Here is a 221,598-nt window from a genome sequence, read left to right as displayed (position 1 = left end):
GATGCCGCCTCCTGCAGCGTCGATGAGGAGCAGGCGCCATCGCGCACGTCGGCGACGGTGATCTGCACCGCATACTTGTGCACCTCGACATCCTCATGGCCCAGGATCTCGGCACAAACGACCGTGTCCTGGATGAAGTTCTTGGGCACGCCGCCGCCGATCATCAGCAGGCCGGTGGTCCCGGCTGCGATCTTGATGTCGGTCAGCTCGCGGAAGTCGGCGATCGAATCGATCGTCAGGTACGGCTTGCCGGCCTTCATCGCATCGACCTGGTGCTTCACCAGCCCGAACCCCGCCGACGAATCGGTGAACGCCGGGCAGAAGATCGGCACGTCATGCTCATAGGCGAGCTTGACGAGGCTGTTCTCCTTCTTGCCATGCTCGACCAGATACTTGCCCATCTCGCGGATGAACGCGCGGCTGGAATAGGCCTTGGGCTCCAGCGTCTCGGCGATCTCGAAGATCGTGTGGTCGACGTTCTGGAGGTCTTCCTCGTCGATGTACGTGTCGTAGATGCGGTCGATGTAGAGCGACCGCAGCGTGTCGTCGTCGGGGATTTCCAGCGCCTGGTAATGCTTGTGGCCAAGGCCCTCGAAGAAATCCATGTCGACGATGGTGGCACCCGTGGCGACGATGCCGTCCACCATGTTGTTGCGAACCAGCTCGGCATAAAGGTCCATGCAGCCGGCGGCCGATGTCGACCCGGCGATCACCAGGAAGATGGAGCAATCCGGATCGGCCAGCATCTGGTTGTAGATGCCGGTGGCGCGCGCGAGATCGCGGCTGGTGAAGCTCATCTTGCCCATCGCGTCGATGATCGGGCGCGCGTCGAAGCTCTTGATGTCGATATGCTCGACGACGTTGGAGAGCAGCTCCGCCTTGCGGGTGTCGTTGATCGGCGCGTTGGCGGCTGCCGTCTTGGTCAGGGTGTCGGTCATTTCCGGATGATGCTCCGTGGTCACAAGAACCGCTGTCGTTCGATGGGGACGCGGAAACCCGTGAGGGCGGCGGGACGCACCGCGACCCGCCCCCTGTCAGTTCGTCAGGCCTGACGGCCGGACGTTACAGCTTGACGACGTTGTTGGCCGCCGGACGTTGCGCTGCATCATACAGCGTCACCATCGGCTCGTCGGTAACGACCACCGTCTCGACCGATCCGAACCCGTTGAAGCCGGTCCGCATCGCACAGCCATAGGCGCCGAGCATGCCGATCTCGACATAATCGCCCGCCCGGGTGACCGCCGGCAACAGGAACGGCCCGGCCATGTGGTCCAGGTCGTCGCAGGTCGGGCCGTAAAAGGAAAAGGCGATGTCCTTGGCCTCCGACTCCGGCTCGCGCAGCAGCGTGACCGGAAAGCGCCAGCCGATGTGCGCCGCATCGAACAACGCGCCATAGGCGCCGTCGTTGATGTAGAGCTCGTCGCCGCGCCGCTTCTCCACGCGCACCACCAGCGAGCTGTACTCGGCGCACAGCGCCCGGCCCGGCTCCGCCCAAAGCTCCGCCGAATAGCTGATCGGCAGGTCTTCGAACGCGCGGTGGATCGTCTGGAAATAGAGCTCCAGCGGCGGTGGCTCCATGCCCGGGTAGGAGGAGGGGAAGCCTCCACCCACGTCGATCACATCCACGGTCACCGCGGCATCGACAATCGCCTGGCGCACACGGTGCATGGCCTGCGCATAGGCGTCGGGCGTCATCGCCTGCGATCCGACATGGAAGCAGATGCCCAGGGCATCGGCCGCCTGACGCGCCGCGAACAGCAGCGCCTTCGCCTCGTCGGGCGCAACGCCGAACTTGGATGCCAGCGACAGCTTCGAATGCTCGGAGGACACGCGCAGCCGGACGCAGAGCGTCAGGTCGGTCGCGTTGCCCGTCGCCCGCATGATCTTCTCGAGCTCGTCCATCGAATCGAGCGAGAACACGCGCACGCCGTGATGCTCATAGGCCTCGGCGATCGCCTCCTCCGCCTTCACCGGGTGCATGAAGCACAAGGTGGCCTCCGGCAGCAGCCGCGACACCAGCCGCACCTCCGCAATCGAAGCGACGTCAAAATGCGTGATGCCGCTGTCCCACAGCAGCTGGATCAGCTCGGGCGAGGGGTTCGCCTTCACCGCATAGATCGACCGGCCCGGAAACTTCTCCACGAAGAAGCGGGCGGCCCGACGCGCGGCATGCGGACGGATCAGCGTAACCGGCTGCACCGGACGCGTGGCGGCAATGTCATGACCGGTGACGGCCTTGACGGGGGCGGCAGCTAGCCCCAGCGCGCGATGATGCTTGTGCAACTCAAGGGACCTCCAGTGGGCAGTTCGAAAAAGCTGCCTTGCGGTGGAAGTCCCATGGGGCAGCGGAGGCGCGATATATGGGGGGGTGTCCCCCCTGTAAAGACCGCTCCGCGCCGCAAGGATGAAAAGTGACAGTTTTGAGACAGCCTGAGCCCAAAAACATAGCTAAAGCATTGCAGAAGCTGGAAAAGGTCGTCGTGCCGACACCGCTCCTGCCACTCGACATCGGGGGCCCGGCGCCGCTCTGGTGCAAGGCCGAATCGCTCCAGCCGGTCGGCGCGTTCAAGCTGCGCGGGGCGTGGCACCGGCTGACCGACCTGTCGGACGATGAACGCGCCCGCGGAGTCGTCGCCTTCTCGTCCGGCAATCATGCGCAGGGCGTCGCTTGGGCGGCCCGCCGGCTCGGCATCGACGCCACCATCGTCATGCCGACCGATGCGCCTGCGGCTAAGCGCGCGGCCACGCTCGCCCTTGGTGCCGAGATCGTCGGCTACGACCGGGCGACCGAGAGCCGTGAAGCCATCGCCGCCGCGTTCGCCGCCGCGCGCGGCGCCACCCTCGTTCCCTCCTTTGACGATGCCTGGATCATCGAGGGGCAGGGGACGGCCGGTCTGGAGGCGGCGACGCAGATGGACGCTTGGGCGGGCGGCCCGCCCGACCGCGCGATCATCTGCTGCGGCGGCGGTGGGCTCGCTGCGGGCATCGCCCTCGCGCTGCCGGAAACGGAGATCGTGGTGGTGGAGCCCGAAGGCTGGGACGACATGGCCCGGTCGCTCGCCGCGGGCGAGATCCTGGCGGTCGGGCCCAATCCGCCACCGACCGCATGCGACGCGCTCCAGACGACCCGCGTGTCCCCGCTCACCTTCGGCGTGCTCCACGCCCGCGGTGCCCGCGGCGTCGCGGTGTCGGAAGAGGAGGTGCGTGCTGCCCAGCGTCTCGCCTTCTCCGCCCTCAATCTCGTGGTGGAGCCCGGCGGCGCCGTGGCGCTCGCCGCCGTCCTGGCGGGACGCGTCGCGGCAACCGCGCGCACGCTCGTCACCCTGTCGGGCGGCAATGTCGATCCGGCAGCCTTCGCGCGGGTGATCGCACGATGAGCGGGCTGTCCAATCTCCTCCTCAGCATCGCCATGCTCGCGGTGGGCGGCCTCGTCGCGGGCGCGGTCGCGATCTGGCGTCGCGGCGACCGGCGCAAGGGCCTGCTGATGGCGATCGCGGCGCTGGTGCTGCTCGGCAACGTCCTCATCCTGACCGTCTGATCGGGATTGCTCCGCCCGCCTGCGCTTGTCACAAAAGCCGGGTCGATTGAAGGAACGAAGGGGTGGGTATGTCGGTCTCGGTGTTGGTCGCTCTCGTGATGTCGCAGGCCGCGCCCGCGCCCGCCGCTCCGGTGCTGCAGCGGATGCTCGACTGCCGCCGGCTGCAGGACGGCGCCGCGCGGCTCGCCTGTTTCGACCGCGAGGCGGCGACCGTGGATGCCGCCCAGCAGTCGCGCGAGATCGTTGTGCTCGACCGCGACACGGCGGAGCGCGGCGCCCGCGCTGTCGAAACCGAACGCCGCCGGTTTGAGCCGTTCGAAGGCGTAATCGCCGGCGCGCGCCAACAGCCGAACGGCCGCTGGGTCCTGCGCCTGGAGGACGGCACGCAATGGGTTCAGGCGGATTCCGAAACCGTGCGGCGCGAACCGCGTGCCGGCCAAACGGTCGCTGTCCGTCCTGCGGCGATGGGCAGCTATTTCGCCAATATCGACGGGCAGCGCGCAATCCGTGTGCGGCCGCTTAATTGACGCGGCCGGGCGGGCAGGCTCACTTGATCGTGGATTTTGGATCCAGGCGCATGTCCAGGTAACGGTCCACCGATCCCATCAGCTGCGGCATCTCATGCTCGAAGAAGTGGTTCGCCTTCGGAATGGTGTCGTGATGGATGGTGATGTGCCGCTGCGTCCTCAGCTTGTCGACCAGCTTCTGGGTCGCGGCCGGTGTCGCCACCTCGTCCGCCTCGCCCTGGATGATGATGCCCGATGACGGGCACGGCGCCAGGAAGGTGAAGTCGTACATGTTCGCCGGCGGCGCGATCGAGATGAACCCGCGGATCTCCGGCCGGCGCATCAGAAGCTGCATGCCGATCCACGCGCCGAACGAGACGCCGGCCACCCAGGTGGTCTGCGCCTCATGGTGGAAGCTCTGCACCCAGTCGAGCGCGGACGCCGCGTCCGACAGCTCCCCGACGCCGTTGTCAAACGTCCCCTGGCTCTTGCCGACGCCGCGAAAGTTGAAGCGCAGCGTCGCGAAGCCACGCCGCACGAAGGTCTGGTAGAGCGCCTGCACGATCGCGTTGTTCATGGTCCCGCCTGCCGACGGATGCGGATGCAGGATCATGGCAACGGGCGCGCGCGGGCGGGGCGGGGGGCTGAAACGCCCCTCGAGGCGGCCTTCGGGTCCGGGGAAGATCACGGCTGGCATGGGGTGGAGGCGCTCTCGGGGCAAAAGGATCGGGATGTGCGGCTTCCCGCGACGGCCGGAGCCTATATAGACAGGGGTGCCCCCTCCGCAATTGTTCCGGAGCCGCACGTTTTGACGACCCGTCTCTACCTGGATCATGCGGCCGCCGCGCCGATGCTGCCGCAGGCGATCGCCGCGGTCACAGACGCGATGGCGCGCTGGGCCAACCCGTCGTCGCCGCACAAGGAAGGGCGCGCCGCCCGCGCCACGCTTGAGGATGCGCGCGATCGTGCGCGCGCCGCTTTGGGCTGGGATGGGGAGCTGCTGTTCACCTCGGGCGCCAGCGAATCGATCGCGCGGATCATGGCCGGCCCTGCCGATGCGCGCTTCGTGTCGGCGGTCGAGCATGACGCGGTGCTGCGGGCCGCGGGCGACGCCTTCCTGCTCCCCGTCGGCGCCGACGGGACGGTTGCGGTCGACACCCTGGTGGGTCGGCTCGGCGCTTCCGGCGCACGCCGGCCGCTGGTCGCCATCCAGGCGGCCAATGGGGAAACCGGCGTCATTCAGCCGCTGGCGGACCTCGCTCCGGTCGTCCGTCGCGCCGGCGGTCGGCTGCTGGCCGACGCCGCACAGGTGGCGGGCAAGGCGCCGCTCCCTCCCGCCGACCTCCTTACCCTGTCCGCGCACAAGTTCGGCGGCCCACCCGGCATCGGCGCGCTTCTCGTCCGCGATCTCGCCGACCTCGCGCCGACAGGTGGGCAGGAACGCGGCTATCGACCGGGGACGGAGAACCTGCCCGGCGCGATCGGGATGGCCGCCGCGCTGGAGGCGCAGCGCGCCTGGGCCGACCGGGCCCGCGATCTTCGCGCCCATCTGGACGGCGCGATCGAGGCGGCCGGTGGCGTCGTGGTGGCAAAGCGCACGCCGCGCCTTCCCAGCGTCGCCAGCTACCGCATGCCCGGCGTTCCATCCGCGCAGGCGCTCATCCAGTTCGACATGGCCGGCATCGCGGTGTCCGCCGGCAGCGCCTGCGCCTCCGGCAGCCTGCGCCCCAGCCATGTGCTTGCAGCCATGGGCTGGAACGAGGCGGAGGCGGCGGAGGTGATCCGCGTCTCGATCGGGCCCGACACCAGTCGCGCAGGCATCTACCGGTTCGTGGACGCCTGGCGCCGGATCGCCGCGGACGCTGCCCAGCGCGCGGCATGATCTATCTCGACCATCAGGCGACCGCGCCGCTGCTTCCCGCTGCCGCCGACGCGATGGCCCCCTGGCTCCTGCCTGAGGGATCGGCCAATCCGCACAGCGCCCACCGGGCCGGTCGCGCCGCCGCCGCAGCGGTCGAAGCCGCGCGCGCACAGCTTCTGGCGGCTTTGGGCGCTGGCGCGGGGGAGGGGCGGCTCGCCCTGACCGGCGGCGCGACCGAAGCGCTCAACTGGGCGCTGAAGGGAAGCTGGGATCGACGCCCGGCCAACCGGACCCGCATCGTCACCGCGCCCACCGAACATGCCGCCGTGCTCGACAGCCTCCACCATCTCGCCCGCCGCGGGGCGGAGCTCGTGATGCTCCCCGTTGATCCCCTGGGTCGCGTCGACGTCGCGGCCGCTGCCGAGGTGATCGAAGATTCCACCGCCATCGTCGCCCTCATGCACGTCAACAACGAGATCGGAACGGTCGGTCCGGTCGACGCCATCGGCCACCTCGCGCGCGCAGCGGGGGCGGTGATGGTCTGCGATGCGGTGCAGGGCTTCACCAAGCTGCCGATCCCGCTCGCCGCCTGCGACCTGGTGGCGATGTCGGCGCACAAGGTCGGTGGGCCCAAGGGCATCGGTGCGCTCTGGATGCGGGCCGGCATCGAACCAGAACCGCTGCTGCACGGTGGCGGGCAGGAAGCGGGCCTCCGATCGGGCACGGTCTCGCCCGCACTGGCGGCCGGTTTCGGCGCGGCGGCACGCTTCTCGGCCGATCATGCGGCTGCGACCCGGGCGCATCTTGCTGCCCTCCATGACCATGCGCGCCCCGCCTTCGGTGCGGAGTGGATCCTTAACGGCCCGCCGGCCGGCGCAGATCGCTGGCCCGGCAACCTCAACCTGCGTCTTCCCGGCCTCGACGCTGCCGCGCTCGTTTCCGGATTGCGCGACCTCGCCTTCTCCGTGGGCTCCGCTTGTGCCAGCGGCTCCGGCCGCCCCAGCCACGTGCTGCGCGCCATCGGCCTTTCCGATGCGGAGGCGCGCGCGAGCATCCGGCTCGGCTTCGGCCCTGGCACCACCGTTGATGAGGTCGACAGCGCCGTGTCACGCATCCGGGATGCGGCTCGCGCCCAGGGGCTCGCCGCATGATCCCTGTCCGCTTCACGGGAGCGCGCGGCACGATCACGGTTGATGCCGCGCCGGGCGACCGGCTGCTCGATGTCGCTCAGGCCGCCGACCAGCCACTGGAAGGGACGTGCGAGGGCGCGATGGCCTGCTCGACCTGTCACGTGATCGTCGATCCTGCCGATTTCGACCGCCTGCCGTTGGCATCGGATATGGAGGAGGACATGCTCGATCTCGCCGCGGGCGCGACCCGCACCAGCCGGCTGGCGTGCCAGATCATCCTTGATGAAAGCCTGTCCGGGCTCGCCGTGAGCATCCCTGCCGAGGCTCGTGACACCCGTCGGCGGTAACCTGCCGTTTGCTATTTTCGTGGCAGAAGCGGGCGGCAAGCCACAGGGAGGAAGCGGGCATCATGGTCAATCCGGGCGAGGTTACCGGCAGCAACGTCGACGTGATCGAGGTGCTGCGCGACACCGGCGTCAACGGCTTCTCCGTGGCTCGGCTTCGGGATTTCGGTCGCGAGCGCGTCGGGCTTCGCTGGAACGGAGACAGCGGAAACAAGGGCGCGCCGACCATGCATGGGCGGCCCCGCTGGTTCCTGGTCCCGGAAGAGGTCGCCGCGATCCTCGTCGACCATTATCGCGGTCAGGACAGCGCAGCCGCCTGAACGACGGAATGTTGCGGCGCGCATCGCAGCCGCTATATCGGGCGCGGGAGTCGGGCGGACGTGGTCGTCGCCAACCCGGTCAGATCCGGAAGGAAGCAGCCGTAACGATTTCGCCGCGGGTCGTTCCGGCTCCCACCGCGCAGGCAGCGAAAGGGCGTATGCTCCGTCCCACGCTGCCAAGCGCGACCGGCCTCATTAGGCGAGGACCGACGGCGCGGCTCCGCCGCGACCTGTGCCGAACGGCGGGATCAGCATGATCGGCAAGCACCTGGGGCGTTTCGACCGCTGGCTCTGGCGCGTCTGGCTCGCCTGTTCGGCTGCTGCCCTGATCGCCGTCTGGGGGCAGGTCCTTGTCGTCCTGCTGTTCATCACGATCGTCGGCGCGCCACTCGCCATGCTGATTCAGCAGGCGCCCGGTGCCTGGGTCTACCTGACGCTCGCTCTCCTTATCTACGTGCCGTTCCGCCTGGTCTTGCGCCGCACCAGTCCCGCGCTGCTCCTCGCCGCCGCTGCCGTCCCGCCGATCGCGGCAGGGTTCATTGTGCCTGTCCTCGCCAATCGCGAGACAAGGGCGCGGGTCGCCGCAATGGTCGGAGACGATGGCGGTCAGGTCCCAACCATCTCGCGTGGTTCCTCCATCACCTATGTGAACGACCTGCCCTCCGAGGATCCCAGATGCTCCGACATCTGCCAGCGACTGCTCTTCTCGCAAACAGCGTCCAGCTACACGGAAGGATCGCTGGGGGCTGATTGGGCCGTCGCCCCGCCGCTCCACCGTTACTATCTCGGGCCGCTCGACGGGCGGTGCAACAATGCCCGCCTCACCGCCAGCTACGCATCCCGGGAAGAGGCCGGCGATGTGCTGCCGCCGCCGCGGCTGTGGGATCGCCTCCCGGCGTTCATCGACGAAGGCCTCTGCTTCCATGCCGACCCGGCCGTGAACGCGCGCAGCGACTGGCTGATGGTCCAAAGCTACTTTCAGCATCGCCGCCGCGGCGGGGCGGGCGCGAAAGGCGCGCCTGACATCGACTTCTCCCTTCATCCGCTCCGTCCGGAGCAGCGGCGGGAGGTTTACCGCCGGGAGGGAGACACGCTCGTGCGCGTAATGCGTCGAACGGAGGTCCGCTATGCCCTCCTCGCCGTTCCGCTCTGGTTCGAACAGCCGATCGCTTTCAGCGGACCTTCTCCGGCACGGTGGCGCACCGGCGGCGATGCGATCGCAGGCTCCCGCATCGACGTCTACCGCCCGACCCGCTGGAACGGCTTCATCGCAAACGACATCAGGGTCGACGGGCTGCTCGCCCCCTGATGCTTCGACAGCGTCGCGCGGCCATCCTATATGGGGCGCAGATGTCCGACTCCCTCGATCTTGGTGAGCCGCCGCAGCCGGCGCCGTCCTCGCCCTACCGCGTGCTTGCGCGCAAGTACCGCCCGCGCACCTTTGCCGAACTGATCGGCCAGGACGCCATGGTGCAGACGCTGGGCAACGCCATCCGCCGCGACCGCATCGCCCATGCGTTCCTGATGACGGGCGTCCGCGGCGTGGGCAAGACGTCCACCGCCCGCCTCATCGCCAAGGCGCTCAACTGCATCGGCCCGGACGGGCAGGGTGGCCCGACCATCGATCCATGCGGCGTCTGCGAGCCGTGCCGCTCGATCGCCGAAGGCCGTCACATCGACGTGCTGGAGATGGACGCCGCCAGCAACACCGGCATCGACGACGTGCGCGAGATCATCGAGGCCGTCCGCTACGCCGCCGTGTCCGCGCGCTACAAGGTCTACATCGTGGACGAGGTCCACATGCTGTCGAAGGCCGCGTTCAACGGCCTGCTGAAGACGCTGGAGGAGCCGCCTCCGCATGTGAAGTTCATCTTCGCCACGACGGAGGTGAACAAGGTGCCCGTCACCGTCCTGTCGCGGTGCCAGCGGTTCGACCTGAAGCGCATCCCCCATGACGCTCTCGTCGCGCATTTCGCCGCCGTCGCCGGCGCGGAGGGCGTGGCGGTGGAGCGCGATGCCCTCTCGCTCATCGCGCGCGCCGCCGAAGGATCGGCGCGCGACGGCCTGTCCATGCTCGACCAGGCGATCGCCCATGCCGAGGGCGACGGCGGGGTGCGTGCCGAGGCCGTCCGGCGCATGCTGGGCCTGGCCGATCGCGGCATGGTCCGCCGGCTGCTGTCCGCGATCCTCGGCGGGGAAGCGCAGGCCGCGCTCGCCCTGCTGGCGGAGCAGCATGACTATGGCGCCGACCCGCAGGGCATCCTGCGCGCGCTGATGGAAACCGTGCATGCGATCACGCTCGCAAAGCATGGCGGCGCCGATCCGGCGGCCGTCGCCGACGAGCGCGCCGCCGTCGACGGGTGGGCGCAACAGCTCGGCCATGCCCGCCTCCACCGGCTCTGGCAGCTGCTGCTGAAGGGGCATGAGGAGGTGCAGCGCGCCCCCGTTCCCTTCCAGGCCGCGGAAATGGCCCTGCTGCGCGTCATCCATGCGGCCGAGCTTCCCGATCCCGGCGAGCTCATGAAGCGGATCATGGCGGGCGACATGCCGGCGCTTCCCGCGGCCGGCGCGCCGCCGGCACAGGCCGATCCGCGGCCGGCCGAACCGGTCGCCGCCGCCCCGACCTTGCCGGGCGACTTTCCCGCGCTCGTCGCCCTTCTTGAACGCGGGGGGCGACACGGCCTCGCCCAGCGGCTCCACGATGACGCGCGGCTCGTCGGCTATGCGCCGCCGGCCCTGTCGCTCGCCATGCACCGCCCCGACAGCGACAGCTTCGTGCGCGACCTCGCCGCCGCGCTCAAGGCGATCACCGCCACGGCCTGGTCGATCACCTTGTCGGATCAGCCCGGCGCGCCCTCGCTGCGCGAGCAGGATCTTGAGCGTGAGCGCGCGGCGCGACAGGACGTGCTCGACACGCCCATCGTGCGGGCGGCACTTGCCGCCTTCCCGGACGCCGAACTCATCGACCACTATCACCCGCAGGAACGAAAGGCGGCCTCGTGAAGGACATCAACGAATTCATGAAAGCGGCGCAGGATGCCGCGCAGCGCGTGCAGCAACAGATGCAGGGCGCGCAGGAAAGCCTCGACAAGATCGAGGTCGAAGGCGCGTCGGGCGGCGGCCTGGTCAAGGTGCGTGCCACGGCCAAGGGCCGCATCCTTGGCGTCCAGATCGACGATTCGCTGCTCCAGCCGTCGGAAAAGGCGATGCTGGAGGATCTGGTTGCCGCCGCCTTCAACGACGCCAGGGCAAAGGCGGACGCCGCCTCCGGCGAGGAGATGAGCAAGATGACCGCGGGCATCCCGCTGCCGCCCGGGTTCAAGCTGCCTTTCTGATCCGGAACGCCCCCGTCACAATTGCGTTTGCGCCCTCATCAGGAAAGAGGGAGACGGATCATGGCAGACGAGCGGATCACCGAGCGCGACGACGGCGTGGTGCATGAGCGCGTGACGGAACGGGACGGCCCGCACACCACCACGGTCATCGAGCGTCGCGGGTCGGGCATGACACCGGTTCTGCTCCTGCTCGTCCTCGTCGCGCTGGCGGCGATCGCCTACTTCCTTTTCGTCGGCAACGAGCGGGAGAGCGCGACCGACGGTGCCGTCACCGACGCGGCAACCGCGGTCGAAGGCGCCGCCAAGGATGTGGGCGACGCTGCCCGCAAGGCTGTCGACTAAGGGGTTCTCAAAGGCACCCGGCGTCGACGCTCCGCATGCGACGCTGGATCGATGCGCCGTACCGGCGGGTAAAGCCGGACGGCGCGATCGCCTCGCGTCGCTTGGGCAGCGGCAGCACCGCCGCGATGCGGGCGGCCTGCTGCGACGTCAGCGACGATGCATCCTTCTTGAAATAGCGCTGGGCGCCGGCATTGACGCCGTATGTCCCGATCCCGGTCTCGGCGATGTTGAGGTAAACCTCCATGATCCGCGGCTTGCCCCAGACAAGCTCGATCAGCAGGGTGAACCAGGCCTCCAGGCCCTTTCGGAAATAACCGCCCCCTTGCCACAGGAACGCGTTCTTGGCGGTCTGCTGGCTGATGGTGGATCCACCGCGGATCCGGCCGCCGCGGGCGTTCTGCTGCATCGCCTGCGCGATCGCATCGACGTCGAAGCCATGATGGCTGCAGAACCGCGCGTCCTCCGCCGCGATCACCGCGCGCGCCATGTCGCGGTCGATGTCATCCAGGCTCATCCAGTCCTTGGTCACGCTGCGCCCCGCCAGCAGGTCGCCGGCCATCGTGAAGGTGAAGGGCGGGGGCAGGAAGCGGTACGCCGCCACCCACAACAACGACCCCAGCACGAACACCACCACCGCCTTCAGGAAGAAGGCGACGATCCTGCCGACGACGCCACGTTTCCGGCGGATGGCTCGTTTCGCCCGCGCCACCCGATCAGCTCCGGCGTTCGGCCAGCTGCCGCTCCCATGCCAGCGCATCGGCGATGATCTGGCCCAGGTCGTCGCGCGCGGGCCGCCAGTCGAGCGTCGACAGGATCCGGTCGTTGGCGGCCACCAGCGCGGCGGGGTCGCCCGCGCGCCGGCCCTCGATCCGCCGTTCGATGCTCATGTTCGTCACCCGGTCCACGGCATCGAGCACCTCCAGCACGGATGCGCCGCGACCATAGCCGCAGTTGAGCTTCAGGTTGCGGGCGGGCTCGGCCTCCAGCGCTTCCAGCGCGGCCAGATGCGCTGCCGCCAGGTCGCTGACATGGATGTAATCGCGCACGCCCGTCCCATCGGGCGTGTCATAGTCGGTGCCATAGACGCCGACATGGCCGCGCTTCCCCGTCGCCGCTTCGACCGCCACCTTGATGAGGTGCGTCGCGCCCACCGTCGACTGCCCGGACCGCCCCTTCGGATCGGCGCCCGCCACGTTGAAGTAACGGAGTGCGGCGAAGTTCATCGGGTGCGCGGCCGCCACATCCTCCAGCATGCGCTCGGTCATCAGCTTCGACATGCCGTACGGGTTGATCGGGCGCTGCGGCGCGTCCTCGTCGATGGGGCTCACCTCCGGCGTGCCATAGGTCGCTGCCGTGGACGAGAAGATGAAGTGGCTGACGCCGCCCGTCACCGCCGCCTCGATCAGCGCGCGGGAAGCGGCCGTGTTGTTCCGGTAGTATTTCAGCGGGTTCTCGACCGATTCCGGCACGATGATCGACCCGGCGAAGTGCATGATCGCGCCCACCTGGTGCCGTGCGATGACGTCGCCGACCAGATCCATGTCGGCGATGTCGCCCTCCTGGAACGGCACCGCCTCCGGCACGGCCCAGCGCATGCCGGTGACCAGATTGTCCATCACGACCACCGGGCGCCCGGCGTCGAGCAACGCAAGAACGGCGTGGCTGCCGATATAGCCGGCTCCGCCCGTCACCAGCACCGTTGATCCGCTCATCCCTGTCGCTCCTGCTCTCGCGCCGCCCGCTCGAACAATCGGGCAAAGCCGGCCTCGTCCAGGGCGCCTTCCACCCGGATCGGTCCGGCGAGATAGCCCGGTGTCCCGCGCAATCCCAGCGCGAACGCCTGGTTGCCATTCTGCTGGAGCCGATCGGTGACGATCGGACCGTTCGCCCCCGCCTGTGCGGCGCTCCAGTCCGCGCCCGCGTCCAGCACGGCGCGTTCCAGGCTGGCGTCGTCCAGCGCGGCGGCCTTCATCAAACCGTCGTGAACCGCAAGGTAGCGGCCCTGCGCGTCCGCCGCGATCGCGATGCGCGCCGCCCGCTCGGATTGCGGCCCAAGGACCGGCCAGTCGCGCAGGAGCAGAAGCACGTCGGCGTCGGCCGCCGCCGCCATCATCGGTGCATGGGCCGCCCGGCAATTGGGGCAGCGATAATCGGTGAACACGGCCATCCGGACGGCGGCATCGTCGGCCCCGGCACGCGGCCCCTCCGCCCTCAGGACGCTGTCGGTCAGGTCAGGCTGTTCGATGACGTCGCCATCCGGCCGTACCGCGCGCAGGGCGTACATGCCGCCGACGCCGGCCACCACCGCCAGGATCAATCCGCGCCGTCCGATCGTCACCCGCACCGCGTTGCAGATCGGCTTGGCGGCGGCAAGCCTAGTGTTCGGCGAGCCCGCTTCGCACCGACACCGTGGTCGCGACGACCAGATAGGTGCCCATCAGCACCACCAGCAGCGGCCAGCTTCCGATCGGATCGACCAGCGTCATCCGCTCCGCCGCCGCCCACAGGAAGAACAGTCCCTGCAGCAGCCAGAAGCAGATCGCGGCCGATCTGACGACAACCGCCCGGACCAGCTCGTCGCCGTCCATCCACAGCTTCAGGTTGACCCAGCTTTCGATGGCGATCAGCGCCGCGATGGCGGCGTAGATCGCCGTCAGCGTCCCCCGCGCGGGTGTCAGGATCGTGACGATCGGCGGGGCTGCGAACAGCAGCCCCGCCAGCACGCTGACCACGCCCGTCCGCCGGGCGAAGCGCAAGAGGTCGGCATCCGGGGCCTCGCCGGGCTCGACGCCGCTGCCGAGCCGCCGGTAGGTTGCGGCATTGACGCCGATGAACAGGGTATAAAGCCCGCTACCCGCCAGCAGCAGCGCCACGAACAGGCCGATCAGGTCGGCCGCCGAGAACAGCTCGGCCTGCGCCAGGATCAGGTGGGCGCCGGCCGCCCCGACCGCGGCGCCGACCAGAAAGCCGACGGCGATCCTGACCAGTTTGGCGCGATCGATGCTCGGCATGGCTCCCTCCCGATGCTGCGGTTCAGTACGCCTCGCGTGTCGCGGTCAGGTCGTGGCGGCGCAGCTGCTGCTGCACGCTGCCCTCGCCGGCCAGGTGGCCCGCGCCCACGGCCATGAAGACCGTTCCCGGCCGCTCCATGCGGGCGTCGATCCAGTCTGCCCAGCGCGCATTCCGGTCGGTCAGCAGCGCGCGCGCTGCCTCGGGCACCTCCAGCATCTGTTCGTTCATGGTGGCGGCAAGCGCGTCCGGATCGCCGGCGCCCCACTCGCGCACCATCCTGTCGATCGTCGGCCCGACATCGTCGAACTCGTCGACCGTCTTCACCAGGATCCGGGTCTGGACCGGTAGCGGCAGGCTGTCGAAGAAGCCGATCTGCTGCTCGGCCGTCTCCAGTGCCTCGACCCGCTTCGACGCGGCCCGGGCCGCGGCCTGCAGCTCGTTGTCGACCCCCTTGCTGGGATCGTAGCCGAGCGCGGGCAGGGGCATCAGCGCGATCACCGTGGACGCGAACCAGGGTTCGAACGGCTCCATTGCGGTTGGCGGCGCACCGACCGACTGCAGCGCCGCGCCCAGCTTGGTCTGCTGTTCGGGCGTCAGGTGCGTTGACAGCCCCTTGCCGGGCGCTGCCATGGCGGTGCGTCCCACCAGCGCCTGCATCTCCTGCGGGTTCGGCTCGATCATCTCGACGACCAGCGTGTCGGATGCGTCGAACGCGTCCTTTACCGCTTCGTCGAACCAGCCGAGGCCCGGCTTCAGCAGGTGAACCGTGCCGAACAGATAGATGGTCGTGTCCTCGTCACGCACGACCCACAGCGCCGGGTCGACGTCGGTGACAGCGGCTGGCGTCGCGGGAGTCGACGTGGCGGGCGCGGGCGCGGCGACCGGCGGGGTCGTCTGCGCGGCCGCGGGCGCCGCGAACAGCGCGGTGCAGGCAAGCAGGACATGGCGAAAGCGGGTCATGGTCATGCTCCTCTGTGCGGGCCGGACGGCGGTCATGCGGCCGGTTCCCACGGATCGTTGAAGATCTCGTCGACCGGCAGGCCAAACAGCTTGGCCATCCGCATCGCGAGCGGCAGGCTCGGGTCGTATTTGTCGGTCTCGACCGCGTTTATCGTCTGCCGCGATACGCCCAGCCGCTGGGCCAGATCGCCCTGGCTCCAGCCGCGCTCTGCCCGCAGCACCCGGAGGCGGTTCTCCAACTGACAAGAACTCCCGACACTATGACAAGAGCTCTTTACATTGGCAGCGTCGGAGCTGTCAAAGCCTTTCGAGCGTCAACTTGGGCCTCATGCCGTGATCATCAGCCCGGCCAGCGCCGCACTCATCAGGTTCGCCAGCGACCCCGCCACCAGCGCGCGCAGCCCAAGCTTTGCGATCATCGGCCGCTGATTGGGGGCAAGGCTCCCGGTCACCGCCATCTGGATCGCGATGGAGGAGAAGTTGGCAAAACCGCACAATGCAAAGGTGACGATGGCCACCGTGCGCGGGCTCAGCGTCGTCTGCTGCGCCCCAAGGCTGATGAAGGCAACGAACTCGTTCAGCACGACCTTCTGGCCGAACAACCCGCCGGCCGCGCCCGCCTCCGACCAGGGCACCCCGATCAGCGCCATGACCGGGGAAAAGACAAAGCCGAGCAGCCGCTCGAAGCTCAGCCCCTCGATCCCGACCAGGTTGCCCGCGCCGCCAAGCAGACCGTTGGCCAGCGCGACCAGCGCCACGAACGCCAGCACCATGGCACCCACCGCCACCGCCAGCCGCACGCCCGTTTGGGCGCCCTGCGCCGCCGCCATGATGATGTTCGCCGGCCGCTCCTCGTCATGTGTGGCCTCGGGCATCGGCTCGCCTGGCGTGCCTTCCGGCAGCAGCGCCGCCGGCCCCTTGCCGCTGATCCGTTCGCCCGCGATCTCGATGCGACGATCCTCGCTCGGCTCGTCGCCCAACGGCAGCTGCCCTTCGCGCATGACAGGCATGTCGGGCATGATGATCTTGGCCATCAGGATACCCCCCGGCGCCGCCATGAAGGACGCCGCCAGCAGATAGTCGATCGAAATCCCCATGGATGCGTAGGCGGCCAGGATGGTGCCGGCCACACCAGCCATGCCGCTCGTCATGACGGTGAACAGCTGCGCAGGGGTTAGCGCGGCCAGATAGGGCCGGATGACGAGCGGGGACTCGCTCTGTCCGACGAAGATGTTGGCAGCAGCGCAGAGCGACTCCACCCTGCTGATGCCGGTCACCTTCTCGATGCCGCCGCCGATCCACCGAACGGCCTTCTGCATGGCGCCGACATAATAGAGGATGGAGACGAGCGCGGCGAAGAAGATGATCACCGGCAATGCCTGGATCGCGAAGTTCTGGCCAAGCCGATCCGATGCCAGCTCGCCGAACAGGAAGCTGGTCCCTGCGTTGGCGTAGCTCAGCAGGTTGGCGACACCGCTCGACATCCAGCCAATGAGGACGCGGCCCGCAGGTACGTAGAGCACCAGAACAGCGATCGCGACTTGGAGCAGGAAGGCAGGGGCGACCACGCGCATCCGGATCGCGCGTCGGTTTGTGGACAGGAGAACGGCGAGCAGAAGAATGAACGCTATGCCGACGAGTCCGATCAGATGCTGCAACGCGCTTTTCCCACCCCGCCGGCGCCAGTCGCAGGCGGAGCTTGTCTAGAGACGCGATCGCGGCTCCACCAGATCGAAAGCACAGCTCATCCGTCCCGCTCCCGTTCGCGGTCCGCGTCGACGGCATCGATCAACTTGCCGCCGGCGACGAAGACGACGAGAGTGCAGGCGACGAACAGCAGCTTGCCGCCGAAATTGGGATAGATCTCGAGGTAGACGCGGCCGCGCTCCACAGCGCCGAGGGCAAGGGCGTAGATGACGAGGAACACCTCGAACTTGGTGCGGATGGTGAAGAGCCGGGCGAGCTTGTCCTTCATGTTGACACCCGCAGCAACGATTGCGCCAACCTCGCAGGGCCGCGGGTTTTCCAACAGGCCCAATAGTTACTTGTAAATTAACCCGACAGCAGCAGCCGCCGCAAGCGATCAGAGATCGAGGTCGAGCGCCGTCATCAGAGCCGCCCGCGCGCCCTCCACCCTGTCGATCAGGTGCGGCGAGGCGATTTCGGCCGGGCCGATCTCTTCCGGCCAGTGACGAGCAACGACGCCTTCGATCATCGCGATCCGCGCGTCGTCGACAAGGAAGCGCCGGTCCACCGTTGCCGGATCGGCGACCACCCGCAGCCTGAGACAGGCCGGCCCCCCGCCATTGGCCATCGATTCGCGGACATCGACATAGTGGACGCGCCGGATAGGGCCGTTGCCGGAGAGATTGCGCTCCACCCAACCGGCGACGCTCGGCACCTCCCGCGCGTCTGTCGGCAGGATCAATGCTTGGCTGCAGTCCGGCAGCGTCACGAGCTGGGCGTTGAACAGGTAGGAGCGGATCGCGTCGGCGAGGCTGACCTCGGCGGCGGGCACCTCCACAAGCTCAAATCCCGGAACAAGGGCAGCGATCGCGTCGAGCGTCCCCGCGCGGTCCTCAAACGCCTGCTCGTGCGCGAACAGCGTGCGCCCGTCGGCGACCGCCACCACATCATTGTGAAAGGCACCGGCCGCGATCGCGGCTTCCGATTGCCGGACCATCAGCGTTCGCGACGGATCGAGGCCATGCCGCCGCGCCACCGCTTCGCTCCCAACCCGGCTCTGGCGGGCGGGGAAGGGGCCGCCGCGATCACCGAACACGAAGACCTCGACGCCAGGCGCGTCATATCCCGACGCAAAGCGCATATGGTTGGCGGCGCCCTCGTCACCGAACGGCGCCGGTACGGGATCATGGACAGTGAAGTGCGCGGGATCGGAAAAGGCGATGCGCAGCTGGGCAAGCGTGCCGGGCCATTCGTGACTGCGATGCGGCATGGTCACGAGGTTCGCGACGGTCAGGTGACAGCGCCCGTCGGCGGTGTCCGGCGCCGGAGAGACCGTCGCGGCGTTGGCGGTCCACATCGCGGCGGCGGACATGGCCCATGCCGGGACCGGTGGCGGTGTGTGCATGTCCGCCGACAGCGTTTGCAGCCAGTGCCGATGCGGCCTGACATGTGGAAGCAGGATCCCCTGCGCCAGACCGAGCGCAAGGTTGGCACGCATCTTCGCCAGCCCCTGCAGCGCCGCCGCCCTGGGCCGGCTGATCCGGCCGGCGTTGCGCGCCGACGCCAGGTTGCCAAGGCTGAGCCCGGCATAGTTGTGGGTGGGACCGACGATCCCGTCGAAGTTGATCTCCCGAAGCATCAGCGCGGCGCGTGCAGGATGGTGTCGCGCACCCCGACGCGGAGCAACGCGGCGGCATCGGCATCAATCGTCACCGCGGTGTCGTCGCCGCCGATCCGGGCATAGCCACAGCGGAAGTCGGCAAGCGCGCCGGTGGAGACCAGCCGCTGGTCGCCCGCTTCATCGATCGCGGAGATCGGCGCTTCCTTCGCAGACATGATGCTGGCGATCCGATCCGTCGGCGCGATCATGGTGGGCCCGCCATCGAAGATGTCGACGTAGTTTCCGAACTGAAAGCCTTCGGTTTCGAGCATGCGCATCGCCGCCCGTCCGGTCAGATGGGGCACGCCGATCACGGACCGGGCGGTTTCCGGCAGCATGGCGATGTAGATCGGATGTTTGGGCATAAGGTCCGCGATGAATTGGTTGCCGTGCACCGCGTTGAAGGCATCCGCTTCCTGGAAGCTCATGCCGAAGAACCGGCCGGCAAGCCCGTCCCAGAAGGGGGATCCGCCCGCCTCATCGATGACGCCGCGCAGTTCGGCCAGGACCCGGTCGGCAAAGCGTGAGCGGTGACGCCGGATGAAGAGATAGCGACTTCGCGCCAGCAGGAGCCCGAGCCCCCCGGCGCGTTCGGCCGGATGGAGGAAAAGCCCGCCGACCTCGCTCGACCCTTCCAGATCGGTGGTGAGCGTCAGCATGTCCGCGCGGAAGGTGCGCTTCAGCTCCCGTGAACTCTGGGTCAGCGTTCCCAGGCGGTAGCTGTAGAAAGGCCAGCGCCGCCCGACTTCCGTGAAGATCTGAGCGGTCCCCCGCACTTCCCGGGTGCCTGCGTCTTCAAGCACAAGGACGAACAGATTGTCGCCGGCTGCATCGGTGTTCCCGCTAACCGCGGCAACCGATCGTTCCAGCTTCTCGGCCAGGGCAGGTTTGTCGGCAGGCAGGTTGGTGAAGCCGCCTCCGGTCAGCTTCGCCATTTCGTAGAGCGGCTGCAGGTCATCGAGGGTGGCGAGGCGAACGATGTGGCTCACGCGAGGCCTCCGTCGGCGATCCGGCAGATCGCCAGCGCGGACAGCATCGCGCGTTCGGCCAGGGACTCCACGATCAGATATTCGTCTGGAGAGTGGATGGCACCGCCCCGCACCCCCATGGTGTCAACCACCGGGACGCCGCAGGCCGCGATGTTGTTGCCGTCGCACACGCCACCGGTCGATCGCCACCTGACGTCGAGATCGATCATCCGGCCGCACTCCCGGACAAGCGCGAAAAGCTTTTCCGCGGCGGGATCGACAGGCTTCGGGGGGCGACCGAAGCCGCCGTGAACTTCAACGGCAACGTCGTGATCCCGCGCGACAGACGCCGCAGCCGCTTCGACAGCGGTGCGGGCGTGCCGCACGTCTTCCTCTCCCGCTGGACGGAAATTGACGCGCAGGACAGCAGTGTCCGGCACGACGTTGTTGGGCCCGCCGCCATCGATTTTGGCGGGATTGACTGACAGGCCGGGGCTGGCGACTCCCGCCAGCCGAAGCGTCAGGTCGGCGGCAGCGACGACCGCATTGCGCCCGTCAGCCGGGTTGCGCCCGGCATGGGCGCTGCGGCCGCGCACGAGGATGGAAAAGTTCCCGCTGCCGCCACGCGCGCCTGCCAGCGTGCCATCCGGCAGAGCGGGTTCATAGGTCAGTGCCGCAATCTTGGTGGGCGCGAGATCCGCCAGGAGGGCAGCCGACGACGGCGAGCCGACCTCCTCATCGCTGTTGATCAACACGTCGTAGCCGATGCTGCCGGCGGCTCCGGACCGCTCGATGGCCGAGAGCGCCGCCAGCAGAACGGCGAGCCCGCCCTTCATGTCGGCCACACCGGGACCGTTCAACCGCCCATCCATGATCGGCGAGATCGACTGGAACGAGTGATCGGCCGGGTAGACGGTGTCCATATGCCCGGTGAACAGCATGCGGCGCGATGCGTCCGGGCGGACCCGCAGACGAAGGTGGCGCCCATGAAGCGTTTCGAGCACCTGCCCCGACGCGCTCACCCGTTCGCTGGGCGCGCCGTCCAACAGCGCGAGCTCGCCGGGAAGCGCGGAGAAGGCATCGGCCAGCAGGCCGGCCATTGTCGCAAGGCCTGCGAGGTTGGCCGATCCGCTGTTGATCGCGCTCCAACGCTCCACCTGCTGTAGCATCGGCTGCGACGCGGCTGCTTCGGCAACATCGCGGTGGCGCAGGTCAGTCTTGGTCATGCCGGGCTTCTAGGCGGCGAGGAACGCCCCCGGCAAGGCGACCCGCCCTTAGAAGTCGTACACCAGGCTGGCGCGGCTGATGGTGCCGCTCGTCTTGCCGCCGAGCGGCGGCATGCTTTCATACTGAAGATTGTAGGAGAGGCGGGCGGAGAGAGACCCCAGCAGCTTGGCATCGAGTGCGGCCGTGTTGGCGAAGCTGTTGCTGCGCCCATCGACGACCAGTGCGGCATCGTTTGTCAGCCGGATGCCTTCCGCCAACGTCCAGCGAAGCCCGAGCGAGCCGCGCCCGCCGAGACTGCCGTCTTCCGATCCGTCGGTGAAGCGCGTCGCGCGGTAGGTGGGACCGGCATCGACATCGATCGAAAGTGCTCCCGGTCCCGCGACCCGGTAGCCGACCCCGCCCGATGCCGACAGGCGGCGGTCAAAGCCGAGAAAGCTGTCACTGTCATACTGGGCCAATCCGTAGACGAAGAGCCCGTCGCGGATGCGGACGCGTGGTTCGTAAGAGAGGAGGAAGGCGTCGCGGACGGATTCGCCATCGGCTTCCTGATAGTCGACGCGCCCGCGCAGCCGATGACGCCAGCGATCCCCCTCACGAGTCAGCACGAGCCCTGCGCTGATGCCAAGCGTGTTCGACGTGCCGGTGGTGCGTGTGCCGCCGAGATCGCCCTGACCCTTCCAAAGATCGAACAATCCTGCGGTCTCCAGCCGCTCCTGCTGCGCCTGCAACCGCCGCTCGCTCCATGCCCGGACGAGCCCGTCGATCTCCTCGCGGCTGTTGGGCGCCGCCTCGCGCGCATATTTCGCGACGGTATTGATCTCGGCTTCGTTGTTGTTGCCGATTGCGGCATCGAGCATCTGCCGCAAAACGGGGTTCATCGCCGGTGAAGCGGCCGCGATCTCCTCGGGCGCAGGCAACGGTTCGGGCGGGGGCGGGGCGACATCGGCACCCGGGGGTTGCGCGGCAAGCGCGAGCAGCAGGCTGAACGGCATAAACGCTCCGGTCAGATCAGGGGACGAAACGCCTCCAGCACCTGCTCGTAGAGCCGGCGCTTGAAGGGAACGATCATCAACGGCAGTTCATCGGGATCAGCCCATTTCCAGGACCTGAATTCGGGCTCCGCCGTCTCGATCCGCACATCCTCGTCACGCCCGAGGAAGCGCGCGAGAAACCAGCGCTGCCGCTGACCGCGCCACCGCCCGTTCCAGATCTTGCCGATCATCTCCTCGGGCAGGTCGTAGAACAGTTCGTCGGGTGCCTCGGCCACGATGTGGATGAGGTCGGCGCCGATGCCGGTTTCCTCCCCGATCTCCCGCACGGCAGCCGATCGCGCATCCTCGCCCGCGTCGATTCCGCCCTGCGGCATTTGCCACGCCTCGAGTATAGAATCGAGCCGTTGGCCGACGAAGACCTTGCCCGCTTCGTTGACGAGCATCACCCCGGCACAGGGGCGATACGGAAGATCTGCGGCAACGGGATCAGCCAAACGGGCCTCCAACTCTGGTTTCCAGATGGCGAGCGCCGTAGATAGGTCCTGTGCTCCACCTCGTCCACCATCCGGACTATGTCACGCCGGCGCCGCCGGGCGCCTTCCCGGCGGACAAGTACGGCTTGATCATCCCGGCCCTGGAGGAGATCGGCGCGCCACACAAACAGCATCGGCCGGAGCCGATGCCGCGACGCTGGATCGAGGCGGTTCACGAGCCTGCTTATGTGGAGGAGGTGTTCACCGCTTCGGTGCCGCGCGACAAGGAACGGCGGATCGGCTTTCCCGTCGATGCGCGCATCGCGCGGCGGGTCCAGCTGACGCCGGGCGGAAGCTGGCTCGCCGCCCGACTGGCGCTCAATCATGGCTATGCCGCCAATTCGGCCGGGGGGAGCCACCATGCGCTGTTCGACACGGGAGCAGGCTACTGCGTGTTCAATGACCTTGCCGTTGCAGCCATCCGCTTGATCGCAGAGGGCACGGTGGCGCGGATCCTGATCGTCGACCTCGACGTGCACCAGGGTGACGGCACCGCCGCGCTGATCGGCGATCGGGCGGACATCCGGACCTACTCCGTCCACGGCGAGAAGAACTTCCCCGCGCGCAAGGCGCGGTCGACCGTCGACGTCGCGCTGCCCGACGGCGCCACCGACGATGCCTATCTGGACGCGCTGTCGCAGACATTGCCGCCGCTGGTCGATCGGGTACGGCCCGACCTGATCCTCTACCAGGCGGGGGTGGATCCGCATGTCGACGACCGGTTGGGACGGCTGGCGCTGTCCGACGAGGGACTGGACCGACGCGACCGGTTCGTGGCTGGCGAGGCGATCCGGAGCGGGGCGGCGGTCGCCAGCGCGCTCGGCGGCGGCTACGGGCCCGACAAGATGCTGCTGGCGCGCCGGCATGTTCGGAGCATGCTGTGCATGGCCGACGCGCTGAAGGCGCACCGCCCGGTGCTCGCGGCCCGGCTGGGTTCGGTTGCAGCAGAGGTGGCGTAAGCGGATGAGCATGATAATGTGGATGATCCTCGCGCAGGCGGCGCTGCAGGTGCAGGCTCCGGCTGCGCCAGGTCTGGATCAGCTTTCTGTGGGGGGACGAGCAGTCCTCCAGCAATCGATGGCCGACAACGAGGTGCAGGCGCGCGGGTTCGCTGAGCGGTCGGCAGCGGCAAGCGAGATGATCGAAGCGGCGGCGGTGCGACGACCGTTCGACCTTCAGGCGCTCCGCGCGGCGCTGGAGACGCGCGATGCCGTCGATGTTGATCGCCTGCGCGCCCGAACCGCCCGCGGCATCGAGTTGCTCTCCCGCCTGTCGGAGGCGGACCGCGAGATCGTGCTGCGCGTCATCCCCGGCCTGACCGGCATTCGAGGACCGGCCGGCGAGGCGCCGACCCGCTGACACGTCGGGGCCGGAGGGAACCACGGGGCATGGGAGGGCGTAGCGGAGCGTCATGAACGATGTTGTGCTCGTCTGGCTGCGCCAGGACCTCCGCCTCCACGACCAGCCCGCCTTCCTCGCCGCCGCGGAAGACGGCTGCGCGGTGGTCCCGGTTTACGTGCTGGACGACGACACGCCGGGCGACTGGCGCATCGGTGGAGCGCAGCGCTGGTGGCTGCACCACAGCCTGGCGGCGCTCGCCAAGGATCTGGAGGCGCTGGGGTCCAGACTGGTTATCCGGCGCGGGCCGGCGGCGGCGGAGATCGCCAAACTGGCGAAGGAACTTGGCGCCAAGCGAGTGCATGCCATCCGCCATTACGAGCCCTGGTGGATCGCAGCCGAACAGGAGCTCGCCTCCGCCATCGACCTGGTGCTGCACGACGGTAACCAACTGGCGCCACCGGAGACGGTGAGGAGCGGAAGCGGGGAGGCATTCAAGATCTTCTCGCCCTTCTGGAGAGCGCTGGAGGCGAAGATGCCTCCCGAAAAGCCGAAGCCGGCGCCAGGGAGGCTGACCGCGCCGGACAAATGGCCGCCGTCGACGCCGATCGCCGCGCTTTCATTGCTGCCGACGAAGCCGGATTGGTCCGGCGGCTTCGCGGAAGAGTGGGCGCCCGGCGAGGCGGGCGCCGCTGACAGGCTGAAGGCGTTCCAGGATGCGGTGGGCAGCTATGACGACCGCCGCAACCTTCCATCCGACGAGGGAACATCCCGGCTGTCGCCCCACCTGCACTGGGGCGAGGTGTCGCCCGCGACGGTGTGGCATGCGGTGGCGCGCAAGAAGAACAGTGAAGGCTTCAAGCGGGAGCTCGGATGGCGCGACTTCACATCCGCCGTCGAGCAGGCGAACCCCGAGATCGGCGATCAGAACGCGCGCGCCGCCTTCGACAAGCTGAAGTGGCGCACCGGCAAGGCCGCCGACAGCGATTTTCGCAAATGGACCAAGGGGCAGACCGGCTATCCCATCGTCGATGCCGGAATGCGCCAGCTGTGGACGTCCGGCTGGATGCACAATCGCGCCCGCATGATCACGGCGTCCTTCCTGATCAAGCATCTGCTGATCGACTGGCGGCGTGGGGAGCGCTGGTTCTGGGATACGCTCGTCGATGCCGATTACGGCAACAACTCGGTCAACTGGCAATGGGTGGCTGGCACCGGCCACGACGCCAACATGTTCAGTCGGATCATGGCGCCGTTGACACAATCAGCGAAATTCGAGGCGGCAGAATATATCCGGCGGTGGGTGCCCGAACTGGCAAGTCTGGACGACGAGGTGATCCATGATCCGGAAGCCGCAGGCGTGACCGTCAAGGGCTACCCGGCCAAGCTGATCGGCCATCGGGAGGGACGGGAGCGTGCCCTCGCCGCGGGACGGGCCATACGCGGTTGACGGTAGACCGTCGATCCGGACCGGCGGTAGGGTGATCCATGGTTTCGACGATCACCCGCTCATGAACGCACCGCATCCCGACCGCGCCCGGCAGTTCGACGCCGGACATCGTGGCGGCGGATGGATCGCGCGCGTTCGTGCTTCGATCTTCCACCGGCTGCTCGATCGGATCGATGCCGGATTGCTGTCCGGTGCGATCGAGGCGTGGTTGCCGGACGGATCGCACCGAATCCTCGGCGGGCGGGCGCCCGGGCCAGTTGCGGAGGTGGAGCTGCGCCGCTGGCGCGCGCTGGTGCGCCTGGCGCGGCATGGGTCGTCCGGCTGGTACCAGGCCTGGGCCGACGGCGACTGGGACAGCCCGGATCCCGTGCCATTGTTCGACCTGTTCATGCGGAACGCCACAAGCCTGAAGTCGGTGGCCCGCGCGAGCGGCCCCTGGCGCATCCTCAAGCGGCTGGGCCATGCCCTCAACGGCAACAGCCGGGCCGGATCGCGGCGCAACATCGCCTTTCACTACGACCTCGGCAACGATTTCTACGCGGCGTGGCTGGACGAGACGATGACCTACTCGTCCGCCCTGTTCCAGGAGCCAATCTCCCGGTCGGAGGAGCTGGCTTTCGCACAGCTCAACAAGATCAGGGCGCTGCTCGACCGGCTAGAGCTGGCGCCCGATCAGCACCTGCTCGAGATCGGGTGCGGGTGGGGAACATTGGCGGATATCGCCGCCGACGAGTACGGAGTGACCGTCACCGCGCTGACGTTGTCCGCAGCGCAGGCCGAACAGGCACGCGCGCTCAATCAGGCGAATATCGCCGCCGGTCGGGTGTCGATCGACCTGCGAGATTATCGTGACGTCGAGGGTCGCTTCGATGCAGTCGCGAGCGTCGAGATGGTGGAGGCGGTCGGGCTGGAGCACTGGCGCAGCTATCTGTCGTCGATCCACCGATCGTTGAAGCCGGGCGGACGGGCCGCATTGCAGTTCATCTCCATCCAGGAGGAAATCTTCGAGCGCTATGCGACCAGCGCCGATTTCATCCAGACGCACATCTTTCCCGGCGGAATGTTGCTGTCGGAAGCACGCTTTCGCGCGATCGCAGAGGCTGTCGGGTTCGAGTGGCACGGAAGGCGAGGGTTCGGCCTTCATTATGCCGAGACGCTGAAGCGGTGGCGCGAGAGGTTCGACGAGGCCGTCGCCGCCGGCCGGATCGAAGGGGATTCGGCCGCCCCCTTCAACCGCTTGTGGCGCTACTACCTGATGTATTGCGAGGGTGGGTTCCGGGGCGGCGGGATCGACGTCGCGCAGGTGACATTGATCAAGCGCTGACAGCTGCCCCGCGGCTCGCGCGCCGGTCAGCCGTCGATGCGTTCCCGATGCCCGGGCTCGAAACCCTGAGAAAGAAGCGCGGCGATGCGGTCGCCAACCACGGACGCGGGCTTCACCGTTTCCGGATCTTCGCCCGGAAACGCGCGAGCGCGCATCACCGTGCGGGTCGCGCCCGGATCGACAATGGCGGTGCGGATGCGCCCGATGTTTCGCTGCTCCTCGCCATATGCTTCGACCAGCGTTTCGAGCGCGGCCTTCGATGCGCCATAGGCACCCCAATAAGCCCGCGGCGCGCGACCCACGCTGGACGTCACGGCAACCAGGCGCCCGCCGCTGGACCGGCGCAGAAGGGGATCGAAGGCGGAAATCAAAGCCTGTTGCGCGATGACGTTCAGCGTCATGACGCGAGACAGCTCCTTGGCATCGATCGACTGAACAGGGGTCAGCGAGCCCAGTGTCGCCGCGTTCAGCACTAGCCCGTCCAGCTTGCCCCAGCGTTCGGCAATCGCAGTCGCCAGGCGCGCAATGCTGTCGCCGTCTGTCAGGTCGAGCGGCGCGATTGTCGCAGATCCGCCCGCGTCGTGAATGCGCTCCTCCACCTCCTCAAGGCCTGTGGCGGTGCGGGCGACCAGGACGACGTGAAATCCTTCGCGTGCCAGCGCCTCCGCCGTCGCGGCGCCGATGCCCCGGCTCGCGCCGGTAACAAGCGAGAGGCGTTCAGTCTTGTTGCTGTCTGTCATGATCGGTTCGTCACATCACCCGTTCGGCGGTGAGAGCCAGCTGATCGGTGCAATCGAGCGCATCCTGATCGGTCAACCGCGTGGGATAATCGCCCGTGAAGCAGGCGTCACAATATTGAGGCCGCACGTCAGCCCGTCGCGCCTCGCCAACAGCCTTGTAGAGGCCGTTGATCGACACGAACGCGAGGCTGTCGGCATGGATGAATTCGGCCATGCCCTGGATGTCGTGGACCGCGGCGAGCAGCTTCGACCGCTCCGGCGTGTCGACGCCGTAGAAACAGCTGTGCCGCGTCGGCGGGCTTGCGATCCGCATATGCACCTCGGTCGCGCCCGCATCACGCATCATCTGCACGATCTTGAGCGAGGTCGTCCCCCGGACGATCGAATCGTCGATCAGGATGACACGCTTTCCCTGGATCAGGGCGCGGTTGGCATTGTGCTTCAGCTTCACCCCAAGGTGCCGGATTTGGTCGCCCGGCTGGATGAAGGTCCGGCCGACATAATGGCTGCGAATAATGCCGAGCTCGAAAGGAACGCCGCTCTGCTGTGCATAGCCGATCGCGGCCGGCACCCCGGAGTCCGGAACCGGGATGACAAGGTCGGCGTCGACCGGCGCCTCGACGGCGAGTTCGGCGCCGATCGCCTTTCGCACCGAATAGATGGAGTTGCCGCCGACAATCGAGTCGGGGCGCGAGAAGTAGACATGCTCGAAGATGCAGGGGCGCGGATTGACGCGGGAGAACGGCCGCACAGACCGCATGCCGGACGCGTCCACGATCACGATCTCACCGGGTTCAACGTCGCGCATGTGCTCGGCGCCGACGACATCGAGCGCCACGGTCTCTGAGGCAAAGATCACCGAGTCGCCAAGCCGGCCCATCACCAGCGGACGGATGCCAAGCGGATCGCGGCATGCGATCATGCCCTCCGGCGTCATGCAGATCAGCGAATAGGCGCCTTCGACCTGCTTCAGCGCGTCGACGAATCGGTCGAGCAGCGTCCGGTAGGTGGAGGTGGCCACCAGGTGAATGATGACCTCCGTGTCGGAGGTGGACTGGAAGATCGAGCCCCGGCGGACAAGCTCCCGGCGCAGGGTCAGCGCGTTCGAGATGTTGCCGTTATGGGCGACTGCGAAGCCCCCGGACGACAGCTCCGCGAACAATGGCTGCACGTTGCGGAGCGCAGTCTCGCCCGTGGTGGAGTAGCGAACGTGGCCGCACGCGACACGGCCTGCGAGCGAACGGATCACCCCGTCCTTGTCGAAGGTGCCCGCCACATGCCCCATCGCCCGATGCGAATGGAAATCATGGCCGTCGAAGCTGGTGATCCCGGCCGCTTCCTGGCCACGATGCTGCAGCGCGTGAAGGCCAAGCGCAACAACTGCCGCGGCGCCGTCCGCATCCCAGATGCCGAACACGCCGCACTCCTCGCGCAGCTTGTCATCGTCGAACGGATTGGTGGTGATCATGGCCTGCCCGCCTTCATGCTCGGCGGTGCATATAGGGACGGGTTTGCCCCTTGTCTCGCTTTTGTCATCGATCCTGCGGCGAACCGGGTGAGCGCCCGCGCGTTTGGCAAGAAAGGGAGAGGGTCGATGGCGAAGGATCATGGTCCGCAGATCAAGGACGACGCACTCTACGAGGAGCTGATCAAGCAGGGCAATTCCAAGGGAAAGGCCGCGCGGATCGCCAACGCGCGCGCGGCCGGCACGCTGGACCATCGCAGCGACAAGCTGGAGGAGCGGAGCAAGGCCGATCTCTACGACGAGGCCCGCAAGATCGGGATCGAAGGGCGGTCCAAGATGACCAAGGCCGAGCTGGCGCGGGCGATCCGATCGGACTGACCGAACCGATTGCGGCGGAGCCCAACACGACCTACCCCGCACGCCATGGTTGACGATCGTGAAGCGGGCCTGTCGCTCCAGCCCAAGTTCGACGCGCAGGGGCTGCTGACGGCGGTGGTGACCGATGCCGCGAGTGGGGCGGTGCTGATGGTCGCGCACATGAACCGCGACGCGCTGGACCTCACCTTATCTACGGGCGAGGCGCACTTCTTCTCACGCAGCCGCGGCCGGCTGTGGCGAAAGGGGGAGACATCGGGCCATGTCCTGCGCGTTCAGGAAGCGCGGATCGATTGCGACCAGGATGCTGTTTGGCTCATCTGCGACCCCCAAGGGCCTGCGTGCCATACCGGCGCAACAAGCTGCTTCTACCGCCGGATCGAGGATGGTGAGCGCTTGACGTTGACGTGAACGTCAACTAGATTGCGGGCCATGCTCAAGGACCTTGGACCCGCCGCAATGCCGCTCCGCGATGCGGAGCTGGACCGTGAATACAGCATCTCCGACCTGACGGGAGAGTTCGGGATTACGGCCCGTGCGCTTCGTTTCTACGAGGACGAGGGGCTGATCTCGCCCGAGCGGCGGGGCACCGCGCGGATTTATTCCAAGCGCGATCGGATCCGGCTCGCGTGGATCCTGCGCGGCAAGCGCGTCGGCTTCTCCCTCGCCGACATCCGCGAGATGGTGGACCTGTACGACATCGGTGACGGGCGCACGCGCCAGCGTCAGGTTACGCGGGACCGCTGTTCAGCGCGGATCGCCCTCCTTCGCGAGCAGCAACGCGACATCGAAGACACGATTGCCGAACTCGAAGGCTTCATCGCGCAGCTCGACAGCGACGATTGAGCCGCACCCAGCAACGATCATAAAAATCGGAGAGTCCCATGCCGCAGTACCGCGCGCCCATCCGCGACACCCGCTTCATCCTCGACCATGTGGTCGGGCTCGACCGCTACACAAACCTTCCCGGGTTCGAGGCAGCGACGCCCGACGTGGTTGAGGCGGTCCTTGAAGAAGGCGGCCGTTTCGTCGCCGACGTGCTGTTCCCGCTGAACCAGGTCGGCGACCGGGAAGGCTGCACACGGCACGAGGACGGTTCGGTCACCACGCCCACCGGGTTCAAGGACGCGTATCGCCAGTTCGTGGAGGGCGGCTGGTCGACTTTGGGGGCGCCCGAGCGGTTCGGCGGGCAGGGCATGCCGCATGTCGTCAGCCTGGCGTTCGAGGAATATCTCATCTCCGCCAACATGGCCTTTGGCATGTACAACGGCCTGACCCATGGTGCGATCGCCGCGATCCTCGCCAAGGGGTCGGAGGAGCAGAAGGACACCTGGGTGCCCAAGATGGTGGCGGGCGAGTGGTCCGGCACGATGAACCTGACGGAGCCGCATTGCGGCACCGATCTTGGCCTGATCCGGACTCGGGCGGAGCCGCAGGCTGACGGCACCTACGCCATCACCGGTACCAAGATTTTCATTTCCGCAGGCGAGCATGACCTGACCGACAACATCGTCCACCTGGTGCTGGCGAAGGCCGCGGGATCGCCGGACAATGTGAAGGGCATTTCCCTGTTCATCGTGCCCAAGTTCCTGCTGAACGAGGACGGCACGCCGGGCGCGCGCAACGCGGTGCAGTGCGGGTCCATCGAGCACAAGATGGGCATCCACGGCAACTCGACCTGCGTGATGAACTATGACGGCGCGACCGGATACCTGATCGGCGAAAAGGACAAGGGCCTGGCCGCGATGTTCATCATGATGAACGCGGCGCGGCTTGGCGTCGGCTTGCAGGGTCTGGGCGTTGCGGAAACGGCATTCCAGAATGCCGTGCAGTATGCGCAGGATCGCCGGCAGGGGCGGGCGCTCAGCGGCGCGCAGGAGCCCGAGGAAAAGGCCGACACGCTGTTCGTCCATCCCGACGTGCGTCGCATGCTGATGGAGGCCAAGGCGCTGACGGAGGGTCTGCGTGCGTTGTGCATTTGGGGCGGCCTGCAGGTTGACCTGAGCCACAAGGCGCAGACCGATGCCGAGCGCCAGGAAGCCGACGACCTGATCGGCCTCCTCACCCCGGTCATCAAGGCGTTTGCGACCGACAAGGGCTATGAGATCGCGACCAACGCGCAGCAGGTCTATGGCGGGCACGGCTACATCGCCGAATGGGGGATGGAGCAGTATGTTCGCGACGCCCGGATCGCTCAGATCTACGAGGGCACCAACGGCGTGCAGGCGATGGATCTGGTCGGACGCAAGCTCGGTATGAATGGCGGCCGGGCGGTGCAGGCCTTCTTCAAGCTGGTGGCGGAGGAGATTGCCGCTGCGAAGCTCAGCGAGACGCTTTCGGACAATGCCGGCCGGCTTGAAAAGGCGCTGGGCGATCTGCAGGCTGCGACGATGTGGCTGGTCGCCAACGGCGTGACCGATCGCAACAATGCGGGCGCAGCGGCAGTGCCGTACCTTCACATCATGGGGGTTGTCACGGTGGGCCTGATGTGGCTGCGCATGGCAACTGCGGCGCAGCGGCTGATCGACGCGGGCGAAGGCGATGCCGAGTGGCTGGGCGCGAAGCTGGTGACGGCCCGCTTCTACGGCGAGCGCATCCTGCCGGATACTGGGGCGCTACGGCGTAAGATCGAGGGCGGCGCGGAAAGCCTGATGGCGCTGGAGCCGGAGCTGTTCCTGGCAGCCTGAACCATCATCGGCGACGCCGGCGGTCAGATGGGCCCGCTGGCGTCGTCGGTCGGCGGAGCGTGGCTGTTCAGCCTGACGATCTCAGCCGCGCATGCACTGGGACGGATCGCTGCGCGGAAACTGTCGGCAGTTCCACAGCATCTTGTCGAACCCGGCGTCGCGGTCGCGAAGGTAGCTGAAGGACATCGTCGCCAAGCGGTCGGACGGCACGGGGTAGCCCGCCGGAAGCTGTGCAGTGTCGGTCCAGCCCTGAAACTTGCAGAAAGGCTTGGCGCCGCACGCCCGTCTGGCCACCGCCGGAAACGCATCGGGCGCAGCGGCGTCGAGCAAGTATATGAAGCTGTCTTCCCCCGGCCGGATCAATGCGGACGGCGGGCCATCGGCCGCAATTCGCGGCGCAGCAATCGATGAGTCGGCAGTGCCCGCATCGGCAAGCAGCGGCGGCCGCTGCTGCGTCGCGGCGACGGGCGTGCCGACAGCATCGGCTAGCAAGCGGAGCGCGGCGTCCGGAACGTCGCCGGTGCGATGCGCTGCCGACGTGAAGGCAAGGCGCGGCACCACCGGTTCACTTCCGCTGACGCTGCGCCGGAAGGCCGGCGGCGTGCCCCACCATCCCGCCCAGCGGAAGAACAGATGGGTGCCGACCGCCACGATCTTGTCGAGGCTGCCGCTCCAGTAAGGAAGCACCCAATTGGTGTGGTAATGGGTGGCCTGACCAACGGGGCGGAAGACGCGGCCTTCCAATGCGGCCTCGGCGAGGCGACGGGCCCGGGCCCAGCCTGCCTCGCGCGGGACGCGCGCGAGCGCGCCGTCACAGGTGAAGGTGAACTGGCAGCCCGTGCGACGCTCGGCGCCCTGGAAGACCACGCCGCAGACGCTCTTGGGGAATGCGGGGTGTCGGACGCGGTTGAGAACGACCTGACCGACGGCGCGCTGCCCATCGTCCCCCTCCGTCGCCGCTTCGTAGTACATTGCCGATGCCAGGCAGTCGACGGCACGCGCCTTTGCTTCGGCATCACCTGCGAAGCGGAACGGGCGAGCGGCCGGGTTGGGCAGGGTCGAAAACGGGATGGCGGCATTGATCGCCACCGCATCATCCGGCGCGATCGGCTCCAGTTCCACCGGCTCGACCTGCGGCGGCGCGGCATGAACCATGCGCCGCGCCGGCGCGGATCCGGCCACGGTGACCTCGGACAGCGCCCGCACGCCGTCGACGTCACCCCGCGGAAGGATGGCGCCGGCAGCGATCAGGAGGACCGCTGCCGCTGCACCCACGGGCGGGCCTGATCGCCATCCGGCGCCTGCACGCCCACCTGCCGTCATCATTGCCCCTTCCGCTTATTCCGGCAGGAAATCCGGAACGGACAGGTAACGTTCCCCGGTATCGTAGTTGAAGCCCAAAATTCGCGCATTTTCGCCCAGTTCGGGAAGCTTTTGCTTGATCGCGGCGAGCGTCGCGCCCGAGCTGATGCCGACCAGCAATCCTTCCTCGGCTGCGGAGCGGCGCGCCATCTCCTTCGCATCCGCAGGGTCCACCTGCACCACGCCGTCGAGTGCGTCCGTATGGAGATTGGACGGGACGAAGCCCGCACCGATGCCCTGAATGGGATGCGGGCCGGGCTGCCCGCCGGAGATGACCGGCGACAGCGTGGGCTCGACCGCGAACACCCGCAACTCCGGCCAGCGCTGTCGCAGCGTCTCGGCAACGCCGGTGATGTGGCCGCCGGTGCCGACGCCGGTGATCAGCGCGTCGATGGGGCTGTCGGCGAAATCGCGCAGGATTTCTTCCGACGTCGTGCGGACGTGGATATCGATGTTTGCGGGATTGTCGAACTGTTGCGGCATCCAGGCGCCGGGCGTCTCGGCAACGATCTCCTCGGCGCGTGCGATGGCACCTTTCATGCCCTTCTCCTTGGGCGTCAGGTCGAATGTGGCGCCATAGGCGAGCATCAGGCGCCGGCGCTCCAGCGACATGCTCTCGGGCATGACGAGGACAAGCTTGTAGCCCTTCACGGCCGCGACCATGGCCAGGCCGATCCCGGTGTTGCCGGATGTCGGCTCGACAATGGTGCCGCCTGGCTTCAGCGCGCCATCGCGTTCGGCGGCTTCCACCATCGCGAGCGCGATCCGATCCTTGATCGAGCCGCCAGGGTTCGCCCGCTCCGACTTCACCCAGACTTCGGCGTCGGGGAAGAGCCGGCTCAACCGGATGTGCGGCGTGTTGCCGATGGTGTCGAGGACTGAGTTCGCCTTCATGCTGATCGTTCCTTCATGGTTTGGCGATGGCATTGGGTTCACTGGCCACCACCTCGTCCGACGGATCGAAGGTGCGGGCGGCGGAGATCTGAGGGAAACGCCACGCCCACAGCGCGGTGACGACGATGGCGCCGATGCCGCCGGCCACCACCGCCGTGACCGGACCGAGCAGGCCGGCGAGGAAGCCACTCTCCGCCTCACCCAACTCGTTCGAGGCCGATATGGTGAGCTGCGACACCGCGCCAACCCGCCCGCGCCGATCGTCGGGCGTGTGCAGCTGGATCAACGACTGTCGAACGAACACGCTGAACATGTCCGCGCCGCCGTAGATGATCAGGCAGAGCATGGAGAGCGGGAGTGAGCGGCTTAGCCCAAAGCCGATGGTGGCGAGCCCGAACACGAACACGCTGGCGAGCATCCGATTGCCGACGTTTCGCTTCAATGGGCGGACGCTGAACAACAGGGCGACGGCAGCGGCGCCGATCGCGGGCGATGCGGCCAGCAGCGACAGGCCATGCTCGCCCGCCTGGAGGATGTCGCGGGCATAGACGGGGATCAGCGCCACGGCGCCGGCCAGCAGGACGGCGAAAAGGTCAAGCGTGATGACGCCGAGCACCAGCTTGTTGGCCATCACGTAGCGGACGCCGTCCACGACCTGTGCGATCGGGCCGCGGCCCTTGTCGATCTGGCTGCGCGGCACGGGGCCGATGCGCATGAACAGCAGGAAAGCAGCGGCATAGAAGGCGGACGCGACCCAGTAGGGCAGGGATGGCGCGGTTGCGTAGAGCGGTCCCGCGATCGCCGGGCCGACGATTGAGCCGCCCTGCCATGCAATCGACGAAAGGGCGATGGCGGTGGGCAGCACCTCCTTCGGAACCAGATTGGGGGCGAGCGCCCCGACCGCCGGCCCCTGGAAGGCGCGGGCCACGCCCAGCAGCACGGCCACGCCATAGATGAAGGGCAGGGTGACGGCGTCGTTCATGGTGGCGATGGCGAGCGCGAGCGCGACCGCGAACTGCAGCGCCTGTACCGCGCGGACGACGAAGCGGCGGTCCATGCTGTCGGCGACCCAGCCGACGAGCGGGGTCAGCAGGAACAGCGGCACGAACTGGAACAGGCCGATGAAGCCGAGGCGGACGGCGGCGGCCTCGATGGAGAGGCCGTCGGCGCGCGCCAGGTTATAGGCCTGCCAGCCGATGATCAGCACCATGCCGTAGCCGCCCATCATCGAGCACAGGCGCGCGACGAAGAAGTTGCGGAAGTTGGGAATGGTGAAGGGATGGGGCGTGGCGGCGGTCACGGTGCGTCCTTGTCACAGGCGCGGCACCCGCGACAGCCTTGGCGGCCCCGCAAAATGGTTGCGGGGCCGCAAGCTGAGCTTGTCGCCGGATCAGCGCCCGACGAAATCGAGCAGGTCGCGGGTGAAGCGATCCTTGTCCGTCGCGAACAGGCCGTGGGGCGCGCCGTCATATTCGATCAGCTCCGCCTGGGGCACCGCCTGCTTCACCGCGCGGCCGGTGGCGTCGATCGGCACCGTCTTGTCACCCGTGCCGTGGATCACCAGCGTCGGCACGGTGAACGACGGCAGGTCGCCGCGGAAATCGGTGGTGGCGAACGCCTTTGCCGCCGCCAGCGTGGGCTTCAGCCCCGCCTGCATCGACAGGCGCCAGGCCCAGTCGATCATCTCGTCCGACACCGGCGAGCTGATGTAGCCGACACCGAAGAAGTCGGCGAAGAAGCCGCGGAAGAAGTGGGCGCGGTCCTTCTTCATGCCGTCGGTCATCTGGTCGAACGTCGCCTGGGGCACGCCGTTCGGGTTGTCGTCGGTCTTCAGCATGTAGGGCACGACGGATGACACCAGCGCGACGGAGCGGACGCCCTTGCCGCCGTGGCGCGACAGGTAGCGGGCGACCTCGCCGCCGCCCATCGAGAAGCCGACCAGCGTGACGTCGTCGGTGGCGCCGGACGCCTCCATGATGTCCGCCAGATCGTCGGCGAAGGTGTCGTAATCATAGCCGTTCCAGGGCTGTTCCGACCGGCCGAAGCCGCGGCGGTCATAGGCGATCGCGCGGTAGCCGGCATCGGCCAGCGCCATCGCCTGATCGTCCCAGCTGTCCGACGACAACGGCCAGCCGTGGATGAGGATGACCGGGCGACCCTCTCCCCAATCCTTGACGTAGATCTGCGTGCCGTCGCGCGTCTTCACATAAGGCATGTTAAGCTCCTTCGGTTCGGCGCATTAACGAAGCCGCCCGAAGGAGGTTGCTGACCCTAGCCGGCGAGCGCGTCGGCGAGCTGATCCTTGGTCATGGTTGAGCGGCCGGGAATGTCGCGCTTCTTCGCCTCCGCATAGAGTTCGGCCTTGGTGCGGTGGTCGCGGGCGCGGGCGGCCTTGTCGGCGACGTCCCTGGGCTGGGCGGAGAACTGCTTGCCCTTGCGCGTGTCGGCGCGCTTCTTGGCGGTGGTGCGCCTGTACTCCTCGTCCGAAAGCGCCTCACGCGCGTCCTTCGGCAGATAGCGTTCTCCGGTGTCGCCGCTCTTCCTGCCGGACTTGGTATCCCAATCCTCCTCCGTCCACTGGTGGAGGCTGTTGTTCTCGTCGCGCTGCCCTTCGTACCCGCCGCCGCGCTTCTTGTACTCAGTCACGGCCATCTGCGCCTTGCGGGCGGACCACTGGCCCTTCTTGCCGCCCTTGGCGCCGGCGGTGATCTCCGCCTTCACCTGCTCCCACAGCCTGGGATCGGTCTTTTCCGCGGTTTCGGACATGGGCGCATCCTCCTGCTGCCCGAACCCGCAGGGCCGGGCGGCGTTCCGGGGATCAGCGCGGGGTGAAGGCGAGGCGGGGCAGGGTGGAGAGGTCGGGCGCGGGGCGCACCGCCTCCAGGATCAGGAGCGCGCCGTCGTCCGCCCACCAGGCGTCCATCTGATCCCAGGCAGTGCTCACCGCCATCTCGAACGCGGAAACGCGGCGCGCGGGATCGAGCGGAGCCGGCATCGTCGGCAGGCCGGTAGAGGTGACGCCCGCGAGATCCGCATCCGCAAGCGCGACGAAGCCCGCCGGCGGCGCGGCATGGGCAGGCGCAGGGAGCGGAAAGGCCGCGAGCAGCGCGATGACAGCGATCGGGCGCAGGGCGATCGAACGAAAAAGGCGGGACATCGCGGCACTCCTCGACGCCCGGCCGGCGGCAGAGGGCCGGCAGGCGTGCGGGCGGCAGTGTGCGCGCGAGGGTTTCCAGCGGCTTAGGCGAGCTGGTTAACAGCCGCGCGAGGCGAAGCGGCGGGGCGTGGAAGGTCACAAATGTCACAGGGCGTCATCGGGATACGTCGACGAACCGAACGGCGCGGACGGTGCCGTGCGATCGAGCCGGCGGATGGCGGCGATCAGCAGCCCGTCATTGTAGCGGCGACGCTCCCCGATCTGCCGGCCGCGGTAGAAGACAGGCGTGGCGGTGCCGTGGAGCGCGCGGTGGATGGCGGTGTCGAGCGCGCGCCGCCCCCCTTCCTCCAGCGCCGCATCCCAGGCGGCGGCGAAGGACGCGGCATCGGGGCGGTCTCGGAGGCGGTAGGCGGACTTGGGCGCCATCCCGACCGCCCTTGCGGCGGCGGCGACCAGCCCGAGCTCACCCAGCCGATCGATGAAGGCGCGCTGCCGGTCGGGCGTCCACCCGTCGTGCCGGGCGCGGACGGGGACGGGGGTGAAGGCGAGCGACTCGTGCATCGACGAGTCTATGCGTCAGGTGGGGGGCTGTAGGACAGAGCAGATCCGCTCTGCCTCAGACTGCGCTTCAAGCGAACGGATTGTCTCGCCCCCTCGAGTGTGTAAGCGTGAGGTAACTCCGAGGGCAAGCGAAATGGCTATAGAATTCCTGTCGACGTTCGGGTTCTCTGAAGATCCCTTTGCATCTACTAACGCTGCAGATGAGCCGCTGATTGAGAACTACTTTGTTCAACCGCCATTTTTTCCTGCCGTTATAGGCGATCCCCGTAAGCCAAAAAGCAATGTCGTTTTTGCACCAAGAGGCGGCGGAAAGACTGCCCAGAAAATTATGATTGAACGCAAGAGTCTAAATGACTCCAGCTTCCTATGCATATCTTACGATCGTTTTCCGTTGGAGGGGCTCAAACAAGTTTCAGATGCGGACTCTGAGTATCACATCACGAATATAACCCGCCTGTTGCTTGTGGCACTCCTTGTTGAATTCTCGGAGAGCGGATCGGGTAAGCTAGAGGAAGTGGACCGCAAGTTAGTTGTCGATCTATCAAGGAGTCTCTTGGGAGATTTATCGACCGCCAGACTAAAAGAACAAATTGAAGCTGTTAAATCTCTAGGAGATAGGGCTGGCGACATTTGGCGAAAGTACGGCGGAGCAGCCCTTAGCTTGGTGAATGCGTTCGTAACCTCAAATGGCGGGGCTCCTATAGAAATCCTAAGCAATCAGGAGCGAGTCATCGAATCGATGCGTTTCAAGTTCGAGGCTCTTGTGACGCTTGCAACAAAACTCGGATTTAGTTCAGTTTACATTCTGGTGGACCGGGCTGATGAATTACCTCAGACTGTGCTAAATGCCGATAAAGCATTCGCTTTACTATCAAGCATCCTGCTCGACCTTCCATTATTAGAAACGCCAGGCATTGCATTCAAGTTCTTCCTTTGGGACAAAACCAAAGAAGACTATCGTGCTGCGGGTGGTCGCTCAGACCGCGTCATTGAATACTCACTCGTTTGGTCTGTCGCTGAGTTAGAGAGGGTTCTAGAGCTTCGTTTAGAAACTTATTCTGGTGGTCGCATTTCGAGATTCGATCAGTTGGTAACATCGCCTGTTCCGTTTAACATACATAGGATGATCGCCTATTTCGCGAATGGTTCACCAAGAGATATGGTGAGAATATGTAAAAAGATCGTAGACGAGCATACGAAGTCTGGCCAGTTCGGTCGGACTATTGAGTTCCGCACGGTTAAGTCGGCCATGTCTCTCTTTTCTCTTGAAAGGGCTCAAGAGCTTTATGGTACAGCCTACGCGGATCTTAAAAAAATAGGGGAATTGACTTTCACGATTAATAGCTTAGCGAACGACGTATTTCGGGTGACTACGCAAGCTGCTAGAGCAAAGGTCCAAGGTTGGCAGAACTCAGGTGCAGTCGTAAAGGTTGGAGATGTACCAAATCCGGGAAACCGTCCACTTTACCTATATGGAGTCACAGATCCACGGCTCGCGCTGGCGATCTTGTCGGACGCTAGCCTCGAAGAGGCACTAGAAAATTATCTAGTGATCTGTCCCCATTGCTCGAGCCTTCGCATCGGAACAGAGGGTTCAATCACCTGTCCTGATTGCCAAGGTAGTTTTGAATTAACGGACGCTGCCACCTTGGCTGAGGTCTGTCAGGTAAGCTGAGCCTCAAACAGTCACAAAACTATCCATCACCCGCTTCCGCCCGGCATGCTCGAAGTCGATCTCGAGCTTGTTGCCCTCGATCTCGGCGATGGTGCCGTAGCCGAACTTGGTGTGGAACACGCGCTGACCTACGACCAAGTCGCTGCGGCCCTTGTTGCCGAGGCTGACGGCGCTGGCCCGCGCCTCCAGCACGCGCGCGGGCGACGTCGAGAAGCCGCCCTGCGTCGCGGCGCGCTGCCAGCCGGGGCCGCGGCCGGCGCCGCGCGCGACGTCGGCGAAGGGATCGGCGCCGGTGGTCCAGTTGGCGCGCCACAGGCTCTCTCCGCCCGCCAGGCTCGTCTCCTCCTCATGATGTTCGGGCGGAAGCTCCCCCACGAAGCGGCTGGGGATGGAGCTGGTCCACTGGCCATAGATGCGGCGGTTGGCGGCGTGGAGGATGGTGGCGGACCGCCTGGCGCGGGTGATGGCGACATAGGCCAGGCGCCGTTCCTCCTCCAGCGCGCTCGTCCCGCCATCGTCCAGCGCGCGCTGTGACGGGAACACGCCTTCCTCCCACCCCGGCAGGAACACGGTGTCGAATTCCAGCCCCTTGGCCGCGTGGATGGTCATGATCGTCACGCTGCCGCCGGGCACCTGCTGATCATTGTCCATGACCAGGCTGACATGTTCCAGGAAGCTGCCGAGGCTTTCATATTCCTCCATCGCGCGGACGAGCTCGGCCAGGTTCTCCAGCCGGCCTGCGGCCTCCGCCGATTTCTCCGCCTGCCACATGGCGGTGTAGCCGCTTTCGTCCAGGATCTGCCGGGCGAGATCGGGGTGGGGAAGCTCCCCCGCCAGCCGGCGCCAGCGCGCGAGATCGGCGACGAAGCGGCCGAGCGACTTGCGGGCCTGGGGCGTCAGCTCATCCGTGTCGAGGATGCGCGCGGCGGCGATCGTCAGCGGCACGTCCTCCGCGCGGGCGAGCTGGTGGAGCTTGGCCAGCGCCTTGTCGCCGAGCCCGCGCTTGGGCGTGTTGACGATGCGTTCAAAGGCGAGCGCGTCCGCCGGCTGGTTGACGAGGCGGAGATAGGCGAGCGCGTCGCGGATCTCCTGCCGCTCATAGAAGCGGAAGCCGCCGACGATGCGATAGGGCAGGCCGATGGCGATGAAGCGGTCCTCGAACTCGCGCGTCTGGAACTGCGCGCGGACGAGGATGGCGATGTCGTCGAGGTCGGTGCCGCCGCGCTGTGCGCTTTCGATGTCGTCGCCGATGCGGCGCGCCTCCTCCGGACCGTCCCACAGGCCGAGCACGCGGACCTTCTCGCCGTCGTCGCCGGCGGTCCACAGCGTCTTGCCAAGGCGGCCACCGTTCTTGGCGATCACGCCCGACGCGGCGGCGAGGATGTGGGCGGTGGAGCGGTAGTTCTGTTCCAGCTTGATGACGACGGCGCCGGGGAAGTCGCGCTCGAAGCGGAGGATGTTCTCCACCTCCGCCCCGCGCCAGGAGTAGATCGACTGGTCGTCGTCGCCGACGCAGCAGATGTTGCGGCGCTGCTGGGCGAGTAGGCGGAGCCAGAGATACTGGCTGCTGTTGGTGTCCTGATATTCGTCCACCATGATGTATTTGAAGCGCTGCTGATATAGCTCCAGCACCTCGCGGTGGCCCTTGAGGATGGTGAGCATGTGGAGCAGCAGATCGCCGAAGTCGCAGGCGTTGAGCGCCTTCAGCCGGGTCTGGTACAGCGCGTAGAGCTCCCGCCCGCGGCCGTTGGCGTATTGCTCCGCCTCGCCGAGATCGAGATCGTCGGGGACGAGGCCGCGGTTCTTCCACCGGTCGATGAGGCCGGCGAGCTGGCGGGCGGGCCAGCGCTTCTCATCGATGTCGGAGGCGACGATCAGCTGCTTCAGCAGGCGGAGCTGATCGTCGGTGTCGAGGATGGTGAAGTTGGACTGCAGCCCGACCAGCTCGGCATGGCGGCGCAGCATCTTGGCGGCGACGGAATGGAAGGTGCCGAGCCAGGGCATCCCCTCCACCGCGTCGCCGATCATGCGGCCGACCCGCTCCCGCATCTCGCGCGCGGCCTTGTTGGTGAAGGTCACCGCCAGGATCTCCGACGGCCAGGCGCGGCGGGTGGAGATGAGGTGGGCGAGCCGGGCGGTGAGCGCCGCCGTCTTGCCCGTGCCGGCGCCGGCGAGCACCAGCACCGGCCCGTCGGTGGTGAGCACCGCCTGCCGCTGCGGATCGTTCAGCCCGCGCAGATAGGGCGGATCGGCGGGGGCGGGTGTGGGCGGGGTGCGGGCGATGTCGGTCACCCGCGAACAACTAGGGAACGGGAGGGGTGGGGGCAAGCCGGGCGGCCTGCCCCCTCAAGGCATCAGGCGAGCACGACCGGCTTGCGACGGCGGAGCGCGCCGCCGACGATGCCGAAGCCGGCGATCATCATCGCCCAGCTGGCAGGCTCCGGCACGGCCGCGGCCGACACCTCGAACGCCAGGAACTGCGTGAACAGGCCGGGGGTGAAGTTGTTGTCGGAAACGAGCACCAGGCTGCGGTTGCCGTTCGCGAGCGTCGGCCCGAAGCTGATGCCCTCCAGATTGTCGAGCGTGATGCCCAGCGTGTCGAGGTCGAGCAGCAGCGTCTTGGTGGCGGCGGTGACATTGGCGCCGGACAGGCTGTCGATGCCGATCACGTTGGTCGCGTTGGAGATGTCGATGTGGAACAGCTGCACCGAATAGCCGGTGCCGACGGAGAAGCTGCGTTCCAGCGCGATGAACTCGGTGGAGGACAGCGCGAGGAGTTCGACCAGGCCGTTGGTGGTGAACTGGCCCGCCGGGTTGGGCGCGGCGGCGACGGGATCGTTCAGGTAGACGAACTCGGCCACGGCTGAGCGGGTGGCGGTGTCGAACGCGATGATGCGCGACGGGCTGCCGGTGGTGAGCGTGGCGGCTGGACCGTCCTGCGCCAGCGCGTTCTCCGTGGCGGTGAACAGGCGGGTGCCGTCCGGCGAGAAGGTCAGGCTCTCGAACGCCAGGTTGTTGCGGATGCCGGTCGCACCCGACAGCGACGGGCTGTAGCGGGTCGAGAGCTGGTAATCGGCGACGTAGCGGCCGTCCGCCGTCATTTCGCGGATAAAGGGCGTCTGCTGCGACGTGGCGGTCGCCTCGCCCTCGCTGGAGTAGACGAGTGTGCCGGTGGGCGTGAAGCGGATCGCCTCCGGATCGATCTGGTTGAGCGGGTAGGGCGTGCCGTTCGGTTGCAGGAGCACGGTGCTGGCGACGGGCGTGGCGGCGGTGAAGCCGGCGGCGTCGAAGATCAGCGTGAAATCATAGGTGCGTGCGGGCGACAGCGCGGAGCGGTCGTCGGCGATGACCTTGTAGCGGCCGGTGGCGGCATCATAGTCGATGCCGCTGAGGCCGCCGACGACGGGGCCGTTGAAGGTGGCGCCGCCGGGGATGCGCTGTTCCCCGATGAAGCGCAGGTCGATGGTGGTCGCGGCTGCGGCGGGGGCGGCGACGCCCAGCAGCATGAGCATGGCAATCGTCTTCATGGCCTGTTCCCTCAGGATGTGAACGGCCCCCCGGCACGAGTCGCTACCGGCCGGGCATGTCAGACGCGTGACGCCATGCCGCCATGCGGAAATTACGTTGTCGTGTACCCTGACAGCGCGCGGCGCGCGTCCGGTCCGCATCCTCGCCGCACCCTCGAAAGCACGCGGTTGGCACGGCTTCTGCAATGGCATGATCGGTCAACAAGGGAGGCTAACATGCTGAAGTCCGGTCTTATCTCTTTCGCAACTTGCGCAATTCTGGCGGTGGCGCCGGCCACCGCGCAGACGACGCCGGTGTCGTCCAAGGGGACGGCTGCCACAGCGTCCCTGTCCGCCACGCCCATCATCGGCACCGGCGCCAGCCTGGTCGTCGCGCCGGTCGCCGTGTCGCAGGGCCATGGGCCCGCAAGCTACAACCAGACGAACAGCGCGCTTGGCGCGAGCGGCGGGCTGACGCTGTCCCTGCTGGGCCTGACTAACACCGGGCTGCAGTTCAACACGGGCGTGGCGAGCACCTCCGCATCGGGGATCGGCACCACGGCCACGGCGTCCGCCACGCTCGCAAGCGCCAACCTGGGCATCAACGCGACCACGCAGAACCTGTTCGGCCCGGCCACCGTCGTGTCGCTGCTCGGCCTGCGCACGGGCGAGATCCGGTCAACGGCGAGCGTCGACGCGGCCGGGCTCTTTCAAGGCAGCAGCAGCATTGCCGGCCTGGGGCTGACGACGACGCTGGGGACCGTGAACGCAGGCCTGCTCGGCAACGTCACGCCCGCCGTCAACGCGGTGCTGCTCGACGTGCTCGGCCTGAAGATCACGCTCAATGAGCAGATCACCGATGGCGACATGTTCACGACCAATGCCCTGTCGCTGCGCTTCACCAACTTCGTGTCGGGCACCAACCTGGTGAACGGCGCCGTGATCCTGGGGCAGAGCCAGGTGGTGCGCGCAACCCCGGTGGCGCCGCCGGCGGTGCCGGAGCCGGCCACCTGGGCGATGATGATCGCCGGATTCGGCATGGTCGGCGCGGCGATGCGCAGCCGGCGGCGGATCATGGTCCTGGCGTAACGTGGAGCGGCGGGTCAGCCGGCGCGAAGCAGCGTCAGCCGGCCCGCACCATGTTCGCGTTCCGCATCGATGATGAAGCCGGGCGCGGAGACAGGTTCTCCGCGCCCGGTTTCGATCGCGATCCAGGCGGACGGCGCGATCCAGTTCAGCGTCTGAAGGCGAACGAGCGCGGCCTGGCCGGCCCCCGTGGCATAGGGCGGATCCATGAGGAGGAGGTCGACCGGCGTCGGGATCGACCCGAGACTTTCGACGGGCACCGGGCGAATGTCGGCCGCGGCCGCGGCACCCAGCCGGTCGACATTCTGACGGAGGGCGGCCACCGCATCCCGGCCATTGTCGACGAAGATCGCGCGCGCCGCGCCCCGCGACACGGCTTCAAGCCCCAGCGCGCCCGACCCGGCGAAGAGATCCGCCACCAGCAGCCCGTCGAACGTGCCGACGCGGCTCGCCAGCATGGAAAACAGTGCGCCGCGCAGGCGATCGGCGGTGGGTCTGGTCTGGAGGCCCGGCGGCGCCACAAGCGGGCGTCCACGCCAACGCCCGGCGATGATGCGCATGGTGGGTCGATCCTGGTTGGAGCCGCGTTCTCGCGAGCGCGGACCCCCTTGTCCAGTGCCTGGGTCAGCCGGCCTGCAGGGCGTTCTCGATGGCATCGGCCGGCGCGGCCAGCATGCCGTAGACCGAAAAGGCCACGAACAGTCCCGCGCCGACCGCAACCAGCGACAGCACGAAGAACTGCAGCCCGGTCGCCAGCCTGCGGCTTTGTTCGATCTGCCGGGCGAGCCGCCCTTCGGCGGCCAGACGCTCGGTCGCGGACGCGGAGCGGCGTCCCGCCGTGCGCGCGCACCCGGGCGCGTCGGGCGCGGTCAGAGCCGCGATGTCCAGCCGGTCCTGCGTCCGAACGCCGAACACCCGACCCTTTCGCCAGACGACGCGCCCGATGATGACATGCCGGCCGCGCCGGATGTCGACATAGGTGCCCGCGGCGGGGGCGTCGTCCGCGCCAACCAGGACGCCGCGTGACGAGATGTTGTGGATGCACGCCGGGATCGACGTGGCGCCGTCGCGCATGTGGCACGGCAGCAGCACCGGCTGGCGCTGTTCACGCGGGGAGATCCGCATCTGAAGGGCTGTGGTCACGTTGACGCCACCTTGCTGCGCCGACGGCCGAGCCCGGGCGTGCAACCGGTCATGCGAGGCGTCCCGCCAACAAGTGGTTAAACTTGAACGCGTTCCGGACCGGCGCCGTGCGATTTCGTCCGGATCGGAGCGGATCAGTGCTTCTTCGGGGGAGGCGGGGTGCCGGCCGGGCGCGGCCGCGGATCGGGCGCAGGCTTCAGCGTCTTGCGGAACGCGACCAGATCATGCTGCCGGACCTCGTCGACGTCACCGGGCTCAAGCCCCTCGACGCCGAACGGGCCGTAGGCCGTGCGGATCAGGCGCGACACCTTGAGGCCGAGATGTTCGAGCACGCGGCGGACCTCGCGGTTCTTGCCCTCCGTCAGACGCACCTCGATCCATACGTTCGCGCCGGTCCGCCGTTCGATGTTCGCGTCGATCGAGCCGTAGCGGACACCGTCGATCTCAACCCCCTCGATCAGATCCTCGAGCTGGGCCTGCGTAACGGTGCCGTAGGCGCGCGCCCGGTAGGCGCGGGGCACGCCGGTGGACGGCAGTTCCAGCTGTCGCTTCAGCGCGCCGTCCGTGGTGAGAAGCAGCAGCCCTTCCGTGTTGAGGTCGAGCCGTCCCACCGGCACCACCCGCGGCAGGCCCTTTGGCAGGCGATCGTAGATGGTCGGCCGACCCTTCGGGTCGCGTTCCGCGGTCAGCAGCCCCGCTGGCTTGTGATAGCGGAACAGGCGCGCCGGCGCGGGCGCCTTCACCGATTGCCCGTCCACGGTGACGCCGTCAAGCGAGCGGAGCACGGTGTTGGGCGTCGTGACGGGCGTGCCATCGATGGCGATGCGGCCGGCCTCGATCAGGCGTTCGACCTCCCGCCGGGACGCGACGCCGGCGCGGGCCAGCAGCTTTGCGATGCGATCGCCCGCGCGCGCGTCCTCCCCCGCCGGCTTTGCAGGACGGGGTGCGGGAGTGGGACGTTGCGGCACGGCGAGGCTTTCCCGATCGTTCCGGAAGCGATGCAGCGTTGATCGACCGGATGCGTTATGAAGCACCTGCGCGGCGCTGTTCGTCCGCGTGCATGGCGTAACAGGGACGGTGCGGCAATGATCTTCGGACGGCGAAAGCGGAGCATCGAGCGCATCCTGGTGGTGGAGGACGAGCCGCTGGTGGCGTTCGACAACGAACATTACCTGTCGGATGCCGGATATGAGGTGGTGGAAACGACCGACCGGGCGGCCGTGGCGCTGGAGACGATCGCGCGCGGCGACGCCATCCACCTTGTGCTTGCGGATATCGAGCTGCGTGACGGCAGCGGCCTGGATGTCGCCGCGGCGGCGCATGCGGCCGGGATCGCGGTGATGTTCGTGACCGGGCATTGCCCGGCCGATGCCGAACGGCACGCGATCGGCTATCTCGGCAAACCCTATCAGCCGCGAACGCTGATCGCCGCGATCCAGGCGATCGACGACGTCGTGTCCGGGCGGACCCCGAAGAAGGTGCCGGACGGGTTCCGGCTGTTCACGCAGGCCGCATCGTAAGGCGGGGCTGGCGGGGCGGCGACGCCGCGCTATGGTCCCGAAATGACCGATCATGCCGTGGCCGCCCGGCCGTCCTTCGCGCAGGCCCTCCAGCTCTATCTTCGGCCCCGTCCACTTGCCGCCTTTGCGCTCGGCATCTCCAGCGGATTCCCGCTGACGCTGTTGCTGGCCACCATGACCTTCTGGCTGTCGCGCGTCGGGATCGACAAGACGACCATCGGCTTCACCATCGGCCTGACGACACCCTACACGTTGAAGTTCCTGTGGGCGCCGCTGGTGGACCGCGTGCCCATTCCCGTCCTGACTCGACTGGTCGGGCAGCGTCGCGCGTGGCTGTTCGTCGTGCAGGCGCTCCTGGTGGGCGCGCTGTGGCAGCTGGGCGCCAGCGCCCCCGAACAGGGGCTTGCCGCGTTTGCGCTGTGGGCGATCGTGGTCGCGTTCCTGTCGGCGACGCAGGACATCGTGATCGACGCCTATCGCATCGAGCTGCTGAGCGATGCCGAGCTTCCGCACGGCACGGCGATGAACCAGTTCGGCTACCGGACGGGCAACCTGCTGGCGGGGGCCGGCACGATCTGGCTGGCCTCGGCGGAGGGCGCCAGCGTCGGGTGGGCGGTGGCTTACGGCCTGACAAGCTTTCTGGTGCTGCCCGCGGCGGTGGCCGCGCTGCTGGCTGGGCCGGGGCGGTTCGTCGCGCGGGAGGTTTCCTCGGCGGGCCGCTGGCTGCAGGACACGGTGGTCAGTCCGTTCGCCGAGTTCTTCCGGCGGCGGGGCGCGGTGCTGATCCTCCTGTTCGTGCTGATCTACAAGCTGGGCGACGCGATGGGGCAGCTGATGCTGAACCCGATGATCGTCGAGCTTGGCTTCAGCGACATCGAATATATCAACGCCAACAAGTTCGTCGGTTTCTGGGCGCTGATCGCGGGAACAGCGCTGGGCGCGCCGTTCCTTGCATGGCTGGGGATGGGGCGTGCGCTGCTGGTGTCCGGCGTGCTGATGATGGCCAGCAACCTTGGCTTCGCACTGCTGGCGCTCAGCGGGCATTCGCCGCTTGGTCTCGGCCTTGCCGTGGGGGTCGAGAACCTGACGAGCGGCATCGGCCTGACCGTGTTCGTGACCTACCTGTCGGGGCTGTCGAACCTCGCCTACACGGCGACGCAGTTCGCGCTGCTGTCGTCCTTTGCGGCGGTCGGCCGGACCTGGATCTCGACCCCGTCGGGCTATGCGGCCGAAGCGCTCGGCTGGCCGGGCTTCTACCTCCTGACGACGCTGGTGGCGGTGCCGGGTCTTGTCCTGCTGCTGGTGCTGTGGCGGCGCGGCTTCGTGGTGGAGACGGCGCGCCAGGTCGACGCGGTCGAGACCGAAGCCGCGCCCTTGGACGGCGAGGCGGCGGCCGCCGCCACCGCGATCAGGCCGCGTTGAACGCCAGCGGTCGGCCAAGGTCTGAGAAAGCCTGGCCGAGCGCCTGCGCGCTGCCGAACGCACCCACGCAGCTTCGCGTGCCGAGCACCAGCGCGAGCGAGTCGATCGCGCCCTGCGGGTGGGTGCCGGCCTCCGCGACAGCCGCGACGATCAGGCCTTCGGCCGCGGTCATGCGCGGGCAGCAGGGCGGTGCGACCGTGATCGGCGCGGTCGCCGAGCGGGCCAGTTCGGCCATCAGCGCGCGGAGCAGCACCAGCGGCCGGCGATAGCTGCGCCCGAAGAAGCCGAGCATGGCGGCGGCGGCATGCGCGTCGTCGAGGCCGCCGACCGCCATCCGCCGCACCGCGAGCAAGAGCAGCCGGCCGGCGTCGTCGACGGGGGCGGTGCTGGGCAGCATCGCGGTTGGCATCCAAGTTGACACGCTCATCGCTCTCTCCATCGCAGATCCGACGAAGAGCAAAGCCGCTATTGATAGTCAATCGCAATTTGGAGCGAGGGTCAGACGGGCGGTGAGCCGTTCTCCGCGAGCGCCGCGCCGGCGAGGTGGAGCGAGCCCGCGACAAGCACCGTCCGGTCGGCGGGGGCGGCGCGAAGCGCCTCGGCGAGAGACGAATGTGCCTGCGCGTCCAGGCCGATGCCGCTCGCCAAGTCGCGGATCAGCGCGGGCGAGTGGTGGTCCGCGCGCGGGATCGGCACGGCGGCGACCGTTGGGCGAAGCGGAGCAAGCATCGCCAGGAAGCCGGCCAGGTCCTTTGTCTCCAGCATGCCGAGGATGATGTGGAGGCGCGATCCGCCGAACTGATCCGCCAGCGCCGCGGCCGCCGACGGATTGTGGCCGCCGTCGATCCAAAAGGGGCGGCCGAGCATGTCCACCAGCGGGCCGGACGCGACATGCTGCAGCCGCGCAGGCCACCGGGCTTGCGCCGGGGCGCGGCGGAGCGCTGTGTCCCAAACCGGAACCGCCGTCTGGTGCCGGAGCATGGCGATGGCGAGGCCGGCATTGTCGACCTGATGCTGCCCGGCGAGCGCGGGCGGATCGATGGCGAGCGTGCCGTGCCCGTCGCTGTAGCGGAGCGCGTCGCCGGTCCGCTCGATCGTCCAGTCCCGCCCCTGACAGAGCAGCACGGCGCCGCGATCCTGAGCGACCCGCTCCACCACCGCCGCCGCCTCAATCGGGTGAGCGAGCGTGACCAGGGGAACCCCGCGCTTGGCGATCCCCGCCTTTTCGCCCGCGATCGCCGCCAGCGTGTCGCCAAGGAAGGATTGATGGTCGAGACCGAGCGCCGCGATGCCCGTCGCGGCCGGGGTCGCCACGATGTTGGTCGCGTCCAGGCGCCCGCCGAGCCCGACCTCCAGAATGGTGGCGGTGGCGGGCGTCGCCGCAAAGGCGCGGATGGCGACGACGGTCGCGACCTCGAAGAAACTGGGCTGGAGATCGGCACCGACGTCGAGCACCGCTTCGAGCGCGTCGGCGAGGTCGTCGTCCTCGATCAGGCGGCCGGCGATGCGGATCCGCTCGTTGAAGCGGACGAGATGGGGCGAGGTGAAGACATGGGCGGTCCCGCCGCCGGCCTCGACCGCGGCGCGGAGCACGGCGCAGGTCGACCCCTTGCCGTTGGTGCCGGCGACATGAAGCACGGGGGGCAGGCGATCCTGCGGCCGCCCCAGCCTGTCGAGCAGCGCGTCGATCCGCTGCAGCCCCAGGCGGTCGCCGGCGGGCGACAGCCATTGCAGCCGGTCGAGCTGGCGCTGAACCCGCGGATCGCTGGAGACCGCACCATCAGCCATCGGGTGATCCGATCAGGCGGCCTCGGCCGGGGCCAGGAAGTCGGCGAGGCGGGCCAGCGTCGCCTTCAGGTCGCGGCGGTGCACGACCATGTCGAGCATGCCGTGATCGAGCAGATATTCGGCACGCTGGAAGCCGTCGGGCAGGCGTTCACGGATCGTGCTCTCGATGACCCGCTGCCCGGCAAAGCCGATCAGGGCGCCGGGCTCCGCGATCTGGATGTCGCCGAGCATCGCATAGCTGGCCGTCACGCCGCCGGTCGTCGGATCGGTCATGACGACGATGTAGGGCAGCCCGGCCTCCTTGAGGCGCTGGATCGCGACGGTGGTGCGGGGCATCTGCATGAGCGACAGGATGCCTTCCTGCATGCGCGCACCGCCGGCGGCGGTGAAGATGATGTAGGGGCGCTTCTCAGCAATGGCGGCGTCCGCGCCCGCGACGAAGGCGGCACCGACGGCGAGGCCCATGGAGCCGCCCATGAAGGCGAAGTCCTGGACGCCGACGATCGCCGGCTGGCCGCCGATCAGGCCGCGCGCGTTCTGCAGCGCGTCCTTTTCGCCCGTGGAGGCGCGGGCGGCCTTCAGGCGATCGGGATATTTCTTGCTGTCGCGAAACTTCAGCGGATCCTCCGCCACGCGCGGTGCGGGCAGGACCGTGAAGCGGCCATCGTCGAAGATCTGGCGGAAACGCTGCGCCGGGCCGATGCGGTCATGGTGATCGCACTTCGGGCAGACGAACAGGTTCTCCTCATGCTCCTTGGAGAAGATCATCTCGCCGCAATTCTTGCACTTGTGCCAGAGATTGTCGGGCGTTTCGCGCTTCTTGATGAAGGGAATGGCCTCGCGGACGCGGGTGAGCCAGCTCATGCGGAAGTCTCCTGCCGGGCCGTGTCGATGCCCGTGCGCAGCGATTGAACAAAGGCGCGGACCGGCGAGGGGCTGAGCGCGCCATGCTTGGCGACGATGTCGACGATGGCCGATCCCACCACCACCCCGTCCGCCACGCGGGCCACGCGGGCGGCATCGTCGGGCGTGCGGATGCCGAAGCCAACGGCGACCGGCAGGTCGGTGGCGGCGCGGATGCGCGTGGCGGCAGCGCCGATCGCCTCCGCCGTTGCCTGCTGCGTGCCGGTGATGCCAGCCACCGCCACGGCATAAACGAAGCCCGACGCCGTGCCGACCACCTGCGCCAGCCGCGCGTCCCCGGTGGTCGGCGCGACCAGGCGGACGAGGTGGAGCCCGGCGCCCCGCAGCGCAGGGGCAAGGTCCTGCTGCTCTTCCGGCGGAAGATCGACGCAGATGACACCGTCGGCCCCGGCGGCCGCGGCTTCGCGCGCGAACCAGTCGGCGCCGCGGGCGAGCATGGTGTTGGCATAGCCCATCAGCACCAGCGGCACGTCCGGATGGCGATCGCGAAAGCCACGGACGACATCGAGAATGTCGGCGGTGCGCGTGCCCGCATCCAGCGCGCGGATGTTCGCCGCCTGGATCGCGGCGCCGTCCGCCATCGGATCGGTGAAGGGCATGCCGAGTTCGATCACGTCCGCGCCGCCGTCGACCAGCGCGTCCAGGATCGAGGGCGTCGGACCGTCACCCGCCGTCACGAAGGTGACGAGCGCCGCGCGACCGTCTTGCGCCGCGCCGGCAAAGGCGGCGGCGATGCGGCCGTCGGCGTCCGGAGCCGCCGTGCTCATATCGCCACGCCGAGCGCGGAGGCGACGGTGAAGATATCCTTGTCGCCCCGGCCGCACAGGTTGGCGATGATGATCCGGTCGCGGTCCATCGTGCGGGCGCGCGCCACGACGGCGGCGATCGCGTGGGCGGGTTCGAGCGCGGGGATGATGCCCTCGCTGCGGCAGAGCAGCTGAAAGGCGTCGAGCGCCTCGGCATCGGTCACGGCGGTATATTCGACGCGGCCGATGTCCTTCAGCCAACCATGTTCCGGACCGATGCCGGGATAGTCGAGGCCGGCGGAGATCGAGTGCGCCTCCGTGATCTGCCCGTCCTCGTCCTGCAGCAGATAGGTGTTGTTGCCGTGGAGGATGCCGGGGCGACCGCCCGCGAGGCTGGCGGCATGGCGGCCGTCGAGTCCCTCGCCCGCGGCCTCCACGCCCAGCATCGCCACGTCCATGTCGTCGAGGAACGGGTGGAACAGGCCGATCGCGTTCGACCCGCCGCCGATTGCGGCGACGAGCAGGTCGGGCAGGCGGCCTTCACGCTCCAGGATCTGGGCGCGTGCTTCCTCACCGATCACCGACTGGAAGTCGCGCACCATCGCCGGATAGGGATGCGGGCCGGCGGCGGTGCCGATCAGGTAGAAGCTGTCCTCCGGATGCGCGACCCATTCGCGCAGCGCCTCGTTCATCGCGTCCTTGAGCGTCCGGGCGCCCGATTCGACGGCGACGACCTCTGCCCCCAGCAGCTTCATGCGGAAGACATTGGGGCTCTGCCGCTCAACATCGCGCGCGCCCATGTAGATGGTGCAGGGCAGGCCGAAGCGCGCGCAGACGGTCGCGGTGGCGACGCCGTGCTGACCCGCGCCCGTTTCCGCAATGATGCGCGTCTTGCCCATGCGGCGGGCGAGCAGGATCTGCCCGACGCAGTTGTTGATCTTGTGCGCGCCCGTGTGATTGAGCTCGTCGCGCTTGAAGTAGATCTTTGCGCCCTTGCCGGCCTCCGCACTGCCGCGCAGCCGCTCCGTCAGCCCCTCGGCATAGTAGAGGGGGCTGGGGCGGCCGACATAATGGGCGAGCAGGTCGTCGAGCGCGGCACGGAAGGCCGGATCGGCCTTTGCCGCCTCATATTCCCGCTCAAGCTCAAGGATCGGCGGCATCAGCGTTTCGGCGACGTAGCGGCCGCCGTAGATGCCGAAATGGCCGCGCGCGTCAGGCTGGCTGCGAAGGCTGTTGGCGATGGTCATGATCGGCCCGTCGCTTGGAGGAAGCGCCCGATCTTGTCCACATCCTTGACGCCGGGCGCGGTTTCGACGCCGGACGACACATCGACCAGCCGCGCGCCGGTGACGCCGATCGCATCCGCCACATTGTCCGGGTCGAGGCCGCCCGACAGCGCCCAGGGAAGCGGATGGCGCACGCCGTCCAGCAGGTGCCAGTCGAACCGCAGCCCGAGCCCGCCGGGAAGCGCGGCGCCTTCCGGCGGCTTTGCATCATAAAGGATGCGGTCGGCGGCGCCCCGGAACGCGCCCGCCCCATCGACATCGGCGCGCGTGCGGACGGGAACGGCGGCCCACACCTCTCGCCGGACGCGATCGCGGATGGCGGCGGCACGGGCAGGCGCGGTCTTGTGGAGCTGGACCGCGCGCAGGAACGGCGCGGTGCGCGCGAGGAGATCGTCGTCCGGATCGACGAAGACCCCCACGGCCGCGACGGCATCCGGCAGCGTGCGGGCGAGCGCGGCGGCCAGATCCGGCGCGATGTCGCGCGGCGAGGGGGCGAAGAAGACGAAGCCGACATGGCTCGCCCCGCCCCGAACGGCGGCATCCAGCGTGGCGGCGGTGGTCAGGCCGCAGATCTTTGCAGTGGCAGGCATGGGGGTGAGATATGGATTGACGGCGGCCGAGGGAAGCAGGGGCGTTCCCCGCCTAGAGCGTCGCGCCGATGTCTCGCGCTGCCTGATCGGGATCGGCCGCGCCGGTGATCGGGCGACCGACAACCAGGATCGACGCGCCGTCGTCCAGCGCCTTTCGCGGCGTCACCACCCGCTTCTGATCGCCGGTGGCGCCGCTCGGCAGGCGAACGCCGGGGACGACGAACAGCCCGTCGGGCCAGGCGGACTTCGCGGCGGCGACCTCCGCCCCCGAACAGACGATGCCGTCCAGCCCCGCCTCGCGGGCGAGCGCCGCCAGGCGGACGACCTGATCATGCGCGCTGCCGGCGATGCCGCCGGCGCGCAGGTCCTGCTCATCAAGGCTGGTGAGCATGGTCACGGCGACGACCTTGGTGCCGGAGGGGGCGGCGGCCTTGGCATCTTCCATCATCGCGCGGCCGCCCGCGGCGTGGATGGTCAGGATGGCGGGGTTAAGCGGCGCCAGCGCCTGCACGGCCTTCGCCACCGTGTTGGGAATGTCGTGAAGCTTCAGGTCGAGGAAGATCGGCAGGCCGACCTGCGCCATCTCCTGCACGCCGGCGCGGCCGTTCGCGCAGAAGAACTCGAGCCCCAGCTTTAGGCCGCCGACATGGTGGCGGACCCGTTCGGCCAGCGCGCGCGCCTTTGCGAGGTCGGGCGTGTCGAGCGCGACGAAGACCGGCCTGGTCATGCCACACCCGGCGGCACGGCGATGGGAACTGCGCCCGGCGGAACACCGGCGGCGGCGGGCTCGTCAGCCGCGACCACCGGGCGGGAGAGCGCGCCCACCCGCTGCCGGTAGCGCCAGCGCGTGGCGTAGAAGGCGATCAGCATGGGCACGAGCCCGATCAGAAAGGCGCCGATGACGAGGACCGGCAGCTGCGCGTCGAGCCTGAGGTCGTTCCACAGCACCACGGTGACGGGCGTCCAGTTGTTGTCGGCGAACAGCACCAGCAGCGCCACCACGATGATCCAGAACAGCAGGCGCAGAAAAAGCATGGCGTCACTCAAGCTGGCGATCGGCCGAGACTAGCCAGATCGGGCCGGGAAGGCGAGTCAGCGCCGGCCGAGCCGCGCCCAGATCGGGAAATGGTCGGAGGCATGGCGGGCGGCGATGCTCATGTGGACGCCGGCGTCCTCGATGCCGAGGTCGTCGGACACCATGATCCGGTCAAGCGCGGCGAGCGGCCGGCGCGTGTGGAAGCTCCGCCCGCAATCGGCAAAGCGGTAGTCGCGGCCGAAATCGCGCAGGCAGCCGCCCGCCGTCCATTCGTTGAGGTCGCCCATCATGACGGTCGGCATCGGCGGCCGGGCGGCGACATGCGCCAGGATCGCGTGCGCCTGCCGCCGGCGCCACAGCCCCGACAGGTCGAGGTGCATGCCGAGGATGCGCAACGGGCCGCCGGCCAGCTCGACCTCCGCCAGAACGGCGCCGCGCGGTTCCAGCGCGGGGATGTGGAGCACCTCCCGGTGGAGGATGGTCGTGCCCTTGCGCACGAGGATGGCGTTGCCGTGCCAGCCGATCGACAGCGCGCGGACGCCGAAGGGGACGGGGGTGAGCGCGCTCTGATCCTCGATCAGGTGCTGCGGCAGCGCGGCCGCGCGCGTGCCGAAGCGGCGGTCGGCCTCCTGCAGGGCGACGACATCCGGGTCGATCTCGCACAGCACCTCCAGGGTGCGCTCGGGCCGGCGGCGGCGATCGATCCCGATGGCCTTGCGCATGTTGTAGCTGACGACGACGGTCATGAAGGTTCCGTGGATGTTGCGGCAGAGCAAACGCCGCGCGGGCGGTTGCGTCTCAAAATGTTTCACCCGGAACCATGGCGGCAAGACGACGTTTGCCGCTTTTGAGAAGAGCGGACCCGAGACGTCCGCCGCGACGGGATCCTCCCCCACCCGGCGTGCCGGGATGCGGGGCGGGAAGGCGGGGTCTTGTCACCAGGCGACCCCGCCTTTTTTCTTGCGCCGAGCGGAACATTCCGTGAATACCGCGGCCATGGCCAAAGCTCAGAAGCACTATGTCTGCCAGGCATGCGGCGGCGTGACGTCCAAGTGGCAGGGCCAGTGCCCCGACTGCGGCGAATGGAACAGCCTGAGCGCGGAAGCGAGCACGGTGACCGCCTTTTCGGCGCGCCACGACCTGTCTTCGGGCGGCAGGCGCATCGAGCTCTTGTCGCTGGATGCAGAAGTGGTGCTGCCGCCGCGCATCGCAACGGGCATGGCCGAGCTCGACCGCGCGCTCGGCGGCGGGTTCGTCGCGGGGTCGGCGGTGCTGATCGGCGGGGATCCCGGCATCGGCAAGTCGACGCTGCTGCTGCAGGCGGCGGCGCGGCTGGCATCGTCCGGGCGGCCGGTTGCCTATGTGTCGGGCGAGGAAGCGGCCGACCAGGTGCGCCTGCGCGCGCGCCGGCTGGGGCTGGGGAGCGCGCCGCTGGTGCTCGCCGCGGCGACGTCGGTGCGGGACATCATCTCGACGCTCGCCACCACGGCGCCGCCCGCGCTGCTGGTGATCGATTCGATCCAGACCATGCATTCGGACCTGATCGAGGGCGCGCCGGGGACGGTCAGCCAGGTGCGCGCCTGCGCGCAGGAGCTGATCCGCTTCGCCAAGGAGCGCGGCACCGTGCTGGTGCTGGTCGGCCATGTCACCAAGGACGGGTCGATCGCGGGCCCGCGCGTCCTGGAACACATGGTGGATGCGGTGCTGTCGTTCGAGGGCGAGCGCAGCCACCAGTACCGGATCCTGCGCGCGATCAAGAACCGCTTCGGCGGCACGGACGAGATCGGCGTGTTCGCGATGGAGGACGGCGGGCTGAAGGAAGTCGCCAACCCGTCCGCCCTGTTCCTGACGCAGCGCGGCGAGCCGATGCCGGGCGCCGTGGTGTTCCCGGCGCTGGAAGGCACACGGCCGGTGCTGGTGGAGATCCAGGCGCTGACCGTGCGGCTGGCGAGCGGCGCGACGCCCAGGCGGGCCGTGGTGGGGTGGGACAGCGGCCGGCTGGCGATGGTGCTTGCCGTGCTGGAAGCGCGCTGCGGCCTCAGCTTTTCAACGGCGGAAGTCTATCTGGCGGTTGCCGGCGGATACCGGGTGCAGGACCCGGCCGCAGACATGGCGGTCGCCGCCGCGCTGGTGTCGGCGCTGGCCGAGCGGCCGGTGCCGGGCGACGCGGTGGCGTTCGGCGAGCTGGCGCTGTCCGGAGCGCTGCGGCCGGTGTCGCACCCGACGCTGCGACTGAAGGAAGCGGCCAAGCTGGGCTTCGGCCGGGCGCTGGTGCCGACGGGCGTGGAGGCGGAGGGCGCCGGTATCGACATCGCGCGCTACGGAACGCTGGGCGCGGTGGTGGAGCATCTGGTCGGCCGCTGAGGCGACGACCGGGCGCCCGGCCCGCGTTGACCGCATCTGTCCCGCTTTCTAGAGCTTGAACCATGGGGCTGACCGCACTCGACATCATCGTGATCCTGCTGGTGGGCGGCGGGGCCGTGTTCGGCGCGCTGCGCGGGTTCGTGACGGAAACGCTGTCGCTGATCGCGTGGGTGGCGGCGGTGGCGGCGGTTTCGCTGTTCCAGGATCCGCTCACCGCCCGGCTGGAGCCGAGCGTCGGCACCTATTACGGCGCGGCCGTGCTTGCCTTCGCCATCCTGTTCGGCGCGACCTATCTGGGCGGCAAGCTGGTCGCCAAGGCGATCGGCGCGCGCACGCGCAGTTCCGTCCTGGGCCCGGTCGACCGGGTGCTCGGCCTTGGGTTCGGCGCGCTGAAGGGGCTGATCATCTCCACCTTGCTGTTCCTGCTCGCCACCATGGTGGTCGACACGGTGCGCGGCGGGGCGGCGAACCGGCCCGAATGGATCCGCGACGCGCGGACCTTTCCGCTGCTGAACGCGACCGGCAAGGCCATGAGCGACTATATCGACGAACGGCGAAACCCCGACCGGGTCGACAGCCCGGCAAGCTGATCCGGGAACCGTCCGCACTCCCGCCGCTTTGCTTAGATGGCGAAAGGGAGCGGCGATGGACGGAATGCAGAAGCAGGACGCGGTTGGACCGGAGATCGCGGATGCCGCGCCGGACCTGCTCGCCAAGAAGGTGGCGGTGTCGTGGCCGCGCATCGCCATGCTGGGCATCGCCGCCGGCGCGTTCATCGCCTTCGGGTCGATCGCCTATCTGATCGTGCAGGGCGCGGGGGAGACGACGGGGGCGGTGCAGCTCCTTTCGGGCGCTGCCTTTTCCATCGGGCTGATGCTGGTGGTGGTGACGGCGGCGGAACTGTTCACCGGCGACACCATGCTGATGCTGCCGGCCGCGACGGGCAAGATGCGGGTGTCGGTGATGCTGGGCACCTGGGCGGTGGTGTGGCTGACCAACCTGATCGGCAGCCTCGCGATCGTTGGCCTGTTCCTGGCGGCGGGCGGGCTGAACGGGCTGGACGGCGGCATCGGCGAAGCGGCGGCGGCGACGGCGGCAACCAAGCTGGGCAAGGGCGCGGCGGCCACGCTGGCGTCCGGCATCCTCGCCAACATGCTGGTGTGCCTGGCCGTCTGGATGGCGATGGGCGCAAAGCAGGTCGCCGCCAAGCTGATCGCGGTGGTGCCGCCGGTGACGCTGTTCGTGGCCGCGGGCTTCGAACATTCGATCGCCAACATGTCGCTCCTCCCGCTCGGCCTGGCGGCGGCCGGATGGCCGGGCGGCGTGGGTGTCGCGGTGGCGAGCAACCTGGCGCTGAGCACCGCGGGCAACATCCTGGGCGGCGCGGCTGTCGCCTTTGCGCTCGGCAGCGGGCACGGCGTCGTTCCTGCCGACGATGACTGAGCATCTTTCACCGGCGGGCGCAGGTCCTACATCAGGTTCATGAGCACCACCCTCTACAATGCCGAGATCCTGCGCCTGGCGGCCAGCGTGCCGCATGCCGGACGGCTGGGCGACCCGAGCGGCGTGAGCGAGAAGCGGTCGCCCGTCTGCGGCAGCCGCGTGGCCGTGGACGTGACCCTGGACCCGGCAGGGCGTGTCGACAGGCTGGCGCAGGAGGTGCGCGCCTGCGCGCTGGGGCAAGCATCGGCAAGCCTGATGGGCGCCCAGGCGATCGGGCGGACGGCGGCCGAGCTGGAGGCGGCGCGCGACGCGCTGACGGCCTGGCTGGCCGGTGAGCGCGACGACCCCGGCGATTGGCCGGGCCTGACGATCTTCACGCCCGCCTTGCCGCACAAGGCGCGCCACGCCTCCATCCGGCTCGCCTTCGAGGCGGTGGCCGATGCCGCGCGCCAGGCGGAAGCGCGGCAACCGGCATGAGGCGCGGGCGCGCCGGCGGACGCTTCACTGCGCTGGCCGCGCTGTCGGCGGCGGTGGCGATCGGCTGCGGCGCCTTTGCCGCGCATGGCGCAAGCGGCCGCGCGGCGACGTGGCTGGAGACGGGATCCTTCTACCTCCTGGTGCATGCCGTGGCGGCGATGGCGATCATGTCGAGCGGCACCGGACGGCTGGCACGGGGGCCGTCCGCCCTGCTGCTGGGCGGCGCCATCCTGTTTTCGGGGACGCTGTTCCTGATGGCGTTCGGCTTTCCGCGCATGCTGGGCGCGATCACGCCCATCGGCGGCGCGGCGATGATCGCCGGCTGGCTGTGGCTGGCGTTACGCGCGCTTCGCCGCTGATCGGCACTTGTCCGAGCAGTAGAGGACCTGATCCCAGTCGCGGGCCCATTTCTTGCGCCAGCTGAACGGGCGATCGCAGACCGGGCAGACCTTGGTCGGCAGGTCACGCTTGGCAACGCCGTTGGGCATCAGTTCGGCTGCCGGTCGAGGAAGGCGGCGACATCGTCGAGCGCGACGCTGCGGTCCACGAACGCCTGGCCGATCCCCCGCACGAGGATGAAGGGGAGGGTTCCCGCCGACTTCTTCTTGTCGTGCGCCATATGGGCCACCAGCCGCGCGCCATCGGACGCAAGCCCCGCGCGGCCGGTCGGAAGGCCGACGGCCGACAGGTGCGTCGCGACCCGGTCGGCATCGGCCACGGAGCACAGCTCGCGCTCGGCCGAGAAGCGGAAGGCCAGCGCCATGCCGGCCGCAACCGCTTCGCCGTGGAGCAGGCGATCGGAAAAGCCGGCCTCCGCCTCCAGCGCATGGCCGAAGGTGTGGCCGAGATTGAGGAGCGCGCGCAGGTCGGCGGTCTCCCGCTCGTCCGCAGCGACGATCCGCGCCTTTGCCGCGACGCTGCGTTCCACCGCATGCGCCATCAGCGCGGTGTCGCCGTCCAGAAGCGCGAGGCCGTTCGCCTCGCACCAGGCGAAGAAGGCGGGATCGTCGATCAGGCCATATTTGACGACCTCGGCATAGCCGGCGGCGAGATCGCGCCGCGGCAGGGTGGCGAGGACGAGAGGGTCGGCGAGCACGAAGGCGGGCTGGTGGAAGGCGCCGACCAGGTTCTTGCCGGCGGGCGTGTTGATCGCCGTCTTGCCGCCGACGGAGCTGTCGACCTGGGCGAGCAGCGTGGTCGGCACCTGGATGAACCCGCAACCGCGCTTCAGGATGGCGGCGGCAAAGCCGACGAGATCGCCGATGACGCCGCCGCCGAAGGCGACGATGTGGTCGGCGCGTTCGACCTCGAGCGCCAGCAGCCGGTCGCAGAGATCGGCGAGCATCGCCCAGCTCTTGGTCGCTTCGCCGGGCGGGAGCAGCACCGGGCGGACGTCGATGCCGGCACGGGCGAGTGCCGCGATGAAGCTGTCGCCGTGCAGCGCCCAGACACGTTCGTCCGCAACGGTGACGAGACGGCCGCCGCGCGCGAAGCCCGCCAGATGCCGGTCGGCGGCGCCGAGCGCGCCTGCCTCCACCAGCACGTCGTAGCGACGCGCCCCGAGTTCGACGGGGACGATCACCGGAGCGCGGCCAGGATCGCGTCGACGGTGGCCTCGTGCGGGGCGGGCTGGCTGCGGATGTGGATATGCGCCTCTGCGTAGATGGGGTTGCGGGTGGCGGCGAGCTCCCCCAGGACCTCGTTCGGATCGCGGCCGACGAGCAGCGGGCGGGTTGCCCGGCGGCCGACGCGTTCCGCCAGCACCGACACGTCCGCATCCAGCCACACCGCCGTCGACAGCGCGAGGATGCGGGCGCGCGTGGCGTCGTTGATGAAGGCGCCGCCGCCCGTCGCCAGCACCTTGGGCGATCCGTCGAGCAGCCGCGTGATCACCCGCCGCTCGCCATCGCGGAAATGGGGTTCGCCGAACCGCTCGAAGATCTCGGCGATCGACAGGCCGGCGGCACGCTCGATCTCGTGATCGGCATCGACGAAGGGCAGGCGCAGGCGCTGCGCGAGGCGGCGGCCGATGGTGGACTTGCCCACCCCCATCAAGCCGACGAGCACGATGGGCCGGCGGCGCCAATCGGGCAGGGACTTGAGCTGGGATGCCATGGGAGGGCTATACAGGAACCTTCCCCCTCGGGCAAAAGGCCGCCTTTCCGAGTGTAGCCGAGGACGCGAATGCGACCGCTCATCATCCTGATCGTCATCGTGGCCCTTCTGGCGGCCGGCCTTTATGCGCTTGCCGGCATCGACACAGAGGTGCCGCAGACGCGGGTGGAGAAGGCGGTGCCGAATGACCGGCTGGCGCGCTAAGCGCCGCACGGCCGCCGCGCTGCTGCTGGCGGCGGTGGCGATCGGCCCGGCGCTGGGGCAGAGCGCGCCGGAATCGCTGCTTCCCCCCGGGTTCGGCGATCCTGCGCCGGAGCCGGAGGCGCCGGCCGACCGCCCGACCGACCTGTTGCCGCCGTCTGCGACGGGCACCGACAGCCCGGCGGCCGATCCGCTCGCCCCGGCCGCGGACGATCCCGCCGCCGACGGCGCGGAGGACGCGGACGAGGCGGAAGCGGAGGAGGAGCCCGCGCCCGATCCGCTCGACCTGCCTGACACGTCGCGGCGTGACCCGCGCTTTGCCGGGGTGATCGACAGCGACGGCGGCGGCGTGGGCGAGGAAGCCTGGGGCCGTGCGGACGGACGCTATCTGTCCACGCTGATGCGCCGGCTGAATGCGCCGGTGGCGTCGCGTTGGGGCTCCATTCTGCTGCGGCGCGCACTTTTGACGCGGGCGGCGGCCCCGCGCGGCGTGGGCGGTGCGGACTGGGCGGCGGAGCGGGCCTGGCTGCTGATCCGGATGGGCGAGGCAACCAGCGCGCGCGCGCTGGTGCAGTCGGTCGACGTCGATCGCTACACGCCCAAATTGCACGATGTCGCCATGCAGGCGATGCTGGCGACCGCCGATCCGGTCGGCGTCTGCCCCCTGACCACGGTGTCGGCCAAGACCTACCTCGGGTGGGATCTGGCGCGGGCATGGTGCGCATCGCTGGCGGGGGACAACGGCACGGCCGGCGCCATCGTCGACGCCGCGCGCCGCCGGCATGGCCGCGGCATCGACATGCTGCTGGCCGAAAAGCTGGTGAACGCCGGCACGGGCGGGCGCCGCGCCACGACCATCCAGTGGGACGGGGTGAGCGCGCTCAGCAGCTGGCGGTACGGCCTTGCCACCGCGACCGGCGTGTCGATCCCGGCGGAGCTTCTGGCGGCGGCCAACCCGCGCGTGTCGGGCTGGGCGGCGACGGCGCCGATGCGGCCGCTGGCGGACCGGCAGGCCGCCGCCGAGGTCGCGGCGCGGATCGGCGTGCTGTCGAACCTTGCCTATGTCGACCTGCTGTCCGCGATCGCCGACGGGATGGATCCGGCGGAGGTTGACGGCACGGCGGCCGGCAATCTGCGCACGGCATACGCCGCCACCGAGGATGCAGCGAAACTCGCCGCGCTCCGCGCGATCTGGGACGGCGAGGGCGATGCGCTTGCCGGCCAGGTTCTGACGGCGCGGGCGGCGGCGCGGATCAGGCCCGACGCGGCGCTGTCGGCGGATGCGCCCAGGCTGATCGCGGCGATGCTGTCCGCCGGGCTCGACCTGCAGGCGGACCGCTGGTCGGCGGTCGCGAACCAGGCGGGAGGCGATGCCTGGGCGCTGCTGGCGGCGGGATCGCCGCAGCCGCGCGTCGATCTCTCCGCGGCGCGGACGGAGGCCTTTGTGTCGGAGGCGTCGGCCACCAAGGCGCGCTTCCTGGTCGCCGCGCTGGCCGGGCTCGGACGGCTCGACGCCGCCGCCGCGCGGCGCATCGACCAGGAGGCCGGCCTTGGCCTCACCCGCCAGAGCCGGTGGAGCGAGGCGATCGATGCCGCGGCCGCCGCGCAGCAGCCCGGCACGGTGGTGCTGCTTGCCGCCACCGGACTGCAGGCCGGCGACTGGCGCGGGGTGCCGACCTTTCACCTGTTCCACATCGTTCGCGCGCTGTCCGCCGTCGGCCTGGAAGCCGAGGCACGGATGATCGCGGCCGAGGCCATCGCGCGCACATGATGCCCTGCCGATGACTGCGGACCGCGCGCTGATCGATCGCTTTCTGGAGATGATGGCGGTGGATGCGGGCGCCGCGGCGAACACGATCGCGGCCTACCGCACCGACCTGGAGGGGGCGTCGGCGGTGCTGAAGGGGGAACTGGGCACGGCCGACGCGGGCGCCATCCGGCAGCTTGCCGAAAGCTGGGCGCGGCTCGCGCGATCAACGGTGGCACGCAAGTCCGCGGCGCTTCGCCGCTTCTTCGCCTTTCTGCAGGAAGACGGCCTGCGCAGCGACGATCCCGGCGACGCGCTGCCGCGGCCAACGGCCGGCCGGCCATTGCCGTCCGTGCTGTCCCACGGCGACATGGACCGGTTGTTCGCAGAGATCGCGCGGCGGGTGGCGGAGGGCACACCCGACGCGCTGAGGACCGCCGCCCTGGTGGAGCTGCTGTACGGATCCGGGCTGCGGGCGACCGAGCTGGTCAGCCTGCCTGCCACCGCCATCACGGCCGATCGTCCGTTCATCATCATCCGCGGCAAGGGCGGGCGCGAACGGCTGGTGCCGATCTCCGACCGGGCGCGGGCAGCGGTGGCGGCATGGCGCGCGGTGGCGTCGGCATCGCCCTGGCTGTTCCCGTCGGGCAAGACGCATCTCAGCCGCGTGCGGCTCCACCAGATCGTGAAGGCGCTTGCGGCGGCGGCCGGCGTCCCGCCGGAGCGGGTCGGGCCGCATGTCCTGCGCCACGCCTTTGCCACCCATCTGCTGGAGGGCGGTGCGGACCTGCGCGCGCTGCAGGCGATGCTTGGCCATGCCAGCATCGCGACCACGGAGATCTACACCCATGTCGATGCGCAGCGACTGGTGACGCTGGTCAACGAGCGCCACCCGCTTGCGGACGGCACGGCGTTGACGGGAAAGCGAGGGCGGCCTACCCGCGCCGCCACATGAACAGCTATCTGGAATTCGAAAAGCCCATCGCCGAGCTGGACGCGCGCGCCGCCGACCTGTCGCGCAAGGACGGTGATGCGGAAGCGGCGGCGGAGGCGGCGCGGCTTACCGCACGGTCGCAGACGATGCTGGCCGAAACCTATCGCACGCTGACACCGTGGCAGAAGACGCAGGTCGCCCGCCACCCGCAGCGGCCGCATTTCAAGCATTATGTTGCCGGCCTCGCCGCCGACTGGACGCCCTTGTCCGGCGACCGGGCGTTTGCCGATGATCAGGCGATCATCGGCGGGCTGGCGCGGATCGGCGGGCGCCGGGTGCTACTGATGGGGCACGAGAAAGGTGACGATACCGCCAGCCGCGTGCGCCACAATTTCGGCATGGCGAAGCCGGAGGGGTACCGGAAGGCCATCCGCCTGATGGAACTGGCCGACCGGTTCGGCCTGCCGGTGGTGACGCTGGTGGACACGTCCGGTGCCTTTCCCGGTATCCAGGCGGAAGAGCGGGGACAGGCGGAGGCGATCGCGCGCGCGACCGAGGCCTGCCTGCAGCTGGGCGTGCCGATGGTCGCGGCGATCGTGGGCGAGGGCGGATCGGGCGGCGCGGTGAGCATCGCGGCGGCCAATCGGGTGCTCATGTTCGAACATGCCGTTTATTCGGTGATCTCTCCGGAAGGCTGTGCGTCCATCCTGTGGCGCACCGCCGATCGCGCGCCCGATGCCGCCGAGGCCATGCGGGTGACGTCGGCCGACCTCCTGAAGCTGGGCGTGGTGGATGCGGTGGTGCCCGAGCCGGTCGGCGGCGCGCACCGCGACCCCGGTGCCGCGATCGGAGCGCTGGGAGATGCGATCGGCACCGCGCTGGCCGCGCTCGAGCCGCTCAGCCGCGATGCGTTGCGCGCGGACCGGCGCGCGAAGTTCCTGTCGATCGGCAACTACTGACCCGCGTCGGCTCGCGCGGAACCGCGACGGCGAAAGTGCGGTTTACCCCCGGAACGAAATTCCGCGTGGGAGAGTGAAATGCGTAAGGTGCTGATCCTGTCGGGCGTGGCCGCGGTGGCCGCGCTCGCCGTTCCGGCGTCCATCGAGGCGCAGCGCGTCCGATCGATCAGCCAGTCGGACCGGCAGCAGGGTGCGCAGGCGCATCCGCAGCTGCTGCAGGAGTTCGGCGGCACCTATGATGGGCCGCAGGCTGCCTATGTGCGCCAGGTCGGACAGCGCATCGCGGTGCAATCCGGCCTGTCGAACAGCGGCAGCGATTTCACCGTGTCGCTGCTGAATTCCCCCGTGAACAACGCCTTCGCCATTCCCGGCGGCTATGTCTACGTCACCCGGCAGCTGCTGGGCCTGATGAACGACGAGGCCGAGCTTGCCGGCGTGCTGGGCCACGAGGTCGGCCATGTCGCGGCGCGCCACAGCTCGTCGCGCGGCCGGACCTCCACGATCGGCGCGATCGGGTCGCTCCTCCTGGGCGTGGTGACCGGAAATTCGCAGATCGCGCAGATCGCGGGTCAGGCGGCGCAGCTCTACACGCTTCGCTTCTCGCGCTCGCAGGAGCTGCAGGCGGACGACCTCGGCATCCGCTATCTGGTGGGCGCCGGCTATGATCCCCGTGCGCTTGCCTCCATGCTGGCCTCGCTGGCGGCGCAGACGCAGCTCGACGCGCAGGCGCGGGGCGGCGACGCGCGGTCGCTCGCCGAATGGGCGAGCACCCATCCCGATCCCGCCGGGCGCGTGCGCCGGGCGGAGCAGACGGCGGCGCGCTATCCCGCAACCGGTGCGCTCAATCGCGAGGCGTTCATCCGCCAGCTCGACGGGTTGCGCTATGGCGACGATCCGCGCCAGGGCGTGATCGACGGCCGCACCTTCCGACATCCCGACCTCCGGCTGCAGTTCAGCGTCCCGCAGGGCTTCACCATGTCGAACGGCGCGCGCGCCGTGTCGGTGACCGGGCAGGGCGGTCAGGCGCAGTTCGGCACCGGCAGCTATCGCGGCGACCTCGACAGCTATGTGACGGGCGTGCTCCGCGGCCTCAGCGGCGGGAGCGGCGGCGTGCCGCAGGGGCAGGTCCAGCGGACGCGGATCGGAAACTTTCCCGTTGCCTACACCACCACCCGGGCGAACAGCGGGTCAGGCCAGGTCGACGTCAGCGTCTTCGCCTATGAGTTCGGGCCACAGACCGCCTATCATTTCCTGCTCCTGACGCCAGCCGGCCGCGGCGTCGGCCCGTTCGGCCCGATGCTGGAAAGCCTCCAACGGCTGAGCGCGAGCGAAGCGGCGCAGATCCGTGGGCGCGAGATCGACGTGGTAACGGTCGGCGCGGGCGACACGCCGCAGCGGCTGGCAGCGCGAATGGCCTATCCGGACCTGCAGCTGCAGCGCTTCCTGGTGCTGAACGGCCTCGGTCAGAACGACCGCCTGGTGCCGGGGCAGCAGGTGAAGCTGGTCGTCAATTCGCGCTGACATGCGCAAAGGGCGGCGGCATTGCTGCCACCGCCCCCTTTGCTGCCGATCTCGGTTGATCAGTCGGCCCGTGTGAAGCCGGCATTTGCGCTGTCCATGGTGTTGGACACCGTGCTGCCGATCGACGTCAGGGCAGTGACCAGCCCGAGGGCGACGAGTGCGATCAGAAAGCCGTACTCGATCGCCGTCGCGCCTTTCCGGTCTCGGAGCAGTGCCCGGATGAGGGCCATACTGCTGCTCCTTCCGAAGGGGCGGAGCGGGATCGCCGCTCCGCCCGAAGGCAGGAAGCCCGGCTTACTGGCCGGCCCCGTCCATCGCGTCCGACGCGTTGTTGAACGTGGTCTTCAGGCTGTTGCCCAGACCCGACATCGCGGTGATGGCGGCAACGGCGATCAGAGCGGCGATCAGGCCGTACTCGATGGCGGTCGCACCCTTGTTGTTCTTCGCGAGCTTGTGCAGAAACTTCATAACCGGTCTCCGTGGTTCCGTCGATTTGCCTTAGTCCCGGCCGGCGGAGACCAGAGGCCACGCGCCGACATCGCCGGAATAGGAAGTCCCGGTTGCGAAACACTTAAGCGATTGAGGGAAACAGGGTTAATGGCCGCACAAGGCTTGATCCGCATCGGACCGGCCGGCCGGCCATGCTGATCGTCACCGCCGCAGCGATGGTCGATGCCGACGGCCGCGTCCTTGTCCAGCAGCGACCGGAGGGCAAGGCCTTTGCCGGTTTCTGGGAGTTTCCGGGCGGCAAGCTGGAGCCCGGGGAGACGCCGGAGGCTGCGCTGATCCGCGAGCTGTCCGAGGAACTGGGCATCGATGTCGAGCGGGCGTGCCTGGCACCGGCGTGCTTTGCCAGCGATGTTGCCGGCGACGGTCGCCCGATGCTGCTGCTGCTCTACGTGCTCCGGAAATGGCGGGGCGTGCCGAAACCCATCGAGGCCACCGCGCTTCGCTGGCTGCGGCCGGTGGAGCTGCACCGCATCACCATGCCGCCCGCCGACAAGCCGCTCATCGGCCTTCTGGAGGCGCTCGTCTGAGGGCATCGGCCAGCGATGCGGTGGCGCTGCCGCGGCGTGCGGGCTGCGGCTGGTCAGGCGAAGGTGCCCATCCGGACAGGTGGACGATGTTGAAGGTCTCGGACACGCGACCGTCCGCGTCCGCCTGCGCCGCGAAGGCCGCCGCCGCGCGCGACGCGGCTGACCGCCCGAGCGGCGGCGAGCCCCGAAGCAGGTTGGTCGCCGCCATGCCGCGCAGGTCCGCGACCAGCCCGGCGAGCGCGCGGTAGCGCACCGTCAGCCGGTCGCCGTCGACCACCGGCAGCGTGAAGCCCGCGCGCATCAGGAGGTCGCCGGCCGCGCGCACGTCGATCTGCGGATGGATGCGCGGGGCGGCCTGATCGCCATCGGCCGCCAGCATCGCCGCGCGGAGGCGTGGCAGGCTGCCACCGCCGATGAACGAACCGAGGAACAGGCCGTCCGGACGAAGCATCTGGCGGATTAGGACCAGCGCGCCGGGAAGGTCGTTCAGCTGGTCGAGCACGCCGACCGAGAGGATGAGGTCGAAGCTTCGCGCGGCGAAGATCGGCCGATCCTCGTCCGCCTGGACGCCGCCCGCCGCCTCCGCGAAACGGGCGCCCGCATCGACGCTGGTGACGGCCATGCCGCGGCCCGCGAGCCGGGCAGCGAGGGCGCCGCCATGGCCGCCGAGGTCGAGCACGTCGGAAAACGGCCGGCTGACGAGATCCAGGCGCCCGATCACCTCGTCCGTCATGTGGGCGTGGATGACGTCGTGGGCGGCATAGCGGGGCGCCGCCCGGTCCCGCCGGAGGCGCCGGCGCGCCCGGTCGAAGATCTCCGGAGGATGGTCAGCCATCGTCGGGCTTGTGCCCGGCCGCGCGGCCGGGGACAAGGCGCGATGATCGCGGCCGCGGCGCCCTTCCGCCTCCTTCTCGACTTCGCCCTCCCGCCGCGGTGCCCGGGGTGCGGGGCGGTGGTGGAAGGCGACCTGCGCTTCTGCCTCGCCTGCTGGGGCGCACTCGACTGGCTGGGCGCGGGATGCCCGGGGTGCGGCGTTCCGTTGCCGGCGACCGATGCCGGGCAGCGGTGCGCGCCGTGCCTGGCGGACCCTCCGCTCCATGACGGCGTGCGGGCGGTGGTCGGTTACGGCCCCATTGCCGGGCGGGTGGCGATGGGATTGAAATATGGGCGCAAGATCGGCCTGGCGCGGCTGATCGGCGGGTTCCTCGCACCGCATGTCGACATGGCGGACCGGCCGCTGATCGTCCCTGTCCCACTCCACCGCTGGCGGTTGTGGCAGCGCGGCTTCAACCAGTCGGCGCTGATCGCGGCATCGGTGGCGCGGCGGACGGGCGCGGAGCACGCCCCCGCGCTGCTGAAGCGCACGCGCGCGACGCCCGTGCTGCGCGGGCTCGGACGGGCCGAGCGGAAGCGCGCCATGCAGGGCGCCATCGCCGTCGAGCCGCGGGAGCGGCATCGCCTGGAAGGGCGCACCGTGCTGCTGGTCGACGATGTGCTGACCAGCGGCGCGACATCGGACGCCTGTGTGCGGGCGATGAAACAGGCAGGCGCCCGTCGCGTTCAACTGCTGTGCTGGGCCCGGGTGTTGCCGGGCGACGAAGGAGGCGCATGACCATGGCGGCTGTTGAGATCTACACGAAGTTCGGATGCCCTTATTGCAGCCGGGCCAAGGCGCTGCTGCGCGACAAGGGCGTGGACTTCGAAGAGCATGACATCACCATGGGCGGCCCCGACCGCGCCACGATGATCGAGCGGGCGAACGGTCGCACGACCGTGCCGCAGATCTTCATCGACGGAGAGCATGTCGGCGGGTCAGACGACCTGGCCGCGCTCGATCGCGCCGGCAAGCTCGACCCGATGCTGGAGGGAGCGGCACGCTGAAGATCGCCGTCCTGCAGATGACCGCCGGGATCGACCCGGCGGACAATGCCGTGGCCGTCGCCAGCGCCGTCGCCGATGCGGCGGCAGCGGGTGCCGCCATGCTGTTCACGCCTGAGATGACGAATCTGCTAGATCAAGATCGGGAGCGCTCGGAAGCCCGCGTGGTGGCGGAGGCGGACGATCCCGTCCTCCACGCCGCCCGCGCGTCGGCGGCGCGGCACAAGCTGTGGGTCCATCTCGGCTCGCTGGCGCTGCGGTCGGGCGACAAGCGCGTCAACCGCGGCTTCGTCATCGATGACGCGGGTGAGATCCGGGCGCGGTACGACAAGATCCACCTGTTCGACGCCGACATGCCCACGGGTGAGCGCTGGCGCGAATCGAACAGCTACCAACGCGGCGACAAGGCGGTTGCGGTCGACACGCCCGTCGGCGTCCTTGGCCTCAGCATCTGCTATGACCTGCGTTTCCCGGACCTTTATCGCGCGGTGAGCGATGCCGGGGCGACCGTCCTGTCGGTGCCGGCCGCCTTCACCGTTCCGACAGGTCGTGCCCACTGGCATGTCCTTCTTCGCGCGCGGGCGATCGAGTCAGCGGCGTTCGTCGTCGCGGCCGCGCAGACCGGCACCCATGCGGATGGCCGGCGAACCTTCGGTCATTCGCTGGTGATCGATCCCTGGGGCACGGTGCTGCTCGACATGGGAGAGGAGCCCGGGCTCGGCATTGCGGAGATCGACGCGGCGGCGGTGACCGCCACCCGCGCGCGGATGCCGGTTCTGGACCACCGCCAGCCGATCGGGCCGGTCGACCTGATCGACTGATCAGCTTGCCCGCGGCCGCGACACACCGTAACTCCCATGCCCGTGCGCCCGTAGCTCAGCAGGATAGAGCATCAGATTCCTAATCTGGGGGCCACTGGTTCGAATCCAGTCGGGCGCACCACCGTTCAGGCCCTGGCGTTCTGGTCCGCGACCATCATTTCGACGGGCGTGTCGCCGATCGGGCCCGGCGACTGGTCGGCCGCGCGGTGCGCAAAGAGCCAGCGGCTGGTGAGGCCGGCCACCGCGGCGCCGATGAGCGGAGCCACCCAGAACAGCCAGAGCTGCTGAACAGCCCAGCCCACGACGAGGAGCGCCGGCCCCGTGCTGCGCGCGGGATTGACCGAGGTGTTGGTGATCGGAATCGAGACGAGATGGATCAGCGTCAGCGCGAGGCCGATTGCGAGCGGAGCGAAGGCCGCCGGTGAGCGCTCGTCGGTCGCGCCGATGATGACCCAGAGAAACCCGGCCGTCAGCACGGCTTCAGCGAGGAAGCCGGCGGCCAGCGTGTAGCCGCCTGGCGAGTGCAGGCCTTAACCGTTGGCGGCGAGCCCGCTTGCCGCAAGATCGAAGGTCGGCGATCCCGAGGCGAGCGACAGGAGCACGATGCTGCCAAGGACCCCGCCGACCAGCTGCGCGACGACATAGCCCGGCAGGTCGCGCGCGGAAAAGCGCCCGGCGACGGTCAGCCCCACGGTCACGGCCGGGTTGAAATGCCCGCCCGAGATGAAGCCGACGGCGAAGGCCATGGTGAAGACGGTGAGGCCGAAGGCGAGGCTGACGCCGAGCAGGCCGATCGTGCCCGGCACGTCCGCGCCGGCGGCGAGGACGGCGGCCCCGCAGCCGCCGAGCACCAGCCAGAAGGTGCCGATCATCTCCGCTCCAGCCGCCGTGCCAGCGCCTGGGGCCGCGGCCGTGGCGCGGCGGGAAGGGATGCAGTGGCCGCGTTGATCCCGGTCATGTCATTCATCGCGTGATCCTCCATCAGGCCTGCCACCTTCGGGAGCATCGCTCATCCACGCTGCGCGAGATCGCTCCGATCAGGCCAACAACATGTCATCTTCTTCAACGATCCTTGGTCATTTTGCACCAGGGATGTTCGTTTGCACCGTGCCAACGGCTGGTCGCCTCGGCGATCATGCGGGCGTCAGAGGGACTTAGGGCGGGACATGCCGGCGCGATTTCACCACGCGATCCCGGATGCAGCGTCATCTTCCGAGTCGTTTTCCAGGACACGCGTTGCCCGGCACGACAGGGTGCGCCGGGGGTCTTGACGAACAGCGCGGCGAACCCATCTGGATCGTGCCGGATGCCTTCGGGGTCCGGCGGCGGCGGATGCGCGTGGCACCGCCAGCCTTGAATCCAGGTTGCTCATTGGAGGATTTGGTTATGCGAAACGCTTTTGATTTCACCCCCTATCGCCGGTCGTCGATCGGCTTCGACCGGTTGTTCGACATGCTGGAGAGCGCGACGCGCAGCGACGCAGGGCAGGACGGCTATCCGCCCTTCGACGTGGAACAGCGCGGCGAGGACCTCTATCGCATCAGCATCGCGGTTGCCGGCTTCACCCGTGATCAGATCGACATCACCAGCAAGCCCAACCTTCTGCTCGTGCAGGGCAAGAAGGGCGACGACGGGGATCGGCGCTTCCTCCACCGGGGGATCGCGGCCCGCGCGTTCGAGCGGAGCTTCCAGCTGGCCGACTATGTCGTCGTGACCGGTGCCGAGCTGGCCGACGGCCTGCTGCAGATCGACCTGAAGCGCGAGGTGCCCGAGGCGATCAAGCCGCGGCGCATCGAGATTGGCGGCGCGAGCACGCCGGCCGACGCCATCGAGCACAAGGCTCCAGAAGCCGTCGCGGCCTGATCGACCGCCAAGGCGACATGACATGGGGGCGGGGACCGCAGGGTTCCCGCCCCCTTCTGTTTGGCGCAGACACCATGCTGGGCTAGGCAGCGCGCATGACCAGCCACGCCAGCCCCGCCGACGGGGACCTCGTCTCGTCCCCCGCCAAGCCGCATGTGCCCGACGATGTCGCGGACGCGGTGCGCACGCTGATCCGCTGGGCGGGCGACGATCCCGCGCGCGAGGGGCTGACCGACACACCGGCGCGGGTCGCGCGCGCCTGGCTGGAATATTGTTCGGGCTATGCCGAGGATCCGGCGCACCATCTCAGCCGGACTTTCGAGGAGGTCGGCGGCTATGACGAGATCGTGCTGCTGAAGGATATTCCGTTCCAGTCGCACTGCGAGCATCACATGGCGCCGATCCTGGGGGTTGCGCACATCGCCTATCTGCCGCGCAACCGCGTGGTCGGCATCTCGAAGCTTGCGCGCGTGCTGCACGGCTTTGCGCGCCGGCTGCAGGTGCAGGAACGGCTGACCGCGCAGGTGGCGGACTGCATCTGGGAGCATCTCCAGCCGCTGGGCGTCGCGGTGGTGGTGGAGGCGACCCATGCCTGCATGACGGCACGCGGCGTGCGCACGCCGGGCGTGACCATGACCACCAGCCGGATGATGGGCGTGTTCCGCGACGACGAGCGCAGCCGGCGCGAGGTCCTGGCGCTGATCGGGCGGTGAGAGGCGGCGCGCTCGCCCTGCTGCTGATGCCGGCAGCGCTGCCGGCGCAGACGGCCGAGTCGCTGCAGCAGAACCATGATCGTATGACGCGGGCCGAGGGGTGCCGGCAGGAGCGGGCGGGCGACGTGGTCGTCTGCGCGCGCCGCGACGACGATGCCTTTCGACTGCCGGCTCAGGAGCGGCGCCCGCCCCAGGAGGAAGCGGGTGTGCGGTCGATGGACGCGCATATGGCCCTGGCCGGGGCGGCGCCGGGAAGCCGCGACCAGTGCGGCATCTTCGCCGACCAGCGACGCTGTTCAAAGGCGGACATGATCGCGAGCGGGTGGGGCGGGGGGCGCGACCCGCTGACCGCCGTCGGGCGGCTGATCGGGATCGTCGATGCGGCGGAGCCGCCGGCATTGCCGGAAGGAACGGCCGGGCCGCCGTGACGCGGTAAGCGGCCTTCACGCAGGACGCGGCGTCGGTCAGGCGGGCATGAGGACTTCAGTCTGCTGCACGGAAGCGGTGTTTCACGGTGAGACAGCCGGCAACGGCGATGCAACCTGTTCGTCCGCCGTTCATTTTACTGCCATGCTCAAGGCTATCATCCCCCTCGCCGCTTCGCTGGTCGTTCTGACCGCCACCGTCACCTGCGCCTTCACGGGCTGATCGCGGACAGGCAGCCAGCGACTGTCATGGCATGAAAAAAGGGCCGGATGGATCGCTCCATCCGGCCCTTTTTCGTTGAACGCAGCCGAAGCTCAGCCCTCGCGGCTGTCGTCCTCGTCGCCGCGGTCCGTGGCGATCTCGCCCGGTTCCGCATTGGGGTCGAAGTCCTCGGTGAAGCCGGCCTCGTCCTTTTCGAACATCTCGGCCATCACGTCGACGCCCTGCGCCTGCAGCTCGGCCTCTTCCGGCGAGCGGGCGACGTTCACCGTGACCTTCACGGACACTTCCGGGTGCAGCTGCACGCGGACGTCGCTGACGCCGATCGACTTGATCGGACGGTCGAGCACGACCTGGCTCTTGGTCAGCTTGGTGCCATCGGCCTCAAGCGCCTCGACGATGTCGCGGACGCTGACCGAACCGTAGAGCTGGCCAGTGTTGGACGCCTGACGGATCAGCGTCACGCTCTTGCCGTCGATATCCTTCGACGCCGTTTCCGCATCGCTCCGGCGCGCGGCGTTGTCGGCCTCGATCTGCGCGCGGTTGGCCTCGAACACCTTGCGGTTGGCTTCGTTGGCGCGCAGCGCCTTCTTGCGCGGCAGCAGGAAGTTGCGGGCGAAACCCGGCTTCACCGACACCACGTCGCCGATCTGGCCGAGCTTCTCGACCCGTTCAAGCAGGATCACATCCATGGGTTCTGCTCCTTACTTCACGATGTAGGGCAGCAGGCCCAGGTGACGCGAACGCTTGATCGCCTGGGCGAGCTCACGCTGCTTCTTGGCGCTGACGGCGGTGATGCGCGACGGCACGATCTTGCCCCGCTCGGACACGAAGCCCTGCAGCAGACGGACATCCTTGTAGTCGATCCGCGGAGCGTCCTTGCCCGAGAACGGGCAGCTCTTGCGGCGGCGGAAAAACGGACGCGCCATTATGCGGCCTCCTCTTCACGGTCGCGACGTGGGCCGCGGTCGCCACGGTCGCCCGCACCACGCTCGCCACGGTCGCCGCGGCGGCCGTCACGATCGCTCTTGCGCATCATCACGGACGGGCCGGCCTCGTGCGCGTCGACGCGCACGGTCATGTAGCGGATCACGTCCTCGTTGATGGAGGTCTGGCGCTCCAGCTCGGCCACCGTGTTCGACGGCGCCTCGAACTCGAGCAGCACATAATGCGCCTTGCGGTTCTTCGCGATGCGATAGGCGAGGCCGCGCAGGCCCCAGGTCTCGGTCTTCACGACCTTGCCACCCGTCTCCTCGACGATCCTGGTGGCGGTCTCCGCAAGCGCATCGACCTGGGCCTGAGCCAGATCCTGACGCGCAAGGAAGACGTGCTCGTACAGAGCCATGTCTCTTGCCTTCATGTTGGCCGATCGCTGACGCCGCCCGATGCGGTCGCCCCTCCGGCTGTCGTCTCGTCCGGCGCCGTAATGCCGGAAGTCGCGCCCTATGGCCCGCCTCCGCGAAAAGCTCAACCCCGTTCAGGCCGCGCTTGTCGAAGCCTTGCCGTTTCTTCTAACCGCGCGGGGGAGGCGGCAGGGCTGTCACCGGTCCCGCCCGAACGGAGTTCTGAGACGATGCGAGCCTTTATCTTTCCCGGCCAGGGCAGCCAGCAGGTCGGCATGGGCCGCGCGATCGCCGACGGCAGCGCCGCGGCGCGCGCCGTGTTCGAGGAAGTGGACGATGCGCTCGACCAGCATCTGTTCCGCCTGATGACCGATGGCCCGGCAGACGAACTGCAGCTGACCGCCAACGCCCAGCCCGCGATCATGGCCAACGCCATCGCGACGCTGCGCGTGCTGGAGTCCGACGGCGGCATCCGCCTGGCCGACAAGGCCGCGTTCGTCGCCGGCCATTCGCTGGGCGAATATAGCGCGCTGTGCGCGGCGGGCGCGATCGACCTGCCAACGACGGCAAGGCTGCTGCGGCTCCGCGGGGAAGCGATGCAGGCCGCGGTGCCGGTCGGGGAGGGCGCGATGGCGGCGGTGCTGGGCGCGGACGTGGAGGTGGCGCAGCGGCTGGCCGCGGCGGCGGCCGAGGGCGAGGTCTGCACGGTCGCCAACGACAATGATCCGACGCAGGTCGTGATTTCCGGGCACAAGGGTGCGATCGACCGCGCGATCGGCCTTGCCAAGGAAATGGGCGCCAAGCGGGCGATCGCGCTGCCGGTGTCCGCCCCCTTCCATTGCCCGCTGATGCAGCCGGCGGCCGACGCGATGCAGGCGGCGCTGGCCGAAGCGCGCATGCAGGCGCCGCTGGTGCCGGTGTTCGCCAACGTCACGGCCGCGGCCGTCGCCGATCCGGACGAGATCCGGCGGCTGCTGGTGGAGCAAGTGACGGGGCGCGTGCGCTGGCGCGAGAGCGTGATCGCCATGCGCGCGGCGGGCGTCGCGCAGTTCGTGGAGCTGGGCGGCAAGGTGCTGGGTCCGATGGTCAAGCGCATCGATGGCGATGCGGAAGTCTCGAGCATCGTCACGATGGACGATGCCGAGGCACTGGCGAAGACGCTTTGAGGAGTTCGACATGTTTGATCTGACGGGGATGACGGCGCTGGTAACCGGCGCGTCGGGCGGCATCGGCTCCGCGGTGGCCAAGGCGCTTGCGGGGCAGGGCGCCCGGCTGGCGCTGAGCGGGTCCAACCAGGCCAAGCTGGAGGCGTTCGCAGGCGAGATCGGCGGGAGCCATGTGACGCTGGCCTGCGACCTGTCGGACGGCGCGGCGGTGGACGGGCTGGTCCCGCGCGCAGTGGAAGCGCTCGGCGGGCGGCTGGACATCCTGGTCAACAATGCCGGCGTCACCCGCGACAACCTGGTGATGCGGATGAAGGACGATGAATGGGACCAGGTCATCACCGTCAACCTGGAGGCGGCGTTCCGGCTAGCGCGGGCCGCCGCCAAGCCGATGATGAAGCAGCGTCATGGCCGCATCATCTCGGTGACGAGCGTGGTGGGCGCGACCGGAAACCCGGGGCAGGCCAACTATGCCGCGTCGAAGGGCGGGCTGACCGCCATGTCCAAGGCGCTGGCGCAGGAGCTGGCCAGCCGCAACATCACCGTGAACTGCGTGGCGCCGGGCTTCATCACCTCTCCGATGACCGATGCCTTGCCCGACGCGCAGAAGGAGGCGCTGACCACCCGCATTCCGGCCGGCCGGCTTGGCGAGGGCAGCGACGTGGGTGCCGCCGTCGCCTACCTGGCGTCGCGCGAGGCAGCCTATGTCACCGGGCAGACCGTGCATGTGAACGGCGGCATGGCGATGCTGTGATTGCCCGCAGGGGTTGCAAGCTGAATAGGCCCTGATTAGGGCGGCGAGACTGAATTGACCCGAGAAGGACTATCCATGAGCGAGACCGCCGACCGCGTGAAGAAGATCGTTGTCGAGCACCTCGGCGTCGAGGCCGACAAGGTGACCGAGGACGCAAGCTTCATCGACGATCTGGGTGCGGACAGCCTCGACATCGTCGAGCTGGTGATGGCCTTCGAGGAAGAGTTCGGGGTCGAGATCCCCGACGACGCCGCGGAGAAGATCACCACCGTGCGCGACGCCATCACCTACATCGACAGCAACAAGGGCTGAACGGCCGCCGGCCGCGCCGGGCCCTTCGGGGTCCGGTGTCAGCTCCGCATATTGGCGGCCTCCCGACACCGGCTGGAACCGGGCGGGAGGCCGTTTCGCTTTGTAAGGATCGGACGGGAGTAGAAGATGGCGACAGAGATGCGCCGCGTTGTCGTCACCGGGCTGGGGCTCGTCACGCCGCTTGGCGGTGACGTCGAGACGACCTGGGCGAACCTGATCGCCGGCAAGAGCGGCATCGGGCCCATCACGCGCTTCGACGTGTCCGACCAGAAGGCGAAGATCGCGGGCGAGGTGAAGCCGGCCGATCACCCCTGGGGCTTCGACGCGAACAAGCGCGTCGACCACAAGGTGCAGCGCCAGGTCGACCCCTTCATCGTCTATGCGATCGATGCCGCCGGCCAGGCGCTCGAGGATGCCGGGCTGACCGACATGGACCAGGACATGCGCGAGCGTGCCGGCGTCTCCATCGGATCGGGCATCGGCGGACTGCCGGGCATCGAGAGCGAGTCTTTGGTGCTGAAGGAGCGCGGCCCCGGACGCGTCAGCCCGCATTTCGTCCACGGCCGGCTGATCAACCTGACCAGCGGCCAGGTGTCGATCAAGTACGGCCTGATGGGACCCAACCATTCGGTGGTCACCGCCTGCTCAACCGGTGCGCACTCGATCGGCGACGCGGCGCGCATGATCAAGGACGGCGATGCCGACATCATGCTGGCGGGGGGCGCGGAAAGCACGATCAACCCGCTCGGCGTGGCCGGCTTCGCGCAGGCCAAGGCGCTCAACATGAGCATGAATGATCGTCCCGAGCAGGCCAGCCGCCCCTATGACCGCAACCGCGACGGCTTCGTCATGGGCGAGGGCGCCGGGGTGGTCGTGCTCGAGGAATATGAGCATGCCAAGGCACGCGGCGCGAAGATCTATGCCGAGGTGGTCGGATACGGCCTGTCCGGCGACGCCTACCACGTCACGGCTCCGCATCCGGAAGGGCGCGGCGCCGAGCTCGCCATGAAGATGGCGCTGCGCAAGGCCGGGCTGGAGCCGGGCGACATCGACTACATCAACGCGCATGGCACATCGACGATGGCCGACACCATCGAACTGGGCGCGGTGAAGCGCGTGCTGGGCGACGACCTGGGCGGCGCTTCGATGAGCAGCACCAAGTCCGCCATCGGTCACCTGCTGGGCGGCGCGGGCGCGGTGGAGGCGATCTTCTGCATCCTCGCCATCCGCGACCAGATCGTGCCGCCGACGCTCAACCTCGACGATCCGGACGACGGAACGGAGGGTGTCGACCTGGTCCCGCACACCGCCAAGAAGCGGCCGGTGCGCGCGGCGCTCAACAACAGCTTCGGATTCGGCGGCACCAACGCTTCCGTGATCCTGAAGGCGATCTAGCAGCACGCATGCGGCGGCTCGTCTTCCTTCTGGCCGCCCTGCTGCTGATCGGCGCGGGCGGCGCCTATGTCTGGGCATCGTCGCAGTGGACGGGCGCCGGGCCGGCTCCGCGCGAGACGCTGGTGCGGGTCGCGCCGGGCAGTTCCGTCCGCGGCGCCGCCGGGGCGCTGGAGGACGCGGGCGTGATCGCCTCGGCCGACCGGTTCGTCACCCTGCAGCGGCTGTTCGGCGACGACGAGCCGGTGAAGGCCGGTGAATATCTGGTGCCCGCCGGGGCCAGCCCGCAGGCAGTGCTGGCGCTTCTGCAGTCCGGCCGCAGTTTCCAGCGGCAGATCGTGGTGCCGGAAGGAACGCCCTCCGTCCTCGTCCACGACCGGCTGATGCGGGAATCGGCGCTGACGGGATCGGTCGCGGTCCCGGCGGAAGGATCGATCCTTCCCGACAGCTACAGCTTCGAAGCGGGTGAGACGCGCGCGGCGGTGGTCGCGCGGATGCAGGCGGCGATGACCCGCGAGCTCGACCGGCTGTGGCGGGCGCGCAAGCCCACCACGGCCGTGCGGACAAAGGCGGAGGCGCTGACGCTCGCCTCCATCGTCGAAAAGGAAACGGGCGTTCCGGCCGAGCGACGGACGGTTGCGGGCGTTTATTCGAATCGCCTGCGGCTTGGCATGCCGCTGCAGGCCGATCCCACCGTCATCTACCCGATCACGCGGGGGCGTCCGCTCGGCCGGCGGATCCTTCGGTCGGAACTGGACGCGCGGAACGGCTACAACACCTATGCCATGGCCGGGCTGCCGCAGGGGCCGATCGCCAATCCGGGGCGGCTCTCCATCGCCGCCGTGCTTGATCCGGCAGCGACCCGCGCGCTGTATTTCGTTGCCGACGGGTCGGGCGGGCATGTGTTCGCCGACACGCTGCAGCAGCATCAGGCGAACGTCGAACGCTGGTACGCGCTGCGCCGGTCGCGCGGCGAGATGTAGCGGCTAGAGCCGGAGGCCGGCGGTCTCCGGAAGTCCGCTCATGATGTTCAGGTTCTGGATGGCGGCCCCGGCCGCGCCCTTGCCGAGATTGTCGAGCAGCGCGACCAGCCGCGCCTGACCGGCGACCGCGTCGCCAAGCACGAACAGCTCCATGCCATCGGTGCCGGCCATGCGCTCGATATCGAGCGTGGCGGGCCGCGCGTCCGACACGCGCACGATCGGCGAGCCGGCATAGGCGGACGCGAGGCTTTGCCGCAGGTCATCCAGCGTCGGCGCGCCCGGCAGCCGGGCAAGCGGGAGCGGCACCTCAACGATCATGCCGCGGTAGGTGCGGGTCACCGCCGGCGTGAACAGCGGGGCATGCGCGAGGCCGGCATGAACCCGCATCTCGCCCAGATGCTTGTGACCGAGGCCGAGCGCATAGGCGCGGTGCGCGGTGCTGGTGGCATCGGGCGCGTCCGCGTTCTCGAAGGCGGCGACCATGGCCTTGCCACCGCCGGAATAGCCGGACACCGCATTGACGCTGACCGGCCAGTCGGCGGGGAGCAGGCCGTCGGCGACCAGCGGCCGCACGAGCGCGAGAAAGCCGGTCGGGTAGCAGCCGGGATTGCTGACCAGCCGCGCCTGTTCGATCGCGCGCCGGACGTCGCCGCCGAGCTCAGGAAAGCCATAGGCGAAGCGCGGGTCGATCCGATGCGCGCTGGAGGCGTCGATGATGCGCGCGTTCGTGCCCTCGGCAAGGGCGACCGCGTCGCGCGCGGCGTCGTCGGGAAGGCAGAGGATGGTGATGTCCGCTGCCGCGATCGCGTCGGCACGCGCCGCCGCCGACTTGCGCTCCGCATCGCCCAGGATGAGCAGGTCAAACTCCGGCCGGTTCGCCAGCCGGTCGACGATCTCCAGCCCCGTCGTTCCCGCCGCGCCGTCGATGAAGACGCGCATCACCGGCGGGCTCCCAAGGCGTCAGGCCTCGATCGGCTCCCGCCGATCCTCGGATCGGTTGCCAGCGGTGACAAGGGCGCGGAAGCTTTCAAGGAAATTCGCCCCCTCGCTGGTCGGCGTCACGAAGATGTTGCGGCGATCCACATCGTCGCGCTGCCGCCGCAGGTAGCCGAGGGTGGCCAGCCGGTTCAAGGCGCGGGTGATCACCGGCTTCGATACGTTCAGCCCGCGGGCGAGGCCGCGGACCGTATGGGGGCCCGGTTTCAGGTAGACAATCAGCAGCAGCGCCATCTGCCGGTTGGTCAGGTCGGGCTCCCCCGACCGGACATAATCCAGCAGCGTTCTCATCCACCCGAACAGCGGCTTTTCTGGCATGGACGACGTCCTTTCGCCTAAATCACTGACGCCGTCAGACGGCGATCATCATTGGCAACCGAACGCGTCAACTTGAGGCCGGGTTTCCCCCAACGGCTAACGAATCTTCAAGATTTCTGCGGGTCGTATCGCCCGCGAAGCATTGCCCAGGCGGCAAGCAGACCCAGCGCCTCGCCGCCCTTCGGCCGGCCGGGCCGCGCCGACGGACGCCAGGCGAACAGGTCAAGATGGGCCCATGGCACGGCGGCGGGCACGAAACGCTTCAGGAACAAGGCGGCCGTGATGGTGCCGGCAAAGGGCGTGTCGCCCGCGTTCGCCAGGTCGGCGACATCGGATGAGATATATTCCGCATAAGGATCCCACAGCGGCAGGCGCCAGAGCGGGTCCTGGTTCGAAGTCCCGGCGGAGAGCAGGTCGGCGGCGAGCGCATCGTCGTTGGCGAACAGGGCGGGCAGGTCGGGGCCGAGGGCGATCCGCGCCGCGCCGGTGAGGGTCGCGAAGTCGAGGAGCAGCGCCGGCTCCTCCTCGACGGCGCGGGTGATCGCATCGGCGAGGATCAGGCGGCCTTCGGCATCGGTGTTGCCGATCTCCACGCTGGTGCCGGCGCGGCTGCGGAGGATGTCACCGGGGCGAAAGGCATGGCCCGAAATGGCGTTCTCGACCGCGGGGATCAGCAGGTGCAGCCGGATCGGCAGCCGTTCGGCCATGATCAGTCCGGCCAGAGCGATCGCATGGGCCGCGCCGCCCATGTCCTTCTTCATCAGCCGCATGCCGCTCGCCGGCTTGATGTCGAGGCCGCCCGAATCGAAGCAGACGCCCTTGCCGACCACGGCGACGCGGGGGTGCGCCGGGTCGCCCCATGTCAGCTCGATCAGGCGCGGTGCAAACGGGCGCGCGGCGGCCCGCCCGACCGCATGGATCATCGGATAGCCCTGCTCCAGCGCGTCGCCGGTGGTGACGGACACCTGCGCGCCATGCCCCTCGGCGGCGGCGCGCACCGCCATTTCGAGCTCGGCAGGTCCCATGTCGTCGGCGGGCGTGTTGACGAGGTCGCGCACGGTGGCGACGGCGGACGCCAGCCCGATCTCCCGCTCGATCCCGCGGACATCCTGCGTCAGGAGGATGCGCGGTCCGGCAGCGCCGTCGTCCTTGCGGTACCGGTCGAACCGGTGCTGTGCGAGCAGCCAGCCGTGCGCGGCGGGGCCGGCGCTGCCCTCCGCCCGATAGGTGCCGGCGGGAAGCTGTTCCGCCGCGCGAGCGAGGCACCAGCGCCCGGGCGTGCCTGCGTCGGCAACGCCCACCGCCACGCTCCATGCCTCGGCGGCGTCGCCCGGCAGGATCGCCACCTCACCGGCCTTTCCGGTAAAGCGCGCCGCCTCCACCATCGCACGCGCGCGGAGCGGCTGCGATTGGAGCCAGGCCTTGAAGGAGGCGGGATCGACGAGGTGGAGGCTATGCGCGCTCTCCCCGCGATCGGGGCGGAGAAGGCTTCGAAAGTCGGTCAAGGGCGTCTTTCCTGGCGGAGGGGGCCGATCAACCTACCGCGCGCTGCCCGCCGGACAAGCCGCGTCAGGCGGGAACGCCGTAAAGGTCGTGCTCGTCCGCATCCTCGATGATCGCCGGAACGATGTCCCCGGGCTTCAGCCCACCGGCGTCGCGCAGGAAGACGGCGCCGTCGATTTCCGGCGCATCCGCCTGCGAGCGGGCGTTGGCGCCGCCGTCTTCGTCCACGTCGTCGATGATGACCGGGATCGTGCGGCCGACCTTTGCGGCCAGCTTCGCAGCGGAGATCGCGGCGGTGTGCGCCATCAGCCGCTGGAAGCGATCCTCCTTGACCTCCTCCGGCACCGGATCGGGCAGGTCGTTGGCGCGTGCGCCCTCGACCGGCTCGAAGCGGAACCCGCCCACCCGGTCGAGCTGCGCCTGACCGAGCCAGTCGAGCAGATAGCGGAAATCCTCCTCCGTCTCGCCGGGGAAGCCGACCACGAACGAGGAGCGGATGGCGATATCCGGGCAGACGCTGCGCCAGCCGCGGATCCGCTCCAGCACGCGGGCGTCGTTGGCCGGACGCTTCATCGCGCGCAGCACGTTGGGCGCGGCATGCTGGAAGGGAATATCCAGGTAGGGCGTCACCAGCCCGTCGGCCATCAGCGGGATCACCGCGTCGACGTGCGGGTAAGGGTAGACATAATGGAGGCGCACCCACACCGGCTGCTCCGCAGAACCCAGCTGCCCCAGGCCCTGCGCCAGGTCGGTCATGTGGGCGCGCACCTCCGCGCCCTTCCACGGCCAGGCGGCATGGCGCAGGTCGACGCCGTAGGCCGACGTGTCCTGGCTGATCACCAGCAGCTCGCGCGTGCCGGCGGCGACCAGCTTTTCGGCTTCGCGCAGCACGGCATCGGGCCGGCGGCTGGCGAGCCGACCGCGGATCGACGGAATGATGCAGAAGGTGCAGGCGTGGTTGCACCCTTCCGAGATCTTCAGATAGCTGTAATGGCGCGGCGTCAGCTTCAACCCGGCCTCGGGCACCAGATCGACGAAGGGGGAAGGGACCGGCGGCGCCGCCTCGTGCACCGCGCCCACGACCGCCTCGTACTGATGCGGCCCGGTGACGGCGAGAACGTCCGGGAAGCGGGCGCGGATGGCGTCCGCCTCGTTCCCCATGCAGCCGGTCACGATCACGCGGCCATTCTCCGCGATCGCCTCACCGATCGCCTCGAGGCTTTCTTCCTTGGCGCTGTCGAGGAAGCCGCAGGTGTTGACGAGCACCACGTCCGCGCCGGCATAGTCCTGCGACAGGCCATAACCGTCGGAGCGGAGCTTGGTCAGGATGCGCTCGCTGTCGACAAGCGCCTTGGGGCAGCCGAGCGAGACCATGCCGACCTTCGGCTGCGTGGGAAGTTGAAGTGCCATGGGAGGCGCGGCACATAGCGGCACCCGGCGGCTTTTTCCAGTGGCCGGAGCGGCTTGCTCAGCGACCCGTCTTCGGCGTCTCCCGGATGAGGACGAGCTGGTCGCCTTCTTGCACCCGGGCCGCGTCGCCTTCCCACCAGCCGACCGACGCGCCCGCGCGGTAGAGCCGGACGCCGAGGCCGGTCGGCAGGTCGCGCAGCAGATGGCCGACGTCCTCCGCCGCGGCCGGGCGCTCGACCAGCTGCACCCGTCCGGACGCGGTCGCCAGATCGGCCAGATAGTCCGCGATATGCGACCCCTGGCAGGACCCTGCGAGCAGGACGCCGGCGAAGTTCACGGGATTGATGACGATGTCGGCGCCCGCCTGCCGCGCCAGGAGCTCGTTGTCCTCGGCGCGCACGGTGACGCTGATCCTGATGTCCGGGGCCAGGTGACGTGCGGTCAGGGTGATCAGGATGGAGGTGTCGTCGCGACCCGCCGACACGATCAGCGCGCAGGCACGCTCGATATGGACGTCCTTCAGCGTCACGTCGCGGGTGGCGTCGCCGTCGATCACCAGGCAGCCGCAGCTGGCCGCCTCCTCGAGCGCGAGGTCGCTGCGGTCGATCACCACGATCTGCGCGGGATCGGTGCCGCGCGTGATCAGCTCGCGCACCGCGCGGCCACCGCTTGTGCCGAAGCCGGCGATGACGAAGTGGCCGCGCAGCGACCGTTGCAGGGCGGCCATACGCCATTTCTCCCAGATGCGCTGAAGGACGAATCGGTAGGCCGTGCCCAGAAAGATGAGCACGATGAAGATCCGGATGGGCGTGACGATCAATGCATCGAACAGCCGTGCCCGCTCCGTCACCGGGGCGATATCTCCATAGCCGGTGGTGGTGATGGAGATCATGGTGAAGTAGACGACGTCGCTGAAGCTGACATCGCCGTCGTAATTGTCGCGCAGGCCGGCCCGGTCGAACCAGTGAACGGCGATGGCAAGCGCGATCAGCCCGACCACGAACAGCACGCGCCAGCCGATCGCGAGCCAGAGCGGCACCGTGGAGTTGCGCCGCAGCGTCGGGCGCGTTTCGACCTGATCCGATCGTCCGGCGCGACCCGGGCCGGTCGGCCGCACGGTCAGAGCGCCTGGCCCGGATCGGCGAAGAGGTCGGCCAGCGGCGCCATCGACGGCATATGAGTGAGGTCGAGATGGAGCGGGGTCACCGCGATGAAGCCTTCCGCCACCGCCTCAAGGTCGGTGCGGTGCGCGGGCGTCTCCACCATCGGTCCCAACGCGAACCAGTGATATTCGTAGCCGCGCGGATCGCGGTTGGACACGATCTGGGTGCGGCCATAATCGCGGATGCCCTGCGACACGACACGGATGCCCTTCACCGTGGCCGTCGGGACGGCGGGGAAGTTGACGTTGATGAGCGAGCGGGGGGCGAGCGGCGCGTCCAGGAGCGGGCGGAGCACCTGTTCGCCCCACGCCTCGGCGACGGCAAAGGGCACTTCGTTCCCCATGCCTTCGCGGGCGTAGCTTTGGCTGAGCGCGATCGACCGGACGCCGGCCAGCGCGCCTTCCATCGCGGCGGAAACGGTGCCCGAATAGGTCACGTCCTCGCCCAGGTTCGCGCCGCGGTTGACGCCCGACAGGATGATGTCGGGCCGGCAGTCGACCATGATCTTGGCCAGCCCCATCATCACCGCATCTGTCGGCGTGCCGGTGACGGCGAAGCGGCGGTCGCCCAGCCGGCGGATCCGGAGCGGCCGGGTGAGGGTGAGGGAGTGGCCGGCGCCCGACTGCTCCTCTGACGGTGCGACGATCCAGACATCGTCCGAGAAGCGGCGGGCGAGTGCCTCCAGCACCTTCAGCCCCGGTGCATGGATGCCGTCGTCGTTGGTGAGGAGGATGCGCATCAGCCGCGCGGCTCCAGCCGGTCGGTGCCAAGATAGGGGCGGAGCGCGGGCGGCAGCTCCACCGATCCATCGGCGCGCTGCCCGTTCTCGATGACCGCGACCAGCGCGCGGCCGACCGCGAGCCCGGATCCGTTCAGCGTGTGCACGAAGCGCGTCCCCTTCTCTCCGGCGATCCGCATCCGCGCCTCCATCCGCCGCGCCTGGAAGTCTCCGCAGTCGGAGATCGAGCTGATCTCGCGGTAGCGGTCCTGCCCCGGCAGCCACACTTCCAGGTCGAAGGTGCGCCGCGCCGAAAAGCCCATGTCGCCCGCGCACAGGAGCATGCGGCGATAGGGCAGCTCCAGCGCGTCGAGGATCGCCTCGGCGGCGACCGTCATCCGCTCATGCTCCTCAGCCGCGGCTTCCGGCGCGACAATGGAGACGAGCTCGACTTTTTCGAACTGGTGTTGCCGGATCAGGCCCTTGGTGTCGCGGCCGGCGGCCCCGGCCTCCGCCCGGAAGCAGGGCGTGAGTGCGGTGAAGCGCAGGGGCAGCGCGTCCGCGTCCAGGATGCGCTCGCGCACGATGTTGGTCAGGCTGACCTCTGCCGTCGGGATCAGCCAGCGGTCCTCGCCCTCGACCTTGAAAAGGTCGTCGGCGAACTTCGGCAGCTGGCCCGTGCCGAACAGCGCATCCCCGCGGACGAGCACCGGGGGCACGACTTCCTCCCAGCCGGCGGCCACCTGCCGGTCGAGCATGAACTGCCCGAGCGCACGGTGCAGGCGGGCGACCGGCCCGCGCATCACGGCAAAGCGCGATCCGGACAGGCGCCCGGCAGTCTCGAAGTCGAGCCCGAGCTGCTCGGCGACCGCGTCATGCTCGCGCGGGGGAAAGTCGAACTGCGGCCGGCGGCCGCGCTCGTGCACCAGCAGGTTGTCGTGCTCGTCACGGCCGGGCGGCACGTCGTCTGCGACGCGGTTGGGGAGGGCGGCGAGCGCGTCGGCTAGCGCGCGGTCGGCGGCGCGCCCGTCCTCCTCGATCGCCGGCAGCGTTTCCTTCAGCGCCGACACCTCGGCCATCAGCGCCTGCGCTTCCTCCTCGCGCCGGCCGGCCTTGGCCGCGCCGATGGCCTTGGAGGCTTCGTTGCGGCGGGCAAGGGCGACCTGGAGCGCCGTGGCGGCAGCCTTGCGGGCATCGTCCAGGGCCAGGATCGCCCCCGCGGCGGGGGGCGCGCCGCGTCGCTCAAGCGCGAGATCGAAGGCGGCGGGATCGTCTCGAACGGCGCGGGGATCGTGCATGGCCGGGCCATGGCAGCGCCGTGCGACGCAGGCAACCCCGCCCGCGGACAGGCGTTTGGAGGGAAACGTCGAGGAGTTTGGAATGCGTATCGCGAGTGGTGGTCTTGTTCTGGTGGCTGATGGTCGCAAGATGCTGTTCCTCCGGAACAGCGGCGACGAGACCTATCCGAGCCTTGAGGTCGAGCAGGTCCGCGAGCAGCAGAACCCGGCAACGCGCGACCAGGGATCTGACGGTCCTGGAAGCGGCACCGGCGGCGGATCCGGCCCGCGGCGCGGCGGCATGGAGCAGACCGACTTCCACCAGATCGAGGAGGATCGCTTCGCCGCCGAAGCCGCAAAGCTGCTGAAGGACCGGGCGCTTTCCAACCAGTTCGAATCGCTGATCATCGTGGCGCCGCCGACCACGCTGGGCGAGTTGCGCAAGCATTATCACAAGGAAGTGGAAAGCCGGCTGGAGGGCGAGCTGGCGAAGGACCTGACCGGGCACCAGATCGCCGAGATCGAGCAGATCATCCTCGACAGCTGATCGCCGTTCACCGCCCCGCAACCGCCATTGTTGCATAACCGCATGCATAAGGCGCCTTTTAGGAGGCTGTCGCCACGGCTCCGCTTGTGCGGGTCTTGGCGCGCCCCTATAGGCGCGGCGGGCAAAAGGGTGCGGTCGGACGTGCGGAGAGGCCGACGAACGCACCGGCAGAGGGTGTGCGTATGGCCACGGCAGCAGTCGCGAATGAACCCGGCGCGGACCGGGACTATGTTCCGCACGCAGACGAGCCCTTCATGGGCGAGCGTCAGCGTGAATATTTCCGGCGCAAGCTTTTGAACTGGAAGCAGGCGATCCTCGCGGAATCGCGGGGAACGCTGGCGCAGCTGCAGACCGATTCGCTGCGGGAGCCGGACGTCACCGACCGGGCATCGAGCGAGACCGACTGGTCGATCGAGCTGCGGACCCGCGACCGGCAGCGCAAGCTGATCTCCAAGATCGATGCGGCCTTGCGGCGCATCGAGGACGGGGAATATGGCTATTGCGAGGTGACCGGCGAGCCGATCTCGCTGGCCCGCCTTGAGGCGCGGCCCGTTGCAACCATGACGGTCGAGGCGCAGGAGCGTCACGAACGTCAGGAGAAGGTGTCCCGCGACGAATAGCCCGCCTGACGGCCGACAAGAGCATCAAGACAAGATGGTGTATGCGTGACTGATCCCGAACCGACCAACGACGATGTGACCGCCGAGGCGGCGGAACGGGACATCCGCGAAAGCATGCTCCTGATCGCGACGCTGAGCGGCGCGGCGCTGGCGGGCGAGATCAAGGCGCGGGTCCGCAACCTGTCGGCCGGCGGGATGATGGTCGAATCGGACAAGGTGCTGGCGCGGGGCGTGGCCGTCGTGGCGGACCTGCCGCGGATCGGTGAGGTGACCGCCACCGTGGCCTGGTGCGCGGGCGGACGGATCGGCTTCATGTTCGACCGGGCGATCGATCCGCGTCAGGCGCGGCGGCCGGTGGGTGGCGGCGAAGGATCGCCGGTCTATGCAAAGTCGCTGACGGTGGGTCCGCGGGCGCTGAGGACCCGCTGAGCGAGCGCGGCCGGCAAGCCCGGTCCGCGCCCGCCGATCGGTCAACGAAGGCCGATGGCTTCCTTGATCTTCAGCTTCTGGCGTTTCAGCATCGCCAGCATGCCGGCATCGGGCGCCGGCCTCCGCAGTTCATCCGCGATCCTCGTCTCCAGTCCGGCATGCTTCGCTTCGAGAGCTGAAAGATGCGTATCGACCATGCGAACGTCTCCTCGGTTGGATGTGGGTCGATCAGTAAAGCATGGGCGCGGGCTTCTGTCCCGATCAAAGACAGTTTATTCGGTGGTCACCATCGATTTCGGGATGGATGGTGACGGGGCATCAGCGAGGATCGATCATGGCCGACGCGACCGCCCTCCAGAGGCTGACCTTGCTTAAAGAGGAACATCGGGACCTGGACGGCGCGATCGATGCGCTGCTGGTCGATTCCCGGCCCGATCAGCTGCGACTCGCACGGTTGAAGAAGCGCAAGCTGCGTCTGCGCGACGAGATCGCCGCGATCGAGGATGCGCTGTTGCCGGACATCATCGCATGATCCGGGATGAAACGCGTTTACCACAAATGGAGGGCGCGGCTGGCCCGGAAACATGCCATCTCGCGCGGATGCAGCATCTAGGTTCCGAGCGGCTGACCCGACGCCTGATCGACGCCCTCCATGTCGAGGCGATGCTGCTGGCCGACGAGACCCGCGCCTATTTCGACGACACCGGCCGCAACGAGCGTGACGGTCTGCCACCGGTGGGTCGCGTCGCCTTTGCCTGCGAGTCGCTGAAGATCACGACGCGGCTGATGCACATCATCGCCTGGCTGATCGCCCATCGCAGCGACGGCGCGCTGGAGCGGATGCCAAAGCCGCTCGGCACCGCGCCGGAGACGGATGCCCGCTCGCTCGCCGCGATGCCGGCCACCGCGCGGCTGCTCATCGAAAGCAGCATCGACCTCTACGAACGGCTGCGCCGGCTCGACGAGAACCTGCGCCAACTGGAGCCGCCGCCGAGCCCGGCGCTGGACCTGATCGACCGGCTGCAGCGCGCCTTCTAGGCGGTCAGGCGCACAGCGCCCGCCGCGCACCCTCATATTGATCGGCCAGCCGCGCGATCAGCGCCGCCGCCGGTTCCACCGCCGCAACCCCGCCGACGCCCTGGCCCGCCCCCCAGATGTCGCGCCAGGCCTTCGCTTCGCCCGACCCGAAGTTCATCGTGCTGACGTCGCCGGTCGGCAGATTGTCGGGATCGAGCCCGGCCGAGACGATGGACGCCCGCAGATAGTTGCCGTGCACGCCGGTGAAGAGGTTCGAATAGACGATGTCGGCCGCCTTCGCCTCAGTCACCGCCTGCTTGTAGCCCGGCGCGGCATTGGCTTCTTCCGTCGCGATGAAGGCGCTGCCGATATAGGCGAGGTCGGCGCCCATCGCACGGGCGGCGAGCACCGCCCGCCCGGTGGCGATGGCACCGGAGAGCGCGATCGTGCCGTCGAACCAGCTGCGCACCTCCTGCACCAGCGCGAAGGGGGACAGCGTGCCCGCATGGCCGCCGGCGCCCGCCGCGACCAGGATCAGGCCGTCGGCGCCCTTTTCCACCGCCTTGCGTGCGAAGCGGTCGTCGATCACGTCGTGCAGCGTGACGCCGCCCCAGCCATGGACGGCCTGGTTCACCTCTTCGCGCGCGCCGAGCGAGGTGATGATGATGGGCACCTTCCACTTGGCGCAGGTCGCGAGATCCGCCTCCACCCGCGTGTTCGACCGGTGCACGATCTGGTTGACCGCAAAGGGTGCCGCCGGCCGATCGGGGTTGTCGCGGTCCCACGCGGCCAGTTCCTCGGTGATCTGGTGGAGCCAGGCGTCGAGTTCGCTCTGCGGGCGGGCGTTCAGCGCGGGGAAGGAGCCGACGATCCCCGCCTTGCACTGTGCGATCACCAGTTCGGGCGAGGACACGATGAACAGCGGCGACCCGATCACGGGCAGGCGCAGGCGATCGAAGGGAGCGGATAGCGTCATGCGCCCGAACTTAGCTGCGCCGCCGGACCTGTCCAGCCGGCGCTAGTCGGCGGCGATGGCGGGCAGCTGATCGGCCAGGGTGACGTTGTCCAGGATGCGGGCGGTCTCGTCGCGCACCTGCAGCATGACATGGTGGATGCGGCACTGGTCCTGGTCGATGCAGTTCTCGCACGGACGGTGCGCCAGCCGGCTGGCGCATGGGACCAAGGCGAGCGATCCGCGCGTCAGCCGGACGATCTCCCCGAAGCTGATCCGGTCGGGCGCGCGTGACAGGCGGTAACCGCCGTCCTTGCCGCGCTGCGTGGTGACCAGCCCGGCGCGGCTCAGCTGCGACAGGATGACGGTCAGGAAGCTTGCCGGGATGTTCTGCGCCGCCGCGATCTCGGGAAGCTGGATCGGTCCCTCGCCATGCCGGTCGGCCAGATGGATCAGCGCGCGAATGGCATAGCGTGTGCGCTGGGAGAGCATGGCGGTTCTATGGGTGCCGCGCCCCGTCTCCGCAAGGCGGGGGTGCGCGGCTTAGCGGTGGACCGGGCCTTCGTCCTCCAGCCGGTCGCCCAGCTTGTCGAGCGTGCCGGGCGGCGGCGGCGGCACATGGCTGGGCGCGGCCGGGCGCACGATCTCGGCAGGTTCGGGCGGGTCGAGCTGGCCTTCCCAGCGCGCGACCACCGCGCTCGCCACCGCGTTGCCGACGACGTTGGTGGCCGACCGGCCCATGTCGAGGAAATGATCAACCGCCAGGATCAGCAGCAGCCCGGCTTCCGGAATGTCGAAGAAGGCGAGCGTGGCGGCGATGACGACCAGGCTGGCGCGCGGCACGCCGGCCACGCCCTTGGACGTGACCATCAGCACCAGCAGCATGGTGATCTGCTGCCCCAGCGACAGATCGATGCCGTAGGCCTGCGCGATGAACATCGTCGCAAAGGTCATGTAGAGCATCGAGCCGTCGAGATTGAACGAATAGCCGAGCGGCAGCACGAAGCTGGCGATGCGGGGCGGCACGCCGAACCGATCAAGCGCTTCCAGCGTGCGCGGGTAGGCGGCCTCCGACGAGGCGGTGGAGAAGGCCAGGATCAGCGGCGCGCGGATATATCCGATCAGGAGCCGCATCCGGCCCCCGATGAACAGGAAGCCGGCGCCGATCAGGATGGCCCAGAGGAGCGCCATGCCGAAGTAGAAGCTGCCCATGAAATAGGCGAGGTCGCCCAGCACCGCCGGGCCGCGCTCCGCCAGCGTCGCCGTCACCGCCGCGAACACGGCGAAGGGCGCGAAGCGCATGACGTAGTTGGTGATCTGCAGCATCACGGAGACCAGCCCCTCGATGCCGCGCACCAGTGGCGCCGCCTTTTCGCCGACGGCGGTGATGGCGACGCCCACGAACAGGGAGAAGACGACGATCTGGATGATCTCGTTCGATGCCATCGCCTCGATCATCGAGGCGGGCACGATGTGGGTGATGAAGTTGGTGAGGTTGAACGCGCTGCGCTCCACGCCGCTGGCGGCATCCGCCGGCGGGACGGGGAAGTCGAGGCCGACGCCCGGCTGGAACAGGTTCACGAGAACGAGGCCCAGCGACAGCGAGATGAGGCTGGCGGTCACGAACCAGCCGACGGCGCGGAAGCCCACCCGGCCGAGCGCCTGCGTGTCGCCCATGTGCGCAACGCCCACCACCAGCGTGGAGAAGACGAGCGGCGCGATGATCATCTTGATGAGCCGCAGGAACAGCTGGGTGATGATGTTGAAATAGCCGGCGATCTCGACGAGCCGCGCCTGGCCCGCTTCCGTGCCGTCGGCGAACGCGACGTTCAGCCCCCAGCCGAGCGCGATGCCGGCGACGAGGCCGATCAGGATGAAGGTGGTGAGCCGGTTCGCCATTCGCCGTCCTTGCTGTAGTGCGGCCTTGAAGACGGCATGGCGGCGGCCGGGTCAAGGGCGGCAACCGGATGCCGAGGGGCGGCGGAGGGGCAAAATGGTGGCGGACGATGATGCGCGAGAGGTGCCTTCCGCGCCGCCGGAACTGCTCGCACGGCTGCCGGAAGCGCGGCTCCAAGGCCGCTGGAGCCGCGATCTTGTGGGCGAATCAGGCGCCTCGGTCTATCGCCTCCACAACAACGGAGCGGCCGACCTGTACCTGAAGCAGGGGCGGGGCCGCTTCGCCGGCGACGTCACCGACGAGCTGGTCCGGCTCGCCTGGCTTGGCGGGAAGATGCCGGTGCCGGACATCGTTCATTTCCGCGCCGATGCAGACAAAGCGATGCTGCTGACCACCGCGATGCCGGGTCGAACCGCCTATCAGCTGCTTGAGGAAGGCGCGGGGCCCGACCTTGTGGATGCGCTTGCCGAACCCATGCGGCGCCTCCATGCCATTCCTGTCGACAGCTGCCCGTTCACCGCCGACCACGGCCACCGCCTGTCCCTGGCGCGCAAGCGGATCGATGCGGGCTTGGTCGAGGAGGATGATTTCGACGAGGAGCGGGCGGGCTGGTCGGCCGAGCAGGTCTGGGACGAGCTTACCGCCATGTTGCCGCTGCCGATGGAGCGGGCGGTGACGCATGGCGACTTCTCGCTCGACAATCTGCTGATCGAGGGCGGCCGCGTGGTCGGATGCATCGACCTGGGCCGCGTCGGCGTTGCCGATCCCTATCAGGACCTCGCCATTCTGTGGAACTGCCTGGGTGAGTTCGGGCCGGCGTATCAGGATCGTCTCTTCAGCGCGTATGGCATCGACGCGCCGGACGAGGATCGCCTGCGCTTCCACCTGATGCTTGATGAACTGTTCTGAGCGCCGGACGCGGCTTGGCAGCGTGATGGCTGCGGCTTAGATGCCGCACATGCTCTCGACCAACGACATCCGCCGGTCCTTCCTCGATCATTTCGCGGCCGCGGGCCATGCGCGCGTGCCGTCCGCGCCGCTGGTGCCCTATAATGATCCGACGCTGATGTTCGTGAATGCGGGCATGGTGCCGTTCAAGAACGTGTTCACCGGGCTGGAAAGCCGCCCTTATTCGGTCGCCGCCTCCTCTCAGAAGTGCGTGCGGGCTGGCGGCAAGCACAACGACCTGGACAATGTCGGCTACACCGCGCGGCACCACACCTTTTTCGAGATGCTCGGCAATTTCTCATTCGGCGATTACTTCAAGGAGCGCGCGATCGAGCTGGCATGGAGCCTCTTGACCGGCACGTGGGGCATCCCCGCCGAGCGGCTGACCGTCACCGTCTACCACACGGACGACCAGGCGGCCGATCTGTGGAAGCGCATCGCCGGCCTGCCGGACGAGCGCATCATCCGCATCAGCACCGCCGATAATTTCTGGACGATGGGCGACAACGGGCCGTGCGGGCCATGTTCAGAGATCTTCTACGACCATGGCGACCATATTCCCGGCGGCCCGCCCGGCAGCCCGGACGAGGACGGCGACCGGTACGTCGAGATCTGGAACCTCGTCTTCATGCAGTATGAGCAGGAGAACGGGCAGATCGTCCGCGACCTGCCGCGGCCGTCGATCGACACCGGCATGGGGCTGGAGCGGATCGCCGCCGTTCTGCAGGGCGTCCACGACAACTACGACACGGACACGTTCCGCGCGCTGATCGCCGAAAGCGTCGCGCTGACCGGCGTCGCCGCGGAGGACGGCGCCCGTGCCAGCCACCGCGTGATCGCGGATCATCTGCGCGCATCCGGCTTCCTGATCGCGGACGGCGTGCTGCCGGCCAACGAGGGGCGCGGTTACGTGCTGCGGCGGATCATGCGCCGCGCGATGCGTCACGCCCACCTGCTCGGCGCCGCCGACCCGCTGATGCACCGCCTGGTGCCCGCGCTGGTGGCGGAGATGGGCGGCGCCTATCCGGAGCTCGTCCGCGCGCAGGCGCTGATCGAGGCGACGCTGGAGCAGGAGGAGCGCCGCTTCCGCCAGACGCTGGACAAGGGGCTGCGCCTGCTCGACGAGGCGACGGCGGGCATGACGCCGGGCGCCACGCTGTCGGGCGAGACCGCCTTTCGCCTCTACGACACCTATGGCTTTCCCTACGACCTGACCGAGGATGCGCTGCGGGCGCAGGGGCTGGGCGTCGACCGCGCGGGCTTCGATGACGCCATGGCGGCGCAGAAGGCAGCGGCGCGGGCGGCGTGGAAGGGATCGGGCGCGCAGGCGTCCGACGAGCTATGGTTCGACCTGCTCGACACTCACGGCGCGACCGAGTTCACGGGCTATGCCGCCGAAGAAGGGGAGGGCGTCGTCCAGGCGCTGGTGAAGGACGGTGCAACCGTCAGCCGGGCGGAGCCGGGCGACACGGTGGACGTGATCGTCAACCAGACCCCCTTTTACGGCGAAAGCGGCGGGCAGGTCGGCGATGCCGGCACGCTCAGCGTGGGCGACAGAAGCTTCGCCGTCACCGACACGCAGAAGCACCAGGGCGTGTTCGCCCACCGCGTCGCGGTCGGGGAGGGCGGCCTTTCAGTGGGCGATGCGGTGCACCTGACCGTCGACCATGCGCGGCGCGGCCGCATCCGGTCGAACCATTCGGCGACGCACCTCCTCCACCGTGCGCTGCGCGACCGGCTGGGCGACCATGTGGCACAGAAGGGGTCGCTGGTGGCGCCGGACCGGCTGCGGTTCGACTTTTCCCAGCCGGTCGCGATCGCGCCCGACAGGATGGAGGCGGTCGAGGCCGATGTGAACGCGCAGATCCGCGCCAACGACCGTGTCTCAACCCGGCTGATGACCCCCGACGAAGCCATCGCGGAAGGCGCCATGGCGCTGTTCGGGGAGAAATATGGCGACGAGGTACGCGTCGTGTCGATGGGCGCGGACGATGACGGCATCTACTCGCTCGAACTGTGCGGCGGCACCCATGTCGGCGCATTGGGCGAGATCGGGCTGTTCAAGATCGTCGGTGAGGGCGCGGTGTCGTCGGGCGTGCGCCGTGTCGAGGCGCTGACCGGCGAGGCGGCGCGGCGCTGGTTCACCGATCGCGACGCGCGGCTGCGCGAGGCCGCCGCCGTCTTGAAGGCTGCGCCGGACGACGTGCCCGCCCGTGTCGCCGCGCTGGTGGAGGATCGCCGCCGGCTCGAGCGAGAGCTGGCCGATGCCAAGAAGGCACTGGCCATGGGCGGTGGCGGCGGCGACGCGGCCGGACCGGAGCAGATCGGGCAGGTCACCTTCCTCGGGCAGGTTGCCGATGGCCTGGATCCAAAGGGGCTGCGCGGCGCGGTCGACGAGATGAAGGCGCGGATCGGATCGGGCGTCGCCGCCCTGGTGGCGGTGAACGACGGCCGCGCGTCGGTTGCGGTGGGTGTCACCGCCGACGTCGCGCCGACGGTCAGCGCGGTGGACCTCGTCAAGGCGGCGGTGGCGGCGCTCGGCGGTCAGGGTGGCGGCGGGCGCCCCGACATGGCGCAAGGCGGCGGCCCGGACGGCGACAAGGCCGCGGAAGCGGTCGGGGCCGTGCGCGCCGCATTGCAGGCACGCGCCTGACGCAAAGAGCTTTCGTTAAGCGTTGCCGGGCATGATCGACCCATGCTGACGCTGATGTTCCTGCTCCTTGCCCAGCCGATCACGGTGACGCCGACGCCGGCGCCGCGCCAGCCGGAGGCGCCCCGCGTCCGATCCTTCGGTTCGGAGGCGGCGCCCGTCTACACGCATGACATCGAGATCAGGCACGGGGATCGGATCCTCTGGCAGGGTGCGCTGACCGTCGGCGGCCGCGCGGGATCGTCGATCAGCATCAACACGACCGGCCCGCTTCCGGGCTGCAGCGGCGACGAGGCCCGCACCCGCTCGGGCGAGCAGTTGAACGTCTACATGACGTCCAGCGCGGCGCCGCTGGGTGCAAACATCGACGTCAGGTGGACGCGGCCCATCGGTGAGGGCTGTCCGCCGGCGGGCGGCGTGCGAACGTCCCAGGTGCAACAGGCGATTGCGCTGCGTCCGGCGGAAACCCGGATCATCCAGGTCGACGACGGCATGCAGGTCAGCGTCACCCGCCGCTGACCACCGTCACCCGCTCATCCGTGTGCGGCGAAGGCGCGGTTCACGGGTCAGCTGCCCGTCGCGCATGATCTGTTCGCGGAACTCCGCGCGCTTGTCGTGGATGGACGCGATGACCGGACCCATGGCCACGCCCAGGTCTACGAGCACCGCTTCCGACAGCTGCAGGGAGCTTTCCAGCGTTTCCGGCACCGCATCGGTTGCGCCGGCGCGGTAAAGTTCGGCGGCATGGTCGCTGTCGCGCGCGCGCGCGATGATGGCGAGGTCCGGATAGGCCTGGCGCGCCGCGCGGGTGAGGCGGACGAGCTGCACCGGATCATCCATCGTCAGCACCAGCGCGCTTGCCCGGTCCAGCCCCAGCCGATCCATGGTGCCCGGCCGCCCCACATCGCCGAACAGGACGGGGAACCCTTCCGCGCGGGCGGCGGCCACCGCATCGATGCTGGCATCGACGGCGACAAAGGGGCGGCCGTGCACCCGCATCATCTCCGCGACCAACCGTCCGACGCGGCCGAAGCCGAAGATCACCGCGCGGGCGGCATCGGCCGTCTCCTCGACCGGCGCGGCGGTGGCGGCCTGTCGCTCCACCCGGCGGGCGACGTCTCGCCCGATCCGCGCCAGCAGCGGGGTCGCGGTCAGGCCGATCGCCGTCACCGTCTGCCAGAAGGCGGCGGTGGAGGGCTGTATCAGCTGCGCGTGCATCGCCGCGGCCAGCACGATCAGGGTCGTTTCAGACGGTGACGCCATCAGCAATCCCGTTTCCGCCGCCACCTCCGTGCGCTCGCCCGACACACGCAGGATGACGGAGGTGATCGCGATCTTCACCGCCATGACGCCGACGATGGCGACGATCAGCTCGCCCCAGTCCGCAGCGATGGCGCGCAGGTCCACGCTCATCCCGACGGTGATCAGGAAGACGCCGAGCGCCAGTCCCTTGAAGGGTGCGGTGATCGCCTCGATCTCGCCGTGATAGGGCGTCTCGGCGAGCAGCAGCCCGGCGAGCAGGGCACCGACGATGGGCGACAGCCCCACGGCGGCCGTGGCGATGGATGCCAGGATGACGACCAGGAGGCTCGCCGACAGGAACAGCTCCGGGCTCTTGGTGCGGGCGGCCTGCGCGAACAGCGGCGGCAGCAGGTAGCGCCCTGCGACCATCAACGCCGCAACCACCAGTGCGCCCTGCCACACGGTGGTGAACAGCCCGTCCCACCCTTCCTGCGCGGCGAAGGGCGCAAGCGCGCCGAGCGCGAAGATGATGGGGACAAGCGCCAGGTCCTCGAACAACAGCATCGCAAAGGCGGACCGGCCGACCGGGCTGGAGGTGCCGACCATCGGCAGGACCAGCGCCGTGGAGGACAGGGCAAGCGCGAAGCCGAGGCCGAAGGCGCCCGCCGGGGGTTGCCCGATAAGGTTGAGCCCGAGGCCGATCACCAGCCCCGACAGGATCAGTTCGCCGGCACCGAGGCCGAAGACCTGCCGGCGCATCGACCAGAGCCGCCGGAACGACAGCTCCAGCCCGATGGAGAACAGCAGCAGGATGATGCCGAATTCGGCGAACGGCTCGATCGAGTCCGGCTCGGTAATTGTCAGGTGGAACAGCCAGGGCGCGCTGCCCACGAAGCTGCCGAGACCGTGCGGCCCCACCAGAACCCCGACCAGGATGAACCCGATGACCGGATTGATCCGGAAGCGCGCAAAGGTCGGGATCACGATCCCGGCGCTGCCGAGCACGACCAGCGCATCGCTGAACCCGACGGAGGCGTGTGGAAGCGGCATGCGCCCTTGTTGCATGCGTATGCGTGTCTTCGCCAGCGATTGAGGGAGGTCCGTCAGGCGTCCGGAACCCACATCGGTTCAAAGATCCGCCGGGGCCGTCAGGTTGGTGTCGCTGGCACCATGCCGCCGCCGGGCGGCGGTGGCGGCGGGAGCGCGGGTCGAGCGATGTCGACCGGCTCCCGCCACATCCGTCAGGCGGTCGCCTGTGCGCCCATCGCGGCTTCCAGGTTGACGCGGATCGCCTCGAAGAACTGCTCGGTCGTCATCCAGGCCTGATCCGGGCCGACCAGCAGCGCCAGATCCTTGGTCATCTGGCCGCTTTCCACCGTTTCGATGCAGACCCGCTCCAGCGTCTCGGCGAACTGCGTCACCTCAGGCGTGTCGTCGAACTTGCCGCGATACTTCAGGCCGCCCGTCCAGGCGAAGATCGACGCGATCGGATTGGTCGACGTCGCCTTGCCCTGCTGGTGCATGCGATAATGGCGGGTGACGGTGCCGTGCGCGGCCTCCGCCTCCACCGTGCGGCCGTCGGGCGACAGCAGCACCGACGTCATGAGGCCGAGCGAGCCGAAGCCCTGCGCGACCTGGTCCGACTGGACGTCGCCGTCGTAGTTCTTGCAGGCCCACACGAACTTGCCGCTCCACTTCAGCGCGGAGGCGACCATGTCGTCGATCAGGCGGTGTTCGTAGACGATCTTCGCAGCCGCGAACTTGTCCTTGAATTCGCTGTCGAAAACCTCCTGGAAGATGTCCTTGAAGCGGCCGTCATAGGCCTTCAGGATGGTGTTCTTGGTCGACAGGTAGAGCGGCCAGCCGCGGCCAAGCGCATAGTTCATCGAGGCGCGCGCGAAGTCGCGGATCGACTGGTCGAGATTGTACATGCCCATGGCAACGCCGGCCTCGGGGAAGTCGAACACCTCCTCCTCGATCGTCTGGCCGTCCTCGCCCACCCACTTCATGGTGAGTTTGCCCTTGCCCGGCACCTTGAAGTCGGTCGCGCGGTACTGATCGCCAAAGGCATGGCGGCCGACCACGATGGGATCGGTCCAGCCGGGGATCAGCCGCGGCACGTTGTTGATCACGATCGGCTCGCGGAAGACGACACCGCCCAGGATGTTGCGGATCGTGCCGTTGGGCGACTTCCACATCTTGGTGAGGCCGAATTCCTCAACGCGCGCTTCGTCCGGGGTGATGGTGGCGCACTTCACGCCGACCCCGAACTCCTTGATCGCGTTGGCGCTGTCGATCGTCACCTGGTCGGCGGTGCGGTCACGCTCCTCGATCGACAGGTCGTAATAGCGCAGGTCGATGTCGAGATAAGGGAGGATCAACCGCTCGCGGATCCACTGCCAGATGATGCGCGTCATCTCGTCGCCGTCGATCTCCACGACCGGGGTCTTCACCTTGATCTTCGCCATGCCTGCCATCCGTGCTGATAAAAGGGATGGCGGCGTCCTAGGCGGGCGGCCCGGCTGGATCAACGGGCAGGGCGGATCGGGTGAGGACGCCTCACGGATATTGTCAGCCGGGGGCGCGGCGGATAGGACGAGCCGATGGCATCGCTCGACAAGCCGCCGGTCGTGACGACCACCGTGAAGTGGCGCTTCCCGGCGGTTCACCCGGAAGGGCGCAAATACATCGTCGCCTCGGCGGCGATCTCGCTCATCCTCTTGTTCTTCGTGTGGGACGAACTGGGGTTCCTGTTCGTGGGTGTGACGCTGTGGGTCGCATCCTTCTTCCGCGATCCCGTCCGCGCCGTGCCGAGCGGCGACGACCTCATCGTGTCGCCGGCTGACGGCCTTGTGACGCTGATCCAGGAAGTCGCGCCGCCGCGCGAGATGGCGGGCGATCGCGGCCTGGGCGACCAGCCGATGATCCGCGTGTCCATCTTCATGTCGGTGTTCGACGTGCACATCAACCGCGCGCCGATCGGCGGGCGGGTGCTCGACGTCGTCTATATCTCCGGCAAGTTCCTGAACGCGGACCTCGACAAGGCAAGCGACGAGAATGAGCGCCAGCACATCTTGATGGAGCGCGAGGACGGCACCCGCATCGGTTTTACCCAGATCGCGGGGCTGGTCGCGCGCCGGATCGTACCGTTCGTGAAGCCGGGCGACATTGTCGCGCACGGCCAGCGCATCGGGCTCATCCGCTTCGGCAGCCGGGTCGACGTGTACCTGCCGGCCGGCACCGCGCCGCGCGTGGCGCTCGGCCAGCGCGCCATCGCCGGGGAAACCATCCTGGGCGTGATCGGCCGCAGCGACGCCGCCACGGCGGTCCCGCAGTGAGCCGCAGGTGCTGAACCCCGAGGAGCGCCAGGCCCGGCGCGGCATCACGCTGCGCGCGCTTGCCCCCAACACCGTCACCGCCCTGGCGCTCTGCACCGGGCTGACCGGGGTCCGGTTCGCGATCGGCGAGGATTGGGAACGCGCGGCCGCCGCCATCATCCTTGCGGGCGTGCTCGACGGGCTCGACGGCCGCATCGCGCGGTTGCTGAAGGGCGAAAGCCGCTTCGGCGCGGAGCTTGATTCGCTCTCGGACGTGATCGCGTTCGGCGTGGCGCCGGCGCTGATCCTGTTTCTGTGGTCGCTGCAGGCCGTGCCGCAGTTCGGCTGGATCTTCGCGCTTGCGCATGCGGTGTGTTGCGCGCTGCGGCTCGCCCGCTTCAACGCGGCCATCGACGACAAGCAGCAGCCGCACAAGTCGGCCGGCTTCCTGACCGGCGTGCCCGCACCGAGCGGGGCGGGGCTGACCTTCCTGCCCCTGTTCCTGTGGCTGTGGACGGGAGAGCCGATCTTCCGCGAGCCGCTGGTCGTGGCCCCCTGGGCGGCGCTGGTCGCCTTTCTGATGATCTCGAACGTCGCGACCTACAGCTGGAGCTCGCTTCGGGTCCGCCGCACGATCCGCCTGGAGGCGATCGCGGTGGTGGCGATCCTGGGCGGGGCGCTGCTGACCGCGCCGTGGGCGACGCTCAGCATCCTGTGCCTGTTCTACCTTGCGGCCATCCCGTTCAGCATCCGGAGCTATGCCCGGGTGCAGCGTCAGCGCCGCACCGCAACCGTCGCCTGACGGCCGCCAAGGCCGATTGCCAGCAGCCGCACGATCCGCGCGCCGTCACGCGTCAGGATCTGGCCGCCGACCTGCAAGATCATCGATGCCGCGATCGCAAAGAGCATCGTCATCAGAACCGCCATCAGCATTGCTCAAGCCCCCTTTTCAAAAGCCACAGCCCGTATGTTCTCGGTTTGTTCCTATGTCAACGCTTGATCATCGCGCGCGCCACCGCTAAGGGCGCGTCCATTCCGCATGGAGGGCATCCATACCGGTGCCGGGTGATTCACCCGGTTCCGCCCTCCAGAGGTACAACCGGGTAGGAGAAATGCTCATGGCGGTCCCCACCGTCACCCTGAACGCGCTTGTCGAGGCCGGCGCGCACTTCGGTCACCAGACCCACCGCTGGAACCCCAAGATGAAGCCGTACATCTACGGCGAGCGCAACGGGGTCCACATCCTTGACCTGTCGCAGTCGGTGCCGCTGTTCGCGCGCGCGCTTGATTTCGTGTCGCAGACGGTTGCGGCCGGCGGCAAGGTGCTGTTTGTCGGCACCAAGCGCCAGGCGCAGGAGCCGATCGCCGAGGCCGCGCGCCGCGCCGGTCAGCACTATGTCAACCATCGCTGGCTGGGCGGCATGCTCACCAACTGGAAGACGATCTCGGGCTCCATCAAGCGCTTCAAGGCGCTGGAAGAGCAGCTCGCGGGCGACACGCACGGCCTCACCAAGAAGGAAGTGCTGCAGCTGACGCGTGAGCGCGACAAGTTCGAGCTGTCGCTGGGCGGCATCCGCGACATGGGCGGCATTCCCGACATCATGTTCGTGATCGACGCCAACAAGGAAGAGCTGGCGATCAAGGAAGCCAACACGCTCGGCATCCCCGTCGTCGCGATCCTCGATTCGAACGTGTCGCCCGACGGCATCGCGTTCCCGGTTCCGGGCAACGACGATGCGGCCCGCGCCATCCGCCTCTACTGCGATTCGATCGCCGAGGCAGCGACGCGCGGCAACCAGGGTGCGCAGCAGCGCCGCGGCGTCGATTTCGGCGCCATGGAGGAGCCGCCCGTCGAGGCCGCGCTCAACGAGACGCCCGAGGCATCGCCCTCCGTCGCGGCCGATGCGCCGGCGGCCGAGGAGCAGCCGGCCGGCTGAGCCGCGCCCGCGTCGCGAAACTGACACGGGGCGGTGGTCGATGGACCGCCGCCCCACATTCATATCCCGAAAGGATCAAGCACATGGCCGAGATCACCGCGGCAAGCGTGAAGGAACTGCGTGAGCGCACCGGCGCCGGCATGATGGACTGCAAGAAGGCGCTGGCGGAAAACGGCGGCGACCTGGAAGCCTCGATCGACTGGCTGCGGACCAAGGGTCTTGCCGCCGCCGCCAAGAAGGCCGGCCGCACCGCCGCCGAGGGTCTGGTCGGCGTTGCCGTGTCGGGCACCAAGGGCGCGGTCGTCGAGGTCAATTCCGAGACCGACTTCGTCGCGAAGAACGAGCAGTTCCAGTCGTTCGTGCGCGACGTGACCACGCTTGCGCTCGAGACCGGTTCGGACATCGAGGCGCTGTCCGCGGCCGGCTACCCCGGCGGCGGCACCGTGGCGGAAAAGCTCACCTCCAACATCGCCACCATCGGCGAGAACCAGTCGCTGCGCCGCGCGCAGCTGCTCGAGGTGTCCGAGGGCCGCGTGGTCTCCTACGTCCACAATGCGGCTGCCCCGGGCATGGGCAAGATCGGCGTGCTGGTCGCGCTTGAAGGCAATGCGCCGGCCGCTGCGCTGGAAAGCCTGGGCAAGCAGCTCGCCATGCACATCGCGGCTGCCAACCCGCTCGCGCTGACCGGCGACGCGATCGACCCGGCGCTGGTCGAGCGTGAGGCGGCGATCGCGCGCGAGAAGGCGGCCGACAAGATCGTCGGCAAGCCGCCCGAGGTCGCCGAGAAGATCATCAAGGGTCCGGTCGACAAGTATCGCCGCGAAAATGGCCTGATGACGCAGATCTTCGTGGTCGATCAGAAGACCCCGGTCGGCGAGGTCGTGGCGCAGGCGGCAAAGGACGCCGGCGGCTCCATCACGCTGAAGGACTATGCCCGCTTCCAGCTGGGCGAGGGCATCGAGAAGGAAGCGTCCGACTTCGCGGCCGAGGTTGCCGCCACCGCCGGCGTCAAGAAGGCCTGACGCGGCGGCGATCGTCGCGGCGCAGATGGCGTCGCGACGATCGCCTTGATGCACCGGCCGGGTGGGCGGCGACGTGGTCGTCGCGCACCCGGCGCGGGGCGTTGCGGGAGGACATCCCGCATGACGCCATGGTCCCGGCGCTTGGCAGCGTCCCTGACCGTCTCTAAGGTCCCGCGACCTTCCCGCACCTTATCCGAGATTCCACGCCCCCATGTCCCGCCCGCGCTTCAACCGTATCCTCCTGAAGCTGTCGGGCGAGGTTCTGATGGGGCCGGAAGGCCTCAGCATCGACCCCGCCGTCACGTCCCGCGTCGCTGGCGAGATTGCCGCCGCGCGCGAGGCGGGGCACGAGGTCTGCGTCGTGGTCGGCGGGGGCAACATCTTTCGCGGCCTGGCGGCGGCGGCCAAGGGGTTCGAACGCGCAACCGCCGATTATATGGGCATGCTGGCGACGGTCATGAACGCGCTGGCCGTGCAGAACGCGCTGGAACAGATCGGCGTCGACACCCGCGTCCAGTCCGCCATCCCGATGGCATCGGTGTGCGAGCCGTTCATCCGCCGGCGGGCCGAGCGGCATCTGGAAAAGGGCCGCGTCGTGATCTTTGCCGCCGGTGTCGGCAGCCCGTATTTCACCACGGACAGCGGCGCTGCACTGCGTGCGGCGGAAATGAAGTGCGACGCGCTCCTGAAGGGCACTTCGGTGGACGGCGTCTATGATGCCGACCCCAAGAAGGTCCCGACGGCGAAGCGTTATGAGACAGTCAGTTACGGGCGTGTCCTGTCCGACAATCTGAAGGTGATGGACGCCAGCGCCGTTGCGCTCTGCCGTGACAACGATATTCCGATCGTCGTGTTCAACATCCGCGAACAGGGCAACCTGGCGCGGATCCTCGTTGGCGAGGGCACCGCGACGATCGTCACCAACGAGACCAAGGAGAGCCTGTGATGGCCGCTTACGACAAGTCCGATCTCGATCGCCGCATGAGCGGTGCCGTGGAGGCCCTGAAGGGCGATCTGTCCGGCCTGCGCACCGGGCGTGCCAATGTCGCGCTGCTCGATCCGGTAACGGTCGAGGTCTACGGGGCGCACATGCCGCTGAACCAGGTGGCGACGGTGTCGACGCCGGAGCCGCGGATGATCGCGGTTCAGGTGTGGGACAAGTCCAACGTCGGTCCGGTCGACAAGGCGATCCGCTCGGCCGGCCTCGGCCTCAATCCGATCGTCGACGGCCAGAACATCCGCCTGCCGATCCCCGACCTGACCGAGGAGCGCCGCAAGGAGCTTGCCAAGCTCGCCGGGCAATATGCCGAAAAGGCCCGCGTGGCGGTGCGCAACGTCCGCCGCGACGGGATGGATGCGCTGAAGGCCGACGAGAAGAAGGGCGTGATCGGCGAGGACGAGCGCAAGCGGCTGGAGACCGAGGTCCAGAAGCTGACGGACGCGACCGTTTCCGACATCGACGCGGCCGCCGGCGCCAAGGAAAAGGAAATCCTCGGCAAGTGAACCCCGCCGGCGCGCGCACGGACGCGGGGGGCGGGGCGGGGGCGACGCCCCGTCATGTCGCCATCATCATGGACGGCAACGGCCGCTGGGCCGGGCAGCGTCATCTGCCCCGCCTTGCCGGGCACCGTGCCGGCGTCGAGGCCGCGCGGCGTGTCGTGCGCGCGGCGGGCGACCACGGCATCGAGGTGCTGACGCTTTACGCCTTCTCGTCCGAGAACTGGCGCCGCCCCGCGCAGGAGATCGCGGACCTGATGGGTCTGCTCCGCCGCTTCATCAAGGCGGAGCTGAAGCAGCTGGTCGACGCCGGCGTCCGCCTGCGCGTGATCGGCGACCACCGCATGTTCGAACCCGATCTTGTCACGCTCATCGACGATGCCGTGGCGCAGACGGCGAACAACACCGGCACGACCCTTGTGGTCGCGCTCAACTATGGGTCGCAGGACGAGCTGGTCCGGGTCGCCCGCGCGATTGCGGCGGATGCGGCCTCCGGCGCCGTCGATCCGTCGGCCATCGATGCCGCCGCGATCGAGAGCCGGCTCGACACCGCCGGGCTGCCGCCGCCCGACCTCGTCATCCGCACGTCGGGCGAACACCGGCTGTCCAACTTCCTGATGTGGCAGGCCGCCTATGCCGAGCTGCTGTTCGTGGACACGCTGTGGCCGGACTTCGACGGCGACGCGCTTGCCGCCGCGATCCAGGATTACGGACGGCGCACCCGTCGGTTCGGCGGGCTTTGATGCCGGGCATCCGCCGCAACTGGATTGCCGACCTTCCGCGCAAGGCTCTGGTCGCCGCGATCCTGATCGCGCTGGCCTGGATCTGCCTGTCGCTCGGCGGCGCGGCCTTCTGGCTGCTGATCTGCGTCGCCTCCATCCTGATGATGGCGGAGTGGGCGGAGCTGGCGCGCGCGCCGCGCGGAGCCAAGCGGATCGCGCTCTATGCGCTGGTGGTGCCGCTGGCGATCCTCGCGCCCGATCCGATCGCCGCGGGGCCGAGCTGGCTGGTGCTGGGGCTGATCGGCGGCGCGACGATCTTCGTGGGGGCGGTCACGCGCCACCCGCAGCTCGCGCTCGGCATCCCCTATGTCGCCCTGCCCGCGGTGGCCGTGCTGTGGCTGCGCGAGCTGCCGGGCGGGCTTGCCATCGCCTTCTGGACGATGGCCACGGTCTGGGCGACCGACATCGGCGCCTATTTCGCCGGACGGCTGATCGGCGGGCCCAAGCTGATGCCGCGGGTCAGCCCGAACAAGACCTGGGCGGGGCTGATCGGCGGCATGGCGGCGGCGCTGCTGGTCGGGCTGGCGTTCAACGAGCGCTTCGGCGTTCCGATCGAGCTCGTGCTCACCGCGCCCGTGCTCGCGATCATCGCGCAGGCCGGGGATCTCTACGAAAGCAGCATCAAGCGCCGCGCAGGCGTGAAGGACAGCGGCACGCTGCTTCCCGGCCATGGCGGCGTGCTCGACCGGCTCGACGGGCTGGTGACGGTCGCGCCCGCCGTTGCGCTGCTTCTCCTCCTTAAAGGGCTCGGCTGATGCGCAGCGTCACCGTGCTGGGCGCCACGGGATCGGTCGGCAGTTCGACGCTCGACCTCATCGCGCGCGCGCCCGGCAGCTTCGAGGTGCTGGCGCTCACCGCGCACCGCGATGTCGGAAAGCTTGCCGCCGCTGCCCGGCGCCTGGGCGCGCGCCATGCCGTGGTGGCCGACGAGGCGTGCCTGCCGGCGCTGCGGGACGCGCTGTCCGGCACCGGCATCACGGCGGCGGGCGGCGAGGCCGCGGTGGTGGAAGCGGCATCCATGGGCGCCGACTGGACCATGGCCGCGATCGTCGGCTGCGCGGGGCTGCCCGCCGTCATGGCGGCGCTGACCGGGGGACGGGCAGTCGCGCTCGCCAACAAGGAGGCGCTGGTTTCCGCCGGGTCCCTGATGACCGCCGCCGCCACCCGGTCCGGTGCGACCCTGCTTCCCGTCGATTCCGAACACAACGCCATCTTCCAATGCCTTGCCGGCCAGTCGCTCGACCGCGTGCGACGCATCGTGCTGACGGCGAGCGGGGGGCCGTTCCGCGCAATGCCGCGTGACGCCATGGCGTCGGTCACGCCAGCTGAGGCGGTGAAGCATCCCAACTGGTCGATGGGCGCCAAGATCTCCGTCGACAGCGCCACCATGATGAACAAGGGCCTGGAGCTGATCGAGGCCTTTCACCTGTTCCCCGTGGGTGCCGAGCGGCTGGAGGTCATCGTGCACCCGCAATCGGTCGTGCATTCCATGGTCGAATATGTCGACGGCTCCACGCTGGCGCAGATGGGCCCGCCCGACATGCGCGTGCCGATCGCCCACGCACTTGCCTGGCCCGATCGCATGACCGGGCCGTGCCCCCCGCTCGACCTCGCCGCCATCGGCCGGCTCGACTTCGAGGCGCCGGACGAAACCCGCTTTCCCGCCCTCCGCCTCGCGCGACAGGCGCTCATGGCCGGTGGGGGGACGCCCGCCATCCTGAACGCCGCCAACGAAGTGGCGGTGGCCGCCTTCCTGGCAGGCAGCATCGGCTTCCTCGATATCGCCGCAATTGTGGACGATACGCTCCAAAGCTACGACCCGCCGGCACCCCAGACGCTGGATGAGGTCTTCGCGATCGACCGGGAGGCGCGCGTCGTGGCCGACCGGTTGCTGGAGGATGTGCGGCATTGATCGACAACCCGGGCCTGCTGCTCACGCTGTTCGCGTTCCTGCTCGTCATCGGACCGCTCGTCTTCATTCACGAGATGGGACATTATCTCGCCGGCCGCCTGTTCGGCGTGAAGGCGGAGGCCTTCTCGATCGGCTTCGGGCGTGAGGTGGCGGGCTGGACCGATCGGCGCGGCACCCGCTGGAAGCTCGGCTGGATGCCGCTCGGCGGCTATGTGCGCTTTGCCGGAGACATGAACCCGGCAAGCCAGCCGTCGGCGGAATGGCTCTCGTTGCCGGCCGAGGAGCGGGCGCGCACCTTCCAGGCAAAGCCGGTGTGGCAGCGCGCGATCATCGTCGCCGCCGGGCCGGTCATCAACTTCCTTGCCGCGATCCTCATCCTGGCGGGCTTTGCCTTTGCCTATGGCGATAACCGCACGCCTGCGGTCGCTGGAGAGGTTGTGGCCGGTGGCGCCGCCGCGCGCGCGGGGTTCCAGCCGGGCGACCGCATCCTGTCGATCGCCGGGCGGGACACCCGGTCGTTCAACGACATCGTCCGCGTGGTGCGCTTCCGCCCGCAGGAAACGCTCGCCTTCGAGGTCGAGCGGAACGGCCAGCGCCTGCGCATCCTGGCCGCTCCCGACGTGCAGCTGGAACGCGACCGCTTCGGCAATGAATTCCGCATGGGGCTGATGGGCATCGGGCAGACCGATCCCGTCACCGTTCCCGTGGGCCTGTTGGAGGCACCGCTGGTCGCGGTCCGGCAGACGGGCGAGATCCTGACGCTCATGACGGACACGCTCGGCCAGATCATCACCGGGCGCCGCTCGGTGCGGGAGCTTGGCGGGCCGATCGCCATGGCCAACGCGTCGGGCGAACAGATGATGATCGGGTGGGAGACCTTTGCCTTCTTCGTGGCGCTGATTTCAATTAATCTGGGATTCATCAACTTGTTGCCAGTCCCGATGCTCGACGGCGGGCACCTGCTCTTCTACGCGATCGAGGCGGTCCGGCGGAAACCGGTCAGCCCCACGGTGATGGAATGGGCGTTCCGGTCGGGTTTGCTGCTGGTGCTGTCCCTGATGGTGTTCGTGACGATCAACGACCTGATCAACATGCGGGTTCTCGACGGGCTGGTTGGCTTGATCGGGTGATCGGCTTGGGGCAGGGCGCCCGGGGCGGGTGCAGGGCCGGGGACGGCCGTTCCTTTTTCTTTATCAAAGGTGGGCAGGCGTGACGTCGAATTTGGCACGGGCAGGGCGGCATTCGCTGGTCGCCACCCTGATGGTGGGCACCATGTTGTCGGCGCCCGTCGCGGCGCAGACGGCGCCTGCGCCGCGGCCCGCCGGTCCGCCGACCCCGCCTGCGCTCCAGACGGGGCAGCCGGCGTCGCCGGCGGTGACCTCGCCGCTGACCCAGAACACGATCCGGTCGATCCGCGTCGAAGGCGCGCAGCGGCTGGAGCCGGACACGGTGCTGTCCTACATCACGCTCCGCCCGGGCCAGCCCTACACGCCGGAGAGCCTCGACGAGGCCATCCGCGCGCTCTACGCGACCGAGCTGTTCTCCAGCGCGGCGATCGCGGGCGCGGACACGGGCGAACTGGTCGTCCAGATCCAGGAAAACCCGGTCATCAACCGCATCGTGCTGGAGGGCAATCGCCGGCTGAAGGAAGACAAGATCCGGCCGGAGATCCGGCTGGCGCCGCGCCAGATCTTCACGCCGTCGCGTGTCCGCGCCGACGTCGCCCGGATCGTCGAGCTCTATCGCCGCCAGGGCCGCTATGCCGCGACGGTGGAGCCGCAGATGGTCCGCCTCGACCAGAACCGCGTCGACATCGTCTTCGAGATCAACGAGGGGCCGCGTTCCAAGGTCCGCCAGATCAACATCATCGGCAACGATGTGTTCAGCGATCGCGAGCTGAGGAGCGAGATGTACACGCGGGAATCCCGCTGGTACCGCTTCTTCTCGTCGGGCGACACCTATGATCCCGATCGCCTGGCGGCCGACCAGGGCAAGCTCCGGCAGTTCTACCTGACCAACGGCTATGCCGATTTCCGCGTCGTCTCGGCCGTGGCGGAGCTGACGCCCGATCGACGCGACTTCATCATCACCTACGTCGTCGAGGAAGGCGAACGTTACAAGTTCGGCGACGTGCGCGTGGATTCGGCGCTGCGCGACTTCCGCGAAGGTTCGCTCGACAGCGCGCTGCCGATGCGGACCGGCGACTGGTACGACGCCAAGCAGGTCGAGGACACGGTTGAGCTGCTGACGTCGACCGCCGGCCTCGTCGGCTACGCCTTTGCCGAGGTGAACCCGCAGTTCGCGCGCAACCGCGAAACGCTGACGATGGACATCACCTTCCAGATCGCCGACGCGCCGCGCGTGTATGTCGAGCGGATCGACGTGAACGGCAACACCGGCACGCAGGACAAGGTGATTCGCCGCGAGTTCCGCCTGACGGAGGGCGACGCCTTCAATGCGATCGCCGTGCGCCGCTCGGCCGATCGCATCAACTCGCTCGGCTTCTTCCAGGAAAATCTGCAGATCGAGCAGTCGCAGGGCTCCACGCCCGACCGGATCGTGCTCGCGGCCAATGTCGAGGAGCGCGCGACGGGCGAACTGCAGCTGTCGGCGGGCTTCTCCAGCCTGGAACGCTTCATCGTCAACGGCTCGATCGCGCAGCGCAACTTCCGCGGCAAGGGCCAGACGCTGCGCGCTGCGGTGAACTATTCCAGCTATACCCGCTCGATCGAGCTGGGCTTTTCCGAGCCCTATCTCTTTGACCGCAACATCCAGGTCGGCGTCGATCTTTTCCGGCGCGATCTCAACAGCTTCCAGTTCGGTCTTGGGAACGAGCGTCAGACCACCTACCAGAATGTCTCGACGGGCTTCCAGCTTCGTGCCGGTGCGCCGCTGACCGAATATGCCACGCTGATCGGCCGCTATGGCTTCCAGGTCGACGACGTGTCGCTCGACGAGGGGCGCTTCTTCCTGAACGGCCAGTGCTCGCCGCTGCTCGCCGGCCGCTATCTCTGCGAAGCGCTCGGCAACCGCGCCACGTCGTCGCTCAGCTACTCGCTGATCTACGACACCACCAACAACCGCCTGCGCCCGACCAACGGTAACCGCGCGGTCCTGACCCAGGATTTCGCCGGCCTGGGCGGCAGCGTGAAATATGTCCGGACCCGCGTCGACCTCGACAAATACTGGAACTTCGGGTCGGGCTTCATCTTCTCGCTGGGCGTCGAGGGCGGCTACATCCACTCGCTCGAAGGCCGCCGCGAGGATGCCGACGGCAACGAGCTGGAGCGCGTCCGCCTGGTGGACCGCTTCTTCCTCGGCCAGCCGCAGATCCGCGGCTTCGACATCCGCGGCGTCGGTCCGCGCATCCGCCGCTTCTTCTACGATACCACGACGACCGATCCGGACGATTTCATCTCCACGGAGCGCGACCAGATCGTTCAGGACGCGCTGGGCGGCCGCGCCTATTATCTCGGCCGTGCGGAGCTCGAGATCCCGCTCGGCTCCGGCGCGCGTGAACTGGGCCTGCGTCCGTCCATCTTCGTGGATGCCGGCGCGGTGTTCGGGCTGACCCGGCCGGTGCTGACCGACATCCGGACCCCCGTGGACATTCCGCTGCTCGACGCGGCCGGCCTGCGCCAGTGCTCGATCCCCGCCAGCGGCACCACGCCCGGATCGGTCGTGCCGATCCAGCCGGGCGCCAACTGCCCGACGGGCGCGACGCTGCTCATCTCGCAGCAGATCCCGGCCTTCCGGGAGGTCTACACCGGCGACACGCCCAGCCCGCGCGTCTCCGTCGGCCTCGGCGTCAACTGGAACTCGCCGTTCGGGCCGTTCCGCATCGACCTCGCCTATGCCGTCCTCAAGGAAGAGGGCGACGACACCCAGCTCTTCAATTTCAACGTAGGAACCGCATTCTGATGACCAAGATCATGAAGGCCGCCGCCCTTGCGCTGGCGCTCCCGACGCTCACCCTGTCGGCCGCCCCGGCGTTCGCGCAGGCGACCAGCATCGCCGTCGTGAACATCGACCAGGCCGTGCAGCAGTCCACCGCCTGGACCACGGCGATGACGCAGATGCAGACCACCTATGCCGCGCAGATCGCCCAGGTGAACCAGCGCCGCACCGCCATCCAGGCCGAGCTCCAGCCGCTGGTGACCGCGTTCCAGACCGCGCAGCAGCAGCCGAACCCGAACCAGCAGGCGCTGCAGACCCAGCTTCAGCAGATCCAGACCCGCGAGCAGGCGGCCCAGCAGGAACTGGCCCGCATCGGTCAGCCGGTCGCGCTCGCCCGCGCCTATGTCGAGGAGCAGATCGTCAGCCGCCTCGATGCCGCCCTGCGCGCGGCGATGACGGCCAAGCGCGTCCAGCTGGTGATCCGTCCGGAAGCGGCCGTGTCGTTCCAGCCGACCGCCGACATCACCCGCGACGTCACCGCCGAGCTGAACCGGGCGGTGCCGAGCGTGCAGATCACGCCGCCGGCCGGCTGGCAGCCGGGTGGCCAGCAGCAGCAGGCCCCCGCCGCCCAGCCGCAGCAGCAGCCGGCGCAGCAGCCGCAGGGCCGCTGATCCCGTCATGACGGACGCCGCCACCCGCCAGATCGACATCGCCGGCATCATGGCGGCGCTCCCCCACCGCTACCCCATGCTGCTGGTGGATCGGGTGGAGCGGCTGGAGCTCGACCGGTCGATCACCGCCATCAAGGCGGTGACGATCAACGAGGGCTTCTTCCAGGGCCACTTTCCCGGCCGGCCGATCATGCCCGGGGTGCTCATCGTGGAGGCGCTGGCGCAGGCCGCCGGCGTCCTCGCGGTGGAGACGCTGGGCCTCGCGGGCTCCGGCAAGCTGGTTTATTTCATGGCGATCGACGAGGCGAAGTTCAGGAAGCCCGTCGAGCCCGGCGTGCTGCTGCGCCTGGAGGTCGAGTTCGTCCAGAAGCGGTCGCGCGTCTGCAAGTTCGCCGGCCGCGCCTTTGTCGGCGACGAGCTGGCGGCGGAGGCAAACTTCACCGCGATGATCGCGGATGCGCCGGGTGCCGCCGGCTGATCTTGCCTGCCGCGGCGCGATCCGTTAGGCGCGCCGCTTCCATTCCCCGGCTGGTCGGAAACCAGCCAATGAGGATCAAGACCATGAAGAAGAACATCCACCCGGATTATCACACCATCAAGGTGCAGATGACGGACGGCACCGTGTTCGAGACGCGCTCCACCTGGGGCAAGGACGGCGACACCATGCAGCTCGACATCGATCCGCTGGCGCACCCCGCCTGGACGGGCGGCAAGGGCACCATGCTCGACGCCGGCGGCCAGGTTGCCCGCTTCAACAAGCGCTTCGGCGGCCTCAGCCTCGGCAAGAAGTGACCGGCGGGCGGAGGCTGGCCGCACTCGCGCTGATGAGCGCGGGTTGCTGGCCGGCCGCCGCCGTCGCCCAGCCGGTGGACGCCGCATCGCGCGCCACCGTGGAGCGCATTCGCGCAGCACCCGCGTTCCGCCGGGCGGAAGCGGCGCTTGCGGACGGGCATGACCGCTTCGTCCGCGACATCATCCAGCTGACCGAGATACCCGCGCCGCCCTTTGGCGAGCAGCGCCGGGGTGAGGCCTTCCGCGCGCTCATGGTGGAAGCGGGGCTGACCGACGTCACGGTCGACAGTGTCGGCAACGTCATCGGCCTGCGGCGCGGCAGCGGTCCGGCCGGCCGGCCGCCGGTCGTCGTGTCGGCGCACCTCGACACCGTCTTTCCCGAAGGCACCGACGTCCGTGTCCGGCGGGAGGGAACGCGGCTCAGCGCGCCCGGCATCGGTGACGACAGCCGCGGCCTCGCCGCGCTGCTCGCTTATGTCCGCGCGCTCGACGCCGCCGGCATCCGCACGCGCCGCGACCTGCTGATCGTCGGCACGGTGAGCGAGGAGGGGCGGGGCGACCTGCGCGGCGTGCGCCAGCTGTTCGCAGATCGCCGGGACGGACGCGGCATCGCCGCCTTCTTTTCCGTGGACGGCCTGTCGCCCGCCCGCATCACGCGCGGCGGCGTCGGGTCCAAACGCTACCGGGTGCTGTTCCGCGGCCCCGGCGGCCACAGCTACGGCGCGTTCGGCCTCGTCAATCCGGCCGCCGCCATGGCCCGCGCCATCACCGATCTTTATGCCCTGCCGGTGCCGCAGCAGCCGCGCACCACCTTTTCCGCCAGCGTGGTCGGCGGCGGCACCTCCGTGAACGCGATCCCGAGCGAGGTGTTCGTGGAGGTCGACATGCGCTCCGAGGATGCAACCGCGCTCGCCCGGCTGGACGAGGCGTTCCGCGGCGTGGTGGAGCGCGCGGTCGCGGTGGAGAACGAGTCGCGGTCGACGCGGGAAGGGCGGGTCACCGCCACGCTGGAGGCGATCGGCGACCGTCCGGCGGGCGAAACCCCCGCGACCAGCCCGATCGTCCGGCTGAGTGCCGCCGCGTCCGCCGCGGCCGGCTATGCGCCCACCCTCGACGCGTCGTCGACGGACGCCAACATGGCCATGAGCCTCGGCGTGCCCGCGGTCACGATCGGCTCGGGCGGCACCGGCGGGCGAGCCCATGCGCTCGACGAATGGATCGACGTGGCGCCGGAGGAAAGCGTGCGGGGCCTGGCCGTCGGGCTGCTGGCGATCGTCGCCGTCGCCGATCAGCCGGACAGCCGGCCCCGCCGCTGACGCCGGTCGCTCAGATCCTCAGGTAGAGTTCGGCCGACAGCCGCGGGCTGCGGTTGCCGGTTTCGTCCCGATCCTTGCCGATCGGCACGCCCAGCTCGACGGCGATGCCGATGTCGCGGCCGATCGCGGCGCGCAGCCCCCCGCCGGCGGAGAACAGGTCGCCCGACCGCCCGTCGCCCTCGCCAAGGTTCCAGATCGTGCCGGCATCGCCATAGCCGTAGACCTGGACGGCCTGCAGCGGCCCGATCCGGTCGGCGATCGCCCAGCGCAGCTCCGCCGCGCCGGCCACGCCTTCGTCACCGGAGCGCTCGCGATAGTCGTAACCGCGGCCGAAGCGCGGGCCGCCCAGGCCCATCTCCTCACCGGAGAGCAATGCGCGCGATGCGAACTGCGCCTCGCCCGACAGTGCCAGGCTGACCGGACCTTTCACGGCCATGTCGAGCGTGGCGCGGAATTCCACCTTGGTGAAGCGGCCGTCGCCATCGTCGCGCGACGCCATCGGATCGCCCTCGCGCGTCGGGTTGAACAGGTCGATGCCCTGCGTCAGCAGCATGCTTCCGGTGATCCGGCCCTGCGGGATCAGGATGGTGCCGTTGAGACGTGCGGTCGCGCTGGTGACGCGGTCCTCCCGGATGCGTTCGCTCCGCCAGTCCTGCACCACATCGCGGTAGCCGAAGCCAAGCGTGCCCCACAGGCTCGCCTTGTAGCGGCGGATGAGCGGGTGGCGCAGCGCACCGCGCACGCCGACGCTGTCGCCGATCAGGTCGCGCCGGGAAAATCGCCCGCTCGGCTCCGTCCGCGCAACGGAGACGGTGCCGGCCAGCGTCGTCCCGTCCGTGTTCAACGGCGCGGTGTAGCGCAGGCTGCCATAGAGGAATTCCTGGAAGTCGACCGGCGTCACGGCGGCGGCCAGCGTCAGCTCGTCGCCCGGCGTCACCAGCCGGCGGGCATCCGCGGTCAGCTGCCCCTGGATCGGCCCGATCGACCGGGTGCCCCAATTGTCGAAGAAGGCCGTCGCGCCGAAGCGATCCTCGCTGAGGTCGACGGCAAGGACGTTCAACTCGCCCTCGCGCAGCAGCCGCGCACGGCGCACGCGCACGCCCGCCACGTCGCCTGCCAGCAGAAGCTGCCGTTCCAGCTCGCCGATCATCACGGGATTGCCCGACGCCAGCCGGCGCAGGATGGCCTCCGCCAGATCGTTGCGGGCACCGGCCACGCGGACGGCGGCAATCCGGCCTTCGTCCACGCGGACGCGAAGCACGCCGGCGCGCACGCTCTGCGGTGAGATGCGGGCGGTGGCGAGGACAAGCCCCGACTTGCGGGCCGTTGCGGCCACGGCGGAGGCGAGCGCCTGCTGGTCGACGCGGTTCAGCCGGCGGCCGAGATAGGGTTCGATGGTCGCGGCAAAGCTTTCGGAGGGAAGCACCGTCAACCCTTCGACCCGGATCGCGCCGACGAAGATGCCGTCCTCCAGAACCGCGTCCGGGGTGGGAGCGTCGGTCTGCACGGGCACCGGCGTGCCGGGTGTGTCCGGCTCGGGCGTCGGCGGAAGCTCCCCTTGGATCACATCCGGATCGGCGCGGTCCAGCCCACTCTGGGCAAGGGCGGGCATGGGCGAGGACAGCAGCAGCAAGAGCGCCGCGCGCCTGATTGGGTTCGGTGTCATGCGGGCGGCGCTACCGCATGGAATGCTAAGGATTGCTTTTCAGGCCATGCTTTATTCCCGGTAAACCAACGGTCGAAAGCCGATCGAAACCTTGACGCGTCTAGCCCCGATCCGCGGTCCGGCTGATCCGGAGCGGAGGAGAGTGATGTGCGATCTCTGACCAAGTCGGCCCTGGCCGCATTGTTGCTGTCGTCCAGCATGCCTGCGTTGGCCGGCGACTGGCGCTTCAGCGAGACCAGCGGCGAGGTGTTCGTGCTTCGTGGCGGGCGCCAGCAGGCCGCCGTCAGCAACGGTCCGCTGCAGCCGGGCGACGCCGTGGTGACCGGCCGTGCCGGCCGCGCCGTCATCGTCCGCGACGATGATTATCTGGTGGTGGCACCCGGCAGCCGCGTGCGCCTGCCGGCCGAAGAAGCGAGCGGCGTCACCCGCATCATGGAAGAGGTCGGCAACGTCATCTACCGCGTGCACCGCGCCGCCCGTCAGCATTTCGGCGTCGACACGCCCTATCTGGCCGCCGTGGTGAAGGGCACGACCTTCAGCGTCACGGTCGACGAGACGGGCGCCAGCGTGCAGGTGCTGGAAGGCGCGGTCGAGGTGTCGACGCTTGACGGTCGTGAGCGCGACCTGGTCGAGCCCGGCGAGGTGGCACAGGTCACCGCCGGGTCCACCGACCGGCTGTCGGTCGAGACCGCCGACGGGGCGGAGGATGCCGGCGGCGCGACCACGCCCGTGCTGACGGAGACGGTGGACAGCGCATCCCAGCCGCTGGCCGCGCTCACCAACAACATGGTCGAAGGCAATGTGGTGGCAACGGTGGCGGCCGTCGCGATCGCCGCGGTCCAGGATGCGCAGCGTGCGCCCGATCCGGTCGGCGGCAACACGGGCGTCGGATCCGGGCCGGCGACCGGCGAGGCGCCGGTGACCACCCCCGCGCCGGAGCCCACCCCCACACCCACGCCAACGCCGACGCCGACGCCGACGCCTGAGCCGGCCCCAACGCCGACGCCTGCGCCTGCGCCTGCGCCTGCGCCTGCTCCTGAGCCCACCCCGACGCCGACACCAGCGCCGGCGCCGACACCGACGCCGGAGCCGACGCCCGCTCCAGCGCCCACGCCAGCTCCAACACCGGCCCCAACGCCTGCCCCTGAGCCCACACCGACACCTGCGCCGGAGCCCGCTCCAGCGCCCACGCCCGCTCCAGCACCGGCTCCAACGCCTGCCCCTGAGCCCACACCGACACCTGCGCCAGAGCCGACCCCCGCGCCGGAGCCGACACCCACGCCAAGCCCTGCTCCGGAGCCGGCCCCCGCGCCGGAGCCAGCGCCCACTCCGGTCCCTCAGCCGGATCAGCCTGCCCCCGATCGACCGGAGCCCGGCCGGCCAGACAAGCCCGACAAACCCGACAAGCCCGACAAGCCTGAACCGGACAGGCCTGACCGGCCACGTGACGACGATGATGACGCGCCCACGGCTGGTGCTCCCTGCCGCCTGATCACCTGCCAGATCATCGATGGCATCGGGTCGATCATCCGTCCGCGGCCGGGCCGGGACGACGATGATGATCGCGACGACGACGACGACGACGACGATGATGATGATGATGACGACGATCGTGACGACGATGACGATCGCGACGACGACGATGACGACGATTGATCGTGAAGGCGATCAGCGCCGATGATCTCGCCGGTTGATGCCGGGCTTTCCGTTGGCCGTCGTCGTGGTCTGATCGCGACGGCGGCCGGCGTGCTGGTCACGGTCGCGGCCCTGTTCAGCGGCCTGTCGGTCGGCGGGGAGCGCGCGCTTCAGGGCGCGCGTGACGCGGTGCGCGCCACCGACGCTGGCGGGCGTGTCGCGGTGATCGAAATCGACGCGCGCAGCCTGGCGACGCTTGACCGCTGGCCGTGGCCGCGCTCGCTCCATGCGCGGCTGGTCGAGACGGCGGACCGGCTGGGTGCCGACAGCATCGCGTTCGACGTTGATTTCTCCGCGCGCTCGAACGCCAGCGAGGATGCGCGCTTCGCAGCCGCGCTCGGTGCCGCGCGTCGAACGGTGATCCTGCCGACCTTCCGCCAGGCCGCCGGCCACGGCGCGGCGACGGAGCTGGAAAGCCTGCCGCTTCCCGAATTCCGCGGGCACGCCATGCTGGCGGCGGTGAACGTCCAGCCCGAGCCCGACGGGCTGGTGCGGCGCATGCCGCTGGGCGTGGTGACGGCCGGCACCCCGCGTCCGTCGCTGCCGGCGCTCGTCGCCGGCGCGAAGGGCACCGCGGGTACCAGCTTCCCGATCGACTATGCGATCGATCCGGACACCATTCCCAGCTTCTCCTTCGCGGACTTCATCGCCGGCCGGGTGCCGGCCGCCGCGATCGCTGGCCGCGACCTGATCGTCGGCGCGACCGCCATCGAGATGGGCGACCGTTATGCCGTCCCCGGCCACGGCGTCATCCCGGGCGTGCTGATCCAGGCGCTGGCAGCGGAAACCCTGATGCGGGCGGGTCCGGCCGTCGAGATCGGCTGGGTGCCCGCACTGCTCCTCGCCATGCTGCTCATCCGCCTGTCCTTCACGCGTCGCCGGCGGAGCCTTCGCTGGCTGCTGCCCTTCGCCGGCGTGGTCGCGCTTCCGCTCCTCGCGCTGCTCTTGGAGATGGACGGCCGCGTCCGCATGGAGATTATGCCGGCGCTCATCCTGATCCTGGCGGCCGGCGGCGCCTTTGCCGCGCTCGGCCACCTGGCCCGGCTTGCCCGCGAACGGCTGGTCGATCGCGCCACGGGGCTTCCGAACCTCGCCGGCCTGCTCCGTGACTGGCCGGGGGCGGGGGGGCTCCAGCTCTGCGTCGCCGCCATCCACCGCCACCAGGAGCTCGCCGCGCTGCTCGGGCCCGGCCGGCTCGACGAGGTGGTGGAGCGCCTGGCCGAGCGGCTGCAGGCGGTCGCCGTGGACGAGCGCATCTACCGCGTGGAGGAGGGCGCGCTTGCCTTCATCGTCGCCGGCTGGACCGCCGATGCCGCCGATGAGGGCTTCGAGGGGCTTCACGCCCTCCTGCGCGCGCCCTTCTTCTGTGCCGGCCGTCCGGTCGACCTCTCCGTCAGCTTCGGCATCGCCGCCGACGCGCGCCAGCCCGCACCCGTGCTGATCGCCGATGCGCTATCGGCGGCAAGCGAGGCGGCATCGCGCGGCGCGCGCTGGGCGGCGGCCGGCGGCGTCACCGACGCCGACAAGGACTGGCAGCTCTCGATGCTCAGCGAACTCGACCAGGCGATGGCGGACGGATCGCTCTGGGTCGCCTACCAGCCCAAGCTCGACCTCGCCTCCGGCCGCATCACCGGCGCCGAGGCGCTGGTGCGCTGGCGCCACCCGACGCGCGGTTTCGTGCCGCCCGACAATTTCATCCCGCAGATTGAGGCGCGCGGCCAGATCCTGGAGCTGACCCTCCACGTGCTCCGTCGCGCGCTGGACGATGCCGCCGGCCTCGCCGCCGCCGGCACGCCGATCAACGTGGCGGTGAACCTGTCGGCGACGCTGCTCGGCCGCGCGGGGCTGACCGACACCATCCTCCAGGCGCTGGCCGATGCCCGCGTCGCGCCCGATCGCCTGACGCTGGAGGTGACGGAATCCGCCGCCGTGGAGCTGAAGGGCGACATCATCGACGCGCTGGAGCAGCTGCGCGACGCCGGCATCCGCATCTCTGTCGACGATTATGGCACCGGCCAGTCGACCATGTCCTACCTGAAGCGCTTCCCCGCGCAGGAGCTGAAGATCGACAAGAGCTTCGTGCAGGCCATGCTCGCCAGCAGCAGCGACCAGATCCTGGTGCGCTCCACCATCGACATGGCGCACGAACTGGGCCTGAAGGTGGTGGCCGAAGGCGTGGAGGATGCCGCCACGCTTGCCGCCCTGTCCGCCTGCGGGTGCGACAGCATCCAGGGCTATCATATCGGCCGGCCGATGCCGTTCGACGATCTCGCGGCGCTGCTCCGGACCGAAGACACGGCGGAGCGCCAGGTCGCCTGAGAGTGGCGGGCAGGGTGGGATTCGAACCCACGGTGAGCGCAAACCCACGGCGGTTTTCAAGACCGCTGCCTTAAACCACTCGGCCACCTGCCCGTCGCTCCCTCGCCTAGCGTGCCCTGTGCCGTCGGGAAAGAGCCGGATCGCACGCGCGGGACGACGAGGGGGGTTCACATGCTTGCGCCCGCTGTGGCACCTGTCCGGGCGGGCAGTGTGGAGGTTTGATGCGTTTTCCGATCGCTTTGGTCGCCCTTGCCGCGGCAACGATGCTGCCGTCCTCCAGCCAGGCGCAGGACACCGGCGCGGGCTTCCAGTCCTATCTGATGCAGGTCCGTGCCGCCGCCCTGCGTGATGGCGTCAGCCCGCGGACGCTGGACACGATCCTGCCGACGCTGACGTTCAACCCGCGGGTGGTTGAGCTGGACCGCGCGCAACCGGGGGGCACGCCCTCGTCACAGCCGTCATCGGCCAGCCCGCCCTTTGCGCCCTATCGCGCGCGCCATGTCGATGCGGAGCGGATCAGCCGCGGGCGCACCCGCTATGCGGAGGTGCGCGCCACCGCCGACCGGGTGGAGCGCGAACGCGGCGTCCCGGCCGGCATCCTGATGGCGATCTGGGGCCATGAGACCAACTATGGCGGCTATGTGGGAGACTTCGACCTCATCCGCTCGCTCGCCAGCCTCGCCTATGACGGCCGGCGGCGCGAGCTGTTCGAGCCGGAGCTGATCGCGACGCTCCGCATGGTCGACCGCGGCGTCCCGCGGGAGCGGCTCAAGGGCAGCTGGGCGGGCGCCTTCGGCTATCCGCAGTTCCTGCCTTCCGTGTACCTCCGCCTGGCGGTGGACGAGGACGGCGACGGGCTGGCCAACATCTGGTCCAGCCGAGCGGACACGCTTGCCTCCATCGCCAACTATCTCGGCAATGCGGGGTGGAAGCCGGGGGTGCCGTGGGGCGTCGCCGCGCGCGTGCCTGCCGGGCTCGACCGCGCATCGCTCGGCAGCCTGGGCGCGTCGCCCCGCTGCCCGCGCGTCCATGAACGTCATTCGCGCTGGCGGACGATGGCGGAATGGCGCCGGCTGGGCGTGGTGCCGCAAGGGCCGCGCTGGCCCGCCGATGACGAGATGGCGAGCCTGCTGGAGCCCGACGGCCCGGGCAACACCGCCTATCTGCTCACCGGCAATTACCGCGTGATCCTCGACTATAACTGCTCCAACTTCTACGCGCTCTCGGTCGGTCTGCTGGCCGACGAGATCACCCGCTGACGGAACCCCTCGACCATGCTCCGCTTCCCCGGCCGCCCGCTGCTTCTTTCCGCAACCGCCCTGGCGCTCCTGACGACACCGACGCGCGCCGCCGCGCCGCCGTTCGACACGACCGCGCCCATCGCCTTCATGAAGGACCTGTCGTCCGACGCCGTGCTCTACGCCAAGGATGCGGACCGGCGGATCCCGCCGGCCTCCATGGCGAAGATGATGACGGTCTATGTCGCCTTTGACCTGATCCGCCGGGGCGAACTGAAGCTCGACCAGATGATCACGGTGCGTCCGGAAACCTGGCAGCGCTGGCATGGCCCCGCCGCCGGCTCCACCATGTTCCTGTCGCCCGGACAGCAGGTGAGCGTGGAGAACCTCCTCCACGGCATCGTTACCCTGTCCGGCAACGACGCCTGCGTCGTCCTGGCGGAGGGCATCTCCGGCACCGAGCCTGCCTTTGTCGCGCTGATGAACCAGGCGGCCGAGCGGCTGGGCATGCGCAACAGCCGCTTCGGCAATTCGAACGGCTGGCCGGACGAGGGGCGGACCTACACCACCGCGCGCGACCTGACGACGCTGGCCGAGGCGACGATCGAGCGCTTCCCCGAACTCTACCGCAATTTCTACAGCCGGCGGGAATTCACCTGGGGCCAGACGATGGGCGGCCAGGCGATCACCCAGGGCAACCGCGACCCGCTGATCGAAAGCAACTACCAGGGCGGAGACGGGCTGAAGACCGGCCACACGGCGGAGGCCGGCTACGGCTTCACCGGCTCTGCCGTCCGCGACAACCGGCGGCTCGTGATGGTGGTGGCCGGCCTCGACAGCTATGGTGGGCGTCGCCAGGAAAGCATCCGCTTCATGGACTGGGGCTTCGGCGCGTGGCGCGCGCGCCCGCTGCTCGCACGCGGTGCGAAGGTGGATGAGGCGGCGGTGCAGATGGGCGATGCCGATGTCGTGGGCCTCGTCGCGCCGCGCGACCTGTCGGTCACCATCCCGGCCGGCATGGGGCAGGATATGCGCGTCAGCGTCGTCTACAATGGTCCCATCAAGGCGCCGATCGCCAAGGGGCAGCATGTCGCCGACTTGGTGGTGCAGACGGCGGGCATGCCGGCGCAGAGCCTGCCGCTGGTGGCCGAGAACGCGGTGGGAGAGGCCGGCTTCTTCCGCCGCGTGTGGAACGGCCTCACCTCCTTTTTCGGGTGAGCGGCCGCTTCATCACGCTGGAAGGCGGGGAAGGGGTCGGTAAGTCCACGCAGCTGCGACGGGTGGCGGACGCGCTCGCCCGTCGCGGGATCGACGTGGTCGTCACGCGGGAGCCGGGCGGCAGCCCGGGGGCGGAGGCGATCCGCGCGCTGCTGCTGACCGGTGCCGCGGACCGCTGGAGCGCGCGGGCGGAGGCCTTGCTGTTCGCGGCCGCACGCGCCGACCATGTCGAACGCACCATCCGTCCGGCCATCGCGTCCGGACGATGGGTGCTGTGCGACCGGTTCGTCGACAGCAGCCGTGCCTACCAGGCGACCGGCAGCGCGCTCGGCGATGATGACGTCATGGCGCTGCACCGCGTCGGAAGCGCGGGGCTGTTGCCGGATCGCACGCTCGTGCTGGCGCTCGATGCGGACGAGGCGCTTGCCCGCGCCGGCGACCGTGACAGCGCGGGATCGGACCGGATCGGCGGGCGCGCGGCCGACTATCACGACCATGTCGCGCGTGCCTTCCACCGCATCGCCGCGGCGGAGCCGGAGCGGGTTCGGCTGGTGGATGGCAGCGGACCGGCCGACAGCGTGACCGATCGCCTGGTGGATGCGCTGGCGGACCTGCTGCCGTGACCCGCATCGTCGGGCATGACGCGCAGGCGGAGATCTTCCTCGACGCCATGGCGTCGGGCCGCATGCACCATGCCTGGCTGCTCGCCGGGCCGGCGGGGATCGGCAAGGGACTGTTCGCCCGCGCCGCCGCCGCGCGGCTGCTCGCGGGCGGGACCGGCCCCTTTCAGCTGCCGCAGGATCATCCAACCGCCCGGCTCGTGCAGGCGCGCAGCCACCCGGACTATCAGCTGCTGGAACGCGCGCGCGACGAGGACGGGGAACAGACCGGGCGCAACATCCCGGTCGATGCCGTGCGCCGGCTCCAGCCGCTGCTGACGGGCACGCCGTCCTTGTCGGCAAGGCGCGCGATCGTCATCGATGCGGTCGACGAATTGGAGCGCGGCGGCGCCAACGCGCTGCTGAAAAGCCTGGAGGAGCCGCCGCCGGGCCTCGTCTTCCTCCTCGTCAGCCACGCGCCCGGCCGCCTCCTGCCGACGATCCGTTCGCGCGTCCGGACGCTCAGCTTCAGGCCGCTCGGCGACGCGGACATGCGCGCGGCGCTGGCCCAGGCGCTTCCGGACGAGCCTGCCGGATCCGTCGACGATCTGGTCGCGGCGGGGGACGGGGCCCCGGGGTCCGCCATCGCCGCCGCCGGGCTCGACGTGGCGGGGCTCGACCGCGCGCTTCATGCGATCGGGTCGACCGGGGATCCGGACCGGCTCGGTCGGCTCGCGCTCGTGAAGGCGCTTGGCGGCAAGACGGCGCAGGCGCGCTACCGTGTGTTCCTGGAGCGGGTTCCGGCCACGATCGCCGCAGTCGCCCGGCAACGACAGGGAACGGCGCTTGCGCGGGCGCTTGCGGCCTGGGACGAGGCCCGCTCGCTCTGCGCGGCGGCCGTCCCGCTGTCGCTCGACGTGCCGAGCACCGTCTGGAAACTCGGCACCATCGTTGCCGGCCTTGCCGGGCCTGTCTCCGCCGCTAAAGGCTGACAGCCATGGCCGAGCCCTTCTACGTCACCACTGCGATCAGCTATCCCAACGGCCCGCCGCACATCGGCCACGCCTACGAGGCGATCGCGACTGATTGCATCGCGCGCTTCAACCGGCTGCGCGGCCGCGACACCTTTTTCCTGACCGGTACGGACGAACATGGGCTGAAGATGGCGCAGGCCGCGCGCGGCCGCGACATCGCGCCATTGCAGCTCGCCGACGAAATGTCGTCGCTTTTCAGGCAGATGGCGGATCGTCTTCACATCTCCTATGATCGCTTCATCCGGACCACGGAGCCGGCCCACCACGAGGCGAGCCAGGCGATCTGGCGCGCGATGCAGGCGTCCGGCGACATCTACCCCGGCCGGTACGAGGGCTGGTATTCCGTCCGTGACGAAGCCTTCTATGGCGAGGACGAGCTGCTCGACGGTGAAGGGGGCGCCCGCCTGTCGCCGCAGGGGACGCCCGTCGAATGGACGGTAGAGGAAAGCTGGTTCTTCCGGCTGTCGGCCTATACCGACCGGCTGCTCGCGCATTACGAGGCCAACCCGGACTTCATCCAGCCGGAGGCGCGGCGCAACGAGGTGCTGTCCTTTGTGCGGGGCGGCCTGTCCGACCTGTCCGTTTCCCGCACCAGCTTCGACTGGGGCGTGCCGGTGCCCGACGCGCCGGGCCATGTCATGTATGTGTGGGTCGACGCGCTCACCAACTACCTGACGGGCATCGGTTATCCGGCGGAGGGCTGGCAGAAGCGGTGGCCGGCGAACCTTCATGTCATCGGCAAGGACATCGTCCGCTTCCATGCGGTCTACTGGCCGGCTTTCCTGATGTCGGCGGGGCTGCCCTTGCCGAAGACCGTGTTCGGGCACGGCTTCCTGCTGCACCGCGGGGAAAAGATGTCGAAGTCGCTCGGCAACGTCGTCGACCCGTTGGCGCTGGCCGATGCGTTCGGCGTCGACGCGCTGCGCTACTTCCTGCTGCGGGAGGTCAGCTTCGGTCAGGACGGCAGCTATTCGGCCGATGCCATCGTCACCCGCGTCAACGCCGAACTGGCCAACAGCTTCGGCAATCTGGTGCAGCGCACGCTGGCCTTCATCGCCAAGAACCTGGCCGGGCGGGTGCCGGCGGGCGGCGGCGAGGCCGCGGAGGATGCGGCACTGCTGGCGGAGGTGCGCCGCGCCTGCGCCGACGAGATGCCCGCCGCTTTCGAGGCTCTGCAGCTGTCGCAGGGCATCGAGGCGTGGATGCGCGGCGTGTTCGCCTGCAACGCCTATATCGACACCGCGGCGCCCTGGGCGCTCCGCAAGACCGATCCTGTCCGCATGGAACAGGTGCTGGCGACGCTGTGGCGCGCGATCGTCGACCTGGCGGTCGCGATCCAGCCGGTGGTGCCGGCATCCGCCGCCCGGATCCTCGACATGATGGGCGTGCCCGCCGACGAGCGGCTGATTTCCAACATCCTTGATGATGGACGCCACGCCCGCCTCGTCGCCTCCGGCTTCACCCTGGAAGCGCCGACGCCGGTGTTCCCGCGGCTTGACCTGCCACCGGAAGAGGCCAGCTAGGACCCATGTTCGTCGACAGTCACTGCCACCTCAACTACCCCGGTCTCGCCGAGGACCAAGGCGCCGTGCTCGCCCGCGCGCGCGCCGCGGGCGTCAACATGATGCTCAACATCGCGACCCGGGCAGGGGAGTGGGACGCCGTCCTCGCCACGGCCGAGCGCGAGCCCGATGTGTTCGCGACCGTCGGCATCCACCCGCACGAAGCCGACCAGCACCCCGACGTTGACACCAAGCGGCTGGTGGAGCGCGCCCGCAACCCGCGCGTCATCGGCATCGGTGAAAGCGGCCTCGACTATTATTATGACAAGAGCGATCGCGCCCGGCAGCGCGACAGCTTCCGCGCCCATATCCGGGCCGCCCGCGAGACCGGCCTTCCCATCATCGTCCACACTCGCGATGCCGAGGGCGACACCGCCGACATCCTGGGCGAGGAGATGGGGAAGGGCGCCTACACCGGGGTGATCCACTGCTTCACCGCCAGCGACGCCTTCGCCAGGATCGCGCTGGATCTGGGCCTCTTCATCTCCTTTTCCGGGATCGTCACCTTCAAGAATGCCAGGGATCTGCAGGACGTCGCGCGCACGGTTCCGGCCGATCGCCTGCTGATCGAAACAGACGCGCCCTTCCTTGCGCCGGTGCCGCATCGGGGACGGACCTGCGAGCCGGCCTTTGTCGCGAACACCGCAAGCTTCCTCGCCGACCTTCGCGACGTTTCGATCGACGCCCTGGCCGCCGACACGAGCGCGAATTTCGCGCGTCTCTTCACGCGCGCGACGGCGTGAAGGTCACCATGCTCGGGTGCGGCACGTCGTCCGGCGTACCGCGCATCGGCGGCGACTGGGGCTCGTGCGATCCTGCGGAGCCGCGCAACCATCGCAGACGCGTGTCGATCCTCGTCGAAACCGCGACCACCCGCATCCTCGTCGACACGGGGCCGGACCTGCGTGCCCAGTTGCTCGATGCCGGCGTCGCAGATGTCGATGCGGTGATCTGGACCCATGACCATGCCGATCACTGCCATGGGATCGACGATCTCCGGCAAGTCTATCACGCGCGTGGCCGGCCGGTGGAGGGGTTTGCCCGGGTCGACACGCTCGACGCGCTCAGGCACCGGTTTGGCTATGTCTTCGATGGCCGGCACGGCTATCCGCCAACGGTGCGGGGGCAGGTCCTTCTCGATGAGCTGGCGATCGGTGACGTTTTGGTCCGGGTCGTGGATCAGCCGCACGGGTCGATCAGCTCGGCCGGCTTGCGGTTCGAGGCAGATGGCGTGTCAGCCGCCTATGCCACCGACTTCCACATCATGACGGACGAGATGCTCGACCTCTACCGCGGCGTCGACCTGTGGATCGTGGACGCCTTGCGGGAGCGGGAGCACCCGTCGCACCCGACACTGTCCGCCGCGCTTCGCTACATCCGCGCGGTCTCGCCGCGGCTCGCCGTGCTGACGCATATGGACCAGTCGATGGACTACCGGAGCCTGTGCGAGCGGCTGCCGGCGGGTGTCGTGCCGGGCCATGACGGGCTTGTCATCGATCCATGAGCTCTGACCAGGCCGTCCAGCTCGCATGGGCCATCGGCGCGATCGTGCTGGTGGCGAGCTCGCTGTCGCTGCGGCGGATCGGGCTGGGCGCGACGTTGAAGATGATCGGAACGTGGATCCTGCTGTTCGGCGTCGTCATCGTCGCGGCGAGCTATCGGACAGAGCTTGGCCTGTTCTGGAACCGGATCACTGGGGAACTGAGCGGTCAGAAGACCGAAGTGGTCGGGGGCGAGTTGAGGGTCGAGTTGTCACCTGATGGGCATTTCTGGATCGACGCCAGCATCAACGGCGCGCGCACGCGCTTCCTTGTTGATACCGGCGCGACCTTTACCGCGGTCAGCGGCAACACGGTGCGCGATGCGGGATTGAGTGTCGACGAGAGCGGGTTTCCCGTGCTGATCTCCACGGCGAACGGTGATGTGGCGGCGCGCCGGTTGCGGTTGCCGGAAGTGCGGATCGGATCGATCGTCGTCCGTGATCTCGGCGCGATCACGTCGCCGGCGTTCGGGCAGATCAACGTGATCGGCATGAACTTCCTGTCGGGGCTGGAATCCTGGCGGGTGGAGGGACGGACGCTGATCATGGTTCCGGCCCCCAAAGCCCCTGCCGAACTCACTCAAAACTTACATAATGTATATTATCGGACACACGAAAATGGCTGAGGGGAGTGCCTTCGAGCGGCTCCGCGCGATCATGGCGCGTCTGCGCGATGCCGAGCATGGATGCGAATGGGATCGTGCCCAAACGTTCCGATCGATCGCGCCCTACACAATCGAGGAAGCCTATGAAGTGGCCGACGCTATCGAGCGCGACGATGCCGCGGCGCTCCGCGACGAGCTTGGCGACCTGCAGTTGCAGGTCGTGTTTCACGCCAGGATCGCCGAGGACCTCGGGCTGTTCGATGTCGACGACGTGCTGCGCGGCATCGCCGACAAGATGGAGCGTCGGCACCCGCACATCTTCGGTGATGCCGACACCCCCGGCTGGGAGAGCATCAAGGCGGAGGAACGTGCAGCACTGGCGGACAAGTCGGCTCTGGCCGGCGTCGCCATCGCGCTGCCTGCGCTCAGCCGCGCGGAGAAGATCGGCAAGCGCGCCTCCCGCGTCGGCTTCGACTGGCCCGACGCAGAGGGCGCACGCCTGAAGGTGGACGAAGAGCTTGCCGAACTCGCCAATGCCGCCACGGCCGCGGAGCGCGAGGAGGAGTTCGGCGACCTGCTGTTCGCAATCACCAACCTCGCACGCCATCTGAAGATCGATCCAGAAGCCGCTCTGAGACAGGCCACCACCAAGTTCGAACGCCGCTTCCGCGCGGTCGAGGCCGCCGCGCCACGCCCGCTCAGCGCACTGGATGCCGACGCGCTCGACGCGCTGTGGCGCGCGGTCAAAGCGAAGGAGCAACAGCCATCGTCGGACTGAGGCCCTAGCGATCGGCGTCCCTGCTTTCGAACCGCGCCCAATCGGCGTCGGACAAGCGCACATCGACGAGGAGCTGGCCGTCCTCCACGTCGCGCGACAGCACCTCGCCATGTTCATGGAGCCAAGCGAGCGCCGCGCCATCGTCGACCGGGAGCGTCACATGGCGAAGTCGCGCGTGGCGGGTGAGGAGAGCCGACAGGCTGGCGCGCAGATCATCGACGCCATCGCCGGTCAGCGCCGACAGCAACACGACATTGTCACGTCGCTCCGCCGCGGCGCGCGCCCCTTCGGCCGCGCTATCGGTCAGGCGATCGAGCTTGTTCCAGGCCTCGATGCGCGGGGCGGCCCCCTCTCCCGCCGCGCCGATCGCCTCGAGCACCACATCGACATCGTGTGCCTGCGCTTCCGTATCCGGATGCGAGATGTCACGGACATGGACGATCACGTCGGCGGCCACGACCTCCTCGAGCGTTGCGCGAAAGGCGGCGACCAGCTCGGTCGGGAGGTCCGACACGAAGCCCACCGTGTCGGACAGGATCGCCTTCTGGATGCCGGGCAGGCTGATCTCCCGCAGGGTCGGATCGAGCGTTGCGAAGAGCAGATCCTCCGCCATGACGTCAGCCCCGGTCATGCGGTTGAACAGCGTGGACTTGCCCGCATTGGTGTAGCCAACCAGGGCGATCACAGGCCAGGGCGCCTTGGCCCGCCGCGCGCGATGCAGGCTGCGGGTGCGCTTCACGGTTTCCAGTTCCCGGCGAAGCCGCGCCATGCGGTCGCGGATCATGCGCCGATCGGCCTCGATCTGCGTTTCACCTGGGCCGCCGAGAAAGCCGAAGCCGCCGCGCTGCCGTTCAAGGTGGGTCCAGCTGCGCACCAGCCGTCCCTGCTGGTAATCGAGATGGGCAAGCTCGACCTGAAGCCGGCCTTCCGCCGTCGCCGCCCGTTCGCCGAAGATCTCGAGGATCAGACCGGTCCGGTCGATCACCTTGGCCTCGGTCCCCTTTTCAAGATTGCGCTGCTGGATCGGGGTGATCGCGCCGTCGATGATGATCAGCGCGGCATCATGGGCGCGTGCCGTGGTGGCAATGCTTTCCACCTGGCCGGAGCCGAACAAGGTCGCGGGCTTTGGCTGACGGACCTTGATGGCGAGACGATCAACGACATCGACGCCGATCGCCGCCGCCAGGCCGGCCGCTTCCTCCAGCCGGGCGTCGCTGTCACGCTCGCCCGCCGGCCCGATTTCCGGCCGGACGACCAGCGCGCGCGCGCCGCGCGCATAATCGGCGTCGTCGCGGGTAAAGCCGCTCAAGCCTCTTCACCGCTGTCGGCCGGTTCCTCGGCCAAGTTGAGCGGCTGGGCCGGCTGCACGGTCGATGCCGCATGCTTGTAGACGAGCTGCGACAGGCCTTCGCGCCACAGAAGCATGCAGAACAGGTCGAACGCCACGATCTCGCCCTGCAGCATCACACCATTGACCAGGAACATGGTCACCGGTTCCTGGCTGCTGACGACGGCGTTCAGGAACACGTCCTGAAGCTGGCCGGGCCGCTTCGGATTGGCGGCGAACGCCGCTTCCATCGGTCGCAGATCGATCGGCTGCGCGGGCATGATCGTGGAAATCGCATGCTTGTAGACGAGCTGCGAATTACCGTCGCGGCGGAGCAGGACGGAGAAATTGTCGAACCAGGTGATGATGCCCTGGAGCTTCACGCCTTTCACCAGGAACATGGTGACCGGCATCTTCTGCTTGCGCAGCGTGTTCAGGAAGATGTCCTGCAGGTTGTTGATCTTCTCGGCCATGACGTGGCTCCCTTATTGGCGGATCGTTGCCGCATGTTCCGCGCCGGTCGCAGCCGACGTCGTGCCGTTAGATAGGGCGCGGACCCGCGCCCGTCCATGATCCTCAATCGTCTCGAACGTCATGCAGCCCGAGCAGTTTCAGCTTCCGGTGCAAGGCCGATCGTTCCATGCCGATGAAGGCCGCCGTCCGGGAGATGTTGCCGGAAAAGCGGCGGATCTGGATGCGCAGATACTCACGCTCGAACGTCTCGCGCGCCTCGCGGAGCGGTGCCCCCATGATGGCGCTGGCCGCCTCCCCCGCCACCGGCGCGCGATCGGACAGCAGCTCGGGCGGGAGCATGTCGATCTCGATCCGGCCGATGCGATCCTCGGGCGCCATGATGATCGTGCGTTCGACGATGTTGCGCAGCTGGCGCACATTGCCCGGCCAGTCATAGGCCTGCAGCACCGCCATGGCGTCACCCGCCACCTGCGGTGCCACCGCCCGGCGATCCTGCGCATAGCGGGCCACGAAGTGATCGATCAGCGGCGGAATGTCCTCGCGCCGTTCGGCGAGCGATGGCAGGTGCACGGGCACGACGTTGAGGCGGTAGTAGAGATCCTCGCGGAAGCGGCCGGCGGCGATCTCGTCGGGCAGGTGGCGCGCGGTGGCGGACACCACCCGGACGTCGACCTTGACGATTCGCTGTCCGCCCACGCGCAGGAAGCTCTGGTCCGTCAGCACGCGCAGAATCCGGGCCTGCGTCGTGACCGGCATGTCGGCGATCTCGTCGAGGAACAGCGTGCCGCCATGCGCCTGTTCGAGCAGCCCGGCGCGGACGAGCTTGCCGCCCTCCTCCACGCCGAACAGCTCCTCGTCCATCCGTTCCGGCGTCATGCGCGCGGCATTGACGATGACGAACGGTGCATCCGTGCGGTTGCTCCACTGGTGGAGGAGCCGGGCCGCGACTTCCTTGCCGACCCCGCCCGCACCGGTGATGAGCACGCGGCTGCCGGTCGCGGCCACCCGCTTCAGCGTCGCGCGGACCCCGTTGATGGCAGCCGATGTCCCGGTGAGCTCGTCATGGTTGCCGACCCGCGCGCGGAGGCTGGCGTTCTCCCGCCGCAGCGCTTCGGTCTCCGTCGCGCGCCGGACATGGTGGAGCAGCCGCTCCGCCTCGAACGGCTTTTCGATGAAGTCCCCGGCCCCGCGCCGGATCGCGGCAACCGCGGTGTCGAGATTGCCGTGACCGGAGATGACCAGCACCGGGATGGAAGGATCGCGGCGCTTCACCTCGTCGAGCAGTTCCAAGCCGTCGAGCCGCGATCCTTGAAGCCATACGTCCAGGAGGAGGAGCGACGGGCGACGTTCGTCGATGGCGGCCAGCGCCTCGTCGCTGTTGGCGGCGGCACGCGCGGCATAGCCCTCGTCCTCCAGGACGCCGGCGACGAGTTCGCGGATGTCCCGCTCATCGTCGACAATGAGGATTTCCAGAGCCATCGCGTCTAGCCTGCCTTCGCAATTTCAAGGGGTTGTTCATCAGGGTGCACCCCTGAACCGCTGCTGTCCGCCAGCCGGCCGAGCCCGGCCGCATCGAAGGTGAGCGTCGCCACCGCCCCGCCGCCCGGGCGATCCGAAAAGCTCAGCGTGCCATGATGTTCCTCGGCGATCTTCTTGACAATCGCGAGCCCAAGGCCCGTTCCCTTGGCACGCCCGGTGACGTACGGCTCCGCGATCCGCTCGCGGTCGGCAGGAAGACCGATGCCGGTGTCGGCGACGTCCAGCTTTACGGCGCCGGGCGCCGGGTCATCGATGGTGATCGAGACGGCACCCTCCCCCTCGCCGGGCCGCGCTTCCACGGCCTCCACAGCGTTCTTGACGAGGTTGGTCAGCGCCTGGGCGATCTGCCGACGATCGCAGACGAGGACGGGTCCGGTCTCCGGCGCATCGAGCGAAAAGCGGATGCCGGGATGCGCCACCTCGTGCAGGAACAAGGTCTGGCGCGCGATGTCGCCCAGGTTCTCCGGCCGGAACACGGGCTTCGGCATTCGGGCGAAGGAGGAGAACTCGTCCACCATCCGGCGGAGGTCGCCGACCTGCCGGACGATCGTTTCCGTCAGCCGGGAGAAGGTGGCGGGATCGGACGCGATCTCCTTACCGTAGCGGCGCTGCAAGCGCTCGGCGGCGAGCTGGATCGGCGTCAGCGGGTTCTTGATCTCATGGGCGATACGGCGGGCGACGTCGGCCCAGGCCGCGCGGCGCTGGTCGAGCAGCTGTTGGGTGATGTCGTCGAAGGTGAGCACGGTCGCGCGCTCGTCCTTCACCAAGCGGACGGCGAGCGTGCGCACCTCTCCGCCGCGCGCGAGCTGGACAACGGCCTCGCGCGCGCCGGAGGCGACGAGATCGCCGAGCTCAGGCGCCAGATCGACGATGGACCGCCCGATCGGGTCGACGCCGGGATCGCCCAGGAAATGCTCCGCGCTGCTGTTGAGCAGGCGCACGATGCCGCCCTGATCGACGGAGACCACGCCTGCGCTGACGCCCGACAGCACCGCCTCGGTCAAGGCGCGACGCGCGTCGAGCTGATCGTTGGCGGAGACGAGGGCGCCGGTCTGGCTTTCGAGCTGGCGGGTCATGCGATTGAACGCCGTCGACAGGATGCCGACCTCGTCGCGGGAACGCGGCCGCTCGACGCGAGCGGTGAGATCGCCGGCGGCCACCCGCCTGGCCGCGGCGACAAGCTCGCCCACAGGGCGCACCACCCGGTCCGCGACCTTCAACGCGATAAGCACGGCCATGCCGACGATCAGCAATGAAACGAGGTAAAGCGCGGCGTTGAAGCGGAGCTGCAGCGTGCGCGAGCGGCTGAGCAGGCTGTTATAGTCGGCCAGCACCGCTTCCGATCGGGTGACGACCTGCCGGTCGTAGACCCGGGCGACGTAGAGGTAGAGGTTCTCCTCCGGCACCAGCCGGCTGACGGCTTCCACCCGGTCGTCGCTTTCGCTCAGCGCCACGTCGGGTCCGGAGGCGAGTTCGGCCAGGATCTCGCGGGTGATGCGACGCTCCAGATCGCGGTTCTCCGGATTGATCGCGGCGAGCAGCTGGCCGCGCCCGGACGGATCGAGGCGGATGAGCGCGCTTTCGCTGAGGTCGCGACCGAAGATCTGGACCTCGTAGCTGGCGAGGAACTGCGGCGAGTTGATCGGGAACTCGGTCAGGTAGAGCGCGATGTCGCCGGTGGCCGCCACCGTCTGGCGTGCGACGTCGGCGCGGGTGCGTTCATAATATTCCTGCCCGACCTCGCGCGCGTTCTCGAGCATGGAGCGGGCACGGTCCGAGAACCAGAACTCGACGCCGTACTGGAAAAGCAGCGACGCGAACACGACCACCAGCAGCATCGGCACCGACGCCAGCAGCGAGAAGATCGCGACCAGACGGACGTGCAGCCGCCCGCCCCCGCCAATGGCCGAGGCAAGCGCGCGGCGGCGCGCGATCCGCCGGCCGATCAGCATCAGCAGCATGATCGCGGGCAGCAGGTTGGAGACCAAGAGGAGCGCGATCAGCGCGGGCGTCAGCGGACCGGTGGTGCGGACGCCCGACAGGATGCCCCAGGTGGCGACACCGATGACGACCACCAGCAGGACCGTCGCCAGCTCGACCAGCGGCATGAACCGGCCGCGTCGACGGACGGCGGAGAGCAGTCGCTGCCAGCGCGGCCCGCGTTTCCGCCGATCGTCAACAACATCCATCGTTGCAAGCATACAACAGTTTGGCGGTGCGCCAAGCGCCTCGCGGGTCGATCCGTCCCGATCCGGTCAGGCGGCGGCGCGGTGGAGCCAGGGCGCGTAGAATTCCGCCAGCATTGCCAGCACGACCTGGGCGTCGGGTTCCTGGTTCAGGCGGTTGCGGAACTCGGCGGAACCGGGGAGCCCCTTGGTGTACCAGCCGACATGCTTGCGCATCAGATTGACGCCGGTGAGAGCACCATAATGGGAGAGCATCATGTCGTAATGTTCGACAATCAAACGATATTGTTCGTCGATCGACGGATCGGACGTGCGCTGGCCGGCATCGAACCAGCGCATCAGCTGCGACAGCAGCCAGGGGCGGCCGTAGGCGCCGCGGCCGACCATGATGCCGTCCGCTCCCGATTGGTCGAGTGCGGCCTCCGCATCGTCGATCGAGCAGATGTCGCCGTTGACGATCACCGGGATCGACACGGCATCCTTGACCCGCCGCACGAACCGCCAGTCGGCCTCGCCGCGATACATCTGGTTACGCGTGCGCCCATGCACCGTGACCATCCGGACACCAAGATCCTCCGCGATGCGCGCCAGCTCCGGCGCGTTGAGGCTGTCGTGGCACCACCCCATGCGCATCTTGAGCGTCACCGGCACCGACACGGCGTCGGCGACGCCCTTCACGATCGCGGCGGCGTTCTTCAGGTCGCGCATCAGCGCGGAACCGGCATCACCGTTGGTGACCTTGCGAACCGGGCAGCCCATGTTGATGTCGATGATCGCTGCACCGCGATCCTCGGCAAGCCGGGCGGCCTCGCCCATCTCGCCGGGGGTGCAGCCCACCAGCTGCATGGACACGGGCTCCTCGATCGGATCCCAGGCAAGCTTCTGCAGCGATTGGCGGGTCTCGCGAATGGCGGCCTGGCTGGCGATCATCTCCGTCACGTTGAGCCCGGAGCCATACCGCCGCACGAGCCGACGGAACGGCATGTCCGTCACCCCCGTCATGGGCGCGAGAATGACGGGCGTGTCGATCCGGACAGGGCCGATCTGAAGAGGCTGGAGGCGCGCCATGGCGGCGGCGATGTAGCGATGGCGGTCCAAAGCGGCAAGCTTGCGCCTCCATCCGAGCCCGTTAGAGAGGCCGCGTGACCCGGCCGCACCGCATCGCCGCCCTTGTCGTCGCCGCCGGAACGGGCGTGCGCGCCGGCGGCGACGTGCCCAAGCAATATCGCCGGATCGGCGGCAAGGCGGTGATCGCCTATGCGGTGGACGCCATGACGTCGCACCCGGCGATCCAGCTGGTGCAGCCCGTGATCGGCCCGGACCAGCAGGAACTTGCCGCAGCGGCGCTGGGCAACCGCGACGTCATGACGCCGGTCGCCGGCGGCGCGACCCGGCGCGACAGCGTGATTGCCGGGCTCCGGGCGATCGCCGCGACCGGGCTGGCGGACCATGTGCTGATCCACGACGCCGCCCGCCCCTTCTGCCCCCCGTCCGTGATCGACCGGCTGATCGACGCGCTTGGCGAGGCGCCGGGCGCGATCCCCGTGTTGCCGGTGGTCGACACGCTGGTGGCGCTTGACGGGTCGGAAGCCCCCGACCGGACCACGCTCGGGCGCGTCCAGACACCACAGGCCTTTCGCCTGGCCGACATCCAGGCGGCGCATGCCGCGTGGTCGAGCGACCAGACCGCGACCGACGATGCCACCGTGCTACGCGCGGCCGGCGGCGCGGTCGCGCTGGTTGAAGGAGATCCCCGATTGGAGAAGCTGACCACCGCCGGCGACCTCGCCGCCGCCGACCGGCGCCTGCGCATGCGAACGGCAGTTGGCACCGGGTTCGACGTCCACCGGCTGGAGGAGGGCGAGGAGTTGTGGCTGGGCGGCATCCTGATCCCGCATCACCAGGGCCTGTCGGGCCACAGCGATGCCGATGTCGGGCTGCACGCGCTGACCGACGCCATCCTGGGCGCGCTCGGCGAGGGCGACATCGGGCTGCACTTCCCGCCCAGCGATATGCGCTGGCGCGGGGCAAGATCCGACCAGTTCCTGCAGCACGCCGCCGCCATGGTGTCGGCCGCCGGGGGACGCATCGAGCATCTCGACCTCACCCTGATCTGCGAAGCGCCAAAGATCGGGCCGCATCGCGCCGCCATGCGCACCGCCATCGCCCAGATGCTGTCGCTGTCGGAGCGGCGGATCAGCATCAAGGCCACAACCACGGAACGGCTCGGCTTTGCGGGCCGCGGCGAAGGCATTGCCGCCCAGGCGGCTGCGACCCTCAGCCTGCCGGACGATCTGGAGGACAGCGCATGACCGAGCGCACCGACACCCTGCTTCCCGCCATCCTGATCGATCGGGCCCGCGCCGTGCTCGATGCGAACCGCGCGGCGGGGCGCTGCATCGCGGTTGCCGAAAGCTGCACGGGCGGTCTGGTGGCGGCGGCGCTGACCGAAATCGCCGGGTCATCCGACGTGTTCATGTGCGGGTTCGTCACTTACTCCGATTCCGCCAAGCGTCAGGCGCTGGGCGTGGCGGGCAACGTCATCGAGACGTTCGGCGCCGTGTCGATCGCGACCGCATGGGCGATGGCGCAGGGCGCGCTGGAGCGGACGGAGGCGGACGTCGCGGTGTCGATCACGGGGATCGCTGGGCCCGGTGGCGGGTCGGAGCGCAAGCCCGTCGGCACGGTCGTGTTCGCACGGGCGGAAAAAGGCGCGGCCCCCGACAAGATCAAGGCGGAGCGGCGGGAGCTGGGGGACCTGGGCCGGGGCGGCGTGAGGCTTCAGGCGGCGCTGGTGGCGCTCGACCTGCTGATGCCGGACGCGGAAACTTCCGCCCCATAGAGCTTTGCGGCTCGCGCTTCGAACGCGCCGATCATGCGGCGCAGCGCCAAATCGAAGACCTGCCCGGCCAGCATCTCGAACAGGCGATTCCGGAAGGCGAAATCGACCTTGAAGTCGACAAAGCTGCCGCCCTGCCCGTCGCTGCGGAAGCGCCAGTCGTTCCGGAGATACTTCAGCGGACCTTCAACATAGTCGACATGGATCTCGCCCGGCCGCTGCTTCACCACGCGGGAGGTGAATCGCTCCCGCAGGCCCTTGAAGCCGACCACCAGGTCCGCAACCATCTCCGTCTCGTTGTTCGAGCGCACGCGCACGGCGGAGATCCACGGCAGGAACTCGCCATAGCGCGCGACATCGGCCACCAGATCGAACATCTGGTCGGGCGTGTAGGGAAGATGGCGGGTTTCGGCGTGCGACGGCATCAGGCCGGCGACCCCGCCCCCGCAGGTGCGGTGCGCCCCAGCTTCGCCTCGCGATTGGCGCGTAGCCGCTCGAAATCGTCGCCGGCGTGATAGCTGGACCGCGTCAGCGGCGAGGACGCGACCAGCAGGAAGCCCTTCGCCCGCGCGATGCCGGCATAGGCGTCGAACGCAGCCGGCTTCACGAAGTCCATGACCTTGGCGTGGCGCGGCGTCGGCTGCAGATACTGACCCATCGTCAGAAAATCGATGTCGGCAGAGCGCATGTCGTCCATGACCTGATGGACCTCCAACCGCTCCTCGCCCAGACCGAGCATCACGCCCGACTTGGTGAAGATGGACGGATCATGCCGCTTCACGCTCTCCAGGAGCCGCAGCGACGCATAGTATCGCGCACCCGGCCGGATGGTCGGGTAGAGCCTGGGCACCGTCTCCAGATTGTGGTTGTACACGTCCGGCCGCGCGGAAACGATCGATTCCACAGCGGCTTGCGCCTTGTTTCTGAAATCGGGTGTCAGGATCTCGATGGTCGTCGACGGGGTGTTCCGTCGCAGCGCCTCGATGACCTTCACGAATTGCGACGCGCCGCCATCCGGCAGGTCGTCGCGATCGACCGACGTGACGACGATGTGCTGCAGGCCGAGCTCGGCCGCGGCGACGGCGACATGCTCCGGCTCCAGCGGATCGACGTTCCGCGGCATGCCCGTCTTGACGTTGCAGAAGGCGCAGGCGCGCGTGCAGACGTCACCCAGGATCATCACGGTGGCGTGCTTCTTGGTCCAGCACTCGCCAATGTTGGGGCAGGCCGCTTCCTCGCACACGGTGGCGAGGTTCAGGCGGCGCATCAGCTGCTTGGTTTCGCTGAAGCCAACCGAGGTCGGCGCCTTCACACGGATCCAGTCCGGCTTGCGCTGACGCGGGGGCTCTCTGAAGATCGGGTCGGCTTCGCTCATCGAGAGCGCAGATAGCGATCAGACGCCCCGCTTGCCACCCCTCCCGCGCCCGCCAGCGTGCCCAGCACGACGGTGACCAGCATCGCAGGGTAAACGAAGAACAGGATGCCGTCATAGCTCATGTAGACGGCGAAGGTGAGGAGCAGAGCCGCACCCGGCAGCAGCGGATCGGAGGCGGCCGTGACGGCCCGACGCGCCCGCCGAAGCGGGATCAGGAGAAGCAGCGTGACGAGCACCGCGCCGGCGATGCCCCACTGGAACAGCAGCTGGAGCAGCGCCTGATGCGGATGGTGGAAGATGTCGGCGCCCGGCGGCGTCGTGATGAACTGGCCTTCGCCGTGGCCGAGCAGCGGGCGGCGCACGACCTCCTTCAGCGTGCCCAGCCACATGTCGATGCGGCCGCTGCTGATGTTGGTGCCGGTGGTGACCGCTTCCGCGATCCGCACGGGGGCGGAAGGGGTTGGCTGCGGCAGCAGGAGCGCGATGCCCGCCGCCAGGGCAAGCACGCCCGCCACCATCAGCGGCAGCCGGATGCGGTGCCGCCGCGCGACCATCGCGGCAAGCACGCTGCCGGCCAGAAGCGCAGCCATGCCGCCGCGTGATCCGCTCCACAGGATCAGCGTTGCCGGCGGGAGCGCGGCAAGCGCCCAGGAGAGCGCGCCCGGGCGACATGCCAGCGCGAGCGCTGCCGACACCCCCGCTGCCGCATAGAAGCCGGCATGGCGGATGTTGGTGACCCCCAGGCCGAAGCGCTGCCAGTCGTGAGCCGACCAGTCGGGGATGAGGCCGACATAGAGGCCGGCGGCGAGCGCATAGCCGAGCCCGCCGAGCGCAACGGCCCGCCACAGCACGGTGACGTCCGCGCCGGGCCGTGCCGCCAGCGATGCCGCCGCCACACCCGCGCCGATGTGGAGCACCGACACCGCTGCCCTGATCTCCGCCATCCATGGGTCGCCGGCGACGCGGATGCCGTTCGCGACCACCAGCAGCAGCGCTGCCGCCACCGCGAGAAGCCAGTTTGGCGCCGGGGGAAGACGCGCACCATGACGCCATGCCACCAGGATCAGGACCAGTTCGGCGGCGAGCACGGGCGGCGCGATGAAGCGCATCCACGCGAGCACGGGATCGATGGGTCCGTAGCGCCATGTCACCAGCGCCATCAGGACGGGCGTCGCCCCGATCAACATCCAGGCGGCATGGATGGCGCGGATGGCGGATCGAGGGGCGTCGGCAATGGACGAAGTCATGCGCCGCCTTTACCAGCATGGGCATGACTGGCGACACCAGGGGCACTGCCCGCAACATCGCGCTGCTGATTGACGCGGACAACGCGTCGCTCGCTTCGCTCGACCCTGTGCTGACGGTGCTGGCGGAGCTTGGCACCGTCAACATCCGGCGCGCCTATGGCAACTGGCGCAAGCAGGGGCTCGCCAAGTGGGCGGACGCGACGCTCAGTTACGGCATCGAGCCGCAGCAACAGTTCGACGTGACCAAGGGCAAGAACGCCACCGACATGAAGATGACGATCGACGCGATGGACCTGCTGGCGCGCGGGCGCGTCGACGGGTTCGGCCTCATGTCATCGGACAGCGACTTCATGCCGCTGGCCATCCGCATCAAGCAGGAGGGGCTGCCCGTGTACGGCTTCGGCCGGGCGACCACGCCGGAGGGCTTCCGGCAGGCCTGCACCCGCTTCATCGATGTCGATGCGATCGTGCCGGTAGAGGAGCCCGCGCGCCCCGCGGCAGCGCCGGCGGCATCCGGCGGGACCGGGCCGGATCCCGCCCCCGGCAAGGCGCCGCGCACCGCCGCGGCCAAACCGAGCCGGCCCGACGAGGCGCTCGAGCGGTTGCTGATCGATGCGTATAATGCCGTGAAGCACGACGACCGCGGCTTCGCCCGGCTGTCGGAGGTGGGGCAGCGGGCCGGAAACCGGTCGAGCTTCGACGCGCGGAACTACGGCTTCAAGCGCTTGTCGGACCTGGTCGACAGCCTGCCCTACTTCACCACCGAAGCGCGCGAGGGCGGCAACCTCTACGTCAAGCGCATGGGCTAAGCGGCGGCGAAGGTCAGCGCCTCGATCTTGTTGCCGTCCGGGTCGCGGACGAACGCCGCGTAGTAATGCGCATCATAGTGCGGGCGCAGCCCAGGTGCCCCATCGGACGTGCCGCCATGGACGAGCGCGGCTGCGTGAAACGCGTCCACATCGCCGCGCCTCTCAACCTCGAAGGCGACATGGATGCCGTTTCCGGCGGCCGGCGCCTTGCCGTCAGCCGGGCGATTGAGACTGAAGGCGGTGATGCCCGCACCGTAGCCGACGGCGTCCGCGACATCGAGCGTGCGCGTGAGGCCGAGGATCGAGAGCACGGGGTCATAGAAGGCGCGGGCGCGATCCAGGTCGGCGGTGCCCAGCGAGACATGGTGCAGCATGGGCGGGAAACCCGCATGGCGGAAGCCGTGTTCCGATCAACGGTCGCGCCAGTGGTCGAAGGCCTGCTGTTGAAGCCCTCGAACCAGGGCGACGGCATCGGGGCCCGTCCAGCTTCCGGCATAGCCGAGATCACGCGCGGCACTGGTCCACCAGCCCTGCCCCGGCAGCCGGTCGCCTTCCCGCACCACCAGCACGGCCAGCGCCGGCTCGCCGGGCGCCCTGCCCGTGTCGATCGCGTCGAGGGTGCGGCAGAGCGCCCGCATCTTGGGGCGCGTGAAGCGGAAGCCGAGTGCCTGAAGCAGCTCCGAATAGCTGATTGCGCGCCCGCCGCGTGCCGCCGCCAGAAGTTCGGATCGGACGCGCACCACATCGGCGATCGCCCCTGCTGCGGGATCGGGAGTGAAGCCTTCTTGCGCCAGCCATGCGCCCAGGCTCATGGCGTAGTGCGACCCTCATCATAACCGCGCCGGAGCTGCTCCTGCCCGGCAAGCGTGCCGGTGCCGAACAACGGGCGCAGCCGACCGGCGGCAGCCGCCAGGTCGTAAGGCTCCTGCAGGGCTGGCTGGTCAGCCAACAACGGAAATCGGGTGCCGAGCACCTGCGGTTCGATCCTGAGCAGAGTCGCCGCGCCGCTTCGCACCTCTCACGCCTGACGTTCAGCCGCGTAAGCTGCGCCCGCCGTGGAGATCAGCGCCAGGAGGATCAGCTGCAGACGCATCGACACCGGCCTTGTTCAGCAAGACCGGAAGCATGCCACCCTCCCCCAGGCGGTCAAGCCGAAGAGAAGGCTCCAAGGTGGCCGGATCAGCGCGTCAGCTTCTTATAGGCAAGGCGCGTCGGGCGGTCGGCGGCGTCGCCCATGCGGCGGCGCTTGTCCTCTTCGTAGGACTCGAAGTTGCCTTCGAACCATTCGACATGGCTGTCGCCCTCGAACGCGAGGATGTGCGTGCACAGCCGATCCAGGAAGAAGCGATCGTGGCTGATCACCACGGCGCACCCGGCGAAGCTTTCAAGCGCTTCTTCCAGCGCGCGCAGCGTTTCCACATCGAGGTCGTTGGTGGGCTCGTCGAGCAGCAGGACGTTGCCGCCCTCCTTTAGCATCTTGGCGATGTGGACGCGGTTGCGCTCACCACCCGACAGCTGGCCGACCTTCTTCTGCTGGTCCTGCCCCTTGAAGTTGAAGGCGCCGACATAGGCCCGGGTGCCAAGCTCCTGCTTTCCGAAGCGAAACACCTCAAGCTTGTCCGAGATTTCCTCCCAGACATTCTTGTTCGGATCGAGCTGGTCACGCGACTGGTCGACATAGCCGAGCTTCACGGTCTGGCCGATCTCAATCTCGCCGGCATCCGGCTGCTCCTGACCCGTGATCAGCTTGAACAGCGTCGACTTGCCCGCACCGTTCGGCCCGATCACGCCGACGATGCCGCCGGGCGGGAGCATGAAGTCGAGCCCTTCGAACAGCAGCTTGTCGCCATAGGATTTGGTCAGTCCCTTGGCCTCGATCACCTTGCCGCCCAGCCGCTCGGGCAGCTGGATCAGGATCTGCGCCTTGCCGACGGCGCGGTTCTCCTGCGCCTTCACCAACTCGTCGAACGCCTTGATGCGCGCCTTTGACTTGGTCTGGCGGGCCTTGGGCGTCTGACGGATCCACTCCAGCTCGTCGCGGATCGCCTTCTGCTTGCCGGCTTCCTCGCGCTCCTCCTGCTCCAGCCGCTTGGCCTTCTTCTCGAGATAGCCCGAATAGTTGCTCTCGTATGTGTAGTAGCGCCCGCGATCGAGCTCGAGCACCCAGTTGACGACATTGTCGAGGAAGTAGCGGTCGTGCGTCACCAGAATGACGTTGCCGGTATATTCCTTGAGGTAATTCTCCAGCCAGGACACGCTTTCGGCGTCCAGGTGGTTGGTGGGCTCGTCGAGCAGCAGGATGTCGGGCTTTTCCAGCAGCAGCTTGCAGAGCGCGACGCGGCGCTTCTCACCACCCGACAGGTTGGTGACGGCGGCATCGCCAGGCGGACACCGCAGCGCCTCCATCGCGATCTCGAGCTGGTTGTCGAGCGTCCAGCCATCGACGGCGTCGATCTTCTCCTGAAGAACGCCCATCTCCTCCATCAGCGCGTCGAAGTCGGTGTCGTCCTTCGGATCGCCCATTTCCGCCGAGATGGCGTTGAAGCGGTCGACCAGGTCGGCGACCGGGCGCACGCCGTCCTTCACGTTCTCCATGACGATCTTGTCGGGGTCGAGCTGGGGTTCCTGCGGCAGGTAGCCGACCTTGATGCCCTCCGCGGCCCAGGCCTCTCCGGAGAATTCGGTGTCGATGCCGGCCATCACCTTCATCAGCGTGGACTTGCCCGCGCCGTTCGGGCCGATGATCGCGATCTTGGCGTCCGGCAGGAACTGGAGGTGAATGTTGTTGAGCACCGGCTTGTTGGCACCGGGGAAGGTCTTGGTCAGACCCTTCATCACATAGCTGTACTGCACCGCCACGGCGTCGGAACTCCAGGATCTGTCAGGAAATGCGGATTGCGACCGTCAGATAGCGATGCAGCCCCCTTGGTGCAAACGGCTCGTCGCATTCTCAACCAATTCGATAAGGAATAACGTTGACGCTGCCCCCGCTTCCTTTAAATCGGGGCGCTCGCGTCGGTATGGGCCGCGCGACGCTTTTTTGGAGCACCGTTGATGAAGACGATCAGCATTGCCTTCGCCGCCGCGAGCCTGATGGCGCTGGGCGCTTGCGACACGCAGTCGAACGAAGCCGCCGCCGTCGAGAACGCGGGCGAGAACGCCGCCGAGGCGCTCGAGAACCAGGCCGACATGTATGACGCCATGGCCGAGAACACCTCCAACGAGGTGGCCGAGGACGAGCTGGAGCGTGCCGCGAACAACCTCAACGAGCGTGCCGAGAACGTCGAGGACGCCGCCGAGGACCGCGCCGACGCGATCGACAGCAACGCCAGCTAAGCTGCGCTGCGGCGGTCGTCGCAAGACGACCTGAAACAGGGGACGGGCGGTCTTCCGATGGGAAGGCCGCCCGTTTTCGCATGGACGCTTGCCTTGTCCATGCGAAGGCCGGACGCTAAGCCCCGGACACGGGCGCCGGGCCTGTAGCTCAAGGGTAGAGCTGGCCGCTCATAACGGCTTGGTTGCGGGTTCGAATCCTGCCGGGCCCACCGGCGCCCGTCGCTTGCATGGCGATGCGCACGGGCGCTAAGGCGATGCTGTCGGGGAGTGGCGCAGGCTGGTAGCGCATCTGCTTTGGGAGCAGAGGGTCGCAGGTTCGAATCCTGTCTCCCCGACCACCTAGGCCGGCGTCCCCTGCACCGGCGTCCTCAGGCTTTCCCCGAACCGATTGTCGCGCCTGCTGCCGGGCAGTGCCATGATGATCAGCCATGCAAGCCCCGCGATGGTGTCGATGGCCGGGATCGCGCCAGCCAGGATCAGGGGGATGAGCCACCAGCCGCTCCAGCCCAGATCGTGGAGCCGCCGCACCGTGACCGCGAACAGCGGGACCAGGAACGGCAGCAAGCCATAGCCGGCCCAGACCGGGAAGCGTTCGCTGGCCTCGCTCCGGCTCATCCCCGGATCGTTCGTGAACATCGCCACCTGTGCGGCGAGGAGGACCACGACAATGAACAGCTGGAAGAACCAGAATTCACGCCGCCCGGAGCGACCCTTGAAGTCCGCATAGCGGCGAAGCGGCAGGATCATCCATTTCATGCGCCCGGTCCTTCCGACACTGACTTGGAGAGAACGTGTCCGTGGCGGTGAGTTCCCGTCTTCTTTGTCACACAGCCGCGCTTCTTTCGCAGCGGGTGTCGCCCAGAACTGCTTCCGCTTGGTGACATGTTCGGTTTGCACCGGCTGACGGCGCCCCTACAAGGCGATCACTCCATTGAACGCCAGGAGACACTTGGATGCGTGGTGCAGCATTGTTCGCGATTTCGGCAGGATTGCTCCTGGGTGGCTGTGCGCAGCAGCCCGGGAACGGCGCGAACAGCTCCGAACCGGACGCCGCAGCGCCCACGGCAGCGGCGACCGCGACCGCTGGAACCGGAACAGCCTGGGCCAATGGCGACCGCAAGCCGCTCGACATCCAGAGCGCGCATCCGAACGGCGTGGTGCTGCAGCTCACCTCGCTACAGTCGCGGCCGACCGAGACGGTGGTCGGGGTACGCGTCATCAACGGGCGCGAGCAGGCGATCGACCTCAACAGGTTCAACCGCAACCGCAACGGCTATCTCGCGCTCGACACGGGGGAGCGGCTATACCTCTCTCCGCCCGGCAGCAACCTGCGCCTGACCGTGGAGGCCGGACAGACCATGGAGGGCGAGCTGGTGTTCCTGGGCAAGCTTCCGCCGGTGCAGAATGCCGTGCTGATCCTCAACGAGAACAGCCAGACCGACAGCCAGTACACGACCACGCCCGCCTTCCGGATCAACATGCCCCTGGGCACCATCGCCGGAGCGGTCGCGCAATGAGCTCGGGGGCCGCGCGTGTGTCGATGCGCCTTATCCTTCTCGGCGCGAGCCTGATGGTGACCGGGTGCGACGGCGGCGGGCTGCTCGGCGGATCCGAGCCTTCGCCGATCGACGCGCAGATCGCGCATCCGAACGGCGCCGTCCTGCAGGTGCTGTCCCTCAGCGCCGGCGGTGACCGCGTCGAGGTCGCGGTTCGGCTGCTGAACGGGCGCGAGCGGGAGGTGACGCTCAATTCCGGCAGCGAGAACAGCTATATCCTTGCCGACAGTGGCGAGAAGCTGATGCTGATCCCGCCGGCGGGCAACCCTCAGCTCGCGGTCCCCGGCGGCCAGACGATGGATGGCGTGCTGGTGTTCAGCGGCAGCCTGCCACGGGCCGAGCGCGCGACGCTTGTGCTCAACGAGAACGGGTCTGCCGACAACGAGTACAGCGCCAGCCCGCGCTTCCAGGTGGTCCTGCCGCTCGACGGCGCCTTTGGCGCGTCCGGCGGCGCCGAGGCATCGGCGCTGTCCAATATGCGCCCCAATGCGGCGTCCTCGCTCCGCCAGGCCGCGGCGGGCGGATCGACCCTCGGCGCGGGTGGACAGGCGACCAGCGACCTGAGGGCGGTGGAAGCCCTCCGCAGCGAACTGGGCGCGACGCAGACCGACCGCGGGACGATCGTGTCGTTGCCGGGCGACGTGACGTTCGACTTCGACAAGGCGACGATCCGCGCGCAGGCCCGGCAGACGCTGGATCGGCTGGCCGCCCTCATCCAGGCGTCGCCTGCCGGCCAGATCGCGATCGAGGGCCACACCGATGCTAAGGGTGACGACGCCTACAACAAGCGGCTGTCGGAGGAGCGGGCCGAGGCGGTGCAGGCCTATCTTGTCGACAAGGGAATCGATGCCGGCAGGTTCCGGACGATCGGCCTGGGTGAGCTGAGGCCGGTTGCGCCGAATGCGCAGGCGGACGGCAGCGATGACGAGGCCGGGCGCCAGCGCAACCGGCGAGTCGAGGTGGTGCTGCCGAACGGCCCCACCGCCGCGCCCGCGCCCGGAAGCCAGAACGGCTCCTGACCCAGACGAGAGGCGTGTCGGCCGCTAGGCGCCGATGCTGGCGTCGACCGGACGAGCGCTCGGGATGGCGAGGGTGAAGCGGTCGGCGGCGATCTCAAGCCGTCCGCCCGCTGCTTCGGCGAGGCTGCGAACGAGCCGGAGCGAGAAGGCGAGACCGAGGATCGGGCCGCCCTCCTCCTCGTCCGCGCCAAGGTCGGGATCGAGCAGGTCGGCTTCCGTACGACCGGCCAGCCGCATGCTGCGGGTGACGTCAAGCCGCCAGTGATCGAGGTCGCCGCCGAGCGACGCCGTCACCGTCTCACCCGGCGCGGCGGTCAACAGCGCGGCCGTGACCAGCCGGGCGCCCATGCGTTCCAACCGGCCGCCGTCCGCAAGGATCGGCACCAACGCCGGGTCCGCGTCCAGCGTCAGGGTCACCCCGCGCTCGCGCGCCGCCGGAGTCGCGGCCGTGGCGATCGCGCGGGTGAACGCGTCCGGATCGACGCTGTCGATCTGAGTGGCGAGCTTGCCTCCGGCCAGGCGCGCCGCGGTGTCGAGGTCCTCGACCGCCTCCACCAGCCGCCGCGCGTCGGCGACGATCCGGCCGGCACGCTCCCGCTCGTCACGCGGCGCGGGGCCGAGAACCGCGTGCTCGATCATCTCGCCGAAGCCCACGATCGCGTTCAGAGGCGTCCGGATCTCGTGCACCAGCTGCTGCAGCGACCCGCCATCGGCTGCCAGCCCGAACAGGCCGCCCTGCCCCGCCTGCTCGTCGGCCCGCGGCCGCCGTGCGCTGCCACGATAGCCGGTGAAACGTCCCGTCCGATGGTCGAAGACCGGAACGGCGGACAAGCGCCAGCTGCCGGCAAGCGCCGTTCCCGCCGCCATCAGCAGCCGCCCGTTGCGGAAGGGCCGCCGCGCGCGCACCGCGCCCGCGACCTGCCCATCCACCCCGCGGTCGCTACCGGGCTCAGCAAGAGCAAGGATGCTGAGACCGATCAGTGCGGACGCGGGCACCCCGTCGACATGGTGGATCCGCGCCGTGACGTCGGTCTCGAAGGAAAACTGGTCGTGGACGTTGGCGATATCCGGAGCCTGAGCCGGGCCCGGCGGCGTCGCCTGGAAGCGGGCGATCCGCTCGAGCAGCTCCGACACTGATGGCAATGGCGAAGGTTGGGCGCGCTCGTCCTGCGGGTCGGCTGCTTCGTCGTTCGACGGCTGAACGGCAGCCGGTTCAATCGCAGGCCCGGATTGCACCGGATCCGCGGGAGGCGCCGCCAAGACGAAATCAGTCGCGCCGAAGCTTTCCAGCGCTCGTTCAACGTCGATGCCGAGATCGGCCCGGTGGCGGAGCAGCGCGCGCGCGGTGGGGGAAAGATCGGGCAGCAGGCCGAGCCACTGCGCGGTCGGCAGCCTCACCGCGCGCAGCAGCGGGCGGGCGACAAACGGGCTGTCTTCGGAAAAGAAGCGCACCAGCGCAGGCGGAACGCGGCGGCCGGCCAAGGCCTCCGCCGCAGCCCGGCGGATGTTCGCCGGAACAGCCTGGCGCCAGTCGCGCAGGCGGCGAAAGGCGTCACGCTCCAGCCGGACATCGTCGTCCGTGCGGCTTTGCGCCAACAGGTCCACAAGCTGACGCCATGCCGTCTGCCGCGCCGCGTCATCGGACTCGGGCTGCCGCAAAACGGTTGCCAGCATGTCATCGAACCGTACCACGTGCCCCCTTCACCAACCCCAGCATTGGGCTGGCGACAAACACGCGTTAAGTAGGCGGACACGCCAGTGACAGAGGCGAAAATGGCACGTTGCATAGTGGGACAATTGCGTTCACGCGCAATTTTATTAGGGACGGCCCATGGTTGATCAACGCCCGCAATCTTCTCCTCCGGCAACCAGCACGCTGGATGCCATCGACCTGCAGATCCTGGCCGAACTGCAGGACAATGGTCGCATGACCAACGTCGACCTCGCGCAGAAGGTGGGGCTGACGGCGCCGCCGTGCCTGCGGCGCGTGCGCGCGCTGGAACAGGCGGGCTTCATTCATGGCTACCATGCGACGCTTGATCCGCAGAAGCTGGGCTACGGCATCACCGTGTTCGCGATGGTGAGCCTGAAGAGCCAGGCGGAGGCGGACCTCAGGGCGTTCGAAACGCATGTCGCCGCCCTGCCGCAGGTGCGGGAATGCCATATGCTCAACGGCGAGATCGACTTCATCCTGAAGATCGTCGCCGCGGACCTCCAGGACTTCCAGGATTTCTTGACCAGCCGGCTGACGACGGCGCCGAACGTCGCGGGCGTGAAGACGTCGCTGACGATCCGCACGTCGAAGGCGGAGCCGGGCGTCCCGGTTCCGGAACACGGCTAGGCCAGTCCACTCGGCAAGAAAAAGGGGCTCCGGTTGATCGAACCGGAGCCCCTTTTGCTGTTGGCGTCGCGTCAGCCCGCGGTCGGTGTGGCCGCCGGTGCAGCGGCCGGGGCCGCCGCCGGAGCGGCGCTGCCGCGCGACGTCGTGTAGAGCGTCCAGAAGTCGGCGATGGGCTTGCGAACGCCCGTCACCTGCGCAAAGGCCGCGCGCGCTTCCTCACCCTGGCCCTGGCGGGCAAGCGCGATGCCGAGCCGCATGTTGGCAAGGTTGGTGTCGATGCCACCCTTCTGAAGCGCCGCGCGGTAGCCCTGCACCGCCAGCTGGTCCTCGCCATAGGCAAGGGCGACATTGGCGGTGTCGAGCGCGTCTGCAGCGCTGGCCGAGGCGATGCGGCCGCCGGATGCTGTCAGCTCACGACGGTCGGCCGTGATGCGCTGCGACGCGGGCGTGTAGATCTGCGCAAAGGCCGGCGCGGTGCGCTGCACGTCGCCGGATGCCTGACCCTCGTCGACCACGGCCTTCGCCTCGCCGAACAGGCCGCGATCATAGGCGAGCTGCGCGTAGGTGAAGTAATCCCGCTCGCTGGTCAGCGCGCCCGTCGCGCGCTTCAGCCGGTACAGGTCGAGCATGACCTGGCTGTCGAGGTTCTCGTTCGCTTCCTCGTAGATGACCAGCGCCGAGCGCCAGTTCTCCGGCGTCGGATAGGCCTCGACCTGCAGCCGGGTCCACTTGGCGACTTCAGGCGCCATCTGGCCTTGGTAGGCAACCGACGCACCACGGCGGTACCAGTCCTGCGGCGGCACGCGCCCGGCGGCACGCTCCTCGTTGATCGCCTGCTCCAGCAGCTGCAGACCCTGCTGCGTCCGGTTGGTGCGGAAATAAACGCTCGCCAGCATCAGCTTGACGTTGTTTTCGTTGTAGCCGGCCTGGATCGCCTCGTTCAGATAGCGCTCGGCCGCCGCATTGTCGTTGGCCTCATAGGCGAGGTTGCCGAGGAAGAAGCGGAAGCGCGGCAACTGCTCGGACGGGCCGACGCCGCTGTCCACGATCTCCTGCAGGGCGGCGCGCTGCACGGCCTTGTCGTTGGTGCCGAGGCCAACCCGCAGCCGAACCTGGCCCAGCGTGTACTTCTCGTCCGGGGTGGTGGCGAGCGGCGCGGCCGTGGCAAGCGCGGCGTTTGCGGCCGCCCAGTTCTGCTGGGTCGCCGCCTCGTCGGCGGGCGCGACCGCGGCGCGGAACTCGCGGGAGAGCGTGGGCGTGTACGCACCGGGCGCGGCCGCCGGCTGCTCCGCCTGCCGCTCACGACGGCGCTGTGCATCGGCCGGGGTCGCGGCAACGGCGAACAGCGCAACCGCTGCGGTGCCGAGCGACAGGGTGGACAGCAGCTTCATATGCTCTTCTCCTCAGGCGCGTCGCGCTGGGGACAGCGCGCGCTGAATGGCTTGGACCTGCTAAAGAGGCCGTGACGGACGCACAAGCATCCACGGCCGGCCACTTGCGGTCCGCGCTGTGAACCGTGGTTGAACCCGTCCGGTTCCCACGCGCCGGCTCGACGGCTGCAGGCATGGCGGCTAGGGGTCCAGCCATTCTGTGGCATGGAGGCGTTCCGGGTGAGCGGATCGGCGGTGGTGATCGGCGCGGGCGGCGGCATCGGCGCGGCCTTGCTGGATGCGATCCGCGAGGAAGGCGCGCATGACGCGGTCCATGGCTTCGCCCGCGACACGCTGGACATCACGGTGGAGGATCAGGTGCGCGCCGCAGCCGCCACCGTGGCGGCCGGCCCCGCCCCGACCCTGATCCTGATCGCGACCGGCCTTCTCCATGACGCCACCCATGGGCCGGAGAAGTCGCTGGCGGAGATCGATGCGGCGTGGATGGCCCGCAACTTTGCGATCAACACGATCGGCCCCGCGCTGATCATCAAGCATTTCCTGCCGCTGCTGCCGAAAGGCGACCGCGCGGTAATAGCGGCGCTGTCCGCCCGGGTGGGCAGCATCGGCGACAATCGCCTGGGTGGCTGGCACAGCTACCGGGCCGCGAAGGCGGCGCTCAACATGATCATCAAGGGCGCGTCGATCGAGGCAGCGCGCCAGCGCCCGCGCGCCATCATCGTCGGCCTGCACCCCGGGACCGTGGACACCCGGCTGAGCGAGCCGTTCCAGGGCAATGTGCGCCCCGGCACGCTGTTCTCGCCCGATCGCGCGGCCGTGCAGCTGCTCGATGTGCTCGAGGGGTTGAGCGTGCCGGACAGCGGCGGCATCTTTGCCTGGGACGGCAGCCCGGTCCCGGCCTGATCCGCCCGCCGCCGTCGCGCACGCGCGTACGCGTGCCCGCGCGCGGGGTTCCAACAGGGCCTCCCCTCCGCTAGGGTCCGCCTTTCATATCCTGCTACCGAAAGTCCTGCCTTGACCGACGAGACGCTGCTCGCCGACCCTTCCGACATTTCGCCGATCTCGATCGTCGACGAGATGAAGTCGAGCTATCTCGACTATGCCATGTCGGTGATCGTGGCGCGCGCGCTCCCCGACGTCCGCGACGGGTTGAAGCCGGTGCACCGCCGCATCCTTTACGCCAGCCAGGAAGGCGGCTTCGTCGCCGGGCGCCCTTATCGCAAGTCGGCCAAGATCGTCGGCGACGTGATGGGCAACTACCACCCGCACGGCGACAGCGCGATCTATGACGCGCTCGCCCGCATGACCCAGGACTGGGCGATGCGGGTGCCGCTGATCGACGGCCAGGGCAATTTCGGATCGATGGATCCCGATCCGCCCGCGTCGATGCGCTACACCGAGGCGCGGCTGGCACGCGTGTCCAACACGCTGCTCGACGACCTCGACAAGGATACCGTCGACTTCACGCCCAACTATGACGGGTCGCGCAGCGAGCCGCAGGTGCTGCCCGCGCGCTTCCCCAACCTGCTGGTCAACGGCGCGGGCGGCATCGCCGTCGGCATGGCGACCAACATCCCGCCGCACAATCTGGGCGAGGTGATCGCGGCGTGCCGGGCGTGGATCGCCGATCCGCTCATCACTACCGAGCAGCTGATGGAAATCGTGCCGGGGCCCGACTTCCCGACGGGCGGCACCATCCTGGGCCAGTCGGGCGCGCGCGCCGCCTACGGCTCCGGTCGCGGGTCGATCGTGGTCCGGTCGAAGTACGAGGTGGAGGAAGGCCGCGGCGACCGCCGGTCGATCGTCCTGACGGAGATCCCCTACCAGGTCGGCAAGAACAACCTGGTCGAGAAGATCGCGGAGGCTGCCAAGGACAAGCGGATCGAGGGCGTCAGCGACATCCGCGACGAAAGCTCGCGCCTGGGCGTGCGCATCGTCATCGACCTGAAGCGCGACGCCACGCCGGAAGTCGTGCTGAACCAGCTGTGGCGGCACACGCCCGCCCAGTCGGCCTTCTCCGCCAACATGCTGGCCATCCGCGGCGGCCGACCGGAACTGCTCGGCCTGAAGGACATCATCGAGGCCTTTGTCCGCTTCCGCGAGGAAGTGATCACCCGCCGGTCGAAGTTCGAGCTCAACAAGGCGCGGGAGCGCGCGCACATCTTGCTGGGCCTGGTGATCGCGGTCACCAACTTGGACGAGGTGGTCCGAATCATCCGCGGATCGGCCTCCCCCGCCGAGGCGCGCGCCGCGCTGCTCGCCCGCGACTGGCCGGTGGCGGAGATCGCGCCCTTCATCCGCCTGGTCGAAGCCGTCGACACCGAGGTGGAGGGCGACAGCTACCGCCTCAGCGAGCAGCAGGTGCGCGCCATCCTGGACCTGCGCCTGCACCGGCTGACCGCGCTTGGCCGCGACGAGATCGGCGACGAGCTGCGCCAGCTGGCCGACTCGATCGGCGAGCTGCTGCGCATCCTGTCGGACCGCAACCGCCTCTACGAGGTGATGCTGGAGGAATTCGCGGCGGTCGAGCAGGCCTATGCGACGCCCCGCCGGTCGCTGATCGCGCCCGCCGCCGACGGCATCGACGACGAGGACCTGATCGAGCGGGAGGACATGGTCGTGACCGTGACGCTCGGCGGGTACATCAAGCGCACGACGCTCGACAGCTTCCGCACCCAGGCGCGCGGCGGCAAAGGCCGGGCAGGAATGGCGACCAAGGAAGAGGATGTCGTCACCAAGCTGTTCGTGACGTCGACCCACACTCCGGTGCTGTTCTTTTCCGACCAGGGCAAGGTCTACCGCATGAAGGTGTGGCGCCTGCCGGAAGGCGGGCCGAGCACGCGCGGCCGGCCGATGGTGAACCTCCTTCCGCTTGCCGCCGACGAGCGGATCGCCGCCGTCCTTCCGCTGCCGGAGGACGAGGCGAGCTGGGCGGACCTCCACATCATGTTCGCGACCGCGCACGGGACGGTCCGGCGCAACAGCATGGACGCGTTCACCAACGTGCCGTCCAACGGCAAGATCGCGATGCGGTTCGGCACGGACGAGGACGGCGACCCCAGCGACCGCCTGATCGGCGTGTCGCTGCTGACCGAAGAAGACGACGTGCTGCTGGCGACGCGAAGCGGCCGAGCCATCCGCTTTGCAGCCACGGAGGTACGCGAGTTCCAGAGCCGCACGTCGACCGGTGTGCGCGGCATCACGCTGAAGGGCGACGACCAGGTCATCTCCCTGTCGATCCTGAAGGGCGTGGACGCGACCACCGAGGAACGTGACGCCTATCTCCGCGTCGCATCCTGGAAGGGCGGCGAGGACGAACTGGACGACCGCAACCAGGCTCTGTCGGATGCGGAGGAGTTCATCCTGACCGTCTGCGCCAACGGCTATGGCAAGCGGTCCTCCGCCTACGAATATCGGCGGACCGGGCGTGGTGGCCAAGGCATCACCAACATCGACAACCTTGCGCGCAACGGCGATGTCGTCGCCAGCTTCCCGGCACACAGCGGCGAGCAGCTGATGCTCGTCACCAACCAGGCGAAGCTGATCCGCATGTCTGTCGGCGACACCCGCGTGATCGGCCGCGCGTCGGCCGGCGTGCGCCTGTTCGACGTCGCGCGTGGCGAGCATGTGGTGGCTGCCGCCCGCATCGAGGAGAACGAGGCGGAGGCGGAAGCCGACGTGCGCGACGCCCCTGCCCCGCAGACGGTCGACCCGGTGCCCGACGCCGACACGGCGGAGCAGACGCTGGACCAGCCGGAGGAGCGCCCCGGCGGCGACGATCAGGCGTAAAGGTCGATCCGGTCCATGTCGGCCAGCGCCGCCGCATGCAGCAATGTGCGGTGGCAATGGCAGGGGTCGCGTTCGAAGCAGAGCAGAGCGCTCGGCGCCTCCCGCACCAGCGCCTGCAGGATCGCCGCCTCGGCCTCGGCCTCCGGCAAGCCGAGCTGGTCGGCATAGACCGCACGGAGCGTGGCGACGTCGCCCTTCTTCGCGGCATCACGGCCACGCTTCGGCGTGCCGAGCGCGCGGAGGTGGCGATAGTCGATGCCGGCCTCGCCCAGGGCCGCCGCCAGCGCCGACTTGGAAAAGCCAGGCCGGCGGGAGAGCGGCAGCGCGCGGACGTCGATCAGTCGCCGCACGCCCGCGCCCTGCAACGCCGCGATCAGACCGTCGACGGTGGCGCCTTCATACCCGATGGTGAAGACCTGCGGTCGATCCACGTCGGCGGCGCCTCCGTTCGCGTCACAGCTTCCGGAGCGCAACCGCCGCCATGGTGGTGGTCACGCCCCGGAACAGCAGGCTGATGCCCACGAACAGCCCCGCCATCTGCACGGCCGGAAACGGGTAGTTGAAGAACAGCAGCCCCGCGAGCAGTAGGTCCACGAGGCCCGCCACGATGAGCAGGGTGCGCCCGCCGCCGTTTGAGCGGGAGGCGCCGATCAATTCCATGATCCCGCGAACCAGCAGCCAGATGCTGAGCACGAGCGTGAGCGACAGCGCGCCGCGCAGCGGATCGAAGATCAGGACGAGCCCGGCGACGACCGACAGCGCGCCGAGCAGGATGTCCGACACCCGCCCATGGTCGCGCCGCGTGCGCACACCCATGACGATGCCGGCCACCCCGATCAGCAGCAGCACCCAGCCGGCGATGATGGTGGCGGCAAGTGCGGTGGCGCCTGGAAGCAGGATGGCGAGCAACCCGCCGATGATCAGCAGAATGCCAAGGGCAAGCAGCATGCCGGTTCCACGCGGCGGCGCGGCCTGTCCCGCTCCATTCCAGTTCGACGCCATCGATCCGCTCCCTCTTCCCAGTCCGTTGACGGGCAAGACGCCAGGAAGCGCCGCAGGTTCCTCGCATCCGTCGGCAGACGGCGCTAAGCGGCGGGCATGACATATCAGGTCCACATCATCGGCGGCGGACTGGCCGGATCGGAAGCCGCCTGGCAGCTCGCCCAAGCCGGCATCCGGGTGCGATTGTCCGAGATGCGGGGCGTCGAAGGCACGCCCGCGCACCAGACGGACAGTCTGGCCGAGCTCGTCTGTTCCAACAGTTTCCGATCGGACGATGCGGACGGCAACGCAGTGGGGCTGCTGCACCAGGAGATGCGCGCGCTCGGCTCCGTCATCATGGCGCAGGCCGACATCCACCGGGTGCCCGCAGGATCGGCTCTCGCGGTCGACCGGGACGGCTATGCCGAGGGCGTGACCCGCGCTCTGGCCGAGCATCCCAACGTGACGCTGGTGCGCGAACGGGTGGACACCCTGCCCGCCGGACCAGCAATCATCGCCACCGGCCCGCTGACGGCGGCGCCGCTCGCCGCCGCGATCCAGGCCGAGACCGGAAGCGATGCGCTCGCCTTCTTCGATGCGATCGCGCCGATCGTCCATCGCGACTCGATCGACATGGATGTCGCCTGGTTCCAGTCCCGCTGGAACAAGGGCGAAGGGCATGACTACATCAACTGCCCGCTCGATCGGGAGCAATATGCCGCCTTCCGCCAGGCGCTGCTCGACGGCGAAAAGGGCGAGTTCAAGGAGTGGGAGAAGAACACGCCCTATTTCGAAGGCTGCATGCCGATCGAGGTGATGGCGTCACGCGGGCTCGACACGCTGCGCTACGGTCCCATGAAGCCGGTCGGCCTCGACGATCCGCGCACCGGGCGCTGGCCCCATGCCGTCGTGCAGCTGCGGCAGGACAATGCGCTCGGCACGCTCTGGAACATGGTGGGGTTCCAGACCAAGCTGAAGCATGCCGAGCAGGTCCGCGTGTTCAGGACCATACCGGGGCTGGAGCGGGCCGAGTTCGCGCGGCTGGGCGGGCTGCACCGCAACACCTTCATCAACGCGCCGCGGCTGCTTGACGGCACGTTGCGGCTGCGCAGCGCCCCCCATGTGCGCTTCGCGGGGCAGATCACCGGGTGCGAGGGATACGTCGAGTCCGCCGCAGTGGGCTTGCTCGCCGGGCGCTTCCTGGCCGCGGAACTGCGGGGCGAGGCGCCGACCGTGCCCCCGGCCGAAACGGCGCTGGGCGCGCTGCTGGGCCACATCACCGGCGGCGCCGATGCACGCGACTATCAGCCGATGAACGTCAATTTCGGGCTGTTCCCGCCGGTCGACGGCAAGGTCAGGAAGTCGGAGCGGAAGGCCGCCATGGTCGCGCGGGCGCGCTCCGCGCTTGCCGCCTGGGCGGCATAGCGGTCAGTCGTCGCCGGCAGGTGCCGGACAGTCGCAGCGGGCTGCCACCCGCCGCGCGGCGCGCCGGACGGTGCGGGTGGTGGCGAACTCGGTGCGGGTCAGCCCGCCCGACCGGTCACCGTCCGCGCCGGCGAACTTGGTGGTGGTTCTCACCGCCCATTCGTCGAAGCTCAAGCGGCCATCGCCGTTCGCATCGAGCTTCCCGAAGGCCGTGCGGCGGCTGCGCAGATATTCCTCGCGCGTGATGAGATCGTCGCGGTCCTTGTCGTAACGATCGAAGCGGCGTTCCTCACGGCTCCGCTCGGTGGCGCGCGGCGGGGGTGGTGTGTCGACCGCTGCGGGCGCAACCTGGGCGATGTCGGACGCCGACGGCGGCGGGGGCGGCTCCGCGCCTGCGCGGTCACGCCAGAAAAAGACGCCGGCGGCGATCAGCAAGACGGCCGATGCCACGGAAGCCAGGATGCGCGTCACCAGGTCTCTCCCCCCACCCATGCAAAGCCTAGCCGCCGGCGCGAACATCGCAAGAGGGTCAGGCGCGCCCCGTCAGCGCATGCCACAGCATCGATGCCACCCGGCGCCTGCTGGCCGGCGGGGCTGCCGGTGCGCCGGCGGCGTCCTGCCGGGCCAGCCGGGCAAGCATGCCGAGCGGCCGCGCCCGTCGCGGCCAGCGGCGCGGCGCCGCGCGCATCGCCTCCCCGGCGGCCGCGGAGGCTTGTTCCGCAAGGGTCCTGTCGCTCAGGTGACGCGCGACGTCGGCAAGCGCCCAGCCGCGCCCGGCGGCCCGGATCCCGTCGTCGGCCACAATCCCGCACAATGGCGCCGCGACCGCGAACAGCGTTTCGCCGCGCTCAACCGCGTGGACGCGGATGGCGTCCAACGTCAACGGCTCATCCAGCAGCGCTTCCCAGCCCTCCACGATGCGGGTCAACGACGCGGTCCGGTCCGGATCCAACTCGGCAAGTGCGACGAGGACCGGCTCGGGCGGCGGCGCGGCTCCGGCCGACAGCGCCGCCAAGGCCTCATGCCACCAGGTCAACCGCATCTGGCCGATCAGCGGCTGGCTGGTGGTCCGCAGCACGCCGGCCAAACGCTCGTCCAGGGCGAACAAGGCCGCCAGCGTCGACCGCGCCGCGGCCGGTGCATAGGTGACGGCAATGGCGCGCTCCGGATCCGCCAGGGCAAGCGGGGCGGCTTTGCTGTCCAATCCCGTTAACGCCACCTGCTTAGCCTTCCTTTAGCACTTTGCCGGCAAAGACTGTGCCCCTGTCGCTTTAGCAGGAGCATTCGGGCCATGGGCTCGTCCCGTCTCGAACGAATCAAGGGTCTTCCGCTCAGCCTGTGGCGCAATCGCCGCGGCGCGACCATGCCGATCATGGTGGCGGGCATGATCCCCGTGCTTGCCGGTGTCGGCGGCGCGATCGACCTCAGCCGAATCTACCTCATCCGCAGCCAGATGCAGGCCGGCGTGGACGCCGCCGCGCTGGCCGGCGCGCGCGCCTTCGGTGACACCACCAACGGTGCCGGCGGCAGGAACACGCAGGTTCAGGTCTATTTCGAAGAGAATTTCAGCGACGGCTATCTCGGCGCGCCGGAGATCGTGCCCGTTCCGCAATTCTCCACCAACAGCGGCATCAACGTGACCCGCGTCACCGCAAGCGTCGAGCTGCCGATGCTGTTCATGCAGATCTTCGGCATCGGCGAGAAGAACATCGAGGTGGTGGCGCAGGCGGAGCTTCAGCCGAAGCCGCTCGAGGTGATGGTCGTGCTCGACGACACGGGATCGATGAACACCCGGGACGTGGGCGGCGGGACGCGCATGGATGCGCTGAAGAACGCCATGTACAGCTTCATCAACATCCTGCACCAGGGATCGAGCAATCGTTCGGAACTGGCGCTTGGGTTCGTCACCTACACGGTGACCACCAATGTCGGGCAGCAACTGCGCGACGCCGGCGTTGCGATCCGCGATGTCGACGGGTTCACCAACGTGGCGAGCTACACCGGCGGGTCCAACGCCTGGGACAAGAACCCGCTCGGCTGGAAGGGGTGCGTCATGAACGACGACACCATCAACGACCTGAACGCCAATCCCGCCGATGTGGAGAACGACTACCGCCGCGGCGCGTGGGACGTGAACCGCTCGCTGCCGGGCGATGCCGACGGTCACCCGCCGGTGACGCCCTACCTTTATCCTCCTCACAGCCCGCGTCGTGGACCGACCTATGACAAGAACAAGGTCATGACGTCGGACTACAGCGGCGCCTATGAAACGGCCGCGCGTGTCGCCGACAATTATGGCGGATCTGGCAACAACAATTTCTATTTGCTCAGCCCAGGCGGCGACATGGCGATCGGGCAGCGTCTTGCGAACTCACCCGCCTATCGTGACGAATTTTATCACTATTATATCGGGCTGAACGCCAATTCGTCGAATATCAACGACGATGTGATCACGACGCCGTCCGGAGAATACTACAATCCGTCAACGGGCGGCTCGCATGGCACGCACTGGGTCGTGAACTATTCACGCGTTCCCTTCATCACCAACACGTCGCACTGGCGTCAGCCGAATGCAAAGTACGGCTTCACGACGCTCAATGGCCGGTCGGACACCAACGGGTTGTCGCGGACCGGCTACAACCTCAACATGCCAACGCCCAATTGGCAATGTCCTGAGCCCGCAATGACGGTTCAGTATGGCCGCAACAAGTCGGTTTATGATGATTATATCAGATACCATAACATGCCGTTGGAACCGGCAAGCGGAACTCTGCATCACATCGGCATGCTGTGGGGCTATCGAATGCTTACGCGTGATGACAAGTTCGTGCGCAATAATCCCATCGAAAACCAGACACCACTCCGCGCTCTGGTCTTTATGACGGATGGACAGTCAAGTACCGGCGAAAGTGTCGATGCGAACAATCGTGAATTCTGGATGGGCGCCTATGGCTCACGACGCCACAAGCGACTGACCGCCAATGGACCCACGACCACGCAGATCATGCGCCGGTTCGGAAAGGTGTGCCAGGCGGCGAAGAACGATGGCATCGTTGTATACATCGTTTCGTTGAAAGCAGCGGTATCAGAATTCAGCACCTGTGCTGGCCCGCGCTACTACCAGACCGAAGATGCAGCGGCGATCCGCTCCGCCTTCGATCAGATCGCGGTCGACCTCGTCGACCTGCACCTGACGCAATGACGCGGCGTTCGCTCCGCCGCGATCGGCGCGGCACCACCGTGATCGAGTTCGCGGTGCTCGCCCCCGTTCTGATCCTGCTGATCATCGGGTCGATCGAGATGGGTCATTTCGTGATGGTCCGTTCGACCCTCGAGGGTGCGCTGGGCACCGCTGCGCGCAAGGCGATGGCGGATCTGACCGCGACCGAAGAGGAGCGCGACGAGCAGCTGCGCGCGTCCGTGACGCGCCAGATGGCGACCTTCCCGACGATCGATGGTGAGGAACTGGAGATCGAGACCACGGTCTACGCCAAGTTCGGCGACGCTTATCCGGAGTCGTTCGAGGACACGAACGAGAACGGGCAGTATGACGGCCCAAACGGCACCTTTCCCGGCGAAAGCTTCGACGACCGGAACCGCAACGGCGTGCGCGACATGGCGACGCAGAAGGACGGCCTGCTCGGCGGGCCGGGCGATGTCGTCGCCTACCGGGCGGTCTTCCCGGCGGCCCTGTTTTTCAAGCCGCTGGGCGAGATCCTCGGGCTGGGCGAAGGCATCACCATGTCCGCGGATATCGTGATGCGGAACGAACCCGTCGTCCGATCGGCACGCAGCTCATGAGCGGGCTGTCGTGCAAACGCCGGCTGTTCCGCCGGCTCCGGTCCGACCGGCGGGGGGTCGCGTTCCTGGAGTTCGCGCTGACGCTGCCGATGTTCCTTGGCTTCGTCGCGGCCGGGCTGGAGTTCAGCCATCTGATGATGACCAACATGCGCGTGCAGCGGCTGGCGACGATGACGGCCGACATGATCGCGCAGCGCGGCGCATCGGACAAGCAGATCTCTGAAATGCAGATCTACGACATCATGTTCGCGCTGGATGTCGCGGCCCAGCCGCTCAAGATGCGGGAACATGGTCGGATCATCATCAGCGCCGTGCTCGGCGAGGACACCAACAACGACCGCGTCGCCGACTACAACCGCATCAAGTGGCAGCGTTACGACGGCGGCTTCACAACGGCGACCAACATCATCGGCTGCCGGCAGAACAACGACCGTGCGGTGCTGAAGGACAGCCGCTCGCTGGTGCTGAACGAGGCCTTCTTCATGGCCCAGGTCAGCTACGAATATGATCCGCTGTTCGGCGAAAGCCTGGTGCGCTGGTTCGGCGTGCCGGAGGTGATCACGCGCACGGCCGCCTACCGGGGCCGCGGATCGGTGTTCAAGCCCGTGCTGACGACGCCCGGCTATGCCCCCAAGGAAAACTGCACGTCGCCGAGCGGGCTCTGAGCGGGCAGGGCCGCCGGCGCTGACACCGGCGGCCCGTTCGCCTCAGCGGTAGCTGACCTTCTTCGCCGCCGCGACCACGTCGTCGACCTTGATCAGCGCCATCTTCTCAAGATTGGCGGCATAGGGCAGCGGCACGTCGACATTGGTGACGCGCAACACCGGCGCGTCCAGATCGTCGAAGCCTTCTTCCATGACGACGGCCGCGATCTCGGACGCGATCGAACAGGTCGGCCACCCTTCCTCGACCACGACCACCCGGTTGGTCTTGGCGAGCGACTTCAGCACCGTCTTGGTGTCGAGCGGGCGCAGCGTGCGCAGGTCGATCACCTCGGCATCGATGCCCTCGTCTGCCAGCTTCTTGGCGGCATCGAGCGAGACGCCGACGCCAATCGAATAGCTGACGATGGTCACGTCCTTGCCGGGCCTGGCGATCCGCGCCTTGCCGATCGGCAGGACATAATCGTCCAGCTTCGGCACCTCGAAGCTCTGGCCGTAGAGCAGCTCGTTCTCCAGGAACACGACCGGATCCTCGGACCGGATCGCCGCCTTCAGCAGGCCCTTCGCATCCGCCGCCGAATAGGGCGCGATCACGATCAGGCCGGGAACGCTGGCATACCAGGGACCGTAGTTCTGGCTGTGCTGCGCCCCCACGCGCGCGGCCGCGCCGTTGGGACCGCGGAACACGATCGGGCAGCGCATCTGCCCGCCCGACATGTAGTTGGTCTTGGCGGCCGAATTGATGATGTGGTCGATCGCCTGCATGGCGAAGTTGAACGTCATGAACTCGATGATCGGGCGAAGACCACCCATGGCCGCGCCCGTGCCGACGCCGGCAAAGCCATATTCGGTGATCGGCGTGTCGATGACGCGCTTGGCGCCGAACTCGTCGAGCAGGCCCTGCGTCACCTTGTACGCACCCTGATACTCGGCGACCTCCTCGCCCATCACGAAGATGCGCTTGTCGGCGCGCATCTCCTCCGCCATCGCGTCGCGCAGCGCCTCGCGGACGGTGGTCTTCACCATCTCGGTGCCCTCCGGCACCTCCGGATCGCCCGCGCCGGCCTCGTCCACGGCATGGACCAGGTCGCGTGCGCCGGTTTCCATCTGGTGCGGCTCGGCCGATTCCGGGATCGGCGGCGCACCCTGATCCTTCGGCTGCTCGGTCGGCGTCGCGTTGGCGGCATCGCCCGCGCGGCTTTCTGTCGTGCTGGCGGCCGTCGCGGTGGACGCGTCCTCACCCTCTTCGGCGATGACGGCGATCGGCGCGCCGACCTTCACATTGTCGGTGCCCTCGGCCACCAGGATCTTGGCGACCGTGCCCTCGTCCACCGCCTCGAACTCCATGGTCGCCTTGTCGGTCTCGATCTCGGCAAGGATGTCGCCGGACTTCACCGCGTCGCCTTCCTTCACCAGCCACTTGGCGAGCGTGCCCTCCTCCATCGTCGGGGACAGCGCAGGCATCTTCAGCTCGACGGCCATCTTAATAGGTCTCCACCAGCACGTCGGTCCAAAGCTCCTTCTCGTCCGGCTCCGGGCTCTGCTCCGCGAAGTCGGCGGACTCGGCGACGATCGCGCGAATCTGCTTTTCCAGATCCTTCAGCGCGTCCTCGCCGACGCCCATTCCTTCCAGTTCCTTCTTGGCACGCTCGATCGGATCGGCGGTGTCGCGCATCTGCTGCACCTCGTCGCGGCTGCGATACTTGGCCGGATCCGACATCGAATGGCCGCGATAACGGTAGGTCTTGAACTCCAGCACGATCGGTCCCTTGCCGCCGCGCACCCATTCCAGCGCACGCTCGGCCGCGCCGCGCACGGCCAGCACGTCCATTCCGTCCACCTGGATGCCGGGGATGCGGAAGCTTTCGCCGCGCAGGTAGAACTGGTCCTCGGAGGCCGATCGTGCGGTGGACGTGCCCATCGCATACTGGTTGTTCTCGATGACGAAGATGATGGGCAGGTCCCACAGCTTTGCCATGTTGAAGCTTTCGTAGACCTGGCCCTGGTTGGCCGCGCCGTCGCCGAAATAGGCGAGGCACACGCCGCCATCCTCGTTGTACTTGTGCCCGAAGGCGAGCCCGGTGCCGAGCGACACCTGCGCGCCGACGATGCCGTGGCCGCCATAGAACTTATGCTCGACGCTGAACATGTGCATCGAGCCGCCCTTGCCCTTGGAGATGCCGGCGCCGCGCCCGGTCAGCTCCGCCATGATCACCTTCGGGTCGATGCCGTAGGCGAGCATGTGGCCATGGTCGCGGTAGCCGGTGATGACCGAGTCCTTGCCCGGCTCCAGCGCGGACTGCAGCCCAACGGCCACGGCCTCCTGCCCGATGTAGAGGTGGCAGAAGCCGCCGATCAACCCGAGCCCGTAGAGCTGGCCCGCCTTCTCCTCGAAACGGCGGATCAGCAGCATCTGCCGGTAGAATTCGAGGAGCTGCTCCTTGGTCGGCTCGAAGCGGGTCGGCTCGCCCGGGCGCTCCCGGTTGGGAAGCTGGTTGCTGGTGTGGGTGGCAGCCGGTTCGGGTTTTGCGGTCGCGGGACGTGCCAAGGGGCTGGCCTCTCTTGTTCGGTGTCTCAGTTGGCTGAACGCCTATAGGCGCGTGGCGCTCCACGTCGCAACCTGTGGCCGCGCCGCGGATGCCGCAGCGGCACGGGCCTCAATCGAGCGGGATGATGACCTCGTCCGGATGGGCGACGCCAAGCTCCTTTCGGACCAGTTCGTCGACCATGTCGGGGTTGGCGTGCTTGGGATCGAGGAGCGCCACGCGGTGCGCCAGCGCGTCGCGCGCCTTGCCGACCTCCGCCAGGTGCGCCTTGCGCGCCTCCAGCTCCCGGCTGTAGCCGCCAAAGGCGACAACGCCGTTCTGCCCGAAGATCGCGGACCCGCCGAACACGGCGATGACGACGACCGCGGCCGCGCGACCGGCATAGCCGCGCAGGACGCTGGCACGCGACACGGGCTTCGATTTCAAGCGGTTCGCCATGTCACAGCAGAATCACAAAGCGGCGCTTCGATCAAGCCCTTGCCGACTTGATCGCGGCGCGCCCGGCGTAGCGGGCGACCGGCCCGAGCTCCTCCTCGATCCGAAGCAGCTGGTTGTACTTGGCAAGCCGGTCCGACCGGGCAAGGCTGCCCGTCTTGATCTGACCGCAGTTGGTGGCGACCGCCAGGTCGGCGATGGTCGCATCCTCCGTCTCGCCCGACCGGTGCGACATGACCGCGGTGTAGCCGGCACGCTGCGCCAGCGACACCGCCTCCAGCGTTTCCGACAGCGTGCCAATCTGGTTGACCTTCACCAGCAGGGAATTGGCGAGTCCGTCCCGGATGCCGTCGGCAAGCCGCTTCGGGTTGGTCACGAACAGGTCGTCGCCGACCAGCTGGCACCGGTCGCCGAGCGCGCGGGTCAGCTGTCCCCAGCCCTCGTAATCGTCCTCGGCCATGCCGTCCTCGATCGAGGCGATCGGATAGCGGGCGGCGAGGTCGACAAGATAGTCGGACATCTCGGCAGGCGCGAGGCTGCGCCCTTCCCCATCCAGGCGGTACCGGCCATCCTTGAAGAACTCGGTCGCCGCGCAGTCCAGCGCCAGCAGCACCTGCTCGCCCGGCCGATATCCTGCCGTCTCGATCGCGCGCATCAGGAAGTTGAGCGCGTCGGTCGTGGAGCCCAGATTGGGGGCAAAGCCGCCTTCGTCGCCCACTGCCGTCGCGAGCCCCGCGTCGTGCAGCGCCTTCTTCAGCGTGTGGAAGATCTCGGCGCCCCAGCGCAGGCCTTCGCCGAAGGTCTCCGCCCCCACCGGCATGACCATGAATTCCTGGAAGTCGATCGGGTTGTCCGCATGCGCGCCGCCGTTGATGACGTTCATCATCGGCACCGGCAGCACATGGGCATGGACGCCGCCAACATAGCGGTAGAGCGGCAGGCCGACCGCCTCGGCCGCCGCCTTTGCGACCGCCAGGCTGACGCCCAGGATGGCGTTGGCGCCCAGCCGCCCCTTGTTGTCCGTTCCGTCCAGCGCGATCAGAGCAGCGTCGATCTCGCCCTGATCCTCGGCTTCGAAGCCCAGCACGGCCTCGGCGATCTCGCCGTTCACCGCGCGCACGGCCTCGCCCACGCCCTTGCCCAGCCAGCGCGCCTTGTCGCCGTCGCGCTTTTCCACCGCCTCGAACGCGCCCGTCGATGCGCCAGACGGCACCGCCGCCCGGCCCATGCTGCCGTCTTCCAGCGTGGCTTCGACCTCCACCGTCGGATTTCCGCGGCTGTCGAGGATCTGGCGCGCATGAAGGTCGACGATCGCGGTCATGTTGGGTCAACTCCGATGGTTGGAAGCGCGCCGGCTCTATCGTCCGCCCACCTCGATCGCAATGGAACCTGCGTCGATCGGTGGTTGTTCAGGACGCGAAACGGCCTTGCCTCAACAGGAGGATCTAATGAGCGACATCAACACGGGCACCACCGACGCGACCGGAACCGGCGGCGACACGTCGTCAAAGGGACGCTTCAGCCAGGCCGCCCAGGCAGCCCGCAGCGCGGCGTCGGATGCCGCGTCGAGCGCGCGTGGTGAGGCCGCATCGCTGAAGTCGCAGGCGGGTGACAAGCTTCGCTCCTTCGCCGTGGACGGCAAGGAGCGCGCATCGGGCGCGCTGGGTGAGCTGTCGTCGATGCTGGAAGATGCCGCCTCGCAGATCGACAAGCGGCTGGGATCGCAGTTCGGAGGCTATGCGCGCCAGGCGGCGGGCGCTGTCTCCGGTTTCGCCGACACGTTGCGGGACAAGGATGTCGACGACCTGCTGGACGATGCGCGGGGCTTCGTGCGGCGCAGCCCGGCGGTTGCGATCGGCGCGGCAGCGGCAGTTGGCTTCGTGCTCGCGCGCGTCGTCAAGTCGGGCTTCGACGAGGCTCGGACGCTCGGCACCGACCCGTCGAGCACCGCCGACGTGTCGTTCAAGGCCGACACGACCACCTTTCCCGATGCTGATCGCGGCGGCCAGACGCTGTGATCGATGGCCGGAATGCTGCTGATGACCTTGGCCTGGCCGATCTGATCGGCCAGGTCCGGGAGGACGGGGTCCGCTATGCAAAGGCGGAGATCGCCTTTCACCGCGAGCGGCTGACGCTGCGCGTCGGCGAGTTCAAGCAGGTGGCCATCTTCGGCGTGGCGGCGGCGCTGATCGCGCTGTCGGCGCTGATCACGCTGCTGGTCGGGCTGGTGATGACGCTGACGCCGCGGGTGGGCCCGTTCTGGGCGACACTGATCGTCGTGGGCGCATCGCTCCTTCTGGCATTTCTGCTGGTGAAGGTCGCACAACGGCATCTCGGTCGGATCGGGGGTGCGGCATGAGCAATCCCGCCACGCTTGCCGCGCTCGACGCGGAACGTCAGGCGGCACGTGCCCGGCTTGAGGCGACGTTCACCCTGCTGAAGGCGCGAAGCTCGCCCAGCGCGATCGCCGCACGAGCCGTTGAGGACGCGCGCGAAAAGGCGAGCCTCGCCGGGCAGCAGGCTGTCGACACCGCGCGTGAAAACCCGCTCGCAGTGGGTGGGGCCGCGGCCGTCATCGCATCGCTGCTCGCCTGGACGATCGGCAGCAAGCGACGCCACCGGCGCCACGACCTCGCAACCGCGCCCGACCGAGAAACGTTTCAGAAACACGCGGCCGGCGACACGGAACGCCGCGCCGAAGATCCTAAAGGAGCTTGAGCGATGACCGACAATCATGACGCGACCGGCAGCCAGGCTCGCGCCTCGGGAACATTGGCCTCGGCAAAGGACGCGGTCAGCCACGGCCTCTCGACGGTCAGAGACAAGGCGTCCGGCGCCTATGACGCGACCAAGGACCGCGCCTCGTCCGCCTACCAGAGCGGCCGGGATGGGTTGAGCAGCGCAACCGCACGCGCCAGCGACGGGCTGGAGCAGAACCCGCTGGTCGCCCTCGCTGGCGGCATCGCCATCGGCGCCGTGGTCGGCGCGCTCTTGCCCCGCACGCGGCAGGAGACCCAGCTGCTGGGCGGCGTCGGGCGCACCCTTGCGGACCGCGCACGCTCGGCCACGGCGGCGGCCAAGCAGGCCGGGCAGGAGAAGCTGGACGAGCTCGGCGTCAGCAGCTCGGCCGCGAAGGGCAAGGCCGCATCGCTGGTCGACGTGGCCAAGCAGGTCGCCGGATCGGCCGGGGCCGCTGCCACGCAGGCGGCGCGGGACGGATCGACCGGCACCGATGCCGGCAGCCAGCAGGGCACGTCCTCATCCGGATCGTCCGCAGGCGACACCGGCAGCGACACGGGGTCTGCGACGCCGCCGACCACCGGTACGGGCGGCACCTCTGTTCTTGGTGCCGACGACGGAAGCACGGAGAACCTCTATTCCGGCGTCCGCCCGAACGATGGCGAGACGCCCCGCGCCTGACGCGACCGGCTTGAACGACGCGGGGGGTGGCTGCTAGGCGCGGCCACCCCCCCGCTTCGTTTTGAAAGGCCGTTCCTTGAGCAAGCTTCACTTCGTCTTCGGCGGTCGCGTGAAGGATCCGCGCACGCTCGACTTTGCCGACCTGGAGCAGATGCACGTCGTCGGCTTCTTCCCGGACTACAAGAGCGCAGAGGATGCGTGGCGCGCCAATGCGCAGCGCACGGTCGACGATGCCGAGATGCGCTATGTGATCGTGCATCTTCACCGCATGCTTGAGCCGCGGCTGGACGCCTGACGCCTCAGGCGTTTCGATAGCGGAAGAGCAGAAGCGGACGGGCGAGCAGCAATCCGGCCAGGAAGCCGCCGACATGGGCGGCGACCGCCACGCGCTGCGCCGTGCCGAAGCTTGCCAGTTCGATCATCGACTGGATCACGATCCACGCCGCCGCCAGCCAGAGCAGGCGGACGGCATGGGCCGACAGTGGGCCGATCGCCCTCACCTGCTGGCGGCTATAAAGAAGCGCATAAGCGCCGACCACGCCGGACACCGCGCCGCTCGCGCCGATCATCGGCACTGCGCTGGTCGGGTCGAGCGCATATTGCGCGAGCGCCCCGACATAGGCGCTGACGACATAGAGCAGAGCGAGCAGCCGCCCGCCGATCGCCTGCTCGACGAACCGGCCGCAGAACACCAGCATCAGCAGGTTGAAGCCGACATGCAGCAGGTTGGCGTGGAGCAGCGTCGCGCTGAGCGGTGTCAGCACCAGCGGCACGCCGCCTCCCACCTCGACCAGGTCGGACAGGCGCGCGGGGATGAAGCCGCCCGCCACCGCTGCCATCGGCCCAAGGCCGAGCAACGCCACGATCGCCCATGCCACGAAGGTCGCACCGGCAATCGCGACCGTCACCGGCCCCGGCGGCATCTTCACGGGCATCGACCTGCCCCGTGACGGGTCAGATGAACTCGATCTTTGAGACGACGTAGTAGCGATCGCCCGACGGCACGGTGACCTCCACCTCGTCGTCGACGCGGCGCCCGATCAGCGCGCGGCCCAGCGGCGAGTTGTAGGAGATGCGGCCCGACTTCGCGTCCGCCTCTTCCTGACCGACGATCTGGTAGGTGATCGGCTTGTCGTTCTCGTCCAGCAGGGTGACGGTCGCGCCGAACACAATCTTGTCGCCCGACAGCTCGGTGGGGTCGATCACCTGCGCGCGGCTCAGCTTGTCTTCCAGGTCGGAGATCTGCGCCTCGATCTGGCCCTGACGCTCCTTGGCGGCATGATATTCCGCGTTCTCGGACAGGTCGCCATGGGCGCGCGCTTCCTCGATCGCATCGATCACAGCCGGGCGCTCGATCGTTTTGAGGCGATGGAGGTCCTCGGTCACCTTGCGGTGCCCCTCGGCCAGCATCGGCATCTTCTCGACGGTCGCCATCGACTTACCCTTCAATCATTGTTTCATCCCCGAACGACCTTCCCCCGGTCATCCGTCGCGCGAGTACTGAGCTTTCGGGATCAGGCGTGCGAGGCGCGATGATAGGATTGCAGCGTTCTGACTTCAAGGCCGCCCGCCTTCAACGCCTCGATCGCGCGCACCGCCGCGACCGACGCGGCGGCCGTGGTGAAGTACGGGATGCGCCCCGCCACCGACGTCGCCCGGATCGACTGCGAATCCTGCAGCGACTGCCAGCCTTCGGTGGTGTTGAACACCAGCGCGATGTCGCCGTCCTTCATCCGGTCGACGATGTGCGGGCGGCCTTCCGCGACCTTGTTGACGCTTTCGACCGAAAGCCCGCGGCCGCGCAGATGGGCCGCCGTGCCGCCGGTCGCGACGATGGTGAAGCCCATGTCGATCAGCGAGGCGACCGCCGGTTCGATCACCGCCTTGTCGCCGTCCTTCACGGACACGAACACCGTGCCGCCCGTCGGCAGCACCGTGCCCGCCCCCGCCTGCGACTTCAGGAACGCGGTGGCGAAATCGGGCGCCATCCCCATCACTTCGCCGGTGGACTTCATTTCCGGCGAGAGCACGGGATCGGTGCCGGGGAAGCGCGCAAAGGGGAACACCGCTTCCTTGATGGCGATGCGCCCCTCCGGCACCGGGATCGCGGGCAGGTCGGCCAGCTTCTCGCCCGCCATGACGCGCGCGGCGATCTTGGCGACGGGAACGCCCACCACCTTTGCCACGAAAGGCACGGTGCGGCTGGCCCGCGGATTGACCTCGATCAGGTAGATCGCGCCGTCCTTCACCGCGAACTGCGCGTTCATGAGGCCGCGTACCTGCAGCGCCCGCGCCAGCATCACGGCCTGGCGGGAGATCTCGTCCACCACCTCGCTCGACAGGCTGTAGGGCGGCAGCGAACAGGCGCTGTCGCCCGAATGGACGCCGGCCTCCTCGATATGCTGCATCACGCCGGCAACCACCACGTCCGTGCCGTCCGCGATGCAATCGACATCGACTTCGATCGCGTCGCGCAGGTACCGGTCAATCAAGACGGGTGCGTCGCCAGACACTTGCACGGCAGTGCTGATATAGGCGTCGAGCTGGGCCGGCCCGTCGACGATCTCCATCGCGCGCCCGCCGAGCACATAGGACGGCCGCATCAGCACGGGATAGCCGATGCGGTCGGCGACGGCGGCGGCTTCCTCGCGGCTCCGCGCCAGCCCGTTGGCGGGCTGCAGCAGCTTCAGGTCGTTGACCAGCTTGGCGAACCTCTCGCGGTCCTCCGCCAGGTCGATGGCATCCGGGCTGGTGCCGAGGATCGGGATGCCGGCGGCCTCCAGCGCCCGCGCCAGTTTCAGCGGCGTCTGCCCGCCATATTGCACGATCACGCCGACAAGCTCGCCACGCGACTGCTCGACGCGGAGGAGCTCCAGCACGTCTTCGGCGGTCAGCGGCTCGAAATAAAGCCGGTCCGACGTGTCATAGTCGGTGCTCACCGTTTCCGGATTGCAGTTGACCATGATCGTCTCGTAGCCGGCGTCCGCCAGCGCGAAGCAGGCGTGGCAGCAGCAATAATCGAACTCAATCCCCTGCCCGATCCGGTTCGGTCCGCCGCCGAGGATGACGATCTTGCGCCGGTCGGAGGGCAGTGCCTCGTTCTCCGGTTCGCCAAAGGCCGGCGCCTCGTAAGTCGAGTACATGTAGGGCGTCTTGGCGTCGAACTCGGCCGCGCAGGTGTCGATGCGCTTGTAGACCGGGTGGACGCCCAGCCGGTGGCGAAGCGCCCGCACCTCCTCTTCGGTGATGCCGCCGGTCATGGCGACCAGCGCATCGTGGAGCAGCCCGCCGCCGCGCCGGATGCCGACCGACATGCCGCCCCGGATGTTTGCCGACCGCAGCGCCAGTCGCGCCAGCCGCCGGTCGGAAAAGCCCAGCGACTTCAGGTGGCGCAGCCCCTCGGCATCGCGCGGCAGGCCATCGGCCTCCACCTTCCGCTCGGCCGTGATGATCTCGTTCATGCGCTCGAGGAACCACGGATCGAAGCCGGCGATCTGCGCGATCTCCGCTTCGCCCAGACCTTCGCGCAGGGCCTGCGCGGCGACCAGCAACCGGTCCGGCGTGGCCTTTGCGAGCGCGGCCACGATCTCGTCGCGCGGCGCACCGCGCAACCGCTCGACCTCGTCGAGCCCGTCGAGGCCGGTCTCCAGGCCACGCAGCGCCTTTTGCAGGCTCTCGGCAAAATTCCGGCCGATCGCCATGACTTCGCCGACGCTCTTCATGGCGGTCGACAGCGTTTCCTCGGCACCCCGGAACTTCTCGAACGCGAAGCGCGGCACCTTGGTGACAACATAGTCGATGGTGGGCTCGAACGCCGCCGGCGTGGCGCCGGTGATCTCGTTCATGATCTCGTCGAGCGTATAGCCGACCGCCAGCTTGGCCGCGACCTTGGCGATCGGAAAGCCCGTCGCCTTCGACGCGAGCGCGGACGAACGCGACACGCGCGGGTTCATCTCGATGACGATCTGGCGGCCGTCCTTTGGATTGACCGCGAACTGGACGTTGGACCCGCCCGTCTCCACCCCGATCTCGCGCAGCACCGCGATCGAGGCGTTGCGCATCTGCTGATATTCCTTGTCGGTCAGCGTGAGCGCGGGGGCGACGGTGATGCTGTCGCCGGTGTGCACGCCCATCGGATCGACATTTTCGATCGAGCAGATGATGATGGCGTTGTCCGCCCGGTCGCGGACCACCTCCATCTCATATTCCTTCCAGCCGAGCAGCGATTCCTCGATCAGCACCTCGGTGGTGGGCGACGCGTCCAGCCCCTTGCGGACGATGTCCAGGAACTCCTCGCGGTTGTAGGCGACGCCGCCGCCGGTGCCGCCCAGCGTGAAGGACGGGCGGATGATGGCGGGCAGCCCGACCTTCTCCAGCCCGACGAGCGCATCGGCCTCGTTGTGCGCGATGTGGCTGCGGGCGCTTTCCAGCCCGATCTTGTCCATCGCGACCTTGAACTTCTGCCGGTCCTCCGCCTTGTCGATTGCCTCGGCATCGGCACCGATCATGCGGACGCCGAATCTGTCGAGCGTGCCGTCGCGGAACAGCGCGAGCGCGGTGTTGAGCGCCGTCTGCCCGCCCATCGTCGGCAGCACGGCGTCGGGTCGTTCAACCTCGATGATCTTGGCGACCACCTCCGGCGTGATCGGCTCGACATAGGTCGCGTCGGCCAGCTCCGGATCGGTCATGATCGTCGCCGGGTTCGAATTGACCAGGACGATGCGATATCCCTCGTCCTTCAACGCCTTGATCGCCTGCGTGCCCGAATAATCGAACTCGCACGCCTGTCCGATGACGATCGGGCCGGCACCGATGACGAGGATAGAGGAGATGTCGGTGCGCTTCGGCATTAGGGTCTCGTTTGCAAGTTCGGGCTTATTCAGACCGAAGAAGCCAGGAAGAGGAACATAGGTGCGAAACTTCTTCGGCAAATGGCCCGGTCTGACGGCCATATTGCTCGGCATCCTTCTTAGCGGCGCGGCAGTTTGGTCCTTCTATGAAGTTTATGAGGCCGCTGTCACTGGCCGCATCTACGACAGCCCGCGGCGGTCGATTGCCATCGATGACCATCCCGTCCGCTTCGTCCGCCGCGCGACGATGTTCACCGTTGTCGGCTTTGTTTGTTCCGGAATGTCGTGGCTTACCCTGCGGACGGCAGCTCAGATGGCGCGCGACGGAAGCCTCTTCCGTAAAGCGAGGGAACCGCTCGTGCCGCGTCATTGGGCAGCACCGTTGATCGATCCAACGAAACGCTCGAACAAATAGCGACTGTCCTGCGGCCCAGGGCTGGCCTCCGGATGATATTGCACGCTGAACGCCTGCCCGTCCGCCGTCGCCAGCCCCGCGTTCGATCCGTCGAACAGCGAGACATGCGTCTCCTCGACGCCCTCCGGCAGGCTGCCGCGCTCGACCGCGAAGCCGTGGTTCATGCTGGTGATCTCGACACGGCCGTCGGCGAGGCGCTTCACCGGATGGTTCGCGCCGCGGTGGCCCTGGTGCATCTTGGTGGTCTTCGCCCCCAGCGCCAGCCCGAGCAGCTGGTGCCCCAGGCAGATGCCGAACAAGGGCTTGCCCGTCGCCAGCATCTCGCGGATCACCGGCACAGCATAGTCCCCGGTCGCGGCCGGATCGCCCGGGCCGTTCGACAGGAAGAAGCCGTCCGGCCCGTGCGCCATCACCTCGTCGAACGTGGCGGTGGCGGGCAGCACCGTCACCCGCGCCCCCGCATCGGCGAGGTTGCGGAAGATGTTGCGCTTCGACCCGTAATCGATCGCGACGACATGCGGCAGCGCCTCGTCATGCGCGCGCTCCTCATACCCGCCGCCATGACGCCATCCACCGCCCGACCAGCGGTACATCTGCCGGCAGCTGACTTCCTTGGCGAGGTCCATGCCCTCCAGCCCCGGCCAGGTCCGCGCCTTTTCGATTAGCGCGGCAATATCGAACTGCCCGTCCGCACGGTGCGCGATCACGGCGTTGGGGGCGCCCGCCATCCGGATGCGGCGGGTGAGCGCGCGCGTGTCGACGCCCGACAGGCCGATCCGGCCGTTCGATCGCATCCACGCATCGAAGCCCATCACCGCGCGGTGGTTGGATGCCTTGGTCACCGCCTCGCGCACGATGCAGCCGAGCGCATGGGGGTTGTCGGCTTCCAGATCGTCGTGGTTCGCGCCGACATTGCCGATGTGCGGGAAGGTGAAGGTGACGATCTGCGCCGCATAGGACGGATCGGTCATGATCTCCTGATAGCCGGTGATCGCGGTGTTGAAGCACACCTCTCCCACCGCCTCGCCTTCCGCGCCGAAGCCGTGACCCCACAGCAGCTCGCCCGTCGCCAGCGCCAGCACGCCGGTCGCGCCGGCAGGGGCGGTGACGGACGCAGGGGCGGGTGTGGGCTCGGCCATGAGGGGGCAGGCTCCTGAACGGGTTTGGCGATGTGCGCTAAGGCCCGCGAGCTAGACCCCATCGCCCCACCCGTCAATCTGTTCGGACCACGTCGCAGCCGCTACACTCCCCGGCTTTCCGCTGGCCCGAGAGAGTGCATGATTCGAGACGACATCAAGGCTGCGCTGGTGACCGCCATGAAGGGCGGCGACAAGCAGGCGACCGCCGCCATCCGCCTGATCCAGGCCGCCATCAAGAACCGAGACATCGAGCTTCGCACCGGCACCGCGCCTGCCGACGACGACGTGCTCGTGTCGGAGGTGCTGCAGAAGATGGTGAAGCAGCGGCGCGAATCGATCACCCTCTATCGCCAAGGCGACCGGGAGGAGCTCGCCCAGCAGGAGGAGTCGGAGCTCGCCGTGATCGAGCGCTTCCTCCCCAAGATGATGGACGAGGCCGAGGCGCGCGCCGCCATCGACGCGATCGTGGCCGATCTCGGCGCGAGCGGCCCGAAGGACATGGGCCGCGTCATGGCGGAGCTGAAGACGCGCCACGCCGGGCAGATCGACATGTCGAAGGCAAGCGGCCAGGTGAAGGCGGCGCTGGCCGGGTGATGGAAAGCCCTGCCCCGGCCCCCGCCGGCGGCGGAAGGATTGAACGGTGACCCTCTCCCCGGCCTTTCTGGACGAAGTCCGCGCCCGCACCACGCTGTCCACGCTCGTCGGCCGCTCCACCAAGCTCCAGCGCGCGGGCAACGAATGGAAGGCCTGCTGCCCCTTCCATCAGGAGAAGTCCCCCTCCTTCTACGTCAACGATCAGAAGGGGTTCTACCATTGCTTCGGGTGCGGCGCGCATGGCGACGCGATCCGCTGGCTGACCGAGCAGCAGGGCCTGTCGTTCATCGATGCGGTCAAGGATCTCGCGCAGGCGGCCGGGCTCGACATGCCCGCGCCGGATCCCGAGGTCGCGCGCCGCATGGAGGCGCAGTCCGGGCTTCATGACGTCATGGCGGCGGCGGCCGAATGGTTCCGGGCCCAGTTCCGCGAGAGCCGGGAAGCACGCGCCTATGCCGAGCGGCGCGGGCTCTCTGCCGCCACGCTCGATGCCTTTGCGATCGGCTATGCGCCGGATGGCCGCACCCGGCTGAAGGAGGCGCTGTCCCGCTTCGACGAATCGCTGCTGGTCGAGGCCGGGCTGCTGATCCGTGTCGAGGGCAAGGCGCCCTATGATCGCTTCCGCGACCGGCTGATGATCCCCATCCGCGATCCGCGGGGCCGCGTCATCGCCTTTGGCGGTCGCGTGATCGGAGATGGCGAGCCCAAATATCTGAATTCTCCGGAAACGCCGCTGTTCGACAAGGGCCGGACGCTCTTCAATCTCGACAAAGCCGCCACCGCCGCCCGCAAGGCCGGCCGGCTGATTGTGGTGGAAGGCTATCTGGACGTGATCGCGCTCCATCAGGCCGGCGTGCCGGAGGCTGTCGCGCCGCTCGGCACCGCGCTTACCGAGGGGCAGATGGAGCGGATGTGGCGGATCGTCGACACGCCGGTCGTCTGCTTCGACGGCGATGCGGCCGGGCGCAAGGCGGCGGCGCGGGCCGCGCACCGGGCGCTGCCGCGGCTGGAGCCGGGCCTGAGCCTGTCGTTCGTGGCGCTCCCGCCCGGGCAGGATCCCGACGATCTGGTCAGGGACGGCGGCAAGCCGGCGTTCGACGCGGTCGTGGAGGCGACCGAGCCGCTGGTCGACCGGCTGTGGCGCGACATGGTGGACGCACAGCCGCTCGATACGCCGGAGCGGCGCGCCGGCCTGCGGCGGCGGCTGAGCGGCGTCGTCGCGGAAATCGCCGACCGCGACGTCCGCGCTCAATATGACCATCATCTGCGCGAACGGTTCGAGGACAGCTTCCTGCTCAGGCGCGCCCGCCCGCGCGGCGGCGACGGAACGTGGCGCCGTGGAAGCGCCTTTCTGCCGCCGCGTCCGCTCAGCGGACAGGCGCGCAGCATCGGATCGACCGGAATCGACCACCTGATCGTGAAAGCGATCATCGCCGGGCTGCTGCGCTTTCCCGAGACGCTCCCCGACCATTTGGAGGCGCTCGGCAGCCTCTCCGTCGCCGACCAGCCGCTGGGCCGGCTGATGGATGCGCTTGTTGATCTCGCCCTGGCCGAGCATGCGCTTGATCCGGAACGCCTTACGACCATATTGGCCGCAACCGAGTATAATGCACTGGCACGCGACCTTTTGCGCGCCGACACCCTGCCCTTCTCCTTCGCACGTTCGGGAGGAGATCCGGATCGCGCCAAGGCTGATCTGGGGGAAGCGATCCGCATCCTGGCCTGGCGGCCGGAAGTGGATGAACAGCTGAAGGCCGCGACCGAGCGGCTGAAGGCGGGGTTCGACGAGGCATTGTTCGCGGAGCAGCAGCGGTTGCTGGTGCTCCGTGTGGAGGTCGAGCGAAGGCTGGCGGACCTGGTGCAGGGCGACGACGATGCCGACGGGCAGCCGTTCGGATGAAGGATCAAGGGCTTAGAATGGCGAAAGCGAACATGGCGACGGAAGCTGCAGAGACGACGGAGGGCGGTGATGCGCCCCTGATCGACCTCAACGAGGCGTCGCTCAAGAAGTTGATCGCCCGGGCCAAGCGGCGCGGATACATCACCTACGACCAGCTGAACGAGGCGCTGCCGCAGGACCAGATGTCCTCCGAGCAGATCGAGGACGTCATGTCCGCGCTCAACGAGATGGGCGTGAACGTCGTCGAGAACGAGGAGCAGGGCGAGGACGCCGACGCCGAAAAGCAGCAGCAGGACGAGGATGACGCGGATGCCGTCGATCCGGTCGATGAGACCGGCGGCTCGGTTCCTGAAAAGAAGAAGGAGACTGTCGACCGCACGGACGATCCCGTCCGCATGTACCTGCGCGAGATGGGGGCGGTTGAGCTCCTGTCGCGCGAGGGCGAAATCGCGATCGCCAAGCGCATCGAGGCCGGCCGCGACACGATGATCCTGGGGCTGTGCCAAAGCCCGATCACCTTCAACGCCATCATCGACTGGTCGACCGCGCTCAACGAGGGCACGATCCAGCTGCGCGAGATCCTCGATCTCGACGCGATGCTGTCGAAGGATCCGGCGCCCGAAAGCCTCAGCGACGACGATGAGGGCGGCGACGGCGAGATCAGCGAGAAGACCGCCGGTCCGTCCTTCAAGGAAGAGGAGGAGCCCGAGGAGGTCTCCGCCGACGACGACGAGGATTCGATGACGGAGCGGCGCACGCCGCGCCCGTCCGATGACGAGGAAGAGGACAACACCCTTTCGCTCGCCGCGATGGAAGAGCTGCTGAAGCCGTCCGCGCTGGAGAAGTTCGCGGCGATCACCGCGCTCTACAAGAAGTTCTCCAAGGCGCAGGCCAACCGCATGGACGCGCTGGCCGCCGGCAACGACTATCCGGCCGCCGACGAGCGCAAGTACCACAAGATGCGCGAGGAGCTCACGGCGGAGGTCGAGAGCGTCCAGTTCCACCAGCAGAAGATCGAGTATCTGGTAGACCAGCTTTATGCCTACAACCGGCGCCTGACGGCGCTGGGCGGGCAGATGCTGCGCCTGGCCGAGCGCCACAAGGTGCCGCGCAAGGCGTTCCTCGACAGCTATGTCGGGCGTGAGCTCGACGAGACCTGGCTGGAGAGCGTCGCCAAGCTCGACAAGAAGTGGATGGCATTCGCTTCGGCCGAGATCGAGCCGGTGGAGCGGATCCGCGTCGAGATCTCCGAGATCGCGCAGGCGGCGGGCATGTCGCTTCCCGAGTTCCGGCGCATCGTCAACATGGTTCAGAAGGGCGAGCGCGAGGCGCGTATCGCCAAGAAGGAGATGGTGGAGGCCAACCTTCGCCTCGTGATCTCGATCGCCAAGAAGTACACCAACCGCGGGCTGCAGTTCCTGGATCTCATCCAGGAAGGCAATATCGGCCTGATGAAGGCTGTGGATAAGTTCGAGTATCGCCGCGGCTACAAGTTCTCGACCTACGCCACCTGGTGGATCCGACAGGCGATCACCCGCTCGATCGCCGATCAGGCGCGCACCATCCGTATTCCGGTGCACATGATCGAGACGATCAACAAGCTGGTGCGCTGTTCGCGCCAGTTCCTGCACGAGCAGGGCCGCGAGCCCACCCCGGAGGAAATGGCCGAGCGCCTCTCCATGCCGCTGGAGAAGGTTCGCAAGGTGATGAAGATCGCCAAGGAGCCGATCTCGCTCGAAACGCCGATCGGCGACGAGGAGGACAGCCACCTGGGCGACTTCATCGAGGACAAGAACGCCGTCATCCCCGTGGATGCCGCGATCCAGTCCAACCTGAAGGAGACGGTCACCCGCGTGCTCGCCTCGCTCACCCCGCGTGAGGAGCGCGTGCTGCGCATGCGGTTCGGCATCGGCATGAACACCGATCACACGCTGGAAGAGGTCGGCCAGCAGTTCAGCGTCACGCGTGAGCGCATCCGGCAGATCGAGGCCAAGGCGCTCAGGAAGCTGAAACACCCGTCGCGCAGCCGCAAGATGCGCAGCTTCCTCGACCAGTAAGGCAGCGGTCGGTTCGTAACGGCCCCTTTACGAGCCGCCTCTAGGGTCACCCCCGCGTAAACGGTTTGCGCGGGGGAGATCCATGGAAGTCAGCGTTGCAGGCGACACGATCGGACATGCGGCGGCGGTGCGGATCGCCCGGTCGGCCGCGATGGACGGCAGCGTGTCCCATCCGCACCGCGCGGCGCTCGCCCGATCGGCCGATGCGCCGGCGCTGCGCGCCCGCACCGATTTCGTGCATCACCTGTGCGCCCTCCACGGCCGTCATCCCGGCCTGATCGACGCGGCCGCGGGCGATCTCCACGCGCCCGACTGGATGGGCACCGCCGCCATCGCCTTTGCCGGGGAGCGCGCGCTGCTGGCGCAGATCGCCGCCGCCGCCGGCCCCGTCCCGGGCACCCCCGGCCAGGCCGCGAGCGAGGCCGCGCTGCTGCAGCAACGCCATGTCCTTGAAACGCTGGGCCGGTCCGACCGCGCCGGTTGCACGCTTGGCGCGGCGGCCGCGCTGATCCTCGATTGGGCCGCGATGCGCGAAACGCTGAACCTGGTGGCGCTGCGCTTCGGCGTCGACGCGACACCCAGCGCGCTTCCCCCCGGCGATCTGGTCCTCGCCTGGATCGGCCGAACGGACGCCGCACGTGCGCGCGCCGTCACCTTCGGTGCCGAGCAGCTTCTGGCCCAGCATCGCGGCTTTTGGAGCCTTCTGGAAGCGCGTCACCATGCCCGTGGCGGTGATCTGACGCCGGTGGCCGGCGCCGCCTGACACACCGGGCGCCGCCGGGACGATCAGGCGTCCCGGTAGGCGATCTCGAAATTGCCCCAGCGCCGACCGTGGAAGCGCAGTGGCACGAACACGTTCTTCACCGTATCGCTGATCGACGAATCGTCGGGACGATAGACCGCCATCATGAAGGCCGCGTCGCTGGCGATCGCGCGCGATGTCGCGTCGTCCAGCACGATCATCCGGTTCCGGCGGTTGCGGTTGTTCCACTCCGCATCCCCGGCGCGCGGCGCCTTGGACGTGCCGGAAAGATGGGTCGGAAGATAGCCGTTCACGTCCGAACAGACGGAGCCGAAGATCCGGGGATCGGCGTCGGTCACCCGATCCAGGATAACGCGCAGGTGGCGGTCCGCGAAATCGGCAAAGCCGTTGTCGAAGCGCTCCGGATCTGACCCGGGAATCGGGCGATAATTGGTGTCGAACACGGCCGCGGCGCTGATGCGCCCGTCGTTGATCGCCGTCTCGACGATCTCCGTCACCTCTGCTGCCACGCGCAGCGCGAGGTCGACATAGGGCTGGTCGTCGGCTGCGAACCCGCTGTGCACCAACCGGTCGAACATCCGGTTGGAGAGCCTTTCGAGCTTCTCCATCTCAATACGCGCCGTGCCGAGCAGCTCGCCGTTCGCCCGCGCTTCCCGCGTGAAGCCGGCAAGCCCGTCCTGCACGCGCCGCACGCTGTCATGGATCAGCGCGGTCGACCGGGCGATTCCGTCCGACTGCCGTTCCACCTGCGCGACGATCTCGGACACTTCGCTCACGGTGTCGTTGACCTTCTCAAAGCGGCTCTGCGCCACGCGGCTGCGCCCGACGCCGCGGCTGATCTCGTCAACAAAGGCATCGGCCTCGCGGCCCAGCGATCCGGTGGTGGCGCTGATCTCCTCGACGGCGATGCGCGTGTCCTGGGCGAGCTTCTTCACCTCGGCCGCGACCACGGCGAAGCTGCGGCCGGCGCTCCCTGCCCGCTCCGCCTCGATGGTCGCGTTCAGCGCCAGCATGTTGGTGGTCTTGGCGATCGCGTCGATGCCTTCGGTCACCCGGCGCACCTGCGTCATCGCGGCGGCAAAGCCCGTCACCTGCTCGCCAAGGCGCACCACCAGCTGGGTGATGTCGGCGAACTCGGCCATCGACAGCGCGATGGCGTCCCGCCCGCTCTCGAGCGACGCGCGGGCGCGCTCGGACAGCAGGCGCGCCTCGTCGGTGGCGTCGGCCGCCCGGCGCTGGTCGCGCTCCAGGGCTCCCGTCACGGTCTCAAGTGCGTTCAGCGTCTCCAGCTGCGCGTTCAGGCTGCTCGACAGATTGCCGATCCGCCCGGCTTCGGCCGTGCAGCCGACGGCGAGCGAGCCGCACGCCCGCGCGGCATCGCCGATCGCCCTGGGATCCGCCGCAATGACACCTTCCCGCATACACGCCCGCCCGCTCGAACTTGAACGGCCCAACATATGTTGAGAGCGGTTTGCGCATCGTTAATGGCGGTGCAGCGTCCCGCCCGTCATCTCCCTGGGCGCGCCCGTGGTCCCGGGAAAGCTGATCGGCAGGCCACGCAGGCTGCGCACGGCCATGTAGGCGAATCCTTCCGCCTCCACCGCGTCGCCGTTCCAGCCGTGCAGGTCGGCGGCCTCCACCTCCACGCCGGTCGCTTCCTCAATCATCCGCATCAGCGTGGCGTTGCGGCGCCCGCCGCCCGCCACGATCAGACGCGCTGGGCGCGCCGCGGTCACCTGCAGCGCCAGCGCAACGGCCCGGGCGCTGAACGCGGTCAGCGTCGCGGCGCCATCCTCCAGCGCGAGGCCGCGGACCGGCTCCAGCGTGAAATCCTCCCGATCGATGGATTTGGGCGGCGGCTGATCGAACCAGGGATGGTCGAGCATCGCCGTCACCACCGCCTCGTTGACGCGTCCGGCGCCCGCCGCGTCGCCGTTCGCGTCGAAGCTGCCGGCACCGTTCAGCTGCATCCAGTCGTCGATCAGCGCGCTCGCCATGCCGGTGTCGAACGCGACCAGGCTGCCGTCCGCGCCGATCAGCGTCAGGTTGGCGACCCCGCCCAGGTTGAGCACGCCCGTCGGCTTTTCCAGCCCCCGGGTCAGCGCCCGGTGATAGACGGGCAGCAGCGGCGCGCCCTGCCCGCCCGCCGCCACGTCGTCGCTGCGCAGGTCGGCCACCACGTCGATCGCCGTCTGCCGCGCCAGCGCCGCGCCGTCACCGATCTGCCAGGTCCAGCCGCGGTCCGGCCGATGCGCCACCGTGTGCCCGTGAAAGCCGATCACGTCCGCATCCCACCCGGCGACGATGCGCGCATGGCGTTCGGTCAGTTCGGCCGCGACATCGTCGATCATGCTGTCGGCGGCCGGCGCGGCCATGTCGATCGCCCGGCGGCATGCGGACGCCAGCCGGTCCCGAAACAGGTCGTCATAGGGCTCGGACCTGAAATCAATGCGCTTGATCGCGCCCTCGCCGTCCGTCCGGATCAACGCCGCATCGATGCCGTCGCGCGATGTGCCTGACATCAGGCCAATCGCCGTCATGCTGTCCAAGCGCTTCCTCCCTATGCTAGTCGGCCGGCGTCATGGCCTACACATCACAGCTCCTACGCCTGCTCGACGAACGCGGCTACATCCACCAGGTGACGGACGCGGCCGCGCTCGACGCGCTTGCCGCCACCACCGTCGTTCCGGGCTATATCGGCTTCGATCCGACCGCGCCGTCGCTTCATGTCGGCAGTCTCGTCCAGATCATGATGCTGCGCCGGCTGCAGCAGGCCGGGCACAAGCCGATCGTGCTGATGGGCGGCGGCACCGGGAAGGTGGGGGACCCCAGCTTCAAGGACGATGCCCGGTCGCTGCTGTCGGAGGAAATCATTCGGGCGAACGTGGCCTCGATCCGGCGGGTGTTCGAGCGCTTCCTGACCTTCGGCGACGGGCCGACCGATGCGGTGATGCTCGACAATGCCGAATGGCTCGACCGGCTCGAATATCTCCCGTTCCTCCGGGACATCGGCCGGCACTTCTCCGTCAACCGGATGCTCAGCTTCGATTCGGTCAAGCTGCGGCTGGACCGGGAGCAGTCGCTCTCCTTTCTCGAATTCAACTACATGATCCTCCAGGCCTATGACTTTCGGGAACTGTCGCGGCTGCATGGCTGCCGCCTGCAGATGGGCGGGTCCGACCAGTGGGGCAACATCGTCAACGGCGTGGAGCTTGCCCGCCGCGCGGACGGGACGGAGGTGTTCGGGCTCACCACCCCGCTGCTGACCACCGCCGACGGACAGAAGATGGGCAAGACCGTGTCGGGCGCGGTTTGGCTGAACGCCGACAGCCTGGCGCCCTACGACTATTGGCAGTTCTGGCGGAACACGCAGGACGCCGATGTCGGCCGCTTCCTGCGCCTGTTCACCGACGTGCCACTGGCCGAGATCGCCGCGCTTGAAGCGCTGGAGGGTGCCGAGATCAACGAAGCCAAGAAGCGGCTCGCCGACGAGGCGACGTCATTGGCCCACGGCGTCGAGGCGGCACGCGAGGCGGCGGAGACGGCCCGCCGGACCTTTGAGGAGGGTGCCGCCGGTGCCGCGCTCCCGACCCTCACCGTGGCAGGCGGAAGCATCGCGCTTGTGGACGGCCTGGTGGGCCTCGGCCTCGCCGCCTCGAAGGGAGAGGCGCGTCGCCTGGTCAAGGGCGGCGGCGCGCGCGTCGATGGAGAAAAGGTGTCCGACGACGCCATGACCGTCACGGTGGCGCCGGGTGCCACGGTGAAGCTTTCGGCGGGGAAGAAAAATCACGGCCTTCTGGTGGCTTAGAGCACGCGCTTCGTCGCGATTAACTGCGTTGCTTGGCCCCGGCTTAACGAACTCCGCCATAGGTTGACGGCTCGGTTGGCGAAGAAAGGGCCGGTTGATGGCCTTGTTTGGCGGCAATGTTGCGGTGAAGGATCAGCGGTCGGAGCCGCGCGAGGAGGTGTTCTACCGCACCCGTGCGCGCCGCCCGAACGGCATGACGGTTCCGCTCCAGATCGTGAACGTGTCGGCCAACGGCTTCATGGCGCGCACCGACGAGGAGCTGGAGGTGGGGCACAAGCTCTACCTGAAGCTTCCGGTGGTGGGCGCGGTGACGGCGGAGATCCGCTGGTCGCTCGGTGGACGCATCGGCTGTCAGTTCGAGGAGATGGTCGGCCTGGTCGCCTATCTCGACATGCTGACGGAACTGGTGCGCGGCACGCGCTGACCCCTCATCCGGAGCGGAGCAGCTCCACCCCGGCGTCCCGTTCGAACAGATAAAGCGCGGTGCGGGCCGCATCGCCCCGCGGTCCTGCCAGCCCGCCGTCACGATCGACCAGCAAGCGGGCATCATCCGTGGCCGCCGGGACCAGTGACTGCAGCAGCTCCGGCGTCGCCAGGCGGAACCGGCTTTCTCCCGACTGGCGCGTGCCGAGTAGCTCGCCCGCGCCCCGCAGCCGGAGGTCCTCCTCCGCGATCCGAAAGCCGTCGTTTGTCTCCCGCATCAGCGCCAGGCGCGCGCGCGACGTCTCCGACAGCGCGCTGCCGCGCAGCAGCAGGCACACCGACCGTCCCGGCCCCCGCCCCACCCGCCCGCGCAGCTGGTGCAGCTGGGCCAGGCCGAAGCGATCGGCGCCCTCGATGATCATCAGCGTCGCATTGGGCACATCGACCCCCACTTCGATCACGGTGGTCGCGACAAGAACGGGGATGTCGCCGGCGGCAAAGGCGGCCATGACGGCATCCTTGTCCGGCCCCTTCATCCGCCCATGCACCAGGCCGATCCGGTCGTGCCCGAAGCGAAGCCTGAGCGTTTCGGCCCGTGCCTCGGCAGCGGCCTGGTCGCTGCTCTCGCTCTCCTCCACCAGCGGGCACACCCAATAGGCCTGTCCGCCCGCCTCGACATGGCGGGCAAGGCCGTCGACCACCTCGCCCAGCCGCTCGGCCGACATCACCCGCGTCTCGATCGGCTGGCGGCCGGGCGGCATCTCGTCGAGCCGGCTGACGTCCATCTCGCCATGCGTGGTCAGGGTCAGCGTGCGTGGAATGGGCGTTGCCGTCATGACCAGCAGGTGCGGCGGCACCTCCGCCTTGGCGGCAAGCATCAACCGCTGCGCGACGCCAAAGCGGTGCTGCTCATCCACCACGACAAGGCCGAGCGAGCGGTAGCGCACGGCATCCTGGAAGATGGCATGCGTGCCGATCAGGATGTCGACCGACCCGTCCGCCAGCCCCATCAACACTGATTCGCGCACCCGCCCCTTCTCGCGTCCGGTCAGGATCGCGATCGTAACCGGCACCCCCGACAGCATTCGCGACAGGTTCTCGTGATGCTGCCGCGCCAGGATTTCGGTCGGCGCCAGCAGTGCGCCCTGCGCCCCCGCCTCAACCGCGGTCAGCAACGCGCGCAGGGCCACCAGCGTCTTGCCCGACCCAACGTCGCCCTGCAGCAGCCGGAGCATGGGCGTCGCCTGCGCCATGTCGCCGTCGATCTCGGCACCCGCCCGGTCCTGCGCGCCGGTGGGTGCGTAGGGCAGCCGCAGCATGGCGCGCAGCCGTCCGTCGCCCGCCAGCGGCCGTCCGCGTCGTCGCCGGGTCGATTGCCGGACGAGCATGATCGCAAGCTGGTTGGCAAAGACCTCGTCATAGGCCAGCCGCTCCCGCGCCTTGGCGTCCGCGGGATCCGCGTGGATACGGCGCAGCGCGTCGGTGAAGCCGGGCCAGTCGCGCGTGGCCTTCAAGCTTGGCTCGATCCACTCCGGCAGCGTCGGCAGCCGCTCAGCCGCCGCGGCGATCAGCGTCTGGAGGCGGCTGCCCGTCAGCCCCTCGGACAGGCCATAGACCGGCTCGCGCTCCGGCAGGGCCGCACCTTCGTCCGGCGGGAGCACATGGTCCGGGTGCACGATCTGCAGCGTGTCGCCGTAGCGATCGAGCTTGCCCGACACGATCCGCGGCTCGCCCAACGGCAGCAGCTTGCGTGCCCAGCCCGGGCCATTGCGCCCGAAGAAGACGATCGCGACATGGTCGCCGCCGCCGTCCGCCGCATCGACGCGGAACGGGCCGCGCGCGCTCCCCCCGCGATATTCGGTCGCGGTCAGCGCCACCGTCACGACGTCGCCCGGCACCGCCTCCTCCAGCCGGTCGATCCGTCGCCGGTCTGTCCAGCCGGTCGGCAGGTGGAACAGCAGGTCGACGACGCGCGCCAGCCCCAGCCGCTCCAGCGGACGCCCGAGCTGCGGCCCCACGCCTTTCAGCGCGCGAACCTCGGTGAACAGCGGGTTGAGGAGTTCCGGACGCATGGCTATGTCCGACGCCCTACTCCGCAGCCGACGGGACGCAAAGCGCCTGCCGGCCGACAGTCCATGGATCCGCGCCCGCATGACCCTTGCCGACCGTCTCAAGCGCCTCCGCTTCCGCGCCTGGCATCGCGGCACCAAGGAGGCGGACCTGCTGATCGGCGGCTTCTACGATCATTATGCGGGAAGCTGGAACGAGGAGGAGGTCGCCCTGTTCGAGACGCTCCTGGAGGAACAGGACGTCGACATCATGGCATGGGCGCTCGGCACGGCGGAGCCGCCGGCGCGCTATGCGGGCACGGTGATGCAGGCCCTTCGGCGCGCGGATTACATTCCGATCGCACGCTGACATGGCCGACCCGCTGAAGACCATCCTGAAGGCACGGGCGCCGCTCACCCTGGCGGGCGTGCCGCAGGGCTTCCTGCCCGTGCTCGCCGCCGATCTCGCGCGCGCCGCCAAGGGCCGCGTCCTCGTGATCGCATCGGACGAGATCGCGATGCGCGCGCTGATCGACACCGCGCCCTTTTTCGCGCCAGAGCTGAAGCTGCTCGGCTACCCGGCATGGGACTGCCTGCCCTACGACCGCGCGTCGCCCTCGCTGCGCTCGACGTCCGAGCGGCTGGCCACGCTTCACGCGCTCCAGCAGCCGGCGAAGGGACCGGAGCTTGTCGTCACCACCGTCAATGCGGTGACGCAGCTGACGCTCACCCCCTTCCGCATCCGACAGCTGGTGGCGAAGCTTGCGCCCGGCGAGCGCATCGACCTCGACCGGCTGGCGCTGCTGCTGCGCGCAAACGGCTACACCCGCGTCGACACGGTCGCCGATCCGGGCGAGTTCGCGGTGCGCGGCGGCCTTGTCGACCTGTGGCCGTCGGGTGCCGAGCTTGCGCTCCGGCTCGACTTCTTCGGTGACGAGATCGAGAGCGTGCGCCAGTTCGATCCCGCCGACCAGCGCACGGTTGGCCGGCTCGACAGCTTCACCCTGCTGCCGGCATCGGAGGCGCTGCTCGACGAGGACAGCATCAAGCGGTTCCGCACCCGCTACCGCGAGCGGTTCGGCGCGACCGCCACGGGTGATCCGCTCTACCAGGCGATCAGCGAGGGACGCCGCCTGGCCGGCATGGACCACTGGCTGCCCTTGTTCGAGGAGCGGCTGGTCACGGTCTTCGATCATCTGCCCGACGACATGCTGATCGTGGCCGATCCCGGCGCCGCCGGCGCGGCCGAGGCCCGGTTCGAGGCGATCGCAGACTATCATGACAATCGCGTCCGCGCGCAGTCGACCGATCCCGGCAGCTACCGCCCGCTTCCCACCGACAGGCTCTACCTCGATGCCGCCGCCTGGGCGCAGCAGATCGAGGACCGGCCGATCCACAGCGCCACGCCGTTCCACGCACCCGACAGCGACCGCGTTGTGGAGTTCGGCGTCGACGGCCCCCGCGATTTCGCGCCGGAACGGACGGCCGGCACCAACATCTACGATGCGCTCGCCACCTGGGCGGCCGAACAGAAGCGCGCCGGCCGAAAGCTCGTGATCGCGTCCTACACGCCCGGGTCGCGCGAGCGGCTCGGTGGGCTCATCGCCGACCATGGTCTCCACGGCGCGCGCGAGGCCGACGACTGGCAGTCCGCGCTCGGCGGCTCTCCGGCGCTCGTCGTGCTGCCGCTCGACCACGGCTTCACCGCGCCCGACGTCGCGCTGCTGACCGAGCAGGACCTGCTGGGCGACCGGCTGGTCCGGCGGGCTCGCCGCAAGAAGTCGTCCGACGCCTTCCTGAACGAACTGGCGACGCTGTCGGTGGGCGACCTCGTCGTCCATGCCGACCACGGGATCGGCCGCTACGAGGGGCTGACGTCGATCCCGGTTGGCAAGGCGCCGCACGATTGCGTCTGGCTGTCCTACGCCGGCGGCGACAAGCTGTTCGTGCCCGTCGAGAACATCGACGTCCTGTCGCGCTACGGCAGCGAGACCGAAGGCGTCGCGCTCGACCGCCTTGGCGGCGAGGCGTGGCAGCGTCGCAAGGCGCAGATGAAGGAGCGGATCCGCGCCATCGCCGGCGAGCTCATCAAGACGGCCGCGGCCCGCGCGCTGAAACCCGCCGAGGTGGCAGAGCCGGATGCGGGCTATCCCGAGTTCATCGACCGCTTCCCCTATCAGGAGACAGAGGATCAGGAACGCGCGATTGCCGATGTCGTCGACGATCTCGGCGCCGGCCGACCGATGGACCGGCTGGTCTGCGGCGACGTCGGCTTCGGCAAGACGGAGGTCGCGCTGCGTGCCGCCTTCGTGGCCGCGATGGCGGGCATGCAGGTCGCGGTGGTCTGCCCCACCACCCTGCTCGCGCGCCAGCACCACCTGAACTTCGTCGAGCGCTTCGGCGGCTTTCCGCTCAACATCGGCCGCCTCTCCCGCCTGGTGCCCGCAGCCGAGGCGAAGGCCGTGAAGGAAGGGCTCGCCTCCGGCACGCTCGACATCGTCGTCGGCACGCACGCGCTGCTGTCGAAGGGCATCGAGTTCAAGCGCTTGGGACTTGTCATCGTCGACGAGGAGCAGCGCTTCGGCGTCACCCACAAGGAACGGTTGAAGGCGCTGAAGACCGACGTCCACCAGCTGACCCTGACCGCCACCCCCATCCCCCGCACGCTGCAGATGGCGATGTCGGGCCTGCGCGAGCTGTCCGTCATCCAGACGCCGCCGGTCGACCGGCTGTCGGTCCGCACCTACGTCATGCCGTGGGATCCGGTGGTGGTGCGCGAGGCGTTGCTGCGAGAGCATTATCGCGGCGGCCAGAGCTTCATCGTCGTGCCGCGCGTGGCCGACCTGCCCGATATTGAGAAGTTCCTGCGCGAAGAGGTGCCGGAGGTGCGCTACGTCGTCGGGCACGGCCAGATGGCGGCGAGCGAGGTGGAGGAGCGCATGAGCGCCTTCTACGACAAGCGCTACGAGGTGCTGGTCGCCACCACCATCGTCGAAAGCGGGCTCGACATCCCCAGCGCCAACACGCTGATCGTCCACCGGGCCGATCGGTTCGGTCTGGCGCAGCTCTACCAGATCCGCGGCCGCGTCGGCCGGTCGAAGACGCGCGCCTATGCCTATTTCACGACGCCGCCAAACCGCCGCCTCACCGACACGGCGGAAAAGCGGCTGAAGATCCTGTCGGACCTCGAGTCTCTCGGCGCCGGCTTCCAGCTCGCCAGCCACGACCTCGACATTCGCGGCGCCGGCAATCTGCTCGGCGACGAACAGTCCGGCCACATCAAGGAGGTCGGGTTCGAGCTCTACCAGTCGATGCTGGAGGACGCGATCATGCTGGCCAAGGCGGGCAAGAGCGCACCGGACGAGGACGACCTGCCGACCAAGGGCGACTTCTCGCCCCAGATCACGGTCGACGTTCCGGTCTCGATCCCGGAGGATTACGTCCCCGACCTCGACCTCAGGATGGCGCTCTACCGCCGCCTGAACGAGGTGGAGGAGACAGGCGCGCTGGAGGGGTTCGCGGCCGAGCTGATCGACCGCTTCGGCAAGCTGCCGGAGGAAACCCGCAACCTGCTGACGCTCATCGAGATCAAGACCAACGCGCGCCGCGCCTGCATCGCCAAGATCGACGTCGGCGCGCGCGGCGCGGTGGTCTCCTTCCACCAGGATCGCTTCCCGGAACCGGAAAAGCTGTTCGGCTATGTCGCGCGGCTTGAGGGCACGGCCAAGCTCAGGCCCGACAACAAGCTGGTGATCAGCCGCGCCTGGGAAAACGGGCGGCAGCGCCTGAACGGCGCCCTGCAACTGTCACGCGGCCTCGCCAAGCTCGTGCGCTGACCGGCCGGCCGGCGGCTCAGTCCACCGGCGCCACCAGCGTCACCAGCTCGTCGGTGCTGAGCGGCGGCGCGCAGAGATAGCCTTGGTACGACGTGCAGCCCTCCGCCGCCAGCAGGGCCAGCTGCTCGGCCGTCTCGACGCCCTCGGCCACGACCCGCAGGCCGAGCGAACGCGCCATTTCGATGACCCCGCGCACCACCACGCGGTCTCGCGTCGTGCCCGCGATGTCCTGCGCCAGCCGCTTGTCGATCTTCAGGTAATCGAGCGGAAGCGCCTTCAGATAAGCGAGGCTCGAATAGCCGGTTCCGAAATCGTCGATGGCGACGCGGCAGCGCGCCGCCCTCAGCTTGGCGAGCAGGTCGGCGGCCTGCGCGAGGTCGGCGATCAGGTCGCCTTCCGTCACTTCGATGGTCAGCCGGTGGCGGGGAAACCCCGTCTCGTCGGTCAGCGCGAGCACGCGCTCGTCGAAATCGGGCTGCGCCACGTCGGCGGCGGTCACGTTGATCGACAAGGTGAGGTGCTGGAGCGCGGGCGGCCACGCCACCGCCCCCTCGATCGCGCGCCGCTGCAGGAGGTTGGAGAGCGGCAGCGACAGCCCGGCACCCTCGCCCGCGGCAAACAGCGTCTCGGCGCCCAGCAGGCCCAGCGTCGGGTGCCGCCACCGGGCAAGCGCCTCCACGCCGACGATGGCGCCGTCCGGCAGGCGCGCCTGCGGTTGGTAAAGGATCTCGATGCCGTCGCCCGCCAGCGCCTCGCGCAGGTCCGCTTCCAGCCTGCGCGACATCTGCTCGTCCCGCGCCTTGTCGCCCGCCAGCACGCGGATCGGGTCGCCGTCGCCGATGCGGGCGTCTGACAGCGCGGCGGAGGCGCGCCGCAGAAGGTCGCCGGGCTCCGTTTCGCCGGCAAGCGACTCGGTGATCCCGCCGTGCGATCCCAGCGTCAGCACCGCCGTGTCGGCGACGAACGGGCGCGCCAGCGCATCCAGCAGCTGGCTGGCAAGCAGGCGGACCCGCTCCAGCATGTCGTCCCCGGCGACGCCGATCAGGAACTCGGCGCCGGCGATGCGCGCCACCAGCCCGCCGCGGCCGACCACCTCGGCGCTCAGGCGCTCCACCCGGCGCGCGGCGGCGGTCAGCAGGGCGTCGCCGGCTGCCCGGCCATAGGCCTCGTTGATCCCGTCGAACCGGGCCAGCGCGATCTGCAACAGGGTGACGGGCCGGCCCTCGCCCAGCCGGCGGGCGATCCAGTGCCGCGCCGCCACGCCGTCGGCAAGGCCGGTCAGCACGTCCCGGCCCCCGGACCTGCGCTCCTGCCCGTCCTCCAGCTGTTCGATCCGGCCGCCGATCCGCTCCCCCTCGTCCGCGCGGCTGAGGTGATGCGCGGCCCGGCCACCGCCCGGAAGCGTGTGGGCAAAAGCGGTGGCGACATCGCCGGCATCCAGGCGCCGCGCGGCCTCCACCGCCGCGCGCCGGTCGCGCTTGTCCAGCAATCGCATGAACCTGCTGAAGCTCGACGGCGGATCGACCTTCAGCCGCTCGGCCAGCGGCTCGCTGAGCGCCAGCGATCCCGTGCTGGTGTCCAGCTCCCACGACAGCGCCGGCTGGTCCGGGCGCCGCTGCCCGCCGACCCGTTCGGCATGGCGAGCGACGAAGCGCAGCGCCTGCGCGAACTCGTCGTCGCCGAACGGGCTTGCAAGATAATGGGTGGCGCCCGCCGCAAACACGCGGTCGAGCGCACCCACGTCCCCGCGCGACAGCAGCATCAGCAATCCGGAAGCGTTGGCTTCGGCCGCGCCGGCCAGCGCCGTGAGGCTGGCGATCCCCTCCTCCAGCGCGCCGCGCGCGTCCACCACGGCGATTACCGCGCCGCTGGAGACGAAGCGACGGTTCGCATCCTCCTGCCGCCGCGCGGCGATCGGTTGCCATCCCGCGCGTGACGCCGCCTGGGCAAGTTCGTCACGGTGGCGGAACGATAACAGGAACAGCGGTTCCAACCCCCGCCTGCCCCCGCCGGCAGCGTCAACGGGATATCCAACCTGCATGTCGATCGCTCTCCCGTGGTTCCCGATGGTAGCCGCACCTCCCGCCCGCGCCAATGGCCGACGCCACCTTGCCGCGACGAGTGGAGCACCTTAGGTTTCCGGACGATGGATGCTCCCCGGCCCCGCTCGCTCCAGGATGCGCACGGGCGCACCATCAGCTACCTGCGCATCTCGGTGACGGACCGCTGCGAGTTCCGCTGCCGCTACTGTATGCCGCAGGTGATGAGCTTCCTGCCGCGTCGCGAACTGCTGAGCTTTGAGGAGCTTTCCGCCGTCGCCGATCGGTTCGTCGCCCGCGGCATCCGTCGCATCCGGCTGACCGGGGGCGAGCCGCTCGCCCGGCGCGGTCTTCCCGATCTCGCCGCGCGTATGGGGCGCAACCTCGGCCGCGGGCTCGACGAACTGACGCTCACCACCAACGGCACGCGCCTGGTGGAGCATGCCGCCGCGCTACGCGACGCCGGCGTGCGGCGCATCAACGTGAGCCTGGATACGCTCGATCCCGACCGCTTCGCCTATATCGCGCGCAGCCAGCAGCTGCCCGACGTGCTCGCCGGCCTCGATGCCGCCCGCGCCGCCGGCCTTCACGTCAAGATCAACATGGTGGCTCTCAAGGGACTGAACGAGGTCGACATCGATCCGATGATGCGGTGGTGCGCCGATCAGGGCTTCGACCTGTCGCTCATTGAAACCATGCCGCTCGGCCACATCGACGACGATGGCGAAAACCGCTTCCTGCCGCTCACCGAGGTGCGCGCGCGGCTTGCCGATCGCTACACCCTGATGCCCAGCGAGATGCGCACCGGGGGGCCGTCGCGCTACTGGCAGGTGACGGAACTTGGCCTGACGCTCGGGCTGATCTCTCCGCTGACCGAGAATTTCTGTGCCGGGTGCAATCGCATCCGGCTGACGGCCGAAGGCAAGCTCTTCATGTGCCTGGGCCATTCCGATCAGGTCGACGTGAAGGCAGCGCTTCGCGACGGCGGCGTGGACGCGCTCGACGCCATCCTCGACCAGGCGCTCTCCACCAAGCCCCTGGCGCATGATTTCGGTGTCGATCGGGCGCGCCCTGCCGTCAGCCGCCACATGAGCGTGACCGGCGGATGACGCTGGCCCGGGCGCTGCTCGCCTCGCCAACGCCGGCCGCGCGCGAAGCAGAGGCGGAGCTTCGCCGCACGCACGACTTCGTGGCGCCCGAAGACGCGGACATGATCATCGCGCTGGGGGGCGACGGCTTCATGCTCCAGACCCTTCATGCGATGCTGGAGCGGCGCCGCATCGTGCCGGTCTACGGCATGAACCGGGGCACGGTCGGCTTCCTGATGAACAACTGGTCGGCCGATGATCTGGACGCCAGGCTGTCGCGCGCGCGCACGCTGTCGGTGTCGCCGCTCGTCATGGATGCCGTGACGATCGAGGGGGAGCGGGTGACGCTGCCTGCGATCAACGAGGTGTCGTTGCTGCGCGAAACGCGGCAGACGGCTTGGATCGAGGTGTCCGTGTCCGGTCGCGTCGTCCTGGACGAGCTCGTCTGCGACGGCGTCCTGGTCGCGACGCCCGCCGGGTCGACGGCCTACAACCTGTCCGCCCATGGACCGATCCTGCCGCTCGGCTCGTCCTTGCAGGCGCTGACGCCGATCAGCCCGTTCCGCCCGCGTCGCTGGCGCGGCGCCATCCTGGCCGACAGCGCCCGCATCGGCTTTCGCGTGCTCGATCCCGTCAAGCGCCCGGTCAGCGCGGTCGCCGATCAGCGCGAGGTGCGCGACGTCGCGAGCGTGGAGGTCGCCATCGACCGCGCCACCGCGCTGAAGCTGATGTTCGATCCGGAGCACGCGCTCGACGACCGGATCACCATGGAGCAGTTCATTTCCTGAGATGCTTGCGCTTCGCGAAAAAGCGCGGCAATAGCCCTCCACGCCACGCGCGATCCCCGGTAGCTCAGCGGTAGAGCATCCGACTGTTAATCGGACGGCCGCCTGTTCGAATCAGGCCCGGGGAGCCATTCCCAGTCTTTAGCGGTCGATCAGGACAGTGGCGCCGTCATCCGGCGCCTCCTCCGTGATCACCGTCGGATTGGGCGGATAGCGGCGACCATCGAACCTCAGCCTGACGCGCCGCGGCGCGGTGATCCCGCCGCCGGCGACCGTCACCGCCAGATCGCGCCAGCCATGCCTGGTCGTGGGCAGCAGTTCGATCGGCGCACGCACCACCGTCGTACGCGACACGGTGCGCCAGCCTGCCCCGTTCCGCACCAGCACGACCAGCGTACAGCCGCCGCTGCCGCAATAGCGCCGGTCGGTGACGTAGATCACCCTCTCCGCTCTACCGTCACTGTTCAGATCGCGCTCGACGCTGACCTTGTCGTCGAGGGCGAGGATCGTCCGCGCGGGATCATCATCGCGGGTGGCCGCCTGCGATGATGCCATGCCGGGCCAAGGCATCATCGCTGCAACCGCCACCACGATGGCGAGGCGTGTCACGCAAGCACGCCGTGGCAATGCTTGAACTTGCGGCCCGACCCGCACGGGCACGGCGCGTTGCGGCTGACCTCGCCCCACTCCGACCGCTCATCCAGGTTCTCCGGCATCTCGGGCCGGGGCGCCTGCAGCGGCGGCAGGCGGGTTGTCACCAGGCCCAGGCTGCCGCCGTCGATGTCGCGGCTGTCGTCCTCGCCGGTCAGCGGATCGATGTGCGTCGTCAGGAAGTCCGGCATCGGCGGCAGTTCGGGCATGGCCGGCATGCCGAACTCGGCATTGGCAATGGTGCGGGTCACATCCTCGCGGATCTGCTCCACCATCCGCTCGAACAGGGCGAACGCCTCCTGCTTGTACTCGTTGAGCGGCGTCTTCTGCGCATAGGCGCGCAGGTGCACCACCTGGCGCAGCGCATCGAGCGTGGCGAGATGCTCCTTCCAATGGTGGTCGAGCGTCTGGAGAAGGATGCTCTTCTCGATGCCGCCCCACATCGACGGGTCGACGACCTGCGCCTTCTGGCGCTCGGCGCGCGCGTCCGCCTCCGCTGCGATCCGCGTCTCGATCAGCTCGGGATCGACATGGTCCTCGCGGATCCAGTCCGCGATCGGCGCATCAACCGCGAACAACTCGCGGACACGCTCCTGAAGGGCGGGCACGTCCCACTGCTCCGGATAGGTGTCGGGCGGGCAGGCCGCGCCGACCACGGCGTTCACCGTCTCCCGGCGCATGTCCTCGATCACATCGTCGACGGCCTCGGCGTCCATGATCTCGGCGCGCTGGTCGTAGATCACCTTGCGCTGGTCGTTCATGACGTTGTCGTACTCCACGACCTGCTTGCGCTGGTCGTAGTTGCGCGCTTCCACCTTCTTCTGCGCGGTTTCGATCGCCTTCGACAGCCAGCGGCTGCCGATCGCCTCACCGTCGTCCAGGCTCTTGTTCATCATCTTGGCGAACAGCGTGTCCGGCCCGAAGATGCGCAGCAGATCGTCGTCCAGCGACAGGTAGAAGCGGCTGAGGCCTGGGTCGCCCTGGCGCCCGGACCGGCCGCGCAGCTGGTTATCGATGCGGCGGCTCTCATGCCGCTCGGTCCCCAGCACGAACAATCCGCCCGCATCGAGCACCGCCTGCTTCTCCGCCGCGATCTCCTGCCGGATGCCTTCGATGGCGGCGTCCCGCGCCTCGCCTTCCGGCATGTCCTTCAGCTCGTCCTCGACCCGGAATTCCAGATTGCCGCCAAGCTGGATGTCGGTGCCGCGGCCCGCCATGTTTGTCGCGATGGTGACGGCGCCCAGCCGGCCCGCCTGCGCCACGATGTGCGCTTCCATCTCGTGGAAGCGGGCGTTCAGCACCTTGTGCTCCACGCCCTCCTGCCGGAGGAAGTCGGACAGCAGCTCCGACTTTTCGATGGAGACGGTGCCGACCAGCACCGGCTGACCCTTCAGCGCATGTTCGCGGATCGACTTGGCGATGGCGCGGAACTTGTCGTTGATGTTCTTGTAGAACTGATCTTCCTCGTCGATCCGCTTCACGTCCAGGTTGGTCGGGATCGTGACGACGTTGATCTTGTAGATGTCGTAGAATTCCTGCGCTTCCGTCGCCGCGGTGCCGGTCATGCCGCCAAGCTTCGGATACATGCGGAAATAATTCTGGAACGTGATGGAAGCGAGCGTCTGGTTCTCCGGCTCGATCTTCACGCCTTCCTTGGCCTCCACCGCCTGGTGCAGTCCGTCAGACCAGCGGCGCCCGTCCATCATGCGGCCGGTGAACTCGTCGATGATGACGATCTTGCCGTCCTTGACGATATAGTCGGTATCGCGCTTCTGCATCACGTTGGCGCGCAGCGCCTGGTTGACGTGATGGACGATCAGCGTGTTCTCGAAGTCATAGAGGTTGCTGCCCTGGAGCAGCCCGGCCTCCTCGAGCATCCGCTCCACCTTCTCCGTCCCGTCCTCGGTCAGGGTGATGGTGCGCATCTTCTCATCGAGCTCGTAATCCTCGGCGGTCACCTGCTTCACCAGCCGGTCGACCTGCGTGTAGAGCTCCGACCGGTCGTCGGTTGGGCCGGAAATGATGAGCGGGGTGCGGGCCTCGTCGATCAGGATCGAATCGACCTCGTCGACGATGGCGTAGGCAAACGGGCGCTGCACCATCTGCGACCGCTCATACTTCATGTTGTCGCGCAGATAGTCGAAGCCCAACTCGTTGTTGGTGGCGTAGGTGATGTCGCAGGCATAGGCGGCCCGACGCTCGTGGTCGGGCATGTTGGGCACGATCACGCCGGTGGTCAGGCCCAGGAAGCGATAAACGCGGCCCATCCACTCGGCGTCGCGCCGCGCCAGATAGTCGTTGACCGTCACGACGTGAACGCCGTCGCCCGGCAGCGCGTTCAGATAGGTGGCGAGCGTGGCGACCAGCGTCTTGCCCTCGCCCGTCCGCATCTCGGCGATCTCGCCACGATGCAGCACGATGCCGCCGATCATCTGCACGTCGTAATGACGCTGGCCTAGCACGCGCTTTGCCGCCTCGCGGACGGTGGCGAACGCCTCCGGCAGCAGCGCGTCGAGCGTCTCGCCCGCGGCAAGCCGTTCGCGGAACAGCGCCGTCTGGCGCGACAGGGTGTCATCGTCCATCGCCTGCAAGGTCGGCTCGAACCGTTCGATCTTGGCGACGGTGGAGCGCAGCGAGTTGACGTAGCGGTCGTTGGACGACCCGAAAAGAGACTTGGCGAGGCCACCGAACATGGCAAATCCTATCGATAATGGCGGCGCCGTCGCTGGCGCACGATGATGTCGGCTCCGCCGGACGCGCCGGCGCAGGATATAGAGCGTGGGGCCGCTATTCGCGCCGCGGCGCCGCGACCCGCGCGATCACCGACGGGTAGCTCGCCAGGCCGTCCGGCGCGACGTCAAGCCGCCGCTGCGGCGTGTCCATCAGGTCCAGGTGGGACTGGCGCACCGGTCGGACGGCATCGATGGCGATCGCACCGCTGACCGCCGCCACGCCCACCGCGACCGGCACGCGCGCGCGCAGATCGCCGGCGATACCGGCAAAGCTCGCAACAAGCGCGGACAGGAACAAGAACAGGCGCAACGTCATCCCCACGGACATGGCCGCCCGCACATAGGCATGCCGTCCACAAGCGTCCACCTCTGCCGTGTTCGGCGTGAATGGCAGGTTAGCGTGCCGACGCGCTTCTGAGAACAGGCGGGTCGCTCGCCAGCTGCAGAGCGACGATGAGCAGAGCGCTAGCGATCAAGATCTTGTCCTCCCCTCCGCGCAATCTGTCGCAAGGTTCCCGGTTCGGCAATGCTCTGGTCAGAGCAAGCTTTCAGCGGGTAAGCGCCCGGCTATGCCCGCGCACATGCGTCACCGCGCCCCCTTGATGGCTCTGGCGGTTGCGCTCGTCTGGCTGACGGTGCGTGCGCTGTCCAATCCCGTGGACCACGACATCGACCAGTATCTCGGCGGTGCGATGCTTGGGGCGGAAGGACGGGTCTTCCGCGACTTTCTGCATCTGCAACCGCCGCTGCAGCTCTGGCTGTGGACGCCCGTCATTCCGTTGCTCGAGCCTCACGCATTCGTGCTGTTGCACGCGATGACGGTGCTTGCGGGCCTCGGCATCGCCCTTCTCACCTGGCGCGGCGCGCGGATCATCGGCGCGCCGCCGGGCGCTGCCCTGGCGGGCGCGCTGCTGCTCGCGCTGTGCGAGCCCTTCCAATATGCCGTGACGACGCTTCGCAACGATGCGCTTCCCGCCATCATTGGCGCGATGGCGATGGTGGCGGCGATCCTGGCGGTCCGTGGGAACGATGCGCGTCTCGGCGCCTTCACCGGCGTGCTGTGGGGGCTCGCCTCATCCGGCAAGCTGCTCCACCTGGTCATCGCCGGCGCGGGGGGAAGCGCGTTGCTGATCCTTGCGTGGCGCGGGCGGATCGCCTGGCGGGTGCCGCTGGCGGCTGCGGCAGGCGGCCTCATCGGCCTCATGCCCGCCGTGATCGTTGCGGCCGGCAGCTGGGACGCGTTCCGCTGGGGCGTGTTCGAGTTCGCGGCGAGGGCGCCGTTCGCCTGGAACCTGGCCAACGGCCGTGGGGAACGGCTCCTCCAGGCGCACGAACTGCTCGTTGCCGGCGCCATCCTGGTCGAGGGCCCGGCGCTCGTCGCCATCCTGCTCCGCATCGACCGCTGGCGACTGCGCGAGGGGGAGGCGCGCCCGGATCTGTTCCTGCTCGATGCCCTGATCGTTGGGGCACTGGCCGCCGCGATGATGCCGACTCCCGTCCAGCGCGGCTACTTCCTTCCCGTGCTTGCCCCGCTCTTCGTTCGCCTGTCGCCGCTGCTCGCCGATATCTGGCGGGATCGCCGGCGGTGGCCGCTTGCCCTTCTCGCCATCGGCGTAGTCGCCGGGCTCGTCCGGACGCCCGTGCTCGGCGTCCTGGCACTGCAGGCCGGATCGCCGATGCTGAGCGTGGAGCGCGAAGCGCACTGGCTGGGGGAGCGGATGCGCGCGGCCGGTGTCATGGGGCCGGTGGCGACGCTCAGCCCCCGCCTCGTCCTCGACAGTGGAATGCCGCTCGATCCGCGTTTCGCCACCGGCGTCTTCGTGTTCCGCACGGGCGCCCTCCTGTCCCGGGGACAGGCCGACCGCTTCAACGTCGCCACGCCGGCCGGTCTGGAGGATGCGTTCCGCCGCGTTCCGCCGGCGGCGATCGTGACGGGCTACGAAGGGGCGCGTCGCCGCTTTCCGGCGGATCCGGATGCCGCGCTCGTCCGCTATGCACGCCGACATGGCTGGGTCGAGCTGGAGAGCCCGATCGGCAACGCCGTCTTGTTCCTCAACCCCACTGCCGCCAAGGGTCGCCCATGAACCGCTCCCCCCTCGCCCCCGCCCGCTTCCCCGATCTTCCCGCTGTCGCCGGCGTGGACGTCCGCACGGCGCGCGCCGGCTACAAGGCGTGGGACCGGGATGATCTGACGCTGGCTCTCTTCCGCCCCGGCACCAGCGTCGCCGGCGTGACCACGCGCTCGGCCTGCCCCTCGCCGGAGGTCGAATGGTGCCGCAAGGCGCTTGTGCTGGGCACCGCCCGCGCCCTGGTGGTAAATGCGGGCAACTCGAACGCGTTTACCGGGCAGCGCGGCCGCGAGGCCGTGGAAGCGATCGCCGCGCGCGTTGCCGGCGCGATCGAGGCGCTGCCATCGGACGTGTTCGTCGCCTCCACCGGCGTCATCGGCGTGCCCCTGCCAATCGACAAGGCGGAGGCCGGCATCGACGCCGCGCTCGCGACTTCGGGCGCGGATTGGCAGGCGGCGGCCGCGGCGATCGCAACCACCGATACCTTCGAAAAGGGCGCATCCCGGCGCCTGTCGATGGGCGGGCACGACGTGACCCTGGTCGGCATCGCCAAGGGATCGGGCATGATCGCGCCCGATATGGCCACCATGCTCGCCTTCGTCTTCACCGATGCGGCGGTGTTGCCGGATGCGCTGCAGGCGATGCTGAGCCGCGCCAACGCCGGGTCCTTTTCCGCCATCACGGTCGATGGCGACACCTCCACCTCCGACACGCTGCTCGCCTTCGCGACCGGCGCAGCCGGCAATCCAACCATTGAATCGCTCGACGACAACGGCGCGGAGCCTTTCGCGGCAGCGCTGGCCGACCTGTGCCGCGAACTCGCGCTCCTCGTCGTGCGCGACGGCGAGGGTGCGTCCAAGCTCATCGAGGTGCAGGTGACCGGCGCCGTGAGCGACGGCAGCGCCCACCGCGTCGCCCTGTCGATCGCGAACTCGCCGCTGGTGAAGACCGCGATCGCCGGCGAAGACGCCAACTGGGGCCGCGTGGTCATGGCGGTCGGCAAGGCCGGGGAGCCGGCGGAGCGCGACCTGCTCGCCATCCGCTTCGGCGCGACCCAGGTCGCACGCGAGGGCAGTGCAGTCGCGGGTTACGACGAGGCGCCGGTCGCCGCACATCTGAAGGGACAGGAGATCGAGATCGGCGTCGACCTCGGGATGGGGTCAGGCCGCGCGACCGTTTGGACGTGCGACCTAACCCATGGCTATATCTCGATCAACGCCGACTACCGGAGCTGATCGGCAGGCTCAGGCAAGCTCGCCCTCGAGCCAGGCCTTCAGCTGGCCCTTGGGGGCGGCGCCGACCTTCTCGGCGACCTTGGTGCCGCCCTTGAACAGCATCATGGTGGGAATGCCGCGAACACCGAAGTGCGCGGCGGCGTCCGGATTGTCGTCAATGTTCAGCTTGGTGATGGTCACCTTTTCACCCAGCTCGTCCGACAACTCCTCGAGCGACGGGCCGATCATCTTGCACGGCCCACACCATTCTGCCCAGAAATCGACGAGCACCGGCGTCTCCGCCTCCAGCACGTCCGACTTGAAGGAGGCGTCGGTGATCTTCTTGGTCGGCATCGCCGTTTCCCATCTCGTGATTGATATAGACTAGGTAGGGAGCCCGGCGCCCTGGCTCAACCGTGCCGGATGGAAGCGCGCGAGCACCGCATCATCGACCGTGATCATTGCCGGCCCGCCCGTGTAGAGCAGCGCCGCCGTCACCGCCCGGTCCGGGAAGATCACCCGCAGCGCGGCCGCATAGGCGCCCATCTGCCGCAGGTGCGCGTCGGGCACCTGATCCAATCCGGCGGGGACGCGTCGCCCGGTCTTGAAGTCCACCACCGTCACCCGGTCGGCGGCGACACGCAGCCGGTCGACCGTGCCCGCGACGACGATGCCGTCGACCACCGCGGCAAGCGGCGCCTCCGCCAGCGCATCCGGCCCGAACAGGTCTGCAAAGGCCGGGTCCTCGACCACCGCCAAGACGTCGTCGATCAGGCGCGCCCGTTCGGCGGGGTCGCCGACCCCGCCCGATCCGGAAAGCCACGCGTCCGCCCGAGCGCGGCGATCGGCCGCCGGCACCTCCGGCAACCGCTCGAACAGCGCATGGAGCAGCCGACCCCGCGCCGCAGCCGCCTGCATGGGGGCGCTTGGCGGCGGATTGGGGGCATCGTCCTCGGAAGGTGCGGAGGGCGACAGGGGACGCGCCGGCCGCGCCTCCTCCGGCGCGGCGCGATCCAGCCAGGCGGGGCGTGCGACCACCGGCGCCGGCCGCGCTTCGGTCGCCTTCGCGCCGCGCCGTGCGGCAGGCTCGATCCGGTGCGCGACGATCGTTCCCCAGCGGTCGTCCTCGATGGAAACGGTCTCCACCCGGCCAAGCGCACGCGCCACCGCGGCATACCAGCTGTTGGCCGGCGGCGTTCCGCGCGCGGCGGGGCCAAGCGCACCTGCGATCACCAGCCGCTCCTCGGCTCGGGTCGCCGCGACGTAGAGGAGCCGCCAATGCTCCTGCCGGTCGCGGCGGTCGGCATCCTGCGCGTCGCGCAGCAGGCTGCCGGCCAGCTCGGCCCGGCGCGGGCGGAACACCGGCAGCGGATCCAGGAGGTCGCCTGCCTGCCACAACAGCTCACGACGCGGGCTCCGCTCGGGATCGACGGTCGCGTCGGCCAGGATGACGACGGGCGCCTGCAGGCCCTTCGCGCCATGCACCGTCATCACCCTGACGGCATCCAGCGGCGCGGACGGATCGCGGACGATCTCCACATCGTCGCGATCGAACCAGTCCAGGAACCGCTGCAGGCCGGGCGTGCCGGTCCGCTCGAATTGCAGGGCAGCGTTCAGCAGCTCATCGATCGGGTCGGCCGCTTCGGGCCCAAGCCGGGCGAGCAGGCGCCGCCGCCCCTGCATCGGTCCCGACAGGATCCGCTCGAAAAAGGCGTATGGCGTGACGAGGTCGGCCATCGCCAGGATCGCGGTCAGCTCGTCGGGCACGTCATTGTCCCTGAGGTGCCGCCACAGCGACACGCCCGCCGGCCGCCGCGCCGCCTGCGCCAATCGGTCCTGGTCCCAGCCGACCAGCGGCGACACCAGAAGCGACGCGAGCGTCAGGCTGTCTTCGGGCTGCGCGGCAAAGCGTGCGGCGGCAAGCAGATCCTGCACGGCGAGCGGCGCCGACAGCCGCAACCGGTCGACGCCCGCGACCGGCACCTTTGCGGCATGGAGCCGCGCGACCAGCAGCGAGGCGAGGTCGCCGCGCCGCCGCACCAGGATCATGATGTCCTGCGCCTCGATCGGGCGGTTCTTGGCTGACAGCCACAGCCCGTCGCGAAGCCACGCGGCGATCTGATCGGCAATGCGCGTCGCCAGCCGCCGGGTCGCGTCGCCGATCCAGCCTTCCTCGTCGCCGCCGGCATCCGTGTCGTCGTCGTCCTGCGACCCGACGGCCGGCCACAGCTCCACCGCACCGGCGCCGCCGATCGCGCTTTCATGCCGTGGCGGCGCGTCGAATAGGCCCAGCGCCTCCGGCCCCACTTCGTCGATCAGCGCGTCCACGACATCCAGCACGGGGGGTACGGATCGGAATGATCGGTTGAGCGACAGGCGCGCCATCGGCCCCTTGCCCGCGTCGGCCGGGTCAAGCCCTGCGGCCAGCGCCGCGAACCGCTCCTCCGCCGCCCGGAAGAACAACGGGTCGGTTCCCTGAAAACCGAAGATCGCCTGCTTGTGGTCGCCGACGGTGAACAGGGTGCGGACCCGCCCGCCCCGTGCGCCGGCGCCCGTGAAATATTCGGCGGCGAGCGCCTTCACGATCGCCCATTGCCGGGCGTTCGTGTCCTGCCCCTCGTCGACCAGGATATGGTCGGTCGCCTGGTCGAGCATGTAGCGGATCCAGGCGCCGATCGACGGATCCTCCAGCAGGCGTCCGACCCGCTGGATCAGATCGTTGAAGTCGACCAGCCCGGCCGATCGCTTGGCGGCGGCATAGGCCCGCGCATAGCGGCGGCCGGCCTCCAGCCCGGCCGACAGGAGGTCCGCCAGCGCGGCCTGCTCGCGCATCGCTTCCAGCCGGGCGCAGGCGTCGCCCAGCTCTTCTGCCAGCATCTCATAGTCCGGCTCGTGGGCGAGCAGCTTGGCAGACGCCTTGCGGAGCGCGCCCTCCGTCGTGCGGACAACCGCGCGGATCGCGCCCAGCAGCCCGCCGCGGTCGGCATGCGCCGTGCCGCGCCACCGGTCGATCGCATCGGCATGCTTCAATCCGGTCGCCGTGCCCCATGCGTGGTTCGCGTGGCGGAGGCGATCCAGCAGGGCGCCGTCCAGCGGATGCCGGCCACAGGCGGCGGCGATCGCATCCGCCACGTCGCCGGGCGGCAGCTCCATGGCCTCGCCGACGAAGCCGCGGATGTCGGCCGGCAACGCGTCGAGTACGTCGAGGGCCTGGGCGCAGCGGCGGAGCCAGGCTTCCGCGCCGCCTTCCCCGAGCCTCAGGCCGAGGGCGGACAGCGCCTCGATCAGCGTGTCGTCGCCATCCTTCTCGGCCGCCAGCACCAGCTCCGCCAGCGTCTGCCGGGCAAGCAGCGCTTCCTCGCGCGCCTCCATCGGCCGGAACCCGGGGGTGAGCCCCGCCTCGACCGGAAAGCTTGCCAGCAGCGAGCCGGCGAAGGCGTGGATGGTCCCGATCCGCAGGCCGCCCGGCACCTCCAGCACGCGGGCGAACAGGGTGCGCGCGCGCGCGATCACGGCCGGGTCGTCGTGCGTCTCGCCCAGCGAGAACAGTTCCTTCTTCAGCGCCGCCTCGTCCAGCCGCACCCATCGGGCGAGGCGCGACTGCACGCGCTCGGCCATCTCGGCCGCCCCGGCCTTGGTGAACGTCAGGCAAAGAATGGTGGACGGGTCGAGGCCGGGGCGCAGCAACAGGCGCAACACGCGCGCGGTCAGCACATGGGTCTTGCCCGTGCCCGCCGACGCGCTCAGCCAGACGTCCCCGGCCGGATCGGAAGCCTGCAGCTGCTCGTCGCGCAGCGGCTGAAGCGGCTTCACCTCGTCAGCGCGCATCGCGCCCGTACCATTCCTCCAGCCGCATCAGCTGGTCATAGTCGCCATAAGGGGCGTGTTCGGGATGGAGCTTCGCCGTGAAGGGCTCGTTGCCCGTCAGCCAGCGGTCGGCCGCGTCCTTGAAGTTCGCGGCCGCGACCGCGGTGAAGCGATCGGTGATGATGCGCCCGCCCTTGCCCTCGTCATGCGCCGGCGATGTCACCTCGCCGAAACCGTCGCGACCCTTCGCCAGCGACCAATATTCGAATCCGGTGGCGGTGCCGGAAACGCCGGGGAAGCCGCCCTGTTCGGCGATCAGGCCGAGCAATCCCAGCTGAAGGGCGAAGCCGGCCCCGACCGCCTTCGGGCCCGGCGCCTTGCCGGTCTTGTAATCGACCACGACGATGCCGCCGCCGGCATCGCGGTCGATCCGGTCGGCCCGTCCGTCGAGCATGATCCCGCCGAGCTCGACGCGCCCCGTCGCCTCGGACACGATCGGCACGCGCCCGCGCTCCCGGTCCTTCTGGAGCTGCGCGGCGATCCACTCGATCGCCTCCATCAGCCGCGGCTGCCAGAGCGCGCGCATCAGCGGGTGGGCCTCTTCGCCGGACAGCATCGCCAATGCCCGCGGGCGGAGTGCCGCGGGATCGAAGCCGTCCTGCTTGGCCCATGCCTCCAGCACCGCATGGACCGCCGTTCCGCGCCACGCCGCGCTTGGCTCCGCATCCAGGGGGTCGAGCGCGCGCAGCCTGAGCATCTGCTGCGCGTAGAAGGCGAACGGATCGGCCTTCAGGCGGTCCACCTGCGTCACGGAGATGCGGCGCGGGCGCTCCTCGGCCAGCGGGCACGGCGCCGGGCGCCCGGCGGGCGACGCCATGCCCGGATCGTCGATGACGCGTGCCAGGCGCAGATGGTCCTCCGCCGCCTTCAGGCCGCTCGACATCGCCTCCAGCCGCAGCCAGAAGCGCGATGCGACGGCGGGGCCGCTGGCATCGCGCCGTGCCCGCGTGACGATCACCTGGGGTGCGCCCAGCGCCTCGGCAAAGCTGTGCGCCGACAGGCCGATGCGCCGCTCCAGCCCGGCCAGCCCCAGCTCTGCCCGGACGCGCGGCGCCAGCCACGGGTCGGCGGGCGCAAGCGCCGGCCACGTCCCCTCGTTCAGCCCGCCCAGGATGACGAGGTCGGCCTGCTGGAGCCGCGCCTCGATCAGCCCCAGGATGGCGATCCGCGGATGACCGCCCTGCGGCGGGCGGACCGCGACCTCGTCCATCAGCGATCGCAGGACGCGGGCAAGCGTCGCCGGGTCGCCCAGCGGCGGACCGAATGCCGACCCGGCCTCCAGGTCGGCGATCAGGTCGGCCGCCGCCTGACCTGCCGGCCTCGACCATGCCGCATCGCCGGCCAGGCGATCGGCCGTCTCGCGCAGCGCGACGATCAGGGCGGACGGCTCGTCGGCGGCAACCCGCTCCAGCGGATCGAGCAGCGGCCGCACGGCGTGCCACGCGCTGGCGGCCTGCATCCGCGCACCGCCGTCGCGCGCGCCGGGCTCCGCCCGCTCCAGCGCCGCGGTGATCCCGGCGAGCCCCGGCGCCGGACGCGGCCCGCGAAGGCCAAGGTCGATGCGCCGGATCCCGGCAAGCCACTCGCCCCGTCCCTCCCCAGCGGCCACCAGCGAATGCTTCAACAGCGCCAGCAACGCCACCGGGGCGAAGCGCTCGGCCGCTGCCTCGACGATCGCGAGCAGCAGCGTTCCCGCCGGGGTCGCCGACAATGGCCGGCCGGCGCTGTCGTCCGCCTGGATGCCCCAGCGCCTGAGGTGCGACGACACGCGCTCCGCCAGACCCCGGTCCGGCGTCACCAGCTGCGCGGTGCGGCCGGGCGTCTCCAGCGCCTCGCGAAGGGCGATGGCGATCGCCTGCGCCTCCTCCGCCGGCGTGGCCGCAACGATCGCCGTCACGCCCGCCAGCGACCGCTGGTCGGCGGGCAGGTCGATCCAGCGCGCGGTGTGGCTCGCCGGCGCCAGCGCGGACGCAATCGCGCGCGACCGCGCCGCCCGCGCATCGCGGCCGCCGCCCCAGCGCCAGCGCTGCACCTCCGCCCGCCCCACGCTCATCCGGTCGAGCAGCAGCTTCAGGTGATATTGCGGGTGGCTCTCGATCGATCGCGGGCGGAAATCGCTGACCGGATCCGGATCATGGGGGCCAAGCGCCGCCCATTCCTCCTCCGGCATCTCGAGGTCCAGGCCGGCGAAAACCACGCTGCCGCCGTCCATTTCGGCAACGCAGCGCAACAGCCGGGCGACCGGCGGCGATGTCAGGTTGATCCCGGCGGCAACCACGAAGCCGCCGGCGCCCTGCTGCCGCCACCGCCGGGCAAGCCGATCGAACAGCTGGTTGCGCCGCTCGGTCAGGTCCATGCGGCCGATCGACGCCAGTTCCGCGGGCCAGCGGTCCAGGATCAGCGTCAGCTGGTCCAGCGCCCGCTGCCAGTGGCTCGACAGGCCATCGGGGATCGGCAGCGCGCGCAGCGCCTGCGGCGACACGTCGTCGACGTGCAGCTGGTCGAGCGTGCGGGCAAGGTCGGCCGCCAGCCGCATCGCCTCCGACACGTCGGTGCCGGGCCGGTGCGCCACGATCAGGCGCGCAAGCCGCAGGCGCCGCTCCAGGGGAGCGATCGCCGGGGGAAGCGAAGGCTCGCCGGTCAGCGGTTCAAGCGTTCCGCCGATCCGGTCGTCGATCGCCGGATCGCCCAGCGGCACGAGCCGCGGCATCAGCAGGCCGCCCTCGGCCCGCCGCACGAATGCGTCGGACACGGCCCGCACCGCCCGGTTGCTCGGCAGCAGGATGGTGCCCCGCGCCAGCACCATCGGGTCCCGGTGCGTTGCGATCAGCCCGGCGGCCAGCGCGTCGGCAAAGGCCCGGTGCGGATCGATCGTGAAAAGGCTGGGCACCGGCACCGCCCCGATCTACCCGGCCGCCGCCCCGGCGGATAGATGGCAGCGGATCAGCCGTTCACCAGCACCGTTTCGGTCTGCCGGATCGCCGGCGGCGTGCCGACGTCGAACCACAGCCCCTGGTGAACCAGGCCCCACAGCCGTCCCGCCGCCATCGCCCGATCCCACATCGGGTTGAGCGAGAAGGCTCCTCCCGGCGCGTCGGCCAGCAGCCGGTCGGACATGATCTGGATGCCGGTGAACACGAACGGCGCCACCCGGCCCGGCCGCCGCCGCGTCAGTCGGCCGCGCGGATCCATGTGGAAGTCTCCCTGCCCCCGATGGCAGTTGGCCCGCGCCAGCGGCACCAGCAGCAGCAGCGCGTCCATGGTCGCATCGTCCCACCGCCCCGCGAGCATCCGCAGCGTGTCGGACGGTCCGTCGATCCACAGATTGTCCGAATTGACGACCAGGAACGGGCTCTGGCCGATCAGCGGCAAGGCCTTGGCGACCCCGCCGCCGGTCTCGAGCAGCGCCTGGCGCTCGTCGGACACGGTGACGTCGATGCCGCTGACATGGCGCCGCAGATGCGCCTCCAGCGCGTCGGCCAGGTAATGGACGTTGACCACCGCCCGCTTCACGCCCGCTGCCTTCAGCCGGTCGAACACATGGTCGAGCAGCGGCTGCCCCGCCACCTCCACCAGAGGCTTCGGGCGCGTGGCGGTCAGCGGCCGCATCCGCTTGCCAAGGCCCGCCGCCAGCACCATCGCCGTTTCCGGCGGATCGCGCCCTTCGGCCGGACGGATCGACATCGGCTTGCTGACGCTCATCGGTGACCCTCGCGCCGGTCCGCCGGCAGGTTGAGCGCGAACCAGTCCGCCACCGGCTTCAACGCCGGATGGTTGAGGTCGCGTTCCAGATATCGCCAGACCCGCGGCAGCAGCTCCAGGTAACGGGGCTTTCCATCCCGCACCGCCAGGCGCGCGAAGATGCCGATGATCTTCGCATTCCGCTGCGCGCCGAGCAGATGGTACGCCGCATCGAACGCTTCGTCCCCCGCCGTCGCCGACCGGAAGCGCGCCAGCATCGCCGCTTCCAGCGCGTCCGGCACGTCACGCCGCGCATCCTGCAGCAGCGAGACGAGGTCATAGGCCGGGTGACCCGCCAGCGCGTCCTGATAATCGAGCAGTCCCAGCCGATCGATGCCGCTGCGGCCATCGAGCAGCATGATGTTTTCGCTGTGATAGTCCCTCAGCACGACCACCGCCCGCGCGGCCGGCTGGTAGAGCGGCTCCAGCACGGCGTCCCACGCGGCGTCATATCCGGCCGCATCCACCGCCTGCCCGGTCATCGGCGCATACCATTCCGGCAACAGCCGCGCCTCGCGCAGCAGCACGTCGCGGTCATAGGGCGGAAGCGCACCCGCCCCATGGCGCTGAAGATGGACGAGAAGGTCGACGGCGTCGGCGTAGATCGCTTCCTCCGCCGCGGGATCGGCCTCCACCACGCCCTTCATCTGCGCGTCGCCGAAATCGTCGAGCAGAAGCAAGCCGCGCTCCAGGTCGGCGGCGAGCACGCGTGGCGCCGCAAGGCCGGCGGCGAGCAGCTGCTCCCCCACGGCGATGAACGGCCGGGGATCCTCCGGCGGAGGCGCATCCATCAGGACGGCGGCACGGCCCGCGTCCCGGACACGGAAATATCGGCGGAACGACGCATCGCCGGCCAACGGGAGGATGGCGGCACCCGGCCACCCTGCTGTTGCCAGGAAATCCGCCGCATGCGGCGGCGCGATCATCGTGGCGGCCATCGCCGCTCCCAAGCGGCAGGCACGTCGGCTGTCAAGCGCCGGCCGCCATCGACGATGTCGAGCCGCAGGGCGAGCGCATCCTGCAGCACGGGCACGCCCGCCGCGTGCTCGGGCCATTCGACCAGCAGCAATCCGTCCGCCCGCGCTTCTTCCAGGCCAAGCTCCTCGAGCTCGCCGACATCCTCGATGCGGTAGAGGTCGACATGCGCGACCGGCAGGCGAAGCAGCGGCGGCTGATAGGGCAGCAGGATCGCAAAGCTCGGGCTCGGTGCTTCCTCCTGGAGGCCCAGTCCGCGCAGCAGACCGCGCGCGAGTGTCGTCTTGCCTGCGCCCAGATCGCCGGACAGCGTGATCAGGTCGCCGCGCTCGACATGTCCGGCGATCGCCATGCCGAATGCCATCGTCGCACCGTCGTCGACCAGGATCATCGTCGCGGCAACGTCACCGTGACGGCGGTACCCGTGCCCACCTCGGACGTCATGGTGAGCGTCCCGCCATGCGCCTCGACGAACTGCCGGGCGAGCGGCAGGCCGAGCCCCAGCGACGACATCCCGTCGTCGCGGTCGGACTCGGCGCGCCCGAACCTGTCGAACGCCTGCGCCTGCTCCGCGCTGTTCATGCCCGGGCCGTTGTCCGACACGGTGAGCACGACTTCCTTGTCGTCGCCGTGCCCGCGCACCTCCACCCGCCCGCCGACCTGCGTGTAGCGCACGGCATTCTCGACCAGATTGTCGAAGGCCTGCCTCAGCCGCCGCGCGTCCCCGTCGAACCGCCCCAGCGATGCCGGCAGATCGACCTGCAGGCTGATCGACCGCTCGTCGGCCAAGGTCCGCACCTGTTCTGCGGCATCGCGGCACAGGCGCGCCAGATCGATCGAGCTGCTCTCGATCGGCAGGGATCCGGCGGCGCTTTGCGTCAGGTCCAGCACCGAATCGATCAGCGATCCCAGCCGCGACACCGATTCCAGGATCGCCTCGACATAGTCGGCCGCCTGCCCGCTCAGGTCGCCCGCATAGCCGCCGGCGAGCATCTCGGCGAACCCGCCGATCGAGGTGAGCGGCGTGCGCAATTCATAGCTCATGTTGGCGACAAAGGCCGTCTTCACCTTGTCGGCGGCCTCCAGCGCCTCGTTGCGGTCGCGCAGCGCCGCCTCGATCCGGCGGCTGTCGGTGATGTCCAGCATCGTGAACAGCGCGTTGCCGTCCGGCAGCGGAACGGCGGCGAACTCGAAATGGCTGCCGTTCTTCAATGCCACGCGGCCGGCGCGCTGCTTGCGGTCGGTGGTGGCGACTCGGACCAGCTCGCGCAGGATCGCCGCGCGGCTGGGATTGCTCAGCCGCTGCGACGCCGCCTCCGCCAACCGGTCGACGCGCGGATGGGTGGCAAGCAGTTCCTCGTCGAACTCCCAGATGTCGCGGAACTTGCTGTTCCACAGCTGAAGCCGGCCGTCCGCGGCGAACACGCCGATGCCTTCGAACAGATTGTCGAAGGTTGCCGCGCGCACCCGCAGCAGCGTGTCGCGCGCGCTGGCGAGCGCCAACTGCTCCGTCTGATCCTCGAAGATCACGATCAGCCCGCCGTCCGGCAGCGGCTGTGCGACGACGCGGAAGTGCGCGCCGCCGGGAAGCGTCCAATGCTCCTCCGTGCCGCCGTCGGGGCTGGTGAACCAGCCGCGGCGCTCGTCACGCCACCCGCGGAAGTCCCGGACCTCCGGCAGCCGTCCCGCTTCCCGCATGCGTTCCAGCACCCGGTCGAACTCGGGGCGTTCGGCCAGCCATTCCGGTCTGAGCGCGAACAGGCGCTGGAACGGCTGGTTGCAGAACAACAGCGTCCGGTCGGGCCCGAACTGCACCACGCCCGCCGACAGCCGGTCGAGCGTGTCGCGCTGCGCCATCACGAAGCGGTCGAGCGCGAGGCGGGCCTGCTCCTGCGCGTCGATGTCGATGGCGTAGCCCGCGACACCGGCATCGCCCAGCGGCACGTCGACGATGTTGAACATCCGTCGCTCGCCCGCGATCGTCGCGGGAACGGTGCGGCTGGAAATTCTTCGGCTTTCGCGCGCCGCCGCCGCCATCGCCAGCGGCCCCTTGGATCCGGCCGTCTCGATCAGCTCGAGCCCGCGGCGCACCACGTCCTGCGCATCCTCGGCCTCCACCGCCCGGACATAGGCGCTGTTGACCAGCGTCAGGCGCAGGTCGGGCCCGCGGTGCCACATCGGGATGGGTGACGCCTCGATCAGCCCGGACAGCGCATCAAAGGCGCGGGACAGCCGCGCGCCCTCCTCGCGCAACTGCGCGATCTCCGTCTGGCTCTCCGTCATGTCGAAGAACCACAGCAGCACGTCGCTCGGCTGCCCGTCGCTGAAGACGCCCGCAGCACCGCGCACCAGCAATGTCCGGGACGATCCGCGCACCTTCACGGCGCGGGTGAACGGCCGGGCGGTGACCCGGGCCGACGCGATGTCGTCGGCCAGCGCCGCCAGGTCGGCCACCTGCAGGCCGCGGTCGTCCGCCGACAGCCCGGACAGGGTGGCCGGCACCTCGTCCAGCCCCAGCCACGCCATCAGCCGCAATGGCGCCTCCAGTCCTCCATCGGCGTGGACGACCAGCGGCGCGGCCGGCGCGGTGTCGATCAGCTCCAGCAACCGGTCACCGCGGCGCCGCGCCTGCAGCGCCTCCTCGCGCAGGCGGCGGCCACGCACCAGCATCGCGGCACCCGCCGTCAGCCACAGGGCAAGGATGACCCCGGCAGCGACGGCGAGGACGGGCGACAGGACGATCATTGCGCGGTCGCGATCATTCCCACCAATATGGCAGGCGCTGGCGGTTGCCGGTGCCCGTCTCGTTGAGCGTCGCCGCGTCGTACAGACGGCCGCCCAGCATCACCTGCGACACCCGCTCCGAATTGCGGATGTCGGTCAGCGGATCGGCGTCGAGCACCACGAGGTCGGCCAGCTTGCCGGCCTCCAGCGACCCGACGTCCCGGTCATATCCCAGCGACCGGGCCGATACGATCGTGCCGGCGGCAAGCGCCTCCACCGGCGTCATCCCGCCCCGCACGAAGGACCACAGCTCCCAGTGCGCGCCGATGCCGGCCTCCTGGCCATGCGCGCCGATCGACACGGGCACGCCGCGCTGCGCCAGCTTGCGGGCCTCACGCGCGCTGTCGTCGTCGACATATTGCGCGTCGGGCGCGATCGACCGGCGGGCGTTGGCGGCCAGCAGCACAGCCGGCGGCTCGTGGCGACGCAGGACCGGCTGCTCGAACACGTTGGTGTGCGCCCGCCAGTACGGATCCCCGGCAAGGCCGCCATAGGTGACGACCAGCGTCGGCGTGTAACCCACCCGCGTCTGCGAGAAGAAGCTCAGCACATCCTCGTAGAGGTTCAGCTGCGGGATGTTGTGCTCCAGCGTCGTGTTGCCGTCCGCGATCAGCGTCATGTCCATGCCGAACAGCGACCCGCCTTCCGCCACGACGTTCATCCGCTCCTCGCGGCTGGCGGCCACCACCTGCTGGCGCTGATCGCGCCGGGGCTGGTTGTAGTTCTTGACGCTCCGGCCGCCCTGCGCGCGAAGCCGCCGGACATGCGCCCGGGCATCGTCCAGACCGTCAATTTGGGCGTAAACACCGGGCGCCCGCGCGCCATAGACGATCTCGCCGGTCGACATCGTCCGCGGCGCGAGGATCAGGCCGGCGCGCTGATATTCGGACGCGGCGAACACCTCGGACGCCTGGCTCGACGGATCGTGGATCGTGGTCACGCCCATCGCCAGGTTCACCATCTGCGCCCAGTTCTGCTGGGGGATGATCTCGTCAGATCCATAGGGCCCGTGGGCATGGGCATCGACCAGGCCGGGAATGACCGTCTTGCCGGCAAGGTCGATTGTCCGCGTTCCCGCCGGGATCGGGGTGGAGGCGCGCGGCCCCACCGCCTGGATGCGATCGCCATCGATCAGGATCACGCCATCGTCGATCACGCCGCCGTCCGCCGCCGCCATGGTGACGATCCGTGCGCCGGTCAGCGCCACCCGGCCGCTCGGCCGCGCCACATCATAGGACATCGCGAGGGAGAGGCCGTCGCGCGGCGGCTCGAAACGCGGCGGCGTCTCGCCCGCTGCCGCCGGCGCCTGCCGGAACAGCCGGTCGACCGGCGCGGAATAGAGCGTCGGCCCCAGGCTCCAGTTGATCGTGCGGCCGTTGTTCGACCAGTGGATATACTCCGCGCCCGACCCGCTGACGCGCGTGACCGGAAGCGCGGTCGCCGACCGTCCGGCGCCGACGGCCTGCGTTCCCGGCAACATCGGCTCGACCCAGGCGTCGTAATTTTGGCTGAACGCGAAAAACTGGCCGTCCGGCGACACGCGGAAGCCGTTGATCAGCTCGCCGCTTGCATGGACGCGCTTGCCCGAACCGTCGCGTGCCACGCTGACCAGGCGCCGGGTGTCACCCTCCGCCTCCATGCCGTAGATACGGTCGTCGCGATCGGCGAAGTGCGGGGCCGAAAGATCGGCCTCCACGCGGACAGGCGATCCGCCGGCTGCCGGCACGAGATAGGTGCCCGACCGCCGCCGCTGACGATCCGAGACAAGGCGCCCGCCGCCGTTCACCTCCACCAGCAGCGTTTCGCCATCGGGCGAGAAGCGGGGTCGGGCGAAATGATCACCACCGTCCACCACCAGCGTCTCCGCACCACCGGCCGCACCGATGGTCCGCAGCTCACCAAGCCCCCGGTCCGTCCAGCGAACAAAGGCGATGCGACGCCCGTCGCGCGACCAGCTCGGGAAAAGCTCGAAGCCATCGCCGCCCCGGGTCAGCCTGCGCGGCGCGGCATTGCCGCTGGTGGATCGGATCCACAGCTTGCCCAGGCTTTCGAACACCACCTGGCGCCCGTCCGGCGACACTTCGGCGAAGCGCACCATCGCCGTGCTTGCTTCGGCAGGCGCCAGATCGACGGCATTGCGGGGCGGATCGATGACGCCGCGGCTGTCGGTCACGCGGAACGGAATGACGGTCGCCTCGCCGCCGTCGGGCGAGATGCGGCGGATCTGCCCGCCTGCCCAGAACAGGATGGAGCGGCTGTTGGGCGTCCAGCTCATGTTCGGATAGACGCCGTGGACCGCCCAGGTCTCCTGCATGTCCTTGTCGAGCGCGTCGTAGATCTTGCGCTCCTCGCCCGTTTCGAGGTTGCGGACGTAAAGCTTGGACTCGGTCGCCTCGCGCCTGACGAACGCCAGCCACTTGCCGTCCGGCGACGGCGCGGGACGCACCGCGCCGCCGGGCCCGCCCGTCACCTCCTCGGTCTCCCCGCTGTCGATGTCGTAGCGCTCGATTGCAAACAGCTCGGTGTTCGAATCCTGCGCGTACTCGAAGATCGGCCCCGGCGTGGTGTTGCGCACGAAGTAGATCCCCCGGCCGTCGGGCGCATAGGTCGGCTCGCCAAGTTCCTTCTGGTGCTGGGGGTTCGGCCGCTCGACGAGCGGCACGCCCTCACCACCGGACACATGGTACAGCCAGACCTCACCCGTGCCGAGCGAGCGGCCGGTGGTGAAATGCTTCTTCGCCGCGATGAAGCGCCCGTCCGGGCTCCACGTGGGCTGGTTGAGCAGGCGGAAGGTCTCGCGCGTCAGCTGCCGCTTGTCGCTGCCGTCCGCGTTCATGATCCAGATGTTGTCGCCCCCACCCCGGTCCGAGGTGAAGGCGATGCGGCGCCCGTCCGGGGACCAGCGCGGATGCGTCTCGAACGCCAGACCCTCCGCGATCCGCGTCGCCGTGCCCCCGCCGATCGGCAGCGTGTAGATGTCGCCCAGGAGGTCGAACAGGATGGTGCGGCCGTCAGGCGAGACGTCCAGGTTGATCCAGGTCCCCTCGGTGACGTTGATCGGCACCTGCCGGATCGTCGCACCCGGTGGTGCATTGACGTCCCACTTGGCCGGCGTCGGGGCGGATGGCGCGGGCGCGGTTGACGCCGCCGTGTTCGGCGCAGGGGACGGCGTCGGCAAGGGCGCCGGCGGAAGGGCATCGCGATCCTCCGTCACCTCGCGAGCCTCATCCTCGGGCGCCTCGGTGGCTTCGACGGGATCCTCGGGTGGTTGCTGATCGGCGACCTGAGCGGCAAGCGGCGTCACGGCAAGCACGGCGGCAAGCGCCCAGATCACATCATACCTCATCGCCGATTCCCCTCTTTCAGTCCCGCTACGGATACAAAAAGGGCGGGGCGCCGCAACACCCCGCCCTGTTAATTGATGTCGCCTGGCCTCAGAAGGAGGGCAGGTTCACGCGCGCTCCCGCGTAGAAGAAGCGCCCTTGCGGCGAAACCGGAATGGTAAAGCTGCCAACGTCCGGCGTCTGATTGAACAGGTTGTTCACACCGCCGTAGAAGGTGAAGCCCTCGTCGATGGCGATCGAAGCCTGGATCTCGTGAACCCAGCGATCCTTAAAGTAGATGAACTCTTCCGGGAAGCGGTCTGGCTGGGCCGCGATCAACTCGTTGGTCGTGCGAAGCACTCCGCTATAGTAGTTCACGCCGTAGTTCAGGCCGAAATTGTCCTTTGCATAAGTGAGGTCGAAGCTCGCCTGCCACTCGGGCGCCGGGATGGCCGTGCCCTTGGAGTCGACAACATCGCCGCCCGGCGTCGGAATGAAGGTCAGGCGATCGAGGTAGTTGCCGGTAAGCCGGAAGTTGAACAGCCCGAGATCACCCGGCTCGACGCGGTAGTTCAGCACCATGTCGATGCCGCGTGTCGCGAACTCGGCGACGTTCTGCGGCTGCAGCCGGAAGCCATTCACCACGCCGGGGGCGGCAGTCACGCTTGCCGGGTTGCGATCGATCGCTGCGCAGAAGACGTTGTCCAGCGTCGGCTGGTCAACGCACAGGTCCGCGACGACCTGGAGCGACGGTGTCGAGACCGCGTCGCGGATGCGCACGTCGTAGAAGTCCACAGAAAGCGAGAAGCCGGGGATGAAACGAGGCTGCAGGACCACGCCGGCCGTGAAGGTGCGGGCCGTTTCCTCGGTCAGGTTTCGGTTGCCGCCGGCCACGCCTGGAATGGACGCGCTGGTCGCTCCATCGAAGCCTTGGATCTGCTCTGGCGACAGACCCAGCGATCCCAGCAACGCCGCGCAGTTCGCCACACGAAAGTCCGTGCCGTTGTTCAGGTTATCCTGGCTGCAGGGGTCATCCACAAACAGGAAGGTCTGGTTCTGCGGGCCGAACAGTTCGCCGATGTTTGGCGCGCGCACCGCCTCTGCGTAGGTTCCGCGGAACCGGATATCCCGCACGGGAGCGTAGTTGAGGCTACCCTGATAGGTGAAGGTCTGACCGATGGTGGAATAGGTCGACACGCGGGCCGCACCGCTGATCGTCAGATCATAGGCGAACGGACGATCCTGGATGATGGGGAGACGCGCCTCACCAAAGGCCTCCCACACGTCGAAAGAACCGGTCTCGGGGAACAGCGCGTTGCCGAAGGTAAGCCCCGTGGTGTTGACCGGGTCCGGATTGCTCTCGGACCGCTCGTGTCAATATTCGGCACCGAGCGCGTAGGAGAACGGCCCGCCCCACAGGCGCACCGTGTCGCCGAGATCACCGTTCATGGCGATCGTCGCGACATGCTGCTGCAGGCGCGAGCGATCATTGGCATCCACGCGGATGAAGTCCAACGCGCCCTGGCTCTGATCCTGGCTGAACAGGTTGAACGGAACGCAGCCGCTGTTCGCACCCGGCGTGAAGCTCAACGGCTGGCCAGCGAAGTCGAACGGAGCTCCCTGGAAATTGTAGAAAGGCTGGTTGCTCTGCGTCGCGGGAGCGATGCTGGACCGGCACACGATGTTGCCGGTCGCCGGATCGCGGACGGCATCGATCGCGGCGAAGAAGCGGTCATTGTAGCGGCCGTTGGTCTGGAACGAATTCACGTCCGACCTGCCGTAGACGTAGCTCAGCTCGACTTCGGTGCTGTCGTTCAGATCGGCGACGATCCCAGCCACCGCGCGGTAGGTTTCACGCCGGTTGCGCTCACCGCGGCGGCCGAGGTCCAGATTGTCGCGATTGACGAGCACGCCGAAATCGCCGTTCTCGGCAAAGGCGGCGTCGCGCACATTGGCCGGCAGATAGGCGTTGTCGAGCGGCACCAGCAACGTGAAGTCGAATGTCGGCTGACCAAAGGACTTGCTGTCGACGCGCGCGTACTTGCCCTGCGCATAAGCCCGCACGGTGTCGCTGAACTCGTAGTTCAGAAGCACGTTGGCGACATAACGCTCGACGTTCGGGATCAGTTCGCCGCCATAGGTCGCAACCGGCGTGCCGCTGCCGCCAACCTGATAGATGTCCGGGACATACTCGCCGGGATCGAAGACGCTGCCATCGCCGACGAAGTCGGGCGCGAAATCCAGGTCCACGTCGATCGCGCCGTTCGGATTGGAATCGAAATAACGGATATCTGCAAACGGCAGGAAGTCGGGCACGTTCGGATCGTCATTCCGGTCGGCCAAGTTGCGGTAGAAACCGCGGAAGTTCTCGGGCTGGAAACGGCGGCGATCCTGGGGGAGCAACGCCTGCTCGTTGCCATATTCCAGCGCGACGGCGATGTTGCCCCGGCCATCCGCGAAATTCTTGCCGACCAGCAGCGAACCCAGATAGGCGGTCGCATCGCCTTCCGCGGGCGTGCCTGCCTGAAGACGCGCCTGCACGCCCTCGAAGTCGCGGCGAAGGACGAAGTTCACGACACCCGTCACGGCGTCGGCACCGTAAATGGCCGACGCGGCGCCCGTCAGAACGTCCACCCGCTCGATCAAGTCCACCGGGAAGGTGTTCACGTCGACGGAGGACGATCCCGGCACCGCGGCAACATGGCGGCGCCCGTCAACGAGCACGAGCGTGCGATCGACACCGAGGTTGCGCAGGTTGAGAAGATTGAGACCAACGCCGCCGATGCCGGCTGCCGATCCCGACGCGTCGAGCGACCCGGACGACCCGACGAGCGCAGGGATATCCTGGAGGAAGTTGGTGAGGTTTGTCGTGCCTGCGTTCTGAATGTTCGCGCTGTCCAGCGAGACCACTGGATTGGGCGCATCGAACTCGGTCTGCCGGATGCGGCTGCCGGTAATGATGATCTCTTCCGACGCCTCATCATCGGCGCCCGGAATCGTCTGCGCGCCGGCGACTTCGCTTGAGGGTCCCTGCTCACAGGCGGTGCGCAACGTCGGATCGGCGATCGCGCTGCAATCCTGGGTTGCCGCGGCACCCGTTGCCTGCGCCGAGAGCGGCGCACAGGCAAAAGCGAGGGTGAGCAGCGAGACGCTTCCCGCAAGGGTACGGCTTATAATCATGTCGAACTCCCTTCAGCGCTACGTCGAAGCGCAGATCCGAAGGGTTCCGTGCCTATCACCTGCAGGTGCGGCAAGGAATTGTCGGCCAACGACGATCAACCGGCCCGAATTCGAAGCACTGTTGCAAATATGTGTCATTGGCTGGCGGTGAGCGAGGTCTTCGCTCACCGCCACGGCGCGATCAATACCGGTAATGATCCGGCTTGAACGGCCCCTCGACCGGAACGCCGATATAGTCGGCCTGCTTGGGCGTCAGCTTGGACAGCTTCACGCCCAGCTTTTCCAGGTGCAGCGCGGCCACCTTCTCGTCCAGGTGCTTCGGCAGCACATAGACGTCGTTCTTGTAATTCGCGCCGTTCGCCCAAAGCTCGATCTGCGCCAGCACCTGGTTGGTGAAGCTGGACGACATCACGAAGCTCGGATGGCCGGTGGCATTGCCCAGGTTCACCAGGCGGCCCTTCGACAGCACGATGATCTTCTTGCCGTCCGGGAACTCGACCTCGTCGACCTGCGGCTTGATCTCGGTCCACTTCATGTTGTTCAGGCCGGCGATCTGGATCTCGCTGTCGAAGTGGCCGATGTTGCACACGATCGCCATGTTCTTCATCGCGCGCATGTGGTCGACAGTGATGACGTCGGCATTGCCGGTCGCGGTGACGAAGATGTCGGCGCGCGTCGCCGCCTCTTCCATCGTCACGACCTCATAGCCTTCCATCGCCGCCTGCAGCGCGCAGATGGGGTCGATCTCGGTCACCAGAACGCGGGCGCCGCCGTTGCGGAGCGAGGCGGCCGATCCCTTGCCGACATCGCCGAAACCGGCCACCGCGGCGACCTTGCCGGCCAGCATCACGTCGGTTCCGCGGCGGATGGCGTCGACCAGCGACTCCTTGCAGCCATAAAGGTTGTCGAACTTCGACTTGGTCACGCTGTCATTCACGTTGATCGCCGGGAACGGGAGCTTGCCCTTCTTGGCGAGCTCATACAGCCGGTGGACGCCCGTGGTGGTCTCCTCCGACACGCCCTTGATCGCCTCAACCGTCTTAGTGAGGTAGCCCGGCCGCTCCTGAAGGAAGCGGTTAAGGGTCGCGACGAAGACCTCTTCTTCCTCGTTGGTCGGCGTGAACAGCGTTTCGCCGGCTTCCACGCGCGCGCCCCACAGCGCGAACATCGTGGCATCGCCGCCGTCGTCCAGGATCATGTTGCAGGTCTGGTCCTGGCCCCAGTCAAAGATGCGGACGACATAGTCCCAATATTCCTCAAGCGTCTCGCCCTTGATGGCGAACACCGGCACGCCGGTCGCGGCGATGGCGGCGGCGGCATGGTCCTGCGTCGAATAGATGTTGCACGATGCCCAGCGCACGTCCGCACCCAGCGCGGTCAGCGTCTCGATCAGCACGGCGGTCTGGATCGTCATGTGGAGCGATCCGGTGATGCGCGCGCCCTTCAGCGGCTTGGCCTCGCCGAACTCGTCGCGCAGCGCCATCAGGCCCGGCATTTCGGTCTCGGCGATCTCGATCTCCTTGCGGCCGAAATCGGCGAGCGAAAGATCCTTCACCACATGATCGTCGAACGTCGTCTTGGCGGCAGTGGCCACGGGTCGTCTCCGGCAGCTGGAATTGATGCCGCCGCGTTAGCCGCCGCCGGCCACGCACGCAACCCGGACATAAAGATGTCTTTATGTCCGGGTTGCGTCGCGGCCTGCCGTTCAGCTGCCAGGCCGCCGGATGCGATAGGTGCGGCTGCGAACGCCGTTCTGCTCGGGCCCTTCGGTGACGACCACCTCGACCTCCCCGCCCTCGGGAACGGTCAGGCTGCCGCTTGCCAGGTCAAAGGTCGCAGCACGCCCGGACGGCGTCGGCGCGCTCGCCGCCGCGACCGGCTCGACGCGGGTGGCGACCGCCGGCTGGAGCGTCGGGGCTGCGGGTTCGGGCGCCGCTGCCGCAACGGCGACGGGCTCCGGGGCGTCCGACGCCTGCGGCTCCGCAATGGGCGCTTCTGCGACCTTCGTGACCGGCAGCGACGCAAGGGCTGGCTCCTCGACAACCGCCGGTTGGGGCGGGGTTGCGGCAGCGGGCTCGGGTCCGCCGACGCTCGTCACGACCGGCGGCAAGGCCGGCGCGCGTTCCGACGCGGCTGCCGACGCCGCCCAGCGGGTGCGCCAGCCATCGCCGCGGCCGCCGGTCTCGCACACCCCGCCGGTGAAGCGCGGCGTCACGCCAACGGCGCGAGACAGGTCGAGCAGACGCCGCGCATCGCCCCGTGCATCGATGCCGTCCTCGGTGATGAGGCGAAGGTCGCGGCAGCTGTAGTCGCGGGCACGGCCATGCTCGTTGGCGATGGCCGTCACATAGCGGTCGAACCGCTCGAGCGAGGGGCGCCAACCGTCGCCCTCGTCGAAGTGGATCCTCAGGTCGTCCACCGCCCCGGTCAGCGCCGGACGGTTGACCCGGACGAAGTGATTATAGTCCTGCACGAAATCGACGCCGTCGAGGCGGCAGCGAAGCGCAGAAGCCATGAGCATGACGTCCAGCGCCCTGATTTCGGCCGCAACGGTGCTGCGCGGAGTGCAGCAGGCTGCAGACGCAACGGATGGAACAGCCAGCGCGACGCCGCTGGCCGTGATAAGCTTCACGATCCGGTTCATGGGACACCCCTTCACCCGCCGTGGGACGCGTCCCGTGACGCGACTCGGTACGCGGCGGACCCACAGGGTTGATGAAGAAGTTGCCCCGATCAACTCCCATTCAGCAGCATTTATTGTGACGAAATAGCGACTTAGATGATACTTCTGTGACCGTTTGGCCTCATGCCGTGCCGGATCCGACGGCGAGCAGGCGCGGGTCGATGCCCGCCACCTCGAAGCTCGCGCGCCACCGGATTGCAGCTTCCGTGTCGAACAGCAGCGTGTCGGTGGCGGGCGTACTGAACCAGGCCGCCCCCGTCAGCTCGTCTTCCAGCTGCCCTCCGTCCCATCCGGCATAGCCGAGCGCGGCGATCCAGCGCGTCGGGCCCCGGCCGCTGCAGATTGCGCGCAGCACGTCGATGGTTCCGGTCAGCGCATATCGTCCCGCCACCTCCACCGTGTCCGCGCCGCCCCAGTCGAGGCCGTGAACCACAAAGCCCCGTCCCGGCTCGACCGGGCCGCCGCGGTGGACGGGCGCGTCGGGCGCCACGCCCGGATCGATGCCCAACTGCTCGACCAACCGGTGAAATCCCAGGTTCGGCACGACGCTGTCCAGGCCGATGCCCAGCGCACCGTCCGGCCCGTGCCCGCAGATAAGGATGGCGGCCCGTTCGAAGCGCGGATCGCCGATCGACGGCAGCGCCAACAGCATCTGGCCTGTCAGGAAGGGTGGCTGCTCCATCATCGGGAGCGTAGCGGGCGGCGGACGGCTTGACGACCCCGGGGGCGGCACCACATGCCGGCCTCCTCACAGGAGACCGCCCATGACCATCAAGATCGGTGACAAGCTGCCGACCACGACCTTCACCCGCATGTCCGACGCCGGGCCGGAGCAGGTGACGACCGACGACTATTTCGCCGACAAGACGGTTGCGCTCTTCTCGGTGCCCGGCGCCTTCACGCCGACCTGTTCGGTGAAGCATCTGCCTGGCTTCGTTGAGCAGCTTGACGCACTGAAGGCGAAGGGCGTGGACGAGGTCGCCTGCACGTCGGTCTCCGACGCCTTCGTCCTGGACGCGTGGGCCAAGGCGTCCGATGCCAAGGACAAGGTCACGATGCTCGCCGACGGCAACGGGGAATTCGCGCGCGCTGTCGGGCTGGAATTTGACGGCTCGAAGTTCGGGATGGGCACGCGCGGGCAGCGCTTTTCCATGCTGGTCGAAGACGGCATGGTCACGCAGCTGAACGTCGAGGAGCCGGGCGGCTACGAGGTGAGCTCCGCCGATTACCTGCTGAAGCAGCTCTGATGGGCTGCGGCCGGGCGGTCCCTGGGGCGCCCGGCCGCTTGTGGGCGCGGATCGCCCCGGCTAGGCCCCCGGCATGAACCGGATGTCCAAAGCCGAGGCGACCGCCGCCGCCTGCGTCGACGCGCTGATCGTCGAATATGACAACGCTGTGGAAGCGCTGCGCGACGCCGTTGCCGCCTTCGCCGCGGACGGAACCCGGCCCGATCCGGCGCGCCGCACGGACGGCAGCTTCGCCTATCCGGAACTGCGCATCAGCCACCACGCGCCGCCGGAGGGTGCGCCGCCGCCGCGGGCCTGGGGACGCCTGTCGAACCTTGGCAACTACGCCACCACCATCACGCGTCCTCGGCTTTTCCACGGCTATCTGGTGGAGCAGCTTGCCACGCTGATCCACGACTACGGCGTTTCGGTCGAGGTGGGACGCTCCCGCCAGGAGATCCCCTTTCCCTACGTGCTTGAGCCCGGCCACGACCTGACGCTCGATGGCATCGCGCCGACCGAGCTGGCGCGCTGGTTCCCGGCGACCGAACTCGCCTCGATCGGCGACGAGATCGCAGACGGCCTTCCCTATGGCGATGCGGAGGCGCCCTTCCCGCTCGCGCTGTTCGATGCGCTTCGCGTCGACTTCTCGCTTGCGCGGCTGCGTCACTA

The 221,598-nt window shown here is 68.7% G+C and carries 222 protein-coding genes, 5 tRNA genes, 1 other RNA gene and 2 pseudogenes (2 of these 230 cut by a window edge); 118 read left to right on the top strand and 112 right to left on the bottom strand.

Features of this window, described 5'->3' with window-relative positions:
- Positions 1-938, bottom strand: the 5' portion of a protein-coding gene (locus GGR88_RS05605; RefSeq protein ID WP_167953601.1) for a 1,9-bis(guanidino)-5-aza-nonane synthase. 142 nt of this gene lie to the left of the window's left edge; 938 of the gene's 1,080 nt are visible here — the first part of the coding sequence; the start codon lies at positions 936-938; its stop codon lies off the left edge, out of view.
- Between the two features lie 124 nt (positions 939-1,062).
- A complete protein-coding gene (locus GGR88_RS05600) occupies positions 1,063-2,283 on the bottom strand; it encodes a type III PLP-dependent enzyme (protein ID WP_167953600.1) in 1,221 nt (406 codons plus the stop codon).
- Between the two features lie 182 nt (positions 2,284-2,465).
- On the opposite strand from GGR88_RS05600, the gene GGR88_RS05595 reads away from it, so the two are divergent.
- From GGR88_RS05595 to GGR88_RS05585, 3 genes are all read left to right on the top strand, one after another.
- The gene (locus GGR88_RS05595; RefSeq protein WP_245196620.1) at positions 2,466-3,377 is read left to right on the top strand and encodes a threonine ammonia-lyase; all 912 of its coding nucleotides are present in this window, start codon (positions 2,466-2,468) and stop codon (positions 3,375-3,377) included.
- On the top strand, positions 3,374-3,538 hold the full coding sequence (locus GGR88_RS05590; RefSeq protein WP_167953599.1) for a hypothetical protein: 165 nt from the start codon (positions 3,374-3,376) through the stop codon (positions 3,536-3,538). Before GGR88_RS05595 ends, GGR88_RS05590 begins: the two co-directional genes overlap by 4 nt.
- A gap of 98 nt (positions 3,539-3,636) precedes the next feature.
- On the top strand, positions 3,637-4,065 hold the full coding sequence (locus GGR88_RS05585) for a hypothetical protein (protein WP_167953598.1): 429 nt from the start codon (positions 3,637-3,639) through the stop codon (positions 4,063-4,065).
- A gap of 19 nt (positions 4,066-4,084) precedes the next feature.
- Here the strand turns inward: GGR88_RS05585 and GGR88_RS05580 are convergent, their stop codons facing one another.
- Positions 4,085-4,741 (bottom strand): alpha/beta fold hydrolase, encoded by a 657-nt coding sequence (locus tag GGR88_RS05580; protein ID WP_167953597.1) that lies wholly within the window; start codon positions 4,739-4,741, stop codon positions 4,085-4,087.
- Positions 4,742-4,852: 111 nt separating this feature from the next.
- On the opposite strand from GGR88_RS05580, the gene GGR88_RS05575 reads away from it, so the two are divergent.
- The 9 genes from GGR88_RS05575 (at position 4,853) to GGR88_RS05535 (ending at position 11,376) form a co-directional block, all read left to right on the top strand.
- Positions 4,853-5,926 (top strand): cysteine desulfurase family protein, encoded by a 1,074-nt coding sequence (locus GGR88_RS05575; protein ID WP_167953596.1) that lies wholly within the window; start codon positions 4,853-4,855, stop codon positions 5,924-5,926.
- Complete coding sequence (locus GGR88_RS05570) at positions 5,923-7,056, top strand: cysteine desulfurase family protein (RefSeq protein ID WP_167953595.1); 1,134 nt, start codon at positions 5,923-5,925, stop codon at positions 7,054-7,056. The genes GGR88_RS05575 and GGR88_RS05570 overlap by 4 nt, the downstream gene beginning before the upstream one ends.
- Entirely contained in the window at positions 7,053-7,382 is a 330-nt protein-coding gene (locus tag GGR88_RS05565) for a 2Fe-2S iron-sulfur cluster-binding protein (RefSeq protein WP_167953594.1), read from the top strand. Before GGR88_RS05570 ends, GGR88_RS05565 begins: the two co-directional genes overlap by 4 nt.
- A gap of 62 nt (positions 7,383-7,444) precedes the next feature.
- Positions 7,445-7,699, top strand: a complete 255-nt coding sequence (locus tag GGR88_RS05560) for a hypothetical protein (RefSeq protein ID WP_167953593.1) — start codon at positions 7,445-7,447, stop codon at positions 7,697-7,699.
- 42 nt (positions 7,700-7,741) lie between these two features.
- Positions 7,742-7,839, top strand: an RNA gene (gene ffs, locus GGR88_RS05555) — signal recognition particle sRNA small type.
- Positions 7,840-7,952: 113 nt separating this feature from the next.
- Positions 7,953-9,008: a hypothetical protein gene (locus GGR88_RS05550; RefSeq protein ID WP_167953592.1), complete on the top strand. Its 1,056-nt coding sequence runs from the start codon at positions 7,953-7,955 to the stop codon at positions 9,006-9,008.
- A gap of 41 nt (positions 9,009-9,049) precedes the next feature.
- Positions 9,050-10,702, top strand: a complete 1,653-nt coding sequence (locus GGR88_RS05545) for a DNA polymerase III subunit gamma/tau (protein WP_167953591.1) — start codon at positions 9,050-9,052, stop codon at positions 10,700-10,702.
- The gene (locus tag GGR88_RS05540; protein WP_167953590.1) at positions 10,699-11,034 is read left to right on the top strand and encodes a YbaB/EbfC family nucleoid-associated protein; all 336 of its coding nucleotides are present in this window, start codon (positions 10,699-10,701) and stop codon (positions 11,032-11,034) included. The genes GGR88_RS05545 and GGR88_RS05540 overlap by 4 nt, the downstream gene beginning before the upstream one ends.
- Positions 11,035-11,094: 60 nt before the next feature.
- A complete protein-coding gene (locus GGR88_RS05535; RefSeq protein WP_167953589.1) occupies positions 11,095-11,376 on the top strand; it encodes a hypothetical protein in 282 nt (93 codons plus the stop codon).
- A gap of 7 nt (positions 11,377-11,383) precedes the next feature.
- On the opposite strand, the gene mtgA is transcribed toward GGR88_RS05535, so the two are convergent.
- The 13 genes from mtgA to GGR88_RS05470 all read right to left on the bottom strand — a co-directional run bounded on the left by mtgA (position 11,384) and on the right by GGR88_RS05470 (position 22,375).
- A complete protein-coding gene (gene mtgA / locus GGR88_RS05530; protein WP_425338463.1) occupies positions 11,384-12,085 on the bottom strand; it encodes a monofunctional biosynthetic peptidoglycan transglycosylase in 702 nt (233 codons plus the stop codon).
- Between the two features lie 4 nt (positions 12,086-12,089).
- Positions 12,090-13,088: a UDP-glucose 4-epimerase GalE gene (gene galE, locus GGR88_RS05525; protein WP_167953587.1), complete on the bottom strand. Its 999-nt coding sequence runs from the start codon at positions 13,086-13,088 to the stop codon at positions 12,090-12,092.
- The gene (locus tag GGR88_RS05520) at positions 13,085-13,714 is read right to left on the bottom strand and encodes a DsbA family protein (RefSeq protein ID WP_167953586.1); all 630 of its coding nucleotides are present in this window, start codon (positions 13,712-13,714) and stop codon (positions 13,085-13,087) included. The genes galE and GGR88_RS05520 overlap by 4 nt, the downstream gene beginning before the upstream one ends.
- 37 nt (positions 13,715-13,751) lie before the next feature.
- Entirely contained in the window at positions 13,752-14,387 is a 636-nt protein-coding gene (locus tag GGR88_RS05515) for a hypothetical protein (protein WP_167953585.1), read from the bottom strand.
- Between the two features lie 22 nt (positions 14,388-14,409).
- Positions 14,410-15,348 (bottom strand): TraB/GumN family protein, encoded by a 939-nt coding sequence (locus GGR88_RS05510; protein WP_167953584.1) that lies wholly within the window; start codon positions 15,346-15,348, stop codon positions 14,410-14,412.
- Between the two features lie 32 nt (positions 15,349-15,380).
- Complete coding sequence (locus GGR88_RS05505) at positions 15,381-15,587, bottom strand: helix-turn-helix transcriptional regulator (RefSeq protein ID WP_167953583.1); 207 nt, start codon at positions 15,585-15,587, stop codon at positions 15,381-15,383.
- An 87-nt stretch (positions 15,588-15,674) separates the two neighbouring features.
- Positions 15,675-17,006: a NupC/NupG family nucleoside CNT transporter gene (locus GGR88_RS05500; RefSeq protein ID WP_167953582.1), complete on the bottom strand. Its 1,332-nt coding sequence runs from the start codon at positions 17,004-17,006 to the stop codon at positions 15,675-15,677.
- 86 nt (positions 17,007-17,092) lie between these two features.
- The gene (locus GGR88_RS05495; RefSeq protein ID WP_167953581.1) at positions 17,093-17,323 is read right to left on the bottom strand and encodes a hypothetical protein; all 231 of its coding nucleotides are present in this window, start codon (positions 17,321-17,323) and stop codon (positions 17,093-17,095) included.
- Between the two features lie 108 nt (positions 17,324-17,431).
- Positions 17,432-18,673: an N-succinylarginine dihydrolase gene (locus tag GGR88_RS05490; protein WP_167953580.1), complete on the bottom strand. Its 1,242-nt coding sequence runs from the start codon at positions 18,671-18,673 to the stop codon at positions 17,432-17,434.
- Positions 18,673-19,683, bottom strand: a complete 1,011-nt coding sequence (locus GGR88_RS05485) for an arginine N-succinyltransferase (RefSeq protein ID WP_167953579.1) — start codon at positions 19,681-19,683, stop codon at positions 18,673-18,675. Before GGR88_RS05485 ends, GGR88_RS05490 begins: the two co-directional genes overlap by 1 nt.
- Positions 19,680-20,888, bottom strand: a complete 1,209-nt coding sequence (locus GGR88_RS05480) for a hydrolase (protein WP_167953578.1) — start codon at positions 20,886-20,888, stop codon at positions 19,680-19,682. Before GGR88_RS05480 ends, GGR88_RS05485 begins: the two co-directional genes overlap by 4 nt.
- 48 nt (positions 20,889-20,936) lie before the next feature.
- Positions 20,937-21,881: a DUF481 domain-containing protein gene (locus GGR88_RS05475; RefSeq protein ID WP_167953577.1), complete on the bottom strand. Its 945-nt coding sequence runs from the start codon at positions 21,879-21,881 to the stop codon at positions 20,937-20,939.
- Positions 21,882-21,892: 11 nt separating this feature from the next.
- Positions 21,893-22,375 (bottom strand): RNA pyrophosphohydrolase, encoded by a 483-nt coding sequence (locus GGR88_RS05470; protein WP_167953576.1) that lies wholly within the window; start codon positions 22,373-22,375, stop codon positions 21,893-21,895.
- Positions 22,376-22,425: 50 nt separating this feature from the next.
- On the opposite strand from GGR88_RS05470, the gene GGR88_RS05465 reads away from it, so the two are divergent.
- The 4 genes from GGR88_RS05465 (at position 22,426) to GGR88_RS05450 (ending at position 26,526) form a co-directional block, all read left to right on the top strand.
- Positions 22,426-23,373: an arginase family protein gene (locus GGR88_RS05465; protein ID WP_167953575.1), complete on the top strand. Its 948-nt coding sequence runs from the start codon at positions 22,426-22,428 to the stop codon at positions 23,371-23,373.
- Between the two features lie 4 nt (positions 23,374-23,377).
- Positions 23,378-23,773, top strand: coding sequence for a hypothetical protein (locus tag GGR88_RS05460; RefSeq protein WP_167953574.1), 396 nt, complete (start codon positions 23,378-23,380; stop codon positions 23,771-23,773).
- A gap of 52 nt (positions 23,774-23,825) precedes the next feature.
- Positions 23,826-25,202 (top strand): cryptochrome/photolyase family protein, encoded by a 1,377-nt coding sequence (locus GGR88_RS05455; RefSeq protein ID WP_167953573.1) that lies wholly within the window; start codon positions 23,826-23,828, stop codon positions 25,200-25,202.
- A gap of 61 nt (positions 25,203-25,263) precedes the next feature.
- Positions 25,264-26,526: an SAM-dependent methyltransferase gene (locus tag GGR88_RS05450; protein WP_167954380.1), complete on the top strand. Its 1,263-nt coding sequence runs from the start codon at positions 25,264-25,266 to the stop codon at positions 26,524-26,526.
- Positions 26,527-26,552: 26 nt separating this feature from the next.
- On the opposite strand, the gene GGR88_RS05445 is transcribed toward GGR88_RS05450, so the two are convergent.
- Positions 26,553-27,266, bottom strand: coding sequence for an SDR family NAD(P)-dependent oxidoreductase (locus tag GGR88_RS05445; RefSeq protein ID WP_167953572.1), 714 nt, complete (start codon positions 27,264-27,266; stop codon positions 26,553-26,555).
- Between the two features lie 10 nt (positions 27,267-27,276).
- Positions 27,277-28,734, bottom strand: coding sequence for an amidophosphoribosyltransferase (purF, locus tag GGR88_RS05440; protein WP_167953571.1), 1,458 nt, complete (start codon positions 28,732-28,734; stop codon positions 27,277-27,279).
- A gap of 126 nt (positions 28,735-28,860) precedes the next feature.
- Between purF and GGR88_RS05435 the strand changes: the two genes are divergently transcribed.
- The 4 genes from GGR88_RS05435 to GGR88_RS05420 are packed head-to-tail and all read left to right on the top strand — an operon-like array spanning position 28,861 to position 31,793.
- Positions 28,861-29,109 carry a DUF7218 family protein gene (locus tag GGR88_RS05435; RefSeq protein ID WP_167953570.1) on the top strand — a complete coding sequence of 83 codons (249 nt, stop codon included), beginning with the start codon at positions 28,861-28,863 and terminating at the stop codon, positions 29,107-29,109.
- A 45-nt stretch (positions 29,110-29,154) separates the two neighbouring features.
- Positions 29,155-29,517: a phosphoribosyl-AMP cyclohydrolase gene (gene hisI, locus GGR88_RS05430; protein ID WP_167953569.1), complete on the top strand. Its 363-nt coding sequence runs from the start codon at positions 29,155-29,157 to the stop codon at positions 29,515-29,517.
- A gap of 21 nt (positions 29,518-29,538) precedes the next feature.
- On the top strand, positions 29,539-29,952 hold the full coding sequence (locus GGR88_RS05425; RefSeq protein ID WP_167953568.1) for a MerR family transcriptional regulator: 414 nt from the start codon (positions 29,539-29,541) through the stop codon (positions 29,950-29,952).
- 38 nt (positions 29,953-29,990) lie between these two features.
- On the top strand, positions 29,991-31,793 hold the full coding sequence (locus tag GGR88_RS05420) for an acyl-CoA dehydrogenase C-terminal domain-containing protein (protein ID WP_167953567.1): 1,803 nt from the start codon (positions 29,991-29,993) through the stop codon (positions 31,791-31,793).
- An 81-nt stretch (positions 31,794-31,874) separates the two neighbouring features.
- Here the strand turns inward: GGR88_RS05420 and GGR88_RS05415 are convergent, their stop codons facing one another.
- The 7 genes from GGR88_RS05415 to GGR88_RS05385 all read right to left on the bottom strand — a co-directional run bounded on the left by GGR88_RS05415 (position 31,875) and on the right by GGR88_RS05385 (position 37,767).
- On the bottom strand, positions 31,875-33,068 hold the full coding sequence (locus tag GGR88_RS05415; protein ID WP_342449725.1) for a cell wall hydrolase: 1,194 nt from the start codon (positions 33,066-33,068) through the stop codon (positions 31,875-31,877).
- Positions 33,069-33,131: 63 nt separating this feature from the next.
- A complete protein-coding gene (gene cysK, locus GGR88_RS05410; protein ID WP_167953565.1) occupies positions 33,132-34,049 on the bottom strand; it encodes a cysteine synthase A in 918 nt (305 codons plus the stop codon).
- 13 nt (positions 34,050-34,062) lie between these two features.
- Positions 34,063-35,349: an MFS transporter gene (locus tag GGR88_RS05405; protein WP_167953564.1), complete on the bottom strand. Its 1,287-nt coding sequence runs from the start codon at positions 35,347-35,349 to the stop codon at positions 34,063-34,065.
- Positions 35,350-35,439: 90 nt separating this feature from the next.
- The gene (locus GGR88_RS05400) at positions 35,440-36,264 is read right to left on the bottom strand and encodes an alpha/beta fold hydrolase (RefSeq protein ID WP_167953563.1); all 825 of its coding nucleotides are present in this window, start codon (positions 36,262-36,264) and stop codon (positions 35,440-35,442) included.
- Between the two features lie 56 nt (positions 36,265-36,320).
- A complete protein-coding gene (locus GGR88_RS05395) occupies positions 36,321-36,815 on the bottom strand; it encodes a hypothetical protein (protein ID WP_167953562.1) in 495 nt (164 codons plus the stop codon).
- 52 nt (positions 36,816-36,867) lie between these two features.
- Positions 36,868-37,206: a hypothetical protein gene (locus GGR88_RS05390; protein ID WP_167953561.1), complete on the bottom strand. Its 339-nt coding sequence runs from the start codon at positions 37,204-37,206 to the stop codon at positions 36,868-36,870.
- A gap of 144 nt (positions 37,207-37,350) precedes the next feature.
- Positions 37,351-37,767 carry a hypothetical protein gene (locus GGR88_RS05385; RefSeq protein WP_167953560.1) on the bottom strand — a complete coding sequence of 139 codons (417 nt, stop codon included), beginning with the start codon at positions 37,765-37,767 and terminating at the stop codon, positions 37,351-37,353.
- Between the two features lie 133 nt (positions 37,768-37,900).
- Between GGR88_RS05385 and GGR88_RS05380 the strand changes: the two genes are divergently transcribed.
- On the top strand, positions 37,901-39,442 hold the full coding sequence (locus tag GGR88_RS05380; protein ID WP_167953559.1) for an anti-phage protein: 1,542 nt from the start codon (positions 37,901-37,903) through the stop codon (positions 39,440-39,442).
- 3 nt (positions 39,443-39,445) lie between these two features.
- Here the strand turns inward: GGR88_RS05380 and GGR88_RS05375 are convergent, their stop codons facing one another.
- The gene (locus tag GGR88_RS05375; protein WP_167954379.1) at positions 39,446-41,725 is read right to left on the bottom strand and encodes a UvrD-helicase domain-containing protein; all 2,280 of its coding nucleotides are present in this window, start codon (positions 41,723-41,725) and stop codon (positions 39,446-39,448) included.
- A 71-nt stretch (positions 41,726-41,796) separates the two neighbouring features.
- On the bottom strand, positions 41,797-42,969 hold the full coding sequence (locus GGR88_RS05370) for an esterase-like activity of phytase family protein (RefSeq protein ID WP_167953558.1): 1,173 nt from the start codon (positions 42,967-42,969) through the stop codon (positions 41,797-41,799).
- Positions 42,970-43,233: 264 nt separating this feature from the next.
- Between GGR88_RS05370 and GGR88_RS15240 the strand changes: the two genes are divergently transcribed.
- Positions 43,234-44,037 carry a PEPxxWA-CTERM sorting domain-containing protein gene (locus GGR88_RS15240; protein ID WP_342449724.1) on the top strand — a complete coding sequence of 268 codons (804 nt, stop codon included), beginning with the start codon at positions 43,234-43,236 and terminating at the stop codon, positions 44,035-44,037.
- Between the two features lie 14 nt (positions 44,038-44,051).
- Here the strand turns inward: GGR88_RS15240 and GGR88_RS05360 are convergent, their stop codons facing one another.
- The 3 genes from GGR88_RS05360 to GGR88_RS05350 all read right to left on the bottom strand — a co-directional run bounded on the left by GGR88_RS05360 (position 44,052) and on the right by GGR88_RS05350 (position 46,145).
- Positions 44,052-44,594, bottom strand: a complete 543-nt coding sequence (locus GGR88_RS05360) for an RsmD family RNA methyltransferase (RefSeq protein WP_167953557.1) — start codon at positions 44,592-44,594, stop codon at positions 44,052-44,054.
- A gap of 64 nt (positions 44,595-44,658) precedes the next feature.
- Positions 44,659-45,177, bottom strand: coding sequence for a PilZ domain-containing protein (locus tag GGR88_RS05355; RefSeq protein WP_167953556.1), 519 nt, complete (start codon positions 45,175-45,177; stop codon positions 44,659-44,661).
- A gap of 134 nt (positions 45,178-45,311) precedes the next feature.
- Positions 45,312-46,145 carry a pseudouridine synthase gene (locus GGR88_RS05350; RefSeq protein ID WP_342449723.1) on the bottom strand — a complete coding sequence of 278 codons (834 nt, stop codon included), beginning with the start codon at positions 46,143-46,145 and terminating at the stop codon, positions 45,312-45,314.
- Between the two features lie 117 nt (positions 46,146-46,262).
- On the opposite strand from GGR88_RS05350, the gene GGR88_RS05345 reads away from it, so the two are divergent.
- Both GGR88_RS05345 and GGR88_RS05340 read left to right on the top strand, forming a co-directional pair.
- Positions 46,263-46,697 (top strand): response regulator, encoded by a 435-nt coding sequence (locus tag GGR88_RS05345; RefSeq protein WP_167953554.1) that lies wholly within the window; start codon positions 46,263-46,265, stop codon positions 46,695-46,697.
- A gap of 42 nt (positions 46,698-46,739) precedes the next feature.
- A complete protein-coding gene (locus GGR88_RS05340; RefSeq protein ID WP_167953553.1) occupies positions 46,740-48,119 on the top strand; it encodes an AmpG family muropeptide MFS transporter in 1,380 nt (459 codons plus the stop codon).
- Here the strand turns inward: GGR88_RS05340 and GGR88_RS05335 are convergent.
- The 9 genes from GGR88_RS05335 to GGR88_RS05295 all read right to left on the bottom strand — a co-directional run bounded on the left by GGR88_RS05335 (position 48,106) and on the right by GGR88_RS05295 (position 55,235).
- Positions 48,106-48,546, bottom strand: coding sequence for a DUF6628 family protein (locus GGR88_RS05335; RefSeq protein WP_167953552.1), 441 nt, complete (start codon positions 48,544-48,546; stop codon positions 48,106-48,108). The genes GGR88_RS05340 and GGR88_RS05335 overlap by 14 nt on opposite strands.
- A gap of 71 nt (positions 48,547-48,617) precedes the next feature.
- The gene (locus GGR88_RS05330) at positions 48,618-49,907 is read right to left on the bottom strand and encodes a bifunctional folylpolyglutamate synthase/dihydrofolate synthase (RefSeq protein ID WP_167953551.1); all 1,290 of its coding nucleotides are present in this window, start codon (positions 49,905-49,907) and stop codon (positions 48,618-48,620) included.
- 12 nt (positions 49,908-49,919) lie between these two features.
- Entirely contained in the window at positions 49,920-50,771 is an 852-nt protein-coding gene (accD, locus tag GGR88_RS05325) for an acetyl-CoA carboxylase, carboxyltransferase subunit beta (protein ID WP_167953550.1), read from the bottom strand.
- Positions 50,768-51,598, bottom strand: coding sequence for a tryptophan synthase subunit alpha (gene trpA / locus GGR88_RS05320; protein WP_167953549.1), 831 nt, complete (start codon positions 51,596-51,598; stop codon positions 50,768-50,770). The genes accD and trpA overlap by 4 nt, the downstream gene beginning before the upstream one ends.
- Entirely contained in the window at positions 51,595-52,824 is a 1,230-nt protein-coding gene (gene trpB / locus GGR88_RS05315) for a tryptophan synthase subunit beta (RefSeq protein ID WP_167953548.1), read from the bottom strand. The genes trpA and trpB overlap by 4 nt, the downstream gene beginning before the upstream one ends.
- Positions 52,821-53,453, bottom strand: coding sequence for a phosphoribosylanthranilate isomerase (locus GGR88_RS05310; RefSeq protein WP_167953547.1), 633 nt, complete (start codon positions 53,451-53,453; stop codon positions 52,821-52,823). Before GGR88_RS05310 ends, trpB begins: the two co-directional genes overlap by 4 nt.
- Positions 53,454-53,505: 52 nt before the next feature.
- A complete protein-coding gene (gene pyrF, locus GGR88_RS05305; RefSeq protein WP_167953546.1) occupies positions 53,506-54,180 on the bottom strand; it encodes an orotidine-5'-phosphate decarboxylase in 675 nt (224 codons plus the stop codon).
- On the bottom strand, positions 54,177-54,488 hold the full coding sequence (locus GGR88_RS05300) for a lipopolysaccharide assembly protein LapA domain-containing protein (RefSeq protein WP_167953545.1): 312 nt from the start codon (positions 54,486-54,488) through the stop codon (positions 54,177-54,179). Before GGR88_RS05300 ends, pyrF begins: the two co-directional genes overlap by 4 nt.
- A gap of 57 nt (positions 54,489-54,545) precedes the next feature.
- A complete protein-coding gene (locus GGR88_RS05295; protein WP_167953544.1) occupies positions 54,546-55,235 on the bottom strand; it encodes an endonuclease/exonuclease/phosphatase family protein in 690 nt (229 codons plus the stop codon).
- Between the two features lie 250 nt (positions 55,236-55,485).
- Here GGR88_RS05295 and radA point away from each other — a divergent pair, with 250 nt between their 5' ends.
- From radA to GGR88_RS05270, 5 genes are all read left to right on the top strand, one after another.
- Positions 55,486-56,853: a DNA repair protein RadA gene (gene radA / locus GGR88_RS05290; protein WP_167953543.1), complete on the top strand. Its 1,368-nt coding sequence runs from the start codon at positions 55,486-55,488 to the stop codon at positions 56,851-56,853.
- Positions 56,854-56,915: 62 nt separating this feature from the next.
- Positions 56,916-57,443, top strand: a complete 528-nt coding sequence (locus tag GGR88_RS05285; protein WP_167953542.1) for a CvpA family protein — start codon at positions 56,916-56,918, stop codon at positions 57,441-57,443.
- 55 nt (positions 57,444-57,498) lie between these two features.
- Positions 57,499-58,296, top strand: a complete 798-nt coding sequence (locus GGR88_RS05280; RefSeq protein ID WP_167953541.1) for a formate/nitrite transporter family protein — start codon at positions 57,499-57,501, stop codon at positions 58,294-58,296.
- Positions 58,297-58,335: 39 nt separating this feature from the next.
- Entirely contained in the window at positions 58,336-58,773 is a 438-nt protein-coding gene (locus GGR88_RS05275) for an iron-sulfur cluster assembly scaffold protein (protein WP_167953540.1), read from the top strand.
- Positions 58,770-59,132: a DUF423 domain-containing protein gene (locus GGR88_RS05270; RefSeq protein ID WP_167953539.1), complete on the top strand. Its 363-nt coding sequence runs from the start codon at positions 58,770-58,772 to the stop codon at positions 59,130-59,132. Before GGR88_RS05275 ends, GGR88_RS05270 begins: the two co-directional genes overlap by 4 nt.
- On the opposite strand, the gene GGR88_RS05265 is transcribed toward GGR88_RS05270, so the two are convergent.
- The 3 genes from GGR88_RS05265 to GGR88_RS05255 are packed head-to-tail and all read right to left on the bottom strand — an operon-like array spanning position 59,112 to position 60,888.
- Positions 59,112-59,261, bottom strand: coding sequence for a DUF2256 domain-containing protein (locus GGR88_RS05265; RefSeq protein WP_167953538.1), 150 nt, complete (start codon positions 59,259-59,261; stop codon positions 59,112-59,114). The two genes, GGR88_RS05270 and GGR88_RS05265, sit on opposite strands and share 21 nt — an antisense overlap.
- The gene (gene aroB / locus GGR88_RS05260) at positions 59,261-60,355 is read right to left on the bottom strand and encodes a 3-dehydroquinate synthase (RefSeq protein WP_167953537.1); all 1,095 of its coding nucleotides are present in this window, start codon (positions 60,353-60,355) and stop codon (positions 59,261-59,263) included. The genes GGR88_RS05265 and aroB overlap by 1 nt, the downstream gene beginning before the upstream one ends.
- Positions 60,352-60,888 carry a shikimate kinase gene (locus tag GGR88_RS05255; protein WP_167953536.1) on the bottom strand — a complete coding sequence of 179 codons (537 nt, stop codon included), beginning with the start codon at positions 60,886-60,888 and terminating at the stop codon, positions 60,352-60,354. Before GGR88_RS05255 ends, aroB begins: the two co-directional genes overlap by 4 nt.
- Positions 60,889-60,957: 69 nt before the next feature.
- On the opposite strand from GGR88_RS05255, the gene GGR88_RS15480 reads away from it, so the two are divergent.
- The 5 genes from GGR88_RS15480 to GGR88_RS05235 all read left to right on the top strand — a co-directional run bounded on the left by GGR88_RS15480 (position 60,958) and on the right by GGR88_RS05235 (position 66,250).
- Entirely contained in the window at positions 60,958-61,092 is a 135-nt protein-coding gene (locus GGR88_RS15480) for a hypothetical protein (RefSeq protein ID WP_280742244.1), read from the top strand.
- The gene (locus tag GGR88_RS05250) at positions 61,073-62,860 is read left to right on the top strand and encodes a hypothetical protein (protein WP_167953535.1); all 1,788 of its coding nucleotides are present in this window, start codon (positions 61,073-61,075) and stop codon (positions 62,858-62,860) included. Before GGR88_RS15480 ends, GGR88_RS05250 begins: the two co-directional genes overlap by 20 nt.
- A 10-nt stretch (positions 62,861-62,870) precedes the next feature.
- On the top strand, positions 62,871-63,791 hold the full coding sequence (locus GGR88_RS05245; protein ID WP_167953534.1) for a tyrosine-type recombinase/integrase: 921 nt from the start codon (positions 62,871-62,873) through the stop codon (positions 63,789-63,791).
- A complete protein-coding gene (locus GGR88_RS05240) occupies positions 63,788-64,729 on the top strand; it encodes an acetyl-CoA carboxylase carboxyltransferase subunit alpha (RefSeq protein WP_167953533.1) in 942 nt (313 codons plus the stop codon). Before GGR88_RS05245 ends, GGR88_RS05240 begins: the two co-directional genes overlap by 4 nt.
- A 78-nt stretch (positions 64,730-64,807) precedes the next feature.
- Positions 64,808-66,250, top strand: a complete 1,443-nt coding sequence (locus GGR88_RS05235) for a M48 family metalloprotease (protein ID WP_167953532.1) — start codon at positions 64,808-64,810, stop codon at positions 66,248-66,250.
- A 59-nt stretch (positions 66,251-66,309) separates the two neighbouring features.
- On the opposite strand, the gene GGR88_RS05230 is transcribed toward GGR88_RS05235, so the two are convergent.
- Together GGR88_RS05230 and GGR88_RS05225 are read right to left on the bottom strand one after the other, a co-directional pair.
- Entirely contained in the window at positions 66,310-66,480 is a 171-nt protein-coding gene (locus tag GGR88_RS05230) for a Flp family type IVb pilin (RefSeq protein WP_167953531.1), read from the bottom strand.
- Between the two features lie 64 nt (positions 66,481-66,544).
- Positions 66,545-66,718 (bottom strand): Flp family type IVb pilin, encoded by a 174-nt coding sequence (locus GGR88_RS05225; RefSeq protein WP_167953530.1) that lies wholly within the window; start codon positions 66,716-66,718, stop codon positions 66,545-66,547.
- Positions 66,719-66,891: 173 nt separating this feature from the next.
- Here GGR88_RS05225 and GGR88_RS05220 point away from each other — a divergent pair, with 173 nt between their 5' ends.
- Entirely contained in the window at positions 66,892-67,287 is a 396-nt protein-coding gene (locus GGR88_RS05220; protein WP_167953529.1) for a (deoxy)nucleoside triphosphate pyrophosphohydrolase, read from the top strand.
- Here GGR88_RS05220 and GGR88_RS05215 read toward each other — a convergent pair.
- Positions 67,259-68,122: a class I SAM-dependent methyltransferase gene (locus GGR88_RS05215; RefSeq protein WP_167953528.1), complete on the bottom strand. Its 864-nt coding sequence runs from the start codon at positions 68,120-68,122 to the stop codon at positions 67,259-67,261. The two genes, GGR88_RS05220 and GGR88_RS05215, sit on opposite strands and share 29 nt — an antisense overlap.
- Positions 68,123-68,164: 42 nt before the next feature.
- Here GGR88_RS05215 and GGR88_RS05210 point away from each other — a divergent pair, with 42 nt between their 5' ends.
- The 4 genes from GGR88_RS05210 to GGR88_RS05195 all read left to right on the top strand — a co-directional run bounded on the left by GGR88_RS05210 (position 68,165) and on the right by GGR88_RS05195 (position 70,107).
- The gene (locus GGR88_RS05210) at positions 68,165-68,899 is read left to right on the top strand and encodes a ComF family protein (RefSeq protein ID WP_167953527.1); all 735 of its coding nucleotides are present in this window, start codon (positions 68,165-68,167) and stop codon (positions 68,897-68,899) included.
- Positions 68,900-68,901: 2 nt separating this feature from the next.
- Positions 68,902-69,168 (top strand): glutaredoxin 3, encoded by a 267-nt coding sequence (gene grxC, locus GGR88_RS05205; RefSeq protein ID WP_167954377.1) that lies wholly within the window; start codon positions 68,902-68,904, stop codon positions 69,166-69,168.
- A complete protein-coding gene (locus tag GGR88_RS05200; RefSeq protein WP_167954376.1) occupies positions 69,165-69,986 on the top strand; it encodes a carbon-nitrogen hydrolase family protein in 822 nt (273 codons plus the stop codon). The genes grxC and GGR88_RS05200 overlap by 4 nt, the downstream gene beginning before the upstream one ends.
- A 44-nt stretch (positions 69,987-70,030) precedes the next feature.
- Positions 70,031-70,107 (top strand) — tRNA-Arg (locus GGR88_RS05195).
- Positions 70,108-70,111: 4 nt separating this feature from the next.
- Here GGR88_RS05195 and aqpZ read toward each other — a convergent pair.
- Positions 70,112-70,858, bottom strand: a pseudogene (aqpZ, locus tag GGR88_RS05190) (aquaporin Z).
- Between the two features lie 514 nt (positions 70,859-71,372).
- Here aqpZ and GGR88_RS05185 point away from each other — a divergent pair.
- The 4 genes from GGR88_RS05185 to GGR88_RS05170 all read left to right on the top strand — a co-directional run bounded on the left by GGR88_RS05185 (position 71,373) and on the right by GGR88_RS05170 (position 73,210).
- Positions 71,373-71,849 (top strand): Hsp20 family protein, encoded by a 477-nt coding sequence (locus GGR88_RS05185; RefSeq protein ID WP_209023192.1) that lies wholly within the window; start codon positions 71,373-71,375, stop codon positions 71,847-71,849.
- Positions 71,850-71,944: 95 nt separating this feature from the next.
- Positions 71,945-72,562, top strand: a complete 618-nt coding sequence (gene folE, locus GGR88_RS05180) for a GTP cyclohydrolase I FolE (protein WP_167953526.1) — start codon at positions 71,945-71,947, stop codon at positions 72,560-72,562.
- Positions 72,559-72,990 (top strand): hypothetical protein, encoded by a 432-nt coding sequence (locus GGR88_RS05175; RefSeq protein ID WP_167953525.1) that lies wholly within the window; start codon positions 72,559-72,561, stop codon positions 72,988-72,990. The genes folE and GGR88_RS05175 overlap by 4 nt, the downstream gene beginning before the upstream one ends.
- Positions 72,991-73,036: 46 nt before the next feature.
- Entirely contained in the window at positions 73,037-73,210 is a 174-nt protein-coding gene (locus GGR88_RS05170) for a hypothetical protein (protein WP_167953524.1), read from the top strand.
- 92 nt (positions 73,211-73,302) lie between these two features.
- Here GGR88_RS05170 and rplI read toward each other — a convergent pair whose 3' ends face one another.
- The 3 genes from rplI to rpsF are packed head-to-tail and all read right to left on the bottom strand — an operon-like array spanning position 73,303 to position 74,552.
- The gene (rplI, locus tag GGR88_RS05165; RefSeq protein WP_167953523.1) at positions 73,303-73,899 is read right to left on the bottom strand and encodes a 50S ribosomal protein L9; all 597 of its coding nucleotides are present in this window, start codon (positions 73,897-73,899) and stop codon (positions 73,303-73,305) included.
- A 12-nt stretch (positions 73,900-73,911) separates the two neighbouring features.
- Positions 73,912-74,136 (bottom strand): 30S ribosomal protein S18, encoded by a 225-nt coding sequence (gene rpsR / locus GGR88_RS05160; protein WP_167953522.1) that lies wholly within the window; start codon positions 74,134-74,136, stop codon positions 73,912-73,914.
- Positions 74,136-74,552, bottom strand: a complete 417-nt coding sequence (rpsF, locus tag GGR88_RS05155) for a 30S ribosomal protein S6 (RefSeq protein ID WP_167953521.1) — start codon at positions 74,550-74,552, stop codon at positions 74,136-74,138. The genes rpsR and rpsF overlap by 1 nt, the downstream gene beginning before the upstream one ends.
- A 228-nt stretch (positions 74,553-74,780) precedes the next feature.
- Here rpsF and fabD point away from each other — a divergent pair, with 228 nt between their 5' ends.
- The 5 genes from fabD (at position 74,781) to mltG (ending at position 79,154) form a co-directional block, all read left to right on the top strand.
- Positions 74,781-75,716, top strand: a complete 936-nt coding sequence (fabD, locus tag GGR88_RS05150) for an ACP S-malonyltransferase (protein ID WP_167953520.1) — start codon at positions 74,781-74,783, stop codon at positions 75,714-75,716.
- Between the two features lie 10 nt (positions 75,717-75,726).
- Complete coding sequence (fabG, locus tag GGR88_RS05145; RefSeq protein ID WP_167953519.1) at positions 75,727-76,467, top strand: 3-oxoacyl-[acyl-carrier-protein] reductase; 741 nt, start codon at positions 75,727-75,729, stop codon at positions 76,465-76,467.
- A 75-nt stretch (positions 76,468-76,542) separates the two neighbouring features.
- Complete coding sequence (locus GGR88_RS05140) at positions 76,543-76,779, top strand: acyl carrier protein (protein WP_167953518.1); 237 nt, start codon at positions 76,543-76,545, stop codon at positions 76,777-76,779.
- A 138-nt stretch (positions 76,780-76,917) separates the two neighbouring features.
- Complete coding sequence (gene fabF, locus GGR88_RS05135; protein WP_167954374.1) at positions 76,918-78,174, top strand: beta-ketoacyl-ACP synthase II; 1,257 nt, start codon at positions 76,918-76,920, stop codon at positions 78,172-78,174.
- Positions 78,175-78,182: 8 nt separating this feature from the next.
- The gene (mltG, locus tag GGR88_RS05130) at positions 78,183-79,154 is read left to right on the top strand and encodes an endolytic transglycosylase MltG (protein WP_167953517.1); all 972 of its coding nucleotides are present in this window, start codon (positions 78,183-78,185) and stop codon (positions 79,152-79,154) included.
- A gap of 3 nt (positions 79,155-79,157) precedes the next feature.
- Here the strand turns inward: mltG and argC are convergent, their stop codons facing one another.
- The 7 genes from argC to serS form a co-directional block, all read right to left on the bottom strand.
- The gene (argC, locus tag GGR88_RS05125) at positions 79,158-80,093 is read right to left on the bottom strand and encodes an N-acetyl-gamma-glutamyl-phosphate reductase (protein ID WP_167954373.1); all 936 of its coding nucleotides are present in this window, start codon (positions 80,091-80,093) and stop codon (positions 79,158-79,160) included.
- 21 nt (positions 80,094-80,114) lie between these two features.
- Positions 80,115-80,441, bottom strand: a complete 327-nt coding sequence (locus tag GGR88_RS05120) for a MarR family transcriptional regulator (protein WP_167954372.1) — start codon at positions 80,439-80,441, stop codon at positions 80,115-80,117.
- A gap of 134 nt (positions 80,442-80,575) precedes the next feature.
- Positions 80,576-81,973, bottom strand: a complete 1,398-nt coding sequence (locus GGR88_RS05115) for a leucyl aminopeptidase family protein (protein ID WP_167953516.1) — start codon at positions 81,971-81,973, stop codon at positions 80,576-80,578.
- Between the two features lie 64 nt (positions 81,974-82,037).
- The gene (gene rimO, locus GGR88_RS05110; RefSeq protein ID WP_167953515.1) at positions 82,038-83,381 is read right to left on the bottom strand and encodes a 30S ribosomal protein S12 methylthiotransferase RimO; all 1,344 of its coding nucleotides are present in this window, start codon (positions 83,379-83,381) and stop codon (positions 82,038-82,040) included.
- A 58-nt stretch (positions 83,382-83,439) separates the two neighbouring features.
- Positions 83,440-84,498: a potassium channel family protein gene (locus tag GGR88_RS05105; RefSeq protein ID WP_342449722.1), complete on the bottom strand. Its 1,059-nt coding sequence runs from the start codon at positions 84,496-84,498 to the stop codon at positions 83,440-83,442.
- A 2-nt stretch (positions 84,499-84,500) separates the two neighbouring features.
- On the bottom strand, positions 84,501-85,283 hold the full coding sequence (gene surE, locus GGR88_RS05100) for a 5'/3'-nucleotidase SurE (protein WP_167953514.1): 783 nt from the start codon (positions 85,281-85,283) through the stop codon (positions 84,501-84,503).
- Entirely contained in the window at positions 85,283-86,560 is a 1,278-nt protein-coding gene (serS, locus tag GGR88_RS05095; protein ID WP_167953513.1) for a serine--tRNA ligase, read from the bottom strand. The genes surE and serS overlap by 1 nt, the downstream gene beginning before the upstream one ends.
- 82 nt (positions 86,561-86,642) lie before the next feature.
- Here serS and GGR88_RS05090 point away from each other — a divergent pair, with 82 nt between their 5' ends.
- The 3 genes from GGR88_RS05090 (at position 86,643) to GGR88_RS15235 (ending at position 88,135) form a co-directional block, all read left to right on the top strand.
- A complete protein-coding gene (locus tag GGR88_RS05090; RefSeq protein ID WP_167953512.1) occupies positions 86,643-87,086 on the top strand; it encodes a host attachment family protein in 444 nt (147 codons plus the stop codon).
- A 182-nt stretch (positions 87,087-87,268) separates the two neighbouring features.
- A complete protein-coding gene (dksA, locus tag GGR88_RS05085) occupies positions 87,269-87,706 on the top strand; it encodes an RNA polymerase-binding protein DksA (protein WP_167953511.1) in 438 nt (145 codons plus the stop codon).
- 45 nt (positions 87,707-87,751) lie between these two features.
- Positions 87,752-88,135, top strand: a complete 384-nt coding sequence (locus GGR88_RS15235) for a PilZ domain-containing protein (protein WP_167953510.1) — start codon at positions 87,752-87,754, stop codon at positions 88,133-88,135.
- Positions 88,136-88,176: 41 nt separating this feature from the next.
- Here GGR88_RS15235 and GGR88_RS05075 read toward each other — a convergent pair whose 3' ends face one another.
- Entirely contained in the window at positions 88,177-88,332 is a 156-nt protein-coding gene (locus tag GGR88_RS05075; RefSeq protein WP_167953509.1) for a YdcH family protein, read from the bottom strand.
- 137 nt (positions 88,333-88,469) lie between these two features.
- On the opposite strand from GGR88_RS05075, the gene GGR88_RS05070 reads away from it, so the two are divergent.
- Positions 88,470-88,667: a DUF465 domain-containing protein gene (locus tag GGR88_RS05070; protein ID WP_167953508.1), complete on the top strand. Its 198-nt coding sequence runs from the start codon at positions 88,470-88,472 to the stop codon at positions 88,665-88,667.
- 68 nt (positions 88,668-88,735) lie between these two features.
- Positions 88,736-89,173, top strand: coding sequence for a DUF1465 family protein (locus tag GGR88_RS05065; protein ID WP_167953507.1), 438 nt, complete (start codon positions 88,736-88,738; stop codon positions 89,171-89,173).
- Between the two features lie 4 nt (positions 89,174-89,177).
- Here the strand turns inward: GGR88_RS05065 and GGR88_RS05060 are convergent, their stop codons facing one another.
- The 3 genes from GGR88_RS05060 to GGR88_RS05050 are packed head-to-tail and all read right to left on the bottom strand — an operon-like array spanning position 89,178 to position 92,003.
- The gene (locus tag GGR88_RS05060) at positions 89,178-90,128 is read right to left on the bottom strand and encodes an NAD(P)H-dependent flavin oxidoreductase (RefSeq protein ID WP_167953506.1); all 951 of its coding nucleotides are present in this window, start codon (positions 90,126-90,128) and stop codon (positions 89,178-89,180) included.
- Between the two features lie 42 nt (positions 90,129-90,170).
- Entirely contained in the window at positions 90,171-90,596 is a 426-nt protein-coding gene (locus GGR88_RS05055) for an RrF2 family transcriptional regulator (RefSeq protein ID WP_167953505.1), read from the bottom strand.
- 51 nt (positions 90,597-90,647) lie between these two features.
- On the bottom strand, positions 90,648-92,003 hold the full coding sequence (locus GGR88_RS05050; RefSeq protein ID WP_167953504.1) for a dicarboxylate/amino acid:cation symporter: 1,356 nt from the start codon (positions 92,001-92,003) through the stop codon (positions 90,648-90,650).
- Positions 92,004-92,097: 94 nt separating this feature from the next.
- Between GGR88_RS05050 and GGR88_RS05045 the strand changes: the two genes are divergently transcribed.
- The 3 genes from GGR88_RS05045 to GGR88_RS05035 are packed head-to-tail and all read left to right on the top strand — an operon-like array spanning position 92,098 to position 96,118.
- A complete protein-coding gene (locus tag GGR88_RS05045) occupies positions 92,098-92,910 on the top strand; it encodes an APH(3') family aminoglycoside O-phosphotransferase (RefSeq protein WP_167953503.1) in 813 nt (270 codons plus the stop codon).
- Between the two features lie 49 nt (positions 92,911-92,959).
- Positions 92,960-95,602, top strand: a complete 2,643-nt coding sequence (gene alaS / locus GGR88_RS05040) for an alanine--tRNA ligase (protein WP_167953502.1) — start codon at positions 92,960-92,962, stop codon at positions 95,600-95,602.
- Positions 95,603-95,644: 42 nt separating this feature from the next.
- The gene (locus tag GGR88_RS05035; RefSeq protein WP_167953501.1) at positions 95,645-96,118 is read left to right on the top strand and encodes a hypothetical protein; all 474 of its coding nucleotides are present in this window, start codon (positions 95,645-95,647) and stop codon (positions 96,116-96,118) included.
- A gap of 6 nt (positions 96,119-96,124) precedes the next feature.
- On the opposite strand, the gene GGR88_RS05030 is transcribed toward GGR88_RS05035, so the two are convergent.
- Both GGR88_RS05030 and GGR88_RS05025 read right to left on the bottom strand, forming a co-directional pair.
- Complete coding sequence (locus tag GGR88_RS05030) at positions 96,125-97,891, bottom strand: cation:proton antiporter domain-containing protein (protein ID WP_167953500.1); 1,767 nt, start codon at positions 97,889-97,891, stop codon at positions 96,125-96,127.
- A gap of 191 nt (positions 97,892-98,082) precedes the next feature.
- Entirely contained in the window at positions 98,083-99,309 is a 1,227-nt protein-coding gene (locus GGR88_RS05025; RefSeq protein ID WP_167953499.1) for an NADP-dependent isocitrate dehydrogenase, read from the bottom strand.
- A gap of 135 nt (positions 99,310-99,444) precedes the next feature.
- Between GGR88_RS05025 and GGR88_RS05020 the strand changes: the two genes are divergently transcribed.
- Together GGR88_RS05020 and GGR88_RS05015 are read left to right on the top strand one after the other, a co-directional pair.
- The gene (locus tag GGR88_RS05020) at positions 99,445-100,179 is read left to right on the top strand and encodes a phosphatidylserine decarboxylase (protein WP_167953498.1); all 735 of its coding nucleotides are present in this window, start codon (positions 99,445-99,447) and stop codon (positions 100,177-100,179) included.
- A gap of 7 nt (positions 100,180-100,186) precedes the next feature.
- Entirely contained in the window at positions 100,187-100,960 is a 774-nt protein-coding gene (locus GGR88_RS05015; protein ID WP_167953497.1) for a CDP-alcohol phosphatidyltransferase family protein, read from the top strand.
- Here the strand turns inward: GGR88_RS05015 and GGR88_RS05010 are convergent.
- Positions 100,933-101,073 (bottom strand): hypothetical protein, encoded by a 141-nt coding sequence (locus tag GGR88_RS05010; RefSeq protein ID WP_167953496.1) that lies wholly within the window; start codon positions 101,071-101,073, stop codon positions 100,933-100,935. The two genes, GGR88_RS05015 and GGR88_RS05010, sit on opposite strands and share 28 nt — an antisense overlap.
- A gap of 203 nt (positions 101,074-101,276) precedes the next feature.
- Between GGR88_RS05010 and rpsB the strand changes: the two genes are divergently transcribed.
- The 13 genes from rpsB (at position 101,277) to GGR88_RS04945 (ending at position 113,984) form a co-directional block, all read left to right on the top strand.
- On the top strand, positions 101,277-102,095 hold the full coding sequence (gene rpsB, locus GGR88_RS05005; RefSeq protein ID WP_167953495.1) for a 30S ribosomal protein S2: 819 nt from the start codon (positions 101,277-101,279) through the stop codon (positions 102,093-102,095).
- 83 nt (positions 102,096-102,178) lie between these two features.
- Complete coding sequence (gene tsf, locus GGR88_RS05000; protein ID WP_167953494.1) at positions 102,179-103,117, top strand: translation elongation factor Ts; 939 nt, start codon at positions 102,179-102,181, stop codon at positions 103,115-103,117.
- A gap of 211 nt (positions 103,118-103,328) precedes the next feature.
- Entirely contained in the window at positions 103,329-104,063 is a 735-nt protein-coding gene (gene pyrH / locus GGR88_RS04995) for a UMP kinase (protein WP_167953493.1), read from the top strand.
- Positions 104,063-104,620, top strand: a complete 558-nt coding sequence (gene frr / locus GGR88_RS04990) for a ribosome recycling factor (protein WP_167953492.1) — start codon at positions 104,063-104,065, stop codon at positions 104,618-104,620. The genes pyrH and frr overlap by 1 nt, the downstream gene beginning before the upstream one ends.
- Complete coding sequence (locus tag GGR88_RS04985) at positions 104,617-105,357, top strand: isoprenyl transferase (protein WP_342449721.1); 741 nt, start codon at positions 104,617-104,619, stop codon at positions 105,355-105,357. Before frr ends, GGR88_RS04985 begins: the two co-directional genes overlap by 4 nt.
- Positions 105,357-106,151 (top strand): phosphatidate cytidylyltransferase, encoded by a 795-nt coding sequence (locus GGR88_RS04980; RefSeq protein WP_167953491.1) that lies wholly within the window; start codon positions 105,357-105,359, stop codon positions 106,149-106,151. Before GGR88_RS04985 ends, GGR88_RS04980 begins: the two co-directional genes overlap by 1 nt.
- Positions 106,151-107,308 carry a 1-deoxy-D-xylulose-5-phosphate reductoisomerase gene (gene dxr / locus GGR88_RS04975; protein WP_167953490.1) on the top strand — a complete coding sequence of 386 codons (1,158 nt, stop codon included), beginning with the start codon at positions 106,151-106,153 and terminating at the stop codon, positions 107,306-107,308. Before GGR88_RS04980 ends, dxr begins: the two co-directional genes overlap by 1 nt.
- Positions 107,305-108,438 (top strand): RIP metalloprotease RseP, encoded by a 1,134-nt coding sequence (rseP, locus tag GGR88_RS04970; protein ID WP_167953489.1) that lies wholly within the window; start codon positions 107,305-107,307, stop codon positions 108,436-108,438. The genes dxr and rseP overlap by 4 nt, the downstream gene beginning before the upstream one ends.
- 130 nt (positions 108,439-108,568) lie before the next feature.
- The gene (gene bamA, locus GGR88_RS04965; RefSeq protein ID WP_167954369.1) at positions 108,569-111,229 is read left to right on the top strand and encodes an outer membrane protein assembly factor BamA; all 2,661 of its coding nucleotides are present in this window, start codon (positions 108,569-108,571) and stop codon (positions 111,227-111,229) included.
- On the top strand, positions 111,229-111,876 hold the full coding sequence (locus GGR88_RS04960; protein WP_167953488.1) for an OmpH family outer membrane protein: 648 nt from the start codon (positions 111,229-111,231) through the stop codon (positions 111,874-111,876). Before bamA ends, GGR88_RS04960 begins: the two co-directional genes overlap by 1 nt.
- A 7-nt stretch (positions 111,877-111,883) precedes the next feature.
- On the top strand, positions 111,884-112,354 hold the full coding sequence (fabZ, locus tag GGR88_RS04955; RefSeq protein ID WP_167953487.1) for a 3-hydroxyacyl-ACP dehydratase FabZ: 471 nt from the start codon (positions 111,884-111,886) through the stop codon (positions 112,352-112,354).
- An 83-nt stretch (positions 112,355-112,437) separates the two neighbouring features.
- On the top strand, positions 112,438-112,668 hold the full coding sequence (gene rpmE / locus GGR88_RS04950; RefSeq protein WP_167954368.1) for a 50S ribosomal protein L31: 231 nt from the start codon (positions 112,438-112,440) through the stop codon (positions 112,666-112,668).
- A 32-nt stretch (positions 112,669-112,700) separates the two neighbouring features.
- Positions 112,701-113,984: a M20/M25/M40 family metallo-hydrolase gene (locus tag GGR88_RS04945; protein WP_167953486.1), complete on the top strand. Its 1,284-nt coding sequence runs from the start codon at positions 112,701-112,703 to the stop codon at positions 113,982-113,984.
- A 10-nt stretch (positions 113,985-113,994) separates the two neighbouring features.
- On the opposite strand, the gene GGR88_RS04940 is transcribed toward GGR88_RS04945, so the two are convergent.
- Complete coding sequence (locus tag GGR88_RS04940) at positions 113,995-115,596, bottom strand: ShlB/FhaC/HecB family hemolysin secretion/activation protein (RefSeq protein ID WP_167953485.1); 1,602 nt, start codon at positions 115,594-115,596, stop codon at positions 113,995-113,997.
- A 201-nt stretch (positions 115,597-115,797) separates the two neighbouring features.
- Between GGR88_RS04940 and GGR88_RS04935 the strand changes: the two genes are divergently transcribed.
- Positions 115,798-117,306, top strand: coding sequence for a FecR domain-containing protein (locus tag GGR88_RS04935; protein WP_167953484.1), 1,509 nt, complete (start codon positions 115,798-115,800; stop codon positions 117,304-117,306).
- A 21-nt stretch (positions 117,307-117,327) separates the two neighbouring features.
- Positions 117,328-119,664 (top strand): putative bifunctional diguanylate cyclase/phosphodiesterase, encoded by a 2,337-nt coding sequence (locus GGR88_RS04930; protein ID WP_167953483.1) that lies wholly within the window; start codon positions 117,328-117,330, stop codon positions 119,662-119,664.
- Between the two features lie 3 nt (positions 119,665-119,667).
- Here GGR88_RS04930 and GGR88_RS04925 read toward each other — a convergent pair.
- Positions 119,668-119,757: transfer RNA gene (locus GGR88_RS04925), tRNA-Ser, on the bottom strand.
- Positions 119,758-119,885: 128 nt separating this feature from the next.
- On the opposite strand from GGR88_RS04925, the gene GGR88_RS04920 reads away from it, so the two are divergent.
- Genes GGR88_RS04920 through mazG form a run of 9 tightly spaced genes read left to right on the top strand, consistent with a single transcriptional unit; the run spans position 119,886 to position 128,238 of the window.
- A complete protein-coding gene (locus GGR88_RS04920) occupies positions 119,886-120,923 on the top strand; it encodes a lytic murein transglycosylase (RefSeq protein WP_167953482.1) in 1,038 nt (345 codons plus the stop codon).
- 15 nt (positions 120,924-120,938) lie between these two features.
- Positions 120,939-122,120: a D-alanyl-D-alanine carboxypeptidase family protein gene (locus tag GGR88_RS04915; RefSeq protein WP_167953481.1), complete on the top strand. Its 1,182-nt coding sequence runs from the start codon at positions 120,939-120,941 to the stop codon at positions 122,118-122,120.
- On the top strand, positions 122,117-122,743 hold the full coding sequence (gene tmk, locus GGR88_RS04910) for a dTMP kinase (protein ID WP_167953480.1): 627 nt from the start codon (positions 122,117-122,119) through the stop codon (positions 122,741-122,743). Before GGR88_RS04915 ends, tmk begins: the two co-directional genes overlap by 4 nt.
- Positions 122,740-123,711 carry a DNA polymerase III subunit delta' gene (locus GGR88_RS04905; protein ID WP_167953479.1) on the top strand — a complete coding sequence of 324 codons (972 nt, stop codon included), beginning with the start codon at positions 122,740-122,742 and terminating at the stop codon, positions 123,709-123,711. Before tmk ends, GGR88_RS04905 begins: the two co-directional genes overlap by 4 nt.
- Before the next feature lie 5 nt (positions 123,712-123,716).
- Positions 123,717-125,276, top strand: coding sequence for a methionine--tRNA ligase (gene metG, locus GGR88_RS04900; protein ID WP_167953478.1), 1,560 nt, complete (start codon positions 123,717-123,719; stop codon positions 125,274-125,276).
- A 5-nt stretch (positions 125,277-125,281) separates the two neighbouring features.
- Positions 125,282-126,058: a TatD family hydrolase gene (locus tag GGR88_RS04895; RefSeq protein ID WP_167953477.1), complete on the top strand. Its 777-nt coding sequence runs from the start codon at positions 125,282-125,284 to the stop codon at positions 126,056-126,058.
- A complete protein-coding gene (locus tag GGR88_RS04890) occupies positions 126,055-126,819 on the top strand; it encodes an MBL fold metallo-hydrolase (RefSeq protein WP_342449720.1) in 765 nt (254 codons plus the stop codon). The genes GGR88_RS04895 and GGR88_RS04890 overlap by 4 nt, the downstream gene beginning before the upstream one ends.
- A complete protein-coding gene (locus GGR88_RS04885; protein WP_167953476.1) occupies positions 126,816-127,481 on the top strand; it encodes a retropepsin-like aspartic protease family protein in 666 nt (221 codons plus the stop codon). Before GGR88_RS04890 ends, GGR88_RS04885 begins: the two co-directional genes overlap by 4 nt.
- Complete coding sequence (mazG, locus tag GGR88_RS04880; protein ID WP_167953475.1) at positions 127,474-128,238, top strand: nucleoside triphosphate pyrophosphohydrolase; 765 nt, start codon at positions 127,474-127,476, stop codon at positions 128,236-128,238. The genes GGR88_RS04885 and mazG overlap by 8 nt, the downstream gene beginning before the upstream one ends.
- Before the next feature lie 4 nt (positions 128,239-128,242).
- Here the strand turns inward: mazG and hflX are convergent, their stop codons facing one another.
- From hflX to dusB, 5 genes are all read right to left on the bottom strand, one after another.
- A complete protein-coding gene (gene hflX / locus GGR88_RS04875) occupies positions 128,243-129,547 on the bottom strand; it encodes a GTPase HflX (protein WP_167953474.1) in 1,305 nt (434 codons plus the stop codon).
- Entirely contained in the window at positions 129,544-130,038 is a 495-nt protein-coding gene (hfq, locus tag GGR88_RS04870; protein WP_167953473.1) for an RNA chaperone Hfq, read from the bottom strand. The genes hflX and hfq overlap by 4 nt, the downstream gene beginning before the upstream one ends.
- Before the next feature lie 103 nt (positions 130,039-130,141).
- The gene (gene ntrX, locus GGR88_RS04865) at positions 130,142-131,518 is read right to left on the bottom strand and encodes a nitrogen assimilation response regulator NtrX (RefSeq protein ID WP_167953472.1); all 1,377 of its coding nucleotides are present in this window, start codon (positions 131,516-131,518) and stop codon (positions 130,142-130,144) included.
- 5 nt (positions 131,519-131,523) lie between these two features.
- Positions 131,524-133,767 (bottom strand): sensor histidine kinase, encoded by a 2,244-nt coding sequence (locus GGR88_RS04860; RefSeq protein WP_245196445.1) that lies wholly within the window; start codon positions 133,765-133,767, stop codon positions 131,524-131,526.
- 66 nt (positions 133,768-133,833) lie between these two features.
- A complete protein-coding gene (dusB, locus tag GGR88_RS04855; protein ID WP_167953471.1) occupies positions 133,834-134,832 on the bottom strand; it encodes a tRNA dihydrouridine synthase DusB in 999 nt (332 codons plus the stop codon).
- Between the two features lie 74 nt (positions 134,833-134,906).
- On the opposite strand from dusB, the gene GGR88_RS04850 reads away from it, so the two are divergent.
- Positions 134,907-136,076 carry a bifunctional 2-C-methyl-D-erythritol 4-phosphate cytidylyltransferase/2-C-methyl-D-erythritol 2,4-cyclodiphosphate synthase gene (locus GGR88_RS04850; RefSeq protein WP_167953470.1) on the top strand — a complete coding sequence of 390 codons (1,170 nt, stop codon included), beginning with the start codon at positions 134,907-134,909 and terminating at the stop codon, positions 136,074-136,076.
- The gene (locus GGR88_RS04845) at positions 136,073-136,606 is read left to right on the top strand and encodes a CinA family protein (RefSeq protein ID WP_167953469.1); all 534 of its coding nucleotides are present in this window, start codon (positions 136,073-136,075) and stop codon (positions 136,604-136,606) included. Before GGR88_RS04850 ends, GGR88_RS04845 begins: the two co-directional genes overlap by 4 nt.
- Here the strand turns inward: GGR88_RS04845 and GGR88_RS04840 are convergent.
- Genes GGR88_RS04840 through GGR88_RS04830 form a run of 3 tightly spaced genes read right to left on the bottom strand, consistent with a single transcriptional unit; the run spans position 136,546 to position 139,225 of the window.
- Positions 136,546-137,028, bottom strand: coding sequence for a type II toxin-antitoxin system RatA family toxin (locus GGR88_RS04840; RefSeq protein ID WP_167953468.1), 483 nt, complete (start codon positions 137,026-137,028; stop codon positions 136,546-136,548). The two genes, GGR88_RS04845 and GGR88_RS04840, sit on opposite strands and share 61 nt — an antisense overlap.
- Positions 137,028-137,978 (bottom strand): lipoyl synthase, encoded by a 951-nt coding sequence (gene lipA, locus GGR88_RS04835; protein ID WP_167953467.1) that lies wholly within the window; start codon positions 137,976-137,978, stop codon positions 137,028-137,030. The genes GGR88_RS04840 and lipA overlap by 1 nt, the downstream gene beginning before the upstream one ends.
- Entirely contained in the window at positions 137,975-139,225 is a 1,251-nt protein-coding gene (locus GGR88_RS04830; RefSeq protein ID WP_167953466.1) for an O-antigen ligase family protein, read from the bottom strand. Before GGR88_RS04830 ends, lipA begins: the two co-directional genes overlap by 4 nt.
- A 17-nt stretch (positions 139,226-139,242) precedes the next feature.
- Between GGR88_RS04830 and GGR88_RS04825 the strand changes: the two genes are divergently transcribed.
- Positions 139,243-140,034 (top strand): NYN domain-containing protein, encoded by a 792-nt coding sequence (locus GGR88_RS04825; RefSeq protein WP_167953465.1) that lies wholly within the window; start codon positions 139,243-139,245, stop codon positions 140,032-140,034.
- On the opposite strand, the gene GGR88_RS04820 is transcribed toward GGR88_RS04825, so the two are convergent.
- The 4 genes from GGR88_RS04820 to ettA form a co-directional block, all read right to left on the bottom strand.
- Positions 140,031-140,408, bottom strand: a complete 378-nt coding sequence (locus GGR88_RS04820; protein WP_167953464.1) for a VOC family protein — start codon at positions 140,406-140,408, stop codon at positions 140,031-140,033. The two genes, GGR88_RS04825 and GGR88_RS04820, sit on opposite strands and share 4 nt — an antisense overlap.
- Before the next feature lie 36 nt (positions 140,409-140,444).
- Entirely contained in the window at positions 140,445-140,846 is a 402-nt protein-coding gene (locus GGR88_RS04815) for a ribose-phosphate pyrophosphokinase (RefSeq protein WP_167953463.1), read from the bottom strand.
- Complete coding sequence (locus GGR88_RS04810) at positions 140,843-140,983, bottom strand: hypothetical protein (protein ID WP_167953462.1); 141 nt, start codon at positions 140,981-140,983, stop codon at positions 140,843-140,845. The genes GGR88_RS04815 and GGR88_RS04810 overlap by 4 nt, the downstream gene beginning before the upstream one ends.
- 230 nt (positions 140,984-141,213) lie before the next feature.
- Positions 141,214-142,893 carry an energy-dependent translational throttle protein EttA gene (ettA, locus tag GGR88_RS04805; RefSeq protein ID WP_167953461.1) on the bottom strand — a complete coding sequence of 560 codons (1,680 nt, stop codon included), beginning with the start codon at positions 142,891-142,893 and terminating at the stop codon, positions 141,214-141,216.
- Between the two features lie 195 nt (positions 142,894-143,088).
- On the opposite strand from ettA, the gene GGR88_RS04800 reads away from it, so the two are divergent.
- The 3 genes from GGR88_RS04800 to GGR88_RS04790 all read left to right on the top strand — a co-directional run bounded on the left by GGR88_RS04800 (position 143,089) and on the right by GGR88_RS04790 (position 143,708).
- Positions 143,089-143,370 (top strand): hypothetical protein, encoded by a 282-nt coding sequence (locus tag GGR88_RS04800; RefSeq protein WP_167953460.1) that lies wholly within the window; start codon positions 143,089-143,091, stop codon positions 143,368-143,370.
- Positions 143,371-143,507: 137 nt separating this feature from the next.
- A tRNA-Ile gene (locus tag GGR88_RS04795) sits at positions 143,508-143,579 on the top strand.
- Between the two features lie 52 nt (positions 143,580-143,631).
- Positions 143,632-143,708: transfer RNA gene (locus tag GGR88_RS04790), tRNA-Pro, on the top strand.
- Between the two features lies 1 nt (position 143,709).
- On the opposite strand, the gene GGR88_RS04785 is transcribed toward GGR88_RS04790, so the two are convergent.
- Positions 143,710-144,126, bottom strand: coding sequence for a DUF805 domain-containing protein (locus tag GGR88_RS04785; protein ID WP_167953459.1), 417 nt, complete (start codon positions 144,124-144,126; stop codon positions 143,710-143,712).
- Between the two features lie 197 nt (positions 144,127-144,323).
- Between GGR88_RS04785 and GGR88_RS04780 the strand changes: the two genes are divergently transcribed.
- Together GGR88_RS04780 and GGR88_RS04775 are read left to right on the top strand one after the other, a co-directional pair.
- Positions 144,324-144,887: a hypothetical protein gene (locus tag GGR88_RS04780; protein ID WP_167953458.1), complete on the top strand. Its 564-nt coding sequence runs from the start codon at positions 144,324-144,326 to the stop codon at positions 144,885-144,887.
- Positions 144,884-145,945: an OmpA family protein gene (locus tag GGR88_RS04775; protein ID WP_167953457.1), complete on the top strand. Its 1,062-nt coding sequence runs from the start codon at positions 144,884-144,886 to the stop codon at positions 145,943-145,945. Before GGR88_RS04780 ends, GGR88_RS04775 begins: the two co-directional genes overlap by 4 nt.
- 24 nt (positions 145,946-145,969) lie before the next feature.
- Here the strand turns inward: GGR88_RS04775 and GGR88_RS15590 are convergent, their stop codons facing one another.
- On the bottom strand, positions 145,970-147,637 hold the full coding sequence (locus tag GGR88_RS15590) for a histidine kinase dimerization/phospho-acceptor domain-containing protein (protein ID WP_167953456.1): 1,668 nt from the start codon (positions 147,635-147,637) through the stop codon (positions 145,970-145,972).
- A 139-nt stretch (positions 147,638-147,776) separates the two neighbouring features.
- Between GGR88_RS15590 and GGR88_RS04765 the strand changes: the two genes are divergently transcribed.
- Positions 147,777-148,286, top strand: a complete 510-nt coding sequence (locus tag GGR88_RS04765) for an Lrp/AsnC family transcriptional regulator (protein ID WP_167953455.1) — start codon at positions 147,777-147,779, stop codon at positions 148,284-148,286.
- 71 nt (positions 148,287-148,357) lie between these two features.
- On the opposite strand, the gene GGR88_RS04760 is transcribed toward GGR88_RS04765, so the two are convergent.
- Positions 148,358-149,677: a tetratricopeptide repeat protein gene (locus GGR88_RS04760; RefSeq protein ID WP_167953454.1), complete on the bottom strand. Its 1,320-nt coding sequence runs from the start codon at positions 149,675-149,677 to the stop codon at positions 148,358-148,360.
- 204 nt (positions 149,678-149,881) lie between these two features.
- On the opposite strand from GGR88_RS04760, the gene GGR88_RS04755 reads away from it, so the two are divergent.
- Positions 149,882-150,580 carry an SDR family NAD(P)-dependent oxidoreductase gene (locus GGR88_RS04755; RefSeq protein ID WP_167953453.1) on the top strand — a complete coding sequence of 233 codons (699 nt, stop codon included), beginning with the start codon at positions 149,882-149,884 and terminating at the stop codon, positions 150,578-150,580.
- A 111-nt stretch (positions 150,581-150,691) separates the two neighbouring features.
- Entirely contained in the window at positions 150,692-153,466 is a 2,775-nt protein-coding gene (gene gyrA, locus GGR88_RS04750) for a DNA gyrase subunit A (RefSeq protein ID WP_167953452.1), read from the top strand.
- Here gyrA and GGR88_RS04745 read toward each other — a convergent pair.
- Together GGR88_RS04745 and GGR88_RS04740 are read right to left on the bottom strand one after the other, a co-directional pair.
- The gene (locus GGR88_RS04745; protein WP_342449719.1) at positions 153,457-153,897 is read right to left on the bottom strand and encodes a DUF488 domain-containing protein; all 441 of its coding nucleotides are present in this window, start codon (positions 153,895-153,897) and stop codon (positions 153,457-153,459) included. The genes gyrA and GGR88_RS04745 overlap by 10 nt on opposite strands.
- Positions 153,898-153,919: 22 nt before the next feature.
- Complete coding sequence (locus tag GGR88_RS04740) at positions 153,920-154,468, bottom strand: HdeD family acid-resistance protein (protein WP_167953450.1); 549 nt, start codon at positions 154,466-154,468, stop codon at positions 153,920-153,922.
- 96 nt (positions 154,469-154,564) lie between these two features.
- Between GGR88_RS04740 and trmFO the strand changes: the two genes are divergently transcribed.
- The gene (gene trmFO, locus GGR88_RS04735; RefSeq protein ID WP_167953449.1) at positions 154,565-155,872 is read left to right on the top strand and encodes a methylenetetrahydrofolate--tRNA-(uracil(54)-C(5))-methyltransferase (FADH(2)-oxidizing) TrmFO; all 1,308 of its coding nucleotides are present in this window, start codon (positions 154,565-154,567) and stop codon (positions 155,870-155,872) included.
- A 3-nt stretch (positions 155,873-155,875) separates the two neighbouring features.
- Here the strand turns inward: trmFO and GGR88_RS04730 are convergent, their stop codons facing one another.
- Together GGR88_RS04730 and GGR88_RS04725 are read right to left on the bottom strand one after the other, a co-directional pair.
- Positions 155,876-156,343: an EF-hand domain-containing protein gene (locus tag GGR88_RS04730; protein ID WP_342449718.1), complete on the bottom strand. Its 468-nt coding sequence runs from the start codon at positions 156,341-156,343 to the stop codon at positions 155,876-155,878.
- A 58-nt stretch (positions 156,344-156,401) separates the two neighbouring features.
- The gene (locus GGR88_RS04725; RefSeq protein WP_342449717.1) at positions 156,402-157,091 is read right to left on the bottom strand and encodes a squalene/phytoene synthase family protein; all 690 of its coding nucleotides are present in this window, start codon (positions 157,089-157,091) and stop codon (positions 156,402-156,404) included.
- Between the two features lie 72 nt (positions 157,092-157,163).
- On the opposite strand from GGR88_RS04725, the gene GGR88_RS04720 reads away from it, so the two are divergent.
- The 3 genes from GGR88_RS04720 to GGR88_RS04710 are packed head-to-tail and all read left to right on the top strand — an operon-like array spanning position 157,164 to position 160,338.
- Positions 157,164-159,074, top strand: coding sequence for a pilus assembly protein TadG-related protein (locus tag GGR88_RS04720; RefSeq protein ID WP_167953447.1), 1,911 nt, complete (start codon positions 157,164-157,166; stop codon positions 159,072-159,074).
- Positions 159,071-159,673 carry a TadE/TadG family type IV pilus assembly protein gene (locus tag GGR88_RS04715; protein ID WP_167953446.1) on the top strand — a complete coding sequence of 201 codons (603 nt, stop codon included), beginning with the start codon at positions 159,071-159,073 and terminating at the stop codon, positions 159,671-159,673. The genes GGR88_RS04720 and GGR88_RS04715 overlap by 4 nt, the downstream gene beginning before the upstream one ends.
- The gene (locus tag GGR88_RS04710) at positions 159,670-160,338 is read left to right on the top strand and encodes a TadE/TadG family type IV pilus assembly protein (protein ID WP_167953445.1); all 669 of its coding nucleotides are present in this window, start codon (positions 159,670-159,672) and stop codon (positions 160,336-160,338) included. Before GGR88_RS04715 ends, GGR88_RS04710 begins: the two co-directional genes overlap by 4 nt.
- Positions 160,339-160,380: 42 nt before the next feature.
- Here the strand turns inward: GGR88_RS04710 and GGR88_RS04705 are convergent, their stop codons facing one another.
- The 4 genes from GGR88_RS04705 to eno all read right to left on the bottom strand — a co-directional run bounded on the left by GGR88_RS04705 (position 160,381) and on the right by eno (position 164,637).
- Positions 160,381-161,817, bottom strand: coding sequence for a pyruvate dehydrogenase complex E1 component subunit beta (locus GGR88_RS04705; RefSeq protein WP_167953444.1), 1,437 nt, complete (start codon positions 161,815-161,817; stop codon positions 160,381-160,383).
- Position 161,818: 1 nt separating this feature from the next.
- Positions 161,819-162,883, bottom strand: a complete 1,065-nt coding sequence (gene pdhA / locus GGR88_RS04700) for a pyruvate dehydrogenase (acetyl-transferring) E1 component subunit alpha (RefSeq protein ID WP_167953443.1) — start codon at positions 162,881-162,883, stop codon at positions 161,819-161,821.
- A gap of 109 nt (positions 162,884-162,992) precedes the next feature.
- Positions 162,993-163,319 (bottom strand): FtsB family cell division protein, encoded by a 327-nt coding sequence (locus GGR88_RS04695; protein ID WP_167953442.1) that lies wholly within the window; start codon positions 163,317-163,319, stop codon positions 162,993-162,995.
- 31 nt (positions 163,320-163,350) lie between these two features.
- Positions 163,351-164,637 carry a phosphopyruvate hydratase gene (gene eno, locus GGR88_RS04690; protein ID WP_167953441.1) on the bottom strand — a complete coding sequence of 429 codons (1,287 nt, stop codon included), beginning with the start codon at positions 164,635-164,637 and terminating at the stop codon, positions 163,351-163,353.
- A 127-nt stretch (positions 164,638-164,764) separates the two neighbouring features.
- Here eno and GGR88_RS04685 point away from each other — a divergent pair, with 127 nt between their 5' ends.
- The 5 genes from GGR88_RS04685 to GGR88_RS04665 all read left to right on the top strand — a co-directional run bounded on the left by GGR88_RS04685 (position 164,765) and on the right by GGR88_RS04665 (position 167,031).
- Entirely contained in the window at positions 164,765-165,334 is a 570-nt protein-coding gene (locus GGR88_RS04685) for a hypothetical protein (protein ID WP_167953440.1), read from the top strand.
- Positions 165,331-165,675, top strand: a complete 345-nt coding sequence (locus tag GGR88_RS04680; protein WP_167953439.1) for a phage holin family protein — start codon at positions 165,331-165,333, stop codon at positions 165,673-165,675. Before GGR88_RS04685 ends, GGR88_RS04680 begins: the two co-directional genes overlap by 4 nt.
- Positions 165,672-166,034 (top strand): DUF3618 domain-containing protein, encoded by a 363-nt coding sequence (locus tag GGR88_RS04675; RefSeq protein ID WP_167953438.1) that lies wholly within the window; start codon positions 165,672-165,674, stop codon positions 166,032-166,034. The genes GGR88_RS04680 and GGR88_RS04675 overlap by 4 nt, the downstream gene beginning before the upstream one ends.
- Positions 166,035-166,037: 3 nt before the next feature.
- Entirely contained in the window at positions 166,038-166,736 is a 699-nt protein-coding gene (locus tag GGR88_RS04670; protein ID WP_167953437.1) for a hypothetical protein, read from the top strand.
- A gap of 76 nt (positions 166,737-166,812) precedes the next feature.
- A complete protein-coding gene (locus GGR88_RS04665) occupies positions 166,813-167,031 on the top strand; it encodes a DUF4170 domain-containing protein (protein ID WP_167953436.1) in 219 nt (72 codons plus the stop codon).
- Positions 167,032-167,035: 4 nt separating this feature from the next.
- On the opposite strand, the gene GGR88_RS04660 is transcribed toward GGR88_RS04665, so the two are convergent.
- The 3 genes from GGR88_RS04660 to carB form a co-directional block, all read right to left on the bottom strand.
- A complete protein-coding gene (locus tag GGR88_RS04660) occupies positions 167,036-167,665 on the bottom strand; it encodes a rhomboid family intramembrane serine protease (RefSeq protein WP_167954364.1) in 630 nt (209 codons plus the stop codon).
- Between the two features lie 25 nt (positions 167,666-167,690).
- Entirely contained in the window at positions 167,691-168,170 is a 480-nt protein-coding gene (gene greA / locus GGR88_RS04655) for a transcription elongation factor GreA (RefSeq protein WP_167953435.1), read from the bottom strand.
- 80 nt (positions 168,171-168,250) lie between these two features.
- The gene (gene carB / locus GGR88_RS04650) at positions 168,251-171,586 is read right to left on the bottom strand and encodes a carbamoyl-phosphate synthase large subunit (RefSeq protein ID WP_167953434.1); all 3,336 of its coding nucleotides are present in this window, start codon (positions 171,584-171,586) and stop codon (positions 168,251-168,253) included.
- A 61-nt stretch (positions 171,587-171,647) separates the two neighbouring features.
- On the opposite strand from carB, the gene GGR88_RS04645 reads away from it, so the two are divergent.
- A complete protein-coding gene (locus GGR88_RS04645; protein WP_167953433.1) occupies positions 171,648-172,001 on the top strand; it encodes a hypothetical protein in 354 nt (117 codons plus the stop codon).
- Here GGR88_RS04645 and carA read toward each other — a convergent pair.
- A complete protein-coding gene (carA, locus tag GGR88_RS04640; protein ID WP_167953432.1) occupies positions 171,953-173,140 on the bottom strand; it encodes a glutamine-hydrolyzing carbamoyl-phosphate synthase small subunit in 1,188 nt (395 codons plus the stop codon). The two genes, GGR88_RS04645 and carA, sit on opposite strands and share 49 nt — an antisense overlap.
- 138 nt (positions 173,141-173,278) lie before the next feature.
- On the opposite strand from carA, the gene GGR88_RS04635 reads away from it, so the two are divergent.
- The 4 genes from GGR88_RS04635 to GGR88_RS04620 all read left to right on the top strand — a co-directional run bounded on the left by GGR88_RS04635 (position 173,279) and on the right by GGR88_RS04620 (position 178,454).
- Positions 173,279-173,734 carry a GatB/YqeY domain-containing protein gene (locus tag GGR88_RS04635; protein WP_167953431.1) on the top strand — a complete coding sequence of 152 codons (456 nt, stop codon included), beginning with the start codon at positions 173,279-173,281 and terminating at the stop codon, positions 173,732-173,734.
- 46 nt (positions 173,735-173,780) lie between these two features.
- Entirely contained in the window at positions 173,781-175,634 is a 1,854-nt protein-coding gene (gene dnaG, locus GGR88_RS04630; protein WP_167953430.1) for a DNA primase, read from the top strand.
- A gap of 17 nt (positions 175,635-175,651) precedes the next feature.
- Positions 175,652-177,691, top strand: a complete 2,040-nt coding sequence (gene rpoD, locus GGR88_RS04625; protein ID WP_167953429.1) for an RNA polymerase sigma factor RpoD — start codon at positions 175,652-175,654, stop codon at positions 177,689-177,691.
- Between the two features lie 82 nt (positions 177,692-177,773).
- A complete protein-coding gene (locus tag GGR88_RS04620) occupies positions 177,774-178,454 on the top strand; it encodes a DUF6975 family protein (protein WP_167953428.1) in 681 nt (226 codons plus the stop codon).
- A gap of 23 nt (positions 178,455-178,477) precedes the next feature.
- Here GGR88_RS04620 and GGR88_RS04615 read toward each other — a convergent pair whose 3' ends face one another.
- A complete protein-coding gene (locus GGR88_RS04615) occupies positions 178,478-179,875 on the bottom strand; it encodes a methyl-accepting chemotaxis protein (RefSeq protein WP_167953427.1) in 1,398 nt (465 codons plus the stop codon).
- A gap of 60 nt (positions 179,876-179,935) precedes the next feature.
- A complete protein-coding gene (locus tag GGR88_RS04610; protein WP_167954363.1) occupies positions 179,936-180,994 on the bottom strand; it encodes an anhydro-N-acetylmuramic acid kinase in 1,059 nt (352 codons plus the stop codon).
- A 41-nt stretch (positions 180,995-181,035) separates the two neighbouring features.
- On the opposite strand from GGR88_RS04610, the gene tyrS reads away from it, so the two are divergent.
- Positions 181,036-182,262: a tyrosine--tRNA ligase gene (gene tyrS / locus GGR88_RS04605; protein ID WP_167953426.1), complete on the top strand. Its 1,227-nt coding sequence runs from the start codon at positions 181,036-181,038 to the stop codon at positions 182,260-182,262.
- Positions 182,263-182,359: 97 nt separating this feature from the next.
- Complete coding sequence (locus tag GGR88_RS04600; protein WP_167953425.1) at positions 182,360-182,686, top strand: PilZ domain-containing protein; 327 nt, start codon at positions 182,360-182,362, stop codon at positions 182,684-182,686.
- 4 nt (positions 182,687-182,690) lie between these two features.
- Here the strand turns inward: GGR88_RS04600 and recG are convergent, their stop codons facing one another.
- Positions 182,691-184,838 (bottom strand): ATP-dependent DNA helicase RecG, encoded by a 2,148-nt coding sequence (gene recG / locus GGR88_RS04595; RefSeq protein ID WP_167953424.1) that lies wholly within the window; start codon positions 184,836-184,838, stop codon positions 182,691-182,693.
- Between recG and GGR88_RS04590 the strand changes: the two genes are divergently transcribed.
- The gene (locus GGR88_RS04590; RefSeq protein WP_167953423.1) at positions 184,837-185,103 is read left to right on the top strand and encodes an FAD assembly factor SdhE; all 267 of its coding nucleotides are present in this window, start codon (positions 184,837-184,839) and stop codon (positions 185,101-185,103) included. The genes recG and GGR88_RS04590 overlap by 2 nt on opposite strands.
- Position 185,104: 1 nt before the next feature.
- Positions 185,105-188,569, top strand: coding sequence for a transcription-repair coupling factor (gene mfd / locus GGR88_RS04585; protein ID WP_167953422.1), 3,465 nt, complete (start codon positions 185,105-185,107; stop codon positions 188,567-188,569).
- 16 nt (positions 188,570-188,585) lie between these two features.
- On the opposite strand, the gene GGR88_RS04580 is transcribed toward mfd, so the two are convergent.
- Positions 188,586-190,562 carry a putative bifunctional diguanylate cyclase/phosphodiesterase gene (locus GGR88_RS04580; protein ID WP_245196443.1) on the bottom strand — a complete coding sequence of 659 codons (1,977 nt, stop codon included), beginning with the start codon at positions 190,560-190,562 and terminating at the stop codon, positions 188,586-188,588.
- 153 nt (positions 190,563-190,715) lie between these two features.
- Here GGR88_RS04580 and moaA point away from each other — a divergent pair, with 153 nt between their 5' ends.
- From moaA to GGR88_RS04565, 3 genes are all read left to right on the top strand, one after another.
- Positions 190,716-191,717, top strand: a complete 1,002-nt coding sequence (gene moaA, locus GGR88_RS04575) for a GTP 3',8-cyclase MoaA (RefSeq protein ID WP_167953420.1) — start codon at positions 190,716-190,718, stop codon at positions 191,715-191,717.
- Positions 191,714-192,484, top strand: coding sequence for an NAD kinase (locus GGR88_RS04570; protein WP_167953419.1), 771 nt, complete (start codon positions 191,714-191,716; stop codon positions 192,482-192,484). Before moaA ends, GGR88_RS04570 begins: the two co-directional genes overlap by 4 nt.
- Before the next feature lie 53 nt (positions 192,485-192,537).
- Positions 192,538-192,612, top strand: a tRNA-Asn gene (locus tag GGR88_RS04565).
- A gap of 10 nt (positions 192,613-192,622) precedes the next feature.
- Here the strand turns inward: GGR88_RS04565 and GGR88_RS04560 are convergent.
- The 3 genes from GGR88_RS04560 to GGR88_RS04550 form a co-directional block, all read right to left on the bottom strand.
- A complete protein-coding gene (locus tag GGR88_RS04560; protein ID WP_167953418.1) occupies positions 192,623-193,090 on the bottom strand; it encodes a hypothetical protein in 468 nt (155 codons plus the stop codon).
- Positions 193,087-195,825, bottom strand: a complete 2,739-nt coding sequence (gene secA, locus GGR88_RS04555; protein ID WP_167953417.1) for a preprotein translocase subunit SecA — start codon at positions 195,823-195,825, stop codon at positions 193,087-193,089. The genes GGR88_RS04560 and secA overlap by 4 nt, the downstream gene beginning before the upstream one ends.
- A 94-nt stretch (positions 195,826-195,919) precedes the next feature.
- A complete protein-coding gene (locus GGR88_RS04550; protein WP_167953416.1) occupies positions 195,920-196,192 on the bottom strand; it encodes a hypothetical protein in 273 nt (90 codons plus the stop codon).
- 274 nt (positions 196,193-196,466) lie between these two features.
- Here GGR88_RS04550 and GGR88_RS04545 point away from each other — a divergent pair, with 274 nt between their 5' ends.
- Positions 196,467-197,948 (top strand): glycosyltransferase family 39 protein, encoded by a 1,482-nt coding sequence (locus GGR88_RS04545; protein WP_167953415.1) that lies wholly within the window; start codon positions 196,467-196,469, stop codon positions 197,946-197,948.
- A complete protein-coding gene (gene argJ / locus GGR88_RS04540) occupies positions 197,945-199,168 on the top strand; it encodes a bifunctional glutamate N-acetyltransferase/amino-acid acetyltransferase ArgJ (RefSeq protein ID WP_167953414.1) in 1,224 nt (407 codons plus the stop codon). Before GGR88_RS04545 ends, argJ begins: the two co-directional genes overlap by 4 nt.
- A 9-nt stretch (positions 199,169-199,177) precedes the next feature.
- Here the strand turns inward: argJ and trxA are convergent, their stop codons facing one another.
- The 13 genes and pseudogenes from trxA to GGR88_RS04475 form a co-directional block, all read right to left on the bottom strand.
- Complete coding sequence (gene trxA, locus GGR88_RS04535; RefSeq protein ID WP_167953413.1) at positions 199,178-199,501, bottom strand: thioredoxin; 324 nt, start codon at positions 199,499-199,501, stop codon at positions 199,178-199,180.
- A 30-nt stretch (positions 199,502-199,531) separates the two neighbouring features.
- Positions 199,532-202,975 carry a double-strand break repair helicase AddA gene (addA, locus tag GGR88_RS04530; RefSeq protein WP_167953411.1) on the bottom strand — a complete coding sequence of 1,148 codons (3,444 nt, stop codon included), beginning with the start codon at positions 202,973-202,975 and terminating at the stop codon, positions 199,532-199,534.
- Positions 202,965-205,910 (bottom strand): double-strand break repair protein AddB, encoded by a 2,946-nt coding sequence (addB, locus tag GGR88_RS04525; RefSeq protein ID WP_167953409.1) that lies wholly within the window; start codon positions 205,908-205,910, stop codon positions 202,965-202,967. The genes addA and addB overlap by 11 nt, the downstream gene beginning before the upstream one ends.
- A 47-nt stretch (positions 205,911-205,957) precedes the next feature.
- A complete protein-coding gene (locus GGR88_RS04520) occupies positions 205,958-206,716 on the bottom strand; it encodes a nucleotidyltransferase family protein (protein ID WP_167953407.1) in 759 nt (252 codons plus the stop codon).
- The gene (locus GGR88_RS04515) at positions 206,713-207,681 is read right to left on the bottom strand and encodes an aminoglycoside phosphotransferase family protein (protein ID WP_167954362.1); all 969 of its coding nucleotides are present in this window, start codon (positions 207,679-207,681) and stop codon (positions 206,713-206,715) included. Before GGR88_RS04515 ends, GGR88_RS04520 begins: the two co-directional genes overlap by 4 nt.
- Positions 207,678-208,121: a tRNA (adenosine(37)-N6)-threonylcarbamoyltransferase complex ATPase subunit type 1 TsaE gene (gene tsaE, locus GGR88_RS04510; protein WP_167953405.1), complete on the bottom strand. Its 444-nt coding sequence runs from the start codon at positions 208,119-208,121 to the stop codon at positions 207,678-207,680. Before tsaE ends, GGR88_RS04515 begins: the two co-directional genes overlap by 4 nt.
- Positions 208,118-210,475, bottom strand: coding sequence for a sensor histidine kinase (locus GGR88_RS04505; RefSeq protein WP_167953395.1), 2,358 nt, complete (start codon positions 210,473-210,475; stop codon positions 208,118-208,120). Before GGR88_RS04505 ends, tsaE begins: the two co-directional genes overlap by 4 nt.
- A gap of 13 nt (positions 210,476-210,488) precedes the next feature.
- Positions 210,489-213,860, bottom strand: a complete 3,372-nt coding sequence (locus GGR88_RS04500; RefSeq protein WP_167953393.1) for an amidohydrolase family protein — start codon at positions 213,858-213,860, stop codon at positions 210,489-210,491.
- Between the two features lie 88 nt (positions 213,861-213,948).
- Positions 213,949-215,172, bottom strand: a pseudogene (locus GGR88_RS04495) (TonB-dependent receptor domain-containing protein); the annotation flags it as partial.
- Between the two features lie 39 nt (positions 215,173-215,211).
- Positions 215,212-217,017 (bottom strand): TonB-dependent receptor plug domain-containing protein, encoded by a 1,806-nt coding sequence (locus GGR88_RS04490; RefSeq protein WP_167953383.1) that lies wholly within the window; start codon positions 217,015-217,017, stop codon positions 215,212-215,214.
- Positions 217,018-217,198: 181 nt separating this feature from the next.
- Positions 217,199-218,611: an adenosylhomocysteinase gene (gene ahcY / locus GGR88_RS04485; RefSeq protein ID WP_167953381.1), complete on the bottom strand. Its 1,413-nt coding sequence runs from the start codon at positions 218,609-218,611 to the stop codon at positions 217,199-217,201.
- A 111-nt stretch (positions 218,612-218,722) separates the two neighbouring features.
- Positions 218,723-219,532 (bottom strand): hypothetical protein, encoded by an 810-nt coding sequence (locus GGR88_RS04480; RefSeq protein ID WP_167953379.1) that lies wholly within the window; start codon positions 219,530-219,532, stop codon positions 218,723-218,725.
- A gap of 289 nt (positions 219,533-219,821) precedes the next feature.
- Positions 219,822-220,382: a YqgE/AlgH family protein gene (locus GGR88_RS04475; RefSeq protein ID WP_167954360.1), complete on the bottom strand. Its 561-nt coding sequence runs from the start codon at positions 220,380-220,382 to the stop codon at positions 219,822-219,824.
- Between the two features lie 82 nt (positions 220,383-220,464).
- Here GGR88_RS04475 and GGR88_RS04470 point away from each other — a divergent pair, with 82 nt between their 5' ends.
- Positions 220,465-220,947: a peroxiredoxin gene (locus GGR88_RS04470; RefSeq protein ID WP_167953377.1), complete on the top strand. Its 483-nt coding sequence runs from the start codon at positions 220,465-220,467 to the stop codon at positions 220,945-220,947.
- A gap of 82 nt (positions 220,948-221,029) precedes the next feature.
- Positions 221,030-221,598 carry the 5' end (the start) of an AMP nucleosidase gene (locus GGR88_RS04465; RefSeq protein ID WP_167954359.1) on the top strand. 889 nt of this gene lie beyond the right edge of the window, so only the first 569 of its 1,458 coding nucleotides appear in the window; its start codon is at positions 221,030-221,032; the stop codon falls past the right edge of the window.

This window comes from Sphingomonas jejuensis (assembly GCF_011927695.1).
Classification (GTDB): domain Bacteria; phylum Pseudomonadota; class Alphaproteobacteria; order Sphingomonadales; family Sphingomonadaceae; genus Sphingomonas_K; species Sphingomonas_K jejuensis.
The sequence above is the reverse complement of the archived record's forward strand: the minus strand, read 5'-3'. Positions and strand labels throughout refer to the sequence as shown.

What these genes read in the sequence shown, in the direction of transcription:
- GGR88_RS05570 (WP_167953595.1), top strand. Translation starts at nt 5,923, where the DNA reads ATGATCTATCTCGACCATCAGGCGACCGCGCCGCTGCTTCCCGCTGCC.
- GGR88_RS05265 (WP_167953538.1), bottom strand. Translation starts at nt 59,261, where the DNA reads ATGCCCAACGGCGTTGCCAAGCGTGACCTGCCGACCAAGGTCTGCCCG.
- GGR88_RS05050 (WP_167953504.1), bottom strand. Translation starts at nt 92,003, where the DNA reads ATGGCGAACCGGCTCACCACCTTCATCCTGATCGGCCTCGTCGCCGGC.
- GGR88_RS05455 (WP_167953573.1), top strand. Translation starts at nt 23,826, where the DNA reads ATGAACGATGTTGTGCTCGTCTGGCTGCGCCAGGACCTCCGCCTCCAC.
- fabG (WP_167953519.1), top strand. Translation starts at nt 75,727, where the DNA reads ATGTTTGATCTGACGGGGATGACGGCGCTGGTAACCGGCGCGTCGGGC.
- GGR88_RS04775 (WP_167953457.1), top strand. Translation starts at nt 144,884, where the DNA reads ATGAGCTCGGGGGCCGCGCGTGTGTCGATGCGCCTTATCCTTCTCGGC.
- argC (WP_167954373.1), bottom strand. Translation starts at nt 80,093, where the DNA reads ATGCGCGTCTTCATCGACGGCGCGGCGGGAACGACGGGGCTGGAGATC.
- pyrH (WP_167953493.1), top strand. Translation starts at nt 103,329, where the DNA reads ATGTCCCGCCCGCGCTTCAACCGTATCCTCCTGAAGCTGTCGGGCGAG.
- GGR88_RS04685 (WP_167953440.1), top strand. Translation starts at nt 164,765, where the DNA reads ATGAGCGACATCAACACGGGCACCACCGACGCGACCGGAACCGGCGGC.
- GGR88_RS04930 (WP_167953483.1), top strand. Translation starts at nt 117,328, where the DNA reads ATGATCTCGCCGGTTGATGCCGGGCTTTCCGTTGGCCGTCGTCGTGGT.
- hisI (WP_167953569.1), top strand. Translation starts at nt 29,155, where the DNA reads ATGGTTGACGATCGTGAAGCGGGCCTGTCGCTCCAGCCCAAGTTCGAC.
- GGR88_RS05310 (WP_167953547.1), bottom strand. Translation starts at nt 53,453, where the DNA reads ATGCCTGCCACTGCAAAGATCTGCGGCCTGACCACCGCCGCCACGCTG.
- GGR88_RS04715 (WP_167953446.1), top strand. Translation starts at nt 159,071, where the DNA reads ATGACGCGGCGTTCGCTCCGCCGCGATCGGCGCGGCACCACCGTGATC.
- tyrS (WP_167953426.1), top strand. Translation starts at nt 181,036, where the DNA reads ATGGCCTACACATCACAGCTCCTACGCCTGCTCGACGAACGCGGCTAC.
- GGR88_RS04760 (WP_167953454.1), bottom strand. Translation starts at nt 149,677, where the DNA reads ATGAAGCTGCTGTCCACCCTGTCGCTCGGCACCGCAGCGGTTGCGCTG.
- greA (WP_167953435.1), bottom strand. Translation starts at nt 168,170, where the DNA reads ATGGCGACCGTCGAGAAGATGCCGATGCTGGCCGAGGGGCACCGCAAG.
- GGR88_RS04720 (WP_167953447.1), top strand. Translation starts at nt 157,164, where the DNA reads ATGGGCTCGTCCCGTCTCGAACGAATCAAGGGTCTTCCGCTCAGCCTG.
- GGR88_RS05390 (WP_167953561.1), bottom strand. Translation starts at nt 37,206, where the DNA reads ATGTCCCGCCTTTTTCGTTCGATCGCCCTGCGCCCGATCGCTGTCATC.
- fabD (WP_167953520.1), top strand. Translation starts at nt 74,781, where the DNA reads ATGCGAGCCTTTATCTTTCCCGGCCAGGGCAGCCAGCAGGTCGGCATG.
- GGR88_RS05250 (WP_167953535.1), top strand. Translation starts at nt 61,073, where the DNA reads ATGACCGGCTGGCGCGCTAAGCGCCGCACGGCCGCCGCGCTGCTGCTG.
- GGR88_RS05510 (WP_167953584.1), bottom strand. Translation starts at nt 15,348, where the DNA reads ATGACCCGCTTTCGCCATGTCCTGCTTGCCTGCACCGCGCTGTTCGCG.
- GGR88_RS04860 (WP_245196445.1), bottom strand. Translation starts at nt 133,767, where the DNA reads ATGGATGTTGTTGACGATCGGCGGAAACGCGGGCCGCGCTGGCAGCGA.
- GGR88_RS05235 (WP_167953532.1), top strand. Translation starts at nt 64,808, where the DNA reads ATGCGTAAGGTGCTGATCCTGTCGGGCGTGGCCGCGGTGGCCGCGCTC.
- GGR88_RS05210 (WP_167953527.1), top strand. Translation starts at nt 68,165, where the DNA reads ATGATCGCGGCCGCGGCGCCCTTCCGCCTCCTTCTCGACTTCGCCCTC.
- rpoD (WP_167953429.1), top strand. Translation starts at nt 175,652, where the DNA reads ATGGCGAAAGCGAACATGGCGACGGAAGCTGCAGAGACGACGGAGGGC.
- GGR88_RS05280 (WP_167953541.1), top strand. Translation starts at nt 57,499, where the DNA reads ATGGACGGAATGCAGAAGCAGGACGCGGTTGGACCGGAGATCGCGGAT.
- GGR88_RS04675 (WP_167953438.1), top strand. Translation starts at nt 165,672, where the DNA reads ATGAGCAATCCCGCCACGCTTGCCGCGCTCGACGCGGAACGTCAGGCG.
- GGR88_RS05585 (WP_167953598.1), top strand. Translation starts at nt 3,637, where the DNA reads ATGTCGCAGGCCGCGCCCGCGCCCGCCGCTCCGGTGCTGCAGCGGATG.
- GGR88_RS05545 (WP_167953591.1), top strand. Translation starts at nt 9,050, where the DNA reads ATGTCCGACTCCCTCGATCTTGGTGAGCCGCCGCAGCCGGCGCCGTCC.
- secA (WP_167953417.1), bottom strand. Translation starts at nt 195,825, where the DNA reads ATGTTCGGTGGCCTCGCCAAGTCTCTTTTCGGGTCGTCCAACGACCGC.
- GGR88_RS05590 (WP_167953599.1), top strand. Translation starts at nt 3,374, where the DNA reads ATGAGCGGGCTGTCCAATCTCCTCCTCAGCATCGCCATGCTCGCGGTG.
- GGR88_RS05360 (WP_167953557.1), bottom strand. Translation starts at nt 44,594, where the DNA reads ATGCGCATCATCGCCGGGCGTTGGCGTGGACGCCCGCTTGTGGCGCCG.
- GGR88_RS04895 (WP_167953477.1), top strand. Translation starts at nt 125,282, where the DNA reads ATGTTCGTCGACAGTCACTGCCACCTCAACTACCCCGGTCTCGCCGAG.
- GGR88_RS05380 (WP_167953559.1), top strand. Translation starts at nt 37,901, where the DNA reads ATGGCTATAGAATTCCTGTCGACGTTCGGGTTCTCTGAAGATCCCTTT.
- GGR88_RS05560 (WP_167953593.1), top strand. Translation starts at nt 7,445, where the DNA reads ATGGTCAATCCGGGCGAGGTTACCGGCAGCAACGTCGACGTGATCGAG.
- mazG (WP_167953475.1), top strand. Translation starts at nt 127,474, where the DNA reads ATGGCTGAGGGGAGTGCCTTCGAGCGGCTCCGCGCGATCATGGCGCGT.
- GGR88_RS04885 (WP_167953476.1), top strand. Translation starts at nt 126,816, where the DNA reads ATGAGCTCTGACCAGGCCGTCCAGCTCGCATGGGCCATCGGCGCGATC.
- surE (WP_167953514.1), bottom strand. Translation starts at nt 85,283, where the DNA reads ATGCGCATCCTCCTCACCAACGACGACGGCATCCATGCACCGGGGCTG.
- GGR88_RS05420 (WP_167953567.1), top strand. Translation starts at nt 29,991, where the DNA reads ATGCCGCAGTACCGCGCGCCCATCCGCGACACCCGCTTCATCCTCGAC.
- GGR88_RS05400 (WP_167953563.1), bottom strand. Translation starts at nt 36,264, where the DNA reads ATGCCTTATGTGAAGACGCGCGACGGCACGCAGATCTACGTCAAGGAT.
- bamA (WP_167954369.1), top strand. Translation starts at nt 108,569, where the DNA reads ATGGTGGGCACCATGTTGTCGGCGCCCGTCGCGGCGCAGACGGCGCCT.
- GGR88_RS04670 (WP_167953437.1), top strand. Translation starts at nt 166,038, where the DNA reads ATGACCGACAATCATGACGCGACCGGCAGCCAGGCTCGCGCCTCGGGA.
- GGR88_RS05300 (WP_167953545.1), bottom strand. Translation starts at nt 54,488, where the DNA reads ATGCTTTTTCTGCGCCTGCTGTTCTGGATCATCGTGGTGGCGCTGCTG.
- GGR88_RS05025 (WP_167953499.1), bottom strand. Translation starts at nt 99,309, where the DNA reads ATGGCGAAGATCAAGGTGAAGACCCCGGTCGTGGAGATCGACGGCGAC.
- GGR88_RS05240 (WP_167953533.1), top strand. Translation starts at nt 63,788, where the DNA reads ATGAACAGCTATCTGGAATTCGAAAAGCCCATCGCCGAGCTGGACGCG.
- argJ (WP_167953414.1), top strand. Translation starts at nt 197,945, where the DNA reads ATGAACCGCTCCCCCCTCGCCCCCGCCCGCTTCCCCGATCTTCCCGCT.
- purF (WP_167953571.1), bottom strand. Translation starts at nt 28,734, where the DNA reads ATGATCACCACCAATCCGTTCGACGATGACAAGCTGCGCGAGGAGTGC.
- GGR88_RS04830 (WP_167953466.1), bottom strand. Translation starts at nt 139,225, where the DNA reads ATGACTTCGTCCATTGCCGACGCCCCTCGATCCGCCATCCGCGCCATC.
- GGR88_RS05225 (WP_167953530.1), bottom strand. Translation starts at nt 66,718, where the DNA reads ATGAAGTTTCTGCACAAGCTCGCGAAGAACAACAAGGGTGCGACCGCC.
- GGR88_RS05045 (WP_167953503.1), top strand. Translation starts at nt 92,098, where the DNA reads ATGGTGGCGGACGATGATGCGCGAGAGGTGCCTTCCGCGCCGCCGGAA.
- GGR88_RS04915 (WP_167953481.1), top strand. Translation starts at nt 120,939, where the DNA reads ATGCTCCGCTTCCCCGGCCGCCCGCTGCTTCTTTCCGCAACCGCCCTG.
- grxC (WP_167954377.1), top strand. Translation starts at nt 68,902, where the DNA reads ATGGCGGCTGTTGAGATCTACACGAAGTTCGGATGCCCTTATTGCAGC.
- GGR88_RS05230 (WP_167953531.1), bottom strand. Translation starts at nt 66,480, where the DNA reads ATGGCCCTCATCCGGGCACTGCTCCGAGACCGGAAAGGCGCGACGGCG.
- GGR88_RS05255 (WP_167953536.1), bottom strand. Translation starts at nt 60,888, where the DNA reads ATGGCATCCCAGCTCAAGTCCCTGCCCGATTGGCGCCGCCGGCCCATC.
- GGR88_RS05475 (WP_167953577.1), bottom strand. Translation starts at nt 21,881, where the DNA reads ATGCCGTTCAGCCTGCTGCTCGCGCTTGCCGCGCAACCCCCGGGTGCC.
- dxr (WP_167953490.1), top strand. Translation starts at nt 106,151, where the DNA reads ATGCGCAGCGTCACCGTGCTGGGCGCCACGGGATCGGTCGGCAGTTCG.
- cysK (WP_167953565.1), bottom strand. Translation starts at nt 34,049, where the DNA reads ATGAAGGCGAACTCAGTCCTCGACACCATCGGCAACACGCCGCACATC.
- trmFO (WP_167953449.1), top strand. Translation starts at nt 154,565, where the DNA reads ATGACATATCAGGTCCACATCATCGGCGGCGGACTGGCCGGATCGGAA.
- GGR88_RS04590 (WP_167953423.1), top strand. Translation starts at nt 184,837, where the DNA reads ATGACCCTTGCCGACCGTCTCAAGCGCCTCCGCTTCCGCGCCTGGCAT.
- GGR88_RS05345 (WP_167953554.1), top strand. Translation starts at nt 46,263, where the DNA reads ATGATCTTCGGACGGCGAAAGCGGAGCATCGAGCGCATCCTGGTGGTG.
- GGR88_RS04550 (WP_167953416.1), bottom strand. Translation starts at nt 196,192, where the DNA reads ATGTCCGTGGGGATGACGTTGCGCCTGTTCTTGTTCCTGTCCGCGCTT.
- GGR88_RS05020 (WP_167953498.1), top strand. Translation starts at nt 99,445, where the DNA reads ATGGCATCGCTCGACAAGCCGCCGGTCGTGACGACCACCGTGAAGTGG.
- GGR88_RS04815 (WP_167953463.1), bottom strand. Translation starts at nt 140,846, where the DNA reads ATGAGCCTGGGCGCATGGCTGGCGCAAGAAGGCTTCACTCCCGATCCC.
- folE (WP_167953526.1), top strand. Translation starts at nt 71,945, where the DNA reads ATGACCAGCCACGCCAGCCCCGCCGACGGGGACCTCGTCTCGTCCCCC.
- GGR88_RS05140 (WP_167953518.1), top strand. Translation starts at nt 76,543, where the DNA reads ATGAGCGAGACCGCCGACCGCGTGAAGAAGATCGTTGTCGAGCACCTC.
- carA (WP_167953432.1), bottom strand. Translation starts at nt 173,140, where the DNA reads ATGGCCGAGCCCACACCCGCCCCTGCGTCCGTCACCGCCCCTGCCGGC.
- GGR88_RS05335 (WP_167953552.1), bottom strand. Translation starts at nt 48,546, where the DNA reads ATGAGCGTGTCAACTTGGATGCCAACCGCGATGCTGCCCAGCACCGCC.
- GGR88_RS04705 (WP_167953444.1), bottom strand. Translation starts at nt 161,817, where the DNA reads ATGGCCGTCGAGCTGAAGATGCCTGCGCTGTCCCCGACGATGGAGGAG.
- mfd (WP_167953422.1), top strand. Translation starts at nt 185,105, where the DNA reads ATGGCCGACCCGCTGAAGACCATCCTGAAGGCACGGGCGCCGCTCACC.
- trpB (WP_167953548.1), bottom strand. Translation starts at nt 52,824, where the DNA reads ATGACCATCGCCAACAGCCTTCGCAGCCAGCCTGACGCGCGCGGCCAT.
- GGR88_RS05435 (WP_167953570.1), top strand. Translation starts at nt 28,861, where the DNA reads ATGGCGAAGGATCATGGTCCGCAGATCAAGGACGACGCACTCTACGAG.
- GGR88_RS04490 (WP_167953383.1), bottom strand. Translation starts at nt 217,017, where the DNA reads ATGATTATAAGCCGTACCCTTGCGGGAAGCGTCTCGCTGCTCACCCTC.
- GGR88_RS04920 (WP_167953482.1), top strand. Translation starts at nt 119,886, where the DNA reads ATGCGTTTTCCGATCGCTTTGGTCGCCCTTGCCGCGGCAACGATGCTG.
- GGR88_RS04780 (WP_167953458.1), top strand. Translation starts at nt 144,324, where the DNA reads ATGCGTGGTGCAGCATTGTTCGCGATTTCGGCAGGATTGCTCCTGGGT.
- fabZ (WP_167953487.1), top strand. Translation starts at nt 111,884, where the DNA reads ATGACGGACGCCGCCACCCGCCAGATCGACATCGCCGGCATCATGGCG.
- tsaE (WP_167953405.1), bottom strand. Translation starts at nt 208,121, where the DNA reads ATGATCCTGGTCGACGACGGTGCGACGATGGCATTCGGCATGGCGATC.
- GGR88_RS04845 (WP_167953469.1), top strand. Translation starts at nt 136,073, where the DNA reads ATGACCGAGCGCACCGACACCCTGCTTCCCGCCATCCTGATCGATCGG.
- GGR88_RS04945 (WP_167953486.1), top strand. Translation starts at nt 112,701, where the DNA reads ATGAGCGCGGGTTGCTGGCCGGCCGCCGCCGTCGCCCAGCCGGTGGAC.
- GGR88_RS04765 (WP_167953455.1), top strand. Translation starts at nt 147,777, where the DNA reads ATGGTTGATCAACGCCCGCAATCTTCTCCTCCGGCAACCAGCACGCTG.
- trxA (WP_167953413.1), bottom strand. Translation starts at nt 199,501, where the DNA reads ATGCCGACCAAGAAGATCACCGACGCCTCCTTCAAGTCGGACGTGCTG.
- GGR88_RS05055 (WP_167953505.1), bottom strand. Translation starts at nt 90,596, where the DNA reads ATGCTCTCCCAGCGCACACGCTATGCCATTCGCGCGCTGATCCATCTG.
- GGR88_RS04940 (WP_167953485.1), bottom strand. Translation starts at nt 115,596, where the DNA reads ATGCCCGCCCTTGCCCAGAGTGGGCTGGACCGCGCCGATCCGGATGTG.
- GGR88_RS04475 (WP_167954360.1), bottom strand. Translation starts at nt 220,382, where the DNA reads ATGGAGCAGCCACCCTTCCTGACAGGCCAGATGCTGTTGGCGCTGCCG.
- carB (WP_167953434.1), bottom strand. Translation starts at nt 171,586, where the DNA reads ATGCCGAAGCGCACCGACATCTCCTCTATCCTCGTCATCGGTGCCGGC.
- GGR88_RS04840 (WP_167953468.1), bottom strand. Translation starts at nt 137,028, where the DNA reads ATGCCGTCGCACGCCGAAACCCGCCATCTTCCCTACACGCCCGACCAG.
- dksA (WP_167953511.1), top strand. Translation starts at nt 87,269, where the DNA reads ATGGCCACGGCAGCAGTCGCGAATGAACCCGGCGCGGACCGGGACTAT.
- alaS (WP_167953502.1), top strand. Translation starts at nt 92,960, where the DNA reads ATGCTCTCGACCAACGACATCCGCCGGTCCTTCCTCGATCATTTCGCG.
- GGR88_RS04960 (WP_167953488.1), top strand. Translation starts at nt 111,229, where the DNA reads ATGACCAAGATCATGAAGGCCGCCGCCCTTGCGCTGGCGCTCCCGACG.
- GGR88_RS04825 (WP_167953465.1), top strand. Translation starts at nt 139,243, where the DNA reads ATGGGCATGACTGGCGACACCAGGGGCACTGCCCGCAACATCGCGCTG.
- rimO (WP_167953515.1), bottom strand. Translation starts at nt 83,381, where the DNA reads ATGGCACTTCAACTTCCCACGCAGCCGAAGGTCGGCATGGTCTCGCTC.
- rpsF (WP_167953521.1), bottom strand. Translation starts at nt 74,552, where the DNA reads ATGGCTCTGTACGAGCACGTCTTCCTTGCGCGTCAGGATCTGGCTCAG.
- GGR88_RS04615 (WP_167953427.1), bottom strand. Translation starts at nt 179,875, where the DNA reads ATGCGGGAAGGTGTCATTGCGGCGGATCCCAGGGCGATCGGCGATGCC.
- radA (WP_167953543.1), top strand. Translation starts at nt 55,486, where the DNA reads ATGGCCAAAGCTCAGAAGCACTATGTCTGCCAGGCATGCGGCGGCGTG.
- rplI (WP_167953523.1), bottom strand. Translation starts at nt 73,899, where the DNA reads ATGGATGTGATCCTGCTTGAACGGGTCGAGAAGCTCGGCCAGATCGGC.
- galE (WP_167953587.1), bottom strand. Translation starts at nt 13,088, where the DNA reads ATGAGCGGATCAACGGTGCTGGTGACGGGCGGAGCCGGCTATATCGGC.
- GGR88_RS05445 (WP_167953572.1), bottom strand. Translation starts at nt 27,266, where the DNA reads ATGACAGACAGCAACAAGACTGAACGCCTCTCGCTTGTTACCGGCGCG.
- GGR88_RS05170 (WP_167953524.1), top strand. Translation starts at nt 73,037, where the DNA reads ATGAGGACTTCAGTCTGCTGCACGGAAGCGGTGTTTCACGGTGAGACA.
- GGR88_RS04505 (WP_167953395.1), bottom strand. Translation starts at nt 210,475, where the DNA reads ATGATCGTCCTGTCGCCCGTCCTCGCCGTCGCTGCCGGGGTCATCCTT.
- GGR88_RS05090 (WP_167953512.1), top strand. Translation starts at nt 86,643, where the DNA reads ATGCGTATCGCGAGTGGTGGTCTTGTTCTGGTGGCTGATGGTCGCAAG.
- ntrX (WP_167953472.1), bottom strand. Translation starts at nt 131,518, where the DNA reads ATGGCTCTGGAAATCCTCATTGTCGACGATGAGCGGGACATCCGCGAA.
- GGR88_RS05495 (WP_167953581.1), bottom strand. Translation starts at nt 17,323, where the DNA reads ATGAAGGACAAGCTCGCCCGGCTCTTCACCATCCGCACCAAGTTCGAG.
- rpsR (WP_167953522.1), bottom strand. Translation starts at nt 74,136, where the DNA reads ATGGCGCGTCCGTTTTTCCGCCGCCGCAAGAGCTGCCCGTTCTCGGGC.
- fabF (WP_167954374.1), top strand. Translation starts at nt 76,918, where the DNA reads ATGCGCCGCGTTGTCGTCACCGGGCTGGGGCTCGTCACGCCGCTTGGC.
- GGR88_RS05220 (WP_167953529.1), top strand. Translation starts at nt 66,892, where the DNA reads ATGCTGATCGTCACCGCCGCAGCGATGGTCGATGCCGACGGCCGCGTC.
- GGR88_RS04635 (WP_167953431.1), top strand. Translation starts at nt 173,279, where the DNA reads ATGATTCGAGACGACATCAAGGCTGCGCTGGTGACCGCCATGAAGGGC.
- GGR88_RS15480 (WP_280742244.1), top strand. Translation starts at nt 60,958, where the DNA reads ATGCGACCGCTCATCATCCTGATCGTCATCGTGGCCCTTCTGGCGGCC.
- GGR88_RS04740 (WP_167953450.1), bottom strand. Translation starts at nt 154,468, where the DNA reads ATGGCGTCGAACTGGAATGGAGCGGGACAGGCCGCGCCGCCGCGTGGA.
- GGR88_RS05215 (WP_167953528.1), bottom strand. Translation starts at nt 68,122, where the DNA reads ATGGCTGACCATCCTCCGGAGATCTTCGACCGGGCGCGCCGGCGCCTC.
- GGR88_RS05515 (WP_167953585.1), bottom strand. Translation starts at nt 14,387, where the DNA reads ATGCCGAGCATCGATCGCGCCAAACTGGTCAGGATCGCCGTCGGCTTT.
- GGR88_RS05370 (WP_167953558.1), bottom strand. Translation starts at nt 42,969, where the DNA reads ATGAAGACGATTGCCATGCTCATGCTGCTGGGCGTCGCCGCCCCCGCC.
- GGR88_RS05065 (WP_167953507.1), top strand. Translation starts at nt 88,736, where the DNA reads ATGCAGCATCTAGGTTCCGAGCGGCTGACCCGACGCCTGATCGACGCC.
- moaA (WP_167953420.1), top strand. Translation starts at nt 190,716, where the DNA reads ATGGATGCTCCCCGGCCCCGCTCGCTCCAGGATGCGCACGGGCGCACC.
- GGR88_RS04470 (WP_167953377.1), top strand. Translation starts at nt 220,465, where the DNA reads ATGACCATCAAGATCGGTGACAAGCTGCCGACCACGACCTTCACCCGC.
- GGR88_RS04520 (WP_167953407.1), bottom strand. Translation starts at nt 206,716, where the DNA reads ATGAGCGTCAGCAAGCCGATGTCGATCCGTCCGGCCGAAGGGCGCGAT.
- GGR88_RS04545 (WP_167953415.1), top strand. Translation starts at nt 196,467, where the DNA reads ATGGCTCTGGCGGTTGCGCTCGTCTGGCTGACGGTGCGTGCGCTGTCC.
- GGR88_RS05490 (WP_167953580.1), bottom strand. Translation starts at nt 18,673, where the DNA reads ATGCTTCGGGAGATCAACTTCGACGGGATCGTCGGTCCCACCCACAAC.
- GGR88_RS04695 (WP_167953442.1), bottom strand. Translation starts at nt 163,319, where the DNA reads ATGGCGAACCGCTTGAAATCGAAGCCCGTGTCGCGTGCCAGCGTCCTG.
- GGR88_RS05070 (WP_167953508.1), top strand. Translation starts at nt 88,470, where the DNA reads ATGGCCGACGCGACCGCCCTCCAGAGGCTGACCTTGCTTAAAGAGGAA.
- frr (WP_167953492.1), top strand. Translation starts at nt 104,063, where the DNA reads ATGGCCGCTTACGACAAGTCCGATCTCGATCGCCGCATGAGCGGTGCC.
- GGR88_RS04755 (WP_167953453.1), top strand. Translation starts at nt 149,882, where the DNA reads ATGGAGGCGTTCCGGGTGAGCGGATCGGCGGTGGTGATCGGCGCGGGC.
- GGR88_RS04480 (WP_167953379.1), bottom strand. Translation starts at nt 219,532, where the DNA reads ATGGCTTCTGCGCTTCGCTGCCGCCTCGACGGCGTCGATTTCGTGCAG.
- GGR88_RS05535 (WP_167953589.1), top strand. Translation starts at nt 11,095, where the DNA reads ATGGCAGACGAGCGGATCACCGAGCGCGACGACGGCGTGGTGCATGAG.
- GGR88_RS04620 (WP_167953428.1), top strand. Translation starts at nt 177,774, where the DNA reads ATGGAAGTCAGCGTTGCAGGCGACACGATCGGACATGCGGCGGCGGTG.
- GGR88_RS05295 (WP_167953544.1), bottom strand. Translation starts at nt 55,235, where the DNA reads ATGACCGTCGTCGTCAGCTACAACATGCGCAAGGCCATCGGGATCGAT.
- GGR88_RS05185 (WP_209023192.1), top strand. Translation starts at nt 71,373, where the DNA reads ATGCGAAACGCTTTTGATTTCACCCCCTATCGCCGGTCGTCGATCGGC.
- GGR88_RS04515 (WP_167954362.1), bottom strand. Translation starts at nt 207,681, where the DNA reads ATGATCGCGCCGCCGCATGCGGCGGATTTCCTGGCAACAGCAGGGTGG.
- accD (WP_167953550.1), bottom strand. Translation starts at nt 50,771, where the DNA reads ATGAGCTGGCTCACCCGCGTCCGCGAGGCCATTCCCTTCATCAAGAAG.
- hfq (WP_167953473.1), bottom strand. Translation starts at nt 130,038, where the DNA reads ATGGCCGAGAAGATCAACAACCTGCAGGACATCTTCCTGAACACGCTG.
- GGR88_RS05330 (WP_167953551.1), bottom strand. Translation starts at nt 49,907, where the DNA reads ATGGCTGATGGTGCGGTCTCCAGCGATCCGCGGGTTCAGCGCCAGCTC.
- dusB (WP_167953471.1), bottom strand. Translation starts at nt 134,832, where the DNA reads ATGGCGCGCCTCCAGCCTCTTCAGATCGGCCCTGTCCGGATCGACACG.
- GGR88_RS05395 (WP_167953562.1), bottom strand. Translation starts at nt 36,815, where the DNA reads ATGTCCGAAACCGCGGAAAAGACCGATCCCAGGCTGTGGGAGCAGGTG.
- GGR88_RS05580 (WP_167953597.1), bottom strand. Translation starts at nt 4,741, where the DNA reads ATGCCAGCCGTGATCTTCCCCGGACCCGAAGGCCGCCTCGAGGGGCGT.
- GGR88_RS05285 (WP_167953542.1), top strand. Translation starts at nt 56,916, where the DNA reads ATGGGGCTGACCGCACTCGACATCATCGTGATCCTGCTGGTGGGCGGC.
- GGR88_RS05385 (WP_167953560.1), bottom strand. Translation starts at nt 37,767, where the DNA reads ATGCACGAGTCGCTCGCCTTCACCCCCGTCCCCGTCCGCGCCCGGCAC.
- GGR88_RS05060 (WP_167953506.1), bottom strand. Translation starts at nt 90,128, where the DNA reads ATGACGCTATCCGCTCCCTTCGATCGCCTGCGCCTGCCCGTGATCGGG.
- rpmE (WP_167954368.1), top strand. Translation starts at nt 112,438, where the DNA reads ATGAAGAAGAACATCCACCCGGATTATCACACCATCAAGGTGCAGATG.
- GGR88_RS04610 (WP_167954363.1), bottom strand. Translation starts at nt 180,994, where the DNA reads ATGACGGCGATTGGCCTGATGTCAGGCACATCGCGCGACGGCATCGAT.
- rpsB (WP_167953495.1), top strand. Translation starts at nt 101,277, where the DNA reads ATGGCGGTCCCCACCGTCACCCTGAACGCGCTTGTCGAGGCCGGCGCG.
- trpA (WP_167953549.1), bottom strand. Translation starts at nt 51,598, where the DNA reads ATGAGCACGGCGGCTCCGGACGCCGACGGCCGCATCGCCGCCGCCTTT.
- GGR88_RS04570 (WP_167953419.1), top strand. Translation starts at nt 191,714, where the DNA reads ATGACGCTGGCCCGGGCGCTGCTCGCCTCGCCAACGCCGGCCGCGCGC.
- GGR88_RS05245 (WP_167953534.1), top strand. Translation starts at nt 62,871, where the DNA reads ATGACTGCGGACCGCGCGCTGATCGATCGCTTTCTGGAGATGATGGCG.
- GGR88_RS04820 (WP_167953464.1), bottom strand. Translation starts at nt 140,408, where the DNA reads ATGCTGCACCATGTCTCGCTGGGCACCGCCGACCTGGATCGCGCCCGC.
- lipA (WP_167953467.1), bottom strand. Translation starts at nt 137,978, where the DNA reads ATGAGCGAAGCCGACCCGATCTTCAGAGAGCCCCCGCGTCAGCGCAAG.
- GGR88_RS05480 (WP_167953578.1), bottom strand. Translation starts at nt 20,888, where the DNA reads ATGACCAAGACTGACCTGCGCCACCGCGATGTTGCCGAAGCAGCCGCG.
- mltG (WP_167953517.1), top strand. Translation starts at nt 78,183, where the DNA reads ATGCGGCGGCTCGTCTTCCTTCTGGCCGCCCTGCTGCTGATCGGCGCG.
- GGR88_RS05120 (WP_167954372.1), bottom strand. Translation starts at nt 80,441, where the DNA reads ATGAGAACGCTGCTGGATTATGTCCGGTCGGGGGAGCCCGACCTGACC.
- GGR88_RS04785 (WP_167953459.1), bottom strand. Translation starts at nt 144,126, where the DNA reads ATGAAATGGATGATCCTGCCGCTTCGCCGCTATGCGGACTTCAAGGGT.
- pyrF (WP_167953546.1), bottom strand. Translation starts at nt 54,180, where the DNA reads ATGACCAGGCCGGTCTTCGTCGCGCTCGACACGCCCGACCTCGCAAAG.
- GGR88_RS05010 (WP_167953496.1), bottom strand. Translation starts at nt 101,073, where the DNA reads ATGACGATGCTCTTTGCGATCGCGGCATCGATGATCTTGCAGGTCGGC.
- GGR88_RS04800 (WP_167953460.1), top strand. Translation starts at nt 143,089, where the DNA reads ATGAAGACGATCAGCATTGCCTTCGCCGCCGCGAGCCTGATGGCGCTG.
- GGR88_RS04710 (WP_167953445.1), top strand. Translation starts at nt 159,670, where the DNA reads ATGAGCGGGCTGTCGTGCAAACGCCGGCTGTTCCGCCGGCTCCGGTCC.
- GGR88_RS05450 (WP_167954380.1), top strand. Translation starts at nt 25,264, where the DNA reads ATGAACGCACCGCATCCCGACCGCGCCCGGCAGTTCGACGCCGGACAT.
- GGR88_RS05425 (WP_167953568.1), top strand. Translation starts at nt 29,539, where the DNA reads ATGCTCAAGGACCTTGGACCCGCCGCAATGCCGCTCCGCGATGCGGAG.
- GGR88_RS05035 (WP_167953501.1), top strand. Translation starts at nt 95,645, where the DNA reads ATGCTGACGCTGATGTTCCTGCTCCTTGCCCAGCCGATCACGGTGACG.
- serS (WP_167953513.1), bottom strand. Translation starts at nt 86,560, where the DNA reads ATGCACGATCCCCGCGCCGTTCGAGACGATCCCGCCGCCTTCGATCTC.
- GGR88_RS04980 (WP_167953491.1), top strand. Translation starts at nt 105,357, where the DNA reads ATGCCGGGCATCCGCCGCAACTGGATTGCCGACCTTCCGCGCAAGGCT.
- GGR88_RS05270 (WP_167953539.1), top strand. Translation starts at nt 58,770, where the DNA reads ATGAGGCGCGGGCGCGCCGGCGGACGCTTCACTGCGCTGGCCGCGCTG.
- GGR88_RS05075 (WP_167953509.1), bottom strand. Translation starts at nt 88,332, where the DNA reads ATGGTCGATACGCATCTTTCAGCTCTCGAAGCGAAGCATGCCGGACTG.
- GGR88_RS04500 (WP_167953393.1), bottom strand. Translation starts at nt 213,860, where the DNA reads ATGAGGTATGATGTGATCTGGGCGCTTGCCGCCGTGCTTGCCGTGACG.
- GGR88_RS05550 (WP_167953592.1), top strand. Translation starts at nt 7,953, where the DNA reads ATGATCGGCAAGCACCTGGGGCGTTTCGACCGCTGGCTCTGGCGCGTC.
- tsf (WP_167953494.1), top strand. Translation starts at nt 102,179, where the DNA reads ATGGCCGAGATCACCGCGGCAAGCGTGAAGGAACTGCGTGAGCGCACC.
- GGR88_RS04600 (WP_167953425.1), top strand. Translation starts at nt 182,360, where the DNA reads ATGGCCTTGTTTGGCGGCAATGTTGCGGTGAAGGATCAGCGGTCGGAG.
- GGR88_RS05275 (WP_167953540.1), top strand. Translation starts at nt 58,336, where the DNA reads ATGAGCACCACCCTCTACAATGCCGAGATCCTGCGCCTGGCGGCCAGC.
- recG (WP_167953424.1), bottom strand. Translation starts at nt 184,838, where the DNA reads ATGCGGGCGCGGATCCATGGACTGTCGGCCGGCAGGCGCTTTGCGTCC.
- GGR88_RS05460 (WP_167953574.1), top strand. Translation starts at nt 23,378, where the DNA reads ATGAGCATGATAATGTGGATGATCCTCGCGCAGGCGGCGCTGCAGGTG.
- GGR88_RS05030 (WP_167953500.1), bottom strand. Translation starts at nt 97,891, where the DNA reads ATGCCGCTTCCACACGCCTCCGTCGGGTTCAGCGATGCGCTGGTCGTG.
- GGR88_RS05565 (WP_167953594.1), top strand. Translation starts at nt 7,053, where the DNA reads ATGATCCCTGTCCGCTTCACGGGAGCGCGCGGCACGATCACGGTTGAT.
- eno (WP_167953441.1), bottom strand. Translation starts at nt 164,637, where the DNA reads ATGACCGCGATCGTCGACCTTCATGCGCGCCAGATCCTCGACAGCCGC.
- addA (WP_167953411.1), bottom strand. Translation starts at nt 202,975, where the DNA reads ATGCGCGCTGACGAGGTGAAGCCGCTTCAGCCGCTGCGCGACGAGCAG.
- metG (WP_167953478.1), top strand. Translation starts at nt 123,717, where the DNA reads ATGGCCGAGCCCTTCTACGTCACCACTGCGATCAGCTATCCCAACGGC.
- GGR88_RS05340 (WP_167953553.1), top strand. Translation starts at nt 46,740, where the DNA reads ATGACCGATCATGCCGTGGCCGCCCGGCCGTCCTTCGCGCAGGCCCTC.